Here is a 230,686-nt window from a genome sequence, read left to right as displayed (position 1 = left end):
TTCTTGCTTGGACATCCGCTTCAGCTTGTTAGACATCGGGTGCCATAACACGTAACCACTAAATATACCAAGGAGTGTTGCGATAAATGCTGCCGCAATCGCATGGGAGAGTTTCTCCATGTCACTGAGATCGGCAAGTGCTGCGATGAGACCTACAACGGCCCCGAGAACCCCGAGCGTTGGCGCGTACATCCCCGCCTGAGCGAAGATCAAGGCACCGCCACGGTGGCGCTCCTCTGTAGCATGAATATCTTCCATCAGTACATCACTTACAAATTCCTGATCGTTGCCGTCGATAATCATACGCATACCGCCACGAAGGAACTGATCGTCAATCTCTTCTACTTTTGATTCCAGTGCAAGCAAACCTTCACGACGGGTAGTGGAAGCCCAATCCATAAACGTGCCGATCAGAGACACTCGATCAATAAGTACTTGATTTTTGAAAATAATCCCGAAAAGCTTAGGGATTTTCTTAACTTCAGACATTGGAAATGCGATAAAGATAGTTCCTGCCGTACCAACAAAGATAATAACGTAGGCTGCCGGATTGTTAACCAGGTTGATTAAGGGCGCACCCTTCAGGAACATACCGAGTACAAGGGAGACCAGTCCAAAAACTAGTCCAATAATCGTTGAAATGTTCATCATACACCTCATCCATGAGATAAAATTGAATCCTTTCAAGCGGCTGTATTCGGGCTTCCGGACGAATTTTTGGCCGCAATCCGTTCAATGTTAGGCATTCCTTACGGTTGCTAAAACAGTTAAAACGGTCATATATGTATTTATCGACCAGAAGGCCTTTTTTTTTAAGGGCTATTTTCAGGTATAATAAGATCAAATCCGCTCCTTAGGGGCCGAATAGGAGTGAAAAGCCAATGGGCGTAAAGCATGGACGGGATTATGAAGGAATTTTGACAGATCTGACAACGGCAATCGGACGCATACCGGATCGGTATGTTTTCTTTGAAATGGACGCGGAAGAGTGGGAGAGACTGGCTGCATCTGACCAACTTGAAGTGGATGAGGCGTTGGCGGAGGATTTGTTCTATGCGCTGGGCGAGGAGTCTGTTATTCCAGTTGGAAGTGGTGTGGTCATCCATGATAAGGAACAGCACCGTATTCATATTTTGATCGGGGAAGAAGAGTTGACATTTGTACCTTTAATTTAGTGTGTTTACATGCATTCTCAGGGGTATAAATGGAATTGGAATTGCCCTCAAAGCCTTATGGTTAGTGGTTCTATGCCATGTAGTTGATTGGATTTTGAAGCTTGTCCGTGGTAAGATGTTAGTCGTGAAATGGGCCAACCGCATGGCGGTGAGCCTGGCCTTTGAGGTTGCTGTTGATAGCGCCGAAGGTGTCGGTGGTTATACGGACTCACGTCTGTAATGTACCATCCTATGGGGAGGAAGATAACGCATGGTTTTTTCGCAAGAGGAAGTCGAAGCTCATCTGGGAAGGCTGGAAGGCTGGGAACTGGAAGAGGGACGGTGGATTGTACGTAAATTCGTGTTCTCCAACTACATGAAAGGGATTGCATTTGTGGATGAGGTCGCTGCGATCTCGGAAGCATTCAATCATCATCCTTTTATTACGATTGATTATACAACGGTTACGCTGCGTCTCACGTCATGGGATGCGGGTGGTATCACATCTGTAGATATCAAGGAAGCAGGGCAATATAACGAAGCTTATGACAAAATGAGGTCGGAATAACGGGTCAGTTATTATCGCGCGGCCAGAAGTGAGTGAACCATACATGTCAGACTATAATCAGAAACAACCTCTTATTGCTGTCGTAGGCAGTCTCAATATGGATCTCGTGGTGAAGACAGACACGATTCCGGAAGAGGGAGAGACGGTGAGCGGTGAGGAGCTGCATTATCTCGCTGGTGGCAAAGGGGCGAACCAGGCTGTTGCCGCTGCGCGTCTGGGTGGACAGACTACGATGATTGGTGCGGTGGGATCGGACGGTTTTGGCGAACGTCTGCTGCACAGTCTGACGGAAAGTGGTGCAGATGCCTCGCAGGTTCGCATATTGGAAGACGCGGTTACAGGGACTGCTTCCATCTGGCTCTCTCGGGGAGACAACCGGATTATCGTTATTCCTGGTGCGAATGGACAAGTGGTGCCTGAGATGCTGGAAGAGGCGGATACGGTAAAAAGCCTGACTGCGGCCGCAGCGGTGCTGCTGCAGCTGGAGATCCCGCTGCCAGCGGTTACCCGCGCCGCCCAACTGGCGGCTGAAGGCAGCGCACTGGTGGTGCTCAACCCGGCTCCCGCGGTGCCGGGTCTGCCCCAGGAGCTCCTGCGGTGCGTCGACGTTGTCACGCCGAACCGCAGTGAGCTTGCCGTGCTTACCGGCCGGGATCATCTCCGGCCGGAAGACCTGGATGCGGCGGTCGCAGAGCTCGCCGCATCCCTCGGGGCCGCTGTCGTCACGACGCTCGGCCCCGAGGGGGCTGTGTACGCGGCGGCGCCTGGCGGCCGCGTACAAGCAGGGCGTGCCGGCGCGTGCCGTGCGCCCGGCTACGCCGTAAGCGCCGTCGATACGACCGGCGCTGGCGATTGCTTCAACGGCGCGTTGGCGGTAGCCCTCGCGCGCGGTGAGACTTTGGACGCGGCCGTAGGCTTCGCCATGGGTGCGGCCGCGTTATCCGTGACGAAGCTCGGCGCCCAGTCCGGGATGCCGTCCGCACGTGAAGTTGAGGCCTTTCTGGCTGAGCATGCCACAGAGGCCTAATAAATTGGTATAACGAAGAGGCTCTTATTCTCCCAAAAGGGGATTAAGCGCCTCTTCGTTATGTGCGTGCACAGATTATTTTTTCTCTGACAGCCACATGGCGATATTTGCAATTTCTTCATCCTGCAGCTTGCCCTTGAAGGAAGGCATACCACCTTTACCTTTGACAATCGTAGAATAGATCTTCTCCAGATCATCCTGGCTACCGATGTTAGCCAGAGCAGGTCCTACGCCACCCTGAAGCTGATCCCCGTGACAGGAGATACAATTGGCTTTGACCAGTGCTTCAGCCTGTCCGGCATCCAATGTTACTTCCGGCATGGTTGGTTTGGCTTCTTCAGCCACTTCTTCTTTCCCTGGAAGCGTAAACATTAAAACAATAGCTAAAGCGCATGCTGCAAAAAATACTCCGCTCATGATCCATTTGTGCATCCCTTATGTCCCCTCCAGAATGAAAGATCATCTAACCTGAAACTATCCATATCATTATAACGGAACCTGTACTGACATCATAGCATTTTGTGGGAATTTTTTGAACTAATCACATAACAAGGGGCAAATTTGGTTGTTTTGCAATGGATTCTAACCGCGAGGCCCTTCATAAACCATACAGTGAAAGGGCTTCAAGCCGGTTGGGGTCTGTCGTTCGTATGTATCCTGGGTGACAAATCCACTCTTCAGATAGACTTGAATGGCACGAGCATTCCAAGTGAGTACTTCCAGATCAATCTCATTCGTGGGATTTCGGCGAATGGCTTCCTGTACAATGGCAGTGACAAAAGCTGTCCCTTGACCCTGACCACAGAGCTCTGGATGCATGCCGAGGCCAATTCGGGTTACCCCTTGAAGTGGGAAGTATTGAGCAAATCCACATATACGATCGTTCTGATCCAGGACGATCGCATACTGCTCCTGCCGCAGCTGTGCATCTCCGAATTCCACTTCCAGAGCTTTCATCTGCTCCCAGGGGAGCCAGCTGTAGATATTGTAAGGTGGGTCATACTGCCAACTGCAGATAAGCTCCGCATGTTCTTCTCGCATGGGTACAACATGAAACGTCACAGGGGCTTTCTTCATACACCTGCATGCTCCTTTCCTTGAAACAGAACTCTTTGTCCACTCTACAAAAGAGCTGTTCATTTAGCAAGTCACTCTTCTCAAGAAAAAAAGTGAAACAAAAGTTCCGGTAATTCCGTTTATATTATAACGGGATGGGTAAAAACATCATAAGGGCACGGACGAACGAACGCAAAATGAACCTGTTGATGTCGCAGGAGATGCCCCGAGTATAACTTGCAACATGAATAAGGATTGAAGCACAAAAAAACCGCCGGATACATTCCTGCGGAGAATGTACCGGGCGGTTCTGTTATGCTTCTTGCTTCGTTCCAGTATGGTTAATGGTTACAGCATCATGTTGCTCAGCTTGTCCCTAGTCAAGGGCCAGTGATTCATATGCGTCCGTGCTCATAATCCGTTTCGCGCCAACATAACGATTGGCCCAATAGCTTTCACTCAATGCACTGATCGTAACGCCTTTGGAAGAAGAGGAGTGTGCGAACTTTCCATCCCCTACAAAGATTCCTACATGAGATACGCCTTTACCTGTTGTATTGAAGAATACCAGATCGCCAGCTCTCATTTCCATGCGGGATACGGAATCGCCCATGTCGAATTGGGAACTGGATTGGCGTGCCAAATCAATACCCAATTTGTCGAATACATACCGTGTAAATCCGGAGCAGTCAAAGCCGTTAAGCGTTGTTCCCCCACTTTTGTATGTAGTTCCCATTGCTGAATCAATTACTGTGTCCATCTTTGAATCTGCGAATGCGCTACCTGCACCAAGCGATAATGCAAATGTGATGCTAAGTACAGCTGCGGTTAATTTCTTCTTGAACAAGAGATATTCCCCTTCCAACGCCTGCGAGGTTAGCTTAAGGATTCGGTTGAAGGTCCCCTATGATCCCTCTGTAGCAAGATCAATTCACCCATAACTGGTTCCCCCGCTTCCCAGGTGCCAGGAATTTGGCTATGCTAGTTATGCACCTGCGAAATCAAGAAATGACGATTTAATTTTAAGTAGTTACAAATATGAATGTAAAGATTACAAAGTTGTTACTAAAAACTCACTGCGATTATTGTAACAGAGGAGTACGGCTTTGGCAACGTTTAGCAACAAATTTAGCAAAAAAAACCTCGACCTTTGACGGGGAAAGGTTGAGGTTTGCCTATTTATAAGTACATATTAGGCCATAAGTTTAACATGTGATGGTAACAATTTTTAAACTATCTGCTCTCACCTTTTGACATTTTGGACTGCCATAATCGGAAATGGCTGCATATTTTCCACAGATTCAATAGACATCTCGCAAGTGGATACGTCTGTTGTAGTATAAGTCCGGTAAGTCCCGTTAATAACCATGAGGCTGAAGTGAATGCCCCGAAGATAAGCAGGTGAACTCCGCCCAGCAGGAGTGCAATACCGATTACGGCGATGAGATGACGCAGTGCAATCCAGAGTGCTTTGAGGGTACCGTGAGCCCCGCCTTCTCCTTCTGGTGCCGAAACACCGAACTGCATGTAGAGCACGGCATGGTGGATGATCCAACCATATACAATCCAGGCAGCAACATAAGGTATACCAGGCAAAAGTAATTGAAGGGAATGAAATCCGTCCATGAGAATCGAGTAAAGCTTCGGTAAGAGCCAGTAGGCGGGCAGAAGTATCAATAATGTACGTATGGTGTGGAGCAGCAGCATCGGTTTCCACAGATTTTTGATTCCGCGGACGAAGGGGATGCGCTCTTCTGTAGAGTTAAAGTGCTGAAGTGAGTAGAGTAGTCCTGCCTGAATGAGGGGGCTGATCAACATGCGAACCAGCAGCATGCCCCCTAGAATCCATAGATAACGATGAACCTCCGGATGGGTAGACAAGTTAAGTTGACTTTCCATTTTGAACAAAAGTGTACTCAGTTCCCCGGCATCAGAATCTGGATAGCGCAGGAGCAGTGGGATGACGGCCGATTGTACCATTCGATAGAAGAAATATCCCCAAATGAGTTGATAGAGAAATAAGAGTGCGGCAATGAACATATGCTGACGGACGAGAAACCAGCCTTCACGTATTTTCGCTTTCACCGTTTCCACCTCACCATGACAGACCTCCGAATATGGCTTCTATTAGTTTGGTTACACTCATGCTCCAGCGGGACTTCGCCCGCTCATCCAGTCCGGATTTCAGGAAATTGTTCATATGGCGGTTCTCCAGCACGATCGTGTACAGGGGATCGGTCATGGCCCAGGATACGGGGGATGTGTGAGTTAATTTATAGGTGATGCGATCTTCTTTGCCATTCCATTGTTTGGTGAGGATATGCCCGTCTTCAAAAGCAATGCGAACAGGAACGGCGTTGTAATCACTTCCTTTTTTTGCGATCGTCACGGATGACTCGTACCATGTTTGACCGTCTTTCTGTACGGGCGTAACACGAATCTGCTCTACAGCAAAGTCAGCCATCCCGTTACCATAGACGTATTGGTCAAAATAATCAGACCAGGAAGTACGGGTCACTTGTTCCACAACGTTCTGAAAATCAGCCGAAGTGGGATGTTTGAAGCGGTACTTCTTCACATAGGTAGAGAGAATGCGTTCCATCTTTTTTGCGCCGACTTGATGTTCGATACCAAGCAATACAAGTTTGCCACGTGTATAGACATTGGCTGCATACTCATTCTGTGAATCGAACTTCCAGGATTCTTGTGTTAAAGATGAAGGAGACGTAATCAGGCCCGATTGTACCGGCAGATTCGGAATCAATCCATATTCCTGCTCCATCAGTTTGTCTTCTGCATAAGAGGTGAACCCCTCATCCAGCCAGGCTTCCTCGAATTCGTTGCTGGCAACCATACCGTAGAAGTACTGGTGTCCGATCTCGTGGACTACGGTACGTTCCAGGTCATAACCTGGGGTAGTATCATCGGCTCCAAAGGCCGTAACTAGCGTAGGGTACTCCATACCTCCAGCACCGTTCCCCGCTTTGGGTGGAACTACGATGGATAAGGTAGCGTAAGGATATGGGCCAAACCATTTGCTATAATTGGCTAGTGCGGCCTTCGCGGCGTAGAAATAACGTTCTTTCAGATCCTGATGAGCAGGGTCCAGATATAACTTGATTCGTACACCAGGCACATTGGGTGCAGAGAAGGGTTCCTCGGCGTAGACAAAATCCGGTGAAGCTGCCCAGGCAAAATCATGTACATCATCGGCATAGAATTGATAGACCTTTTCTCCATTCTTCACCACGGCTTGTTGCGTCGGAAATCCGGTAGCAGCAACTTTGTATGTTTCAGGCACCCGAATACGCACACTATATATACCGAAGTCGGCGTAAAACTCTGAATTGCCATGGTATTGGTGCAGATTCCAGCCTTCCGTTGTTCGTCCACGCCTGCCCACAGGTTCATAGGCACTTAATTTGGGAAACCATTGACCTGCCATGACAAAATTATCAGCAGTTCCCATTCGGGCAAAAATCTTCGGCAGATTCACTTCGAATCGGGTGTGGAGTGTGATGCTTTCCCCGCCTTTAACGGGTTTGGGCAAGCGTACTTTAATGAGGGTGGTGTCCTTGATATTTCCGTCATCTGGTTGCACATATTGCATCCGGTGCAGCAGAGAGAGCCCGTCCTCCGTTTTCATTTCGGTAATGTTCATGGAGCCATAACCATTGGTAGGCATGACATCACCACGAAGCTTTCCACCGGATTCCTTCATAAAGGTGGTGTCAGCAGAAGAGAAGGCATTGGGGTACATATGAAAATAAAGCTCGCTGACGGTTTTTTTACCTGGGTGTGTCCAGGTAATCGTCTGAGTCCCTTCCAGTACATTCCCTTCGACCAGTTTTACATCCATGTGATATTCCACAACACGGTTGCTGTACACTTCGGCTGTAGGGGTCTGTACACTTTCTGGAGGTGCTGGGGTTGGAGCTATTGCCTTGGGCTTGCCCGATTCGGGGGCGAGTACTGGCAATTCTGAATGAGTTGAGCGATTATAACCCAGAGTGATCCATATCCCTCCGGCAAGTACACACAGGGCCAGGGATGCAGTGAGCCAGCTCTTGGCGCGTCGTGGAATCATCGTTAAATACCTCCCGTTGACAAGCATCTACAGCATGTATATGTTTGCAATGGGACAATTATTAGTTAAAATATTTGTATCAACCCTTGGAGGCTATAAACATGGACCAAAACGAGCAAAACGGCAAAAAACAGATTGCCTTGAATATCGTTAGTGCAAAAAGCAAGCATAAAGGCTTCGGTGCAGGCTCCATTGATCTGAATAACCTTTCCCCGGTCATTATTGATAATGGCGAAGCCAAAATCGATATCGGTGCGATGCATGCGAAGAGCAAAGTGGAACGCAATATCAAATTCTCTACCAATCGTGAAGATGTGCCCAACGGACGCCAGGTATGGCTGGTGTGGGTAGCTGTGGATCGCACGGAGGAAGGCCAACTGTATGGTGGAGCAACGGCATGTGAGATGTGGATTGATACGGAAGCAAGACGTGGATGGAAACTGCTGGCGGAACATGTGAATCGCATGGATTATGCCTTGAAGCGTCGCTTCATGCTGGATGAGCTTGGACCTGAAGCTCGAGCTGCACTTAAGACACTGCTGATCTCACACAACGAAGACTGGTGGAATGCTTCTCCAGATGTATTGAAGGAAGCACTCGCCTAAGGCAGATCATTTTCAACAAAGTATAAAAGCAAAAAAAAGCAAAAGGCCCCTTGACCGGAAAGTTCGGCTGGGGGTCTTTTGCTTGTGCATTAACAGTATTCATTGATCTGAATAAATATGAGTTTTCATCTGAAGTGAATTTCCAATTCCTCAATATAACCGGGGGTCGTAGGTGACGTAACTAAGTCATTGCGCATTTACGTCATTCTACCCACCAACGTTTGAAATCTCCCCACCAGGAATGTTTCTCTTCCTGTATGCCTTGTTGATTCTGTACCTGACGGGTCTTCTCATCTTCTCCAGAATCCGAATCATCCGTCGTACCATGACATACCTCTGTCGGTTCAGTACCATCAATAAAAACTTCCAATCGTTTCTCTTCACAACCGTTGCCTGCCAGCTTGCCGGATTCCGGGTCAATATAGACACTTACGACATGATCAGGCACGGAGAAGATTTTGGGTGGTACGCTCGCAAGTGCCTGCTCTGTGAACTGGGCAAAGATCGGCGCTGCCCGGCGGCCATCCGAGGTCGATATGGCTTTGCCTTGGTCGTAACCAACCCATACGGCGGTAGAGAGCTCCGGTGTGAATCCAACGAGCCAGGCATCCGTATTGGTCGTTCCCGTCTTTCCGGCAACCGGACGTTTGATCGCGGCAGATACCCGGTTACCCGTTCCCCCATTTTCGAAGACACTTTCCATTAAACGAGTCAGGACATAAGCTGCTGCAGGTTCCACCACGGTCTCAGCTTTCGTCTGTGGCGATTCATAGAGTACACGTCCTGCGGCATCTGTTACTTGCAGAATGGCGACAGGTGGCGTCCGTTGTCCACCAGCAGCAATGACGGAAAAGGCCGACGCCATCTCCAGCGGGCTGACAGGTGACGTTCCCAGTGCAAGAGAAGGTACGGCGCTCAGGTTGCTTGTAATGCCAAGGTTTTTTGCCATACTCACAACCTGCTCAGGACCGATCTGCATAATGGTGTTCACCGCATAGATATTGTCTGAAGCGGCGATCGCCTGTCTTAGATCAATCTCACCCAGATACTTGTCTCCAAAGTTGCCGGGTTTATAGGTTTTGCGGTCATTGTCATAGTGAAAAAGGGTAGGTTCACTGTTAAATATGGATGCACTGGTGAGTTGCTTGGATTCCAGGGCTGCCAGATACATAATGGGTTTAAACGCCGAACCTGGCTGGCGCGTTGTCGCCAGTACATGGTTAATCTGATTGGTGCGATAATTCTTGCCGCCTACCATGGCTTTGATGTAGCCCGTACGAGGGTCGATGGACACGAGGGCCGTCTCCAGCTCACTTTTGGCATCCATACCCTTCGCTATGGCGTCTTCAGCTGCTTTTTGTACACGCAGATCCAGGGTGGTGTAGATATTCAATCCTCCGTGATCCAGCATCGCTTCACTGATTCCCAGCTCTTTGATGGCCAGATTCCGGATATAGTCACGAAAATACGGGGCACTTTCCACCGTTTTACGCTCACTTTCCGGTTTGAACGAAAGCATTTTCTCATAGGCCTTATCCGCTTCGGCTTGGGTGATCTTACCGATATCAGCCATGGCATTCAGCACAATCTTCTGTCGGTCTTTGGCATTCTTCATATGGTTGTAGGGTGAATAGTAGGTAGGTCCTTTCGGGATTCCTGCCAGCATGGCACTCTCTGCAAGATCCAGCTGTTTGGCTGATTTGCCAAAATACATTCGCGAAGCCGCTTCGATTCCGTACGCACCATGCCCATAATAGATTTCGTTCAGATACATCTGCAAAATTTCATCCTTGCTGTATTTCATCTCCAATTGCGCCGTGTACATGGCTTCCTTGGCTTTGCGAGTCCATGTTTTCTCATGAGATAGATATAGGTTACGCGCCAGCTGTTGAGTCAATGTACTCGCACCCTGCGACATCTGCATATGTTCGAGGTTAACGAGCACAGCCCGTCCCATCCCTTGCACGTCGAACCCGTAGTGATTATAGAATTTGCGGTCCTCTACAGCGAGAGTGGCATTGACCAGATCTGGAGCGATATCCTCCAGTTGAACGGGTACAGAGTCTTTGCCACCTGCGGAGAAGGTAGCGATGACTTCACCCTGACTGTCCAGTAATCTGGAATTCCGGTCAGAGTCTGCGAGAGGCAGGCTGGTTGCGTATAGGTATACCAATCCTGCAGCGGTAGCAAGTATAGCGAGCACGGCGAGCAGAGACAGGTTTTTAATGAATTTTCGTAAACGGAACCCGCGTTTGCGGGTCTTTTGATTTGGCTTGGTCATGGAACGGGCTCCTCTCTTTTCTTCCAGTATGGGACTTGATTGGCAGGGATATTCAATCGGGTGCATAAGCAAACAAAATGTAGCATTTCCGCCTTGAAAACCGTTTTGCAGTATAAACGTCAATCGCGTATAATGCAAAAGGGTAATGAAAAGGTAAGATTCGGCACAAGATACTAAAGCGCGTAAGGACGAACAGACGAATGGTCATTGATTCATTGATTAGTCAGACGCTCTGCACGCTCTGGTCAATTTAATCTATATAATGAAGTGAACCGCGGACCTTTCCCGCAGGCCAGCAATGATAACGCGATATGGCGCCGAACGCTGGACGTGCTTGGGCGAACCGATTATAGTGCATAGCACTTGTTCGGGTATGGCTGATCATTAACTTTACGGAAAGAAGGTAGAGATTATGGAATTGTGGTTTACGGAGAAACAGACCCCGGTATTCGGGATCACCGCGAAGATTAAGCAGACCTATGTTACAGAGAAAACGGATTTTCAAGATTTGGCCATGGTAGAGACCGAAGAATTCGGTAACATGTTGCTTCTTGATGGCATGGTGATGACGACTGTAAAAGACGAATTCGTATATCACGAAATGGCGGCACACCCTGCGCTGAACACTCACCCGAATCCGAAAAAAGTTCTGGTTGTCGGTGGCGGCGATGGCGGAGTCATTCGTGAAGTCATTAAGCATGCTGCTGTAGAAAAAGCAGTTCTCGTCGAAATCGACGGTAAAGTTATTGAATACTCTAAAAAATATTTGCCTGAAATCGCCGGCAAGTTGGACGAGCCTAATGTTGAAGTGCTCGTAAACGACGGCTACATGCATATTATTGAACATAAAAATGAATACGATGTGATCATCGTAGACTCCACCGAGCCTGTAGGCCCTGCTGCTCCATTGTTTGAGCGTGGGTTCTACCAAGGCATCTACGAAGCATTGAAAGAAGACGGAATCTTCGTTGCCCAAACGGATAACCCTTGGTTCAAGGCGGATCTGATCCAGAAGGTGAACAAAGACGTCAAAGAAATCTTCCCGATCGTACATGTGTACGGCTGTAATATTCCAACCTATCCAAGTGGTTTGTGGACATTCACCATGGGTAGCAAGAAACATGACCCGCTCGAAGTGGATGAGACTCAAATCCCGGAGATGGATACCAAGTATTACTCTCCGCGTCTGCACAAAGCAGCATTTGTACTTCCTAAATTCGTGGAAGATTTAACGAAATAAAAGGGGAAATCATTAATGAAACTGGATCAAGCTTATTCAGGAAACGTATTTATTTGCAGCTCTGAGGATTATGAGAACTCCAAAGCGGTTATCTATGGCATGCCGATGGATTACACCGTCAGCTTCCGTCCGGGTTCCCGTTTCGGCCCATCTCATATCCGTCAGGCATCGGTTGGACTTGAAGAGTACAGCCCATATCTCGACAAAAGCATTGTAGACATGACATACTTTGACGCTGGAGACTTGCTCTTGCCTTTCGGTAACGCGGGACGCAGCCTTGAGGTAATTCATGAATACATCGGCAGTCTGCTCGCTGACGACAAATTCCCAGTTGGTCTCGGTGGCGAGCATCTGGTTACTTGGCCAGTCATCCAACAGATGTACAAGAAATACCCGGATCTTATCCTGATTCATATTGATGCACACGCTGACCTTCGTGAAAACTATGAAGGCGAGCCATTGTCCCACTCCACACCAGTACGTAAAGCGGCTGAGTTGATGGGTGGCCAAAACATCTATCAGTTCGGTATCCGTTCCGGCTCCCGTGAGGAGTTCCAGTACGGTCGCGAGAACATCAACTTCTATCCATTTGAAGTGGCAGCTCCGATGAAAGAAGCTCTTCCCAAGATGGGCAACCGTCCGGTGTATGTGACCATCGACATCGATGTGCTTGATCCGTCAGCAGCACCAGGAACAGGTACAGCAGAAGCGGGTGGCATTACGTCCAAGGAACTGCTGGAAGCCATCCATATGATCGCAGGATCTGATGTAAATGTAGTTGGTTGTGACTTGGTTGAAGTTGCACCAATCTATGATCCAACACAACAGACACAGATTGTAGCTGCGAAGCTGATCCGTGAAATGCTGCTTGGATTCGTGAAATAATCACAGAATAATCGATAAGTATAACGCTCTCTGTCTGCGCGGGTTCAACTTTGCGCAGGGGAGGGCGTTTTGTATTGTTAACTTTTGGACAGAGCTGTGCTATACTGACTACATAGTATTCAGTAGTATATTAATTGATATATTACAATCGTGAAGTATATGGTGATCGGGTTCGGTCATATACTAAAAAAGAGTCTTCACCGCGTCAACGGTAAAGACTCTTAGGACCCGAAAGGCTGTGGATTGCCACGGCGTGCATGAACTAAATAATGCTATTCAAGCGAAACCCACCGTCAGGCGTCCAACCTTATGAGGTGGGTTTTCGCTTGTTACGAAACTTTTTGCGCAACCAACGGTAAAGCTTTCGCCCACTCAGTACAATACTGAGGATCGCAGCAATCCATCGGATTACATCAAGCAACGCCACAAGTTTGACCATCGACGTCACCCCCTTTCGGGAAGCTACGCCGTGGTCTGGAAAACATCCACCGATATTCAAAAGTCCATAACATGAATTATAGCACGTATGTTCCCTTGTCTCTACCATTTATTTCATGTGTTCGTATGGACTCTCCTCTTACGCAGATATCGTGCCTCGGTATGACTCTATCTTAATATTTGTGTATAATATGGAAATAGAGGAAGGGAAAGGTGGATGTGAATGCGTGTGATTCGGACTCAATTGAGTATGTATCCCAGGTGGCTAACTGCAGTTTTTATAGTGTTTGTCATCAATTTTGTATTAGCAGTGACGATATTTCTCAACTTCACGTTGATGGTGGCTGATCTGGCCATGCTTTTTGCTGCATATAGTATTCGGGAATATAAATACAACAAAATATATTTTAGTTTATGCCTTTTCTTAAGTATCAGTTTTGTTATCCTTGCTGTGGTGACGTATCCCATTTAACTTAGAGTACACAATGTTTGGTGATGAACCACCCTTTCCTACATGATCCAATCATGGGTAAAGGTGGTTTTTTTCTTGCGGAATTGTCATCAGGGTTAATCAGATTGTTACGTTAGAACCATCATATTTGGGTAAAACCATAGAAGGAGGTGTTACGATGACAACCAAGAGTACAATGACATGGAAACGGATTGGTGCACTCGCATTATCGTTAACGCTGGCTTGGGGGATGGGACCGGTACATACGCTATCAGGTGCTAACGCTGCATCCTCGCAGGCATGTGGAAAGGGAGATCATGGACTATCTGCTACATTGAAAAAGGGCAGCGGTGTGGAAGAGCAACATCTGCAATTTACTGACATTGATTTTCTTAATGATACAACTGGACGAGCTGGGGGTGAAGGCTTCCTGATCGGTACTTCGAATGCAGGATGTTCGTGGCAGTCCATTTATACCGGACAATGGCAATTCACACAGCTTGATTTTCCGAATAATGTGAACGGATATGCGCTGGCGCGAGTGAAGGATTCACCTGCAACCTATCTGATCCGTACCAAAGATGGGGGATCTCACTGGACGCGGCTCGATACGCCGGGCATTCAATTCAAGCGAATCGATTTTCGCAATAAAGATGTAGGTTTTGGTTACACCTATAATGGTGCATATCAGACGAAGGATGGCGGGGTAACCTGGAGTAAAATGAATACACCTGCCAACACGCGTGCAGCTGCCTTTGCAACAGAGAAACAAGGGTATGCCGTCGTGGTTGTACCTGGATCGGGATATCATCTGAAGCAAACGAGTGATGGCGGCAAAAACTGGACCACCTCTCTTCGAGTTGTCTCAGACACATGGAGCGGAGCAGATCTGTATGCACATGGCCAGCAAGTATGGGCCCTTCTGTATGGTGATGCAGGCATGTCCCAACAATCCTACTCCCTCTATGCGAGCGGTAATCAAGGCAAGAACTGGACCCAAGTATTTGCGCAATCTACAGCAGGGGGAGGTCCTGCACCAGGTACAAATAGTACAGGCAAAGGAAACGGACCAGCCAACCCGGGTGGCCATCCCGGCAACATGGCGTTGATTGGTAATCAGACGGCTTATCTGTCTGCAGGTTCACCCGCAGCTGGCAAAGTGGGTATTGGACGTTCTTATGATACAGGTTCCACGTGGAAAAATATTGACCTGAAAGATCCGGGATACAGTTCCCGTATCTCGTTCCCATCGGCCAAGACGGGTTGGCTCGTAGTCACAAGTGATAACTCTCCTGCGATCTATCAGACTACAGATGGTGGAACGACGTGGACACAAAAAATGTTGTTGCCTTCAGAGCAGGATTAAATAGCCTGTTATTCTGAAATAACAATGGAGCAAATCCAAATTAGAAATGAATAAAAATCAATTTGGTATACCTCTGCATGAATTTCTATAACAAACAGGCCTTTTCCTAATCATTTACACAGGAAGAGGCTTGTTTGTCTAGAAATAAAAACGGTTGAAACCTACTCTAAAACGAGTTATTGTAAGCGATAACAATACATTATATGGAGGTTGAAATCATGGTTGATGTTATTTTAAAGGCGGATTCAGATCAAGGATTAATAAATCGCAATATATATGGTCACTTTTCCGAACACTTGGGACGTTGTATTTATGAGGGGTTGTGGGTAGGAGAAGATTCACCCATTCCGAATACGGATGGGATTCGAAATGATGTATTGACGGCCTTGCAGAAGCTTAATATTCCAGTACTTCGCTGGCCAGGCGGTTGTTTTGCCGATGAATATCACTGGAAAGATGGCGTGGGTCCAAAGAGTGAGCGTGCCCGTATGATCAATACACACTGGGGTGGTGTGGAAGAGAACAATCACTTTGGTACGCATGAATTCATGAGATTATGTGAGTTGCTCGGCACGGAGCCATATATTAGTGGCAACCTGGGTAGCGGTACAGTGCAGGAGATGCAGGAATGGGTGGAGTACATCACGTTTGACGGCGAATCCCCGATGGCGAACTGGCGTAAGAGTAACGGTAGGGAAGAACCGTGGAAAATGAAGTATTTTGGCGTGGGAAATGAGAACTGGGGATGCGGCGGCAATATGCGTCCTGAATATTATGCGGATGAATACCGTCGGTATGCTACATATGTACGTAACTATTCCGGGAACGAGATTTATAAAATCGCTTGTGGACCCAACGAAGGCAACTATGAATGGATGGAAGTCCTGATGCGGGAGGCTGCTCGCTTTATGGATGGAATCAGTCTTCATTATTACACCATCCCTACAGGAGAGTGGAATGATAAAGGCGCAGCTACAGGATTTGGCGAGTCTGAATGGTTCACCACCTTGAAAAAGACGCTCCATATGGATGAATTACTGGTGAAGCACTCCGAGATTATGGACAAATATGATCCAGAGGGCAGAGTCGGCATTATTGTGGATGAATGGGGTACGTGGTATAACGTTGAGCCGGGAACCAATCCAGGATTCCTTTATCAACAAAATACGATGCGGGACGCTGTGCTTGCAGGTGTTAACCTGAATATTTTCAACCAACATAATAAACGGGTACACATGGCAAATCTTGCGCAGATCGTCAATGTGCTTCAATCGCTTGTGCTCACGGAAGGTGACAAAATGCTCCTGACCCCTACGTACCATGTATTTGATATGTATCAGGTTCATATGGATGCACAGCGACTGGATTTGAATTATGAAAGCCCTGGGTATACCTTCGGAGAAGAAACCATTCCGCAGCTCAGCTTGTCAGCGTCCCGCAACAAGGATGGGGTCATTCATGTGACAGCTTGTAATCTGAGTCATACCGATGAGTTGGAAGTTGTGTGTCAGCTGGACGCAGCTCAAGCGGCTAAAGTAACCGGGCAGATTCTGCACCATACTGATTTTGGTGCATTCAATACCTTTGAACAGCCGAATCATGTTCAGCCTGCGGCGTGGGAGGGACTCACACTGGAGAATAACACTTTGCGTTTTGTTCTTCCTCCAGCATCGGTTGGGGTCATCGCTGTTGAGGGTTAATGATGAAAAGGCAGGAACCTTGCAAGGGCTGTGATGATCAGTACGATGTGAAGATTAGCGATGCCAAAATGGCCAGACTTGTGGAGATTGCCTCACGCTCGCGTGAGACGGTACAGGATGAGGAATATGAACGTCGGCTATCCATCTGCTCTGCTTGTCCGGGATTGCAATATGGCACAACTTGTCGGCATTGTGGTTGTCTCGTACAGGTGCGAGCGAAGCTGAGTGAGTCGACATGTCCTTTTCCTTATGAATCGCAATGGGCCTGATCGGATGAACGAATCTTATTATAATGAAGCAAAAGGGAGTTGCACTTTACAGGTGCGGCTCTTCTTTTTTGGCTTGATGAGGAAAAAACTCTGAATTTGGATTTGAATTGAGCGAGGGAACTGGATATAGTTATACAGTAGAGTGTAGGATAGCGAGCTATCCGGGAATATGAGCGCGTATAGCGACACAACAATACGGGAAGGGCTGTTCTCACCAGCCGTGCCTGATTTTGCGTCGCCTCGAATATAATGGAGGTTAACATTCATGTCGAACATGCGACCGGTACACATCCGGCTGCACAGCCGTTATGAAGGTGAAGATGTGCTGCAGGAAATGCAGGGTGAAGCCGTGTTAAAAGGGTCCGTTCTTTATGTTCGTTATGAAGAACCGCAGGTTGGACCTGAGGGAGGTACAACCCGTACAACATTGAAGCTGGGCGGACAATCCATCAAGATTATACGTCATGGTGAGGTGGAATCGGAGCAGACTTTTGAATTGAATCGGAAGCTTCCTGGTTTCTACCGATCGCCATACATGTCGTTTGCCCTGTCCACGCATACACAGAAGCTGGAACTTTCCATTCAGGGATTGAGCGCACGCGCAGCGTGGAGCTACGACTTTTACCGCTTTGATGAAGAATCCGGACATTTCGCGATTAGTTTGCATATACAGGAGGAACCAATTTCATGACACGTAATCCACTAGATACGATTAACGAACGGGTAAGCACGGCCATCGGCAACGCCATTGTGGCGGCCGGAATTGTTACGCAGGACGAATTGCCAGCCATCACATTGGAAGTGCCGCGTGAGAAGACACACGGGGACTTGGCGACCAATGCTGCCATGCAGCTGACCAAGATTGCCAAGCGCAATCCGCGTCAGATTGCTGAAGAGATCATTGCCAATCTGAATCTGGCTGAAGCCGGAATCGAGAAGGCTGAGATTGCTGGCCCAGGATTCATTAATTTCAAATTGGACAAGAGTTACCTTTATCCAGTACTTGCGCTTGTGCAGGAGCAGGGTAAAGATTACGGAAGAATTAACATCGGAGAAGGACGCAAAGTCGAGATGGAGTTTGTCAGTGCCAACCCGACAGGCAGCCTGCATCTGGGCCATGCCCGTGGAGCAGCTGTAGGGGATGCACTATGTAACATCCTTGACTACGCAGGATATGATGTAACCCGTGAATACTACATTAATGATGCAGGTAATCAGGTGTTTAATCTGGCTCGTTCCATTGAAGCTCGTTATCTGCAAGAGCTGGGTCAGGATGCTGAGATGCCTGAAGATGGTTATCACGGTGAAGATATTAAAGGATTTGCCAAGCAGCTTGTTGCTGAAAAGGGTGACGAATTGCTGTCCATGCATCCGGGTGACCGTGCGGCTTATTTCCGTGATTTCGGCCTGGAGAAGGAACTGGACAAGATCAAACGTGACTTGAATCGCTTCCGTGTTAACTTTGACATCTGGTTCAGCGAAACTTCCCTGTATGACAATGGAGAAGTTCTGCGAGTACTTGATGAATTGCGTGACCGCAATGAAATCTATGAGCAAGATGGAGCAACTTGGTTGAAAACGATGCAGTACGGTGACGACAAAGAACGTGTATTGATCAAGAACGATGGCACGTATACTTACCTGACACCAGATATTGCTTATCACCGCGACAAATATGCTCGTGGATACGACACGATGATCAACATCTGGGGTGCGGATCACCACGGATATATTCCACGGATGAAAGCCGCAATGCAAGCGCTGGGTAATGACCCCGAGAAACTGGTGGTCTTGATTGCACAGATGGTGAGCTTGTTCCAGAACGGTGAAAAAGTGAAGATGTCCAAGCGTACAGGTAAAGCTGTAACGATGGAAGACCTGATGGATGAAGTCGGCATTGATGCCATCCGTTACTTCTTCACAATGCGCAGCATGGACTCCCATCTGGACTTTGACATGGACCTTGCGATTTCGACATCCAATGAGAATCCTGTATTCTACGTACAATACGCTCATGCACGTGTATGCAGCGTATACCGTCAGGCTGAAGAACAAGGTATTGAACTGCTGCCACTGGCACAGATTGACCTGTCCAAGCTGACAACAGAGCACGAGTATGATCTTCTCCGCAAAATGGGAGAGCTGCCTGAGGAAATCTCTGCAGCAGCAACAGGATATGCGCCTCATCGTATCATCCGTTATGTATACGAGCTGGCATCCCTGTTCCACAGCTACTACCGTGCAGAACGTGTTATTACGGAAGACGCGCAGCAAACTCAAGCACGTCTGGCACTGATCGGTGCTGTGCGTACCGTTATCGCAACGGCGCTTCGTCTGGTAGGCGTAACCGCTCCTGACAAAATGTAAATTCCATGCGAGCGGCACATCGCCGCTCTGTCTAAGGCAAAAAGTCTCCCTGTCCACGTTGATTGCCTTCAACGTGGTACATGGAGACTTTTTTTGTTGTGTAGCCTAGCTGAAGAAAAAGAAATGCCTGGTCCAAGGTACACTAGCCTACCTTTACATCACAGCGGGCGTAACCTAGAGCCTCAGCCGCTAGGTATACTCCCTCGTGCGTACTGCCTGGGCCGGGCTACTGGGTTTCGCAACGAGTCTCAATTAAGTTCTGCTGTCCTCTTGCAGAGCTGGCTCACTCCCCGCCCTCCTGCATTAGCTTCAGGGCATCAATCTCACCACCACGCACCTTACTTTTTGCGGTGGTGGTCTTGCGGGCGCGCAGCGGGATCGTAGCACGTTTGACGAGTGTCTTGATTTCACTCGGGGACAACCCCGGATGTTTGGAGAGCAGCAAGGCGATAGCGCCACTCACATGGGACGTCGCCATGGATGTGCCGCTCATCTCGTGGTGCTTGCCTTGTACCCAAGAGGAGACGATCTTATCACCAGGTGCATAGACATCCACATATGCGCCACGATTGCTGAAGGACGCAATACGTCTGTTTTTGTCGGTTGCCCCAACGGATATGGTCTGCGGATACCTTGCCGGATAATCAATACTGCGGCGTTTGCCGTCATTTCCTGACGAAGCAACAATAACGATTCCAGCATGGTATGCACGATTGACAACGTCAAGAAGCGCCTTGCTGCGTGTTTTCATGCCAAAGCTCATATTGATGATATCGACCTTGTTACGTACACACCAGTCGATGCCAAGTACAATGTCGGACACATAAGCCGATCCGTTGTGGTCAAATGCTTTCACCGGATAGATCAGGGAGCGTGGAGCAACACCAATCATGCCTGCGGTGCTGTTGGCTGCGGCGATGGTCCCTGCAATATGGGTACCGTGTCCGTTATCATCATGAGGAAGCAGGCTGCGGTTTAACAGATTGATTCCGCGTGCCAGGGAATAACGAAGATCAGGATGGTGATAATCAGCACCTGTATCAATCACACCGATTTTAATTCGGTGTCCGGTAGACACAGACCATACTTTGGGCGCCCGAATCTGCTTCACTCCCCATGGTATGCCTTGGGCATTACTTGGTTTGTTGTGGAGTGCGGTGGCATGGAGGGAGATGGGGACGTCTGCTTCAATCGTAATCTCATCCGCATAGCGGTATAGGTCCTCCGGGCGTTGGACTGGAGCGATAATGGAACGAGCCAGTCGCGAGGAACGGACAGCCCCAAGGTCGGTGAATTCATTCCGCATTCGGGACAATTCTACGAGACAGGCCTCGTACTGCTGCGGTTTGGCAAATCGGATCAAATATCGCCCTCCCTGTTCTGGTTCAGGGCGTCGCATTCCGTCAATCAATTGATGCAATAAACCAGTATAGTCCATAATGGGCAGCCCCCTTCGGGATGAACATGCTGAGGTATTCTATGAATGCGCTCATCCCGCCGCATGGGGAACTTGCCCTTTTTTTACAAAAACACATTCTCTTCGTGTCAAAACGGGCGCAGGGACATATGATGGATGGAGAGCTAGAGGGCTCTTGCGGGGAACCTGGTGAGGAGTAATCCTCCAAGGGTATACAGTCAGAAGGCGGAGGGGACTCCGTCTTTTTTATTATGGAGTTGTCTCTTTGGCAAAAGAGGATATTCTTGTGGGTTCGATGTCACTTCACGTTGAATATATGGACATATTGTTGCTGCTCTCCGCATTTGCGTCACATCCGTACATAAAAACTTGCTTTTTAACGCTAAATAGGTTTTACTTAGGTTTGTTAATGGATATGTTATACGTAACAGTCCAGTTCGTAGGGGTTAAAAAGTGAATTTTGTGTGAGAGGAAGTGTCTGCAGTGAGTACCTCGCTCAATTTGAAAATTGATAAAGAAAAGGTAAAAGAGATCCCTTTGGTGGACCTTGCCTTTATGGTGCTGAAAGCGGCTAATACGCCGTATTACTATCGTGACTTGATGAATGAGGTAGCGAAGCAGCGCGGAATGACTGATGAAGAAATCAACGAGTTTATCGCCCAGCTATATACCGAGATTAATATCGATGGCCGTTTTGCTTGCGTCGGTACAAGTCTGTGGGGCTTGAAGCGCTGGTATCCGGTAGCTGGAACAGAAGATTCCATGACGGGTGCGAAGCGTCCGCGTATCATCAACGATGAAGACGATGATCTGGAAGATGAAGACTTCGGTGAAGAAGAAGACAGCTATAACAGCGATGAAGACTTCGACAGCCCGGATAAAGACGAAGATGAAGACGAAGAAGATGAAGACGAAGACGACATCTTTGACGAAGAAGACAGCGAAGAAGAAGTGCTGGTTGAAGATGACGATCTGGAAGATGAAGACCTCGAAGAAGACGAAGAAGAGTCCGAAAACGAGGATGAATTTGACGACGATTCTGATAATCGGTAGTCATTTTTGACGTCTATAATTTACCCGTTTCCCCGGAATAGTCAGCCTTGACAGCAGACGGGGTAACGGGTAAACTATTGCATGGGCTTATGAATGAGCGACAATATATTTATGTTTTTTATAGAAGGTGCCCCGTCCTGCGGGAGTACTTTTTTTTGTATTTTTAGAGGCATAATTTTGCAAAATGATTTCTTTTCCGTATGCTCCCGGCCAACATTTCGTGGCCCGTTTTTGTATATCAAAAACACCAAATGGAATGAAGGCTACCGGAATATTTGCACCATTTTTTGCTGTAGAACAACGTGTATTTAAACCGTCTTCGCAGAAAGAGCAGTTCGCAGATGCAGGGAATTTCTGCCATTGCTCTTTTTAACGATGATTACCTGGGAAACAGGTTACGATAACACCATATATCGCCTGAATTTCTGTACTTATATTAGGAGGGTAATAACAGTGACAAAGTATATTTTCGTGACGGGCGGAGTTGTGTCCTCCCTGGGCAAAGGGATTACGGCTGCTTCTCTGGGCAGATTGCTGAAAAACAGAGGGCTTAAGGTAACAATCCAGAAATTTGATCCATATATTAACATCGACCCGGGAACAATGAGTCCTTATCAACATGGCGAGGTTTTTGTAACGGATGATGGCGCGGAAACGGATCTGGACCTTGGCCACTATGAACGTTTTATTGATATCAATCTCTCCAAAAACAGCAACGTCACGACTGGTAAAGTATACTCTTCCGTCATCAGCAAAGAGCGGCGCGGGGAATATCTGGGTGGAACGGTACAAGTTATTCCACACATTACGAACGAGATCAAAGAGCGTGTATTCCGCGCTGGACGTGAAGCAGGTTCGGATGTGGTTATTACGGAAATTGGCGGAACAGTGGGCGACATTGAGAGTTTGCCTTTCCTGGAAGCTATCCGTCAGATCAAGAGTGATGTAGGTCGCGACAATGTGATGTACATTCACGTAACACTTATTCCTTATATCAAAGCAGCTGGTGAAGTGAAAACAAAACCAACGCAACATAGTGTTAAGGAATTACGCAGCATTGGTATTCAACCGAATGTGATTGTATGCCGTACGGAGTATGAACTGTCTAAAGACATGAAAGCCAAGATCGCTCTCTTCTGCGACATTGATGAGAATGCCGTGGTTGAATGTCGTGATGCAGACACGTTGTATCAAGTACCTCTGAACCTGCGTGAAGAAGGCTTGGATGAGATCGTGGTAAATCACCTGAAACTGACTACTCCTGCACCGGATATGAGCGAGTGGGAAGGGCTGGTTGACCGGATCAACAAGTTGGAGCATACGGTTGAGATCGCTATTGTTGGTAAATATGTAGCGTTGCATGATGCATACCTGAGTGTTGTTGAGTCGTTGTCTCATGCAGGGTTTGCATCCAATGCCGATGTCAAAATTCGCTGGGTTCCTTCTGAAGATATTACGGATGAGAATGTTGGCGATCTGTTACATGGTATTAGCGGTATCCTTGTTCCTGGCGGATTCGGAGATCGTGGTATTGAAGGTAAAGTATCGGCAATCCGTTATGCTCGTGAGAAACAAATTCCGTTCTTCGGTATTTGCTTGGGTATGCAGGTTTCCGTTATTGAATATGCACGTTCCATCGTTGGTTTGAATGGTGCGAACAGCTCCGAGATTAATCCGGCTACTGAATTCCCTGTGATCGATCTGTTGCCTGAGCAAAAAGATATCGAAAATCTGGGTGGTACGATGCGTCTTGGTCTGTATCCTTGTAAGCTTCAGGAAGGTTCATTGGCGATGGCTTGTTATGATGACGAGCTGGTGTATGAAAGACACCGTCACCGGTATGAGTTCAACAATGAATACCGTGAAGCGATCGAAAAAGCAGGACTGGTTATCTCGGGTACATCCCCGGATGGACGTCTGGTTGAGATCGTGGAACTTCCAGGACACCCATGGTTCCTGGCGGTGCAATTCCATCCGGAATTCACTTCCCGTCCGAACCGTCCGCAACCATTGTTCCGTGAATTTGTAAAAGCTTCTCTGGAGAATGCACAGAAGTAATACATGGTTTTAGTGTTAACGTAATAGATATTGGGGATGTTCCTGGCAACCATAGCGGCTGCCTGAACATCCCTTTTTTTTGTGTAAAGAGCAGGTGGAAATGCTTTTTGTCATTTTGTGAAGGTAGCAGGATTTTAATGGAAGAGGTAGAATACTTATCATGACGACTATGGGATAGTTATCCAGATTCGAAGATGTACATGCTTTCCTAATTCTAGGAGGTTACAGAGTGGAAGATAAAAAAGTTTTGATTGTTGATGACCAGAATGGTATCCGAATCCTGTTAATGGAAGTGTTCAGCAGTGAGGGGTATAACACGTTTCAAGCACCCAACGGCAAGGTTGCTCTGGAGATTGTGAATAATGACAAGCCTGACCTGGTATTGCTCGATATGAAGATTCCTGGGATGGACGGTCTGGAAATCCTGAAGCATATTAAAGAAATTGATCCGGGTATCAAGGTGATCATGATGACCGCTTATGGTGAACTGGACATGATTAAGGAAGCCACAGATCTCGGGGCGCTCATGCACTTTACGAAACCGTTTGATATCGACGAGATGCGAGTGGCTGTGAATATGCAACTTCGCAATGGTACTGCCAATAAATGCAGCTGAATCCTGTTGATACAGGATTTTTTTGCGTGTGGAGAACATAGAAGGTACTTGGCGAGAAAATGGGGTATTTCACTCCTTCATCCGGGGAATATTGGAAATGGGGAAGTTATAAAGCGGTGTCTATGAAAACTGTGCTGCAAAGCACAGCATTTTTGCAAATGCTTGTTTAGTATTTGACATGGGATGTGGTATAATAAGCCCGTATGTGATTTCGGCTAAAAACCATAGACACAACCCAAACCCCTAGGAGGATTGAAACCATGCCATTAGTATCTATGACAGACATGTTGAACAAAGCACTTGAAGGAAAATATGCAGTTGGTCAATACAACATCAATAACCTTGAGTGGACTCAAGCGATTCTTGGTGCTGCTGAAGAAGAGAAATCCCCAGTAATCCTGGGTGTATCCGAAGGCGCAGCACGTCACATCGGTGGCTTCTACACTGTAGTTAAAATGGTAGAAGGACTTATTCACGACATGAAAATAACTGTTCCAGTTGCAATTCACCTGGACCATGGTTCAAGCTTCGACAAGTGTAAAGAAGCGATCGATGCTGGATTCACATCCGTTATGATCGACGGTTCCCACCACTCTATCGATGAGAACATCGAAATGACTAAAAAAGTTGTTGAATATGCACACGCTAAAGGCGTTTCTGTAGAAGCTGAAGTAGGTACTGTAGGCGGACAAGAAGACGACGTTATCGGCGGTATCATGTACGCTGACCTGAACGAGTGTATCCGTATCGTTAAAGAAACAGGTATCGACACATTGGCACCAGCTCTTGGTTCCGTACACGGTCCTTACCATGGCGAGCCTAACCTGGGCTTCAAAGAAATGGAAGAAGTTCGTGACGCGGTACAAGTTCCACTCGTATTGCACGGTGGTACAGGTATTCCTAAACACGACATCGACAAAGCCATTTCCCTGGGTACGTCCAAAATCAACGTAAACACAGAGAACCAAATTGCTTTTGCAAAAGTGGTTCGTGAAGTGCTTGCAGCTAAACCAGATGCTTACGATCCACGTACATTCATCGTACCAGGCCGTGAAGCAATCAAAGAAACCGTTAAAGGTAAAATCCGCGAGTTTGGTTCTAACAACAAAGCGTAATTTAACTTTACCAGTTCCATACTGTGAAATGGAAAAACACCGCCTAGCCGGTGTCTTTCCATTTTCACACCTTATTTCTACATCGGAAGCCAACAGCACGTATTGCCGTTCATCGGCTGCAAAACACGTAGGGGGACATTAAGCTTTATGGAAAAATTGATGATTAGTGGCGGACGTCCGTTACAGGGAACTGTAACTATAAGCGGCGCCAAGAACAGCGCCATTGCGCTTATTCCTGCAGCATTGCTTGCCGAGTCAGAAGTCGTGTTGGACAACCTGCCGCTTTTGAGTGACGTGGCGGTTTATGCAGAAATTTTGGAGGAACTCGGAGCACGTGTGACTTGGGAAGGCAGTCAGATGAAGATTGACCCTTCTGACATCAAATCCATTCCTATGCCGAATGGTCCCGTGAAGAAGCTTCGCGCTTCGTATTATATGATGGGTGCATTGCTAGGGCGTTTCAAAGAAGCGACCATAGGTTTACCAGGGGGCTGTAATTTTGAGCCTCGTCCAATTGATCAACATATCAAAGGTTTTGAAGCGCTTGGCGCAACCGTAACAAACGAACATGGCTCCATTCATTTGCATGCCAAAGAGCTGCGCGGAGCAAAAATCTATCTTGATGTAAGCAGTGTCGGCGCAACCATTAATATCATGCTGGCGGCTACTCGTGCCAAAGGCTCTACAATTATCGAAAACGCGGCTAAAGAGCCTGAGATTATAGATGTAGCAACACTTCTGAATTCCATGGGTGCCAGCATCAAGGGTGCAGGTACCGAAACGATCCGTATTGAAGGGGTCTCGGAGCTTAAAGGCTGCCGTCATTCCATCATTCCGGACCGTATCCAAGCAGGTACGTATATGATCGCTGCAGCGGCGACGCGCGGAGATGTTCTGATTGACAATGTGATTCCCAAACATCTGGAAGCTTTAACGGCAAAGCTGCTGGAGATGGGTGTTGGCATTGAGGAATTGGATGAAAGTATACGTGTCATTGGTAAACCAAGCTATAACCACGTTGACGTGAAGGCACTTGTATATCCTGGTTTCCCAACGGATCTACAGTCACCCATGACCAGTGTTTTAACACAGGCAACCGGTGTGAGTGTCCTGAGCGACTTTGTATACAGTAATCGGTTCAAGCATGTGCCTGAGTTGGTGCGGATGGGCGCAAAGATTCGAGTAGAAGGACGGTCAGCGATTATTGAAGGCAGTGCATTAAACGCAGCCAAAGTAAAAGCATCCGATCTTCGCGCTGGAGCAGCGCTGGTGATTGCAGGTCTCACCGTCAGTGAAGGTGTGACTGAAGTAACTGGAGTCGAATATATCGACCGTGGTTATGATCACTTGGTGACTAATCTGCGCCTGCTCGGTGCAGATGTATGGCGGGAAACTGATTAATAGGAAGCATTATGCATGATTCAGTCATATACATGTTTATTTTAACTGAACTGCATATCTTTTCGATGATTAGGTAAACCTGTTTTAATAGAGTTCTCAGTCTCTCCGGCATAAGACGAAATGTTACTGTTTCCTTTACCGGAGGGTCTTTTTTTGAATTAAACTTCATATGGCTGTAAGAACATCATTTCTCATCCCCAACCCCCGGTTTTGTTTGAACTGCGCTCCATAGCCGGTCTATCCGGATTGATCGCCTCATTGCATCGTTCACTCAATAGCGGATCTTGCCGAATGTTGGCCATCCCACCCGGAAACTTACACTCAAAGACAAGTATTTGCATTATAACGGTTACATTCCGTACAATGGACAGAAGAGATTGTGGCAGACGCCGCTCTCTATAGCCGGAACATCTAGCGAAACTATCCATTTCACACGGACTTATTAATTGAATAGGTGGTTATTATATGGATCTACAAATTTCCGATTTGGAAGAAATGAAACTAACGGACCTTTACAAACTGGCCAAAAAATATCAGATACCTTACTATGGTACGTTAAAAAAGAAAGAATTAATCTTTGCTATACTACGTGCACAAGCTGAACAAAGCGGCCTGATGTTCATGCAAGGTGTACTCGAGATTTTACCTGAAGGTTACGGATTCTTAAGACCAATTAACTACTTGCCAAGTACGGAAGACATTTACATCTCAGCTTCTCAGATTCGCAAGTTTGACCTAAGAACAGGTGACCTCGTATCAGGTAAGTGTAGAACGCCTAAGGAAAACGAGAGATACTTCGGTTTGTTGCAAGTCAACGCTGTAAATGGTGAGAATCCATCGGCGGCTGCAGAGCGACTTCACTTCCCGGCACTAACCCCACTGTATCCGCAGAAAAAACTGGTTCTCGAAACATCCCCCAACCATTTGTCCACACGAATTATGGATGTGCTCGCCCCGGTAGGATTGGGACAGCGCGGATTGATCGTAGCACCTCCCAAAGCGGGTAAAACGCTTCTCCTCAAAGAAATTGCCAACAGCATCTCAACTAACAATCCTGAAATTGAACTGTTTGTCCTGTTGATTGATGAACGTCCAGAGGAAGTAACGGATATGTCGCGTTCGGTAAAAGGGGAAGTTGTGGCTTCAACATTTGATGAACTGCCTGAGAATCATATCAAGGTGGCAGAATTGGTACTTGAACGTGCGCTTCGTTTGGTTGAGGCTAAAAAGGATGTCGTTATCCTGCTGGATAGCATTACGCGTCTTGCCCGTGCATATAACCTGGTTATTCCACCATCCGGTCGTACACTTAGTGGTGGTATTGATCCAGCTGCGTTCCATCGTCCGAAACGTTTCTTCGGTTCTGCCCGGAATGTGGAAGAAGGCGGAAGCTTGACGATTCTGGCAACTGCATTAATTGATACCGGTTCACGTATGGATGACGTCATTTATGAAGAGTTTAAGGGTACGGGTAATATGGAACTGCATCTGGACCGTCGTCTGGCTGAACGTCGTATATTCCCGGCAATCGACATTCGTCGTTCCGGTACCCGTCGTGAAGAAGTGTTGCTCAGCAAGGAAGAGTTGGATACAATCTGGGCAATTCGTAAAAACATGAATGATTCCCATGACTTTGTCGAAGGATTCCTGAAAAAACTTCGTAACAGCAAGACAAATGCAGAGTTTTTGGCGGCATTTGATTCGGCTGGTAATAGCCCGACAAGCAATTCTGGTACAACAACAACCCGTCGTTCACCTAGACAGACAGCTACGTCAGGTACATCGACGTAAGCGTCAATTAATTAATCACTTTCTTTTTGCAGCATTGCTGTAAATGTTACAATACACTCGTCGTTAGGTTTAACCCATTAGATGTGAGGAGAACATCATGTATTTAGTATACGCAGATGAAAAAGGTAATGTATTTGATCACCCTTCCCTGTACGGGCTTGCCCGCAGTGGAGATATGATCGTTGAGATTATGGAAGATGAACTTATCCCTTTGCCAGAGGGTGCAACGTTGGTAGGACTCCCGAGTACCCGGCCCATTGGTATGGACCCGGATACCGGTGAGATGCTGCCAATGCCAACGGACACACAGGCTGTAGGTGCGTTGCTTCCACAGGGATTCACTCGTTTGTGTCTCCCTGGTTATGTGAAGACGGATAAAGAGTATAAGTTGCCGTTGTTCGGTTATTCCGCAGTAGTCTGGAAAGATGGCGGTTTCTATGTCACCGCTTCGAAGTCGGATAGTCCTGAAAAATGGAATCCGCTCAACTGTGATCGTGACGATGTACGTTCAGGGGTTAAACGATTGACAGAGCAATACCCCGAGAACCGTCTCTACACCCATCTATCCAACTGTGCGCTTGGATATGAATGTCTAACTTCATCGAACACGTTCCTGAATCGTTGGGAAGGTGGAGTGCCGGTATCCTATTCTTGCAATGCAGGCTGTTTCGGGTGTATCTCCGAGCAACCGGATGATAGCGGCTTTGTTTCCCCGCAGACACGTATGAACTTCCGACCACGTGTGGATGAGATTGTGGAAGTTATGCTGGAACACCTGAAGACGCCGGAGTCCATCATTAGCTTTGGACAAGGTTGTGAAGGGGAGCCTTCCACACAGGCCAAGCTGATCATAGAAGCGATTCGCGAAGTTCGTTCCGTAACGGACATGGGGTATATCAACATTAATACCAATGCCGGTCTGAACGATCACATTAGAGGTATTGTAGATGCTGGATTGGATCTGATGCGCGTAAGTACAATTAGTGCACTGGATGACCACTATAACGCCTACTATAAACCGCGTGGTTATACCTTAGCCAATGTTGAGAAATCGATGAAATATGCAGCGCAGCAGGGTGTATACACCTCCATTAACTATCTGATCTTCCCAGGTGTAACAGATCGTGAAGAAGAGATTGAGGCGATGATTGAGTTTGCAAGAAGAACCGATCTACGCTTGATTCAGATGCGTAATCTCAATATTGATCCGGAGAGTTATCTGGAATTAATCCCTCCAGCTCAAGGTGATATCTTGGGCATGAAGCAGATGATTGAGATTTTTGAAGACGAGTTGCCTGATGTTGTGATTGGATCGTATACCCATGTTCCACCCGCTGGAATGGCACGTCCCAAACGGTTGATTACCTCATAACAATAATGGATTGCAACAGGCACAAGGCCGTGTTATAATCTCAGAGTTGTGCCATTTACTCTGGGTCCGCTTGAGGCTCAGGGCGGAAAGAGGTGAAAGGTAATGAAAGAAGCAATTCATCCTAATTACACGATTGGTCAAGTATCTTGCGCTTGCGGGAATACTTTTGAGACAGGTTCGGTTAAAGACGGACTTCGTGTAGAGATTTGCTCCGCGTGCCACCCGTTCTTCACAGGTAAACAGAAGTTTATCGATGCTGGCGGCCGTGTTGATCGTTTCAAAAAGAAATACGGAATCTAATTGGACAATTCTTGGAGTTGTCTGCTAATTGCATCCAACACACCCCTGCTGATCTGGCAGGGGTTTTTATATGTTATATGTAAGCATAGTCGCTTCCGAGTTCCTCTGGTTGCAATTTGGATAACCTTACGTTATACTATTTCTTACCGTGCTAGATGGGGAGGTAGCGGTGCCCTGTAACTCGCAATCCGCTATAGCGAGGTTGAATTCCTGCTAGAGGTTTTGCCGATGTGAGGTTTGGTCCCTAAACGTGGTGTTGACGGTTGGGTCCTCCGCAATGAGTACTCATGAACCTGGTCAGGTCCGGAAGGAAGCAGCCATAAGTGAGATCACTCTTGTGCCGGAGGGTTGCCTAGCCCGAGCTATTGTTCAGGGGTGCCACTTGGATCGCAAATATCGATAGCAGGTGCACGGCTTACCTTTTAAATGTAGAGACCTTTGCAGTTGTATGTATGCAGAGGTCTTTTTGATATGTCTTAATAAAACCACGCATGAATGAGTCAGATAAAGTTTGGATTCACCCTGGAATATAGTATAATAGGGGAACGACAAAGGACTCGAATGCGAAGTGGAAGGAAGGTAACGCATCATGGAGCATATCGCGTTATACCGGGCTTGGCGTCCCCAGTCGTTTCAAGATATGGTGGGGCAACAGCATATTATTCAGACCTTGCAGAACGCGATTCGTGAACAGCGGACTTCCCATGCCTACTTATTTAGCGGGCCCAGAGGAACGGGAAAGACAAGTGCCGCAAAGATTTTGGCCAAAGCTGTGAACTGCGAACGTGGGCCTGCGCCTGAACCTTGTAACGAGTGTGAAGCTTGCCGCAGAATTACGACTGGCGCTGTGATGGATGTGCAGGAGATTGATGCTGCATCCAATCGGGGCGTTGAAGAAATCCGTGATCTTCGGGAAAAGGTTAAATATGCACCAACCGAAGTCCGGCAGAAAGTCTATATTATTGATGAAGTGCACATGCTGACAACGGAGGCATTCAATGCTTTGCTCAAAACATTGGAAGAGCCACCACCACATGTGATGTTTATTTTGGCAACAACGGAACCGCACCGCCTTCCGGCTACCATTATATCGCGCTGTCAGCGATTTGATTTTCGCCGGGTATCCTTGGAAGAGCAGACAGCAAGACTTACACTGATCTGTGAACAGGAAGGTATGGAAGCTGACCAGGATGCGCTCCAATACATTGCCCGTTTATCGGACGGTGGAATGAGGGATGCACTTAGTGTGCTGGATCAGATCTCTTCATTTACGGATGGACGAGTAACGTACCAGCAGGTTATGGACATGACGGGTGGAATTGCTTCAGAGCAATTTGCCAAATTGGCTGCTTCGCTGCTCAAAGGTGATGTTGGTCATATTTTGCAGATGATTGAAGGTTTCATGCATGAAGGAAAGAGTGCAGACAAGTGCATGGAGAATTTGCTGTATTATTTCCGTGATTTGCTTATGATTAAGATGGTGCCTGACGCAGACAAACTGACGGACAGGGTACTTAATCCGGAAGCTTTCCGTGATATGGCAGAGTCATTCACCCGGGAACAACTGTTCCACATGATTGACACCCTTAATCGGTACCAGAGTGAAATGAAATATGCAGTACAACCACAGACATTATTTGAAGTTGCATTGCTTAAACTGTGTAGTATTCCAGCTCAAGGTGAGACTTCTGTTCAGGTGGGAGCTTCAGCTCATGCAGCACCTGTTGATGGGGGAGAGATCAACCGCTTGAAGCAGCAGCTTGCTGAGTTGGAGAAGAAGTTGGATCGTGCACTGAAAAGTGGTTTGTCTGGTGGAGAAGGTGCATCGAGTGCTCCATCTCGTCCGGCAACAAGGGCCCCTGTATCGAGAGGCAACTCGCCTGCGAAGCTTCCTGCACAGTTGGATCAGTATGTTGCGCGTAAGGGAGCCCCTGAGTTCGCAGAGATCAGCAAAAAATGGAGTCAGATCCTGCAACGAGTGAAGGAAGAGCGGGTTACCGTTCACGCCTGGTTTGTGGATGGTGAGCCGGTATCATTGCTTGAAGACAATGTATTGGTTGCTTTTAAAAACAACATTCACCGTGAAACGACGGAGAAGCAGGCTAACCGTGAAGTCATTGAGCGGGTGTTGTCCGAACAGCTAGGGCGTCCTGCGCGATTGGTGACGATGATGCTCAAAGATTGGACCGGAGCAATGGAGGGAGCTTCTGAAGCGCCAAAGGAGGACTTTAAGCTTGAACCTGAGCATGAAGACGGCGGTTCAGGCAACAAACAGCCTTGGATTGATGAAGCCATCCAGCTCTTTGGTGAGGACCTTGTAGTGATCAAAGAATAATGCGCATAGCGCGATAACCATAACAAAGGAGATGAACAATTATGAACAACATGAACCAAATGATGAAACAAGTGAAGAAAATGCAGGAGCAAATGCTGAAAGCACAAGAGGAACTGGCGGATAAAACAGTCCAAGGTACTTCTGGTGGCGGTGTAGTGACGGCTGAAGTTAACGGACACAAGAAATTGCTTGCTATCACGATCAAACCTGAAGCTGTAGATCCGGAAGATGTTGAAATGTTGCAGGATCTCGTTATGACAGCTGTTAATGATGCAATGGCCAAAGCCGACGAGATTGCCAACAAGGATATGGGCAAGTTCACAGGCGGCATGAATATTCCGGGATTATTTTAATTAAAAATTGATCCTGTCAAAGGAGACACAATCGATTGTATTATCCCGAACCAATAGCCAAGCTAATTGATGCCTTCACCCGGTTGCCGGGTGTGGGTCCCAAGACAGCAGCGCGTTTAGCTTTTCATGTGCTTAACATGAAGGAAGATGACGTTATCGATTTTGCCAAGGCACTCGTAAGTGTGAAACGTAATCTTCATTACTGTTCTGTATGTTGTAATATCACTGATACGGACCCGTGTCGCATCTGTCAGGATAAGTCCAGGGATGTATCTGTAATCTGTGTAGTTCAGGATTCGAAAGATCTGGTGGCCATGGAGCGCACCAAGGAATTTGATGGATACTATCATGTGTTACAGGGCGCGATTTCACCTATGGAGGGAATCGGCCCAGACGATATTCGTTTGAAGGAACTCCTGATCCGATTAAGTGATGAACGTATAAAAGAGATCATCCTGGCGACGAACCCCAATATTGAGGGTGAGGCTACAGCGATGTACATCTCCCGCTTGGTGCGTCCGTTTGAGATTAGTGTGACCCGGATTGCGCATGGATTGCCTGTAGGTGGCGATCTTGAGTATGCGGATGAAGTGACCCTTTCCAAAGCATTGGAAGGGCGCAGGGAGATGCGTTAGTGTGTTTAATTTGTATTACGCAGTGCACTTCCTTGGAAACTTCGGATGCTAAATAAGTTTCGATGTGTAAAGAGAGCCTTAGGGCTCTCTTTTTTTTGTGAAGAAAATGAATGCCCAAGTTCTAAGTTTGTCCTTTCCCTGATAAGTATGAGAATAGCTGTGTTGATCAGGAGGGGGAGAGTTTATGTTTTTGTGGCGAAATACACGGAACTCGGTAGAGAAACACAACAGAATGTTGAAGGAACTTGAGGCGGATCAGATCTATGCAGATATTCAGATGGCTAAGCAGGAATGGGAACGGGCTATGAGACAGTTCGAAGATGCACAGGGGCAAGATGAGATTGATTATGCCATTTATGTATTGGAGGCAGCTGAGCGGAAGTACCAGATCCATTTGAGAAGAGCAAAGCGAGCCAGAGCTAATGATGATGTTACATCACAGCGAGGGGTTAGTATGTAGAGTCAGGTTTACATTAAACATGGAGGTGTAACATATGAAGAGTATTATACTGGGGAGTGTATTAGTCGTATCGTTACTGGGACTTATCGTTGTTTTATTCAGAAAGCGGATAGGGTTATCGTTTTTCACGTCATTCGGAATTCATCTGGTGCTGGCTGCAGTAGGGATATACATCGTGAATTATTCCGGCTGGATTACAGGAACCTACATCCCGCTGAACCCTGCAACGATAGGGACTGTAACTGTTTTGGGATTGCCAGGTGTGGGGCTGTTATTAGGGTTGAAAATTTCTTTGTTCGGATAGTTGACTCGCGGGATATTTATATGGTACATTATATCTCGTTGCTTTGCTTGCTTGGTTAGATGCTTTAGATGAAATGAAGGAGTTCATTACGAACTTCGAAAAAGAATTTCAAAAAAACACTTGACCAAAACAAACGAAGTATGATATATTATAAAAGTCGCCGCTGAGAGAAAATGGTGACGAAAAAACAAGTTTGATCTTTGAAAACTGAACAACGAGTGAGTAAACATTCTGCTTGCAGAATGAACGCGAAAGTTCGAGACAAGCCTTGGCTTGGATCGACTGGAGCACAAATGAGATTTTTAATCTCGTCAGATTCAAAATGAGCTTATCGCTCTTTTCAATACTTTATTGGAGAGTTTGATCCTGGCTCAGGACGAACGCTGGCGGCATGCCTAATACATGCAAGTCGAGCGGACTTGATGAGAAGCTTGCTTCTCTGATAGTTAGCGGCGGACGGGTGAGTAACACGTAGGCAACCTGCCCTCAAGTTTGGGACAACTACCGGAAACGGTAGCTAATACCGAATAGTTGTTTTCTTCGCCTGAAGGGAACTGGAAAGACGGAGCAATCTGTCACTTGGGGATGGGCCTGCGGCGCATTAGCTAGTTGGTGGGGTAACGGCTCACCAAGGCGACGATGCGTAGCCGACCTGAGAGGGTGATCGGCCACACTGGGACTGAGACACGGCCCAGACTCCTACGGGAGGCAGCAGTAGGGAATCTTCCGCAATGGGCGAAAGCCTGACGGAGCAATGCCGCGTGAGTGATGAAGGTTTTCGGATCGTAAAGCTCTGTTGCCAGGGAAGAACGCTTGGGAGAGTAACTGCTCTCAAGGTGACGGTACCTGAGAAGAAAGCCCCGGCTAACTACGTGCCAGCAGCCGCGGTAATACGTAGGGGGCAAGCGTTGTCCGGAATTATTGGGCGTAAAGCGCGCGCAGGCGGTCATTTAAGTCTGGTGTTTAATCCCGGGGCTCAACCCCGGATCGCACTGGAAACTGGGTGACTTGAGTGCAGAAGAGGAGAGTGGAATTCCACGTGTAGCGGTGAAATGCGTAGATATGTGGAGGAACACCAGTGGCGAAGGCGACTCTCTGGGCTGTAACTGACGCTGAGGCGCGAAAGCGTGGGGAGCAAACAGGATTAGATACCCTGGTAGTCCACGCCGTAAACGATGAGTGCTAGGTGTTAGGGGTTTCGATACCCTTGGTGCCGAAGTTAACACATTAAGCACTCCGCCTGGGGAGTACGGTCGCAAGACTGAAACTCAAAGGAATTGACGGGGACCCGCACAAGCAGTGGAGTATGTGGTTTAATTCGAAGCAACGCGAAGAACCTTACCAGGTCTTGACATCTGAATGACCGGTGCAGAGATGTACCTTTTCTTCGGAACATTCAAGACAGGTGGTGCATGGTTGTCGTCAGCTCGTGTCGTGAGATGTTGGGTTAAGTCCCGCAACGAGCGCAACCCTTATATTTAGTTGCCAGCACTTCGGGTGGGCACTCTAGATAGACTGCCGGTGACAAACCGGAGGAAGGTGGGGATGACGTCAAATCATCATGCCCCTTATGACCTGGGCTACACACGTACTACAATGGCCGGTACAACGGGCTGCGAAATCGCGAGATGGAGCCAATCCCAACAAAGCCGGTCTCAGTTCGGATTGCAGGCTGCAACTCGCCTGCATGAAGTCGGAATTGCTAGTAATCGCGGATCAGCATGCCGCGGTGAATACGTTCCCGGGTCTTGTACACACCGCCCGTCACACCACGAGAGTTTATAACACCCGAAGTCGGTGGGGTAACCGCAAGGAGCCAGCCGCCGAAGGTGGGATAGATGATTGGGGTGAAGTCGTAACAAGGTAGCCGTATCGGAAGGTGCGGCTGGATCACCTCCTTTCTATGGAGAATCGTTTCCCGAGTGGAAACATTCAAATATAAAATCTAGCCAGGTCGGCTAGTTACTCACTCGTTGCTCAGTTTTGAGAGCTCAAACTCTCAAACGTTTGGTGGCGATAGCGAAGGGGTTCCACACGTTCCCATCCCGAACACGACCGTTAAGCCCTTCAGCGTCGATGGTACTTGGACCGCAGGGTCCTGGGAGAGTAGAACGCCGCCAAGCGTAACCCATTTTGGGTTCAAATAGTATATGTAATGTGGGCCCTTAGCTCAGTTGGTTAGAGCGCACCTCTGATAAGGGTGAGGCCGGTGGTTCGAGTCCACCAGGGCCCACCATCTATACCTTTAAACTTTATATGGGGCCATAGCTCAGCTGGGAGAGCGCCTGCCTTGCAAGCAGGAGGTCAGCGGTTCGATCCCGCTTGGCTCCACCAAAAATGATTTACAAGTTTGTTCTTTGAAAACTAGATATCGAAACGAAACAAACGCGAATTAGAACATTCCTTTTTAGCTGAACTTGTGCAAACAAGTTTCAATAAAAACGGTAGTCAAATTGCTTTTGTGATGGTATTGGATGGGAGCGACTTTTGGCTTTGCGCAAGCAAACCAAGGGAAGCGAGCAGTCAAAACCGGAACAAAATGGTTAAGCTACTAAGAGCACACGGAGGATGCCTAGGCGCTAGGAGCCGATGAAGGACGTGGCGAACAACGAAACTGCCTCGGGGAGCTGTAAGCAAGCTTTGATCCGGGGGTGTCCGAATGGGGAAACCCAGCTGGGGTAATTTCCAGTTACTCACAACTGAATACATAGGTTGTGTAGAGGCATACCAGGGGAACTGAAACATCTAAGTACCCTGAGGAAGAGAAAACAATAGTGATTCCGTCAGTAGCGGCGAGCGAACGCGGAGAAGCCCAAACCAGAGAGCTTGCTCTTTGGGGTTGTGGGACGTCTCACATGGAGTTACAAAGGAACCGGTTAAGCGAAGAGGTCTGGAAAGGCCCGCCAAAGAAGGTAAAAGCCCTGTAGTTGAAAGTCTGTTCCCTCCGAGACGGATCCCGAGTAGTGCGGGGCACGTGAAACCCCGTATGAATCCGGCAGGACCATCTGCCAAGGCTAAATACTTCCTAGCGACCGATAGTGAAGCAGTACCGTGAGGGAAAGGTGAAAAGCACCCCGGAAGGGGAGTGAAATAGAACCTGAAACCGTGTGCTTACAAAAAGTCAGAGCCCGTTTTAGGGGTGATGGCGTGCCTTTTGTAGAATGAACCGGCGAGTTACGTTCCCGTGCAAGGTTAAGGTGAAGAGCCGGAGCCGCAGCGAAAGCGAGTCTGAATAGGGCGACTTAGTACGTGGACGTAGACCCGAAACCGGGTGATCTACCCCTGTCCAGGGTGAAGGTGCGGTAACACGCACTGGAGGCCCGAACCCACGCATGTTGAAAAATGCGGGGATGAGGTGGGGGTAGCGGAGAAATTCCAATCGAACTCGGAGATAGCTGGTTCTCCCCGAAATAGCTTTAGGGCTAGCCTCGGAAAACAGAGTCGTGGAGGTAGAGCACTGATTGGGTGCGGGGCCCGCAAGGGTTACCAAGCTCAGTCAAACTCCGAATGCCATAGACTTACTTCCGGGAGTCAGACAGTGAGTGCTAAGATCCATTGTCAAAAGGGAAACAGCCCAGACCATCAGCTAAGGTCCCCAAGTGTGTGTTAAGTGGGAAAGGATGTGGAGTTGCACAGACAACCAGGATGTTGGCTTAGAAGCAGCCACCATTGAAAGAGTGCGTAATAGCTCACTGGTCGAGTGACTCTGCGCCGAAAATGTAACGGGGCTAAACACACCACCGAAGCTATGGCTTGATGCTTTGCATCAGGGGTAGGGGAGCGTTGTATAAGGGTTGAAGGTGTACCGTAAGGAGCGCTGGACATTATACAAGTGAGAATGCCGGTATGAGTAACGAAAAGATCAGTGAGAATCTGATCCGCCGAAAGCCTAAGGGTTCCTGAGGAAGGCTCGTCCGCTCAGGGTAAGTCGGGACCTAAGGCGAGGCCGAAAGGCGTAGTCGAAGGACAACAGGTCGAAATTCCTGTACCACCGTAAGCCGTTATGAGCAATGGGGGGACGCAGTAGGGTAGTGACGCGGACTGATGGATGTCCGTCTAAGCAGTAAGGCTGATGTGTAGGCAAATCCGCACATTGTAAGGCTGAGCTGTGATGGGGAGCGAAAATTGTAGTAGCGAAGGTCATGATCTCACACTGCCAAGAAAAGCCTCTAGCCAGGTGATGGTGCCCGTACCGCAAACCGACACAGGTAGGCGAGAAGAGTATTCTAAGGCGCGCGGAAGAACTCTCGTTAAGGAACTCGGCAAAATGACCCCGTAACTTCGGGAGAAGGGGTGCCCCGGTAGTGTGAATAGCACGAGGGGGCCGCAGTGAAAAGGCCCAAGCGACTGTTTAGCAAAAACACAGGTCTGTGCGAAGCCGTAAGGCGAAGTATACGGGCTGACGCCTGCCCGGTGCTGGAAGGTTAAGGGGAGTGGTTAGGAGCAATCCGAAGCTGTGAACCGAAGCCCCAGTAAACGGCGGCCGTAACTATAACGGTCCTAAGGTAGCGAAATTCCTTGTCAGGTAAATTCTGACCCGCACGAATGGCGTAACGACTTGGGCGCTGTCTCAACGAGAGATCCGGTGAAATTTTAATACCTGTGAAGATGCAGGTTACCCGCGACAAGACGGAAAGACCCCATGGAGCTTTACTGCAGCTTGATATTGAATTTGGGTACGATCTGTACAGGATAGGTGGGAGCCTTTGAAACGTGAGCGCCAGCTTGCGTGGAGGCAACGTTGGGATACCACCCTGATCGTATCTAGGTTCTAACCTGGTACCGTAATCCGGTGCGGGGACAGTGTCAGGTGGGCAGTTTGACTGGGGCGGTCGCCTCCTAAAGAGTAACGGAGGCGCCCAAAGGTTCCCTCAGAATGGTTGGAAATCATTCGAAGAGTGCAAAGGCATAAGGGAGCTTGACTGCGAGACCTACAAGTCGAGCAGGGACGAAAGTCGGGCTTAGTGATCCGGTGGTACCGCATGGAAGGGCCATCGCTCAACGGATAAAAGCTACCCTGGGGATAACAGGCTTATCTCCCCCAAGAGTCCACATCGACGGGGAGGTTTGGCACCTCGATGTCGGCTCATCGCATCCTGGGGCTGAAGTAGGTCCCAAGGGTTGGGCTGTTCGCCCATTAAAGCGGTACGCGAGCTGGGTTCAGAACGTCGTGAGACAGTTCGGTCCCTATCTGTCGTGGGCGTAGGAAATTTGAGAGGAGCTGTCCTTAGTACGAGAGGACCGGGATGGACGTACCGCTGGTGTACCAGTTGTTCCGCCAGGAGCACCGCTGGGTAGCTATGTACGGACGGGATAAACGCTGAAAGCATCTAAGCGTGAAGCCCCCCTCAAGATGAGATTTCCCAGTATGTAAGACCCCTTGAAGACGACGAGGTAGATAGGCTGGGGGTGGAAGTGCAGCAATGCATGGAGCTGACCAGTACTAATCGGTCGAGGGCTTATCCAATTAGCAAGTGATAATTCGCGTGTTTCGTTTCGAATCTAGTTTTCAGGGAGCAATCCTTGAATGATGTTGATGATTGTTATTTGGAGAGATACCCAAGTGGCTATAAGGGGACCCTCTGCTAAGGGGTTAGACTGCGTAAGCGGTGCGAGGGTTCGAATCCCTCTCTCTCCGCCATCTTTACCTAAAGATGGACAAGCAATCAAGACACAATTAATATGGCGGTGTAGCTCAGCTGGCTAGAGCGTACGGTTCATACCCGTAAGGTCGGGGGTTCGATCCCCTCCGCCGCTACCATATTACCCAGGAGGCTTAGCTCAGCTGGGAGAGCATCTGCCTTACAAGCAGAGGGTCGGGGGTTCGATCCCCTCAGCCTCCACCATATACGCCGGTGTAGCTCAACTGGTAGAGCAACTGACTTGTAATCAGTAGGTTGGGGGTTCAAGTCCTCTCGCCGGCACCATTAATGCCTGGAACCGTGGTGTAGTTGGCCTAACATGCCTGCCTGTCACGCAGGAGATCGCGGGTTCGAATCCCGTCGGTTCCGCCATTAATCCTAAAAATTAAATATGGCTCGGTAGCTCAGTCGGTAGAGCAGAGGACTGAAAATCCTCGTGTCGGCGGTTCGATTCCGTCCCGAGCCACCTTTAATCCCTGGAGGATTAGCGAAGTGGCCAAACGCATCAGACTGTAAATCTGCTCCCGTACGGGTTCGGTGGTTCGAATCCATCATCCTCCACCAGTTTTATGAGTCATTAGCTCAGTTGGTAGAGCACCTGACTTTTAATCAGGGTGTCGAAGGTTCGAGCCCTTCATGACTCATATTTAAGAAAAGAGTGATTAATCATTAATTTGATTAGTCGCTCTTTTTTGTTATGTGATTTTAGCTCAATATGGATATTTATTAATGCTGGGCAAGATATGATAAACTAATAGAAAACATGCAGAGTGGTGACGTTCATTATATGAAGCTCATACCTGATCTAAAACAGCAAATTGAAGTCATTATAGGCACAACTTTGGACGAATATGAAATTACAATAGAAGAATGGATGCAATCCGTTGCTAATTTGGTTGGTCGACATGAAAATTCAGAGACCTTTGGTGATGAAGGTGAGCGTCAGAAGTTATCTAATCAATCTACATCTCCAAGTTCATCCGATGTGATCAGTTTGAATACGGGAAAGCGTGTATTTTTTAAAGTTCGGATGCATGAGCAAGAAGAGACCGTCGTGTGTTGGGGATGCCCTGCAAAATCTATTACCGTGGAAACACGACAATTGATTGAGCTTTTAATCCGTACTAACACGGTTCTACCCGATGAGGCACAACCTGTTGTATATGAGAATGATAGGGAGCAGTATTTGACTGAATTGGGTCTCTGGCTTAAAGAGCAGATCGAAGAACCAACCAAGCAGGAATCTGAAGCGGTTCCTGATCGCTTTGTGGTGCCCGCAGGATTGAATGCTGAGAAGATTCTCTTCTTGCTGCAAGGGGATACACCGGATGCACATCGTTTACGATCCAAGGAACTCAACAAGTTGCTTGAGAGTTACTTTGGCGAGGAGATTGTCTTGATCCCTTTGGGGGAGCAAGAGTGGATTTTCATGGGTGATAAAGAAATTGTTACAGAAGAAGCCGAGGAAGATACAACGGAAGCCAAAAAGGATTCGCTTAACGCTTTTTGTCTGGGGTTAAATGAATTGGTTGCCAGTGAGTGGGCTGGGGTGTTCCATCTGTCTGCATCTCTGCCATGCATTCCTGCACAACAACTTGTATCGGTTACAGGTCTTCTTAAAGAAAGTGTTCACTTGGGGAGAGCATTCCATGTTACGCAGCATATTCATCTCCCATGGGATCTGCATCTGGAGCGGTTGGTAGCGAGCATCCCAGATGAACAACGTACACGTTTTATACAGGAAACAGGCAAAGACACGTTAATCTTCAATGACAGTGAGACCCTCGCTACGCTGGAGACCTTTTTTAGCCTGGACTGTAATGTCAGCGAGACAGCGAAACGACTTTTCATTCATCGTAATACGTTGGTATACCGTCTGGATAAGATCAAACAGGAGATTGGCTATGATGTGAGGCACTTCGAAAGTGCTGTTCTAGTGCAGTTTTTACTACTAATGTACAAAGTGACGAAAAAGCATTGATATTTTTGTGCAGTTTGCGAATAGTCAAACCTCACGTAGATAGGGTATTATAAAAATACAAATTGTATTCGATTACAAAATGATCTCTGAGGAGGCAACAATCATGGCTGGAGTACGTTTAGAGCATATTTTCAAAAAATACCCGGGTTCTGATAAAGCAACTGTAGTTGACATTAACCTGGACATTAAAGATAAAGAATTTCTGGTACTGGTTGGTCCGTCCGGTTGTGGTAAATCAACAACACTTCGTATGATCGCAGGCCTTGAGGAAATTTCTGAAGGTAAACTCTATATCGGTGACCGTGTCGTTAATGATGTTGCACCTAAAGACCGCGATATCGCGATGGTATTCCAATCCTATGCCTTGTATCCGCATATGAGCGTATATCAAAACATGGCGTTTGGTTTGAAATTGCGTAAGGTTAAAAAAGATGAGATCGACAAACGTGTACGTGAAGCAGCTAAAATCCTGGATATCGAACATTTGCTTGAGCGTAAACCTAAGGCATTGTCCGGTGGTCAACGTCAACGTGTCGCTTTGGGACGTGCGATTGTCCGTGATCCACAAGTGTTCTTGATGGATGAGCCTCTCTCCAACTTGGATGCCAAACTGCGTGGTCAAATGCGTGCTGAGATTACTAAACTTGCGAAACGTTTGGAAACAACTGTTATCTACGTAACGCATGACCAGATCGAAGCTATGACGATGGGTGATCGGATCGTTGTTATGAAGGATGGTATCATCCAACAAGCAGCTTCTCCGGAAGAGTTGTATAACCTGCCGGCTAACCTGTTCGTAGCTGGTTTCATCGGTTCCCCGACAATGAACTTTATCTCGGGTAAACTCGCTGAGCAAGGTACTAGCATGCATTTCATAGCTCCTGGTGTGGATGTTGAAATCCCACAAGGTAAAGCACAAGTGTTGAAATCTAGAGGATACATTGGCAAAGAAGTGATTCTGGGTGTTCGTCCAGAAGACATTCACGAAGAGCCAGTATTCCTGGAAGCATCCCCGAACTCTGTATTCTCTACACACGTAGATGTTACAGAGAACCTGGGTCACGAAATGCTCCTCTACTTGAGCGGTGTTGGTAATGATACAACGATCGCACGTGTAGACGGACGTTCTAACACTCGTGATGGTTCCACAGTTAAAATGGCCATCGACATGAACAAAGTTCATATCTTTGACAAAGAGACTGAAGTGAACGTACTTCTTCAAGACAAATAATACTGGGATTCCTCGGTGACGATGGAACCTGACAGTTAACGCAATTATACATTGTAATGAGAGCCCCTTCCGTTATTGCTGGAAGGGGCTTTTTTAAGATTAATGAATTTATAAGTTTCGGCAGAGTTGAAGGATTAATAATCGTAAGAAAAACACCCCTTAAACTACGAATGTAGTATCCTAGAAGGTGCTTCGATCAGAAGACTTTTCTTACTAATGGTTGTCGGAGGCCGCGATTGCATTCAGCCCGGAATTCATTTAAGATTATTTGAAGGTCTGTCTTCATATATTTGAGAGAATCGACTGTTGGAAGGGTATGCAGTCTGTGCCCCATGTTGTGAATGCGCTAATAATGGAAATAACTGATACACGATCTGATGTACATAGAGGGACAGCTAATGCTGAAAGGAAGAGACAAATGGCGAAAAAAGTGAAAGTATCTGAACTGGTGCAGCAATTTCAGTTGGAGGTTGTTTCTGGATCTCACGGATTGAAAAGAGTCATTACGGTAGATGACCTGAACCGTCCTGGTCTGGAAATGGCCGGTTATTTTGAATACCATCCACAAGAACGGGTACAGCTACTTGGAAGAACGGAGTTAGCTTTCTTTGCAATGTTACCTGAGCAAGAGCGGCGCGATCGTATGCAACGTCTTTGTACGGAAGAGACGCCTTGTATCGTTGTCACGCGTGGACTGGAAGTTCCGCAAGAGCTGATTGATATCAGTGAAGAACAGAATTTGGCTGTACTTCGCAGCAACATGGCTACAACTATTTTATCCAGCCGGATCACGGGATTCCTGGAAAAGAAATTGGCACCAACAGCAACCATTCACGGTGTACTTTGTGATGTCTATGGCGTAGGTATGCTGATCACAGGTAGTAGCGGTATTGGTAAGAGTGAAACAGCGCTTGAACTGGTGAAACGTGGACACCGACTGATTGCCGATGATGCGGTAGAGATCCGCCAAACGTCAGATTTTCAGCTGCACGGTACTGCACCTGAATTGATCCGCCACTTGCTCGAGATTCGAGGTGTCGGTATTATCAACGTCATGACATTGTTCGGAGCCGGTGCGGTTCGGAATAACAAACGGATTACCTTGGTTGTACGTCTGGAAGCATGGCAGCAGGATAAACAATATGATCGTCTGGGTCTGGATGAAGAGACTACACGTATCATTGATACGGATGTACCTCTTGTTACGATTCCTGTTCGTCCGGGACGGAACTTGGCGGTTATTATTGAAGTGGCAGGTATGAACTATCGCCTGAAACAGATGGGTCTGAATGCTGCGCTGCAATTCACGAACAAGCTGACAGCAACCATCTCGGAAGATATGGAAGACATGGATTAAGAAACATTTTATACAAGGGAATGAAGATAAATGGTTGACATGCACTGCTTCTCTTAAGGCGCAGTGTATGCCAACCATTCGTCATGCGTGCGATTGATTGAATAAATAGGAGTGTGAATGAATGGATACATTATTACTGTTGAACCCGATTGCGTTCTCTATTGGAGCGTTAAAGGTTCACTGGTACGGGCTTATTCTTGGTGCCGCGGCACTTATAGGACTCCTGCTCGTGATCCGGGAGGGCAAACGATACAATATTCCACAGGAAGTGTTCATGGACATGGTCCTGCTGGGTGTGCCTTCTGCCATCATTGGTGCCCGCATCTACTACGTTGCATTTAAATGGGAAGATTATAAGGATAATTTCTGGGATGTCTTTAAAATATGGAATGGCGGTATCGCCATCTATGGTGCCCTTATTGGTGCAATCATCTGTGCAGTTATTTTCTTCCGTCGTAAAGGGTATAACTTCTGGCGTATGGCCGATATCTGTGCGCCTGGACTGCTCGTTGGACAGTTGATCGGACGCTGGGGGAACTTTGTGAATCAGGAAGCCTACGGCGGTCCTGTGGAAGAATCATTTTTGAGAGACAAGCTTCATCTGCCGGACTTTATTGTAAATCAAATGAACGTAGAGGGCGTATTCCACCATCCTGCTTTTTTGTATGAATCGATGTGGAGTCTCGTTGGCCTGGTCTTGCTGCTGGTTCTGCGTCGTCAGAAGTTTCTGCGTTCAGGTGAATTGTTCATGTCTTATTTCATCTGGTACTCTATCGGTCGCTTCTTCATTGAAGCTCTACGTACGGACAGTCTTGGCTTCCAGGCTCCGCAATGGGTTGCTTCATTAGTGAACGGGCTGTGGTCTCCAATGACTGCAATGGGCTTTGAACAAGGATATCTTGATCCTGCTTACGGTAACGTAAGAATCTCGCAACTGCTCGCTATTGGTATTATTATTGTTGCTGTTGTATTCATTGTGGTGAGAAGAGTGACAGGTAAAGCAGTTGTTCGTTATAGTGATCCGATTGTAACGTCCAAAGTTACCTCAGATGATATGGAGCATACAGGAACAGTTGCTGGTAAAGAGAGTAAAGTAACACCTCCAGCCAAAGATGATCCAAAGCAAGTTGATGATAAAAAGGAGTAATGCAACATGATTGACACGGTATTGTTTGATCTGGATGGAACGATTATTGATACCAATGAGTTGATTATTAGCTCATTCCAGCATGTCATGGGGGGATGGGAGCATTCAGCTCCATGGACACGGGAACAGATTATTCCGCATATGGGTGGCACATTGGAGCAACAAATGCGCACCTTCTCTGGCCAGGAGGAAGTCTCCGAGTACGTGAAGGGTTACCGTGCTTATAATGATATCCATCATGAAGCGATGGTAAGACCTTTTCCACATGTTATTGAGGTAGTAGAGGCGCTTCATCAGGCCGGCATTGTGATGGGTGTAGTCACAACCAAAATTCGTCCATCTACATTAAAGGTACTGGAGCGTTTTGACCTACTGAAATATATGAAGACGATTGTAACAGTGACCGATGTAACAAATCCGAAGCCACATGCTGAACCTGTACTGAAAGCCATGACGGAACTGGGTGCAGATCCTGCCAAAACGTTAATGGTGGGTGATAGTCCGGTGGATATCCAATCGGCACAGAATGCGGGCGCTCTATCGGCGGGGGTTGCATGGTCTCTTAAAGGAGAAACGATCCTAAACGGATATGGACCCGATCATATGTTGCATGACATGAGAGACTTGTTGAAACTTATCCGTATTGAAACGGGACGTTCATGAGAAAAGTAACCCGCTATCCGGTAGAGGACCAGAATGCACTTTGGCATATCTACAAGACAGTGAGTCCGTGGAAGGGCGTTCGTAATTTTATCTGGATCCAGTTGTCACGCTATTGTCCGATCCTATCGGTGAAAAATTGGATTTACCGCCGAATGCTCGGCATGAAGGTAGGAAAACACACGGCCTTTGGCTTGATGGTGATGGTGGATGTGTTTTTTCCGGAGAAAATAACGGTCGGCGAAAACTCGGTCATCGGTTACAACACAACGATTCTTGCTCATGAGTATCTCATTAAGGAGTACAGGCTCGGTGAGGTGATTATCGGGGAAAATGTACTGATTGGTGCCAATACAACGATCCTGCCTGGCGTAACCATAGGAGATGGAGCGGTTGTAGCTGCTGGAGCTGTCGTACATAAGGATGTTGCACCAGGAGCTTTTGTTGGAGGTAATCCACTGCGTGATTTATCCCGCGCGGCAGCTTCTACGGAAGAAACTGTCTTTAACACGGATGATTCTTCTCAGGGTAGTGTGCATTAAGTCAATAAAGTAATGAATGAAGATGCGTTGAAGTAAAAAGCTGCTTATGGCAGCTTTTTTCGTATATAAATACCGATTGGTGAGGGTAAGGGGGTGTATATCAAACGATATGCCTATCCAAGGGAAATCAAGCTTTGGTATTGTTGACGGTAGTGCGGATTTCATGTTATCATATCCCATATCCTTTAGTTTGTTAGCACTTTACCATGTGAAAGTATTCTCGGAGAAATTAATCATGATAAAGGTTGAACTAAACCAATAGTTGAAGGCTTTTTGCAGCAATAAGGTGATTCAGGTTTATAAGATAGAATGGGGATTTAAACTACATAAATCCTGTTGAAATAGAACGAGTGCAACTCTTAAATTACTGACTCGGGGTGAATATTACCAATGTCCAAACCAAAAGGTTTTGAAAAACCGACCGGATTCCGTGACTATACACCACATGTAGTATCCAAGCTGCGGACGATTGAACGCAATGTACTGGAATGTATGGAACGCTGGGGTTACCGTCAGATCATCACACCAACGATTGAATATTACGACACGGTAGGTGTGGCAAGTTCTACATCAGATCGCAAATTATTTAAATTATTGAACAGCCGGGGAACCACTCTGGTGCTCAGATCGGATCTAACGGCTCCAATTGCACGCGTCGTTTCATCGATGCTTAAAGATGAGCAGTTGCCGCTGCGTCTGTCCTATCATGCGAACGTATTCCGTTCTATTGAAGAGGAAGCTGGGCGTGAGGCAGAATTTTTCCAGACGGGCGTGGAGCTGGTTGGAGACGACTCACCTGAGGCGGATGCAGAAGTTGTTGCGCTTGCGATTGCCTCTTTGCAGGCAGCGGGTGTGTCTTCTTTTAAAATAGCGATGGGTCATATGGGATTCCTGAATGGATTACTGGAGGAAGTGATTCCAGGACAGACCGCTGAGCAGGAGCAATTGAAGGAAGGACTGCTCGGACGTGATTATGTCGGCTATCGCCAATCGATTGAAGCATTGAATCTGGAGCCTAAGTTGAAAGAACAACTTGAAGCAATCCTGCGTCTGCGTGGTGGTAAGGAAGTGTGCACACATGCGGTAGAGTTAAGTTCAAGTGCTGAAGCAGCACAGTCGATTGCACATCTGTGTGCCGTATTCGAAGTGCTGGAAGCATACGGTGTATCCGAGCATGTGCTGATTGATCTAACGATGATCGGTGATTTCTCCTATTATACGGGTATGACTTTTGAAGGGTATGCGGCAGAACTGGGCTCCCCGGTATGTAGCGGTGGACGGTATGATAATCTGTTGCAACAATTCGGGCGTTCGTTACCAGCTACAGGATTTGCTTTGAAAACGAACCGTATTATTGATGGCGTTCACGGCATTACCATTGAAGAGAAAAAACCGGTACTTATCCAATATAGTCCGAAACGTCGGGCCGAGGCACTAACAGAAGCGGCAAGATTACGCAGTCTGGGACAAAATGTAGTGACACTCCTTCTTACTGAAGACGGGGCTGGGGCAAGTGCTGTATCTGCTGGAGCAACAACCGTTCAGGCTGAGCAGGTTATTACTTACGGATCTGAAGAAGGAGGACGCTGAGATGTCGGATATTCTGAAGGTGGCCATGCCGAAGGGCCGAATCTATAAAAAGGCCTCCAAATTGTTCCGTGAAGCGGGGCTGGATATTCCAGAAGACGTGGACGATACACGTAGATTGGTCATCGAAGTACCGGAAGCCGGAATGGAATTCATTATGGCGAAGCCCGTGGATGTTCCAACGTATGTGGAGTACGGTGTTGCCGATATCGGAATTGTTGGTAAAGACGTGCTGCTGGAGGAAAATCGGGACGTGTACGAACTGTTGAACCTGGGAATTGCCCAGTGCCGTATGTCTGTGATCGGACTTCCAGACTGGAAGCCAGGCATACAGCAACGTGTTGCGACGAAGTATCCAAGGATTGCTTCACAGTATTTCCGGGAGCAGGGTCAGCAGGTCGAGGTTATCAAGCTGAATGGTTCCATTGAGCTTGCACCCCTGATTGGTCTGGCAGACCGGATCGTCGATCTGGTGGAGACCGGTCAGACACTGCGTGAGAACGGATTGGTGGAGATGACAGGCATTCTGGACATCACCAGCCGTCTTATCGCCAATCGGGTAAGTTATCGGATGAAAAATGCACGAATTCAGGCTTTGTGTGATGCACTTCAGCAGGTCATACCGGCATCGAATGAGATATCGGCGGGAAGCTTTCGGGGATAAACTATTGCGTCAGAAATATAGATGAGAAACATGTAAAGCAGAAGCAGAAGCAGAAGCAGAAGCAAAAGCAAGAGTAAGAGACACACAATGAAACGAATCGGCCATGAGTCATTACAGGGGATAAGGAGGTTGTACGTATGAAAATTGTACCTGCACGGGATTTTGATCTGAAGCGGGAAGTGGAGTATGGCACGCCAGAGCAAAATGAAACGGTACGGCGTATTGTCAGCGACATTCGCCGTGAGGGTGATGCGGCACTGCTGCGTTACACGGAGCAGCTGGACCGCACAAAGCTGACGGCCGCGGAATTGCGCGTGCCGCAGGAAGAGCTGCAGGCGGCTTATGCAGCCGTGGAGCCATCCTTTGTGACGGCGATTCGGCAAGCCGCCGCCAACATTCGTGCGTTTCATGAGAAACAGAAACGCAACTCGTGGATGGATTGGCAGCCTGACGGCAGCCTGCTGGGCCAGGTCATCCGACCGTTGAAGCGGGTCGGCGTCTATGTACCTGGCGGCAAAGCAGCGTATCCATCGTCTGTGCTGATGAATGTGATTCCGGCACAGGTGGCAGGCGTGCCGGAGATTGTTCTCGTGACGCCGCCGTCTACGAACGGTGGCGAAGGCATTAACCCGTACATCCTCGTTGCTGCTGCGGAAGCAGGCGTGAGTGAGATGTACCGGGTTGGCGGCGCTCAAGCTATCGCCGCCCTGGCTTACGGCACGGAGAGTATTGCACCGGTCGACAAGATCTGTGGACCGGGCAATATTTACGTGGCGCTCGCGAAGCGCGAGGTGTACGGTGCGGTCGATATCGATAGTATCGCCGGACCGAGTGAGATTGTGGTGCTCGCCGATGATACGGCGAATCCGGTGTATGTCGCCGCCGACCTGTTGTCGCAGGCGGAACATGACGAGATGGCATCGGCCATTCTCGTCACGAATTCGGCCACGCTGGCGGAAGCCGTGCAGGGCGAAGTGCAGCGGCAGCTTGAAGTGCTGCCGCGGCGGGATATCGCTGCTGCTTCCGTGGAGCAATATGGCGCTATTATTGTGGTTGATTCCATCGATGAGGGAATCGATGTGGTGAACCGGCTTGCACCGGAGCATCTGGAGATCATGGTGCAGGAGCCTATGGCTTACGCTGGCCGGATCGAAAATGCCGGCGCGATTTTCCTCGGCCCGTACAGCTCGGAGCCGGTAGGGGATTATTTTGCCGGACCAAATCACATTATTCCGACCAATGGTACTGCGCGATTCAGTTCGCCAGTGGACGTGGATGATTTTATCAAAAAATCGAGTCTGATCTATTATAGTAAAGAAGCGCTGCTGCAGAACGGAGCGGCTATTATAGAGTTGGCCCGCCATGAGGGTCTTGAAGGGCATGCCCGTGCAATCGCTGTACGGTTAGAACAGGAAGGAAAGGCGGAATCGGACAATGGATAAGCAAAATAATGGTGTGGAACTTGAAAACAAAGGTGCAGTGCGCCAAGCAGAGGTTGACCGCAAAACAAACGAGACCAATATCCAATTGGCCTTTAATGTAGATGGAACAGGACAATCCACGATTGAAACAGATGTACCTTTCCTGAACCATATGCTGGATCTGTTCACGAAGCACGGACAATTCGACCTGAACGTGCAGGCCCGTGGAGATATTGATATCGACGATCATCACACGGTTGAAGACATCGGAATCTGTCTGGGACAGACGTTGCGAGAAGCGTTGGGGGACAAACGTGGTATTAAGCGCTACGCCAGTGTTTTTGTACCGATGGACGAGGCACTCGCTCAGGTTATTATTGATGTGAGCAATCGACCTCACTTTGAATACCGTGCTGAATACCCTTCCCAACAGGTAGGCAGTTTCTCCACGGAGCTGGTACATGAATTCCTGTGGAAATTGGCGCTGGAAGCTCGGATTACGTTACATGTCATTGTGCACTATGGTCAGAACACCCACCACATGATTGAAGCGATCTTTAAGGCATTGGGACGTGCACTGGATGAAGCAACGATGATTGATCCACGTGTAACGGGTGTGCCTTCCACGAAGGGAGTGCTGTAGACGATGGCGATTGCAATTGTCGATTACGGTATGGGTAACCTGCACAGCGTCGGCAAAGCGGTCGAACGTCTTGGCTACGAAGCGTTGGTCACAGGTGACCGGAAAGAGATTCTTGGCGCAGATGGTGTCATTCTGCCAGGCGTAGGTGCTTTTGGTGATGCGATGGTTCATCTGCGGGAGAGTGGACTGGATACGGTGGTGAAAGAAGCCGCTGCCGGGTCCAAGCCACTGCTCGGGATCTGTCTGGGAATGCAGTTGTTGTTCAGCTCAAGTGAAGAGCATGGCGAACATGAGGGACTGGATATTTTGCCAGGTAAAGTGGTGCGTTTCGCCCCAGGAGAACTGAAGGTTCCTCATATGGGATGGAACCGTTTGGAATTCCTGCACGCGGAAAACCCACTATTTACGGGGCTTGAGGCAGGTCACGTCTATTTTGTCCATTCCTATCATGCGCTTACTGAAAAAAGGGACGATCTGCTGGCGGTGACGGATTACGGACATCCGGTGACAGCCATTGTAGGCAGAGGGTCCAACTTCGGCATGCAATTCCACCCGGAGAAAAGTGGAGAGCTTGGCATGAAGCTGCTCGGCAACTTTTTGGCTCTGACAGGAGCGCCTGTACAAAGGTAAAGCATCATCTCTTCTTAACTATAGAAAGCGTACAAATCTAATTCATATTCAGGAGGCCTTGTATGTCATCTTTTATCCTATATCCGGCGATTGATATCCGGGACGGCAAATGTGTAAGACTGGTGCAGGGAGATTATAATCAGGAGACCGTGTATAACGATGACCCGGTTCAAGTGGCTTTATCCTGGGAGAAGCAAGGCGGTACATACGTTCATCTGGTCGATCTGGATGGTGCCAAAGCAGGTCATCCTGTTAACGATGAGCTGATCGGGCGGATTGCCTCGGCTGTGAATGTACCTGTTCAGGTGGGCGGCGGACTTCGTACAGTAGCGGATGTAGAGCGTTTGCTGGGTCTGGGTGTTAGCCGGCTGATCATTGGAACAGCAGCAATTGAGGATCGTGCTTTTACAGAGGAAGTACTGGGACGTTACGGCGACAAAGTGGCAATTGGTATCGACGCTCGTAATGGTTACGTGGCAACTCGCGGTTGGCTTGAAACATCGGAAGTACAGGCAGAGGTACTCGCGAAGGAATTGGCGGCATATGGGGCAGAAACGTTTATCTTTACGGATATTTCCCGTGATGGCATGATGCAGGGTCCGAATGTGGAAGCGATTGTGTCTCTAGCCAAGGCAAGCCGACGGACGGTTATTGCTTCCGGCGGTGTAAGTGTAATGGATGATCTGCTTCGTCTGAGTCGCCACGCGGATGATGGTGTTGGTGGAGCAATTGTGGGTAAAGCACTGTATACGGGAAGCATCGATCTGTCTGAAGCAGTACGTGCGGTCAATAAGTAAGGGATATTCAGATAGAGAGGAAGAGGTAGCATGCTGGCAAAAAGAATCATCCCCTGTCTGGACGTGAAGGACGGCCGGGTCGTCAAAGGCGTCAACTTCGTTAATCTCCGCGATGCGGGTGATCCGGTAGAGCTGGCGGCGCTATATGACCGCGAGGGCGCGGACGAATTGGTATTTCTCGATATATCCGCTTCGGTAGAAGGTCGCGAAACGATGGAAGAAGTTGTGCGGCAGACGGCTGGCGAGATCGCTATCCCCTTTACGGTAGGTGGTGGTATCTCCAAGGTGGAGGACATGAAGCGGATTCTCCGTGCAGGAGCGGATAAAATTGCAGTGAATACAGCCGCGGTACTTAATCCGCAGTTGATCGCAGATGGTGCACGTCGCTTCGGCTCGCAGTGTATCGTGGTAGCGATTGATGCCAAGTATAACGAAGCGTGGGGCGAGTGGGAAGTCTATACCCATGGTGGACGGAAACCCTCCGGGATCAAGGCGCTGGAATGGGTTAAACAGGCTGAGAGCTTGGGCGCGGGAGAGATTCTTCTCACAAGTATGGACGCGGACGGAACAAAAGACGGCTTTGATCTGAAGCTGACGGCAGCGGTATCAGAATCTGTGCGTATTCCAGTCATCGCATCGGGCGGTGCGGGCAAAGAATCTCATTTCTATGATGTATTTACCACAGGCAAAGCGGACGCAGGGCTGGCCGCAACGATTTTCCATTACAAAGAAATCGCCGTACCGGCGTTAAAACAACATTTGAGAGAACAAGGGGTGGAGATCCGTGACTAAAGTGAGCGATGAAATCAAGGAACAGTTGTCCTTGGAACAGGTTGTGGAACACATTCGTTGGAGTGATGGTTTGGTTCCTGCCATTGTGCAGGATGTGGATACTCGGGAAGTCTTAATGATGGCTTATATGAATCGCGAATCTCTGAAGTTGTCGCTTGAATCCGGTGAAACCTGGTTCTGGTCACGTTCGCGTCAAGAGCTGTGGCATAAAGGGGCAACATCTGGCAACGTGCAGACGATTACTTCCCTAAAATATGATTGTGACGGCGATACCTTGTTGGTTGAGGTGAAACCGAACGGTCCAGCTTGCCATACAGGGGCGGTAACTTGTTTCCATAATGAGATTATTGGTTTGCCAGAGAAATCGGCAGATAAGGTTTCGGATGAAGCGGGTGCGGCATCTGCTTCGGCAAATTCCGGTTCCGAAAGTCGCTTCGAGGTATTGGCTGAACTGGAATCCGTTATTGCAGAGCGTGAACGTGAGCGCCCTGAGGGTGCATATACAACGTATCTGTTTGATAAAGGTGTAGACAAAATACTGAAAAAAATCGGTGAGGAAGCGTCCGAAACGATCATCGCCGCCAAAAATAAAGATAATGACGAGCTTCGTCTGGAAGTCAGTGACCTGATGTATCACCTGCTCGTCCTGTTACAAGAGCGCAAGCTGCCGCTGGACGACATTATGTCAGAGCTGAGCCGCCGTCATGAACGGCCTCGCCGCGATTAGGAGGCGAGTTTCGTGCGTATAGACTATCATACACACCATGAGCGGTGTGGACATGCCGTGGGCAAACTGGAAGAGTACGTGCAGCGTGGTGTGGAGATCGGACTATCCCAGATTGGATTGTCCGATCACATGCCCTTGTTGCATGTCGATCCGGCTCAATATTATCCGGAAATGGCGATGCCTATGGATGAACTGCCGCGTTACGTAGAGGAGTGTTTCTCCCTGAAAGAACGTTACCGTGGGCAGATTGACGTACGTGTTGGTCTGGAAGGTGACTATATTGAAGGCTGGGAAACAGAGATCCGTGCGATCATTGAGCGTTATCCATGGGACTATGTGATTGGCTCCGTTCATTTCCTCGGGGAATGGGACATTACGGATTTCCGCCAGACCCATCACTGGGAGGGCAAAGACATCCTTGAAGTATATCGTCAGTACTACGATGCCGTAAGCAAGGCAGCCGCCACGGGCATGTACGATATTATGGGCCATACGGATGTCATTAAACGCTTCGGTTTTGCTCCTTCAGCGGAGCAGACAAATGAACGTATCTCACTGGAGAACGCAGCGTTGCAGGCTATTGCCAAAAGTGGCTGCGCCATGGAACTGAATGCTTCCGGGTTATCGAAGCCTTGTGCCGAGATGTTCCCTAATCGCAGAATGCTGACGGAAGCCATTCGATTGGGCATTCCATTAACCATGGGTTCTGATGCACATGACCCACTGAAGCTGGGGGATTATTTGCCTGAAGCTGAAGCACTTTTGCATGAGTTGGGCTGTACGGAAGTCGCTGTTTTTGAAGGCCGTCATCGCTCGTTCATTCCTTTAAATGTATAAGCCAGTGGAGTATAATGAGGGAAATAACCTTTTAGCTAAGGGATTATATAGGGACTTCAACCCTCGGGAGGGCATTATGCAGCATTCGTTACGTATTTTTTCCGGTTCATCGAACCCTAAGCTGGCAGAACAGGTATGTGACAAGCTGGGTGTACAACTGGGTAAGATCAAGCTGTCCAGGTTCAAGAGCGGAGAAATATACGTTCATTATGAAGAAACGATCCGTAATTGTGATGTGTTTCTGGTACAGTCGTTGTCTCATCCGATCAATGAGCTGTTTGTCGAGCTGTTGGTGATGATTGATGCCGCCAAGAGGGCTTCAGCACGCACTGTGAACATCATTGTTCCGTATTATGGCTATGCTCGACAAGAGCGTAAATCCGCTCCACGGGAGCCGATCTCGGCCAAGATGGTAGCAGATGTATTAACTACGGCTGGTGCCAATCGAGTGGTAACGATCGACCTGCACGCAGCGGCCATTCAGGGATTCTTCAACATTCCGGTTGACCATATGACATCACTGGATCTGATTAGTGATTATCTGTTAAGCAAAGGAATCGAGAACCCTGTTGTCGTCTCCCCGGATGCGGGACGAGCATCGATGGCAGAGAAGCTGGCGAACCGTCTGGATTCTCCATTTGCCATTATGATCAAGAAACGTCCAAGCCATAATGAATCGGTGATTACCCATGTAATTGGTGATGTAGAAGGACGGACACCTATTATTATTGAGGATCTGATCGACACCGGAACAACCATTCTGAATGTTGTGGAAGGGTTGAAGGAACGTGGCTCCAAAAATGTATATGTATGTGCAACACACGGATTGTTCTCGGATGGGGCAGTAAGTAAATTGAATCACCCGTCAATTGAAGAGGTGGTCGTTACGGACTCGATCGCACTGCCAGATGACCACCCTGAATGCTTCAAAGTGTTACCTGTTGCGCCAATGTTGGCCCGCGCCATACGCATTATTGTGGATGGTGGCTCCATGGCCACATTGTTTAAGGATTCTGGCATTTAGAGCATCGAGGATATAACGGTGTGCTGCCAGATGAACTGTTCCGTGTCTGAGTTGTTGTCTGCTCAGCACGGTTTTTTTGTTTTGGCTCTTTGAATTCAATTCTTGCTTTGCTGCTCAGAGGCTTGTGCTATAATAACATAAAATCAGTTATGATAGCGTTATCATATAGTGTTCAGCCCCTAAGGTGAGATGGATGCTGAACAGTAGAACCACGGCTGAGAACATTGGCATCGTGGAGTGAGGAGTGGGGTCTATTGTCTCGTAATTGGTACTACCGGTTATTGTTCTCGTACTTCCCAATTTTTTTTCTTACGGTCACCATACTCATTTTCATCGCGTTTGTTTTCATCAATGACATCTCTAAAGAGGAAACCAAAAAAGCAGACCGGATCTCCTCCAGTTATATGATAGACACGGTGGATCGTACAATCAGGGATCTTGAACTATCCATCCTGGAAACGGTACAGAGTCAGCAGGCATATAAACTCTATTTTAATAACACAAACCTGACCAGTTCGGACACGGTGTATGCGATAGCGCAGAATTTACGTGAGCTATCCAATTCGTCCTCATGGATTCAATCCATCTATCTATATGACAAGCGAAATAAACATGTTCTGACCGTAAGTGGTTCCAGAGAAGCGGACAGTTTCTCAGATAAGGCTTGGATTAATCAGATGGTTTCCGGGTCTATCGGTTCAGGCTGGCAGCCGGTGCGGGAATTCGATGCGGACTCTGCTCAACGTACCCCTATTCGCGTATTAACGGTGAACAAGGACATGCCTTTGCCTTTTGGCTCTCAGGGTACATTGGTCATTAATATCAAGATGAGCAGCATTGAACAGAGTGTAGATAGTATGGTTAATGGTCAGCTCTCATTCCTGACGATTACGGATCGGGACGGTAAGGTTGTGTATAATGCACACTCGGACCAAGAGGGCTCGATAGACGGTCAGGAACTAAATAGGCTATCGCTAGAAAGACTGGGCTGGACAATATCCAGTGGAATTAAGGCCGGCAACTTATTTGGCTGGGTATCTGTCATATCTTATGTATGGGTAATCATTGCTATTGTGACTGTCATCTGTGCGATTGTATATATCGTGTATATTACTCGCCGTAACTATAAGCCCATTCAGATCATCATGAACCGGATTGAGTCTCATCAGATTCGGGTGTTCGAACACTCAGGTGCTCGCACGGATGAGATGAAGATGATTGATGGTGTGCTTGAGAATCTGATTAATCATATGATGGATTATGACAAGAAAAGCAGGGAAAATGTACTCATGCAGCGCAGCAAGTTGTTCAATGCCCTGTTGCATGGTGAACACATGGAAAATGCAGCAGAGCAATTAAAAGAGCTCTCTCCACTGAATGACGTGCAAGACTCGTCGCGTTTTGTCGTTGTTGTTGGAGAGATTAACCGTTATGAGAAGGGATTTCAGGAGAGGTACACGAGAGGTGAACAAAATACGCTGAAGTTTGCCTTGATGAACGTTTTGCAAGAGCTGTCACGTAATACGGGAGTCCAATGCTGGACGGAATGGATTAGTGTAGATCGAATTGCAATCCTTTTTGTGTTCAAAGAACAGAATGATAACAACTTGGATATGTCTGGGCAGATTCGTGTAGTAGCTGAGGAATGTAAATCCTGGGTAGAACAAAATCTACGCATTTCCTTAAGCTTTGGCATTGGTCCTATTGCTCAGGGAATCGGTACAATACGGGATTCCTATGCGGCCGCAGAAGCGGTAATGCAACGCAAACTGTTGATGAATGGAGATGTCGGCCAAGCCGACTGCGGCGAAACACAGCATCCTTTGCTGGATACCTATACCTATCTGCAGATGATTGCGGACTTTGTTAAGCGGTTCCGGATGTCGAGTGGACAGTGGCGGGAACAGTTGGAGGAGATCTTTACAGCATTTGAACAGAACAAACTGCCGGATGATGAGATTCGTTCTCTGATTCAAGCCATGTTACAGATGCTCAGCCGAGAGGTAGCCATGATGTCGGAAGGGCTCCAGGAAGAGCTGTCCGAAGAAAACATCAACAGATGGTTGAGTGCTGTGGAAGAGGCAGAGACGCTTACGGATGTGAAAAGTCTTTTGTTTGATGGACTGACGGACTTGTTCAGAACGTATGTAGCGGTAACGGAAACCAAGAGTTACAAAGCCATGGTTAATGAAATGAAAAATTATATCGAAGAACAGTTTGCGAATCCGGATCTTTCATTGAAACATTTGAGCGATCGATTCCAGATTACGGGCAAACATGCGAGTTATTTGTTCAAGACAGAATTCAATATGAAGTTTGTTGATTTTGTTACAGAGCTTCGCATGAAGGAGACCGAGCAGCTTCTGCTCAATACGGATTACTCTTTGCAGGATATTGCCCTGAAGGTTGGGTATGCAAACGGAATTACGTTGGGACGTGTATTTAAACGGGTAACGGGCATTACACCAGGAGATTATCGTCGTTTGAAACGTGAACATCGAGAACCCGAAGAGTAACGCAAAAGTGAACATATTCTGAGATCTGTACATCAGGATACCACAGGGTGAATTTCATGCAGTCACTTTCCACTTAGGAGAGAGGCTTGCAGAGGTTCGCCCTGTTTTCGTTGAACAGTTCTCTGCTGCCCGAGATCGATGCAACTGTTTTCGCAGGATAGCAAGTTAATATTCCTGTTTTATCCCCGTTTACGAATATAGGCAGTGTGTGAAAATGGTTTATCCGTATTGGGACAGGCAGTTTCGAGTCATGAGGCATTGAGAGCCATCAAAGCCTAGGGCAGCGTAGCTTTGGGAAAATAATCAGTCTGCGAAAATGGGCTTAACACATAAACTAAATTCCGTTTGTAAGCGCTTCCGAAACTGGTTTATTGCTAGAGTTCCGAAAGATGTGGAATACTCGGAGCAAGCCTTAAACATTCACGCAAAGTAAAAGGGGATGACTAAATGACAAGAACAACAACCACAGGGAAAACGAAGAAATGGGTAGGTTTGGCGCTTACGATGATAATGGGAGTTTCGTTGCTGGCAGGATGTTCTTCACCATCCAATCAAGAGTCTGAAGGTGGGGCAACAACTAATGGTGAGCGTGTTACTTTGAAAGTGGAGGTTTTTGATCGTGGTAACAGTCCTTCTCCACATACGATCACGAACAACTACTTAACTAAATTTGTTCAAGAGAAATTCGGCGATCCGAATAACATTGATGTGCAATTCGTACCTGTTCAACGTTCAGAAGAAACAACCAAGCTCAACGTTTTAATGGCCAGCCCTAGCGACGTTCCAGATATTGTGTTTGTATACGACTCCAGTGTGTTCTACCGTTATGCTCAGCAAGGTGGGCTAACTGAGGTAGGTGAACTCCTTAATGAACATGCACCTAACTTAAAAGAATATCTCGGCGAAGACCTGTTGAAATTCGGTCAGCTGGAAGGTCAGCAATTCGCTATTCCGGGTAAACGTGCCATTACGGCTCGTTACAACTCATATATCCGCCAGGATTGGCTCGATAAAGTCGGCATGAATGCTCCAACAACAACGGATGAGCTGTACGAAACATTGAAAGCATTCAAAGAGAAAGATCCGGGCAATCTGGGCAGCAAAAACATCCCAATGGGTATGGCACTTGCCCCAGCGCAGTACGAAACATTGATCTACTCCTTTATTAAACCCGTACAAGATGGGCTTACGTACAGTCAGCGTTACGAGCTACCATTGCATGATGGCTTCAAAGATGCGATGCAGTTCCTTAACAAGCTTTACAATGAAGGTCTGATCAGCAAAGACTTCAGTCTTGACGAAGAAAAAACGCAATTGGTCAAAGACTTCCAGAACGGTAATATTGGGTACATGTCTGAGGATGTAGGTCAGATTCTGTATGCAGATGGTATGCTTGATAATTTGTCCAAAAATGTACCGGATAGCAAAGTTGTAGCAGTTGACGCTTACACCAATGCGAATGTGGACAACAAACACATCAAATCACGTTATGGTAGCAACGGTATGTACATCATGATTCCAAAAAGCAGCAAACGTTCGGTTGAAGCTGTGAAATACCTAGACTGGATGGCTTCTGGAACGAACTTGCTGGAGATGAACACCGGTGTCGAAGGTGAAAATTACGATAAGGTTGATGGTGTTCCAGTTGTTAAAGATGATGCACCACAGGATGTCAAAGATCGTGTCTACAACGGTGGTGACATGGCCATCATTGCCAACGGTAAAGTAGTTGGAGATCAGGCAGCCAATGAAGCCGCATGGATTGCAGGCTTCCCAGAACGTAACCAAGAGCTGATGAGACAGTCCATTGATATCGCTAATACGGATACGATCGGACCGGTTATCTTCAGCAAACCAATCGAAGCAGAATCTAAATATGGTACAGCGCTAAATGATAAGTTGAAAGTGCTTATTGTGAAAACTGCGATGGCCAAACCGGCAGACTTCGAAGCGGTATATGAAAAAGAAATGAATGATTTCATGTCACTGGGTGGCACAGAACTGAAGAAAGAGCTTGAAGCAGCACTTCAGTAAGCGTTATCTAATAAACAGGTTCATCTTGTGATTACTAAATCAATATGTAATTTACCGCATAACTTTGGAAGAAACGTGTGCCGCCGGTATGGGCGGCACAGCCGTTTCTCTGTTGATAGGAGGAAACCGACTTGACCATCACATACTTGAAAAGGTATTGGCAATTATATGCGCTCATCTCACTGCCTCTGATCTACTTCTTGATCTTTCGTTACGGCCCAATGTACGGGGTTCAGATCGCTTTTAAGGATTTCAACTTGTTTCAGGGCATCAACGGGAGTGAGTGGATCGGTTTCGATGCTTTCCGTGAAGTATTTGGAATGCGGGACTTCTACACCACATTACGAAATACCTTCATGCTAAATTTCCTAGACCTGCTTGTTTCGTTCCCTGCTCCAATTATATTGGCCATCATGCTCTATGAAGTTCGATTTAAATGGTTTAAAAAAATATCGCAAACGATTCTGTATATTCCTCACTTTATCTCCTGGGTTATTATCGGGGGAATTGTATACCAATTGTTCGGCAATCAATCCGGTATGGTTAACGGTGTGCTGGAGAGTATGGGCTTAAATTCAATACCATTTTTGACAGAGAAAAACCCATGGCTTGTGACGTACCTGTTCACAGGTGTCTGGCAGAGTGCAGGATGGGGTACCATTCTTTATTTGGCGGCATTAACCGGTGTGAACAAGGAATTGTTTGAGGCTGCCGAGATTGACGGAGCTTCAAGACTGAAGAGAATCTGGCATATTACGTTGCCAAGTATTAAACCAACCATTGTGACCTTGCTCATTCTTAATCTCGGACATATGGTCAGCATCGGTTTTGATCGGCCTTATATTATCGGTAACACAGCCGTGCGTGAATATTCCGATGTACTCAGTACCTTTGTATACAGAGTTGGTCTTGAATCAGGACAATACACGCTTGCAACTGTTGTAGGACTATTCCAGGCTGTTGTAGGGCTAATCTTTGTACTCGGCTCTAACTATATTTCAAAAAAGGCAACCGGCGAAGGCATTTTATAAGTTATCAAAGCATGAAAGATACGCCAATCGGCTTGTATGTATAGACCATCAGTAAAGGAGCTGTGCGCATATGAGTGAACGCACCTCAAATCGGATTTTTGATATCGTTAATATCTCCTTTATCAGTTTATTTGTTATATTCTGTCTGGCTCCATTTTTGCACACCATTGCGATATCTCTAAGTTCTAACCGGGCTATTACTTCGGGAGAAGTGACCATTTTTCCTAAAGAATTTAACTGGGATTCGTATATTCAAGTATTCTCTGATCAATCCATGTTATATTCACTGGGCTTTACGACTGTTCTGACAGTAGCAACCACAGTGCTGTGCATGTTATTCACACTTGCTGCTGCATACCCGTTAACCAAGAAAAAATTGAAAGGGCGCAAGCTCTTCATGTATGTCATCATCATTACGATGTTCTTTAGTGGCGGGATGATTCCCGAGTATTTGCTCATACGTGATCTCAATATGCTTAATTCAGTCTGGGCACTGATCTTACCGGGACTGGTAAGTCCATTTAACCTGATTATCCTGATCTCATTCTTCAGAGGCATTCCTGAAAGTCTGGAAGAATCAGCAGAAATTGACGGCAGCTCACATGTACACACGCTATTCAAAATCATACTGCCATTATCCATGCCTGTACTTGCCACATTAGCGTTATTCTATGCGGTTGGTCGCTGGAATGGATTCCAGGATTCACTGTTGTATATTAATGATCCCAAGTTGTATCCACTTCAACTGAAGCTCTTCCAAATGGTTCAAAACAACATGGTGAGTGAGCTTACATTGATGGAAGGTGCTAACCGCACACAACTGACTCCGGAAAGTCTCAAGGCAGCCACAGTTGTATTCGCAACTGTACCTATTCTGCTTGTCTATCCATGGCTGCAAAAGTATTTTGTCAGCGGTGCCATGCTGGGAGCGGTTAAAGGATAACTTCGTAGTTCCCATACACGCTAAACATCACAATTGGGGAAGGAGAAGGAACGTAATATGCAGGGAAGAGATAAGGGAGAATACTCGTTCTCCACATGCTGGAATATTCGAAAACATGATGTCGGGGAAGATATGATACGCGAGATTGCGGATCTCGGCTTTCGTCGGGTGGAGCTCAATTATAATGTGACGAAGGAGATGCTCACTACGATTGAGCCCATGATTGAGCGTGGAGAGATCGGAATTTCTAGTGTCCACAACACTTTTCCACATGACCCTGATCCAGACTACGGTACGGATTCCATCTTGCTCGGCTTCGAAGATGAAGTGAAACGTAAGCGGGCGATCGAATTGCTGGTAGAGTCGGCTGAATATGCTCAGCGTTATGGGGGGGAAGCTGTTGTTGTGCACCCCGGAGAGGTACCTTTTCCTGAGGATATCAGCAAAGACCTTGGAAAGATCTATAACGAGGAAGGTCCGGATTCACCGAAGTATCGCAGCAAATGGGCTGAATTGATGGAGCGGCGGGAAGCCCTCAGTTCAGGGTATGTGGAGAAAATTATCGCCAGTCTGGATGAAGTATGCAATCGGGCGGCAGCTAAGGGTCTGGATGTTCGTTTTGGCATCGAGACGAGATCCAGACCACAACAGATTCCTACCCTTGCCGAAGCCAAGACCATCATTACGGCTCTCAAAGGGGCTCCGGTTGGTATCTGGTATGATACGGGTCATGCCATCATGATGGACCGATTGGGCCTATATGACAGTGTGGGAGAAATGCAGGGCCTGATGGATGATATTGTAGGGGTTCATATTCATGAGACACTTGGTCTTTCTGATCACTGGTGCCCGTATGTGCACAGTAAGGATATGAACTTCTACGACGCCTATCTGCCGATGATTCGCCGGGCACAGGTGAAAGTGTATGAGTTGAAGTCTGCCTGTAAGGCAGAAGAGATCCACGAGAGTCATGACTTGCTTATGAAGAAGCTTGGAGTGACAGAGTAGGCGCGGTGATGTGGGGAACAGTTGGCGTGTTCACAGCATGTGTTTAACGACTGTTTTCTCAGTGACGGAGACCCATAAATATGTAGTAAAACAAGCACAGATTTTCTAGCGACTTTTGTAGAAATATGATATATACTGACGAGAAAAATGAACTCACCTACGGGCGATATGAGTAAGCTTCCGGTCTGAATTGATGGCACTGAAGTAACTTACTCCGCACATCGGGAGAATGCATTGGTATGGAGGGGACTGCACATGTACAAACAACTGGTGGACAGTAATGACAGAGCGGTAGAAAGAGGCATATCCCGGCAGATGCTTGACCCGGAAAGCCGTTACTATGGAGGGACAATTGATCCCTTCACAGGTGTTGCCTGGGTCAACCATACGACTGGAACGCCCACGGATATGTGTTACTGGGGAGCTGCGCTCTCCAATCCGGACTCCATCTATTACCGGGATGAGGCGTTGTTAAATCGACTGCTGTTAGCTACGGAATTTGTACTTCGCTTCCAGCATGAAGACGGTTCAATATCGCCAGGCTGGACCAATTACCATTCCCCTCCCGATACTGCTTTTGTCGTTGTGGGGTACTCACAGTTGTATCAGCTTCTTCTGCAGCAGCAATGGGAGCCACTGCAACCTGTACTAAACAATATGAGGCTCTTTCTGGAACGCACGATTCCGACCATGCTTACGGGAGGTTGTCATACGCCCAATCATCGTTGGGTGCTATGCGCGGCGCTCGGTTTCCTGCATGAACTATTTGATCTGGAGGAAGCCGTGCAGCGCGCAGAGCAGTGGTTGAATGAAGGCATGGATATTACACCCGATGGGGAGTGGACAGAACGGAGCAATGGGATATACAGCGCAGTTAGCGACATCATGTTAATTCATGCTGCACGCCTGCTCAATCGTCCTGAACTGCTGGAACCGGTGAGGCTTAATCTCCGCATGATGGTGTATCTGGTCCATCCTACGGGTGAAATTGTTACAGATTATTCAGGGCGACAGGATCTGGGCAGTGTTCATGATCTGTCACCTTACTACCTGCCTTATGCCATTTTGGCACGGCTGGATGGTGATCCACTCTTTGCTGGTATGGCAGCTTGGGCGGGAGATACACTGACAGATCCGGGTGTATGCTCGGTGAATACGCTCATTCGATTAATGCTTGAGCCGGAGCTTCAGCAGACAAATGACGCACGTGATTCATTACCGGAACAGTATGAGGTCATGCTGAATGAACATTTTGTACGGGGAGAATATCTGGAGCAGATGGACGCAGTAGGGCATCACGGACGTATCTCTCACAGTCGGATGCATACGGACTTTGGTGCTCCCGTAGCCCGAATTCGGGATGGAGCTACTAGCGTGACAGTGATGACAGAAGTTCCTTCCTTCTTCGCTCTTCGTCATGGCAATGTGCGTCTGCTGGCTGTGCAACTGGCCTCTTACTTTAATCCAGGGTATGTACCTATGCAGCAAATGACGAGGCTGTCCGAAGGGTATCGTCTGACTGGTGAGCAGAAAAAAGGCTACTATGGTCCAGTTCCTGCAAACCTGTTACCGGAATCAGCAGCATCAGCCATCAGTCCATGGTATTTGCTACCTCATCAGAGTCGTCAGCTTACTCATGAGCAGACCTTCCGTGTAGGAGCAGAATTACAGCCAACGGAAAACGGATGGAACATGCATATATCTGGACAGGAACCGGAGGATATCATGATGCAGTTGTCCTTTGTATTCGGAAGCGAAGGTGAACTGACCTGTGAGGACGCAATTGAAACGAGTGAGGGTCACTATTTGTGGAAAGGCGGTACATTACGCTATACCTGCGGAGAAGACTGGCTGGAGATTACCGGGGGCGAGCTGGGGCATCTGGCTGCAACAGTGCGGGAGGCAAAATTACCGGACAAGTGCAAGGTTGTGCTGGTCAATTTCATGACACCGTTTGATAAAACCATTCAAATTTCACTTTCTCCTTCGATGGCGTCGAAGATCTAGATTTATTAGATATTTAAGCCATAACAGTTAGAAGACCGAGCCCAAATGCTCGGTCTTCTTTTTTTAGGAATGACTGCAATTAACGTTCTAAAAAGATATTCCCACTGTTAAGCTCAGTCCGTAATATATGGACTATCATCATTTCAGTTGCTCTAACGCAGTTTCTATTGGTTTAGTGAACAGAGGATTATCTTTGGTTTGGCTCCAGTAAACGATAAGAACATTTCTTTTCTCATATAGAAAAGGGAACGTTGTAAAATGGGCACTTTCCATGTGTTTGTTGAATTCTTTTGTTCCGTTGATGCGATCTTTATCAGAATCGAAAATATAAAAATGTATAAATTCAGGGTTGTACGGATCTTCTTGCCCTGGCGTTTCAACGGAGTACACCTCAGGTACAACATCATTTAATTTCAAAGGATACCCGGTGATACCAAAGGACACTAAATCCAGTTCTTGAGACTCGAGCTCTCTCAGTACATCATCTAATGTGAACTTATTTTCTATGTTTTCTATATCTTTTGAACATCCATTCAAAGCAAACAAGCATATTAAGATGAATACAATTGGTTTTATTTTCGAGATCATCAATATAACATCCTCCTAAATAATAATGATGCCGCCTTTATTTTTATAATTAGATACGCAAATCATAAGGTTGAGGGTCAGAGCCAATACAGGTTGTTTGATTTCATTTAATGGAGATAAACTACTAAAAAGGACAATAAGGATAATAATACCATAAACTACACTCATCTCATCATAACCGATCCGATCCGAATCCAGTTAGACGTCGCGTATCCGACAGGAGTGGACTAATGCAATACTGCAAAGAAATCCTGTGACAAGCGAGTGCAGGAGCCTCTAGGAAAAGACGGGTTTCCTTTGAATAAACAACGCTCTAAGGTGATAGGTTTCCGCAAAATGGAATATCACCTTCTTTTGCATTTTTTTCATAAACGACATGAAACTACATATTGAGAAGTGGGCCTTAAGATGTGGTATACTGAAGAGTATGAATGAAATGCAAAGAGGAGGTGCCTTGGAAGATGAAGGGCAAGCTAGTGCGGGCTGAGGGACACCTTGCCAATATTATACCGATTCACTTGGATGCTTCTTTCTTTTTTGAAAGAGCTGTCCGCTCGCTGGACCGTAATCATGTTGACAAGGCATTAAAATATTTTCGCAAAGCTGTTGAATACGAACCGGAAAATCCGGTAAATCATTGTAATATGGCGGGTATATTATCGGAAAAGGGGGATTACGAAGCCTCCAATGCCATTCTGGCTAACGTGCTGGAAGTGGTAGATCCGTCGATGACGGAATGTTATTTCTATATGGCGAACAATTATGCAAATATGGATCGGTTTGAGGAAGCCGAGCAAGCACTTGTTACCTATCTGGAGGAGGACACCCAAGGTCAGTTCATGACGGAAGCCGAAGAGATGATGGAGCTCCTGTATTATGAGCTGGATCGTCCTACCAAACTGAATCGAATCAAATCACGCAAAGGTGTAGTGGAGCACGATCAGGCACGGGAACTGTTGGAAGAAGGGAAATTTGCACAGGCTGCTGAATTGCTCGAAGGCATGTCTTCTGATTACCCTGATTACTTGGCTGCCCGTAACAATCTGGCACTCGCCTACTATTATATGGGTCTGTTTTCCAAAGCAAAAGAGACTATTGCCGAAGTGCTTGAACAAGAACCAGGTAATCTGCATGCACTCTGTAATCTGGCCATTTTCCATCAAAATGAGAACCGGGCTGATCAAGTGCTGCTTCTGATCAAAAAATTGCGGGTCATCGTGCCATTCCAGCACGAACAAGTCTACAAACTGGCGACAACGATGGGAATTCTGGGCCAACACGATACGGCTTATGTTCACTTCCGGCGTTTGCTCAAGGACGAAGAGACAGCTGCTGATCCGGCACTTGCTCACTATGCAGCAGTGGCGGCTTATAATACAGAACGTTATGATGCTGCTGAGCGTTTATGGCATCATGTGTCCAAGCTTGATCCGGGTTCCGAAGTATCCCGGTATTATCTGTCAGGTCTTGAGGCTGTAAAACAAGGCGAGCAAGAGCCAGAGAAGCTGAGCTATCACTATCATCTGCCATTTGATGAGCAGTTCAGACAGTGGGAGAACTATGGTAGTGGCATACCTGAAGAAATGAAGAATGATCCACTGATTCGTTCATCTTTCTTCTGGGCATTGCGTCATGGTGATCGGGCAACCAAGCTACAGGTTATTCATGCGCTTGGGATGATCGGTGACTATGAGGTGCAGCAGGCTTTGCAATCCTTTATTGAAGAGCCTGGAGAAGAACAGGATCTGCTTGAGGCAGCACAAACTGTACTGAACGAATTGAAATCGGCTGAACATGAGGATCGGAATTCTCAGGTTGTTCGACCCTTTTCTCCTGTAGCCTTGAAGTCTATTGGGAAGGTTCCATCCACATCAGAGCAATCGGACAGTGGCTCAACCTCCCATTGGCAGGCTGTTGTTGATCGTGCGTTACAGATGTCTGAAGCAAAGGCTGAGTTGCAGCAAGAGATGGAACGGCTCTGGACGGATTATGTATCCCGGGTACATCCGGAGGTTCCGGGTACAAAACAGATTGAGGGTTGGGCTGCGGGACTTGAATATTTGGCAGCGAAGAATCACAGTCGGCCCGTTACCTATCAAAGCATTGCTGAGCGGTATGGGATATCGGCATCAACGGTTAGCAAGTATGCTAAACAGATTCATTCGGTTTGTAACAGCAAGCCACCACTAGTATAGAAAGTTCGCTTCAACTCGTTTTCAGAAAGACATCATCAGGTGAAGGATACAACAACCGGGAAAACGGGTAAACTTAACGAATGGGCCTCGTAAACGCCTGTAGGATATCATCTTGGCAAGTTCATCGCTAGTACAACACATTCTCACCTTAATTAAGGAGGCTGTATCTATATGTCTAAATACAGAACGATTGTGATCGGAACGGGACCTGCGGGTCTGACAGCAGCGATATATCTGGCTCGTGCTAATCTGAAACCACTGGTTATCGAAGGTCTTCAGCCGGGTGGTCAATTGACGACGACAACGGAAGTTGAGAATTTCCCCGGTTTCCCGCAAGGTATCATGGGTCCGGAACTTATGGACAACATGCGTAAGCAAGCTGAACGTTTTGGAGCGGAATTTAAAAACGGTTGGGTGGAAGAGGTTGATTTCAGCAAACCGCCCTTCAAGGTCAAAGTTGGAGGAATCGGTGAACTGGAAGCTGAATCGATCATTATCTCCACAGGTGCTTCCGCTCGTTATCTTGGTATTCCGGGCGAGCAGGAAAATGTGGGACGTGGTGTAAGTACATGCGCGACATGTGACGGCTTCTTCTTCCGAGGCAAAAAAATCGTGGTCGTGGGCGGTGGAGACTCCGCGATGGAGGAAGCGAGTTTCCTGACTCGTTTTGCAACAGACGTGACATTGGTTCACCGCCGGGATGAATTACGTGCATCCAAGATTATGCAGGATCGGGCTCGTAGCAATGAAAAGGTGAAGTGGGCGCTGAACCGTACTCCACTCGAGGTCGTACCTGAAGCGCTGGGTGTCAAAGGGCTGAAGGTGCGCAACAACGAGACGGGGCAGGAAGAGTTGCTCGAAGCAGATGGCGTATTCGTTGCCATTGGTCACACACCGAATACCGGATTCCTGGGTAATGCGATCGCACTGGACGAACATGGCTATGTTGTCGTTAAACCGGGAACAACCGAGACCAATATTCCGGGTGTATTCGCCTGTGGTGATGTTCAGGATACGAAGTATCGTCAAGCCATTACAGCTGCAGGATCCGGATGTATGGCCGCCATGGATTGTGAGAAGTTCCTAGAAGGAAGCATTGTCCATGATTGGAGCGAAACGTTGGATAAATAAGCATTACATGCGTGAGGTTAGGCATATGTTAGGAATAAGAGACAACGGGAAGTCTCATGAAATGAGAGAAGCCGGAAGGCTTCTCTTTTTTTGAAACTACAGTGGGCATGAGTTCGTATACATATGGGGCATATTAGCTGTGAGGTGAAGATTTTGGGGGAAATGATAAAAGATTGGTTACAGAATGCGACAGTGAGACGGTTTTTGATCCTGCTCTTGTTCTGTTTAGTTTTGTTCAGTATGGGGAGTATGCTGCACATGATTCTGCTGTTGTTCCTGGTTACGTATGTCATGAACAGGTTACAGCATTTCATTACAGGTGGTTTGAATCGGTTGTTTCCAATCAACTATAAAGTTGTGGTCATCCTGCTCTATATGATTGTGATCGCAGTCATTGTGCTTGGCATTTCCAGATATTCACCACGGATCGTGGATCAGGTCGTCCAGTTGACAAACGAGATTATGAAATTTCTGGATAGTGCAGACGGTGATAATTTTGCATCCAAAATTGCGGGTTATCTTCAATCCTTCGATATTAAAAATTACACCAATGATGCATTGAAATATATTTTCGCTTTGAGCAAATGGCTGGAGTTTATTCTGCTCGTCATCATCTTGAGTCTGTTCTTCTTGTTGCAGAAGCAGGAGATATCCAAGTTCACGTCCAAGTTCAAAACAAGTAAAATTGGATGGTTCTACAATGAAGTAGCTTATCTGGGAGACAAATTCGTGTCTTCTTTTGGTAAAGTCATTGAGGCACAGCTTCTTATTGCGGTGTTTAATACGGTACTGACGATACTGGGCTTATGGATTCTGGGTTTCCCGTATCTGTTCGCTCTGACCATTCTGGTGTTCATGCTCAGTCTGGTTCCTGTTGCGGGGGTTATCATCTCACTTGTACCGCTCTGTCTGATTGGGTATCAGATGGGTGGACTGAAATTAAGCATTATTGTGATCATCATGATTATTGTTATTCATGCCTTGGAGACGTACTTCCTGAATCCAAAACTGATGGCACACAAGACCAAATTGCCAATGTTCTACACCTTTATCGTACTAATTCTGTCGCAACACTTCCTGGGGATCTGGGGACTAATCATTGGTATTCCGATCTTTGTTTTCCTGCTCGATATTCTGGATGTGAACAAGATGGAAAAGACAGAAGAGCCGGTACGTGTGGAATCGAAGTTATAACTTTAAAAAATCAACTGAGTTTAATCGAGCTCAACCAAGTTAAACAACATCAGATTCTTTTGAAAAAGTAAGGGTGCCTTCCAATTATGGAAGGCGCTTTTTTGTTGGCAAAACCGCCATTAGATAGCTCTCTGCGTGAGAATGACAGGTGGTGGGGTGAATAAGACGAGTCACCTATCTGAGGGGACGATGTTGATCTTTTATGAATGGAACGAGTGAAGATGCAATATCATGAGTTGAGGCTTCCTCTGTTATGGAGGAAGGAATGAAGCGTGCGTTTATAAATGAAGGTAATAAGATTGTATACGTATTCAAAAATGCTATGTGATGTGGTTCACAACCCTAACGGAGCATGGTGTATCCGAGTTCTTATCGTCTTGACCCAGGCGTATCCTTCAATTATAGTTGGTACGTAGGACTTAAACTATTTTAGATAGATAAAGGTGGCTTGCAGCATGTCTGAGAAAATCTACGTTGGGGTCGATCTCGGCGGAACAGCAATCAAGGTCGGTATATGCGATGAACAAGGTCAGCTAATGCATACGTATGAAGGACCGACTGAAGTGGATAAGGGCGTAGACACGGTCATCGCCAACATCGAGAAGTATGTCCGACATATCGTAGCCGAATCACCATACAGTTGGGAACAGCTTGAGGGTGTAGGTGCTGGAGTGGCCGGTTTCACGAATGTACGCGAGGGAATTATCGTTCATGCCCCTAACATTGGATTTCGGAATGTGGCCATTCGTTCGATTCTGGAAGAACGTCTGGGCAAGCCAATCAAAATAGATAACGATGCAAACGTGGCTGCACTGGGTGAAGTATGGGCAGGTGCCGGCAAAGGCGTAGACAACTGCGTATGTTATACACTCGGCACAGGCGTTGGCGGAGGCTTGATCTTGAATGGGAACATCTATCAAGGCTTCTCGGGTATGGCTGGTGAGCTGGGTCATATCAGTGTTGTACCTGACTTGGAGGCCATCAAGTGCGGTTGTGGTAAAATGGGATGTGTAGAAACAGTATCGTCTGCAACAGGAATTATCCGTATGGCGAAGGATGCAGTAGAACGTGGTGATCATACGTCACTGGCACTTGTCGACAAGATTGCAGCCAAAGAAGTATTTGATGCTGCCAAGGCAGGCGATGAAGTGGCACAGCGCATTGTAAACCGTGCGGCCTTCTACCTGGGCAAGTCCATGGCTACTGTAGCTGCTGTCATTAACCCGGAGATGTTCATCATTGGTGGTGGCGTATCCAAAGCGGGCAATTTCTTGTTTGATGAAATCCGTACTGTATTTGCTAAATTGACACCTGAACCACTGCAAGAAGGGGTTCAGATTCTGGAAGCTACACTTGGTAATAATGCAGGTATTGTGGGTGCGGCAGGTCTTCTCTTGCGTTCCTAGTAACCTCGTAACAATATATGAATACAGCAATATGATAAGGAGGGGACATTTATGCTTGAAGGTGAAGGCTCACCAGGCACAGGCGCCACGCTCATTATCATTACGGGCATGTCCGGGGCAGGTAAAACCATTGCAGTACAAAGCCTGGAAGATCTGGGTTTCTTCTGTGTGGATAATCTGCCACCGGTATTGATTCCGAAATTTGCGGAACTAATTGAACAGTCAAACGGCAAGATTGGTAAGGTTGCATTGGTTATCGATCTGCGCGGGCGTGAATTCTTTACGGCTCTGTCCGAGTCTTTGAACTATATTAAAGATCATTTTACCATTCATTGCGAAATTTTATTCCTGGATGCTACAGATTCTGTACTTGTTCAGCGTTACAAAGAAAGCAGGCGCAGACATCCACTGGCTCCTGAGGGCATGCCGCTGGACGGCATCCGACTGGAACGCAAGATGTTGGAGGAACTCAAAAACTCTGCGACTCAGGTATTGAATACTAGTACAATGAAGCCTGCTCAACTGAAAGAACGCATCATATCCCGCTTTTCTCATCTGGAAAGCCAAATGTTGTCGGTGAATATTACGTCGTTTGGATTCAAGTATGGCATTCCGATTGATGCTGATCTGGTGTTTGATGTACGTTTTTTACCGAATCCGCATTATATTGAGCATTTGCGACCAAATACGGGACAGAATAGTGATGTGTACGAATATGTTATGAAGTGGCCAGAGACACAGGCGTTTCTGACCAAGCTGCTGGATATGCTGCATTTCCTGATTCCGCAATACCGGAAGGAAGGCAAAAGCCAGGTTATTATTGGAATCGGCTGTACCGGAGGCAAGCATCGTTCGGTAGCAATATCGGAATATTTGGGCAAGATGTTGGGAAGCAGCGAGACAGAAGCTGTTACCGTGAGCCATCGCGACGCTGACCGGGACCGTCATTGAAGAGGGTGAAGGGATGAAAGAGGCCGGACCACGAAGAGAACGTCCGAGAATAGTTGTAATGGGCGGCGGAACCGGATTGTCCGTGATGTTGCGCGGTTTGAAAGAGAAGCCGCTAGATATCACGGCCATCGTCACAGTTGCAGATGACGGTGGAAGTTCAGGCATCCTGCGCAATGAGCTACAGATGCCGCCTCCGGGCGACATTCGCAACGTGCTTACGGCACTGGCTGATGTAGAACCATTGCTTTCAGATATGTTGAAGTACCGTTTCAATACAGGCGCGGGGCTTGCAGGCCACAGCTTGGGAAATTTGATTTTGGCTGCAATGACGGATATTTCGGGCGACTTTGTGACCGCAGTGCGGGAGCTTAGCCGCGTGTTTGCCGTTCGAGGTGAGGTATTGCCAGCCGCAGGCCAGGCCGTTGTGTTGCATGCCGAGATGGAAGATGGGACAATTATTACAGGCGAGTCCAAGATCCCTGAGGCAGGTGGACGCATCAAACGTGTTTTCCTTGAACCGGATCACGTGGAGCCGTTGCCAGAGGCAGTAGAGGCCATTCGTCAAGCTGACGCCATTCTGATCGGGCCAGGCAGCCTCTATACAAGCATCCTTCCCAATCTGCTCGTACCTAAGCTTGCAGAAGCTGTGGTAGAGGCTGATGCGGTGAAGATGTTTATCTGTAATGTTATGACACAGCCGGGAGAAACGGATAACTATACGGTAAGTGACCACCTTAAGGCGGTACACGAGCATATAGGTCATCAGCTCTTCGACTATGTCATCGTAAATAATGGTGATATTCCGCTACAAGTGCAGAATAAGTATGCGGAAAAAGGAGCAAAACCGGTTGTGCTGGATATGAATGTACTCGAAAGTGCCGGCTATCAGGTGGTTGCAGATACTCTTGTTCTGTTCAAAACCTATCTGCGTCATGATGCCGACAAGTTAAGTCATCACATCTACCAACTGGTACAAAATTGGATGTTACGGAAGAGGTGAAGTCCCATGTCGTTTGCAGCACAGACCAAAAAAGAGTTAACCATGATCGAGAGCGAACCGTGCTGCGAAAAGGCGGAACTTTCAGCCCTCATCCGTATGCTTGGTGCAGTGCAGTTATCGAATAAAAAAGTGATCTTGGATATTTCGACGGAGAATGCCGCCATTGCAAGACGGGCATACTCTCTGCTTAAAAAGCATTTTCAAGTGCATACGGAACTACTGGTCCGCAAAAAAATGCGGCTGAAAAAGAACAATGTATATATTGTTCGAATTCCAACTATGGTACAAGAGATTCTCAACAGTCTTCATATTGTATCGGAAGGTTTTCTGTTTACGCCAGGAATTAATACGGAGTTATTTCAGCAGAACTGTTGTAAACGTGCCTATCTTCGCGGTGCATTTCTGGCCGGTGGATCGGTTAATAATCCGGAAGGTTCCTCGTACCATCTGGAGATTGCGTCCATGTATGAAGAGCACTGTCAGGCACTGGTTGACCTGGCCAATGAATTTCATCTGAATGCCCGGTGTATAGAACGGAAAAAAGGATTCATCCTATACATTAAGGAAGGCGAGAAAATCATTGAGCTGCTCAGCATCATTGGTGCTCATCAGGCCTTGTTCAAGTTTGAAGATGTACGAATTATGCGTGATATGCGTAACTCCGTTAACCGGATTGTCAATTGTGAGACCGCCAACCTGAATAAAACGATTGGAGCGGCGGTAAGACAAATCGATAATATCCGGTTGTTACAAAAGGAAGTTGGTCTGGAATCGTTGCCTGAGAAACTTCGCGAGGTGGCGGAGGTTCGACTCGCTCATCCAGATATCAATTTGAAAGAAGTAGGCGAACTCCTTAAAGGTACAGTTAGCAAGTCGGGAGTGAACCATCGGCTTCGTAAAATTGATGAGCTGGCTGAGAAAGTACGCACAGAACGTTATGGTTAAGACGGCGTAGGGTAAAGTAACAAGGTCGGCTGTTTCTGCTGAACAGAAAGGCCGGGAAAGTCAACCGTTAAGGACCTAGGGAACTTACTTAGGTCATTGGATGCGCTGTGCAAAAGATGAAATTAGGGCAAGATAATGTCCTCTAAAGCACTTTGAGTTTTTTCTTCTAGTGTCCTGCACGGGTTAATGGTATAATGTTGTATAAATATAATTGTGTATTTAATGTCCAGATTTCATAATAGGGGGTAAGTTTCCATGACAAAGCACCCGGTAGTTGTCCGTTTGAAAACGGGTCTCCATGCCAGACCTGCGGCACTGTTCGTTCAAGAAGCGAATAAGTACTCGTCTGAAGTGTTCGTCGAGAAGGACGACAAAAAAGTTAATGCAAAAAGTATCATGGGGATCATGAGCCTTGCAATTAGCACAGGTACGGAAATCCAGATTAGTGCAGAAGGCGCGGATGCCGAACAGGCTGTAAACGCTTTAGTTAGTCTGGTAAGCAAGGAAGAGCTCGAAAACCAATAAGATATGATCAATCCAATGAAGAAGTCCCGAAAGGGGCTTTTTTGCGTTATTGACGTATTTGCTATCGTCAAGTGCAACATTATGGAATTTGTCCCGTCTGTTAAGGTATCAAATCGATTAAAGTTTGAGATGTTAACACATAAGGAGGCTATCGTGATGGGTAAACAATGGATGAAACCGTTTGGTGCGGTGCTGGTGGCAAGTACGTTGCTTGTTGGAGGAACAGCATGGGTTGCACCAGGTAACTATGCTTACGCTGCAGAAGTTCAGGGAGTACAACAGAATGTGATTAATGTTGTGGGTAAAGGTGAGATTCAGGTGAAGCCTGATATCGCTTATCTGTCCATTGGTGTGAACAGTACTGCAGAGACAGCTGCATCTGCTCAAAAAGCGAATGCTGCGAAAGTTCAAAAGGTATCCAACTTGCTGAAGAATACGTGGAAGATCAGTGCAGACGACATTCAAACGAGTCAGTTCTCTGTACAACCCAACTATACGTATAGCGAAAAAGACGGACAACAAATTAAAGGATACACAGCGCATCATACGCTGACTGTCACATATCGTGAGATGGATAAGATTGGCGAGTTGCTCGATGCTGCTTCGGGGGCAGGTGCCAACAACATTGAAAACGTGCGCTTTACTGTAGAAAATCCGGAAAGTTATGAGTCCCAAGTGATTGAGAAAGCTGTTGCCAATGCAGATGTGAAAGCAGGCGCCATTGCAAAAGCAGTTAAACGTCAACTGGGTGCTGTTCTTTCCGTGAGCCAAGGTGATGGCAATGTGCCTGTATTCTATGCAAGTGAGGCGCTGATGTCCAAAGCACAAGATACAGCAGGTGGCACTGAGATTGAAACAGGCCAAGTTAAAGTTAGCACAATCCTGAATATCACGTATGAAATGAAATAAACAAGATTGAACTAAGGATTGTAAGCTCAAGTAACCTTTTCAAGGGTCATTTGAAGGGTACAACGAAATGATGACAAAGACTTTGTCCTGTGGACAGAGTCTTTTTTTGTTGGAAAAGCAAACTTTGATGAAGTTAGATAGGAGGGTGCCTTTTTGAAGCAACAAGAAATGCTGGTTATTGGTATCTTTTTTGTATAGTTGTTCGTGACAAAAAGGTCATATCCCGTTATATTTTCCGCTTGATATTCATCAACATTGTAACTCGAGCTGTAAACCTTTCCGAAATCGGGTTAATTATAATAGAGAGGTGAGCGTATGAGATATGCGATCAGATCAGGACTACATACGCAATGATCCCTAATTGTGAATTCAGAGAGGAGTTTTATATATGACATCATGGAAAAAATGGACAAGTGCTTTGCTCGCAGCAGGAATTATTGTAGGTAGCGGTTCGGTATGGCAGGACAGTTCGGTTCAGGCAGCATCGGTATCCTCGAAAGTGACAACCCCGGCTGAGGTAACTCTGAAATCGGGTGGGAAAACACTGACTCAAAAAGGACTTCTTCAAGGTGGCTCAACTTGGGTCTCTCTTACTGCAGTTAAAGATGTGGCAGGTGGAACGCTGAAATATGATGCGAAAACCAAGTCATATACGGTAACAGCAGCCAACAATGCGATGACCGTTAGCCTGATGGATGGACAGCCAAACGTTTATATTAACGGTTATTACCCTCAGGTGGAAGCGAAATTGATTCAGGGTCGATTATATATCCCATTCTCGGCAATGAGAGATTATCTGGGTGTACAGGGGAATTGGGATGGCAAAACCAAAACGTTGACACTCAGCAAGGTGAAACAAAATAACGTTAAAATTAAAGCGGCAACAGTTAATGTTACTGTAAAAAATGCTGAAGTAGATGTTCAATATCCACAGGTGAGTGGACTTGCCAGCAAAGAAGCTGAAGCAGCGATCAACAAAGTGCTGAAAGACGAAGTGGATGCTTATGTAGCTGACTTCAAGAAACAGACATCTGAATTCGGCGGTGCTACAGCCAACCGTCCATATGCATTTGAGAGCTCTTATGTAGTGACGTACAACGAAAAAGGCGTGCTGGGACTCATTACACAACGATACGAAGATTATGCTGGCGCTCATGGTATGACATACCGTACGGGCCACACCTTTGCACTGGACACAGGTAAGGAGCTTACATTAGATGATGTGCTGCAAAATAACAAAACCATGCGTGAGACGTTGGGTAAAAAAGTGGGCGAGCAACTGAAAGCCCGCGGTGGATACCTCGATGGGTATAAAGGGTTAAATAAAGATCAGGATTTCTATGTTACACCAACGGGTGTGGTCGTGTTCTTCCAGCTGTATGAGTATACAGCGTACGCAGAGGGATTCCCTGAAATGCCATTTACGTATAAAGAGATTCTTCCTAAAGGCACAGAACCATTTAGCGATGTAACGGGAACCAAATAAAGAATCATTATTATGCACTCTTAAGTTATTTTTCTTATAAAATGAAAAAAGAAGCCCTCATCATGATCATGATGAGGGCTTCTTCTCGTATAGACAACACAATGAGGTGTTGCTGATTACGTTAGGTATTGATATATTAACGCGAAGACCGTGGTCTAACTAACACTTAGATTCCTTGGGAACCTACGTTTTCAATAACTTTATCAATGATACCGTAATCGGCAGCTTCAGCAGCACTCATGAAGTAGTCACGATCTGTATCTTTCTCAATCCGCTCCAGAGGTTGACCTGAACGCTCAGAGATGATGCGGTTCAACGTATCACGCATTTTCAAAATGCGACGAGCACGGATTTCGATGTCAGAAGCCTGACCTTGTGCACCACCAAGTGGTTGGTGAATCATAATTTCACTGTTTGGTAATGCAAAACGTTTACCTTTTGCACCGGCATTCAACAAGAATGCACCCATGGAAGCCGCCATACCTACACAGATGGTAGATACATCCGGTTTGATGAATTGCATTGTATCGTAAATCGCCATACCGGCTGTAATCGATCCGCCTGGGCTGTTGATGTATAAGTGAATGTCTTTCTCCGGATCTTCCGCAGCCAGGAACAACATCTGTGCCATAATGGCATTAGCCACTACGTCATTAACATCGCTACCAAGGAAAATAATACGATCCTTCAGCAATCTGGAGTAGATGTCGTAGGCGCGCTCACCCCGGTTGCTCTGTTCAACGACCATTGGAATAAAACTCACGTGAAAAACCTCCTTGGAATGTAAATGTTATTGGTGTTTATAATTAAACTGTTACCGTATTACCCACATAATAAACAATTCCAAACAAAAAGTCAAAGAAAGTCAAACTAACTTACAAAAAAAAGAAACCTTTCCGGTTTCATTGGTTAAATGGGTTATGAGCTGTTAAATAAAAATGGCGCGCCCGCCAAGAATCGAACTTGGATCTCAGGCTTCGGAGGCCTACGTCATATCCATTGGACCACGGGCGCACATTATGTGACAGCAATAATGATTATAGCTCATGAAATATTTAATTGCAAGCAGTTCGTTGTGGTATTGGTTTGGATTAACCCAAAAATGATCATGATGAAGAAGAGTGGATAAAGAGTGCATTTAAGTAAATGCTATTAGAGGTTTTGGACATGCCGTATGAAATGTGTTTCTGAGCGATATGTAGATGGAATTCTTTCGTTTCTTCTATATATGGTATGCGTGAGCTAGTCCTTGATCATGGAAGTCTAGGATTGTGAAAATAGGCGCGTACAAACGCTGAATGCGTGTCGAAATAACACGTTGAAACACTTGCATGTCACGTCAGTTTTAGGTAGAATAGACGTGGGACTTAAAAAGTTAACCCGGGACGTTTTAGGGCCACGAAAGAGAGCTTAGAACGAGAACTTGCGGGAGTGGAAAGCATGCGAACGATTTTAGAAGTACAAAAGCAGCTTCTGCCTGATCTCATGGATATCTTGAAAAAGAGGTATACGATTCTGCAACAGATCATGTTATCGGATGTGATCGGACGGAGAACGTTAGCTAATTCCATGCAGATGACCGAGCGGGTTCTGAGGGCTGAGACCGATCTGTTAAAGGCTCAGGGACTTATTGAAATTGACAGTGCAGGAATGAAGATCAGCGAGGCAGGGTATGATTTGCTGCAGCAGTTAGAGCCCGTAGCCAAAGAGTTGTTCGGATTATCCGAGCTGGAAGAGCGCATCAAGCAAGCCTACGGTCTGCAAAAGGTAGTTGTGGTTCCTGGTGATTCGGACGTTTCTCCATTTGCCAAAAGGGAACTGGGCAGAGCCGGAGCGAAGGCTCTCGGCAATATCATGAGTGACAACGACGTTGTCGCCGTTACTGGCGGATCAACAACGGCCGAAGTCGCAGAGCAACTGACTCCGCCAACATCGCTCAAAGGTGTCTGGTTCGTACCGGCACGCGGTGGACTTGGAGAAAGCCTTGAAATTCAGGCAAATACGATTGCATCCACAATGGCAAAACGGGTAGGAGCGCAATACAAACTCCTGCATGTACCGGATTTGCTTAGTGATCATGCCTACGAATCATTAATCCAGGACCCTAGTGTTCAGGAGATTCTGCAGCTGATTCGGAAATCGCGGATTGTAATTCATGGAATTGGTGATGCCGTGGAGATGGCGACAAGACGTAAACTTGCGACGGAGATTATCGATGAACTTCAGGAGCAAGGAGCCGTATCTGAATCTTTCGGTTATTACTTTAATGATCAGGGTAAGGTGGTACATACCATGCTTACACTGGGTATGCGACTTCAGGATATTGAACGAACCGATGTCGTGATTGGAATTGCAGGTGGCAAAAGCAAAGCTGCTGCCATTCACTCCGTGTTGCGATTTGGTCAGGAAGATATTCTGATTATTGATGAGGCTGCTGCCGAAGTCATCGTTGCTGAAATGGAATAAGGGTTTACTTTGCATCACAACTATTGTTGTCTTGACGGACTTCACCGTCTGTCTTGAATATATAAGTTTCATAAAAAATTAATCAAAACTTGGGAGGAACTTACTCATGATTAAAGTAGGTATTAACGGTTTTGGACGTATTGGACGCTTGGCATTCCGCCGTATTCAAAATGTAGCAGGCATCGAGGTAGTAGCAATCAACGACTTGACTGATGCTAAAATGCTCGCTCATTTGCTCAAATATGATACAACTCAAGGTCGCTTCGATGGCGATGTTGAAGTACACGATGGCTTCTTCAAAGTGAACGGCAAAGAAGTTAAAGTATTGGCTAACCGTAACCCGGAAGAACTTCCTTGGGGCGACCTGGGCGTAGATATCGTTCTGGAATGTACTGGTTTCTTCACAACTAAAGAAGCAGCTGAGAAACACTTGAAAGGTGGAGCTAAGAAAGTTGTTATCTCCGCACCAGCTACTGGCGACATGAAAACCATCGTTTACAACGTAAACCATGAAATCCTCGACGGTACTGAAACTGTAATCTCCGGCGCATCTTGCACAACAAACTGCCTGGCACCTATGGCAAAAACACTGCAAGACAAATTCGGAATCGTTCAAGGTTTGATGACTACAATTCACGCTTACACTGGCGACCAAAACACTTTGGATGCTCCACACCCTAAAGGTGACTTCCGTCGTGCTCGCGCAGCAGCTGAAAACATCATCCCTAACACAACTGGTGCTGCTAAAGCAATCGGTCTGGTAATCCCAGAACTGCAAGGCATCCTTGATGGTGCAGCTCAACGTGTACCAGTAGCTACTGGTTCCCTGACTGAGCTCGTAACTGTTCTGAACAAAAAAGTAACTGCTGAAGAAGTTAACGCAGCTATGCAAGAAGCTTCCGATCCAGAAACTTTCGGATACACAGAAGACGAAATCGTATCTTCCGATATCCAAGGAATCACTTTCGGTTCCCTGTTTGATGCAACTCAAACTAAAGTTCTGACTGTTGGCGACCAACAATTGGTTAAAACTGTAGCTTGGTATGACAATGAAATGTCCTACACTGCACAATTGGTTCGCACTTTGGAGCACTTTGCAAAAATGATTAAGTAATATCTGAAATAAAATAGAGCGGAAACAGATGCTATATTGTTTCCGCTCTTTATATATCTACATTTTGCAAATTTCTCAAAAACACCAGGATTGACAAGGGATTTTAGCTCTTGATTGGTCCACCAAATACATGGGTGCGGAGGAAATACAATGAACAAAAAAAGTGTACGCGATATCGAATTGACAGGAAAACGGGCTTTTGTCCGTGTAGATTTCAATGTGCCGCTCGAAGATGGTAAAATTACAGATGACAAACGTATTCGTGCAACGCTTCCTACAATCAACTTCTTGATTGAAAAAGGTGCTAAAGTCATTTTGGCAAGCCACATGGGTCGTCCTAACGGCGAAGTGGTTGAATCCTTGCGTTTGACTCCAGCAGCTGAGCGTTTGTCTGAATTGCTTGGTAAAACAGTTGTTAAAGCTGACGATTCCGTTGGTGACGCTGTTAAAGCTCAAATCGCTGAACTGAACAACGGCGACGTATTGTTGCTTGAAAACGTTCGTTTCCACGCAGGCGAAGAGAAAAACGATCCGGAACTGGCAAAACAATTTGCTGAACTGGCTGACGTTTTCGTTAACGATGCGTTTGGCGCGGCTCACAGAGCACACGCTTCGACTGAAGGAATCGCTCACTTGCTTCCAGCGGTGTCCGGTTTGTTGATGGAGAAAGAACTTGAAGTGTTGGGTAAAGCAATCTCCAACCCTGAGCGTCCTTTCACAGCAATCATCGGCGGATCCAAAGTTAAGGACAAAATCGATGTAATCGACAACCTGCTGAACATTGCAGACAACGTGATCATCGGTGGCGGTCTGACTTACACGTTCTTCAAAGCACAAGGACATGAGATTGGACAATCCTTGCTGGATGAATCCAAACTTGATGTTGCTCTCGGTTTCATCGAAAAAGCGAAAAAACTGGGCAAAAACTTCTACCTGCCGGTAGATATCGTAGTGTCTGACGATTTCAGTGCGAAAGCAAACACACAAATCGTTGACATCGATGGTATCCCAGCAGATTGGGAAGGTATCGACATCGGTCCTAAAACACGTGAGATCTATGCTGACGTAATCAAAAACTCCAAATTGGTTGTATGGAACGGACCAATGGGCGTATTTGAAATCGAGCCATTCTCCCACGGTACTCGTGCAGTAGCAGAAGCTTGCGCTGAGACAGAAGCTTACACTGTAATTGGTGGCGGTGACTCCGCAGCAGCAGCTGAGAAGTTCAAATTGGCTGACAAGATGAACCACATCTCTACAGGTGGCGGTGCATCGCTCGAGTTCATGGAAGGTAAAGTACTTCCAGGCGTAGTGGCATTGAACGACAAGTAAGTTTTAGTAGTCTATAGCATGAAGGAGTTGAAACCCATGAGAACACCGATTATCGCAGGTAACTGGAAAATGTTCAAAACGGTTTCCGAATCCAATGACTTCATTCAGGAAGTTAAAGGAAAAGCGGAAGTTGAAGGCGTGGAAACTGTAATCTGCGCACCGTTTACAAATCTGCCATCCCTGGTAGAAGCCGTTAAAGGCACAAACATCAAAATTGGTGCACAAAATCTTCATTTTGAAGACAACGGTGCATTCACAGGTGAAATCAGCGGCGTGATGCTGAAAGACCTGGGTGTGGATTATGTCATTATTGGTCACTCGGAGCGCCGTCAATATTTTGCGGAAACCGATGAGACTGTTAATAAAAAGTTGCATGCAGCATTCCGTCACGGATTGACTCCAATCTTCTGCCTGGGTGAGACGCTTGAAGAGCGTGAAGCGAACCAAACAAAAGACGTATGCAAAGTGCAAACAGTAGCTGCTTTTGCAGGTCTGTCTGCAGAGCAAGCGGCACAAGTTGTTATCGCTTATGAGCCAATCTGGGCGATTGGCACAGGCAAATCCTCCACTTCCCAAGATGCGAATGAAGTTATTGCTTACATCCGTACGCTGGTGAAGGATCTGTACAACGAGACGGTTGCGAATGCAGTTCGTATTCAATACGGCGGCAGTGTTAAACCGGAGAACGTAACAGAATACCTCGGACAAAGCGACATCGACGGCGCACTTGTTGGCGGTGCCAGCTTGCAGCCGGCTTCGTTCATCGCGCTTGTTGAGGGGGCGAAGTAAGATGACAGCTCCAAAACCTGTAGCACTGATCATCATGGATGGCTTTGGTCTGCGTAACACGGTGGAAGGCAATGCGGTAGCGCAAGCCAAGAAACCGAACTACGACCGTTTCATGAGCCAATTCCCACATACAACGCTCACTGCTTGCGGTGAAGCTGTAGGTTTGCCAGAAGGGCAAATGGGAAATTCCGAGGTAGGTCACCTGAACATTGGTGCCGGCCGGATCGTATACCAGGATTTGACCCGTATCTCTAAATCCATTCGTGACGGCGAGTTCTATGACAATGAAACACTTGTCAAAGCGGTTCGCGAAGCGAAACAAAGCGGCAAAAAGCTTCATCTCTACGGCTTGTTGTCCGATGGCGGCGTACATAGTCACATCGACCACCTGTTTGCTATGCTGGATCTGGCCAAAAAAGAAGGAATGAATGATGTATATATTCATGCTTTCATGGATGGCCGTGATGTTATGCCAGACAGTGGTAAAGACTTCATGCAGAAACTGATCGCTAAGATTGAAGAAGTCGGTGTAGGTAAAATCGCAACGGTTCAAGGTCGCTATTACGCGATGGACCGTGACAAACGTTGGGAACGGGTTGAGAAATCATACCGCGCCATCGTTTATGGAGATGGACCGAAATACACTGACCCACTCAAAGCGGTTGAAGAATCGTATGAGAAATCCGTATTTGATGAATTCGTTGAACCAACGGTTATCGTCAAAGCGGATGGTGAGCCGGTAGGTTTGGTAGAGAGCGGCGATTCCGTTATCTTCCTCAACTTCCGTCCTGACCGTGCGATCCAGTTGTCGCAAGTATTCACGAACCAGGATTTCCGCGGTTTCGATCGTGGTCCGAAGTTCCCTGTAGGCTTGCACTTTGTATGTTTGACTTTGTTCAGTGAGACGGTTGAAGGTTATGTGGCTTATTCGCCGAAGAACCTCGACAACACCCTGGGTGAAGTTCTGGTACAAAACAATAAAAAACAACTGCGTATTGCAGAAACTGAGAAATACCCGCACGTTACCTTCTTCTTCAGCGGCGGTCGTGATGTGGAGCTTCCGGGCGAAACTCGCGTACTGATCAACTCACCAAAAGTTGCAACGTATGATCTGCAACCGGAGATGAGCGCGTATGAAGTGGCTGACGCATGTGTTCGCGAGATCGAAGCAGACAAACATGACGCCATCATTCTGAACTTTGCTAACCCTGACATGGTTGGACACTCCGGTATGCTGGAGCCTACCATCAAAGCGGTTGAGGTAACAGATGAGTGCATGGGCCGTGTTGTGGATGCAGTACTTGCCAAAGGCGGCGTTGTACTGATCACGGCGGATCATGGTAACGCGGATATGGTGTTCGATGAGCAAGGACGTCCGTTCACAGCTCATACAACGAACCCGGTTCCATTCATCGTTACGGATGCCAATCTAACCCTGCGTGAAGGCGGAATCCTGGCGGATATCGCGCCAACGATCCTTGACCTGATGCAATTGCCTAAACCGGAAGAAATGACAGGTACATCCGTCATCGCTACCCGTAAATAAGTTACGCAACAACATATATGAAATTGGGAAGTTTGGAGTTTACCCCGAACGAAGGAAGCAGAAATTGTCCGAAGAAGCAACGCGTTCGCCTTTATCACATGATTCCAACTTATGAAAATAAGTTCAATGGAATCAGGGGATAACAGCGATCAGAGGACGATTCTGCTGACGTAGTGGAAAAGGGAAAACACAAGTGTTCCTAATTTATAATAAATTTAAATTTAAAGGAGATTATCACAAATGACTATTATTTCTGACGTGTACGCTCGCGAAGTCCTCGACTCCCGCGGTAACCCTACAGTAGAAGTTGAAGTATACCTGGAGTCCGGCGCAATCGGACGCGCAATCGTTCCATCCGGTGCATCCACTGGTGCCCATGAAGCAGTTGAGCTTCGCGATGGCGACAAATCCCGTTACCTCGGTAAAGGTGTTCTGCAAGCTGTTAAAAACGTAAACGAAACAATCGCTCCAGAAGTTATCGGTATGGATGCATTGGATCAACTGGGTATCGACAAATTGATGATCACTTTGGATGGTACGCCAAACAAAGGTAAACTGGGTGCTAACGCAATCCTGGCTGTATCCATGGCAGTAGCTCGCGCAGCTGCTGACGCTCTGGACCTGCCACTGTACGTTTACCTGGGCGGATTCAACGCTAAAGCACTGCCAGTTCCAATGATGAACATCATCAACGGTGGTGAGCATGCTGACAACAACATCGACGTTCAAGAGTTCATGGTTCTTCCAGTTGGAGCACCAAGCTTCAAAGAAGCTCTTCGCGTAGGTGCAGAGATCTTCCACAACTTGAAATCCGTATTGAGCTCAAAAGGCTTGAACACAGCTGTAGGTGACGAAGGTGGTTTCGCACCGAACCTTGGTTCGAACGAAGAAGCAATCACTACAATCATCGAAGCTATTGAAAAAGCTGGTTACAAACCAGGCGTTGACGTATTCTTGGGTATGGACGTAGCTTCCACTGAGTTCTACAAAGATGGTAAGTACACACTTGCTGGCGAAGGTAAATCTTACACTTCCGCTGAGTATGTTGACCTTCTGGCTTCATGGGTTGAGAAATACCCAATCATCACAATCGAAGATGGTATGTCCGAAGATGACTGGGATGGTTGGAAATTGCTCACTGAGAAATTGGGAGACAAAGTACAACTCGTTGGTGATGACCTGTTCGTAACAAACACTGAGCGTCTGGGCAGAGGTATCGACGAAGGTATCGGTAACTCCATCCTGATCAAAGTTAACCAAATCGGTACATTGACTGAAACATTTGATGCTATTGAAATGGCTAAACGCGCAGGATACACAGCTGTAATCTCTCACCGTTCCGGTGAGTCCGAAGACAGCACAATCGCTGACATCGCTGTTGCAACTAACGCTGGTCAAATCAAAACGGGTGCTCCTTCCCGTACAGACCGTATCGCGAAGTACAACCAATTGCTCCGCATTGAGGATCAACTGGGTGAACTGGCTCAATACAATGGTCTTAAAGGATTCTACAACCTTAAAAAATAAGCTGGATATCCAGCTTTTACGGGCAAGCCGGGTAACCGGCTTGTCTTTTTTATTGCAACGAAGTAATGGTATAACGTAAGGATCACGCAGATGGTGAAATTTAGGGCATCGTATAAACTGTACTACTTGTAGTACAACCATAGCTATGTTACAATTAAAGTAACTGTTTTTATGGTGAGATGTATGCCCACATGGGTAGGAGGTGGAAAGAATGGATATTGCTTTGAAATTGCTGCTCGTTGTTTTCTCGATCGGTCTAATCACTGTAGTATTGCTGCAGCACGGGAAAAGCGCTGGTTTGGCGGGTGCCATCTCCGGTGGTGCGGAACATCTTTTCGGTAAAACGAAAGCGCGCGGATTGGATCTCTTCCTGCAACGTGCAACGGTGGTACTGGGTGCAGGATTTATGATTTTGTCTATTATTGTTACGGTGGTTTCCAAGTAAGATTCGGAACTGCTGTTCAATGAATAGCTTAAGCTAATGGCTTAATTGATGAACCTTCGTTTCGTGAAGAAACGGGGGTTTTTTAATAAATTCTTACGCGTCCAAACTTTTCCAACAATTTAATCTATAGACTCCATGATTTTCGGTCTTCTTCTCACTTCTGTTTGGTTTCCTTCCTTAAACATGCAACACACTCCTATCATGTATGGTATGTCCCTCGCTTATTCGTTACGCGAACTCACTCCCTATAATGAACGTCATGTGTACAGAAAATTTTCGGATGTAGTCCTTTTTCAGATGCGCACAGCACGTGTATCGCATAAAATGTCTGTAGAGATACGTGAAAGCGTGATTTTAGAGGAGCGCCCGGCAACTGTGGTTTTTTTGCGAGGTACGGATGGGCCGGATTGAATTCGTGTATACTAGGGTATGAGATAGTATGGTTGTACTACTACACTCTTCACAGTAGTGATATTGTATTGCATGAAAATGGTAAGAATTCCGATACATAAAGAGATGAGACTTGCTTACACTTTTATGTTTCCCGAGGTGAATATATTAATGATAACAGAACAACAATTGCTCGACTTCATGCGGGAAACCGCTTATAAACCTATGACTTATCAGGAGTTGGAACAGCACTTCGCTATTGAAGATGCAGCTGATTTCAAAGCCTTTTTGATTATGCTTAATACGCTGGAGGAATCCGGTAAAGTTTTGCTGACCCGTAACAATCGCTATGGCATGCCAGAGCGCATGGATTTGGTACGTGGACGTTTACAGGCTCACGCCAAAGGTTTCGCTTTCCTTATCCCAGAGGATCGGGAGCACCCGGATGTGTACATTCATGCCAATGATATGAAGAGTGCAATGAATGGTGACACGGTATTGGTTAAAGTCACATCTCAAGGACCTTCAGGTGGTCGCCTGGAGGGTGAGATCGTCCGTATTGTTACTCGTGCTGTGACACAAGTGGTTGGTGTATTCCAAAGCCATGAGGTGTACGGATTTGTCATTCCGGATGACAAACGGATTAATCGCGATATTTTCATCCCACGTACCAATTTTGCTGGGGCGGTTGATGGACAAAAGGTTGTAGCAAAGATCGTCAGCTACCCGGAGGGTCGTGCGGCGGCTGAGGGTGAAGTGATCGAGATTCTCGGTCATAAGGATGAGCCGGGTATTGATATTTTGTCCGTTATTCGGAAGCATCAGCTGCCTGAAGCTTTCCCGGATGAAGTGGTAGAAGAAGCGGAGAAAGCACCCGACTCCATCACGGATGAAGAGATTGTACAACAGGGTCGTCGTGATCTGCGCGGGCTTAACATTGTCACAATTGATGGTGAAGATGCCAAGGATCTGGATGATGCTGTAAATGTAGAGAAACTGTTTAATGGTAATTACCGTCTGGGTGTTCATATTGCCGATGTTGGCTATTATGTGCAGGAGAATTCCAAGCTTGATCAGGAAGCCTACAACCGTGGATGCAGTGTGTATCTGGTGGATCGGGTTATTCCTATGCTGCCACAACGTCTGTCCAACGGAATCTGTAGTTTGAACCCGCAGGTAGACCGCTTGACCCTGTCTTGTGAGATGGAATTTAACGACCAGATGAAGGTTGTGAAACATGACATTTTCACGAGTGTGATCAAAACCAAAGAGCGGATGACGTACTCCAACGTCCGTAAAATCCTTGAAGGTGAAGAGCCTGAATTGCTCGAGCGTTATAAGGATCTGGTCGATGATTTCCATCTGATGAAAGAGATTGCTTTGAAGCTGCGTGCTATGCGTATGCGCCGTGGTGCGGTTGACTTTGATTTTGAAGAATCCAAAATCATTGTGGACGCAGAATGCAAACCGGTAGATATCGTGAAACGGGAGCGTTCGATTGCCGAGCAAATCATTGAGGAATTCATGTTGGCAGCGAACGAAACCGTGGCAGAGCATTTCCACTGGTTGAAGGTTCCGTTCATTTATCGTGTGCACGAAGACCCGGATCAGGAAAAACTGCAAAATTTCCTCGCCTTTGCGGCGAATTTTGGACACCAGGTCAAAGGACGTGGCAATGCGATTCATCCCCGGGCGCTTCAATCGTTGCTTGAGGATATCAAAGAAACGAAAGAACAAACCGTGATTAGTACGATGATGCTGCGTTCCATGAAACAGGCGAAGTATGATTCTGAAATGTCAGGTCACTTTGGCCTCGCGGCAGAATTCTATAGTCACTTTACGTCTCCAATTCGTCGTTATCCCGATCTTGTCATTCACCGTGTGATTCGCGAAGTCATTGAAAATAATGGTGCTTTGCCGGAGAATCGTCAGGAGTATTTGGCAGCACGTATGGCCGATATTGCGCAGCAGTCTTCGGAACGTGAACGTGTGGCAGTAGAAGCTGAGCGGGATACGGAAAAAATGAAAAAAGCCGAGTACATGCTCGACAAAGTAGGCGAAGAGTTCGAAGGCATGATCAGCAGTGTGACCAGCTTTGGTATGTTCATTGAACTGGAGAACACGGTTGAAGGCCTGATTCGCCTGAGCGCACTCACGGACGACTATTACCATTTTGACGATCAGCATATGGCTCTGATTGGTGAACGTACCTCGAAAGTCTTCCGCATCGGTGATGAAGTGAAGATCCGTGTAGCACGTGTAAGCATGGAAGAGTATACGATTGATTTTGAAATGGTGGATATGAAACCTCGCGCTGAACGTCCTGGCGGCTTCGGTGGCGGACGTGGCGGTAAAGGTGGGCGTCCTGGTAGCGGCGGCGGACGCGGCGGTGCCAAGGGTGGACCAGGTGGATTCAGCGGTTCACGTGGCGGCAAAGGCAGTTCGACAGGTGCTGGAGCCAGCCGTGGGGGCAGATCAACGGAAGAAAGCAGTAAAGGTGGACGTGGCGGTCGCAGTGGAGCAGCGAGTGCAGGCGCAGGCTCATCCGGTGGCTACGCAGGTAAAGGCGGCGGCAAGCCTAAAGGTGAGCGTCGTGCTGGTGATGCTGGCGGATCAACTGGCCGGGGCAAAGGCGCGGTGAGCTTTGGTTTTGGCTCAGGTAAAGGCGGTTATAGCTCTACATCGGGTGGATCGGATACTAGTTCAACCGGTGGACAAGGAAGTGGCCTGAACAGCGGCAGCGGTCGCGGTGAAGGCAGCTTTAAGTCCGGCAAGGGTGGCGGTAAAGGTGGCAAAGGCGGAAGTGGACGCAAAAACACTTCGCCGAGCGGCGTATTTATTGGAGAGAATGCAACTCCTGGTGGCGCTCAGGAAGGCGGAGCACCACGACGCAAGCGGAAGAAGAGCAAAGGTGCAGCTGGTAACGGCACGGCAGCTTTTGTACGGAAAAAGAAAAAATAAAGCTAACGTAACTTGAAGAGATGGATTACAATTCGTTCCTCCAGGTTAAGCGTTGGAGAAAATAGTCACTTCAGCCGGTGTGTTGTTTCGCACAGTCTGAAAGTGGTGTAATGAGGAGGGGCGGCAGAGGTCGCCTCTTTCTTGATTTTAACAGCCGTACTTGCTACAATTAGGGTCTGGCACGTGGTACCTTGGTACAACATCGGGTGCGCTGCTATAGAGCATGGTACCGGCTTATTTTACGGAGAAGGAGTGAGGACATGGGCAAGAATGATGGACAGAGTAAAGTGCTCGCACAGAATAAAAAGGCTTCCCATGACTACTTCATTGAAGATACGTATGAAGCGGGCATGGTGCTTACCGGAACGGAGATTAAATCTCTTCGTAACGGCCGTGCGAATATTGGTGATGCATTTGCCACGATTCGAAACGGTGAGATTCATATTCACAATATGCATATTAGTCCTTTTGAACAAGGGAACCGAAATAATCCGCTCGATCCAACGCGTACGCGCAAGTTGTTGATGCATAAAGTGCAGATCCATAAGTTGCTTGGGCTGTCGAAACAGGACGGGTATAGTATTGTGCCGCTTAAAATCTATATCCGCAACGGTTACGCAAAGCTCTTGCTTGGACTGGGTAAAGGTAAGAAGCAGTATGATAAACGGGAGACTGCCGCGAAGCGCGATGCTCAACGTGATATCCAACGGGTACTGCGCGAGAAGCAGAAGGTTGCGCGTTAAGTGGAGCGCTGATTGATGTATGAGTTAAGGAGTCTCAAGGTTTGTCCTGCAATGGGCAAGATTGAGGCTTTTTTTATTTGTATTGGGGAAGGTGATTTGATGTGAATAGCTAAAGTGTGCAGTGGGGCTGGTTTTTATTGATGTGTGACTAAGAAAATTTGCCAGGAGCATGGGGCTTAGTGCGTTGATGAATTTAAATTATCAGCTGTTGCGTAAGTTGACTGAATCGTGGGTAAGATACTTAGGTGCAGTTGTTCGAGATCCAATCTGGGTAAACTTTACTTCCGATTGGTGACGCGGTATAATATGTAGACGATTGAGCCTGTTGTATTGGATAACCTTGTACACATGCTCAGCCTGCTGGAATGTCTTCCAGCAATCTGTACTATTTCGGTGATGTGTCCTATGTTATGATTACTCATGTAGCAAACAGGAATGCCGAGTTTGAAAGAAGCATCTTTTTACCTTGGAGGAAAAAGATGTGCAGCACCTTTGCTCCGTATTCACGGATTAATCCTGGAGCCCTTCTTCATTGAGGGGGCGTTTATGGATTCGACGGGGATAGTTCGAGCATGGGTAGCGGGTAGTGGGGACGCGTCCGCTTTATCAACGCTAAAGCCTATTAAACGGCAAACAACAAACAAACTACGCTTTCGCAGCCTAAGAAACTGTGTGCGTGCTTCTACCCTGCATCGCCCATGTGACAGGGATAGGGGCTAACTAGTAGTGGGATACGCTGTCACATCTCCGCCTGGGGTGTGCTGAAGAAGACAATCAGGCTGACCCAACGTATAGCCGGTTACGGGGCGATACTCGGGTGACATCAAAACTGTGACTACACCCGTAGAAGCTTATGTGCCGTTATCTTCGGACAGGGGTTCGACTCCCCTCGCCTCCATTAGTAGTATCAGTGACAGCCACCATTTGGTGGCTGTTTTTGCATGCTTGGATATGTGGTGGTAGGGTAAAGCGCTTTGGCTCTAGGGCTTCGGGGTTCTCTGACGTCAATTACGATATATCTCTGATGATGTACATGCGGTACCCTCTGTAAGTATCAGTTTTGATGTCACCTTAGGTTGCCCCCACAACTGGCTTCTACTTAGTTCAGCTTATTATTTTCTTCTGTTCACCTCAGGCATAGAGGAGATAGCGTATCACCTAGCTAGCAGAAAAAAACGATTTTTGAAGTTTATAGTATCCTGTTAAGTATACCGCTGTGATTGTAGGAGATAAAGTAGGCTAATTAATGTTGAAACGGTCGTGGATTTGGACAAGAATGGTGCGGTTGATGTGATGGCTTATAGTCTGTTTAAATATCCACTAAGAATATATTTTGTTATAATTAAATATGGGACTAACTATTATCTCAAAGAAATGGAGTCTAATTATATGCACTTACTGGATAAAAGCCAACGTGTTCTTTTAGGGGACGAATGCCTTTGTCAGTGATTAGAGGTGAACACTTACTAGTGGAAGGTGGAGTAAGTCCGTCTTACAGTGGTTGATACAAAACTTGAAAATCAATCGTGGTCCGGATCAAAAGATGAAAGATGCTTTTGTGAAGTAGGAACTAGAAGTAATCGTTTTGCACAACAAGACGGTGAATTTGTCACTTCCCTTTAAAAGCCTGAAACTATCTTGTGATAGGAAAACTAAACGGAACCCTTTCTTCAGATGAAATAATTCATCTTGGAGGAAGATACGTTGAGTAGAAAAACTGAAAATACAAGTTTCCGTTGTGAAAACTGTCATGCATATGTTGAACCATTAACAAACGGAAGCTTTAGAAATCATTGTCCAATTTGCTTATTTTCTAAGCACCTAGACAATAGACCAGGCGATCGTTTAAGTAGTTGTAAAGGATTAATGAAGCCCATTCAACTCGAATATTCTAGTAAAAAAGGATATCAAATTGTACATGAATGTACATCTTGCAAAAAAATGCAGCGTAATAAAATCGCTGTTGATACGAAACAAGAAGACGATATTTTAAGCTTCATGGCATAAAATCTTCCATATTAGAGTATTAGATGATGGTTAGTCCCACCCCTTTTAGATTCAGAACTGAAAGGGGTATTTCTATTGGAAATCTTTTGACCTGGATAGTGAGACAGACAAGTGTAAGTATTAACGGTAAATCGCAACGGGGTGATACAACGACAGCTGATCCACGCAGTGAGAATTTTAACTGAGTAAAGGAGTAGTTATTTTGGATCCGTACTTGAAAGAAGTGGGTTCTAACTTTATTGAGGGAAAATATGATGGAAACCTTCATATCTACAAAGAAACCACCAATGGTCAGTGGGAGGAAGTTATACCGCAATAGTTTGCTACAGCTTCTATCCACCACTAACCAGTGTTCTGGTTGGTGGTTTTTCTGTTTATGATATAATAAGCATAAGTTTAGATTGGGGGACTCAAGATGTTTGAAAATCGAGAACAGCTCCAAGAAATTTTAAAAAAAGCAAATCAACATGCACGGAAACAAGCTAAAGAATCAGGTGCCTCTATTTATTATATAAAGAACAACAAACGCGTTCGTGAGGATGCTGCCGGTAATAAATTCGAAATTACATTTGATGCTACTGGAAAACGGCAGGAGTTTAAATATCATGAGTGAAATCAGACCAGTCATGACTGTGTTTGCGGGTACAAATGGAGCAGGGAAAAGTACACTCAGCATGCAAATGAGAGAGTGGCTTGGTGAACTTGTTGATCCAGATCAAATTGCAAGAGAGTTGAAGCCAGAGAATCCACGCAGTGCTGACCTGTCTGCTGGCAGGGAAGCTGTAAAAAGAATCCGATCACTCATTAAAAGTGGTGTAAACTTCGCTATTGAAACGACATTGTCCGGATCATTTGTTTTAAAACATATGGAAATAGCAAAAGAAAACAATTATGAAATTGTCGTTTATTATATCGGTCTTGAGGATGTTCAAATGCATATAGATCGTGTTGCCTCTCGTGTTGAGCAGGGTGGTCATTGGATTGCAGAAGAGGATATTCGTTATCGATATGGTGAATCATTGAAGAACCTTAAACCAGCTCTAGCCATTGCGAATCAAGTTATCATCATTGATAATACATACGAGCCTTTAATTGTTGCGGAAATCATACAGAGTAATTTGATCTACTGCGCTGAATCCATACCTGCATGGTCTAATCCTGTTCTTGTGGGTTACTGATACTCGGCTGTGCTGATGCAAGCCCGATAAACTCCGTAATCTCCCAAAGGAGGCAAAAAAGCATGAGCGAAACGCAGCAACATATCTGCGAGTTTGTTGCAGGGATACAAGCATATGTTTCGCCAGTAAATGTGATTAATCCTTGGAGAGATTATGTGATGGGTTATGATATCGGCCCCCGAAGCGGTGAAGATTCGCTCGGAACATTTGGTCAGGTATTTGGAACCAAGAATGTCCAAGGCTCGGTACATTTTTATTGCTGAAGCCGTGGGATATCAAGGGGCGAGGTTCTCCGGCGTACCCTTGACGTCCGAACGAATGGTTACCGGGAATCACTCGCTGGTGAATCACCATATGGTTTTTTCAGGTGAGCCGGGTGTCCGAACAAGCCTGCCGAATATCGTCAAATCTAACCGAATTCAGGTACTGTATGGTTTCGCAGAACCGACAGCATCCATTATATGGGGTGAAGTGTTATCCAGTTCAAGGTGGAAACCAACGGACTTTATATTTTGGAACATCTATCCCTTTCATCCATATCAATCTTCTGAAAACAGGATGACGAATCGAACGCTGAATTTGGCAGAGTTGGAGGATGGTTTGCCATTTGCCAGACAGCTTATGCAACTAAATCCTGATGCTCACATCGTGGCTATTGGCAGAAAGTCAGCAGACACGTTAAGCTTCCATTTCATTAAATATCATCATGTTCCCCATCCTGCAAATGGAAGAGCAGTACAATTCCAAAAAGCAGTAAGGTCAATGATCTAGCCCATTTTGAACTGGAGGAGTGTAAGGCTGAGATATGAACTCTTATCGTCTAAGTGTCTGCACATAACGTAATGCCCTATCATATAAAGATTGGTTGGTGAAGCTAAATGAGTGAAAAATACTGGCTTGTGGTGCAATATCCACTGAAGAGCGCGCAGGGCAGCAAACGAGATCATTGGTTGAAGGAAAAGGTGATGGAATATCTGGAAACCGTTCTAACCCAGGCCGATTTGGGAGAGGTGGATGGATGTGACCTGGGTAGCCGTGTGGCTGATCCAAAGGAATATGTAATGAACATTTTCTGTGTGGTCACGGACGAGGATCGGAGCATAGCGCTAATTAAAAAAGTGCTGAGAGAGAGCCGTTTGGATTACACCCGCATCCAAATCGCTACGATGCCTTATGGCACAGAAGGAAGATATACGCTGAAATATGCCTCCAAAAAAGGCGTTACCGAATTCTCGCTTTAATCACGATTCGCTGTTTCGTACCATAACGAACTCTGTACTTGTCCTGCCCGAGGGCGGTTTGCCCCCGACATTTTCCCCACTTAAATCCATCATACGAGAAGACCATGATTAGACTTCCCAACCTTAACCACTCGATCAACACTCTGTAAGTAGTAAGATTATGCCCGTAAATATTCTAATCTTGCTCAAAAGTATGCCATATCAAGGTAGACGTTTATCATCGTCTTTTGTGTATTCAGATCCTCCGCCTCTCCCCCGCTTTTCTCTCCATCCGGCACAAACCACAACTTATTATCTGTATCTCCAACATTATATAAAGCAGTACTCCTTGCGGCTCCAATTAGGGGCCCCTACCCGCAGCATTCACAACGATCAGATCCCCAAAACCTCATTCTATTTCACTCAGTCAAGCCATCCGTAAGCGATAAAAAGAATTGAGCCTGCTCCATACACCGTCCTATAATATACAATTGTATAAAATCCGAGAGAGTGGTGGATATCACAACAGGTCATCCGATCACAACCGATAAACCCATCACACCTTGGAACCAAAGGAGGGTCACATTGAATCAAAGAGCAAACGATGCAACAACAGATGCAGGAGCAGTAAAAGAAGGAGATGAAAAATAGAAGTGAAAGCAACAGCCCAATCAGATATTGAGACTGATGCAGAAGCAAACGCAAATGCAAAAGCGAACACCAGCGCAATGAAGACGAATTGGACTCCCCGTTTCAAAGCGTTCATTCAACGCAAGCCCAAGACACTCGCTTTTAAAATCCCGTTTGCCTACTTTGTCATTATTCTGCTAACGGTGGCGTTTAGTGCGTTGGTTTTGAATCGAATCTCGGAAAATGACGCGCAACGAAAGATCAATGAAGCATCACTGCAGACAATTACATCCATTGAGACCAACGTTAATCTGATGATCGAGAACGTGAACAATTATTCGAAAATGATTTTCTCCGATCCCAACTTGCAGAACCTGCTGCGGCAGGGCAATGTGTACTCCAATTTACAGACACAGTCCAAGGTCAGCGCGTATTTGACCAATCTTATGCAAGCGGTTCCAATTATCGATTCAGTATATATTTACGATAATTCGGGGCACCGATTCTCGGTTGGTACACAGGAATGGCCCACGTTTATGGAAGCGAATGTGAAGGAAGCGCCTTGGTACGAACAGGCACTGAAGCATAACGGAAGATATCTGCTCAGGCTGAATGGTGGCAACAACGACAGCGGAGTCTCGGCGACGGGGGAGAATGATGGGCAAGAGGTGGTTTCGTTTATTCGCCTCATTCGGGATTTGGATGATACGTCTCCGCTTGGATTTCTGGTCATGAACATCAAAGGCAAATCAATCGCTCAGGCCTATGCCAACCTGTCTGCACCGGATTCATTTCAGGTGGCTATCCTGGATGAGTATCAGCGGGTGATCGCAACCAACGCTACCGATGGAAAGAAGGCCGTGCCTACTGTATCCGGCGAATCCATATCTGTGGCTTCTGGACAGGAAGGGATGCACGAGATGTTAGAGGCCAATCAGGCCAAGTTAAAACAAACCTTTCAAGAGCAGCCCTCTGGCTTCATCACCTTACATTCACGTGGTCAGGAATATGCGGTGACCTATCGTTCGGCTGGTGATGATCTGTGGAAATTCATCAGCATGAGTCCATACCGGGCTACGGATACCCGTAATAAATCCATGGTGCTGCTTGCGTTGATTCTACTGGCGGTGAACGGGACTGTCTTTTTCGTCAGTTCATTCATCATCTCGCGTAGCGTCATTAAGCCGATTCACAAGCTGCTTCGTTCCATGCAGAAAGCACCAAGTGGAAACTTCCGCAAAGTGACGGTTGAGCTGAACAGCTACGAGTTCGCACAGCTATATGGAGGATACAACCAGATGATTGAGCAGATTGACCAGATGTTGAAACGCATTATTCAGGAGCAACAGACGATTCGTCGAGCAGAGCTGAATACACTTCAGGCGCAGATCAAGCCACATTTTCTATATAACACACTTGATTCCATTACCTCCCTGGCGATGTCGGGCATGAACGATAAGGTATGTGAGCTGTTAGAAGCACTCGGAAGTTACTATCGGCTGAGTGTCAGTAAAGGGCGCGAGCTGATTACACTGCACGAGGAGGTTGAGATTGTACGCAATTATCTGACGATCCAGCAGGTACGATACCCCGGTGTATTTGAGGTGCAGTACGATATCGATTCAGGCTGTGAACGGGTGATGATTCCCAAGCTTGTGCTCCAGCCGTTGGTGGAAAATTCGCTGTATCACGGTATTCGTCCCAAAGGCAGCCCAGGCACGATACGCATTCAAGCTCGTCGATCCAAGGAGGGAGTAGTTCTAACGATCACTGACGACGGAGTCGGCATGTCCGAGGAAGAAGTGAAGCAGATTCAACCCACAGAAGTGAACAGGTCTAATCGTTCTAACTCATCTAACTTTGCTAACTCATCTAATCCTTCTAATCCTACTTTTAACTCTAAACACAATCCAAGCTTTGGCTTGTGGGGAACGATGGAGCGGCTTCGCATTTTTTATGATAAAGAAGATGGACTCAAGCTGCAGAGCGAGGTTGGAAAAGGAACAACCATTATCATAACGATCCCGAAGGGAGCCGATGCATCATGGAATTGACTGTGGAACCACTAAAGGTATTGATTGTGGATGACGAGTACCTCATCCGAAATCTGCTGCGCATGCGTATCGATTGGAAGCAGCAAGGCATGACCATCATTGGCGAGGCCTCCGATGCTGAAGAGGCTTTGAACCAGGTTGAGCTGTTGCGTCCGGACATCGTGTTCACGGACATATACATGCCCAAGATGGACGGCATTGAACTGAGCGGCATTCTCATGGAGCGTTACCCAAACATAAAAATCGTGGTTGTGACGGGACATGATGAATTTGAATATGCTCGTCAGAGTGTGAAACTGGGCATATCGGATTTTATTTTGAAACCTATACGTGCTTCTGAGTTATTACAGGTTACGGCGAAGCTGCGAGCGGCAATCGAGCAGGAGATGGGGCGTGAGTACGAGCTGATGAAACTGCGGGAGGAGATGAAGCAGAGCTTGCCTTATCTCAGGGAGCGATTTGTGAATCAATGGTTAAGTGATGTGATGCCTGAGGATGAACTACAAGAGAAGGCGCGTTTCTTCGGCATACCTATCTCTTCTGGTGAATCAGGATTACGCATCGCAGTAATGGAGGTGGAGCTTGCTGTACCGCAAGCTAAGATAGCTGCATCAGAGGCATGTCCACATCTGTCCGAACCATATCATCAAACACACCAAGTCCAAAGAGAACCTCAACAACAACACGGTCAGCCCCAATTAAGCCAGCCTCAGACAGAAGCCCATCCACAACCCGCTGAGGAAATACATATTCTGCTGCGAATGGTAGGCATGAAGCAGGTGCAGGCTTTTTATCCCCAGGATTCGCATACGATTATCGTCATGGACTCGCATAACCGGATAGTTGTGCTCTCACTTGGTGCGGATACGGAATTTGCCAATCAGGTACAGCAGCTTCAGGAAGAACTTCAACATACGCTTAAGCTCGAAGGGTGTGAAGTTGATGTGACCGTAGGGATTGGGCAATGGAAATCAGGATGGGGAAAGGCCTGTGTGGGATACCGGGAAGCTTGTCGTGCACTTGATTATCAGGCGTTTGTGGGAAAAAATCAGGTCATTTGCTTCGAGGATCTGGTCATCGAAGGCGGGAGAAGGCCCTACCACTCGGATGCTCAGCTGCTCCAACAACTGCAATTTTACGTCAGTGTTGGTGCAGGGGAAGAAGCCGTATTGTTGCTGGAGCGTATGCTGTCTGTGCAGTTTTCGGACGTTTCACAGTTTCGGATGGCAGCCATGGACGTGGTTACGGAGTGCCAGCGTGCTGCCATAGAGCAGCAGATTGAGGGAGAGCACGCATTGAACAAAGAGGCCGTTGCGGCCATTTTTACAGCAGATCATTTGCCCGAACTAAAAAGCATGCTGGAGCAGCATGTCCGCACCGTATCGGATGTCATACAAGCCAAGCGACAGACCAAGGAAGGCAATCTGATCGACCGGGTGATCGCTTATCTTGAAGAGAATATGGGCAATGCGGAAGTGGGGCTTTCCAGCACCGCGGCTGCTTTTTACGTAAGTTCGGGCCATCTGGGGCGGCTGATGAAAAAAGAAACCGGGCAGACATTTGTGGAATATCTGACTCAACTCCGCATAAAGAAGGCTGAAATGCTGCTGAAACAGACGGATATGAAAGGGTATGAGATTGGGGAGCAGGTAGGCATCCCGGACCCACACTATTTCAGCGTCTTGTTCAAAAAACATATCGGCCGATCCATGAATGAGTATCGGAATGTAAAAACCTGAAAAATGAAAATGCAAAAATGGGGAGTGTGGGGGAGTGCAGAGATGGTTTGAGCGTAAACGCACTTCCACTTCCAGTTCCACATATGTTCGAATATTACAAATCGATGCCTGTTTTCTAAATGGAGAACAACGCACAGTTTGCCTAAAATATGGGCTAGAACCAACTAAAACGCATAGGGAGGTCCATAGAGATGAAAGCGCTATTAAAAAAATCAGCAAGTCTAATTCTGACTCTGGGCATTTTAAGCAGTCTGGCGGCATGTTCATCCGGTTCGTCCGGTGGAGCACAGGGGGAAAGTAACGGCAAGATCAAGCTGACGCTGTGGGATCAATCGGTCGGCAATACCGATCCTTCGGCCAAGTTACTGCCCGAGATTGTTGAAAAATGGAACAGCGAGCATCCGGACATTCAGGTTGAACGTACGGGCACGACAGGAGAACAGTACAAAACCAAAGTCAAAACATCGATTGCAGCTGGTGAAGCGCCAGACCTGTTCTATGGCATGGGTGGCGGCAGCTTCATGCAGCCGTACATCAAATCCGGCAATGTGCTGGAAATCTCAAGTTACCTGACGGACGATATCAAAGAACGAATGGGGCCGGGTATGGCGGAGGCCATCAATATGGACGGCAAAATCTACACATTGCCCGTGTATACCCATATCGCCAACCTTTACGTGAATACGGAATTGTTCGAGCAGGCAGGTGCCAAGATTCCGACCACCTATAACGAACTGCTGGATGCAGTCACCAAGCTGAAAGCGGCAGGAATCACCCCGGCAGTGATTGGGGAAAAGGACCGCTGGCCGGGCATGTACTGGTACGACATTATTGCGATGCGTCAGGCAGGCAATGCTGCAGTGATGGAAGCCTTTAAAGATCCGTCGAAGTGGGATTCGCCCGATTTTGTTGCCGCCGCGACCAAAATGCAACAGCTTGCGCAAGCAGGAGCGTTCAACAGCAGCATGTTCAGCATGAGCTATGACGAGATGCTTGGGGCATTTAATGCAGGCAACGGCGCGATGATGTTCCAGGCCAACTGGGTGAATGCAGGCATTGAGGACCCGTCCTCCGCAGTCAAAGGCAAAGTGAAAGTGATTCCGTTCCCGGTGTTTGAGGATGGCAAAGGCACAAACACCGAAATCTTTGGCGGAGCCGTCGATGGTTTCTACATCAACCAGAATACCAAACATCCGAAGGAAGCCGTGGAATTCCTCATGTATCTGAGTGAGCAGCTTGGTACGCAAGGTTTCCTGGCTGGAGCGGGTCTGCCAAGCTGGAAAACCGATGCACTCGACACATCCAGCCTGTCCTCCCTTGATCTGTCTGCGGCAGATATTATGAAAACGGCGACCTCATTCATCGCGTGGTGGGATAACATTCTGCCAGCGGAGTCTGCCGAAGCGCACAAAAACCTGATTGCCCAGCTGCTTGCCGGAGATGTAACACCGGAGGAGTTCTGCAAACAGATGGCACAGCTCAAACCAACAGAGCTAAGTCTATAGAAAACAGATAGGCAAGTATACGTGCGTGCAAGCTTATAAGCTTAAATGCTTACAGGCCTTAGGTCCTTACACTACAAGCTTTGCAAATTACCTGTGAATATCTTGCGCATAGACCTTGTGAGCTTGCAATGCTACCGCTTCTAACCATGAAGATGAACCCAAACAAGGCGTGGTCCGGTAATCCCGGTCACGCCTTTGAGAGGAGAACAACAATGAACTCTGTATTTTCCAATAAAGGCACGATAGCCGTCTTTGTATTACCCACGCTGCTTCTGTTCTGCGGCATTGTGCTTATTCCGATCTTTGTCTCCAGTTATTACAGTCTGCTGGACTGGAACGGCGTGGGCAGGGGTACATTTATCGGCCTGGACAACTATGTAGAGATGTTTAAAGATACCCGTGTGCTGAATTCGATCAAAAACTCCCTGTTATTCGCGGGTGCTTCGGTGTTCATTCAACTGCCAATCTCGCTGGTGCTCGCACTGATTCTGGCGTCCAACGTCAAGGGGGAAGGGTTCTACCGGACCGTGTATTTTATCCCGGTGTTGATCTCAACGGTGGTTATTGCCCAGTTGTGGTCAAAAATCTACAATGCCGATTATGGCCTGCTGAACGTGCTGCTGCAAAGTATCGGCTTATCCAGCCTGGCACAGGACTGGCTGGGGCAGAAGGACACCGCGCTGGCGGCATCGTTTATTCCGACCTTGTGGCAGTACGTGGGGTATCACATGCTGCTGATGTATGCAGGAGCAAAGTCCGTGTCTCAGGATGTGCTCGAAGCTGCTCGAATGGATGGTGCTTCCCGTATTCGCACGGCGTGGTCCATTATGATCCCGCTAATGAAGCCGATTCTGAAGGTAAGCCTCGTTTTTTCCGTCATCGGTGCGTTCAAGGTGTTTGACCTGATCTATGTGCTGACGGGAGGCGGACCATTTTATACAACTGAAGTGCCGAGCACACTGATGTACGCTACCATTTTTGATACGTTCCGGTACGGATATGGCAGTGCGATCTCGGTCTTTATCATTGTGGAGTGTCTAGTGTGTACGATCCTCATTAATTCATTGTTCAAAACGGAGTAGAGGGAGGCAAAAGGCATGAGTACCGTAGAAGTCATGTTGCAAAAAAAGCCCAAGCCGAGGTCCATCTCCGGACCGATCGGGAAAGTGTTTCTGCAAGCGTTTCTGATCCTCGTTGCGATTGTGCAGATCTACCCGCTCATCTGGCTGGCGCTGTTTTCCCTGAAGGATAACAGTGAAATCTTCAGCGGTGATGTGGCCGGGTTACCCAAAGCGTTTTTATGGAGCAACTACACCAAAGCAATGTCCGACGGCCATGTGCTGACCTATTTTATGAATAGTGTGCTGGTTACTGCGGCCTCCATTGTCTTGGTACTGATCTTGTCCTCCATGACGGGATACGCAATCACAAGAATGAACTGGAAGCTCAGCGGGTTCACGATGACACTCATTTTGCTGGGCATGATGGTGCCGATTCATGCGGCGCTGCTGCCATTGTTTATTATTTTGAAGAATCTGAGCCTGCTCAACAGCTACTGGTCACTGATCATTCCCTATGTGGCATTTGGCATTCCGATGGCGGTATTCATTCTGGGCAGCTTTTTCAAAGGTATCCCGAGAGAGATGGAGGAGTCGGCGGTTATCGACGGCTGCGGCATATACCGGACGTTTTTCTCCATTATTCTGCCTCTGGTAACCCCGGCCATATCAACTGTAGCGATCTTCACATTTCTGTCTTGCTGGAACGAGCTGATGTTTGCGGTCACGTTTATCAATAACACGGCTTACCAGACGTTGACGGTGGGCATGATGTCGATGGTGGGAACGTACATTACGCAATGGGGTATCATTGGTGCTGGACTGATGATTACGACGGTGCCAACGGTGGTCATCTATCTGCTGCTGAACAAACAGGTGCAGAAGAGTATGATCGCAGGTGCGATCAAAGGTTAGCTGGAGGCTGGACTGGAGGGCGTGGCGGTAGAAGGGCTTGCTGCTCGCTCGCTGTACTCTCTTTCTGGTGGGTTTCGGCTTGATTCGGAATTTCGCAAGGTGTGATCTCTGGACTAGACCGGAGCCTGTGGTCATGGAATAATAAGGAGGTATGTAGCCAGGCAGTTGCAGAGAGGGGTCATTATAATATGGTCAATATCGCGATGGTAGTGCAGGAGTCTGTTCGGGAAAAGGTTGTGGCGTTCACGTTTGATGATGGGCCACATCCGGTGTATACACCTCAAGTGCTTGAGATATTCCGCCGTGCGGGTGGGCGGGCAACGTTTTTCATGATTGGCCAAGAGATGGAGAACCACCCGGAGATTGCGGCGGAGGTGCACCGGGAAGGGCATGAGATCGCAAACCATACGTACACGCATCCGGACCTGACCAAGCTGACGCTGGAGGAAGCCGGGGAGGAGCTGCAACGCGCAGAACGTCTTGTTCAAGAAGTTACGGGGCAACCTGCCCGCAGCTTCCGACCGCCATACTTTGGCGTAAACGATGATATACTGTCTCTGGCAGCGGAGCGTGGATATCGTACGATTGGTGCGGTGAACGGTGATGCGAGGGATTGGGACAATCCCGGCGTTGAGCACATTCTGGAGCATACCCGGTCTGTAGTGAAACCTGGCAGCGTGCTCATATTCCATGACGGGTACGGGGATCGTTCCCAGACGGTGGAGGCGGTTCGTGTGTTGGTGGATGAACTGGTCGCGGAAGGGTACCGTATGGTCACGGTGAGTGAGTTATTGGACATTTCTCGTGAGCATGATATAAAGACGACATAATGAAGTGGACCCATCATTCTTTGAATGACAGGGTCCTTTTTTAATATATATAATGCATAGGAAGAACGGAGCGGGAGCACAAACTTTGCTTGCCCTCTCAAACTACTTTATAATAATAGGCTAAACTAGATTATGTCAGGAGGAAACAATGGATTTTATCAGAAATCAACTAGAAGAAATCGGCATGAGTGAACCCTCCATTGGATACCTTTCGAATGTGATTATGATTATTTTTATCGCGCTAATCTCGGTACTGGCGAATGTTATTGCCAAGCGAGTGGTACTGAAGACGGTGCATCGTATCGTGAGTAACAATCGTTTCAAGTGGGGCCACATCGTGGTGCAGAAAAATTTATTTCAGAAGCTGTCACATCTCGTACCGGCCATTATTATCTATTATTCTGCTTACATTTTCCCGCCCTATCAGGCTTTGATTGAAAAATCAGCTATGACGTACATGATTGTCATCATGATTACGGTTCTGAATGCTCTGCTGAATGTATTCGATGATATCTATCGTACCTATGAGGTATCGAAGATTCGCCCAATCAAGAGTTATATTCAGGTAGCCAAGATCGTCCTTTTCATTATCGGGGGCATTATCGTCATCTCCAGCCTGATCGGACAGAACCCGCTCATTATCCTCAGTGGACTTGGGGCGTTATCGGCGGTATTAATGCTCGTATTCAAAGACTCGATTCTGGGCCTTGTGGCCGGTGTACAGCTATCGTCGAACGATATGGTTCGTGTCGGTGACTGGATCGAGATGCCAAAGTATAATGCGGACGGTGACGTCATTGACATTACATTGAATACGGTAAAAGTTATGAATTTTGATAAAACGATTACGATGATTCCAAGCTACGCCCTCATTTCGGACTCGTTCCGTAACTGGAGAGGCATGCAGGTATCCGGCGGCAGAAGGATTAAGCGGAGTATCTATATTGATATCAGCAGTATCCGTTTTTGTACAGAAGAGATGGTAGCCGAATTTGAGAAAATCCACTACCTGACTGATTATGTCACGGCAAAATTGAAAGAAATTCAAGCGTACAACATGGAGCACCAGGTGAATACGGAAAGCAATGTGAATGGCAGACAGCTGACAAACGTTGGTGTGTTCCGGGAATATATCCATCAATATTTGAGAAATCATCCGAAAATCAATAAGGATATGACGATGATTGTGAGACAACTAGCACCGGAAGATCGCGGGCTGCCTCTGGAAATCTATGCATTCAGCAATGATATCAACTGGGGGGTATACGAGAACGTTCAGGCGGATATCTTTGACCATATCTTCGCGGTGGCGCCAACATTTGGACTGCGGGCCTTCCAGAATCCAACCGGACATGACATTGTGCAACTGAAAGAGGATAAGCAATATGCGCGAGAATACTAGGGCCTCATCATAGCTTTGCCTTTTCCAATATACTTTTTCAACTCATAAGCCGTTAACCCATCTGGGTTGAGGGCTTTTTGTCTGTGATATAATAGGCATATTTTATGAACGAAGAAGTAGGGGGAACGCATATGGATTGGGAAGCCCATATCGAACGGTGGAGCCGAACTGCCGTTAGATTGCTAGATATTCGGTATTATCGTGCGGAGCATGGAACGGTTCCTGATCACTATGTAGCGCATACCAGCTTTTTCTTAATTACTACTCATGGAGAGGCTAGGGTGAGTATATCTGGCAAGGTCTTCCAGACTAATTCACCTTACATATTGCATGGGGGAGCAGATGCTGAGCTGAGTATTATACCGCTGGATCAGGACTTTGTCTGCTATCTGATTTTATATACAGCGGAGTGTGCATCGCCGGAAGATCAGAAGAGCTTCCAAGTGACGTATGGGTTCGCCCCGTATGCAATACTCCCTGTTCAGGAAAAGTGTGAAGCCATGAACCGTCTGTGGCAAGAGCCAACCTCGATAGACAAGCTACAGGCGCAATCGGTCTTTCTTCCATTGGTGTACGAGATCATGCGGCAACAGATCCAGACATCGGCCAAAAAGGAAGGCAGCAGATCCAACATCGTCACTGAGGCAATCCACTACATTCACGATCACTATAGTGAGCCGATTACAGCCGAGGAACTAGCCAAGAGATACCATTGCAGCGCCAGCTATTTATCCCGTTTGTTCAAAAACCAGATTGGACTAGGCCCGATTGAATATCTCATACATGTACGCGTTCACAGATCAAAGCAATACCTTCTAAGATCCGAGGCCCGTATCCAGGAGATTGCGAGCAACGTAGGTTATGCAGATGTGTATTATTTCAGTCGCTTGTTCAAAAAGCATACCGGCTTATCGCCACTCCAGTTTCGTGCGGAACATCGGCAAAAGATTCAGGTTCAGTATAATCCATTGCGCGGGTTAGAATCGTCTATTGTAACCCCTAACTCCGGTTCTCATAATGAGAATGAGACTTATTATCAACGGATTAGGGAAGGGGACACATCCATGTTTAGATTTTCACGACCGGCCTTTGGGGCGATGATGTTATTATGTACATCCTTGCTTCTAAGTGCATGCCAGACAAGCAGTACTTCAGGAGCAGCGGCTTCCCAGCCAGCTTCATCAGATACGACTACTGCTGTAACTACAGACAGCGCAGCTACGGAAACGCGGATGTATAAACATCTGAAAGGCGAAACCGAGATTCCTGTGAATCCACAGCGAGTCGTCAGCTTCTATCACTTGGGTGAGTTAATGGCGCTTGGGGTGAAGCCGGTTGGCACAACGACATTTATTTTAGATAATCCTCTTATAAATGATACTTCCGGTATTTCAGATGTGGGTGTTCCGCCAGATGCCGAGAAAATTCTGTCACTGGAGCCAGACCTGATTGTTACAACGGCAGCATTTGCGGAGGCTGTGGAAGGCGGGTATGATGCACTAAGTCAGATCGCTCCAACCATTGTTGTCGAGCAGTACAACGACCCGATTAAAGATGTGGAGATGTTTGGTGATATTCTTGGGAAGCAAGAAGAAGCGCGGTTATGGAACGAGCAATTCAAGGCCAAAATCGCGGAGTATAAAGAGAAGATTAGCCCTTATGTAGGTGCCGATGAGACGTTCTCCATATTAAACGTACGTCCAGATGCTCTTTTTGTATACGGGGATACCAATATGGGAGGCAATATCATCTACAAATATCTCGGGTTGAAGCCAACCGCCAAGGTAGAGACAGACGTGATCAAAGGTGAGACGTGGGAAATTTCTTCTGAGGTGATTCCTGACTTTATTGGTGACCGGTTATTCCTTGCTGTCAATGACGGGGCGGAGGATAAACTCAAGGATGTACAGAAACTGATTGAGCAATCGCCAGCAGGGAAAGCGAATAAGGTCTACAATATTGATTTTGACGAGTTTCTGCTCAGTGACCCCATTTCGGTAGAGCAACAGCTGGACATCATTGTTGATATACTGGTCGGAAACAACGAATAGAACGTCCAATACCTTGTAGTCTCTCTTATGCCAAATTGATTCAAGCCCACTGGGAGGGGTAGAATAACGAGAGGACGATCAATTTCTAACAGTCTAATCTCGGAACGATAATCTAACCTTTTGGCAAAGGAGAGTTCTCACATGAATCATATTCCGGAATATACATTGAACGATGGCTTGAAAGTACCTGCAATTGGATTTGGTACCTATAGTTTAAAAGGTGAAGAAGGCGTTAAATCGATCGCGTCTGCAATGGATGCGGGTTATCGATTAATTGATACGGCGTATAACTATGAGAATGAGGCAACGGTGGGCAGAGCGATCAAGCAAAGCTCCATCGCCAGAGAAGAACTGCTCATCTCCTCGAAGCTGCCGGGGCGTTATCACGCTCATGATAAAGCACTCGTGGCGATCCAGGAATCCCTGTACAGAGCGGATCTGGATTATTACGACCTGTATCTGATTCACTGGCCCAATCCGAAGAAGGACATGTATGTCGAGGCATGGCAAGCGCTGATCGAGGCCAAAAAACGCGGATATATCCGATCCATTGGAGTGAGTAATTTCCTGCCTGAGCACAATGAACGCCTGATCAAGGAAACGGGGATAGCGCCGAGTCTGAATCAGATTGAGCTGCATCCGTTCTTTGACCAAGCCGATCAGCGGGAACAGGATACAAAGCATGGCATCGTGAACGAATCCTGGAGTCCGATTGGACGTGGCAATGATGCCCTACAGGATATTCTGAAGGATGAGAACATTCTTCGAATCGCGGAAACACATGGCAAAACGCCAACCCAGATCATTCTGCGCTGGCATGTTCAGCTAGGTTCCATTCCAATTCCAAAAGCCGGCTCCTTGCAGCATCAGCAGGAAAATATCGATATATTTGATTTTGAGTTGAGCACAGAAGAGATGCAGATCATCTCTGCATTTAATCGTCCGGATGGACGGTTATGGGATCAAGATCCAAGCGATTATGAAGAATTCTAAAGAATCACAAATGAAGGGCTGCTCCCATGTCAGATATGACAGGAGGCAGCCCTTCCTTATTGAAGCATATTAAGCAATGTTGCAGTATTCCATGTTGCGTAATTTCTGTTTACTGTCCCGCAGGGATCCGGAAGGTCAGAATCTCGTACGGTTTGATATCAAAAGAAATCCGACCATTCTCCACGGTGTATTCCACTTCGTTGTTCTCAAGCAAATCACACGCGTATGCCGTAGCACCTGCTCCCTCAGGCAATTGCAGGGAAGCACGGCTGCGGCGGCCGTGTGCTTCATAGAGACGGATGATCATATCATCATTGTTCTCGGCTTTTTTGATAACCTCCAGCACGACATTATCCTGATCGACCGATGCGAGTGACCATGTTCCCGGCAACGTACCGGTTTGCGATGCAATCTCACGAGCAACCAGCGGACGGTTGAGATCATAAGCAGCTTGGATGACACGTCCTTCACGGAAGTCGCCCTGATGCGGATAGAGCGCGTAGGTGAATACGTGTTGCTCTTTGTCGGCATTTTCATTCGGGTACGTTGCGCTCTTGATCAGTGACAGTCGCATCACCGAGTTATGAATATCATATCCGTATTTGCAGTCGTTCAGCAGAGCAGCACCGTACCCGTTCTCCGCCAGATCGGCCCACTTCTGTCCGCATACTTCAAACCGGGCTTGATCCCAGCTCGTATTACGGTGGGTAGCGCGCTCAACGTTACCGTACTGGATTTCGTAGACCGCTTTCTCACTCCAGATATCGAGCGGGAAGGCGGCTTTCAGCAGCAAATGTTCCTGTTTCCAATCCACAAACGTACGGAAATCAATCCGGCGCGTGTGCGCATAGAAGATGATCGTCTGCTCAATGACCGAGTCCAGGAACTGTCGCTTCACTTGAAGCACGGAACGTACCGGCCCACTTTCAACCCACTCCATCGACTGCAGGTCATTAATCTCCCACATATGCTGTTCATAATAATCGTCAATGTTCCATGCCTCGTATTCCGCAGGTCGATCCTCGAACACTTGCAGCACGTTACCGCGCTTGCCAGACTGAAGCAGCTCACGGCCCTCCAGCTTGTCCCAAACGGATGTGAATTCGGCACTTTCATTCAGGTGAATATCATACCAAGGTGTATGGATGTGGCGCTGATCTGCTTCCCACTGTACAACCGATACCCCCACGACAAGCTCGTCTGTCAGATCCGGTGTAATTCGGAAGGATTTATACCCGGATGCAGGCACGTTCTCTGCAAGGAACACAAGTCCGCCTTCGGGAGTTCGCTGGCTTGGTACATGGTGATCCCCATTGTAGACGGTTACTTTTCTTGCAAAAGCAGGCAGTTCAACCACATCCGTGCGTACAAATCCGGTGGTGTTAAATACCACAATGGCTTCGCCATCAGATGTAATTCGGCTTGCAATGCCGTTCAGCGCGCTTTCTTTCAGCTCATCCGTGACACGCAGAACTTCTTCATATTGCTCTTTGGAATCCACATATACCTGCTCAATGGAGCTGCCCGGGAGAATATCATGGAACTGGTTCAGCATCGTCAGCTTCCATGCATGCTCCAGTGCATTGGTTGGATAGGTCGCCTGTGCATTCGCCTGACGATGAATCATGGCATACAGCTCGGCATCGGCCAGCGCAAATTCGCTATGACGGTTGTACCGTTTGTTGCGCGCCATGGACGTGTAGGTACCCCGGTGATACTCCAGATACAGCTCTCCCGACCAGCGGGGAACGGAAGGAACATCCGCCAGATTTTGCTCCAGCTTCTCAAAAAACTCGCGTACAAAGGTACGTTTCACCGCGGGTACACCCGGCAATCCAACATCAAGTCGTCTGCCATGCTCCAGCATCTCCTCGGTTGGTCCGCCGCCGCCATCCCCAAATCCGAAACATTGCAGGACATCTGCATTGATGTTTTTGTTCTGGTATCGCTGCCACGTGCCTTTTACTTGCGAAGCATTAAACCGTCCATTATAAGTCGTTTCGAATCGGCGCTGCCTGAAATCGGGATGTTTGTCATAGTCTGTTGCTGTGATGAAATGGGTCAGGACCTCTGATCCGTCGATTCCTCGCCAGTACATCGTGTCGTTTGGAATCTGGTTTGTATCATTCCAGGCAATTTTGGTTGTCATAAAATAATCAATGCCGCTCTTGCGCATAATCTGCGGCATCGCTGCACTATAACCAAATACATCTGGCAGCCAGAGCACACGGTTCTCCACGCCGAATTCTTCCTTGAAGAAACGTTTGCCGTAGATAATCTGACGGATCATGGATTCACCCGAAATCAGGTTACAATCGGCCTCCAGCCACATCGAACCTTCCGCTTCCCAGCGGCCTTCGGCCACCTTTTCCTTGATTTTCTCATATAGGGATGGATAGTCTGCTTTCAGGTATGCATACAGCTGGGGCTGAGAGGACATGAAAGTATACTCCGGGAACTTGTCCATCAGATACAATACACTCGCGAAGCTGCGAATGACCTTCTCACGAGTCTGATCCAACGTCCACAGCCATGCCACATCGATATGCGTGTGTCCGATACAGTGCACGGTAGGGATGTGATCACCAGCAGGGCGGATATCACCATAGACATGATCTTGCAGATATCGGCGCGCTTCCAGTACCGAAGCATGGAATTCTGCACTGTTTTCCTGACGCAAATCCAGCAAATTCACGGCTTTATTCAGATGTTCGACCAACTTCAGCCGCTCCAGATCATCCTCACGCAGCAGATCGGCAGCATCGAGCGCAGCCTTAAGATCGTAATACAAATCGGAGACTTGCTGATGATGCTCGGCAATATATACATTCAGAAAAACATCCGCGGCAGAAGTACTGCAATACGCATATAATGCCAGCTCAAACTCTTCGCCTTTCACCGCGGATGAGGTCAAGTCGATTTCCGTATGGTTCACATCCAGACCGCAGATCAATTCCCCGTTGAGGAAAGCCAGAAATTGCGGATTATCGTAATTCCAGATGTCATCGGCACCAGTTACGATGGCACAAACGACCTTTTTTCCTTCCAGATGTTCCGGAATTTGAATCCGGGTTTTGAAGCAGCTGTGTACGTCTTTGCCACCCCAGCCATCACCCTTACGGAATACGTTCCAGGAGGAAGGGTCCTCATGCACCAGTTCCCAGGAGTGGTAACCACTTTCTTTATGATAAAGCTCAGGGATATATGATTTTGAGGTTAGTCGTGCACGTTCCAAGTGTTTAACAATGGTATGGATTCGAGTATACAAGGAATTCATTTTCATGTTGGTTTCCCACCTTGGTTTGTAGTAAGTACAGGCTGTAGTCGTTGTTGGAGCGAGAGTATTGCAAGCGCTAACATATCAACTTTATCATAACAAAAGAGAAATGGGCGAAACTACGTATTGTATGCTGAAAATAACGTATTTTTATTGCATTTCATGCTAAAATAAACTCATTAGAACCAGGATGGGGGCATGTTCATGACACAATCGGTTTTGGCATACGAGCAGGGATATGCGGTCCATGTGAACCAGCCTGGAGATTCGCTTTTTTATCATCTGGATTATGACGAGCGTTCTCATGATCTAAATATGGAGTTTCAGCATTTCCATGATTTCTATGAAATTTGTATTCTTCTGGATCGCACGGCTGCCCACATCATTGAAGGCAGTTTGTACGAGATTCAACCTTATGATATCGTGCTGTTGCGGCCTTCTTTGCTGCATAAAACGCAATATCCGAAGGGTGCCCCGCCGAAACGATTGATGATCACCTTTGCCATGCCACGTAATACACCTGGTCTTGAGAGCGATTACAATGAGCTATTTTCGATTTTTGATGAACCCATCCCGATATTCCGATTTACAGAAGAAAGACGCAAGGAAGTCCTCGCGCCAATCAATGGTATTTTTGCTATATCGCAGCAGCCTTCTGCCCTTCAATCGGTTATGATTCATAGCAAGTTCATGGAGTTTCTCTGTGCCCTTCATCGGTATTCGGCAGAGAACGGGTATGTGCGTGAAGAGACAGGATCATCGATGTCCCGACGCATGTATGCCATTGCATCCTATATTCATAGTCATTATCAGCAGGATTTATCTCTGGATGAGGTATCCAAGCGCTTTTATGTAAGTGCCCATCACTTGTCTCGCCAATTCAATAAGGTTACCGGCTTCACCTTCACGGAGTATGTGCAGATGACCCGTATTCGGAATGCCCAGCAATTGCTGCTGAATTCGAGTGAGAAAATCACAGATATTGCTGCACAGTGTGGGTTTACAAGCTTTTCCCAGTTCAACCGCATCTTCAACAAACAGAGCGGAATGTCACCGAGTGCATATCGCCGAAGCAGACATTCACAGAGCGAACGTGAAGTGATATCTTTGGGTAGGCCTGAGCGCTGACAGAAGACAGAGATGATCTGGGGATGTCAGTGGAGCGGTGCTGCATGAATGGCAACAGCCACAGATATATGGAGATATACAAAAGGCAAACCCTCCAAGTTACAAAGGGATTGCCTTTTTCTTTCTAATATATAGATTACGTCTACCTAGTGATGGTGGCACAACCAGAATTACTCATGTGCCCCGTATAACGGCTACTCTTAAAGTTGATCCTTCGGCGCCAGCTCAATGGCAGAGCGAATGGCAGCCAGCATACTTTTATCATCGGCGATATTTTTGCCAGCGATATCGAAGGCTGTACCGTGGTCGACAGACGTACGGATGATGCCACCTTTCAGACCAACGGTGATGTTCACGCCTTCCTCGATGCCCATTACCTTGATCGGCGCATGGCCTTGGTCGTGGTAGCAGGCTACAACGATATCGAAGTCCCCGCGACCAGCGCGGAAGAAGAGTGTGTCCGCCGGGAGTGGACCAACGACGTTAATGCCTTCCTGCTGTGCACGTTCGATGCCGGGCTGAAGCTTCTCTTCTTCTTCCCCATTACCGAACAAGCCGTTCTCCCCGGCATGAGGATTGATTCCGCATACGGCAACGCGCGGATTCTCAAAGCCTGCTTTTTTCAACGTATCATGAGCAAGCTTCACAACGGTGTAGGTTCTTTCCGGGTTGATACTTGCAATGGCATCGATCAGACCCATGTGAGTTGTCAGGTGAATAACGCGCAGATTTGGCGTGGTCAGCATCATCGAGAAATCCTGCGTATCCGTCAGATCCGCCAGAATCTCGGTGTGTCCCGGGTATAGGTGCCCCCCTTGGTGCAGAGCTTCTTTGTTCAAAGGCGCGGTGCAGATGGAGTGGATCTGCTGTTTTTTGGCAAGATCAATGGCTTTGGCGAGAAACTGGAATGCTGCATCTCCAGCCACGGCAGATACTTTACCGTATTCCAGAGCCGCTGGAACGAGATTCAGATCGATCACATCTACAGTACCGAATTCGTATTTGGCTTCGGAAGGCTCTTGAATAGCATGGACGTTCAGCGTTGATCCGATAACCGGCAGCACACGCTCCAGAATCTTCGCATCACCAATCACGAGTGGATTGCACTGATCGTACATGTCTTGATGACCCAGTGCTTTCATAATAATCTCCGGTCCAATACCTGCTGCGTCGCCCATTGTAATTCCAATTGTAGGTTTCATACGAGAATACCCCCTTTTAATTTTTGAATCGCATGGATAAAGACATCCGGTTTACCGAATCCGCCTGCTTTGGTAATCACATGCAGATCATCAATCCCTATAAACTTGGAGATCGGCACGCCGATTTCAAGCTCATCCAGCAGCTCGAAGCCGCTAATATTCCATTTCAGACAGATCTGTTTTGCCGTATCGCCACCGGTCATGGATACCCCTTTGAAAAGTCCCTCTTCCAGCAGTCTGGCACAGATCTCACCCATCGCGAGTACAATTTGGTTGCTGACTTCCGTGTGATTGAGACCACGAACTTCGCCCGTTGCCCGTGCCAGTTCGATATCCACCTGTTCAGCGGTGGAGTAGAGGACAACATCTTGTCCTTCCAGCGCTTTGTCTCGGACCTCCTTATAGACACGTTCCATCTCTTCCGTGCGGTCTGCGGTTGCAGATACCGCTTTGAAAGAATGGAAGGAGACTGAAGCCACGCGGGACTTGCGCATCAAGCGATGCAGCTGCTCACGTGAGTTTTTGTTCACGCTGCCTACCACTGTTAGGATTGGACCGGAATTCTCCGGGATATCAAGTGAAGCAGCCCTGGATTCCAACTCGTAATGCGCAGGGAGGTAATTAGCAATGCCCGCCGAGCCTGCCCATGTAAAGGTATAATCCAACTCACGAGTCATCTGCAGGATCAGTTCCAGATGGCGTTCTTCAGTGGAGTCCACCATCACATACGGGATGTTATTTGTTTTCAACTGCTCCAGTTTGGTGCGAATATGATTCTGCCCGGCTTCCAGATCGGCGACGGTGATCTTGCCAACTTCGTACTTGGTCTGTTGTTTCAATAAGTCCGGAAGGTAGGAAATCGTAACAGGTGTCTTTGGATCATGGGCAATTTCAGTATCTGCGAGCGGAACGCCGTTCAGGTAATGAATACCCTCAAGAATGGTACGGTTATTCTTCGGATAACCCGGAGCAATCATCATAAAGTCCGGCTTTACGACATCATACACAGCATCAATCTCGATGCCTATATTGCCGCGCATGGTCGAGTCCATTTTTTTGAAAATCGTCTCAAATCCATTGTTTGTCAGCAATTCAGCAGCACGATATACACGATCATACGCTTCTTGCGAGGATATGGAACGACTATCTGTATCAAAGACGACAGCATCATATCGTGTAAGAGGTCCTTCATCCATATTAAAAAGAACACTGGTCTTCAAGCCATGACGGGCAAGCTGCACCCCGCTGTCATTGGCACCGGTCAAATCATCTGCAATAATAGCTAATTTCATGCAGTCATCCCTCCTTGTAATCAAAATTTCATAATAAGTCCGTCAGATTATCAATTGGCACAGATTAAGCATATCGGATCAGGTGATAACCATTTATGTGGTTGGTCTTTGATTGTATTTCTCGACTCCGCCTGATTTCTCCAGTCGTTTGGAGAGGAACCCGATGAAGATTGGTAACAGGATGGCCGTCGTTACAACACTCGCCGCAATCTGCACCGTAGCAATCTCGGCAATCGGGCCAAATGAAGCATTAGCAGCCACGATGGCAGCAGGTGTACCTACGGCATTCCCGGCTGTTGAACCTTCGGAAGCACCAACGATGGGGTTCCAGCCAATGGCTTTAAAGAGCAGGAAACCGATTCCGCCCGTTAATAGCACGGTCAACACACCCAGTAAAATTCCGCTAAGACCACCTTGAATGATGGAGGAGAAGCTAATGTTCATACCCAGAGCAAATGCGAAGAACGGAACAAGTTTGTCACTGCCTTTATGCAGCCACCCCGCCAGATTGCGGTCCAGATTACCAATAATGACACCAACGATGAGCGGAAGCAATACCGCAACAAAGGCCATAGGGGAGAACATGCCGTTGGCAAAACCCATCGCACCAAAGATGGAGAGCGCTACCATGGTTAGGAAAGGACCATCACTGAGTGCCAGGAAAGGGTAGGCTGCTTTGTCATCTTCTTTGCCGTATTGACCAGCGAGTGCGATGTACAAACCGCCATTGGAGTTAGTCATCGCAGCAATAATGGCAAGCGGGGCCAGGCCGAGAAATAACCCGTTTGAATCCGCGAACAAAATAGCGATAAAACCAAGGGCTGCACCAATCACCCATTTGAACGTAAGCAAGGTCAAACCTTTTCCGACAGAGGAACCTGCTGTTTTAAACGTAATCTGTGTACCCGCAATGAACAGGAACAGGGCAATCAAAGTACTGGCACTGTTGACAAAAAGGGCTTCCGTGAATCCGCCAATGCGCAGAGCATTCGGGAAGAATGTATTGATGGTTGCACCAAGTAACAGGGGAACGACCATCATACCGCCAGGGATGCGATCTAAAGTTGCTTTAATGTTCATAGTAGTAGCTCCTTATGAAGTAATCGTTTTTATGAAGCGCTTGCAGGGATTATGTTATCCCATATCGTTTAATATAGCAACAATAAATTATTGTAAATTTTAAATACTCGGTAAACTGTTTAAAAATGCAACATATAAAGACGATAAAAAAGACGCAAACTTAAAGTTAATCTTTAAGTTTACGCCATAATGTGGCCCGGTTAATCCCCAGACGCTCTGCGGCCTTCGATTGATTGTTATTTTCCTCCTGAAGCACGAACTGAATAACTTCCTTCTCAATCTCCTTCAGCGTACCGTTCAACTTCATTGGGCTTGAAGAAGGTTGCTGATCCAGCAAGCGGGACAAGGTAGCCGTGGTGATTACATACTCCTGTTCATTGAGTGCAGCCTGCTTGATCAGATGTTTCAGCTGGTTGACATTCATATGTGTGATCTGATCTTGGATCAGCTGTAGAGCATCTTCTTTTATTCTCACCGCAGTAGTTCCGTATTTGTGGTAGTAATCCGTCAGGAAATGCTGCATCAGTGGAGCCAGATCCTCTGGTCTATCCGCAAGATTTGGCATCATGATTGTATTAAGCTCCAGATCAAGTGACCACTGCGGGTTCATTATCTGTTCCCCGAGTATAAACACCCCAATCTGATTTTGAAGGCAGTTCTGGATAAAGGAGAGCAACTCCGGATCTTCCATACGTGTTTCCATGTGGTTAATCTCTACATTTCGAACCTTGGCGAGTGGTATCTTGTGCAAATGACCGGGCGGAACTTGCGAGAGATCCATCTGTAATAACAGTCCGCCACCGGAGTACATCTGATGAATATGTTTGACCAGAAAAGATTTGCCGGAATCCGCTTCACCCAGCAGATAGATCGGTTCATGATGCTCGTAAAGTGCCCGAATGTTTTTTAATACCGCCTGCATGGCAGGGGATTCGGCAACAATAGGCTCCATCGATGCGTCCGTGAACGTTGTTATGCCAAATTGTGCAAAGGCATAGGGTTGTCCTTTTTCCAGCATATATACCTTGTAGTTCCTGTTGTCCAGGGTTGTTTCATAGGCATTAACCGTGAGCTGGTAATCGTCCACCATGAACACATTTTGGATCTGGGATTGATGGAATTCCAGACTGGTATTGGTCAGATATATGTGATTATCGGTCAGCGGATTTTTCTCAAAATCGGTCAGGTTCTCGAATACCACTTCATTCCGTTCATTTAAAATAAGTAAATTCGGATGTTCCCGTGTAACCAGGTCATTCAGGATGATCGATATCGCATGATTTTTACTCAAATAACGGTAGACTAGCTGTGCATCCTCCATCGCTCTAAGAATGGATTCCTGGCCAGATTGAATTAACAATCCCTCCAGACCATAGGTCTTCGCGGTGTTGACGGTGATCACATCTCCGACAATCTGTCGGTACCCGGAAGCCTTCAACTCCAAGAGCAATCGTGCCACATCTTCCGAGCTATGTATGGTATAGACCTTGAGGGGCAGATCCATCAGATCAATAATGGATTGTGCACCAGAGGTGATGTTGGAGAAGCCAACAATGGCTGTTTGGCCGTTAAACTGGCTTGCTAGTGTAAGTGAACGAATCATATCATAGCCCGATAACTGCACATCAATGACGGGAATGGTCACTGCTTTTTTAATCAATTGGGCGGTTCCGCCGCGGCTGATGATAATCTCTGCACCATTTTTCTCAGCTTGAGTAGCTAATTCCACACCGTTTGCCAAGTCGCCCACGTCCGTCTGAATGGTTAACTGGGGAAAGCGAGGAATGCACTCTTGTATAATAGGAATCATCGATTCGTAGGGAGCAATAAAGTGAACTCGTGTACGCATAATTTTCCTGCCTTTATAGAAAACTTTGATCCCCTTATTATAGCCAACTTGCGAAGGAATGGCACCTATGGGGGAACCAACACTGTCACATCTGCAATATTGCCTGTGTGATATGCCGCCATAACTCTCCGAGTGGAATGTGATGAAGTACACTGAATCGAAACGTTATGTATTTCAAAATTAATGCATAATTGCACACGATAAGTGTAGAGAAATGAGGAGATTTCATATGGGAGACATTCATAAAGTAGCTGAGCCGGATCACATCATTAAGGATGTTGTTGGAAAGTTCCCGTGCAGGGTGCTGTGGAGTGAGGGCCGTCCATGTCTGGAGTATCAGAGGGAAGAAGGATTAGGTCAGATCGAAGAATACGTCCGCACGACGTATAACGTTGAGCTGTTGGAGGTGTTTTTCACAGCGGTGGAGAGCCTTCAGGTCGAGACGTAGATCAGGTAAGGATTTGTGGAGTGCGGGCAAAGGGTTAGTACTTACGTTTTTGTGTGTTTATGCAAGGTCATGAGGCGACACTATAGGTGCTCGTCTTTTCTTTTATTACTCCATTACTTTCTGACTTTGGATCGTATGGACTCCACGTGCCAACGTGAAATGTGAAACGTATGTGGGTGTATTCATGTATTATAGTATACATATGAACTTTTCGGAGGAGGAACAAGTAATGGGAATCTTATCGAGGTTTAGAGACGTGATGAAGGCCAATGTGAACCACATGTTGTCGCGGGCGGAAGACCCGGGGAAAAGTGTGAATGAGTATATGCGAAGCCTCAGCAGTGATCTGGGGCAGGTGAAGGCTGAAACGGCAGCGGTGCTGTCGGATGAGAGCCGGGCGAAGCGAGCATTGGATGAGTGTAGCGCCGAGGTCAAGAAGTTACAGCGGTATGCGGAGAAATCGGCGGAGTCGGGAGACGAAGATAAAGCCCGCGGTTTTCTGGAGAAGAAAGTGAAGCTGGCTGACAAATTGAATGAATTACAAGCCGCCTATGAACGTGCTTCCGCCAAAGCCAAGATGATGAAGCATATGAACGATAAACTGGTTGCAGATCTGGGGCAACTGGAAGCGCGGCATGCAGAACTGAAAGGTCGCATGGCAGATGCAAAGGCGCAGCAACAGGCCAATGAACGGAATGCATCTGCGGGCAGGGCTGATGCTGCATTGAAGGCCATGGAAGACAAGGCGAACCAGGCGCTAAACGAAGCAGAGGCACTGGCAGAACTTCGCGCTGGAGCACAGGAAGATGATTTGGACGAATTAATTGCCCAGTTGGAGAGGGACATGAACGCCCAAGCGGGTAATAATGAAAATACGTCGCCAAATGCGGAGGAAGAACTCGCAGCGATTCATGAAAAGCTGAAGAAGTGAGTTTAACTTGTACACTACAACGTAGAGGGCAGAAATAAGCTGAAGAAGCGGAGCGTGCGCCTTTATCACCGGATTTTACCCATACAAAGGGTAATCAAAAAATTCGGGGATAAGAGCGATCGGAAGTTTGTTCTGCCAGCGAAGTTTACAGTGTCAATTAGAATCATATTTCGTTAACATTGAGGTGAGCAGATGCCGGTTATTGAATATAAATGTCCAAACTGCGGCAGTGGTATGATCTTTGACAGTGTGTCAGGTGCATTATCCTGTCCCAGCTGCGGCCGCCAGGACAACATAGAGCAGATCCCCGATCCCTTGAAGAGACAAGTATTCACCGAAAATGAGGTCAAGGAATACCACTGTAACAGCTGCGGAGCTGACATTGTCACGGAGCCGGAGACCAGTGCGACGACATGCAGTTTCTGCGGTGCGGCGGTTGTACTCAGTGATCGGCTGACGGGCAATCTGGCCCCCGCGATGGTGATTCCTTTTTCGATCAACAAGGATCAAGCCAAGCAGGCTTTCAAAAAGTGGTGCAAAAACGGCCTTTTAACGCCAAGTGGCTTCATGTCCGCCGATCGGATTCAGAGCATTACCGGCATGTACGTGCCGTTCTGGTTATACGAGTTACATAACAAAATCGAAGTGCATGGTCGTGGCACCAAGGTCAGATCCTACACCCAGGGCGACTACCATTACACGGAAACACAGCATTTCGATATATACCGTCGGATTCGGCTGAATTACGTGAACCTGCCCATCGATGCATCGGAGAAAATGAAGGATGAACTGATGGATAAGCTTGAGCCTTTTCCATATAATCAGCTGAAATTGTTCAAGACCCCGTATCTGGCGGGGTACATTGCGGAAAAATACAGTTATACGGACGAGGAACTTTTTCCACGGGCCAAGGATAAAACGAGATCGTACATTGATTCTTATATTGCTTCAACCGTATCCGGATATAGCAGCGTGAGCTACACGGACAAACAGATTGATACTACGCTCAAAAATGCAGACTATGTGCTGCTCCCGGTGTGGATGGTCAACTATGACTATAATCGTGCGCAGTATACCTTTGCCATGAATGGCCAGACAGGTAAAGTGGTCGGTAAACCGCCGATCAGCAAAGCCAAAGTAGCTGGATGGTTCGCAGGAGTCTCTGCGGTTTCCTTGCTATCACTGAAGCTGGTTTCCTGGATGATGGGAGGTGGATTCTTATGAGAAAAAGAACCCCTCTGGCTGTGATGGCTGCGCTCATTTTACTTATGATCACCCTTGTCGCTCCGTTGATTCCCATGTCATCGGCATCCGCAGCGGAGAGCAAAAATCTCATCTACGATGAGGCCAACCTGCTGAGTGAGCAGGAGATCAGTGAACTGAATCTACTTGCGAATCAGTATAGCGCTGAACGGCAGACGGACTTTGTTATCTTGACAACAAATAATGTTGAGAATCAGGATGTCATGCTCTTAACTGAAGATTTTTATGATAAGCAGGAGCTAGGGTACGACAAAAAACTTGGCAATGCTGTCATATTAACGATGGATATGAATAATCGCGAAGTGTATCTGGCTGGATTTTATAAGGCAAAAGAATATTTGAGTGATCAGCGACTAGATTCTATCCGTAACCGAATTACCTCTGAATTGTCCAGTGGGGATTATAAACTCGCATTTGAGAAATACATTGAGCTCTCTTACAAATATATGGGGTATGAACCCGATGTGAATCCGAACAATATTTTGTTCAACGGTTGGTTTCAGTTGGGAGTATCTGTAGTTCTTGGCGGTATTGTTGTTGGTATTATGACCTATCGTTCCGGGGGACGTGTCACGGTCAATCGTGCGACTTATGAGGATTCAAGCAATTCCAGTGTCATTGATCGTCAGGATCGTTATATCCGTACAACCGTCACCAAGCGCAAAATAGAGAAGAACAATAACAACGGTGGCGGAGGCGGCGGTGGAGGTACCTCCCGAGGTGGTCACTCACACAGTGGAAGTAGAGGTTCGTTCTAGTCACTAAGGAGTATGCGGATTTTTTAATTAGAAGGGATGGAAACGAATATGGGATTTTTCAGAAATCAATTTTCGAATGTGGTGGAATGGGAAGAGTTTAGAGATGACATGATATTTTGGAAGTGGAGCAACCGGGAGATAAAGAAGGGGAGTAAACTTATCATCCGTTCGGGCCAGGACGCCATTTTCCTGAATAACGGTAAAGTGGAGGGGATTTTCGAGGACGAAGGATCGTTTAATATCGATTCCGAGATCATTCCGTTTCTTTCTACCTTAAAAGGGTTCAAATTCGGATTTAACAGCGGGATGCGGGTCGAAGTCTTGTTTGTAAATACCAAAGAGTTCACCGTGCGCTGGGGCACACAAAGTCCGGTGTTGATTCCAACACCACAACTGCCGGGCGGGATGCCGATTCGGGCGAACGGTACATTTAATTTTAAAGTAAGTGACTATGTCACCCTGATTGATAAGATTGCAGGCATCAAGCAGAGTTATCTGGTGGAGGATGTCAAAATCCGAATCACTTCCGTGCTGGATCAGCTTCTGATGAAGTGGATTAGCCGCGAAGGGAAGGATATGTTCAACCTGCAGGCCAACGCATCGGATATTGCCAAAGGTATTCAGGAAGATCTGGATATGCAGATGATGGACATCGGAATTGGGATTACCGGTTTCCAGGTGATGAGCTTCAATTATCCAAAAGAGATTCAGGACATGATTACAAAGACTGCTTCGCATGAGATGATTGGTAATCTGCAAAAGTATCAGCAGGTCAGCATGACAGACGGCATCTCATCCGGTAAAGTACAGGGCGGCGGCGCAGCTTCGGATATGGCGGGCATGATGATGGGTATGAACATGGCCAATGAAATGATGAAAAACATGAACCAGAACCAAGGCCAAAACCAGAACAATAATTCCAATTCATCTCAGAATCAAAATAACGACCAGAAACCAGCGGGAAATAGCAACGGTGATTCGAATACATCTTCATCTACAGAAGGCAACAAGAAGCCAAACTTCTGCCCGAACTGTGGAGCCAAAAATGAAGGTGCCAACTTCTGTCCGAATTGTGGTCAAAAGCTGGGCTAATGAAATAAATACATGTAGGGATAGTTCAGCAATGGTTGAGATATTGCGGAGCTATCCCTTTTTTGTTTGGAGTCATACTTAAAGCAACATGGAGTAGAGCAGAGGAACAGGTTCATTTATTTTAGATAAAAGAGTTGACAACCGATCACAAATCATTTATCTTTAAATTAAGATATTTAATTTAAAGATAAATAGCAGCCAAGAACAAATATCTTTAATCCATTATGAGGAGAGATCAAGATGATGATCCCAACATTGACCAGAATAAATGAACTTTCTAGAAAAGCCAAAGAGGGCGGATTGACGGAGATGGAGAAAGAGGAACAGGCTCGTCTTCGCCAGGAATATCTACAAACTTTTCGTGGTTCGGTCAACGACATTCTGCTAAATGCAACCATCTATGATCCAAACGGCGATGACGTGACTCCTGATAAATTGAAACAAGAACAGGCCAATCAAAATAACAACTAGAATACAATTCGCTAGATCATATATCTTAATTTAAAGATAATACAAATTACTATAAATCAACTATCTCAACTATCTTTAACACCTACTAAATTTAAAACATGCTTACCAAACCAAGGAGGAATTAATCATGACTATTCAAACAGCAGGTATTCACCATATTACAGCTTTCGCAGGAGATCCACAGGCCAACGTTGATTTTTATGCCGGAGTTCTGGGACTTCGTCTCGTGAAAAAAACAATCAACTTCGATGCACCTGATGTGTATCATCTGTACTTTGGTGACGAACACGGAAGCCCGGGTACCATCATTACCTTCTTCCCATCGGCTGGATCACCACGAGGCAAAATTGGCGGAGGTCAGGTCGGCATCACTTCCTATGTCATTCCTCCTGGGTCGATTGGCTTCTGGCAGAACCGGCTGGAACAGTATAACATTGAGGTAACCAAAACAAGTCGTTTCAATGAAGACCTGCTTCAATTCGAAGATAGTGAAGGCCTGCGGCTTGAGCTTGTTGAACGTGAAGAAGGAACAACCAGCACTTGGGCACACGAAGGGATTCCAACAGATAAAGCGATCAAAGGCTTCGGTGGTGCTGTCCTGTTCAGTGTAAATCCGCAAAGAACGATGGATGCTCTTGAGAAAATCATGGGATTTGTCAGAGTGAGTGAAAATGAAGAGTATGCCCGTTTCCGATCCAGCGGGGATATCGGTAATGTCGTAGATGTTCCGGTGACACGTATGGCTCTGGGTATGGGCGGCGCAGGAACCGTGCACCATATTGCATGGCGTGCCAAAGACGATGAGGAGCATGCACAGTGGAGCGAAGCTGTACGTGATTACGGGTACCAACCGACTCCAGTTCGGGATCGTCAGTACTTTAACGCAATCTACTTCAGAGAAGCTGGCGGCATTCTGTTCGAGATTGCTACCGATCCTCCGGGCTTTGCCAAAGATGAACCTGCTGACTCGCTTGGACAAAAATTGATGCTGCCAGAGTGGTTTGAGAAATACCGCCCTCAAATTGAGGACAATCTGCAACCAATTGTGGTAAGAACGCTCGCACCTGCTACAGCTGCGAATTAATAAGAAAACCTGAAAAAGCGAAGCGTTCGCCTAAAAACTTTCTGAAAGAAAGCTACATCGGAAGTATACGCTATCCCCGGATTTTTCCTTAGGAAAAGGGAATCAAAAAAATCTGGGGATAACAGCGATTGGAGGGTTATTCTGTCATCGGAGTGTATGTGTGAATCATCTTTAGTTCAACTTATATAGCTGACGTTAGATTATGAGAATAACCAAAGGAGCAACGAAGGATGATGGAGAAAAAGGTTACCTGGCTGGAGCTGTTTTACGATCTGCTCTTTGTAGCAGCGGTCTCCAAAGCGGGTCATGTCTTGTTACATGCCGAACACGGAGTAATTACGTTTGAATATTTAATGAAGTTTGTGCTTATTTTCATCCCTGTTTGGTGGGCATGGGTCGGTCAGACCTTGTTTATTAACCGCTATGGTCAAGACATCCTGATCCATAGAATATTTCTCATCCTTCAGCTTCTGTCCGTGATGGTCATGACGGCGAGCCTTTCTACCCATTTTGACCAATACTACCTGTCCTTCTTCATTGGATATATCGGCTCAAGGGCATTTACGGCGATTCAGTATCTGACGGCTCACAAGTCAAAAGGCGAGCATCAGCAGCAAGCGGCTCGTTACTTGGGCATCTGTTTCCTTATTGGGATATTAATCTCATCGGGCTCACTATTCTTCGATTCCTGGTTGCGCTACTTGATTTTGTATGTGGGGATTGCCGTTGATATTGTGCTTCCGCTGATCGGACGCAAAAACTTGGTGAAAGTGCCCGTTCAGACCCATCACTTGTTGGAACGTTTTGCGCTCTTTACACTTATCCTGCTGGGTGAATCGGTGGTAAGCATTATCGCTGTGTTGCAAGCCGATCATTGGGATATGAAATCGATTTTGTTTGCCGCCTTTACGTCCATCTTTGTCATTGCGATGTGGTGGCAGTACTTTGACAACGTGGAGAAAAAGGTCAGCAAAGAGATCCAGACTGCCGGGCAAGCGATCATATACGGTCATCTGTTCATCTACATCTCCATGAGTATGATCGCTGCTTCAATTCAGCTGTTATATCAGAATCAGTTAAACTATGTGTTCATGCTAGGGTTTGTATTTGCATCAACGCTGTTGTATTTCTTGTCGACTTCCCTTGTGTTCCATCGCTACAGACACGCACATCTTCGGCTGGGCCCGCGTCATCTGGCAGTCATGGTAGGGTTGCTTGTGGCATTTGTCCTTGTGGATCTGGTCTACCAGGTTCCGGGTTATGTCATCATGGGCGAAGAAATGTTATTCTTCCTGGTGTATGCGAAACTTACAACTTGATATGCGTAATCTCAAATGAAGAACAGCCACGGACAACAGGTGTCCGTGGCTTTTTATTATGCCGCTAATCCTGGACATGTTTTAATTAAATAAATAAAGCACAAATCTAATTTAATTTCTTCTATAGAATCTGTTAATATGAGACTAGGTACAAGTGAATCTACCAGATCATAGAATATCTTTTATATAAAATGAGTGTACGTTTTGTTATATAAATTGAACTAAACATTTACACGAAACGGAGAGGACAGAAAAAACCTGAAGAAGCGAAAGCGTTCGCCTAAAAGCTTTCTGAAAGAAAGCTGCATCGGAAGCATACGCTATCCCCGGATTTTCCCCATATAAGGGGGATTCATAAAATCTGGGGATAACAGCGATCGGAAGGTTATTCTGTCATCGGAGTGTCCAGTGTAAATATTCTTTAGTTCAATTTATATAGTTCATTTTATATATAGCGATTCGTAGGTATGGGGATGACAATCAGGAGGGAAATCATTGAGCACACATCAAATCGGAGTTCCATTGGAAGGGTTTGCAGAGTTTAGTCGTACGGTTGCCGCTGAAGGAGCCGTTTTACTCAGAAATGAAGGCCAAGTGCTTCCACTTCGTGAAAACGAAAACGTTTCAGTTTTTGGTCGGATTCAAGTCAATTATTATCGCAGCGGTACGGGTTCAGGCGGTAGTGTTCATGTGGCCTACACAACAAATCTGTTGGATGGTTTGCGCAGCAAAAAGAATATTACTGTTAATGAAGAACTGGCAGCTGTCTATGAGAAGTGGATTGAGGAAAATCCATTTGATGACGGCGGAAAAGTATGGGCTGCCGAGCCATGGAATCAAAAAGAGATGCCTTTGACGGATGAACTGGTTGCACAAGCCAGAAGCAAGTCTAGCAAAGCCATTATTGTAATTGGACGTACAGCAGGAGAAGACCAGGATAATGCGGATGCGCCAGGAAGTTACCAACTGACAGAAGATGAGAAAGCGATGCTGAAGCAAGTTACTTCGCAGTTTGAACACACAATCGTTGTGCTGAATGTCTCGAATATCATCGATATGAGCTGGTTAAACGAAACGTATCTACATCCGATCCAAGGTGTAATTTACTCCTGGCATGGCGGTATGGAGGGTGGTAACGCGATTGCTGATGTGCTGGCGGGAGACGTTACACCAAGCGGTAAACTGACAGATACGATTGCATATTCCATCGAAGATTATCCTTCGACAAGCAACTATGGCAATGAGTTCAAGAACCTGTATCAGGAAGATATCTATGTAGGTTATCGTTATTTCGAAACGTTTCGACCTGAGCGTGTTCAGTTTGAATTCGGTTACGGCCTGTCTTATACGACGTTTTTGGCCCAGCACGAAGAAGCAAAATCAATGTCCAAAGACGGCGAAACCTACATTGAAGTTCGTGTAAATGTGACCAACTCAGGTACAACATATGCGGGCAAAGAGGTTGTGCAGGTCTATTATGAAGCACCACAAGGTAAACTGGGACAACCGGTGAAGGCTTTGGTGGCTTTTGGCAAAACAGGATTGTTGCAGCCGGGCGAGTCAGAACTTCTGACGATCAGTTTCCCGATCCATGCGATGGCATCTTACGATGATGCGGGTGTTACAGGTCTTGCTTCCGCATACGTTCTGGAAGAAGGCACATACCGACTGCATGTAGGAACCAGTGTGAAACAAGTGCAGCACATCAGCATTGATGGCCAGGATGGCTATAGTATTGAATCTCTTCAATTGGTGGAGCAATTGCAAGAAGCGATGGCCCCAACTGAAGATTTTACACGGATGAAACCAGGTACGCGCAAGGAAGATGGATCTTATGAACTGACGTATGCAGAAGTACCGAAACGTAAGATATCCATGGCGAACCGGATTGAGCAGAATCTCCCGCAAACGCTGGAGCAGACGGGCAACCAAGGCCACAAGCTGAGTGACGTTAAAGCTGGCAAAGTGAGTCTGGAAACCTTCATCGCTCAACTGAGTGATCAGGATCTGGCGGCGATTGTCCGTGGCGAAGGTATGAGCAGTCCGCTCGTTACTTCAGGAACAGCATCTGCATTTGGTGGTGTCAGCGACAGCCTGTTTAACTACGGTATTCCGGTAGCATGTACGGCAGATGGCCCGTCCGGTATTCGTATGGATAGTGGCGAGAAGGCAACACAGGTATCCATTGGTACGTTGCTTGCGGCGACATGGAACAAGGATCTTGTTGAAGAGTTGTATGTGATGGAAGGACAGGAATTGCTGAGAAATCAGGTGGATACCCTGCTCGGACCTGGACTTAATATCCGACGGAGCCCGCTCAATGGCCGGAACTTTGAGTACTTCTCCGAAGATCCGCTGATCTCGGGTGTATTTGCCGCAGCGTGTACGAAAGGTATTATGAAGGGTGGTTCCAATGCCACACTGAAACACTTTGCCTGCAACAACCAGGAGAAACACCGCAGTAAAGTAGATGCTGTTGTCTCCGAACGTGCACTGCGTGAAATTTACCTGAAAGGGTTCGAAATCGCCGTAAAAGAAGGCGGAGCAAACTCCATCATGACTTCCTACAACCCGGTTAACGGACACTGGGCGGCATCCAACTACGACCTGAACACCACGATTTTGCGTGGCGAATGGAATTTTGACGGAATTGTAATGACCGACTGGTGGGCGATTATGAATGATGTGACCGAAGGTGGAGAAGCTGATCGCAAATACACCAACTGGATGATCCGTGCGCAGAATGATCTCTACATGGTTGTACCGAACTACGGCGCAGAGATCAATGGCTGGGATGACAACACGATTGAATCCTTGGAAAATGGAACACTTACGCGCGGAGAACTGCAACGCTCGGCGATCAACATCTGCAAGTTCATCATGAATGCACCAGTGTCCGGTAGAAAACACGAGATCGTGGAGAACGTCGCTTCTTTCCAAGCGAATGCATCTCTATCTGCTGTACAAGCTCAGAATCTAATTGAGAATGCACAAGTGAAACCTGCGGTAGCTGATCCTGTCTACATGAAGGTGGACGAGGCTGGCCATTATCGGATTATCGTACAGATCATGTCCCCTGAGCCGGAACTGGCTCAAAGTGCATGTAACCTGCTCCTGAATGACCAGTTGGTGACCACCATTCAAACGAATGGTACGGAAGGCAAATGGATCAGACAGAAACTTGTCAAAGTAGATCTTGAAGCAGGACTGTATGAATTGAAACTGGACTTCACCAAACCAGGTCTCCAGATTGACTGGATCGAATTCAAGCAGGTATAGAAGATAATCGGAAATATCAGGTGATAACAGCAATCGAAAGCTTGTTCTGTCATCAAAAGCAGAATACGTTGATACATGACAAAGGACACTGTTTACGGGTGTCCTTTGTTGTAACACGGAATAGCTACTGTTATGATAGTGTTATGGGATTTTGGAGTTCTGAACAATGGGGTCAGGGGTGTTGCGAAGAATGAGAAATTATAATTTTTTGAGTCCAATCCTGCTGGTTGTGGTGGCGCTGATTGTAAGAGGCCTGGTGACTAACCTGGGAGTTCTTTTCGGACTATCACAAGAAGTGGCGAGTAATATTGCCATGATAGCCATGATTATTGCTGCACTGATTATGTTTAATCGAATGACGAAGGCTCGGCGTAGAAAATAGAAAAGACTCGGATAACCAGAAGGTCATCCAAGACATGAAGACACCCTCGGGGTGTCTTTTTTTGTATTGACGTTCTGATCCTAACGTTTTAGACTATTGCTAATAAATAATAACGTTATAAATAACAAAAATAACAAAATTCATTAGATAAAGTGATGAAATCCGTTGCGCTCTCTATTTGCTAGCCCCATTCCGGTCCCCAAAGGAGAATTCAATCATGAAGATCATTGCCGACAAACCATATATCTTTCAGGAAGTTCAACCTTTTCTGGATTGTGTTCTGGGAGCTGACCGTTGCCCATAATGATGAAGAAGGACCGCAGGAGCGCTGATGAAGCGTTCAGTCGGTCCTTTATGTCATGGATCAGGCTGTGTGCATTTCGAGTGATGGGTATCGATACGGGTTACCGGTGCTGGGATAATCTACGATGAAGTGAAGGGAGCGTTCCTTATGGAAAGACAGCCTGTATTGGAAGTCATTGCTGTGGATGTGGAAGATGCCAAGGCAGCTGAGGAGGGAGGGGCCGACCGGATTGAGTTGGTGTCTGCGATGTCTGAAGGAGGACTTACCCCCAGTTATGGCGTCATAGAGCATGTGGTGTCCCAGGTATCCATTCCGGTGTATGTCATGATCCGTCCCCATAGCCGCTCGTTCCGCTATAGCACAGATGACATCCACGCCATGACCCGGGATGTCCGCGTGGCGAAGGAACTTGGAGCCGCTGGTATCGTGATCGGTGCTCTTACAGGAGCTAGTGAAGTGGACCTCCTATCCATGCAATTATGTATGGCCGAAGCTCAGGGTTTGGGGGTTACGTTTCATCGTGCAATGGATGTGAGCACAAGCCTGACTGAGGCGCTCCAGGCCATTAACACATTGGGCAACGTGGAGCGTGTGCTTACATCGGGAGGGAAACAGACAGCGCCTGAAGCCATACTGGAACTGAAACAGCTACAGCAATTGGGGGGAACCTTGAACATCGCTGTCATGGCAGGGGCAGGGGTCACCATAGAGGGAATTAACAAGCTAGTGAGTCAGACGGGGATCACGGAGATCCATATGGGATCAGGCGTACGCCGTGAAGGAAGCTTCGACCATCCCGCAGATTCGCAGCTTATCGCTCAAGCCAAGCACCAGTTATTGCTTGCATCACAGCAATTCATGAACAGTAGTGGAATGAGTAGCGGTCGAATCAATCGTGGTCCAATGATTTAGGGATGCGCTAAATAAAAGGAGTGATACGCCATGAATCATGAACTGCAAGCAGCCGAATGGGTTAAGTCCGCAGCACAGGTCAGCCCATCCGAACGCCAGTTGAGGTGGCAGGAGATGGAGTTCTACGCGTTTATTCATTTTACGGTAAATACATTCACGGATCGGGAATGGGGCACTGGGGAGGAAGACCCGTCGATCTTCAATCCCTCTGAACTGAGCGCAGCGCAATGGGTGCAGGCGTGCAAGGCTGCCGGGATGAAGGGGCTGATTTTGACGTGTAAGCATCATGATGGATTTTGTTTGTGGCCAAGCCAGTTTACAGAGCATACGGTTGCAGCCAGTCCGTGGAGGAACGGTGACGGGGATTTGGTTCGTGAAGTCGCCGATGCCTGCCGTGAGGGTGGATTGAAGTTTGGCGTGTACCTGTCTCCTTGGGATCGGCATGAAGCCACTTATGGAGATTCCGAGAGGTATAACGAGTTTTTCCTCCATCAGTTACGCGAGCTGTTCACCAATTATGGTGACATCTTCTGTGTATGGTTCGATGGAGCGTGCGGAGAAGGGCCGAATGGCAAAAGGCAGGTCTACGACTGGGACGCCTATTATGCGCTTATTCGTGAACTTCAGCCCGAAGCTGTCATCTCGGTATGCGGCCCGGATGTGCGCTGGTGTGGCAATGAGGCGGGGCATACGCGGGAATCGGAATGGAGCGTTGTGCCAGCGCATATGCAGGATAATGAGAAGATTCAGGAGCAATCACAGCAGGTGGATGATGGTGAGTTTGCTACAAGGGTTAATACGCAGGACAGTGATTTGGGAAGCCGAGAGGTCATTCGTTCCCAAGGTGACCAACTGATCTGGTACCCTGCCGAGGTGAATACCTCAATTCGCCCGGGATGGTTCTATCATGCCAGTGAAGATGATCAGGTCAAAACATTGGAAGAACTGCTCGCCGTCTATTACGGCGCAGTGGGGGGCAATGCCACCTTTTTGCTCAATCTGCCACCTGATACGCGTGGTCTCATTCACGAAACGGATGTCGATCGACTACAGGAATTGGGAGATTCACTGCGTACCATTTTTCAGGAAAATTTGGCCTTGCAGGCGCTAATAAAAGCATCGGAGACGATGGATGAACAACATGACGTATCGGAGGTGCTGACAGAACGACGGGATACGTATTGGTGTCCGCACGAAGGAATCGAGCAGGCTTGGATCGAGCTGGATTTGCAGGAAGAACGAACGTTTGACCGGGTGGTTCTGATGGAACATATCCAGACAGGCCAACGGATTGAGCGTTTTACACTGGAGTCACAGAGGGCAGATGGTGGTTGGGAAGAGTTCTACACGGGGACGGTGGTGGGCTACAAGCGAATTTGCTGTTTCCCACAGGTCACATCGAGAAGGATGCGAGTAACCATTCATGAATCCAGATGGTATCCTACGTTGTCCGGGTTAGGCATATATCTGAGCGAGCGGGGAGGGCTGTCAAATGGCGTTGCTGACGTATAAAGGTTCACAATTTATGTATGATGGCGAGCCCATTCGGATTTTGTCGGGTGCCATCCATTATTTCAGAGTGGTCCCCGACTATTGGGAGGATCGGTTACTCAAGCTGAAAGCCTGCGGTTTCAATACGGTGGAGACGTATGTGCCATGGAATGTTCATGAGCCGCAGCCGGGGCAGTATTGTTTTGAGGGCATGGCTGATCTCGAACGTTTTATTCGCATTGCGGGAAATGTGGGTCTGCATGTGATTGTTCGCCCAAGTCCTTATATATGTGCCGAGTGGGAGTTTGGCGGATTACCTTCCTGGCTGCTTGCCGATGATGATATCCGTCTTCGTTGTAATGATGCAAAATTTCTGGCAAATGTGGATCGTTATTATGATGTGCTTTTGCCCAAATTGAAACCTCTTCTTAGCACCCAAGGCGGACCGATTATCGCAATGCAGATTGAAAATGAGTACGGCAGTTTTGGCAATGATGCGAGTTACCTGCGATATTTACGGGATGGCATGGTGAAGCGCGGTATGGATGTGTTGTTATTTACTTCAGACGGACCGACAGACCACATGCTGCAAGCGGGATCGGTGCCAGGACATCTGGCTACGGTTAATTTTGGATCAGGAACGGAAGGAGCGTTTGCCAAGCTGCGTGAATATCAGACGGAAGAACCTTTGATGTGCATGGAGTACTGGAACGGTTGGTTCGACCACTGGGGAGAGTCGCATCATACCCGAGAAGCCCCAGATGTGGCGGGTGTGTTTGAGGAGATGCTTCGAGCAGGGGCTTCGGTTAACTTTTATATGTTCCACGGGGGAACAAACTTTGGATTTTATAACGGGGCGAACTGTCAGCAGAAGGATCAATACGAACCCACAATTACAAGTTACGACTACGATTCACTACTCAGTGAATCCGGGGAGCCGACAGCGAAGTTCCGTGCGGTGAGGGACCTTATTGCTCGGTATAGCGATGAAGATCTGGGTGAGCTTGTGTTGCCAAAATCGAAGGGGACTATCGCCTATGGGCGAGTGGAGTTGAATCAGCAGGCGCCATTACTGGCGCAGTTGGACCGGATATCAGCCCCGGTGCAACGTACGAATCCAGAACCGATGGAGAAGCTGGGTCAGGATTATGGCTTTATTTGTTATCAGACCCGGATATCCGGGCCCAGGGAGCGACAGGAACTGGTGGTTCAGGAGGTTCGTGACCGTGCGCTTGTGTTTGTTGATGGGCAATTTCAGGGCGTGCTTGAACGGGGGAATACGGAATTATCGGTATCCTTTGCAGTGCCGCCAGAGGGCGCAGATCTATTGATCCTTGTTGAAAATATGGGGCGAATCAACTATGGTCCGTACCTGAGAGATCCGAAGGGGATTACGGAGGGGGTGCGCCATGGCTTTCAATTTTTATATGATTGGACGATTCATTGTCTGCCTTTAACTGATCTGTCCGGTTTACAATTCAGCGATGCGATTAGCGAAGCACAGGGGCCAGCTTTTTATAGGGGAAATTTTCAGATCACGGATGTAAGAGATACTTTTCTGCGACTGGATAGCTGGACAAAGGGGGTTGCATTTGTAAACGGATTCAATCTGGGGCGCTACTGGAATAAAGGGCCGCAAAAAACGTTATATGTACCAGCCCCGCTCCTTCGTAAAGGTGAGAATGAAATCATCGTATTCGAGCTTCATCAGACGTCTGAACTGGCCGTAACGTTCGTGGATACACCGGATTTGGGCTAGGAAAAGGAAAATAGGTGAGCCAAACGATTATTGAGAATTGTCGTGTCCGCCGGAAAAAGGTATACGTTGGGTATGGACATTGACTACATGAGAGGATGAGGAAAAATGAAAGTTGGACTCAGCACCTACAGTCTGCAACAAGCACTGGATCGCAAAGAATTAACCGTGCCGGATGCCATTCGCTGGATTGCCGATCAGGGCGGAGAACATGTGGAGATTGTTCCGATGGGATTCAGTCTGATCGAGAATCCAGAGTTGATTGATGAGATCAAAGCTGTGGCAAAAGAGGTAGGAATCGATATTTCCAATTATGCTATCGGCGCTAACTTTGCTGTGCAGGAAGACGCCGAAGCGTTGGAGCAAGAGATCCAGAATGTGATGCGGCATGTGGATGTGGCTGCAGCGCTCGGAGTAAAGCTGATGCGTCATGACGTGGCATTCCGCCCTGCACCAGAGGGAACCGTAGCACAGTTCGAGATCGACCTGCCGGTACTGGTGAAGGCTTGTCAGCGGATAGCCGATTATGCAGCGGATTTTGGAATCACAACAAGCGTGGAGAACCATGGGTACTATGTGCAATCGAGTGAGCGAATTCAGCGTTTGCTGCACGAAACGGCGCGGAGTAACTTCAAGACCACCCTGGATGTCGGTAATTTCCTCTGTGTGGATGAAGATCCGGTGAGTGCGGTGAAAAATAACATTCCGTACGCGTCGATCGTACACGCCAAAGACTTCTACTGGAGACCTTCCTACCGGAACCCCGGTGAAGGCTGGTTCCAAACCTCGCATGGCAATTACCTGCGCGGTGCCATTGTGGGCCATGGCGATATCGACATGCCTGAGGTGTTCCGTGTGTTGAAACAATCCGGGTATGACGGATATATCTCGGTTGAATTTGAAGGCATGGAGGATTGCAAAACCGCCTCACGCATTGCCATGGATAACGTCCGCCGCCTATGGGAAGAGGCATAGGGCTGAGTACTTGTTTTAAATGAAATATGAATAGTTACGTATGGCTCAAACGGAAAGTTAATTCAGTCAGGAAAAGTAGTGGAGGGGGCGAAATCGATTCTGAAGAAGCGAAGCGTGCGCCTTTATCACCGGATTTCCCCTTTGGAAGAAGGGGATTAAAGAAATCTGGGGATAAGAGCGATCGGAAGAACGATTCGCAACCGGAACGTTTACCCGCTGGATGTTAATTATTTTATTTATGGAGGAATCAGCACTATGTCCAAATTAAAAGTCGCCGTTATCGGTGCCGGATCAATATCCGATTGCCATTTGCAAGCCTATGCCAGTAATCCGGACGTTGAAATATACGCCATCTGCGACCTGAATGCAGAACGTGCCGCAGAAGTCGCGAAGCAATATAATGCACCTCATGTGTTTACCGATTACAAAGAACTGCTCGCACTGCCTGAGATCCATTCCGTCAGCATCTGTACATGGAACGACTCCCATGCAGAGATTAGCATTGCTGCTCTGGACGCAGGCAAAAACGTGTTGTGTGAGAAACCGCTCTGCCAAACGGTGGAGGATGCCCTCGAAGTAGAGAAGGCCGTTCATCGCAGCGGAAAGCTGCTGCAAGTTGGTTTTGTTCGCCGCTATAGCGACAATGCACAGATTCTGAAGAAGTTTATTGATGAGGGTGAACTGGGCGAGATTTATTATGCCAAAGCCTCCAGCCTGCGTCGTCTGGGCAATCCGGGTGGCTGGTTCTCGGATATCAACCGCTCCGGCGGTGGCCCACTGATCGATATCGGGGTGCATGTGATCGACATTTGCTGGTATCTGATGGGCAAACCGAAGGTGAAATCCGTCTCCGCTAACGTTTCTAACCGATTGGGGAACCGCTCGAACATTAACAATCTTTCATTCTACAAAGCAGCCGACTATGACGCGGAACAGAACACCGTTGAGGACATGGCGAATGCCCTGATTCGTTTCGAGAACGGCGCGAGCCTACTCGTGGATGTCAGTTTCACACTCCATGCCAAAGCGGATGAGACTTCGGTCAAACTATATGGCGACAAGGGCGGTGCCGAGTTGGAGCCGGAAATTTCGATTATTGGCGAGAAATTCAACACCATTTTGAACATGACACCACAGGTAGATTTCAAATCATTCGACTTTATGGGTTCGTTCCGCAATGAAATCAATCATTTTATCGATAGTACACAGGGCCGCAAAGAAACACTTAGCCCCGTTGAAGACGGCGTCGAGGTCATGAAAATGCTCTGTGCCATCTACGAATCAGCCCGCCAAGGTCGCGAAATCACGCTTTAAATGAGGCATTGCAATAAGGGGATGCTCTACGTTGATACATTACTACTCCCGCGACATAGAAAGTTATGAGCACTTTGCTCCTTTTCAATGAAAGCTCCGCTCCGGGCGGGACTCGAAGTTGTCCTTTCCGCTCGCCGTTGGAGCAGAGTAGAGAGCGAGTGCTAACGAATCTGAGGCATCTTATTCAAGGATTCGAAGCGCTAGCCGAAATCTAAGGAACCTGACACACGCTATATAAGAACAAACAGCAGTTTACAGCGTTTTTATCAGCTAATTTTGGGAAATAAGGTGTCTCATGTTCCTTACAATTTAAAAAGAGGACCAAAAGGCTAAATAAGACGCCCTGTGTTCCTTAGAAAATTCTCTACACATTCGCTAGGATCAACCACTTGGATTTCGAGACGTTATAAACGCGCGGACAGCATCATCGTATATCTACTCTGAATTTGAAGGCACACCCTGTATAAACTAATCGTTACGCCAAAACGGAGAACGCAGAACAAATGGAAAACAATGAAGAGCACTCTCTCTGATCTTGTATTCCCTATAGAAATGAGGGAATAAGGGGTTCCAAAGTAACTGGAGAGGGCACCGCACTCGCAACGACGGACAGACTAACCCTTTATAGGTTAAGCGAACCGTTTACACCAATACAGAGAACACAGAACTAATCCAAAACAACGAAGCGCTCGCTCTCTGCCCGTGGATTTCCCTATAGAAACGAGGGAGATGCGGGGTTCATATTAATTGGAGATGGCACCGCACTCAAAATACAAAGTTACTACGCCCCTTAACAGTTAAACGAACCGTTTACGCCAAAACGGAGAGTGCAAAACCAAATCCGAAGCAGCGAAGCTAAAGCTTCGGAAGATCCTACCATGCTAACAATGACAGGATTTACGATGTCCTTCTTAGTTGAACTAAACGTTTACACGATAACGGAGAGGGCAGAGAAATCTGAAGAAGCGAAGCGCTCGCCTTTATCCCCGGATTTCCCCTCTAGGGAAATAATCAAAAAAATCTGGGGATAACAGCGATCGGAAGATTATTCTGACCGCGCAGTGGCCGAGTGTAAATCCATGTGTTCAGCGTTTGACATGAAATCCAAAGGAGATGAAACAGAATGAGCGAAACCAAAGAAACCGTACTGGAGCAGGAAGAGCAGATTGTCGAAGCCGGCGTGCACAACTTTAGCAAAGAGGAAGAGTGGATCAAGCCGGAGGACCCGCTGCTGAATGAGCGGCTGGAGTGGTTCAAGGACCAGAAGCTGGGGCTGATGATGCATTGGGGGCCGTATTCCCAGCTTGGCCTCGTAGAGTCCTGGGCGCTGAGCGACGAGGACGGCGATTGGTCGCGCGACGACATCGACTGGACGGATGACATGGAAGACTTCAAGCGGGAATATTTTGATCTGAACAAAACTTTCAATCCGATTCGCTTCCAGCCTGAGGAGTGGGCTCAGATGGCGGCAGATAATGGGTTCAAATATTTCCTGTTCACCACCAAGCACCATGACGGTTTCTGCATGTGGGATACCAAGACGACAGACTACCGGATTACAGGCAAAGACACGCCTTTCCATACCCATAAGTATGCGGACATCTGTCGAGCGCTATTTGACGCTTTCCGGGCCAAAGGACTGGGCATCTCAGCGTATTTCTCCAAAGCGGACTGGCATACCCCGTATTACTGGGCACCGGGCATGGAGCGTGGACGTCATATGTGGCGCGGGCCTTCGTATGATCCCCATAAGTATCCGTGGCTGTGGGAGAAATTCGTGGAGTTCACGCATGAGCAGATCATGGAACTGCTGACGAATTACGGGCGAATCGAATGTCTGTGGCTGGATGCCGGATGGGTGCGCGAAGGTCGCCATGGTCAGGATATCAGGCTGGGAGAAGTCGTGGAACGGGCGCGTCAGACCACACAACCTTGGCTTCTGTCCGCAGATCGCACCGTGGGTGGGCCGTATGAGAATATCGTTACCCCCGAGCAGACCATACCGGAACATCCGATGAACATTCCATGGGAGAGCTGTATTACGGTGGGGAACTCCTTTGCCTTCGGATTCGATGATCAGTATAAAACGGGAAGACAGCTGGCACATATTCTACTTGAAGTTGTGTCCAAGGGTGGTAACCTGGCGCTGAATGTAGGACCGCAACCCGATGGGCGTCTGCCAAAAGGGGCAATTCGAGGCATCAAGGGCCTCGGTGAATGGTTAGGTACTCATGGAGAAGGCGTCTATGGAACCCGGATCTGCGGGCCATATTTTACGAAAGATTGGGCTTTCACGCAGAAAGAAGAGATCAACACCGTATATGCCTTCCGTATATACCGAAATGAGAATGAGACCGTACAACCACAGTTGGTCATTCCTTATCTGGAAAAGGTAGAGCGGATCGAACTCATCTGTAGCGATGACGTACTTTCGTATCGGCAGACGGAAGACGGACTTCTCGTGGAACTACCACAATCCGCCGCAACGAGTGCGGCACCGATCACACATACGTTCAGATTGATCACAAGTGCATAGAACGCCATGTCAATTCCGGGGGAGATATCACAGCCTCCGGAATTTTTTTAATGATACATAAGGAACATAATTTTCACCAGAAATAGCCTGAAATCTCTTGTCACACAAGGGTTTGTGGAATAAAGAGAAGTCGGAGAAAATTGCAAATTGATAAAAGTTTACCGTGCGATGTACTATCAAATCAAGAAAGCGCTACCTGATATAAATGTTTACATCATATTTGCTGAACATGGAACTAGGAACAGAAAAAAGGATGTTTAAGGGATGTAAATGTAATGTATTATTACACTTGAGGTGTAGAAGGAGTGACGCAAATGAGTCGAGCTACGGAAAGCATACCCGCCAAGATGGAACTCCAGCAGAGGAAACATGTGGAGCCCAAGCGGCAGCATCCATTCATCAAAAGCCTCAAGAAACACTGGGAGCTCTACCTGCTCGTGCTGCCCCCGGTATTGTATCTGTTGATCTTCAAGTACATCCCTATGGTGGGTGTCCAGATTGCCTTCAAGGACTTCAGTGTGGTCAAAGGAATCTGGGGAAGCCCGTGGGTCGGATTCAAACATTTTGAGGCCTTCTTCCAATCTCCAAACTTCTGGCTGTTAATCAAAAACACGATAGGCATTAGCTTTTATTCCTTAATTGCGGGTTTCCCTATTCCGATCCTGCTGGCCCTGGCGCTGAATGAGATTCGAACGGGTTACTTCAAGAAGACCGTACAGATGGTCACCTACGCTCCGCATTTTATCTCAACGGTTGTTATGGTATCCATTATCATTCTGATGCTCTCCCCGCATGTCGGCGTGGTAGACAAGCTGTTCACACTGCTCGGCTTTCCGATGACCAATTTCATGGGCATCCCGGAATACTTCAAATCGATCTATGTCTGGTCAGGTGTGTGGCAGGGCATGGGATATTCATCAATTATATATATCGCAGCTCTTGCTGGTGTTGATCCATCTCTCTATGAAGCAGCGAAGATGGACGGCGCATCAAGGCTTCGGAAAATATGGCACATCGACCTCCCATCGCTCGTTCCAGTCACCGTTATCATGCTGATTCTGAGTCTGGGCAGCATTATGGGCGTGGGCTTTGAGAAAATATACCTGATGCAGAATCCACTCAACACAAGCGCTTCGGAGGTCATCTCCACGTATGTGTACAAGGTGGGTCTGATCGGAGCGAATTTCAGCTTCTCCTCGGCAGTAGGGTTCTTCAACTCCATTATCAACCTGATCCTGCTGGTTATCGTCAACGGCATATCTCGCAAAGTATCCCAGAACAGCTTGTGGTAAAGGAGGAGCTTATCCATGTTCAACCTGATTAATCGTAACCGGATCAAGGACCCGCTCGGTGACCGCATTTTCATGACACTTAACTACATCTTTCTGTTTGCCATACTGCTAACGGTGTTTTACCCGCTCTTGTATATCATCAGTTCTTCGTTCAGCTCTTCACGGGCCGTGACATCCGGCCAGGTGTGGCTGTTCCCGGTCGACTTTAACATTAAGGCGTACATCTCCATTTTCAAAAGCCAACAGCTTATGCTCGGTTTTTATAACACGATCATCTACACCGTGGTGGGTACGTTCATTAACGTGGTGCTGACCGTCATGCTGGCGTATCCTTTGTCACGAAAATCGTTTTATGGACGAGGGGCCATCATTATTTTCATGATGATCACGATGTTCTTTGATGGTGGTCTGATTCCCACCTACCTCCTGATGAAGGACTTACACCTTCTGGATACACGTTGGGCGATGTGGTTGCCCGGGGCGCTCGCGGTGTTCCAGGTCATCGTGGCAAGGACGTTCTTCCAATCTTCCATCCCGGAAGAGCTTGGAGAGGCCGCAGAAATGGATGGTTGCCGGGATATCCGGTATCTGATCAGCGTGGTTCTTCCCTTATCCAAGCCCATTCTGGCGGTCATGACACTCATGTATGCCGTAGGTCACTGGAATGCGTACTTTGATGCACTGATCTACCTGCGTTCCGAGAAGTTGTTCCCTCTGCAATACGTGCTTCGCAATCTGCTCATCCTGAACGCGGCTGATCCGGCGATGCTTGCCAATACCAGCCAACAGATGCGGGACCAAGGGTTCGAGCAGGTGTTGAAATATGCACTGATCGTTGTCGCGAGTATTCCAATTCTGATCATGTATCCATTTGTACAGAAGCATTTTGTTAAAGGGGTCATGGTGGGTTCCCTCAAAGGTTAATCCTTGTGAATTAAGCCCGGTTGCCTCTTGAAAGGAGGTGGAAGGAACACGCCGGCTTCCGGGGTCGATTTTATATACGTGCAGTACAAGTCAATAATTTGCCGTTATGAACAAAAAGGAGGAGTCAGATTGAGAAAATCTTGGATTTCGATGTTGTTTCTGGTCTTTGCTTCGATGGCTTTGTTGTCCGCATGTAGTTCATCCGAGGAATCGGGTGGAAGTAGCGACGGTAGCGGGGAGAGCGGCGGTCCTGTAACCATGACCCTCTTTGCTCCGCAAGGCAAAGCGTCCATGGAAGAGAATGAATTTACCCAATTTATCGAAGACAAGTTCGACGTTACCCTAAAATGGGATCTGGCCCCAACGGACGCTTTGCAGGATCGCAGACAATTGCTGCTGGCTAGTGGTGATTATCCGGAAGTGTTTCTTCACGGCAAGTTCACCACCTCAGACCTTCAAACCTATGGAAAACAGGGCGTGTTCCTTCCGCTACAGGATCTGATTAAGGAATATGGTCCGAACCTGACCAAGATTATGGAAGAGAAGCCATACTTCAAAGAAGCTATTACGGCACCGGATGGCAACATCTATGCGCTGCCGATCTTCAATGAATGTTACCACTGTACGTATGCACAGAAATACTGGATCAACACGGAGTGGCTCGATAATCTGGGTCTGAAAATGCCAACCACAACTGATGAACTGTATACCGTTCTAAAGGCGTTTAAGACGCAAGATCCGAATGGTAACGGGAAAGCGGACGAGATTCCACTCACGGGCGCACCGAACAAGTATGTATGGAATGGCAACATTGATGCCTACCTGATGAATAGCTTTATATACAATGATAACGACAAATACCTGATCGTGAACGATGGCAAAGTGAGTTTTGCCGCCAATCAGGAAGGCTGGAAGAAAGGGCTGGAGTACATGAACAAGCTGTATGCAGATGGCCTGATTGATCCGGCTTCCTTTACACAGAATGATCAGGCGATTGGACAGCTGGGGAACAAGGAAGGCGATGAAGTGGTCGGTTCCATTACGACGGCGCTGGTCAGTTATCTCGTGAATACCTATGACAAAGACATCACCCGTCACCAGCACTGGGAGATCGTTCCTCCATTGAAAGGACCAGATGGAGTGCAGACGACAGGCGCCACGCAGAGCGTAGGTGAGTTTGAGTTTGCCATCACCAACAAAGCGACAGAAGCACAGCAGATTGCCGCTATCAAAATTGTAGACTACATGTTCAGTGAAGAAGGTGCGCTGTACGCGGAGTATGGTCCAACTGAAGGCAAAGGCTGGAAGAAGGCAGATGCCGATGAGAAAAACATCAATGGCGAGCCTGCCAAATACAGCTACTACAACCTGCCTGAGCGTGACCCAAACGTTGTTGTGAACGAGAGCTGGTCACAGATCGGAGCGCATGACTTATCCAACACGTTCCGTAATCTGTTTGCCGAAGGACAGAATCCTTTAGAAGCAGAGGGTTATGGTACACGTCTGGCTCAAGCAACTAATGTGTATGAACCTTATGCACCCAAAGAAGTATACCCTGCGAACGTATTTATTCGTCCAGAGGATACGGAATCAGCTGCACAACTGACTACGGCCATTAAGGATTATGTGCAGACAAATATGGCACAGTTCATTATTGGCAGCAAGAGCATTGATAAGGAATGGGATTCGTATGTTAAAGGCTTCGATGGTCTCGGACTGAGTAATTACCTTGAGATCTACCAGCGTGCCATTGAGAAGAATCAATAATTGAAGGATTCAATATAGAGGCTGTCCCGTCTGTCACCCGTGACCGGGACGGTCTTCTCCTATGACAACCCCACGTCATCCGATATAATGTACTGAATATTTATGGAAAATTAACGATCAGCACAGGTGTTTGTCGTCATTCAGCATGAACAGTAATGGTGGGGGGATCTCGGAGATGAACAACAATTGGTTTAGGCGTTTGCTGTTATCGTATCTGCCTGTTTTCTTTATTGTGACGACCATTCTATTCTTTATTTTCTTTCAAGTATTCAATGAACAGAACCGTAGAGAAGCGCTCAAGGCCAATGAATTTTTGGCCTCACAGGTTACGCAATATCTGGACAACTCCCTGCGTTCCATCGACTTCAAGGTACTGCGTGAGATTTTGACCAACCCTAACTTGAAGAATTATTTCTCGGTATCTGGCAGCGATGATGTGTATGCCGGCATTCAGGCGGTCCAGGTGGTTGATGAATTGAAAATAGAGTATCCGCTGATCGATTCAATTTATCTCGTTCGTTATGGTGATGGCACGGTCTTCAGTAACGGGAAGGCTGTTCCGATTGAAGAGTTCCCGGATGCAGACTTTATTGCAGATAGCCGGTCAAGGGATGAACAGAAGTGGGCAGGGGCACGAGCATTCCGAGCTTTTCCTTCACAAGCGACTGAGCAGGTGATTACGATTGTGCGAAGTGTAGGAAACGGCAAAGGACTTGTGGTGACAAACGTGGACCTAAGTACCCTGAGAAAATCCATTATGCAGATGTATGATCCGGAATTTACGTTTGTGAACATCTTCAACCGTTCAGGCGGCAATCTGTGGGATAGCAGCTTGCCAGAAGGGGTTGCGGCTTCTACTAAAACCACGTCGGGAGAAGTCTTCTCCGAATTCACGTCGAGTTATAGCGGTTGGAAGGTGCAAACAGGTCTCAATAATGGAAAAATCGTCAAATGGACTCTGCAATTTTATAATATCTGGTTTGCCTTTGCTGTAGTGGTTGTGTTGATTGGGGTGGTGTGGGTGATCTACGTGACCCGTAGAAATTACAAGCCGATTCAGCAGATTGTAACGTTAATTCAGACCGTCTCTTCGCAGAAACAATCGGGGCTCAATTATGGCAAGGAGAATGAGTTCCGATTCATCCATACAACGCTGGAACGCATGATTGATCAGACGAGACAATATCAGGAGGAGCATGAAGAAAATCTGATTTTGCAGAAAAAAATGTTCTTCCAGGAGTTACTGGAGGGCACACGAGACTTTACGAGCACGGAGCTGACAGCGGAGATGAAGAAGTTCAAACTGCCTGAGCTGGAGCATCGTTGGGCCGTCATGGTAGTTGAAATGGATCGGTATGATGCATTTGTGACGGAGTATCATGATCAGGACCAATCCCTCCTGAAATTTGTGTTATCCAGTATTCTGCAGGAGAGTGCGCGTCATGAAGGAACGGAAGTATGGGCTGAATGGATCTCCGATCAGCGTCTGTACGCAATCCTCTGGATTCCGGATATGGAACAGGCAGAGGAGACGGAGCATCGATTGCTAGCGGGTTATCTGGACAGAATTGATCAGTATCTGAACTTCACCGTGACCATCGGTGTTGGTCGGGTCGCTGTCGATATTCGAGGGTTGAGAGCTTCATTGAAAGAGGCTGTGCATGCGCTGGAGTACAAGGCTGTACTGGGGATAAATCGCATCATTCCGTGTAGCGATGTGCCGAACTCGACCAACGATGTGTATGAGTTCCTGAAGACCATCTCACTGCTGGTACAGGCGATGCGTTTATCGGACGATGTGTGGGAAAAGCATTTTGAAAGACTGTTTGAACAAATCAGTGAGTCCGTTCTGTCCCGTCAGGAGATTATGAATACGATCCAATTGTTATTTCAACATTACAATCGGGAATTCGCCGAACTTCCACGCGAGTATCAGGAGTCGTGGGCCGCTATATTCACCCCGCTTCTCCCAAGGCTTGAGGGCTGGGAGACGTTAGATGACCTGCGTGAGCTGTGCTGGGAAGGGTTCAGAGAACTGGCGCTGCAGATGCAGACGCTGCATTGTTCCCGAAAACACAGATCACATATTCTGGAGATTCGCAAATACATCGAAGAGCATTACAACAATCCTGATCTGTCGCTGAACTACCTTAGTGATCTGTTCGATATTAATCCGAAGTATCTGAGCAAGCTTTTCAAGGATGAGATTGGGGAGAAGTTTGTGGATCTGCTCATTAGTCATCGCATCGAAAAAGCCAAGCTGCTCATGCAGGAGACCGACAAGGCTATTCAGGAGATCAGTGAGGAAGTGGGTTACACGAACTATAATTCCTTCAACCGGGCTTTCAAGAACGTGGTGGGTGTGGCGCCAAGTGACTACCGTAAGGCCATGTGAGTGCACGCACCTAACTAATTCCGAACGCATAAGGAGAATGTGCATATGGACTATAAAGATGCTTCGCTTCCCATTCAGGAACGGGTTCAGGATCTGATCGGAAGGATGACAACAGCCGAGAAGATCGGACAACTCATCCAGCCGATGGGATGGAAGACGTATGACAAAGCAGCAGATGGTACAGTACGGGTGACGGAAGAGTTCAAAGCGGACATGGAACAGGGCGGTGTCGGTTCTCTGTATGGCGTGCTTCGGGCCGATCCATGGACTGAAGTAACGCTGGAGACAGGTCTGACCCCACGGCAGGGAGCCGTTGCCACGAATGTCATTCAGCAGTATGCCATGGAGAATTCACGACTGGGCATTCCCATTTTATTCGGGGAAGAGTGTTCCCACGGTCACATGGCGATTGGGGCGACCGTATTTCCTGTACCCTTAACCGTGGGCAGCACGTGGAATATGGAGTTGTACCGCAAGATGTGTGAAGCCATCGCTGTAGAGACCCGGAGTCAGGGGGGAGCGGCAACGTATTCCCCGGTGCTTGATGTCGTACGTGACCCGAGATGGGGACGGACGGAGGAATGTTTTGCCGAAGATCCATACCTAATCGGTGAATTTGCAGTAGAAGCCATGAAGGGACTACAGGGTGAGCGTCTCGATTCCAACCGGACGATTGTGGCGACACTTAAGCATTTTGCGGCTTATGGCAGTTCAGAGGGTGGGCGCAATGCAGCACCTGTGCATATGGGATTACGTGAATTGCATGAAGTAGATCTGTTGCCGTTCAAAAAAGCAGTGGAAGCCGGAGCATGCTCTGTCATGACCGCTTATAACGAGATTGATGGCGTACCGTGCACGTCAAGTACGTATCTGCTAAATGACCTTCTGCGCGAGCAGTGGGGTTTTGATGGGTTTGTGATTACTGATTTTGGTGCCATTCAGATGTTGGTCCATGGACATAACACCGCCGAGAACGGGGAGCAGGCCGTAGCGCAGTCCCTTCAGGCAGGGGTAGACATGGAAATGTCGGGGTTTATGTACCGCAAACATCTCGGTCAGGCTTTGGAGCAGGGATTGATCGAAGAGAAGGATCTGGACTTGGCTGTGTGGCGGGTGCTGGAGATGAAATTCAGACTTGGGTTATTTGAACAGCCTTTCGTAGATCCTGACTTTGCAGAACAGGTCATCGGATGTGACAACCATATCCAACTGGCGAGAGAAGTCGCGCAAGAGGGGATTGTTTTACTGAAAAATGAGGGCAATACTCTTCCGCTTGCCAAAACAGGTACTAAGCTAGCTGTCATTGGTCCTAACGCGAACCATATCTATAACCAGCTTGGGGACTATACCTCGCCACAGCCGAGAGAGCAGATCGTCACCGTACTGGATGGCATTACGCGCAAGCTTGGCGCGGATTCGGGTCAGGTGTTGTACGCACCGGGTTGTCGGATTAAAGGCGATTCCAAAGAGGGCTTTGCACAAGCGCTCGCCTGTGCCGAACAGGCCGATGTCATCGTGATGGTGATGGGCGGGTCCAGCGCCCGCGATTTTGGTGAAGGTACCATAGACTTGCGGACAGGAGCGTCTGTGGTAACGGATAATCCATGGAACGACATGGAGTGTGGCGAGGGCATTGACCGGGCTTCCCTGAATCTCATGGGTGTTCAATTGGAGCTGGTGCAGGAGGTACATAAGCTGGGGAAACCCGTTATCGTGGTCTATATCAACGGCCGTCCCATTGCTGAACCTTGGATTGATGAGCATGTCCACGCCATTGTGGAAGCGTGGTACCCCGGGCAGGAAGGTGGTAACGCGATTGCGGATATTCTGTTCGGTGATGTGAATCCATCTGGCCGTCTTACCGTCTCCATTCCCAAGCATGTTGGGCAACTTCCGGTCTATTATCATGCCAAACGCACTCGTGGCAAGCGGTATCTGGAGATGGATCTTGCGCCGCAGTATCCGTTCGGATATGGACTGAGTTATACCGAATTCAAATACGAGAACGTAAGGGTTATACCGGATGTGATTGGGCCAGAAGATGAGGCACAGGTGATGGTTGAAGTCACAAATACCGGAGCGGTTGCGGGAAGTGAGGTTGTGCAGTTGTACATCACGGATGTGTCAGCTTCGGTTACGCGGGCTGAAATGTCACTTAAGGGTTTTCGTAAAATCCATCTGGAGCCAGGACAGACTCATACCGTTACGTTCCCTGTGCAAAAAGAACATCTCGCACTGATCGACTCCCGCCTCCAGTCTGTCGTGGAACCGGGTGAATTCAGGCTCATGGTTGGCCGCAATTCTATGGATTGGACCGCCTGCAGTCTGCACATTCAGAAGGTGGGGGTGGAGGTATGATTCGAATTCAGCGATTCATCGAGGATCTGAAACAGCGGCAATGGCTGGATACGATCGAGCTTCCGGCGTGGGAGATGCAGAAGGCCAGATACATTCGGCCAGGGGAATTTGAGTACGAACAGGCAGACAAGGCCATACAAAGCTTGAATCCGCTGAACAGCGTACATGGAACGACGTATTTTCTGAGCAAATGTGTGGAGATTCCGGACAGTTGGGAGGATCGAGCTGTTGGGCTGGTCTTCGGGGCTGGAGGAGAAGGGCTGCTGAAGGTGAATGGCATACCTTATCACGGGCTGGATCGAAATCACGGATTCGTACCCCTTCCGCGAAGTCGGGTAGGCAATACGCCGCAGTTGGAGATTGAACTCTATGATCCGATTCCGGAGCCGCATGATCCACTTAACCGACAAGCTGTTATTCAGCCGCCTATTCAGGGCATTCGGGCAGCATTGGTTCATATCAATCAGCCATTGCAGAGCCTGATGTACAGCGTGACGGTACTCGCCGAGTCGCTCCGGGCATATAACGAGAAGGAACCCAAGCGGATGGCGCTTATCCAGGCCATTCATCAGGTGATGGATGACATGTACAATGACCCGGAACGCTGGAGTGATGCAGCTTGGATACAGAACTTCGAATATGCATTAGCACAGTCGGTACAGCAGGAAGACCCGGAGGAATATCGAAGTGGTTTCATGCATCTGGTTGGACAATCACACATTGATATAGCCTGGCTGTGGCCTGTACGTGAGACGGTTCGCAAGTCCAGTCGCACATTTTCGACCATGTGCACCTTGATGGACACGTACCCGGATTTCGTGTATTCCCAGAGCCAGCCGCAGTTGTATGCCTTCGTGAAGGATCATTACCCGGAGCTGTACGAGCGAGTTAAAGCCCGCATTGCCGAAGGACGCTGGGAATTGGTTGGAGGCATGTGGGTGGAGCCGGATCTGAATATTCCGAGTGGCGAGTCGTTGGTTCGGCAGATTCTGTATGGACAGAACTTCTACCAGGCCGAGTTTGGCAAACGCTCCAACATCGAGTGGCTGCCGGATACCTTTGGTTACTGTGCTTCCTTGCCGCAGATGCTGAAGCTCGCGGATATTCCTTATTTTATGACCACCAAGTTGAATTGGAATGATACCAATGCGTTTCCGTATGACCTCTTCGACTGGGTAGGCATAGATGGCACTTCCGTGCTGGCATATCTGAATCATGGGGTGAATGAACATACGCGTCCCAAAGATGTGGATGAACATTGGCAATCATTTAAACAAAAGGATGTGCACCCTGAGCAAATGTTGCTTTACGGACATGGCGATGGTGGTGGTGGCGTAACCAATGAGATGGTGGAGTTTGCGGAGCGATCCCATTTGATGGTTGGACAGCCGATCAGCAAATTCAGCACGGCAGGTGCTTTTTTTGAAGACATATCGTTGAATAACCCGACGTTGCCAAAGTGGCACGGAGACTTGTACCTGGAACTGCATCGCGGAACCTATACGACCCATGCGAGGAACAAACGTAGCAACCGAAAGGCAGAGGTATTGTATCGGGAAGCGGAGATCTGGGGGCAATTTGCCAGAGCTTGCGCTGCACACACGAAGAATGATCTGGATGAAGGCTGGAAGCTGATTATGCTCAACCAATTCCATGACATTATTCCGGGAACGTCGATTCCTGAAGTTTATGTAACGTCCACTGAGGAGTACACGAAGGTATTTGCATTAGGTACATCCGCACTGCGGGAAACGCTGGATACCCTTGCGGAGAATATCGCAACAGATGAAGTTGATGGTCTCCCCTACATTATATTCAACAGTCTTGGCTGGGAACGTGGAGAGAATATCACCATTACAGGGGATGCCCACCTCGCCGGGGTGGCTGCATTTGATCGTCAAGGTAACCGTTTGACCTGTGATCTGGAACAAAAGGAAGACAAGTATATGCTACTCGTGCATGTTCCATCGATTCCAGCTTTTGGGTATACAACCATATGGCTGCGCGAGGCATCGGATGTTATCCTTCCAGTAAGGGAAGAAGCATCTTTCCCTTCCAAATGGGAAACCGATTTTTATACTCTTGAGTTCAATGACTTGGGAGAGATCACGAGGTGGTATGACAAAACGGTAGGGCGCGACTGGCTGAAGCCCGGTGATCGGGCGAATGAGTGGCAGTTTTTCCACGACAAACCGACGTACTGGGACGCCTGGGATATCGATCCACGATTTGAATCCCAGCCAGCAGGTGCGGTGCAGTTGATCTCCAGAGAGATTGTACAGCACGGGGCTACGCGAGATGTACTGCGTTTGGTCTGGAAGCTGAATCAATCCGAGATCAGCCAGGATATCATTTTGCATCGTTACCAGCGGCGTGTTGATTTCCATACGAAAGTGAACTGGAATGAGAGCCATAAGCTGCTCAAGGTGGCCTTTCCGGTGGATCTGGTGGCAGCCAAAGCAGCCTATGAAATCCCGTTTGGAGCGTTGGAGCGTCCAACCCATAACAACACCAGTTGGGAGCAGGCGCAGTTTGAGGTCTGTGGACATCGCTGGGCGGATATCTCGGAGGGCAATAGCGGTGTGAGTTTGCTGAATGATTGCAAGTACGGATACGACATCAAGGATCGGACGATCCGCTTGTCCCTGCTTCGTGCCCCAAAATGGCCGGATGAACATGCCGATCAAGGCAATCATGAATTCACGTATTCGATCCTGCCCCACCAGGGCGATTGGCGACAAGCCGCTGTCGTTCGCCGAGCGATGGAGCTGAATCATCCGGTGGAGGTTGTTGCAGCGAGTCAGTCTTCGGGTCACTTGCCAGCTGAACACGTTTGGGTTCAGTTCAACAGTGAGCATGTCATTCTGGATGCAATCAAGCCCGCGGAAGACGGCTCGGGAACGGTGCTGCGTTTCTACGAATCATCAGGAGGTCGGGAAACGGTGCAAGTTCAGTGGGCTGAAAAGGAAATTAATGCGTCCATCATTAATCTGCTGGAGGATGAGATCCAACCGTTGGTTTGTCCAAACGGCACATTCGAACTGACCTTCAAACCGTATGAGATTAAGTCGGTGAAACTTGTTCCAATGAATCCAAATACGTAATCTTCAGGAGGTATGACATGAAATTAACGAATAAGATTGGTGTCATCGTGGATAGTTTTGGCGTAGGTGTACGGGATGGGTTGAACAAAGCCAAAGACGTAGGTGCAGAAGGTGTACAGATCTATGCCGTCAAGGGAGAGATGGACCCCGAAAATTTGTCGCCTGCGGCGCGCAAAGAGCTGAAGAGTTACATCGATTCTCTGGGTCTTGAAATTTCAGCATTGGTTGGCGATCTGGGTGGACACGGGTTTCAGGTCAAGGAAGATAATCCGTGGAAAGTGGAGAAGTCCAAGCGGATCGTGGATCTGGCCCTCGATCTGGGCACCAACATTGTCACCACACATATCGGTATTGTTCCACATGATCCTTCATCGGAAGTTTATGCTACGCTGCATGCTGCTTGTGAGGAACTGGGCCAATACGCCAAGAGTGTTGGTGCGTACTTTGCCATTGAGACAGGACCGGAAACGGCTGCTGACTTGAAAGGATTCCTGGATACGTTGTCGACCAACGGAGTATCGGTGAATTTTGACCCGGCGAATATGGTGATGGTGACGGGAGATGATCCGGCACGGGGCGTTCATTTGCTCAAGGATTACATCGTACATACTCATGTGAAGGATGGTGTGCGGCTGAAGGAAGTCGACCCACGAGACGTATATGGAGCGGTCGGTTATGCCCCTATGGATCACGAAAAGATTGCCGAGATGGTCTCTTCAGGAACATTTTTCCGTGAGGTGCCACTGGGCGAAGGTGGCGTTGATTTTGACGGATACTTTGCAGCGCTTCAGGAGATTGGTTACACCGGTTATCTGACGATTGAACGTGAGGTTGGCCATCAGCCGGAGCAGGACATACGCAAGGCGGTTCAATTTATCCAACAATATCGATAGGGAGCTGAGCAGATGAAAGTGGGCCTGAGCACGTATAGTTTGTTGAACGATCTGAATTCGGGTGAGATGACGGTGCTGGATGTGATCGACTGGATTGCGGCGAACGGCGGCGAGCATATGGAGATGGTTCCTTACGGTTATACCGTGGAGGATAATTACGATCTGGCGGATGCAATTCGGGAACGGGCAGCGTCTGTGGGTATTGAACTGTCCAACTACTCGATGCCAGCGAATTTTGTGCAGGAGACGGAAGAAGCGTTTGCAGAAGAGATGGCTCGGGTCAAAAGACATGTGGATGTCGTACACCGGATGGGTGTAAAACATCTGCGTCATGACGTCACGGCGTTTACCCTGCCGAAGGAGAAGATGACCATTGCCTGGTTCGAGGAGCATCTGCCTCTGATGGTGCGGGGAAGCCAGATCATTGCGGACTATGCTGCGCAGTTTGGAATAACCACAACCATTGAGAATCACGGCTTCAGCGTGCAGGCGAGTGATCGGGTGCAGCGTGTACTGCATGCTGTGGATCGTCCGAACTTCAGAACAACACTCGATATTGGCAACTTCATGTGCGTGGATGAGAACCCGATCATCGGTGTCATGAAAAACCTGCCTTACGCTTCTCTGGTCCACTTCAAAGACTTCTACTTCCGTCCTTATGATGAGCATCCGGGTGAGGGTGAATGGTTCACAACAGCCAACGGCAACTTCCTGCGAGGTGCCATCGTTGGGCAAGGGGATATTCCGATCCGCAAAATTGTAAAGTTGATCAAAAACTCTGGCTATGATGGTAACATTACAGTGGAGTTCGAAGGCATGGAGGAATGCAAATCCGCATCCAAAATCGCCATGGACAACCTGCGCCGCTTCTGGGAAGAGGCGTGACAAATATCATAGAGAGATCATCAAGGGCCACGTTCAGACGTGGCTCTTTTTCTCATGTTACAGCAACTGAAAAAGTCTATCAGAATATGGTTCTGCGCAAGGATTAAGTTACGAGCAGCACAAGTGTGGTATACTGGATATATTCAGCCTGATAATAACTGGCTATGGATAGGAGATGTCACTGATCTATGCAGGTATTCGAGGACTGGAATCAGAAAGTAAAGAAGACGTTTAATGCTACGAACCCAGAGGTAGTGTTGACGGTATCGGAAGCTGGAAGTTTGCTTGGTTTGACCAAAGACCAGATGAAACTGTACGTGGACAAGAACAAACTAACGAAGGTCCCGATCATGAGAAGTGTTCACCGATACCTCTTATTGAAAAGTGAAATAGATAACATCGTTCAAGCTCGATAACTTCATAGGATTGAACACAACCATTTTACCGACAGGATTCGGGAGAGTGGTCTTTTTTTTATCCGAAAGGGGACAGAACGTGCTGAATAAAGTGTCAAATTGGTTCTATCAGCGGGTGAATTGGAAATGGGTTGCAGCTGCGGTTGTTGTTTTTGCCTGTTTCATTGCATTTATTCTGCCTTGGCAGGCGGCAAAGTCGGAGCAGGCCACAGGTGGTGGACAGTCCCCGGATTCCTCTTTTCTGTACACTGCGGATGATCTTTATCAGATGGCTGAGCAGTATGGTGAAGCAGGGCGGAGCGCCTATATTCAGGCACGATTCACATTTGACCTCATATGGCCCTTGGCCTATCTGTTCCTCTTGGTTGTTCTGTTATCCGTACTCTATCGTGTGCTTCCGGTTAAGAGTCGCTGGCGCTGGTTGAATCTGGCTCCGGTCTTAGGTTGGGCTATGGATATGCTCGAAAATATAGGTGCATCCCTGATTATGTATCGCTATCCTGAACGTACGCCTGTGCTTGCTGAACTCACTCCGATATTTACCCTGTTGAAATGGTGTCTAATCTATGCCAGTTTTGCAGCACTGGTTCCGGGTGTTCTGATCACGGTTCTCTACTATATGCGCAAGCGCAAGCAGTAGTGGAGAGACGGATGGTTTAAACATATATTGGTAACCCTAAGGGTGTAACGATCCACAGAGTAAGTGAGGAAATATACGCTTGTCAAAGGTCAACCTGTTCATATATACTCATGTCGCAAGTGGCGTGAATCGTATAATTACAAGAGCCAAGGAGATGAAGAACGCATGTCGATCAGCTTGAATGTGTATCTGGTAACAGACGGTAATGGACGCGAAGCGGTAGATTTTTATCAAAAGGCATTTGGAGCGGAAGTACTTGCACTTCAAACATTTGGTGACGGTCCATCTGACCCTAATCATCCCATCCCGCCTGAAGCGAAAGACCGTATTATGCATGCTTCTTTACAGATTGGCAGCTCGGTATTAATGTTGTCCGATACATTTCCAGGCATGCCTTACACTGTAGGTAATCATGTTACGGTTACGGTGAATACGGATACGGCGGATGAAGCTAAAGTGATTTTCAACCAATTGCAAGATGGTGGCGAAGTGAAAATGCCGATACAAGAAACGTTCTGGAGTCCAGCCTACGGCTCGGTTGTCGACAAGTTTGGCGTACAGTTTCAAATTAGCGCTACGCCAGGACAAGCTTAAGAGCGTACTGTGCGTTAATATAACCTTCAAATGGAACAAACCTCCGCGGTCTGCTTTGAGCAGTTGTGGAGGTTTTTTTGCTTTTCTTGTAATGACTCGTGATTAATTTTCCTTGATTAGCCTTCCTTTTGAATCTTGGAAGGGTTGTTGATTTTATAAGGAACCGGGTTACGTGTCAGCTTCTTCTTGATAATTTTTGCTTCAAACGTAATGACATCTCCCACTTCCAGCTCCTGTTTCTTAACGGTAGCACTGTGGCTCGACCAGGCTTCCCCAACATCGATGACGTCTGGCTCTGTAATGGTAACTGCTTCATAGATGATGACTTCATCGTCATTGTCCGAGAAGTGATTCGGTACGGTGGTGAATTCTTTGACAACGGCACTCATCTTCACTTTACCTTCGGGCAGATCAATCTTAACGGTCTTGGCTTTGCTCGCTGTTTTGGCTTTGGGTTTGGCTTCACTGGCTACCCCAGACTGAGGTCCAACATACTCTTCTACTAACCCATCCGGATCACCCTTCAGCCCCGAGGAGAATTCATCAGTGTCCGTTTCGTCCGAATTATCCAGATCCACCGGCGTTTCATCCGGGTTAACCAGGGCATCTGGAGTTGGCGCAACATCAACAGCGACTGGTGTGACTGTATCCGAAGTTGCCGATTCTGGGCTTCGATCTGACCCGGCATTACTTATGCTTCTGGCGCTGTAACTGGACGCTTGCATTTCCTTCAGATACGACGGGTGAATGCAATGTTTTTGTCCATTATCCAGTTGAATAACGGCTGCCATGTGATCCACATATCCAATGATGGTGCACGGCATGTTTAATCCGTTTCCTTTATAATAGAACGTTTTGAGTTTGGTCGCTTTACCGGAAAGCAGGCCCCACTCCTGACATTTCTCAATCAGCTCATCTTCGTTATCCAGCGCAATAAAATCCTGCGGTTCAATCATAAACGCGTATGTCATATGGAATTTCCGCCCTTCCAATCCATTCTTCATGTTCATCGTTTCCAAATTACAACCAGTGTATCACAAATGAGCATTTTGCATAAATCCAATCACTGAAATCTGCACCCAGAGATGAAGATTATCAAAGCCTGCTCACAGAGGCCTGTGATATAATTTGAACAGAATATAAGGGTAGAAGTTATATAACCTTGATATACATATATCAGGAAGGGAAGATCTGTATGGATAAAAAAGTAAATCATCAAGCCGTATGGCTTGCTATAGGTGTTGCCATGGGAGTCAGCATTGGTACGGCTACACAACAACTTGGACTTGGCATTGCTTTTGGCTTGGCACTCGGCATTGTAATCGGTTCGGTAGTTAGCAAACGTGCGGGGGCAGACTCGGAACATATGCTCAGCGAACATGTCCGTGAATTGCACAAACTTGGTGACTGGGAAGACGCGCTTCATCGCTCGCAGGATCATCCGGTGCTTATTCTGAAACACAGCACGACGTGTCCAATCAGTGCGAGAGCGTACAGAGAGTTTATAGCTTTTGTCGGCACCAATGCATCAGATCCCAAACAACCCATGGATTATCGCATCGTCAAAGTGATTGAAAATCGCTCGTTATCCCGTCACATTGCGGAGGAGACAGAGGTTCACCATGAGTCACCGCAGGTACTTCTGCTCGATCAGGGACAAGTCGTCAAACATACCTCCCATGGCAAAATCACGAAGAAAAGATTATTGCAGTGGGCACAGAATCCATTTGGATAAATAGTAAACCTTATAGACCCGTTCTTTTCAGCCCAGTGCTGAGGAGATCGGGTCTTTTTTACGCTTTTTTTACACCTGTGGCGGTATTTCTTTACCCCTTTTTTACAGCGTTTCGTATTACGATTTTACATGTAGCAGGTGCAGAGAACGGTAGAGAGAGGGAGGAAGGGCGTATGGTGAATGATGCCACGATGATTGGATTGGTTGTGCTGTTGTTTGCGGTGTTTTGGGGATTTGTGAAATTTTGCGAAAAGGCTTGAGGGTAGAGAGGGGGAGCGAAATGATTGTCATCGGCATGATTGTAATCGCACTGGTGATTTATCTCGGTTATGTGCTGGTGAAGCCAGAGAAATTCTGATGCTGACGATGTACGTAATGCGGAACAAGGGAACGTCGAATAGGGAGGAAATGCAGATATGGGTATCGGTGTAGTGCAAGTAGCGGTGACGCTACTGATCATCCTGCTTCTGGTGAAACCGGTGGGAAAATATATAGTGAACGTGTTTGATGGACAGCGAACGGGGCTGGATCGGATTTTTGGCGGGCCGGAGCGACTGCTTTATCGAGTGATGGGGGTACGTGCGAACGAATCCATGGGGTGGAAAAAGTACCTCACGGCCGTTCTCCTCTCCAACTTTGTAATGTTGGTATTGATGTTTCTGGTGCTGCGACTGCAAAAATATTTACCGCTCAATCCGGATGGCATCGGCAATATGCCAGCGGCGCAGGCATTTAATACGGCCGTTTCGTTCATGACCAACACGAACTGGCAGTCGTATACGGGCGAGAATGCCCTGTCGTACCTGTCACAGATGCTGGCAGTGACATTCCCAATGTTTACGTCAGCAGCGACGGGATTTGCAGTGGCTATTGCATTCATTCGCGGATTGGTAGGCCGCCGGGATGAACTGGGGAACTTTTACGTCGACCTTGTACGGTCGATTACACGTATTTTTTTACCCCTGAGTTTCATCGTGGCCCTGTTCCTCGTGTTCCAGGGGGTGCCTCAGACACTCGCAGGAGCGGTGAACGCTACGATGCTGGAAGGCGCGCAGCAGACCATCTCACGTGGACTGGTCGCCTCACTGGAATCGATCAAACACATTGGCACCAACGGTGGTGGCTGGTTTGGAACCAATGCTGCACATCCATTTGAGAATCCAACGGCCCTGAGCAATCTGGTGCACATCGTCTGTATGATGCTGTTACCGACCGCACTGGTATACGCCTTCGGCTTGATGGTCAATAACCGGAAGCAGGGTTGGGCATTGTTCGCAGCGATGAGTTTTCTTTTCCTTGTGATGTTGACCACCGTATTTGTCTCCGAATATCGCGGTGTACCCGCGTTGGATGCAGCAGGTCTGCATGGCAATATGGAGGGGAAAGAGGTCAGGTTCGGCATACCCGAATCGGCTTTATTCACGGCAGTCACGACAGCGGCTACTACAGGTTCGGTCAACAATATGCATGAGTCGCTCACTCCACTTGGAGGCATGGTATCACTGGCTCAGATGATGCTTAATAACGTGTTTGGTGGCAAAGGGGTAGGGCTGATCAACGGACTGTTGTATGTGATTCTGGCTGTGTTTATCTGTGGCTTGATGGTAGGACGAACACCTGAGTTCCTGGGCAAAAAAATCGAGGGCAAAGAGGTGAAGCTCGCATCCATCGCCTTGCTCATTCATCCTTTGATTATTCTGGCGCCAACGGCACTCGCGCTTATGCGGCCCGAAGCCATTGCGTCCATCTCGAACGGGGGCATGCATGGCCTGACCGAAGTTCTCTATGCTTTTGCCTCGGGTGCAGCCAATAATGGATCGGCCTTTGCCGGACTGAATGCCAATACAGACTTTTACAACATCGCGATTGGTATCGTTATGCTGCTGGGAAGGTACGTTTCGATGATCGCCATGTTGGCTATTGCGGGTTCACTCGCTACGAAACGGGTTGTACCGGTAACCACGGGCACCTTGCGGACACACACACCTCTCTTTGCTGGGATTCTGGTCATGATGATCGTTGTTGTCGGCGCACTCACATTCTTCCCGTCGCTTGCCCTTGGACCGATCGCAGAACACTTGGCAATGATTCAATGAGGGAAATGACAGGGGAGCAACAGAGGAATTGGTATAAGGACGTAACGTATGGAGGTGGCAGTGCACGATGAATGCAGTCGAACGAAAGAAGGAGCAGACGATGCAACACATGGATACAGAAATGTTTAGAACGAAAGGCAATGAGCCGAATAACAACCGCGGTAATATTCAACGTGATCCCGGATCAAAACGTTCGTTAAGCAAGGATATGATACTTCAGGCTTCACTGGATGCATTCAAAAAGCTAAATCCGGTGGTCATGATCAAAAATCCGGTCATGTTTATTGTCGAGATTGGTACATTCATTACGCTCTTATTGAGCATCAATCCAGATCTCTTCACCGCATCCGAGGCTGGGCGCGGGTACAACATTGCCGTGTTTTTCATTCTGTTGTTCACGCTGCTGTTTGCTAACTTCGCGGAGGCACTTGCAGAAGGAAGAGGCAAGGCGCAGGCGGATACGTTACGCAAGACGAAGTCGGACACCATGGCCAATCTGGTGCAGAAGGATGGAACCATCCGGCAAGTGTCTTCGACCCAGTTGAAAAAAGGCGATATGGTCCGTGTGGAAGTTGGTGAACTGATCCCGACGGACGGTGAGATTATGGAGGGCTTGGCCTCCATTGATGAATCGGCCATTACGGGAGAATCCGCCCCGGTTATCAAGGAAGCAGGGGGAGATTTCTCCTCCGTTACCGGAGGGACCCGCGTTGTGTCCGATTACATCGTCATGCGTGTTCAGACCGATCCGGGTGAGTCATTCCTTGACCGGATGATCTCTCTGGTTGAGGGTGCACAGCGTCAGAAAACACCTAATGAAATTGCACTGACAACCCTGCTCGCCGTATTAACTCTGATCTTTCTAATTGTCATCCTGATGATGGTTCCAATGGCGAATTACCTTGGTATTCGACTGGATCTGGCCACCCTGATCGCACTGCTCGTCTGCTTGATTCCCACCACAATTGGTGGATTACTGTCTGCCATTGGTATTGCCGGAATGGACCGTGTTACACAGTTCAATGTGCTCGCTATGTCAGGTAAAGCGGTGGAAGCAGCTGGGGATATCGACACGCTGATTCTGGACAAAACAGGAACGATCACATACGGAAACCGCATGGCATCAGAGTTTATTCCCGTTCAGGGCATTACTTCGTCAGAGATGACGCAAGCTGCTTTACAGGCTTCTGTGCGAGATGAGACCCCGGAAGGACGTTCTGTGGTGGAACTGGCAGGCAAACAAGGCCAGAGCTGGTCTGAAACGGAGTATGCAAATGCGGAAAGTGTGGAATTCACGGCAGAGACACGGATGTCCGGTCTCAATCTGAGTAGCGGAATGAAGATTCGTAAAGGTGCGGTGGATGCGATCAAAAGATATATTGCTTCCGCAGGAGGCCGTATACCTGGTGATCTGGATGAGACTGCAAATCGAATTGCAAAGGCTGGGGGTACGCCGCTTGCTGTAGCTATTGATGAACGAATCTACGGTGTAATCTATCTGAAAGACACTGTGAAGCCAGGGCTGAAGGAGAAGTTTGCCGAGATGCGCGCCATGGGCATCAAGACCATTATGTGTACAGGCGACAATCCGCTGACCGCAGCGACCATAGCGCTGGAAGCGGGAGTGGATGATTTTATTGCGGAAGCGAAACCCGAGGACAAGATTGCGGCGATCAAAAAAGAGCAGCAGGAGGGCAAGCTCGTCGCCATGACGGGCGACGGTACCAACGATGCTCCTGCTCTGGCGCAGGCCGATGTGGGCCTGGCGATGAATTCGGGCACCATGGCGGCCAAAGAAGCGGCCAACATGATTGATTTGGACTCTGACCCGACCAAGTTATTGTCGGTGGTCTCCATTGGCAAGCAGCTGCTGATTACTCGCGGCGCACTCACAACCTTTTCGATATCCAATGATATTGCGAAATATTTTGCCATCATTCCAGCGATGTTCATTCTCGCCATGCCGCAGCTTCAGGCACTGAATATTATGAATCTGGCTTCACCACAGTCCGCGATCCTGTCGGCGCTCATCTTCAACGCCATTATTATTCCGTTGCTTATTCCCATCGCGATGAAAGGGGTTAAGTATCGGGCGATGTCAGCCGAACGGTTACTTGGTCGCAATGTGTTCATCTATGGCGTGGGTGGTGTGATTGTACCTTTTATCGGCATTAAGCTGATTGACATGGTTCTGTCGGGAATCCTTTAACGAGATAACAATGTTATCAAAATTGTCCTTTTATCCTAATGAATTCAGGAAGTGATCTGTATGAACATGTTCTTGCCCGCTGTACGGTTATCCGTTGTGCTTATGTTGATATGCGGGCTAATCTATCCGCTTGTAACGACTGGTGTAGCCCAACTTCTCTTTCCTGCGCAGGCGAACGGCAGTCTGATTACGCAAGATGAGAAAATCATCGGCTCGTCCCTGCTGGCGCAGGATTTCCAATCGCCGGGGCTGTTCCAGCCCCGGGCATCAAATGCCGGTTATGACCCAACGGCTTCAGCTGGTTCAAATCGCGCCGTAGCTTCGGAGGAATATATCGGCGAGATGAAGGAAAAGATGGCCCAGCTCCAGCAGGAAAATCCGGGATTGAAGCAGATCCCTGCTGATCTCGTGACGGGTTCAGGCTCTGGACTTGACCCGGATCTCTCTCCCGAAGCCGCTGAGGCACAGATCCCACGCATTAGCAAAGCTACGGGGCTTAGTGAACAGCAGCTTGTGGAACTTGTAAATGAGCATACGGAAGGTCGTCAGATGGGTATATTTGGGGAACCACGTGTGAATGTAACGGCTCTGAATCTGGCGCTGACAGGAGAAATGAACTAACGAACATATTAGCCTGCTCACGATATATCGGGAGGGGCTTTCTCTATTTGTTTCATCCTATTTTTAAAGGAAAGGGGGAGAGGGACGGATGGAAGACAGCTTCAAGCGCAAGTCACCGGAAGAGATGTTGAAGATGATTACGAAGCTGCAGCAGGGTACGCTCAAAATCTACATCGGCCCAGTCAGCGGATCGGGCAAAACGTATCACATGTTGCGGGAAGGGAACACGTTGCGTGAGCAGGGCATTGACGTCGTCATCTGTGCCGTATCCACAATGCGCAGACCAGAAACGGTGGAACAGCTTGGCGCACTTGAACGGATTCCAAGCATTCACTGGTTACGCCAGAGTGATGATGTAGAGATGAAGGATCTGAACCTGGATGCACTATTGGCGCGTAATCCGGAGGTTGTACTGGTGGATGGTTTGGCACATCGCAACAGAGAAGGCGCCCGCTATGCTACCCGGCTGGAAGACATTCAGTTTTTGCTCCGAAACAACATCAGTGTCATGACAACGCTGAATGTGTATGAACTGGAAGGGTATACCGAGCTGGCGCGGCAACTCACGGGTATCGCAACAGAACATACGGTACCTGCGGATACACTGGAACTTGCGGATGAAGTCAAGCTGATTGACGTCACGCCGGAAACCATACTGAGCCGTCTGGCAGAAGGTCATCTGAAGGGGCATGAGGGAGAAGCTGTATTTCGTCAAGGCAATCTGGGTATTCTGCGCGAACTGGCCCTGAGATTGGTGGCAGAAGGGGTGAATGAATCCCTGCGCGAGCATCGGGAGGAGATGGGAATTACCGTCACAACAGGCATCATGGAACGAATTCTGGTGTCCACGCAATATCATTGGAACGGCTCGATCTATATCCGGCGTGGACAACAGATTGCCAAACGGTTGAATGGTGATCTGTGCGCTGTGGTTTTTCGGAATATGAAGCAGCCATTAACCAAGGAGGCAACCGTATTTCGGCGCAATATGATCAAGCTGGTGGAGAAGTTTGACGGCCATATGGAGGAGTTGTCTATATTACACCGTCGTAACATCCCGTCTACGCTGGCGCGTTACGCCATGGAGCACCAGATTACCCGGATTGTGATGGGACACTCCCGGCGTACACGCTGGCAGGAACTGTGGCAAGGGTCCGTTGTTAACTCGCTGTTACGCAGATTACGTGGTGTTGACCTGTTTCTGGTTGCTGATCGAGCGGCCCGGGAGGGGGAACGTGTCGTTCCGGCTAAGGTTAACGATGTGGAGTCGCTGACATACCGCAGACTAAGCGAGCAGGAAATGAAGGAACAGATAGGTCAGATTCAGCGTGGCACATTCAAAATATATATCGGAGCCGCACCCGGTGTAGGCAAAACCTACATGATGCTGCGGGAAGGCAATGATTTGCTCCGTAAGGGCATCGATGTGCAGATCGGCTTGCTGGAGACACATGGGCGGGTGGAAACCGTGGAACAGATGGGTCACTTATCTGTGATCCCTCGTGTGCAGCGAGTGTATCAGGAGGCTCGGCTGGAAGAGATGGACACCGAGGGTATTCTGCGTCTTTGTCCGGAAGTGGTGCTTGTGGATGAACTAGCGCATACGAATGTACCTGGAAGTGTCCGGCAAAAGCGTTATGAAGATGTCCTGCTCCTGCTGAATGCAGGCATCTCGGTGATTACCACAATGAATGTACAGCATCTCGAAAGTCTGAATGATGCCGTTGAACATATTACCGGTGTTCGTGTCCGCGAGACCGTACCTGATCGGATCATTCAGATGGCGGATGAGGTGCAGCTGATTGATGTGGCACCCCAGGCCTTGCGGCAGCGCATGAGGGAGGGTAAAATCTATGCAACTGCCAAGGTCGAGCAAGCTCTTGCGAATTTCTTTAAAATCGGTAATCTGATTGCCTTGCGTGAACTTGCCCTGCGTGAACTGGCGGACGATGTGGATGAAAGGCTTGAAGCACAGCAGGCCAAAATCGCACTTCGAGGACCTTGGCGCAGACAGGAAGCGGTCTTTGTATGTGTAAGCAGTGATCGTCATGCCGAGCGGCTGATCCGGCGCGGATTCCGCATGGCTTTTCGTCTAAAAGCCATCTGGCATGTACATCATATCCACATCGGTGAGTCCATGAGTGACCAAGTGAAGTGCCATCTGGAAGCGTTGGAGCAGCTGACGATTCGGCTTGGTGGTCAATTTCATATTCATCACAGTCCAAGGCTGCGCGATGTACCTGAGATTTTGGCAAGAAAGGCATCGGAGGCAAGAGCAACCCAGTTGGTGGTCGGGCAGGCCAGACGGGTGTGGTGGCTGAATGGCTACCGCGGCTCAGGTTCGGTGGTGAACCGACTTGTACGCTTGTCGCGGCATCTGGATGTATTGATCGTTGCAGATTACGATTATGAACTGAGCGGGATGTGAATGGATATTGTCTGAACGAATAAAAAAAGAAACACTGCCATCCCATGGGAAACGGATTTCGGCATATGTATGGGTGACCCTTGGGGTGACGCTGCTAACTTTGCTGCTTCATGCCATCGGCATGAGCGGTGATCTGGTTAACGTAGCGCTTGTATACCTGTTTCCCGTACTGGTGAGTGCCGTGTATTGGGGAATGGGGCCAGCTGTATATGCCGCCAGTTTTAGCGTCATTATGTTTGACTTCTTTTTTGTACCGCCGTATTTGAGCTTTACGGTTGAAGACTTGAGATATCTCATCTCCTTTGTTGTGTATCTTGCGGTGGCAATCCTGACAGCAAGTCTTGCAGGTCGATTGCGACAACAGCTGGAAATGGTAAAAGCACGCGAAGCCACGACGAACTCCCTGTACGCATTGAGTCGTCAGATGACAGCCATTACGGATCTGAATACCTTACTGGTTAACATTGCAACCCAAGTATCGCTTACCCTGGGTAAGCCGGCGGCTGTGTATCTTCCGGATGGGCAGGGGGATCTGCTGGTTACAAGCTCTTCTGCACCCGCATCAGAAGGGGAAAAGGATGGCTGGGGAGATGGAGAGTCGGAAATTGCCATTGCCAAATGGGTGTATCATCACGGACAGATCGCAGGTAAGGGATCATCCGCTTTACGGGAATCTCCCGGACTTTACGTACCGCTACGCACAGAGGAGCAGATTCATGGCGTACTCGCCGTGAGCATGGACGCTGGCGAGATTCATGAGCAGCAAGAACAGCTTCGGCTGTTGGAGGCATGCGGTGGGCTGGCCGCAGGTGCCATTGCCCGAGTGAAGTTGGCGGAAGAGGCCCGGTTGGCGCAGATCACTGCTGAATCAGAGCGCATACGCACAGCGTTGCTGGACTCTGTCTCTCATGAATTGCGTACGCCCCTAACCGCCATTATCGGCTCGGCTACGGGATTGTTGGAGAATGATACTCTTTTTACACCCGAGGATCGGAGAGAATTAACCGGCAACATTCGGGATGGAGCTTTGCGCATGAATCGTCTCGTCACGAATCTGCTGGGTATGGTTCGGCTGGAGAGCGGCATGTTGCAACTGAACCGGAAATGGTGTGACGTGGGAGACATCATTAGCGTTGTACTGACACAAGTTCGGGGATTCAGTCCGCATCGCAACATTCAAGTTGACCTGCCTGATGACCCTGCCTTTATCTACGGAGATGAAGTATTGCTGGAGCAGGTGCTGGTCAATGTCGTCAGCAACGCCATCAAATATTCGCCTGATGAGAGCCCGATTGTCATCACTGTGGCAAGCGATAAGAGTACAGATCAATTGACGATCTGGGTAGCTGATCAAGGCATCGGTATAACGGAAGCGGAAAGATTGCGTATATTTGATAAGTTCTATCGCTCGGAGTCGACTCAGCATGTCACAGGAACGGGGCTTGGTCTGGCGATATGCAAAGGCATTGTGGAAGTCCACGGAGGTACCATTGTGGCAGAGCCGAATCCGGGCGGGGGGACGAGAATGCGCATAGATATCCCCATGGAGGCTCACGGATCACAGTTTCCCTATTCAGAACAAGGAGAGGTTGAAGAATAACATGAACGCACCACTAGGGGCTCGCATACTGGTGATCGATGATGAGCCGCAGATTCGCAAATTGCTCAAGGTCACCCTTCAGGCACACCAATTCGAACTCCACGAGTGTGGGGATGGCGAAGAGGGGGTTATCCAGGCCAGTATTGTACATCCGGATCTGATCATCCTTGATCTTGGTCTGCCGGGCATGTCTGGCATGGAGGTCCTTCGCCGGATTCGCGAATGGTCACAAGTGCCAATTATTGTGCTGACAGCGAAGGATCAGGAGGGAGACAAAATTGCCGCGTTGGATACTGGTGCAGATGATTATGTGACCAAACCATTCGGAATGGGTGAGTTGGTTGCCCGTATTCGGGTGGCGCTGCGTCATGTAGCCAAAACAACGGATGAGCCAATACTGCGCTTTGGATCACTCACGATTGATCTGGCCCAAAGGCAGGTCGAACTGGAGGGGGCTTTGGTCAAATTAACCCCAACGGAATATGAGATGCTGAAGGTGCTTGCCTCCAATGCAGGGAAAATCATCACCCAGCGTCAGCTTTTGCAGCAAGTATGGGGAGGGCATCATCATGAGTCTGACAGCCATTATCTTCGGGTATATGTGGGACATCTGCGAAAAAAATTAAATGAAGATCCAACGAATCCGCGATATATTCAGACGGAGCCTGGCATTGGTTATCGCTTTTTGCTCCCTGCCGAATAACGTTTAAGAGAGCGAGACATTTCTTAATTGTGATGTGACGCACCATTCAGCGGGTGAGCGCTATCAAACGAACAAAACACCGTCCCCTTTAGCTGCAAAGGAAACGGTGCTTTTATATTATGACGTGTATTTTGGCAACCAGTCACCGTGAGCCTCAATCAACTCATCACACATCGCTACAATGTCATCAATAGACAGTTCGGCAGCCGTGTGTGGATCAAGCATGGCAGCATGATAGATATGTTCTTTTTTGCCAGTGATTGCTGCTTCAATCGTCAGCAGTTGCGTGTTGATGTTTGTCCGGTTCAATGCCGCGAGTTGTGGAGGCAGATTTCCAATATACGTAGGGCTGATTCCTGATCCATCCACCAAACAAGGGACCTCGACACATGCTTCACGCGGCAGGTTCGTAATCAGTCCGTTGTTCATGACGTTGCCGCCAATCTTGTACGGGTTATTTGTCTCCATCGCTTCGATAATATGCGATGCGTATTCACGGCTGCGGGTATGTTCAATATTTTCGCTGGCAAACAGCTTGGTACGCATTTCTTTCCAGCCCTCAATCTGGTTCACACAGCGGCGTGGATACTCATCCAGTGGAATGTTGAAGCGTTCAATCAGCTCCGGGTAATTCCGCTTGATGAAGTAAGGATGGTACTCGGCATTGTGTTCTGAGGATTCCGTCACATAATAGCCAAAACGTTGCATCAACTCAAAACGAACCATGTCGTCATGCTGTTCTTTCTGTTTTTCCTTCGCCAAACGTTTAATCTCGGGGTACAGATCCTGCCCGTCTTTGGTAACTTCGAGCAGCCACGCCATGTGGTTGATCCCTGCAATCTTAGCCACAACACCTGTCTGATCGATCCCCAGTGCATCAAACAGATGTGGTACACATACCTGCACACTATGACACAAACCTACGGTTTTGATCCCACCATGCACATTCATGACGTTAGTAAGCACGGCCATCGGGTTGGTGTAGTTCAGGAACCATGCATCCGGACATACTTCCTGCATATCCCGGGCGAAATCCAACATGACCGGAATCGTCCGCAAATTACGGAAAATTCCGCCGATACCGAGTGTATCTGCAATTGTTTGACGCAATCCGTATTTCTTCGGAATCTCAAAGTCTGTAATGGTGCATGGATCATATCCACCGACCTGGATAGCGTTGATGACATATTTGGCCCCGCGTAGCGCTTCTTTGCGGTCATGATATACGTTCACGACGCAACGACTTCCGAGTGAACGGGCCAGACTGGTCAGCAAACGCTCTGAATCGCTCAAACGTTCAGCATCGATATCAAACAATGCCAATTCAAAATCCTGCAGTGCTTCGGTCATCATGACATCACCCAATACATTTTTAACAAAGACGGTGCTGCCTGCACCGAGAAAAGTAATTTTGTTCATCTTAAGTTCAGCCTCCCTGAAAAATGTTGTACCCCAACTATAGGCCGATTCGGCACATATAACTATGGCTCAACCCCTCTCAAACATGGCATAATCCCATTTTTGTTTCCGTTTTCAACTAATAATTGTGTACTTTAGCTGTTATAATTTAATTAGACATACAGATGGTGAACCGTGGAAAGAAATAAGGAGGGAGGGCGAAAAAGTGAGTCGCATTGAGATGAATGTGGTTCCCGCCGGCTGGACACAGATGGAATTGATTTTGTTGTTTTTCGGGTGGGAGGCATGTGATCCTGCGCATTATTGGGGACCGGGTGTACGTGATTCTTACATTGTGCACTACATCCATGAAGGACGGGGCACCGTGTACATGGGGGATCAGGAATACAAACTTAGCGAGGGACAGGGTTTTGTCATTCTCCCGGACACGCTTATTCATTATGAGGCAGACCCGAAGGAGCCCTGGACATATTCGTGGTTTGGTTTTAAAGGTGTACAAGCCAAAGCATTCATGCAACGTGCCCAATTGAGCCCGGAGCGCCCGATATATGATGCCCAGGATACAAATACGATGGAACAGTTGTATACAGAGATGGTCCAGGCTTCCACGCGACCGGGAGGCGATGTGTTGAACCAGAGTCTCTTGTACCGCTTGATGGCAGAATTAATCTCTTCATCTCCTGTGGAGGAGGAAATAGGGCAGCTCCTTTCAAACAAAGAGACATACATCCGGCAGGCGGTGCAGTTTATGGAGAACAGGTACAGCCAGCGAACCTCCATTCTGGATATTGCCCACGCTGTGGGGCTGGATCGCACGTATCTATCTGGATTGTTCAAAGAGCGATATGGCATGTCGCTACAGTCTTTTTTTCTGGAGTACCGTATGAATCGTGCTGCCGAACTTCTTCAGAATCCAGGTCTGTCGGTTAGTGAAGTGGCCCATTCTGTCGGTTACACGGACCCATTATTGTTTTCCAAGATGTTTAAGCGTGTGACGGGCGTATCTCCGAAGGGGTCGAGAAATCGCGATTAGCTGCACCTATTGCTTCAAATTTAAAAGAAAAGTTTTGATCATTAAACGTTGTCCCGCTATTCTGATACAGAAGTGTAATTGAATATGTGGAACTTGGTGCTTTGCCCGTCAGGGTGAAAGCTTAATAGGGAAGTCCGGTGTAATACCGGCGCGGTCTCGCCACTGTAACAGAGGAGTCAAGTAGCGATAATCCACTGGTGTAAGCCGGGAAGGAGCTGCAAGTGACGATGATTCTGGAGCCAGGAGAGAATGATGCAAGAAGGGTTACCCCAGAAGTCCATAGATGACTTTCAGGGTAACCCTTTTGTTGTATAACAGGTATGTTGTTTGTAGTTGGAACGTGATACAGCAATGGCTTGTGAATGCTTCATCGTATGTCGTTCAGTGCACTTAAGTCATTCAGTACACCATAGTTTTGCGCAGGCTGTATAGTACTTAATCCGGCACTTCATGGCTATTTCATCATATATTTATTGATTGCTTCATTGGGTGATTGTCGCTATATAGATATTCAGTCTTATTTTGGAGAGGTACTCCGCATACAGACTCTTCTGTCCACATGTAGTTGTCTACATCTGCTTAGCCAGTTGTATTGACATGAGGGATTCAGTACTAGTGTGGTACTTGGGATTGGAAGTCATTCCGGCTGGACTGATCAGCATGGTAAAAGACAATATCGCCATCCTTCAGCGGCCAGGTTCTGCCTTGAGTGTCTGTTGGTTTTTTGTTGAAACCTTCCATCTGCCATTGATTCATTAGTGGTGCATGAATGTATTGTAGATGGGGCGCCTCTGTATTTCCATTCCGCAGGCTCTCCATGTTGAAGTTAACTACGATATAACCATTCTTTAGAAAAATCTTCGATTTCTCATCTAGCTGATTTTGTTGGGCAAGGGGTTCGAGATCCGTCCCTTTTGGTACGGCATATACATCGGCCGGCAAGCTATACTCCCCGTACCAGCGTTGGATTGCTGCATTGGCCCGGTCCACGTTGACCCCGGAAGGAATGTCCGTTTTTGGCCCAATGAGTGTACGAATCGGATCAGACAGGATCATCCAGTCATAACGACCTACCCATGTTTTTTGATGGGAAGTCTGATCGACCAGGCGAACCATATGTTCTGCCAACGTACGCTGGTTGCGTTCTTCCGCTGTCAGCTCATAAGTATACTGATAACGCGCTGTATCGCCTAACTCTGTGCCGGGTACATTTCGAAGACGTGAGTTCAGGACAACAAAGCGTTTCTCCAGATCCTGTGCCGATCCGATACGGATCAGTCGTTCCTGGCCTCGATGGTAATACAGATCCACTTCTTGCCGGGAGGACCCGTCTTTACTCACAAAAGCAAAAGTGGGTGTAACTCGAATACCATCCTGTTTGCCAAACATATTGCCCTTGGTCTTCAGATCAAACTTGAAATGGTACCCCGTCTTCACAGTCGCGTTAGCGAATCCCTGCACCGGATGGCTTCCTGGTCGAATAGGCAATACAAATGGAGTCAGATTACCTCTCGGAGCACCATCAATGCTATTCATCCCTGCCCAGTAGCTAAGGCCCGTTGGGTCGGGACTACCCAATCGCTTGCGAAATACATTTTCCCAGTTGTAATCGGAGATATCAGTGACGTGAAAATCATATAACCTTCCGATCACATCTACTGGTACGGTATCTGCTGCAACATGATGTGTCAGATTGGTATTGGCATCCTGTTGCTCGGTAAAGTTTGCAGGTGCATTCTCTGCAATATTACGGAATACAATGTGATATTTACCTTCATCTACCCATACAGGGAGATAAAATGTGGTATCCAGTTGATTGACCGGAATATCGACCCATGTCTTGGCAGGGATAAACTGACTCCGGTCTGCGTTGTAGACATCAAACGGGAATTGTACCTGTTTGATTCGAAAATATTTGGCATAGTCCCGATTCCCATAACCGGGATAACTTGCTGCGTCCAAGTGCTGTCCCGATGTGGGAATTCGTACAATGAACGGACGTTCCAGAATGAGTGCAGCACTGGTTGAGTCCGGTACGGTTTTCTGATTATGCGGCTGATCATCCGACACCCAGGCGTAGTTGACGACAGGGGTGTGTACCGTGACGGTGTTGATGCCGTTAATCGGTAATATTTTATTGGAGCCGCCATTCACGTTACCCGGTAGCAAATCATAATAGATTTCACCAGAGCTTGTAGTGTTTGCTTTATTCAGCAGGGAATTGCTGATCATATTACCCGGTTTGTACAGCACATCACGCCCAATTGTCGTTGGATTAGGGATGTTGGATGGCGCTGGGCCATCTTTGGTTGCTTCCACCTCATTCATAATGGTTGTGTTGTTGAATTTGACTAGATCATTATTTACTTTACTTTGAGGTGTATTGGATTCAGCCATCCCTTTTAACCGTGATGTATCATCAGGCACACTGGGAGGTTGGTTCAAACCACCTGTTAATTTGGGTGGAGTATATGAGATTGAAGTGGTTTGCCCTGGTCGTACATGGCTTTCTACAGATTCATCATTTTTAGACTCTAGTATTGGTGGTGTGTATCCTGTTGGATTCATCGTAACGGTCTCACCGGGCAAAGCGTAATTATTCATCGTTGCTTTAGCGATCTTGTATATTTCCAGATTGTTAATTTTCCAGTAGGAGTAGTCTCTTGTGATCTGGAAGGTGTATGGCTTGGGTACCGTGTCGTTCGCGGGTACAGGTGGCCCTGGTGTACAACCATCATCATCACATATTTCTGGTCCAGGTACTGTCCATTCTCTGTCGTACGAGATGGTGACATTACAGTTGTATGTAACTTTACCGCTCATTTTCGCCCAAGCTTGTTTAAATAGATAATTGTCAGCAAAGGCGTTTGTGTAGAGTGACTCGGAAGTAGGTATTCCTTTTAATACATTGAATGTCTCATTATCTCTGTTATCTGATTTAATAACACCGTTGGCATTAGGATCGAGATCATTCATGCTCATAATGGTTCCAGCAGAAGGTGGTCCAATCGTTGGCGTGCAACCTCCACCACCGCCTCCGTTCCCGTCGCCCTCACCCGTACCTGGGTTCTCTTCAACACCAATGTTTGTAGTGGTAGTTAACGCAAAGTCGTCCTTTTCCCACAATACGGTGATGGTTGTCGTTCCTCTGCTGACGGCTTGAACTAATCCGGAGTTACTAACGGTAGCGACACCAGGATTGGATGATTCCCATGTAGTTGTACCACCGCTGCCGGTGTTAACATTGGTCTCTGCACCAAAGTTTCCATCTCCATTTTTGGTTTTGACAGTTGCATTCAATTGCTTGGACTGGTTCAAGCTAAGTTGCCCGCCAGTGGTAAGGTTGATCTCTTTAGTTATTTCAACAAGACCTTTCCAATAAAGATCTGTATTGAAGATGTAATCTGCTGACCATTTAGGTGGGTTATATTCTCTAGCAGCTGTTGCATTGATAACGCCGCCTATTTTCATGGTGAACATTGTTCTTCTACCATTGAAGGAGTCAACAGAAACAAGTTTAGGCATATTTAAATCTGCATTGTAATGTTGGTTGTCATCCATATAATGAGGCTTTAGGGATACCTCGGTTAATTCTGATCGTGGATAAGGGTCGCTGTTCTTATCCATATATACTGCAGGTTTGTACAATTCTTTATCCAGATCAAGATCAACACAAACTGTCGAGGAAACGGGACGATTTGTTGATGGATCGTTAGCTAGCAAAATATGATCATTAGGCCCACTACATCCGCCATCAACGCTCCATCTTAAATCATCAATTTGATAAATATAAATACCAATATTGGTCATTTTTTGCCCTTCAACAGGTATAACTTTTAGTTGAGATTTAGCTGGTGTTTCAGGTACCATATATTGTGGTTTTATTGCAGGTTTAGTACCAGGTCCGCCACCGGCGTGCACAAATGAATAAGGTGTTAATACAGCGTAGATGGTTAGAAAGGCTATCAGTAATTTACTGATAGCTGGCTTCAACCTCAAATCTTTTATTTTATTTTGTATCGATGACACTAAAGATTGCCCCCTCTTTGGTTTCTAAGGTCACAGCCCTCGTCACAGATTGATTAAAATGTAACATTCCTTGTGCCCAATATATAGGGTTTTTAACTCCAAAGACTCCTCTATTCAAGGTGTAGTCTCCTGTTTTTGGAGCCTCATATGACAAAAATGATTTTGACTGTGGGGAAGCCAAAGGATTAAAGGTAGCTGAATTAAGGAGACTTCCGGCTTGTGGTTGGTTCATGGATGCCGATTTAATATTTAAATCAAACTCGACGAAAGAGAAATATCTATCGTTTTGGAGCTTTACTCCTTCATCTACAAAAACGGGATAATAAATGCTACGGTTGTTGCTAGCGACATTAGTATCTACAATAATCCAATTCAAAACTTTAAGATCAGCATAATTTGTATCGGTAACGATTTCTTTGTTTCTAACTTTCGAAAAGTCATTAGTTACAACTTCATCGTACTTCTGATTGCCTGATAGAATAATTTTTCTTTCAGGTGTTTGTTTGAAAGACTTTGCAATAATATTCAAATTCGTCCCCGTCAAACCCACTGCTCGCAGCTCATTTAAACCTTGAAAATCGGCAGGCTTAGTCTTGGCAACTGCTGCATAACGGGCAATCAACACAGCAACTTCCGCCCGAGTGGTTGTACGATCAACGCCAAATGTTTTATCGTTTGCTACACTCATCAGTCCTGTTCCCAGGGCAACGGCGACCGCATTTTTTTGAGTGCTTGCGAGTTTACCTGTGAAATATTCCTTTGCAGGCACAACGGTGTTGGTCACATCAGAGAGTGCTTGTTTGTACTCAGGATCAACCACGGTTAGCCCTTGCGTCAGCCAAGTAGCCATCTCGCCTCGTTGAAGAGCACCTTGTGCATCCAGTTTTCCCTTGTAATTAGAAGGGGTGATAAAACCTTTTGCAATAGCAGTAGAGACACCGCTTTTTGCCCACTCCGGTATGTCCGTGAAATTGTTTTGTTCTTGTGTCGATGCATTAGGCTGGTCGGATAAACGTCCCAGGATACTTGCCATTTCAGCTTTGGTGACAGGTGAGCTTGGTTTAAATGTCCCGTCGGCATACCCCTTGAAATAACCTTGTTCCACGGCCGAATTAATTGCTGAAGATGCCCAGTGTGTAGAAGGAACGTCCTTGAATTTAGTTGTAACTTGTGCGGCTTCTACAGAACTCCCAACGCCTCCAAAACCTACGATACCCCCTGTTAATAAAGCTAATGCCGTTACGCCGGAAATCATCATTTTTCTCATGAATTTTGCTCCTCTCAATTGTGAATTTCTCTCCTTGATATGTACTTTTCAGGCTACTAGATACTAAATTTGTAATAATAATCAATATTCTACCATGTATAACTAGGCTGTTGGTATGATTTATCAACAAAACTCCTCCTCTCCGCTCAACCCTTACTAATTCTCCAGTCCTATATTTCCTTAAAAACACAAAAAAAAGCCACGAATCCGCAGATTCATAGCCTTATGCTTTAAGGTCTCCAACATATGTAGTTCCATCAATAGTCAATTCAATAATCAATACATCAAGAATACTCGATTTCCGAACATTTGAAAAGCCTATATTATTCTTACTCAAAATAAAGTCAGGCTATCGGTGTTCCATTTGGCAACGGACTATCCGGTGTGAGCAAGACAACATCGCCTTCACCAGGCACGCCGCCCAGCACAAGTACTTCAGAGACAAAACCGGCAATCCGCCGGGGTGGAAAATTAACTACAGCAACGACCTGTTGGCCAATGATCATGTCAGGCGTGTATCGCTGAGTAATCTGAGCACTAGAGCGTTTCAGGCCAAGTGGTCCGAAGTCGATCGTCATTTTAATAGCGGGTATGCGAGCCTTGGGGAAGGGTTCGGCTTCCACCACGGTACCAACCCGGATGTCATGCTGCATGAATTCTTCAAAAGTAGCCATAGGGGGGATCTCCTTTCAACTATTGGGGACTATTATAAATGAAAAATCAACAAAAAATCCAGGTTACGCTGTATCGTAACCTGGATTTCTATTGTGTGGCTTTGAAACAAATTAAGCGCCGTTCCAATTTTCCCCGGTGAGATATTTCTCGGTGAGGATGGATAACATCTGAATACCTACTTCATTATGTCCGCCTTCTGGAATAATGATATCGGCATACTTTTTGGATGGCTCGATGAACGCATCATGCATCGGTTTTACCGTTTCGAGATATTGTTTGTACACGGATTGGATTGTGCGTCCGCGTTCCTCAATGTCCCGCAGTACTCTCCGCAGAATCCGTACATCGGAATCGGTATCGACGAATACTTTGATGTCCATTAGACTGCGAAGGTGTTCGTCAATCAGCACATGCAATCCTTCTACAATGACAATATGGTTCGGTGCCAGTTCAACCGTCTCATTGGCAGCACGGTTATCTATGGTGAAGTCATATACGGGAGCATACGCCGCTTGGCCTTTTTTCAACAAGGTGAGATGCTCAATCAACAGATCATTATCGAATGCAAACGGGTGATCGTAATTGGTGAGTCGGCGTTGCTCAGGTGTGAGCTGCGACTGGTCTTTGTAATAATTGTCTTGGGATATAAAAGTAACCTTACCTGATCCCAGACGGTCTATGACGGAGCGAGCTACCGTCGTTTTACCGGAGCCGGTTCCTCCGGCGATACCAATGATGAGCATGGTTGTTCCATAAGCCTCCCTAGAATGGCAGCATAATCATGAATAAAGAGCACTGATCCACAATCGATTCAGCACCTTTATTCACATGTCTGTCTCTGAATACACAATTCCTTCATTGTACCACAGCGCTTTGCTTTTTTCATCTGCTATGCAGAGGCATGTTTTCCCTAAGATTGGATGATTGACTTTTTCAAAAACAGCACTATAATAAACTTATATTCATAACACGGACTGTTACTGGGGGAAACCAGGCATGACCGAATTCGATTGCTTTACTGTAATCGCTTTCGGTCTTTTTTTATTTTTGTTGGGGGGTGAGAACATTGAAGGTTATCAAGAAAGTAAACAATAACGTAGCCATTGCTATTAATGAACATAACGAAGAGGTTTTTGTCGTAGGCAAGGGTGTAGGATTTCTGAAAACGCCCTATGAGCTGACGGAGACGGACTTGGTGGAGAAAATATTCGTAGCACCAAAGAACATCCGGATGTATGACCTGCTGAACAGTATTCCGATTGAGGATATTTATCTCGCGGAGGAAGTCATTAAGCTGGGCAGTCAGATCCTGAATAAAACATTTAACCCGAATCTGCTTCTCACCCTGTCCGACCATATCAGTTTTGCATTAACCCGAACCAGAGAAGGCATCCGTATCAAAAATCCGCTGGAATGGGAAGTGCGGACACTCTATCCGGACGAGACCCGGGTGGGGGAGGCTGCGCTGAAGCTGATTCAGGAAAAAACGGATATCGCTCTGCCAACAGCCGAAACAACACTGATTGCTCTGCATTTTGTTAATGCACAGGTGGGCTCTGGAGAGATGACGGATACCACCAAGGTAACCACAGTTACGGGCGAGATCCTGTCCGTGATCAAATATGCGCTCAAAATTGACTTTCAGGAGGATTCCATCCATTTCATGCGCTTTGCCACACATATCCGGTATTTCATTCTGAGGCAGATGAGCGGCAAGTCGCTCAAGGATGAGAATGAATCGCTGTTCCTGATGGTGAAGGAGAAGTTTCCGAAAGAACTGGCTTGTGTGGAGAAGATTGCTGACTTCCTGAAAAATAATTACGGCTGGACCTGTTCCGATGATGAAAAATTATATTTGATTCTGCATATCCAACGATTGATTTCGAATGAACCAACGGAATGAACTAGTGAAGGAACTAACCGAATAATCCATATTGGACTGTTACTGATTCGATCAGGCATGACCAAGCGTAGGGAATGACGATTCCCCGGCTTGGTCATTTTTTATATATCCAATTTATTCATGTAGAGGAGATGGGTCATGAACAACAAAGACTTGGCTAAAAACGTACTTGATCTCGTTGGCGGCGAGCAAAATATATCCGGTCTGACACACTGTGCAACCCGTTTGAGATTCGTATTAAAGGATGATAACAAAGCAGACCTCAAGGCGTTGGATCAGCTCGAAGGTGTGCTCAAGGCACAAAATTCCGGTGGACAGGTTCAGGTTGTTATCGGTGCCAAAGTAGACGCGGTATACAGTGAAGTGAAGAATTTAACTTCTGACAAGATTGGCGAGCTTACGGAGTCTACAGACAGTGGACCGAAAAAGAGACGTAATCCCGTCAACGTAGTGCTTGAAACCATCGCAGGTATATTCACCCCTGTTCTGCCAGCACTTGTTGGTTGCGGGATGATCAAGTGTTTGGCTACCGTTATAACTGCCATGGGTTACCTGGAAGGATCCGGTTTCCTGACGATCATTAACATGATCGGGGACTGTATTTTCTACTTTATGCCGTTCTTCCTGGCTGTTAGTGCTGCAAATCGTTTCAAAACCAATCCCTACTTGGCGGTAGCTCTTGCTGCGGGATTAATGCATCCAACCATTTTGAACGCTGCGGCTCAGATTGCTGATACGGGTGTAAACAGTATTGATTTTCTCGGCATGCCGATTCTGTTGATGAAATATTCCTCTTCCGTCATTCCAATCATTTTGGCGGTATGGATTATGAGTTATGTGTATCCGATCGTCAATCGAGTGATTCCTAAGTTTTTACAGGTCCTGCTTACCCCAATGATTGTTTTGTTTATTATGATTCCGGTGGAATTAATCGTGCTTGGTCCAGTAGGATCATATATCGGTGACTGGTTGACCAATGGTATCAACTCATTGTTCTCAACCGCAGGTGTTCTTGCTGGTGCGATTCTTGGATTTTTCAAACCGATCATGGTCATGTTTGGTATGCACTATGCCATCATGCCGATTCAGGTTCAACAAGTGGCTACATTGGGTGCAACCGTGCTGTTACCAACAGCACTGGCAGCAAATTTGGCACAGGCTGGAGCAGCCTTCGGTGTGTTTGTCCTAACGAAGAGTAAAACGATGAAATCAGCGGCTGCTTCGAGTGGATTCACCGCGTTGTTCGGGATTACCGAGCCGGCGATCTATGGTGTTACGCTCAAATATAAACGTCCCTTTTTCGCAGGTTGCCTGGCAGGTGGATTAGTCGGTGGATTCTACAGCTTGGTGCATACAACAGCGAATGCAATTTCACTTCCAGGTGTATTGGCAATTGGTACGTATACATCAGATCGTTACATGTATGTCGTTATTGGTTGTATTGCCGCAGTTGTACTCGGGTTTGTGTTCACGCTATTGGCTGGCATCAAGGAAGATACAGATGGAAATAAATCAAAGCAGCAAGCTACGAATAAAGTAAATAGCAATCAGGCGGCAGTTGCAACGGACACTACTCCGGAGTCAGTGCCATCACAGACATCCACATCTTCTGACATGCTTATCGTTAGTCCAATGACAGGGGAGATCAAACCGATCTCTGAGGTGGAAGATCAGGCGTTTGCCCAAGAGTTGATGGGTAAAGGCATTGCAATCGTTCCGACAGATGGCAAGGTATACGCTCCATTTGACGGAGTAGTCGAAGCACTTTATCGCACTAAGCATGCCATCGGTTTGAAGGCAGCGAATGGTGTCGAGATCCTGATTCATATCGGGGTGGATACCGTCAGTTTGAAAGGCAAATATTTTAACGCCCATATCGAGCAGGGACAGACAATTAAGGCCGGGGATTTATTGGTGGATTTTGATCCGGAGGGCATTACTTCAGCGGGCTACAACACCATTACGTCCATTGTCGTTACCAACATGCAACAGTACGGAGATGTGCTGACTACAGCGACCAGCGGCCCGATCCGGGAGAGTGAACCTTTGCTTAAGCTGATTCCGTAAGAACTGCTCATCTTTTCATTAAGCTACAAGTTACAAGCTAGATGGTCTTAATAAGACTTAATAACACGTAATAACAGGAGGAAACTAAAATGACAAATTCCAATTTTCCAAAAGATTTTTTATGGGGCGGTGCACTGTCTGCCTGTCAGGCCGAGGGAGCTTATAATGTGGATGGCAAGAGCCTGACCATCCCAGAAGTGATGAAATTTAACGAGAAGAACGATCGCAAAGTGACCAAGCAGATCAGAGTGAATTGGGAGATGATTGAAGAGGCCAGGAATGACCCGGATACCGTGAAATATCCGAAGCGCCGGGGGATCGATTTTTATCATAACTTCCGTGAGGATATCGCTTTATTTGCCGAGATGGGATTCAAAGTCTTCCGTTATTCTATTTCATGGGCCAGAGTATTTCCAGGTGGCGACGATGCCGCTCCGAACGAAAAGGCACTAGAGTTCTATGATCAGGTTATTGATGAATGTCTTAAGCAGGGTATGGAGCCCCTGATCACCATCAGTCACTTTGATACGCCAATTGTACTTATGGACAAGTTCGGAGGATGGTATAACCGCAAATTGATCGATCTGTATGTGAACTATTGCGATGTGTTGTTTAATCGCTACAAGGGCAAAGTGAAATATTGGGTGACGTTCAACGAGATCAACATGAGCGTGAAAGCATCGGCCAAAACGCTGGGAATCATTGATTATGATGCTCCGAATTATGAGGAAATGTTGTTCCAGGGATTGCATCATCAATTTGTAGCTGCGTCCAGAGCAACCAAGATGGCTCATGAGATTGATCCGAATAACCAGATCGGAAGTATGGTCGCTTATTTTACAACGTATCCTTACACTTGCAAGCCGGAGGACGCACTTCAGATGCAGCAGGATGATCAGATGAAAAATCAGTTCTATCTCGATGTGCTCAATAAAGGCGAGTATCCTTACTATAGTAAAACGTATTTCAAAAACAAGGAGATCCAGCTGAATATCGAGGATGGCGATCTGGATAGCATTCGCGCACATACGGCTGATTTTGTGGGGATGTCGTATTACAACTCGATGATTTCCAGCAGTGATACGGAGCAGCTCGAACTAACAGCAGGCAATGTACACAGTGTATATAAAAACCCGCATCTGCCCGCTAACGAGTGGGGGTGGCAGATTGATCCGATTGGCCTGCGTTATACGCTTAATCTCGTCTATGATCGGTATCAAAAACCAGTCTTCATTCTGGAGAACAGCTCAGGCTTCTACGATAAGCTGAATGAAGATGGAACGATCAACGATCCATACCGGATTGATTTCCTGAGCAAACATATCGAACAGATGGGACTTGCCATTGCCGATGGGGTCGAAGTGTTGGGATACACGATGTGGGGGCCAATCGACATGATCAGTTCAGGGACTTCCGAGATGAGCAAACGGTACGGATTTATCTACGTGGATCAGGACGATTATGGCAACGGTACGCTAAAAAGATATCGTAAGGATTCGTTCTTCTGGTATCAGAATGTGATCCGTACCAACGGAGCAGAACTGTAACGCACCATGAACATACTGGGTTGTGTCAAAAAAATACCCGGCGGCTTGCTGATTGTTCCTATGCTGGCCGCTGCGGTTTTCAACACGGTGTTTCCATCGTTTTTTCAGATCGGAGATCCAACGACAGCACTGTTCACATCGAAAGGTACCATGGTGCTGATCGGTATGATTTTACTGATATCAGGAACACAGCTTAACTTGTCACAGCTTCTGGTGACCTTGAAGAGAGCAGGGGTGCTCTGTATTTCACGTATCCTCATCAGCTGTCTGTTCGGCTGGGCGTTTGTACACTTTTTTGGCATTAGTGGGGTCGGGGGAGTTTCTGCGGTAGCCTTCATTGCCGTTCTAACCAGTTGTAATCCGGGATTATATCTGGCCTTGATGAACACGTACGGAGATGATGTGGATCGTGCTGCGTTTGGCATTCTGAATCTGATCGCCGTACCGGTTATTCCGGTCATGATATTGAATTCGGCAAGTGGCGTCGGTATCGATTATCTTAGTGTACTTGCTACGCTAGTACCTTTCTTGATCGGGATACTGCTTGGTAACTTGGATAACAACATACAGAAGATGTTCGCTCCGGGAACACTGATTCTGCTGCCTTTCCTGGGTACAAGCTTTGGGTCCAATATTGATCTGCGTATTGCATTTCAGTCCAGTCTGTCCGGCTTGCTGGTCACAGTGTTATTTTTGCTGATCTGCATGCTGCCGCTCATTGGAATCGATCGCGCGATACTAAGGCAGCCCGGTTACGCAGCGGCTGCGACATGTTCGGTAGCTGGATTATCCATGGTGGTGCCTTCGATGGCTGCCGGGTTCAATCCGGCGTATGCGCCATATGTGGACACAGCTATCGCTCAGATTGCGTTTGCCGTGATCCTGACGTCGGTGACCGTGCCTTATATCGTGAAACGTCTGGCTGGAGGAACAGCGACGGAAGCTATTGCATCAACAAATCACTAGAAAAAAACAGCATGTGTTCTGTCAGGTCATGACGGATCACGTGCTGTTTTGCTTTGTACATCTGTATGATCTCTTGGGGGAGGAGGGGGATCGATCGGTTTATTTTACAGACCTAGCAATTGTTTAACACTTTCGGCTACAGCTTTGCTGGATTGCGGATTCTGTCCTGTGACCACGCGGCCATCTGTTGTGACATAAGAGCTGAAGGCAGCCGCTTTATCGTATTGTGCAGCACGTTCTCTCAAAGCATCTTCCAACAGGAATGGAACATACTCGGTTTGTTGAGCCAATGCTTCCTCTTCATTCGTGAAGCCGGAAACGGTTTTGTCGTTGATCAAAAGCAGACCGTTGGACAGCTTCACGTTCAGCAAGGCTGTAACCCCGTGGCACACGCCGGATACAACCCCACCTTTTTCATAGATATCACGAGAAAGCTCTTGAAGTTCAGCATTGTCCGGGAAATCCCACATCGTACCGTGACCGCCAGTGAAGTAGATTGCATCGTAGTCACTCGCGTTTACTTCGCTAGGTTTCAGCGTATTTTTCAATTGGTTCATGAACGTTTCGTTCTCGAAATAGGCTTTGGTGCTCTCATCCAGAGAATCGCCGAGACTTTTCGGGTCAAGAGGTACGTTACCACCTTTAGGACTAACCAGATCGATCTGAACATTGTCGTTGTGATCAAACTCTTCAATAAAGTGCGTTGCTTCGCTCAGCCACAAGCCGGTAGGCTCGTCCTTCGTTGCGTATTGATCTACATTTGTTAGAACAACCAGTATCTTTTTCATATAAAAAACCTCCCGTAAAGTATATAACATCCATCTATATTAAATATCACAAAATTAAATTGTGTAAAATATATTATTAAATATAACATAACTATTTTTTAAAGTAAAATCATGAACGTATCGTCGATCTCTAATGTGACTTTCAAGCGTAGGATTAAAGAACAATCTAGTTGTAGTAAATATGCCCGTAAGAATGCGCTTTTACTTATAATGCCCTGTTTATTTTACTCATATTGTAAGCCGAGGTAGGCGTGTGTAAGGGATATCAAAATTATTTCAAATTTGATGTTAATTTGATTGAACAACTAGTTCTTTTGATTTAGAATGGCGGAAGATGCCAACTTAAAAACTGGTACATATTACATATGGACTCGGAGGAACAGTCATGAAACGTTCAGGTAAATTTTTCGCTTCATCCGTAGTTGCTGCTGTCGCTGCAGTATCTATCGTCTCTTCAGCTTCAGCGAGCACAGTTTCCGTCTCCAACATCTCTAGCGTAACACCTATCAACTTTAGCAGTATGGATATCGAAACAGCTTTGATGATGGTCCAACAAGAACGTACCAAATTACTGGATGCTCAACTGCAAATGCAAATTCAGGAGGTACAGAACCGTAATCAACAGATCGCGGATTTGAACGCTCAATTGCAGATCGCCCAGCAAAATGGGGATGAAGCAGCTGTTCAAAAGCTGAAAGGCCAAATTGATGCTGCAAGCAATTCCCAACAGATGGACATGCTTCGTCTGCAATCCATGTCCAACAAGCGTAATGAAGCGTTTGATGTCATGACAAACTTTATCAAAAAAATGCAGGATTCAAGATCATCCATCATCGGTAACATGCGTTAAGAACGGATGATTAACTGCAACAAGACAAAAAAGAGCGGAGCCGGAATTTTAATTCCGAAACTTCGCTCTTTTTGTGTTTCTTATTTATTTGATTTCTCTGAAATCTGATTTTTGGCCTGTACTGTAAATCTTCTATTAAGTTAGCCCGACCAGTCACGACGCCGAGTGAACAGATCTTTCAGCTCGTCTGTCGACAATTCCGTAATCCAGTTCTCGGAGCTTGTGATGATGTTATCGCTAAGCTGCTGTTTGCTCTCCAACATCTCGTCGATCCGCTCCTCCAGTGTGCCAAGAGAGATGAACTTATGCACCTGAACATCCTTGGTCTGACCCATCCGATAAGCCCGGTCGGTGGCTTGATTCTCAACAGCAGGGTTCCACCAGCGGTCAAAGTGGAAGACATGATTGGCTGCGGTCAGATTCAATCCCACGCCGCCTGCCTTGATGGACAGAATGAAGACGGACGGTTGTTTGTCCTCAGGCAGTGTGCGGGATTGGAATTCCTCAATCATGCGATCCCTTGCCGTCTTGGATGTGCCCCCGTGCAGATACAGCACAGGTTCCTGCAACTCTTGACGCAGTACTTGTTGCAGCATCTGACCCATACCGATGTATTGGGTGAAAATCAGGCATCGCTCGCCCTCGTCCCGCAATTCTCGGACAAGCTCCATCAGTCGTTCCAGCTTTGCGGAGCGGCTGATCAGCATCGCCATATCTTGTGGACTGTACACATCATAAGAAGATGTTAATGCGCCGTCTTCGGGCAGTTCCTCCGGCAAGGCTTCCTTCGTTAGCAGTAGCGGGTGGTCACACAGCTGCTTCAGCTGGGTTAAAGCTGATAGAATTGCACCTTTGCGCTTGATGCCTTCCAGCTCTTTCATTTTATCCATCAAGGCCTGTACGGATTGGTCATACAATGCACTTTGTTCGCCCGTAAGGTGAATGTAAGTTTTCATCTCGTTTTTGTCCGGCAGATCAAGCTGGATATTCGGATCTTTTTTCTTACGGCGCAACATGAACGGTTTCACGAGCTGTTGCAGATCCTGCATCCGTTGCTCATCCTTATCCTTCTCTATGGCACTAATGAAGCGAGTCTGGAATGCTCGGGCACTGCCCAGATATCCTGGATTGGTAAAATCATAGATCGACCACAGCTCAGACAACCGATTCTCGATTGGTGTGCCTGTCATGGCAATGCGGTGTTTCGCTGGGAAACTGCGAACAGCCAAGGACTGTTTGGTCTGAGCATTCTTGATATTCTGTGCTTCATCGAGACAGATGCATGACCACGTATAGGTCTGCAACATTTCCTGATCCAGTGTAGCGGTAGCAAAGGACGTGATGATAATGTCCACTTGTTCTGTCTGCTCCCGGAATTCTTCCCCGCTTAACCGGCGTGCTCCGTAATGCAGGCTGACATTAATGGAGGGTGCGAAGCGGCTAATTTCCTTTTGCCAGTTGCCCAGTACGGAAGTTGGGCAGATCAGAAGTGCCGGAGCCTGGCCCGGCTTACGTGGTTCATGTTCTTTGATGTGTAATAGATACGTAATGAACTGAATGGTTTTCCCGAGACCCATATCATCGGCAAGACATGCCCCAAGGCCGAATCTGCGCAGGAAACCAAGCCATGCAAAACCTTCCTTCTGATACGATCGCAGCTCGGCATGAAGCCCTGTTGGAATGGGCAGAGAAGGTGCGCCACCTTGTCCGCCTCCAAGTTGTGCAATAACCCGGTTCAGGTGTTCATTCAGTTCTACTTCCAGCCGAATGTTCTCATTAGACTGTGGTTGCTCTTCCTCTTCGGCTTGTTGTCCTTCCTTCCATTTCTGGTTGCGGTATTCCCGTTGCTCATTATGCAGCAGATGCAGGTGCAGAATATCCTGAAATGAGAGTCCCTGTTCCCGATCTACACCGCCCATGGCACGACGTATCTGTTCCAGCAGGTCGGGGTCGAGAGGAACCCATTCTCCACGGAAGCGAACCAATCGTTCATTACGGGCAACAAGGTCGGCGAATTCATCTTCACTGAGATCTGTGTCACCAATTGCAATTCGCCAGTCAAAATGAATAATCGAGTCCAGTCCAAAGAACGACTGTCCCCGTTCACTGCCTTCCTCCGGCTGCACCTTAGCACGCAGCTTTGGTTTCTTCTTACGGGCTGCTTCCCACCAACCAGGCAGCAGAACTTGCCAGCCCGCTGCGAGCAACCTGCCGCTATCCTGCGTCAGGAACTGCCAGGCTTCCTGATCTCCCAAAGGATCACTCAGCACATCCCGCCTACCACTAATGGAGCTTCCAAGACGCGGCAGATGTGCACGCAGCTGATCCAACCATCCGGCGGAGCGATCCAGAATGAACGGTGTCCATACCTCTGGCCATTCCCCTTCAAGTATGCCCCGTGAATCCAGCATGACGGGCACCAATACAGCGGCATCCAGCTTGTTCTGCAACACCAATCGCAGCCGCCAAGATGGCTCATCCTCGTCCGGCTCCTGCAATTGCAGCATGGGTCTGAATGGTGCGGCATCTGCTTTCCAGCCAATGGATACGAGCCAGGACTGAGCATCCATCCCGGCTGTCTTGGGTAGAGTGCCGCGCTCTGGGAACAACTGCGGGAATTCACGCCGAAGATCCGTTGCAGCTTCTTCCGAACTGTACCAGCGCTGGAATACAAAGGCGGAATAGGCCGCCCCAAGTCCTTCGGCATAACTCTCGTCCGTTTGCTGAATCGCTTTGGTAAGCGATGCCCGCTCCTGCTTTTTCAAGCTATCCGGGTCCCAGGTCCACTGAAGCTGTCCTGCACGGTATGCCTCGAAGCTAGGTACGTATTTTCGTTTCTCTATGGAGGATGCCAGTGCTGGAGCTAGTCGAATCAGATGTTCCGCTTGCTCGTCCCACTTCCATTCAATATGAAGCAGAGTATGCATCTCGGCAAAAAAGGGAATCACTTCTTCCGCAGGCAGAACAACCAGCTCAATCTCCTCGATCTGCCGAACTTCCAGTTCGGTACCGTAGAAGGAAGGCACATGCCAGGCGAACAATCGCTGCTTAAGTGACTGTCCCGATACAAAGTGGTGTGTGTTGAGTGCTCCGTAAAACAAAGCATCACCATATCCGGTTAAAGCGACGTGAACCTCAATCGTTTCAGTGTAAGGATGAATTAAGCTCATGAGATCAGTTTACCTTTCCGAAGCTCTTCCTGCAGGGCGCGCAGCCGACTGTTACGAACGGCGAGTGTGGTAATAAATTGCTCCCAGTGCTCTTCTTGCTTCAACTTTTTATAGATTTTGGACAGACGTTTCAGCAGCTTCACCGCCGCTTTGTATCCATCCCTGTTCTTGTGTCCGATATAACGCTCCACCGCCTGGTGATAGAAGGGGAGCAGCAGTTCAGGTGCATCTTTTTCAATTGGTTGCAGCATGGCTACGCGGAATTCGAGAGGTTCCGTTCCCGTACTCAGCTGAAAATCAATCCACCTGCGCCATTGTCCACGCGAATGCATGGCATCCTCATAGGCTGGGCGGGAGTGGGGAAGCATGCTGACAAGCGTGTCCCACATGCGGTTCTCTGTATCCGGCAGATGTTGAATGGCCGTGTCCCATAGATGCATGTAATCATTCAAAGGCGTATTACGCCGATTCGCCAGCAGGGGACCAAGTTGTACCAACCAATCTCCGAGACGCTTCCATTCAGCTGCATCTGCGAGCACATGGAGGAAATGCAACAAATGTTCTGGTGGGATGCCATAGGCTGAGCTTCCATGGACGAGTCGTTGCCACGCCTGATCATCCTGCCGCAGATGGAAATGCATCCAGCTTTGCGCGAGTACTAGCGGCAGGGGCAGTGTTACCGCTTTGCTTGGTCTATCAATACTACTTTCATTACTTTGAGCGCTACCCAAGACACTTCCACCTGACTGGGAGGGTATTGAAGCGGCGGTTATATTGCGCTCTATATCATTTAAGATGGCCTGTTCCGACGCTAACATGTCCCGCGACCCTTGAAGCTCAGGTACGATCCAGTTCAACCACAGCTGTCGATAGACCGGAGTGAAGAACATCATGCTGGCTGTCTCAGGCATCATCTGTTTGCGTAAATAAGCTGAGGTTTCGGACAATCTATTCCATAGTTGTTCAAGCTTGTTACCCTTTAGACCGGACAGATCGAGCGGGTGGTTAAAGATCCGTTCAATGTCTTTCAGAAGTGCATCCACCGCGAGCTGAGCAGGGTAGCTCAAGTACACGGGGGTATGCGTGATTGAGTTACGAGCTGGCGGCACGCAGAATCGGATGAGGTGCAGCTGCACATGTAGTTCAAAAAGTTGGTCCATCGCAGCGGTCAGCCTTGGCTTAATCGCATATAACTCGTCCGTTGCTTCCTGCACGTAGGATGTGCTGGCTGTGCCGGTACCCAGCCGTCTCAGACAGGAGTGGAATAGTTCGTGCCATTCCGAGATTTCGAGATCGGCAAGCTCTGTTGCACGCTCCTTGATCTGGCTGTATTGGTTGTCCGGAATATCCATATCCTGCTGTTCATCGGCATCTGCATAGCTGGATAGTCCTGCGGACATGGCACCGACGGGTTTAGTCGTTTGTTTGAGCGCAGTACTGGAGTGCGCATTCACAATCGCATGCACAGGTCGCTCCAGTTGCTCGGCATAACTCATCAATACAGCAGTCATATGTTTGCATACGGAACTCACCGGACAGGTACAATGACTGGTAGACAGAGATTGCATGCTCAGGGTGACCTCATATTCTTCCGATCCTTGTACAACGGCCGAGATCCCTTGTTGTTCGGAATAGGTTAATGGTCCGACACGTTTCTGTTTATAATATTGGAATCCGCGCATGATCGTCAGGTTATTAAAATGCTCTGCAACCTGCCTGATCAACTGTTGCCACTGCGCATCATCCATTCTCATGTTATTGGGTATGTTCATCATTCCATCTCCTGGGGTAAACATAGGTTCAGTAGTCACCACGTCTATGACGTGATGTTGTAAATTTGTTGTATCCATCATATCAGTTATGAGCCAATCCGTGCATGGGTTATGAAGAATTTGAAGTTATTTTAGACCAACTGGAATCAGGATGAACACGTCGGTTCTGCTGGCCGACGGAATGCATGATTGCACCATATTGTGTATGCTTATGGTATGTATTCCTTTCAGGAACGATGCAGGCCAGGGAAACGGCCATATTACAAACAACAGGAGAGAGCATATGAAAATACTGACGTTAAACACACACGCTTGGGCGGAAGAAGATCAACTGAACAAGATCAGTCAGCTGGCTGATTTTATTAATACACATCAATTTGATGTCATCTCCATGCAAGAGGTTAACCAGTCCATGCAGGAAGCGGCGCTTTCTGAAGAAGAACTGAAGATGTATTATGCTACTGAATCGGATGCTGTGATTAAAAAAGACAACTATGCCTACGTTCTGCTTCAGCAGCTGACAGAGCAATATCACTGGACGTGGATTCCCGCGCATGTCGGGTTCCAAAAATACGATGAAGGACTGGCGATCCTTAGCCGGACGCCGATTACACAGGCTTTTGGGGAATACGTGTCCCACATGCGGGATTATAACAATTACCGTACACGCAAGATTGTGGGAATCCAGACGGTCGTCCAAGGTGAAGCAACCTGGTTTGTGAACGGACATTATAACTGGTGGGATGATGCGCAGGAACCTTTCAAGGGACAGTGGGAGTTGACGGAGAGCAAGCTTGCCCCTTACATGGATCAGCCATTATATATAATGGGTGATTTTAATAATGTCGCGGAAGTGCGTGGTGAAGGCTATGATTATATGATGAGCAAAGGCTGGAATGACCTGTACACCACAGCATTGCAAAAGGATGAAGGAGCAACCGTGGTGAAGGCCATTGCCGGCTGGGCAGATAACAAACGCGATCTTCGGATCGACTATATTTTCTCCAATCGTCCGATTCAGGCTAAATCTTCTACCGTGGTCTTGAACGGTAAAAACGGACCGGTCGTGTCTGACCATTTTGGCGTCGCTGTAGAGATATAACAGCCGTGTGAGCATAAACCGTAAAGGTGATATCACCGCAAATACGAAACAAAGCCTCCGCTGACTTCCGGTAAAGGGAAGTGGCCGGAGGCTTTTCATATTCTAAATCATTTGTTATGTACATTTCATATCGTTTGTTCTTTCTGTTGTGGAACTCTATTGTTATTCGAGCGCCAGCATCTGGTGTACAAACTTTTTCAGGTTCGCGCTTGTCTCACTAAGCTGTTCGATACTTTCCATGAACTCGGTAACAAGTTTGGCCTGATCCACTGTTGCGGTTGTAATCTGACCGATCTCCTGCTCCATATGTTTCATGGAATCTTGTACACTACCGAGGGATGTTTCGATATCAGCTGCTGCTTGTTTCGTGTGATCCGACAGCTTGCGTACTTCACTGGCAACTACACCGAAGCCGGCTCCCTGATCGCCCACACGAGCTGCCTCGATCATGGCGTTGAGTCCAAGCAGATTGGTTTGTTCCGATACTTCACGAATGACGTTTGTTACTTTAGAGACACTGACGGAGTTCTCTGAAGCTTTTTTGGAGTTGCGCAGAATCTCTTCCGAGGTTGCAGAGAGTTCTTCGGAATGTGCTGCAATCTGCTGAATGCCGCCGACGAGCGCATTAATGGTCGTTTCATTTTCACGGATCAGCGTTTCCAGTGTCATGTGACTATCCAGTGCGTAGTTCACACCCAATATACCCACGACCTGATCGTTTTCCTTAATGGGAATAAGGATGGCGTCGAAGGGTCTGCCTTGCAGATCACCAGGCATACGTGCCACGGTACGTGTATCCTTGTTGGTGAGCATTTTGAAATTTTTATAATCGTCATGAAGCTCATCCCCAACCTTCACACCAATCTCCAGACTTTTTGCTTCGGAAAAATACAATACTTTCTCATGATCATTAATGGATATGGATATGTCGTCACGGAACATTTGGCTAACAAAAGGCATAGCATTTACCAGAGATTCAAGAGTATTCAATGTGCATCTTTCCTTCCCGTTACAAAAAGTGGAATTTTTCAATCTATATAATTTGAACTAAAGATATATTCACACGTGCACTCCGATGACAGAATAACCTTCCAATCGCTGTTATCTTCAGATTTTTTTGAATCCCTTTTCTCAAGGGAAAAATCCGGTGATAAAGGCGAACGCTTCGCTTTTTCAGGTTTTTTCTGTCCTCTACGTTTCTGTGTAAATGATTAGTTCAACTTATATAGTCTCTATATCGGTAACATTTTCCGTTTTTTTGAATTAATGTCCCAATGAAGGTGTAATTGGCGAAGGAAAAACCGAATTTCCTGATTTTTTGTAAGCGTAATCAAAAATCTGTAGCCACCACAGAACATGTCAGTTATACTGGGATTATTAATTGGTGTCTGAGTAAACTAGAAGGTATTAACGTTCAGGTCAAGGGAGTTTCTTACGGAGGTTAAGCGCTATATCTCCTGAAGCTGTGATAGCAGAATACGGATCTGGCCTGCCCAGGCGAACGTTTTATTTCGGATAAGATTTTATTTCAACGCGAGAGGGATGTGTGCCATCAATGACGACCTATTTCAGTGAACCGCAGAGCATGTATTACCGATTTGGAGAAGATCAGGATCAGGTGCTGAAGGTGCTGGCCGAGAGGTATATTGGAGCCAATGCGCAGGCTGATTTTGTATATCGGGTATTTCAGAAGTCTGGTATTTTGCAAAATGAAAAAGGGCTTTATGATCTGAATTTAGGTAAACGCTTTCCTGATGCACCTAAAGACCATATGTCTTACGCAGCTGCACTGGTTTGGGGTGACGAGGACCGAAACCTGGATGTGCTGGTCCGTTGTTATGGCCCTGTTCGCTTTTATTTCAATGAGCAGTTGGTCTATCGCTCTACCGTAATGGATGAGATTAGTCCTGATGCAACGGTGAAGCTCGGCATTGACATCAAGCCCGGTTGGAACACCATATGGCTGGAAATGAAAAATACCCCTGCCGGATTTGGCTGCCAGTTTGGTTCAGATGAAGGTAAAGTGCGTATTCTGAACGTATTTGCACCGTTTCAGGAGAGACAGGGACAAGCAGGCTGGGTATTCTCCCAACCGAACCGAACCGCGAGTAAGCAACCAGACCTGCTTGGAACAGAAGCAGATTACAGTTTGAAGTGGCTGCCTGAGACAGGCTGGTCTGATGAAGATAAAACCAAGCCAGCTCTCGAACGAATATACGGGCATCTTCCTGGAAAGCATGCCTATGCTTGGACTCATCTGAACAATAACGATTCAACCGGAAGTCAGGTACGATTGTCAGGTCAATCCTCCGGTTCTCTAAGTATATGGATTAGCGGCAAGCCTGTGGCGCAAGTGAAAGAGGCGGGTCCGTTCGAGGTGGATGTACCAGCCTCTTTTGGACGGAGTGACCTGCTTGTCCGAAGTGAGTGCAACGCTACGGCGGGACCGTGGCATTTTAATCTGAACGCAACCGTTTCGGGTAAGCCACTTTCACTGGAACTTCCTCAGCGTGTGCACGGTGCTAATGGAGAGTCTTGGTTATATGTCGGCCCTTTTGAATCGGAGGTTGAACCGGACTTGGCGGATCTGACTCGAACGGACCGAGTGTACCAAACGGGTCTAGAACAGACGTATTGGCGCTTGGATCAACCAGATGCTTGGATCAGACCTTATTATGAGAACGCCATGTTAAGCAATAAATGGACCGTGGGCAGTGTGACCAATTATGGCCGCTGGGATTATCCATTGGGTGTCACTGTATATGGTCTATTACGGACAGGACGTTATTTGCAGAGACCGGACATTACACGTTATGCGGCTGAGCATGTGCAGGCATGTACCCAGATGTATGAGTACTCATTATGGGATCGGGAGCAGTATGGTTTCCCGGCAGTCAATCAACAATTGGTCATGCTGAAAATGTTGGATAACTGCGGTTCTTTTGGTTCAGCCATGCTGGAAGCGTATTCAGAATGTCATGAACCAACGTTTCTTCCGATTGCTGAACGGATTGCAGATTTCATGCTTTCCCGCCTGGAACGGCAGGAGGATGGTGCATTTTATCGCACATGTGTAGGGGAGTATGCCGAGAATACCATGTGGGCAGATGACCTCTATATGAGCACGCCGTTTCTCGTTCGTTATGCACGGGTGACAGGCAACTCAGCCGCATTGGATGAAGCCGCCAGACAATTTTCACTGTATCGGAAGTATCTGTTTATGCCTGAGTTCAAGATCATGTCCCATGTGTATGATTTCAAATACGGACAGGCAACGCAGATTCCATGGGGACGGGGGAATGGCTGGACACTGTTTTCCTTGACGGAGGTACTGGAAGCTTTGCCGGTAGAGCATCCCGAGCGCCCTGCTCTAATTAATTTCTTCAACGAGCTGTGTGAAGGGTACGCGGCACTTCAAGAGGAAAGTGGGTTGTGGCATCAGGTGTTGAATGATCCGCAGACGTATGAAGAAGCCTCCTGCACGGCGATGTTTGCCTATGGTTTTGCGAGAGGTGTACGCTTTGGCTGGTTCAAAGACCATGAAGTTTACGTCACGGCTGCCGAGCGGGCCTGGAAGGGACTCATCTGTAAAGCGATTGATCGTCAAGGGAATGTCCATGGTGTGTGCAGCGGATCACGATATGCGTTTACGGCAGAGTATTATGATCAGGACTTGCGTACCGTCACCAATGACAATCACGGAATAGGCATTATGATGCTGGCAGGAACTGAGGTAGCCAAAATGAAGAAACATCTGGCTGAGCACAGGGTATCTTCACCTGCCGTCTCACATTCCTGACAGGCCATATTTATACGGAATACCTGAATTTTCATACCATTACTCCTATACAACAACTTATCTTCTGCTCCACGTAATACGGTTGTATACCCGTAATCATATCTGAGACGGGAACATCACCGCCGGGAATGGTATTCCCGGTGGTTTTTGATTCCTTCAACTCCTTACTTTTTTGACAGGAAAGCTTACTTTTGTTTATGTCATGTGCAGCAATGGACCGATACAATAGATTTTGTAAGCGATTCCATAGATGTAAGAAGGGGAGGAAATTCATTTATGATGATTACAAAAAAGTGGGTAACCCTGTTCTGCCTGTCCCTGTTATTGTTCGCTACAGCCTGTTCTGGAGGGGCCACCGATACACCATCTTCTTCTGGAGAAGCAAGTGGAAGTGAAGGAGATTCATCAGGCAAGATTGAACTGCGCATGACCTGGTGGGGATCACAGACAAGACATGATTTGACGACCAAAGTCATTCAATTATTTGAAGAGAAACATCCGGGAATCACCATTAAACCTGAATACTCCGGTTGGGATGGTTATTTTGACAAATTGACTACACAGGTAGCCGGTTCGAATGCACCAGATATCATCCAGATGGATTACGCATTTCTGACTGACTTTGCCCGGCGTGGGGCCTTGCTTGACCTGACCCCGTTTGCAGAGAGCAAAGAGCTGCGGACAGAGGACCATGATCAGAGCATGATTACAGCCGGATCAATTGACGATAAATTATATGCAATTACCCTCGGAGTAAACGCACCAGGTGTCATATATGACGCCACCGTATTTCAGGAATTAGGTATTGAAGAACCACAAGAGAGCTGGACATGGAAGGACTTTGGAGATATTGCAACCAAGATTGCCGCAGCCAAAGGTGAGGGGTTCTATGGATCTGCAGACATTTCCGGTACAACAAACATGTTTGAAGTGTTTATCCGACAATCCGGGAAAGGATTGTTCGACGGTGGCACAATGACCGCTACCAGCGAGGAGCTTCAGCAATGGTTCGATATGTGGGGCGCACTACGCGAGAATGGTGGAGTGACCACAGCGGAGATAACGGCATCCACAACCAATGCGCTGGAGACACGCCCGATTTCTCTAGGTACAGCTGCCATGGATTTTGCCTGGTCCAATCAATTGCTGACATTCCAGCAGGTGAACAAAAACCAGGATCATAAGCTTGGCATCCAAGTACTCCCGCATGGTGTTAACGAGAAGCAAATTGGCGAATACCTGAAACCAGGCCAGTTCCTCTCCGGTTATGGCAAAACCAAACATCCGAAGGAAGTTGCCATGTTCATTGATTTTATGGTCAATGATCCGGAAGCAACCGCTATCCTTGGTTCTGAACGTGGTGTGCCGGTTAACTCCAGCATTCGTGAGCAGATGCAGCCAACGCTGCCGGAAGCGGAGCAAACCATTTTCCAATTTATCGATACCGTATCGAAGCACTCCAGTGAGATTGATCCACCATACCCGCAAGGATTTGCTGAAGTGGACACAAGTTTCAAGAGCGCAAGCGAGCAGATCGCTTTCGGTCAAGGCAATACGCCAGATGTCATTGCCCAGTTTATTGAAGGAGCCAAGGCTACACTTGGATCAAGTCAATAACGGTTGGAACGGTCTCAGACTTCTAATTCTGCGGGGAGGTTGCGAAGATGACGACATCACAGGTCAGTCAAGCCCGAATCGAGCGTGTAGCTACCCAGCGGGTCAAACGGAGATATGCGCATAATGGAGCCGCACTTCTATTTCTCGCCCCATGGCTTGTCGGATTGTTATTTCTAACCCTTGGTCCCATGTTGGTATCCTTGTACATTTCGTTCACCGATTACAGTATCCTGGCCGCCCCTTCCTGGGTCGGTCTGGATAACTACACGACGATGTTTACATCCGATAAACTGTTTACCCAGTCGCTCAAAGTCACATTCACGTATGTCGCTGTATCCGTACCGGTCAAATTGATTTTCGCGCTGCTTGTAGCGATGTTGCTCAACAAAGGGATTCGAGGATTAGGTATTTATCGGACAGTGTATTACATCCCGACATTGCTTGGAGGTAGCGTGGCGATTGCGATGTTGTGGCGTAAAATGCTGGGTGGGGACGGGCTACTCAATAGTGTTCTTGCCATGGTAGGCATTAAAGCGCCCGATTGGGTAGCGAATCCGAAATATGCGCTGTACTCCATCGTGCTGTTATCCGTGTGGCAGTTCGGATCGTCGATGATTATTTTCCTGGCAGGCCTGAAGCAGATTCCACCCGAGTATGATGAAGCCTCAGCGGTAGATGGTGCAGGTCCTCTGCGGAGATTCTTCTATATAACGTTGCCGATTCTGTCACCCGTTATCTTCTTCAATCTTGTCATGCAGCTGATTACGTCCTTTCAATCGTTCACACAGGCTTTTGTTATCAGTAATGGTAGCGGAGGACCAGTTAACTCAACCTTAATGTACTCTCTGTATCTGTACAAAAAAGGATTCTCATTCTTTCAGATGGGTTATGCTTCCGCGATGGCCTGGGTGCTGGTTATCCTGATTGGCGTATTTACATTGCTCGTATTCCGCAGCAGCAAGCTGTGGGTGCACTATGAGGATGGTGGGAAATCATGATTGGACAACGGAACTCTACAGCATGGGTCGTCAGCAAACATGTGTTAATCTCAGGCATCGCCTTTGTCATGCTCTACCCGATCCTCTGGATGCTGGGCAGTTCATTCAAACCGGGACATATGATCTTTACGGAGACCTGGTTTTGGCCACAAGAATGGAATTGGCAAAATTATATGAATGGCTGGTCCGGTATTCAGGGCAATCCGTTCTCCCGCTTCCTGACCAACTCTGTCATCCTGTCGCTTGGTGCCGTGCTGGGCAATGTCATCTCCTGCTCAATGGCGGCATATGCCTTCGCCCGACTGAATTTTCGTTTCAAAGCCATCTGCTTTGGCCTGATGCTCATGACGATCATGCTGCCCCATCATGTGACGCTGATTCCGCAGTATATTCTCTTCAACCACCTGGAGTGGGTGAATACGTATCTGCCACTTGTCGTGCCAAAATGGCTGGCGACCGACGCCTTCTTCATTTTCCTCATGGTACAGTTCTTCCGGGGATTGCCCAAAGAGCTGGATGAGGCGGCAACTATTGATGGATGCGGTCCTGTGAAAATATACACCAAAATCATCATTCCACTTGCTTTTCCAGCACTGGTTACCACGATGATCTTTACGTTCTTGTGGACATGGGACGACTTCTTCAGTCAGTTGATCTACTTGAGTGATGTGAGCAAATACACCGTACCGCTGGGTCTGCGTCTGTTCCTTGATTCCAGTTCTCAATCCGATTGGGGTCCGATGTTTGCCATGTCGGTGTTGTCGTTGGTGCCATGTTTCATTGTGTTTATCGTGTGTCAAAAGTACTTCGTGGAAGGAATCGCGACCTCTGGGCTCAAAGGGTAATTCCAAGACGAAACGAGTTGATTTTTCCATGGGGAAAGGAAGATGGTCTTCATTCATTAATCAAAAGCTGCAACAAAGCAAGCTCTCCACGTTGATGGTGACTTGCTTTATTGCGTTTAACCTCCTGCTCGTCTCGGTTGTGGTCTGGCTGGCATATCAGTCTTTCTCTGCGGTCACCTTTGCCGAGATTAGCAAAGCACGTCTGGCTCTTCTGAACGAAAGCACACGTCGGGGATTTGATTTTATCACAGGGGTAACCGGAACTGCCTACGGTTTGGCAAGCAATCGGGAACTGTCCAATCTGCTCGAAACGGCTGATACGGGCAGGCTTTCACAGATTCACCAGCGGAGAGAGGTCTCTCGAATCCTGGATCATACCATGGTCGTGAGTGAAGGCATCACCTCCATTGAACTGTATACGGATGTTTTTAATGAAGTGACAGTCACTATGGCTGATCGCATATTTCCGGTGGACACCATCACACACGACTCTTGGTTTGCTACGCTGGAAAAGGCTGATGCAGCTTGGGTTCCGTTGCGTGAGAACGAATCGGGCCAATCCCTGGTCGGATACGCTCAGCGGATTTTTGATAGTCGGGGCGGAACGGTTGCCTATGTGCTCATTCGACTGAGCAGAGCGGACATCGTACGCAGGTTTGCTGATGTACCCATGGTGCTTGATGGAAAAGTGCTGTTGGTCGATACGGCTGGTAATGTCGTAATGCAGATGGGGAGAGTTGATCCAGCAGGTGAGAATGGACGAGCGGATAGAAGAAATGAAACGAGTGCAGTACAGGAAACGGGTGAAGCTGTAAGTTCATCTTCTTCTATTATAGATAGCGCATGGATTCAGGAACATGTCCAACCTGGTGAAGACGGATACGAAGTGGTTTCCGGCCAACCCGGAGGTGCTCAATTGGTGCTGTACTCCAGGCCAGCCATGCTTCAGTGGCGCCTCGTTCAGACTATTCCGGTATATACACTGTTATCTCCGCTCAGACAAGCGGGCTGGCAGATCCTCGGCATCGCCGTGCTGGGGCTATTATGCTCGGCTGTACTTGCGTACCTGTTTGTAAGGCAGATCATCCGTCCTCTGCGACAATTGATCAAGCGAATGAGACAACTGGAGAAAGGAGACTTTGATACCCGGGTGCAACTTTCGTTTACGGAGGAATATGCCCACTTGGCTTATGGCTTTAATCACATGGCTTCACAGCTCACAACGCTGATGGAACAGGTGAAGGAAGAGAGCCGAGCCAAGCGTGAAGCCCAGACGGGCTTGCTTGAGGCCCAGATCAAACCCCATTTTCTATACAACACCCTCGACATGATCCACTGGCGCGCGCTCGATTACGAAGCCAAGGATATCAGTCGTATGATTGTGCAGCTCAGTAAGCTGTTACGGATCGGACTGAGTGGAGGGAGATTGTTTATACGGGTTCGAGATGAGTTGGAGCATGCCCGTTGCTACGTTAACATCCAGTCAGAGCGGCTGCCGTTCTCCATTCAATATCAGGAGCAGATCGATCCGCATATTCGCGGTTGTTACATTCCCAAGATCATTTTGCAGCCCTTCATCGAAAATGCCGTTATGCACGGGCATCCTGAAGAGGGCACACTTCGAATTCAGGTGCATATGCACGAAGAGGTTGGCCCACATGAGGATATCGTCATTCGTATCACGGATAATGGGCGGGGTTTGCCGGAGGGGTGGAAACTCGAAGGGACGTGTGGCATCGGTGTACGGAATGTACATCAGCGCATTCAGCTTTATTGCGGGAAGAGGTATGGCGTTCAACTGAGCGATAGAGAGACAGGTGGCGTGGAAGTGACCATTACGCTGCCGCGTATTGAGACCGACGAGCAATTAAATCTATGGCTGGACGGTGAAAAATGATGAAGACCATTATGCTTGTTGATGACGATCCTCATATTGTAAAGGCATTAACAGATCATATCGATTGGCCTTCTCTGGGCCTCAGCATTGCAGGCACTGCTTCCAATGGCTTGGATGCACTGGAGCTGTTTCACCGCATGCATCCAGATGTCGTTATGACTGACGTTTATCTACCGGGGATGACCGGGCTTGAGATCACACAGACGTTGCGACGTGACCATCCCCACCTGCCGATCATCATTCTTAGTGGATATGACGAATTCGAGAACGCCCGAGCAGCCATGCGCTGGGGTGTGAATCACTTTTTGCTGAAGCCGGCAGAGGTTGAGGAGATTGAGTCTGTGCTGCGGGAGGTGCTACTGGAACAAGATGTGCGAGAGCGGCATGAGCGGTTGGAGCAGACGTACAAGCAGGAGGTTGGACGGGTACTACCATATTTGCGCAAACAATTTCTTCACGAACTGCTGACTACACGATATCGGGCAGACGAGCTGCCTAAAGAACGCATGGACTATATAGGCATTCATATGTCATCACAGACACGCGCAATTAGTCTGCAACTGAATCGCCCCGTATTTTTGACACGGATGAAAGAACGGGATTGGCAGCTTCTCCGCTATGGGGCGGCCGATATTATTCAGGAGACGGTGAAGGAGCAAGCAGCGCGCATGAATGGTCAGGTAGAGATCGTTGATTATTCGGATCAGGTATTTGTGTTGCTTCTATTAGGAGATAAAGATCATCTGGAGGAATGTCTGCCACTTGTGGAGCGGATGATCGATCAGATCTTTACGTATCTGAAAATTGAAGTGAGTGCTGGAATCGGGAGATCCAAGAGTCACCCCTGTGAGGTGATAGATTCTTATCTCGAGAGCAGGGAAGCGGTGGAAACAGCAGAGTTTCAAGGTGGAAGTCGTATCTACCACTATGAAGCGTCCGAGGATACAGAACCAAGTGTGACCGATTATTCAGTATTGCTTCGTCAATGGAATGAGGCTTGGGCGGATATTCGACCTGATCTGGCTGAAGAGGTATGGCATCATGTTTGCCTTTTGCTGAAAGAGGGCAACTGTGTTGGAATACAGGATGTACAGGTTGTGGCCGTCAGTCTGTTTGACACGTTGATTCATAGCTGGAACCGACTTCATCCGATGTTACCCCCGCCGCTGGCGATGAGTGATTTTTTGCGTGAAATTCAATCGAAATATGCGTTGCATGATCTGGTAAGCTGGATGGATCGTATTATCTGCAACTGGCTGGAACAGATCCGCAAGGAGATGGGCGAGAAGAAAAGCAATAAACTTATCGAGCAGGTGAAACAGTATGTGGAGCTGCATTATGCCGAAGAGATTAGTTTTGAAGCGATAGCCAAGGGATTATTTGTGCATCCGAAGTATCTGAGTCAACTGTTCAAAAGGGTGACCGGTGAGAATTTTGTGAGTTATTTGAACGGGTACCGAATTCAGAGAGCGTTGGAACTGTTGCAGTCGGGACATTACATGGTATATGAGGTGAGCGAGATGACCGGGTTCCGTAATGCGACGTATTTCAGCCAGGTGTTCAAAATGCTGACGGGCAAGAGTCCGTCTGAGGTGGGGTAGAGTGATACAGTTAAAGTATTTTAAATAAAGTGGAAGAGGCGGAATGGTTCTTATGATTATCAATCAGCAGGAATATAACATTAAAGGCTTATCTTACTTCATTAGATTGGCAGAGGAAAAAGATGCTGAGGCCCTGTCTTCACTTCGTGTACAAATGGATGGGGAAACCGAGAACATGGATCGTGAAGAGGGCGAGGCGTATATCGACGCAGCCGGGTTTAGGCGGATCATCCATATGGACATTGAGAAATCACGGAATCTGTTCCTTGTTGCTGTAGTGGCGGGAGAGATTGTGGGGTACTCCCGATGTGAAGGCAGAGAGTTGAAGCGCTTCTGCCATAAGGTTAAGTTCGGCGTGTGTGTAACCAGACAGTTCTGGGGACATGGGGTTGGCAAGAACTTGTTGGAAAAGTCGATAGAATGGGCAGACCAGACTGGTGTAGAGAAGATGACGTTGAACGTGCTGGCATCCAACGATAAGGCAATCGAGCTATATCAAAAGTGCGGCTTTGGGATCGAAGGCATTTTGAAAAAGGATCGGCGACATGCGGATGGACAGTATCACGACACGATAGTGATGGGCAGGTTCAAAGACTAATAGTATAAAAAGTGAAAAGCACAATCTATATAAGCCCACAGCTTATGGAGTTCAGTTATTAGATTCGAAATCCACATAACAGATAGCAGCATTATTGAGTAGAGGTATTATGTTTCTTATTTTATAGAGCGAATGTAATGATGTTGAATGGGTCTGTTCACAACCTATATTGAGACAGATTCGACCGGTGAGTGTATATAGGATATAATAAGAGGATATTGCCATTGGAAAAAGAGATTATGAAGAGATTGAATCAAATATATAGTTAGTTTGCTGATGGGATATTTTACAAGTAGTAATTGTATTGTGTATATGATATATTCTACTTCCGGCCAAAAAAACACGAGAAACAAAGTGCCGCAGGCAAAACAAATAAGCTTCGAAAGAAACTTAAAAAAGAGCTTGCTAAGTTGGATCGGAAGTGTTATGATATAAAAGTTGCTGAGGAGAACAACGCTCGGTAACAAAACAAGTTTGATCTTTGAAAACTGAACAACGAGTGAGTAAACATTCTGCTTGCAGAATGAACGCGAAAGTTGGAAACAAGCCTTGGCTTGAATCGACTGGAGCACAAAATGAGATTTTTAATCTCGTCAGATTCAAAATGAGCTTATCGCTCTTTTCAATACTTTATTGGAGAGTTTGATCCTGGCTCAGGACGAACGCTGGCGGCATGCCTAATACATGCAAGTCGAGCGGACTTGATGAGAAGCTTGCTTCTCTGATGGTTAGCGGCGGACGGGTGAGTAACACGTAGGCAACCTGCCCTCAAGTTTGGGACAACTACCGGAAACGGTAGCTAATACCGAATAGTTGTTTTCTTCGCCTGAAGGGAACTGGAAAGACGGAGCAATCTGTCACTTGGGGATGGGCCTGCGGCGCATTAGCTAGTTGGTGGGGTAACGGCTCACCAAGGCGACGATGCGTAGCCGACCTGAGAGGGTGATCGGCCACACTGGGACTGAGACACGGCCCAGACTCCTACGGGAGGCAGCAGTAGGGAATCTTCCGCAATGGGCGAAAGCCTGACGGAGCAATGCCGCGTGAGTGATGAAGGTTTTCGGATCGTAAAGCTCTGTTGCCAGGGAAGAACGCTTGGGAGAGTAACTGCTCTCAAGGTGACGGTACCTGAGAAGAAAGCCCCGGCTAACTACGTGCCAGCAGCCGCGGTAATACGTAGGGGGCAAGCGTTGTCCGGAATTATTGGGCGTAAAGCGCGCGCAGGCGGTCATTTAAGTCTGGTGTTTAATCCCGGGGCTCAACCCCGGATCGCACTGGAAACTGGGTGACTTGAGTGCAGAAGAGGAGAGTGGAATTCCACGTGTAGCGGTGAAATGCGTAGATATGTGGAGGAACACCAGTGGCGAAGGCGACTCTCTGGGCTGTAACTGACGCTGAGGCGCGAAAGCGTGGGGAGCAAACAGGATTAGATACCCTGGTAGTCCACGCCGTAAACGATGAGTGCTAGGTGTTAGGGGTTTCGATACCCTTGGTGCCGAAGTTAACACATTAAGCACTCCGCCTGGGGAGTACGGTCGCAAGACTGAAACTCAAAGGAATTGACGGGGACCCGCACAAGCAGTGGAGTATGTGGTTTAATTCGAAGCAACGCGAAGAACCTTACCAGGTCTTGACATCTGAATGACCGGTGCAGAGATGTACCTTTTCTTCGGAACATTCAAGACAGGTGGTGCATGGTTGTCGTCAGCTCGTGTCGTGAGATGTTGGGTTAAGTCCCGCAACGAGCGCAACCCTTATATTTAGTTGCCAGCATTTCGGATGGGCACTCTAGATAGACTGCCGGTGACAAACCGGAGGAAGGTGGGGATGACGTCAAATCATCATGCCCCTTATGACCTGGGCTACACACGTACTACAATGGCCGGTACAACGGGCTGCGAAATCGCGAGATGGAGCCAATCCCAACAAAGCCGGTCTCAGTTCGGATTGCAGGCTGCAACTCGCCTGCATGAAGTCGGAATTGCTAGTAATCGCGGATCAGCATGCCGCGGTGAATACGTTCCCGGGTCTTGTACACACCGCCCGTCACACCACGAGAGTTTATAACACCCGAAGTCGGTGGGGTAACCGCAAGGAGCCAGCCGCCGAAGGTGGGATAGATGATTGGGGTGAAGTCGTAACAAGGTAGCCGTATCGGAAGGTGCGGCTGGATCACCTCCTTTCTATGGAGAATCGTTTCCTGCAACGGAAACATTCAAATATGTAGCTAAGCTACAAAACACTCACTCGTTGTTCGGTTTTGAGAGCTTAAACTCTCAAACAGCTTGCTTTTGCATGGAGCTTGTTCTTTGAAAACTAGATATCGAAACGAAACAAACGCGAATTAGAACATTCCTTTAAGCTGATCTTGTGTAAACAAGTGAAGTGTTTATAAGGTAGATTGCATGAGCGAGTGATCGAAATGGAACGACTTTTGGATTTGCGCAAGCAAACCAAGCGGAGTGACAGCTCGAACACGAGCGATATGGTTAAGCTACTAAGAGCACACGGAGGATGCCTAGGCGCTAGGAGCCGATGAAGGACGTGGCGAACAACGAAACTGCCTCGGGGAGCTGTAAGCAAGCTTTGATCCGGGGGTGTCCGAATGGGGAAACCCAGCTGGGGTAATTTCCAGTTACACCTAACTGAATACATAGGTTAGTGTGAGGCATACCAGGGGAACTGAAACATCTAAGTACCCTGAGGAAGAGAAAACAATAGTGATTCCGTCAGTAGCGGCGAGCGAACGCGGAGAAGCCCAAACCAGAGAGCTTGCTCTTTGGGGTTGTGGGACGTCTCACATGGAGTTACAAAGGAACCGGTTAAGCGAAGAGGTCTGGAAAGGCCCGCCAAAGAAGGTAAAAGCCCTGTAATTGAAAGTTGGTTCCCTCCGAGACGGATCCCGAGTAGTGCGGGGCACGTGAAACCCCGTATGAATCCGGCAGGACCATCTGCCAAGGCTAAATACTTCCTAGCGACCGATAGTGAAGCAGTACCGTGAGGGAAAGGTGAAAAGCACCCCGGAAGGGGAGTGAAATAGAACCTGAAACCGTGTGCTTACAAAAAGTCAGAGCCCGTTTTAGGGGTGATGGCGTGCCTTTTGTAGAATGAACCGGCGAGTTACGTTCCCGTGCAAGGTTAAGGTGAAGAGCCGGAGCCGCAGCGAAAGCGAGTCTGAATAGGGCGACTTAGTACGTGGACGTAGACCCGAAACCGGGTGATCTACCCCTGTCCAGGGTGAAGGTGCGGTAACACGCACTGGAGGCCCGAACCCACGCATGTTGAAAAATGCGGGGATGAGGTGGGGGTAGCGGAGAAATTCCAATCGAACTCGGAGATAGCTGGTTCTCCCCGAAATAGCTTTAGGGCTAGCCTCGGAAAACAGAGTCGTGGAGGTAGAGCACTGATTGGGTGCGGGGCCCGCAAGGGTTACCAAGCTCAGTCAAACTCCGAATGCCATAGACTTACTTCCGGGAGTCAGACAGTGAGTGCTAAGATCCATTGTCAAAAGGGAAACAGCCCAGACCATCAGCTAAGGTCCCCAAGTGTGTGTTAAGTGGGAAAGGATGTGGAGTTGCACAGACAACCAGGATGTTGGCTTAGAAGCAGCCACCATTGAAAGAGTGCGTAATAGCTCACTGGTCGAGTGACTCTGCGCCGAAAATGTAACGGGGCTAAACACACCACCGAAGCTATGGCTTGATGCTTTGCATCAGGGGTAGGGGAGCGTTGTATAAGGGTTGAAGGTGTACCGTAAGGAGCGCTGGACATTATACAAGTGAGAATGCCGGTATGAGTAACGAAAAGATCAGTGAGAATCTGATCCGCCGAAAGCCTAAGGGTTCCTGAGGAAGGCTCGTCCGCTCAGGGTAAGTCGGGACCTAAGGCGAGGCCGAAAGGCGTAGTCGAAGGACAACAGGTCGAAATTCCTGTACCACCGTAAGCCGTTATGAGCAATGGGGGGACGCAGTAGGGTAGTGACGCGGACTGATGGATGTCCGTCTAAGCAGTAAGGCTGATGTGTAGGCAAATCCGCACATTGTAAGGCTGAGCTGTGATGGGGAGCGAAAATTATAGTAGCGAAGGTCATGATCTCACACTGCCAAGAAAAGCCTCTAGCCAGGTGATGGTGCCCGTACCGCAAACCGACACAGGTAGGCGAGAAGAGTATTCTAAGGCGCGCGGAAGAACTCTCGTTAAGGAACTCGGCAAAATGACCCCGTAACTTCGGGAGAAGGGGTGCCCCGGTAGTGTGAATAGCACGAGGGGGCCGCAGTGAAAAGGCCCAAGCGACTGTTTAGCAAAAACACAGGTCTGTGCGAAGCCGTAAGGCGAAGTATACGGGCTGACGCCTGCCCGGTGCTGGAAGGTTAAGGGGAGTGGTTAGGAGCAATCCGAAGCTGTGAACCGAAGCCCCAGTAAACGGCGGCCGTAACTATAACGGTCCTAAGGTAGCGAAATTCCTTGTCAGGTAAATTCTGACCCGCACGAATGGCGTAACGACTTGGGCGCTGTCTCAACGAGAGATCCGGTGAAATTTTAATACCTGTGAAGATGCAGGTTACCCGCGACAAGACGGAAAGACCCCATGGAGCTTTACTGCAGCTTGATATTGAATTTGGGTACGATCTGTACAGGATAGGTGGGAGCCTTTGAAACGTGAGCGCCAGCTTGCGTGGAGGCAACGTTGGGATACCACCCTGATCGTATCTAGGTTCTAACCTGGTACCGTAATCCGGTGCGGGGACAGTGTCAGGTGGGCAGTTTGACTGGGGCGGTCGCCTCCTAAAGAGTAACGGAGGCGCCCAAAGGTTCCCTCAGAATGGTTGGAAATCATTCGAAGAGTGCAAAGGCATAAGGGAGCTTGACTGCGAGACCTACAAGTCGAGCAGGGACGAAAGTCGGGCTTAGTGATCCGGTGGTACCGCATGGAAGGGCCATCGCTCAACGGATAAAAGCTACCCTGGGGATAACAGGCTTATCTCCCCCAAGAGTCCACATCGACGGGGAGGTTTGGCACCTCGATGTCGGCTCATCGCATCCTGGGGCTGAAGTAGGTCCCAAGGGTTGGGCTGTTCGCCCATTAAAGCGGTACGCGAGCTGGGTTCAGAACGTCGTGAGACAGTTCGGTCCCTATCTGTCGTGGGCGTAGGAAATTTGAGAGGAGCTGTCCTTAGTACGAGAGGACCGGGATGGACGTACCGCTGGTGTACCAGTTGTTCCGCCAGGAGCACCGCTGGGTAGCTATGTACGGACGGGATAAACGCTGAAAGCATCTAAGCGTGAAGCCCCCCTCAAGATGAGATTTCCCAGTATGTAAGACCCCTTGAAGACGACGAGGTAGATAGGCTGGGGGTGGAAGTGCAGCAATGCATGGAGCTGACCAGTACTAATCGGTCGAGGGCTTATCCAATTAGCAAGTTGTAATTCGCATGTTTCGTTTCGAATCTAGTTTTCAGAGAACAACACTCTGAAATGTAAGCTACGCGTTTGGTGGCGATGGCGGAGGGGTTCCACACGTACCCATCCCGAACACGACCGTTAAGCCCTCTAGCGCCGATGGTACTTGGACCGCAGGGTCCTGGGAGAGTAGGACGCCGCCAAGCGAAACCCCATTGGGGTATTTTTTTTCGAAAATTGATAAGGGCCCTTAGCTCAGTTGGTTAGAGCGCACCTCTGATAAGGGTGAGGCCGGTGGTTCGAGTCCACCAGGGCCCATAGCAAGACCACAACAAGAAATACACCAGAGTATGGGGCCATAGCTCAGCTGGGAGAGCGCCTGCCTTGCAAGCAGGAGGTCAGCGGTTCGATCCCGCTTGGCTCCACCATTCCCTGATAGCTCAGTTGGTAGAGCACTCGACTGTTAATCGAGTTGTCACAGGTTCGAGCCCTGTTCGGGGAGCCAGTAAGGCCCGTTGGTCAAGGGGTTAAGACACCTCCCTTTCACGGAGGTAACAGGGGTTCGAATCCCCTACGGGTCATAGCAATACCTATTGCTTCAAAAAGGGATGAGAATCCCAAAGGTTCGTCGGAGGATGTACTTCGTTAGCAACAGCTTCGCAGTCTCGAACGAAGTGAGAGTACCCCCTACGGGTCATAATATGGAGGCTTAGCTCAGCTGGGAGAGCATCTGCCTTACAAGCAGAGGGTCGGGGGTTCGATCCCCTCAGCCTCCACCATATAACTTTATAACGACGCGGGGTGGAGCAGCCCGGTAGCTCGTCGGGCTCATAACCCGAAGGCCGCAGGTTCAAATCCTGCCCCCGCAATTATACTTTCCTTGAGAAAGTGATCTGGAACCGTGGTGTAGTTGGCCTAACATGCCTGCCTGTCACGCAGGAGATCGCGGGTTCGAATCCCGTCGGTTCCGCCATTTTTTGATTTAGTAAGGCTCGGTAGCTCAGTCGGTAGAGCAGAGGACTGAAAATCCTCGTGTCGGCGGTTCGATTCCGTCCCGAGCCACCATATATAACACCTTTAATACGCCGGTGTAGCTCAACTGGTAGAGCAACTGACTTGTAATCAGTAGGTTGGGGGTTCAAGTCCTCTCGCCGGCACCATGTAATCCTGGAGGATTAGCGAAGTGGCCAAACGCATCAGACTGTAAATCTGCTCCCGTACGGGTTCGGTGGTTCGAATCCATCATCCTCCACCAGTTTTTCTATGAGTCATTAGCTCAGTTGGTAGAGCACCTGACTTTTAATCAGGGTGTCGAAGGTTCGAGCCCTTCATGACTCACCATTATATGCGCGTGTGGCGGAATTGGCAGACGCACTAGACTTAGGATCTAGCGTCTTTGACGTGGGGGTTCAAGTCCCTCCACGCGCATCCCTTATTTGCGGAAGTGGCTCAGCGGTAGAGCATCGCCTTGCCAAGGCGAGGGTCGCGGGTTCGATTCCCGTCTTCCGCTCCAATATTTTGCGCCCTTAGCTCAGCTGGATAGAGCGTTTGACTACGAATCAAAAGGCCGGGAGTTCGAATCTCTCAGGGCGCGCCATTATAACTTCATATTTTGCCGGCGTGGCGGAATGGCAGACGCGCTCGACTCAAAATCGAGTGGGAAACCGTGGAGGTTCGAGTCCTCTCGCCGGTATAGATAACGGGATGTAGCTCAGCTTGGTAGAGCACCTGGTTTGGGACCAGGGGGTCGCATGTTCAAATCGTGTCATCCCGATTGTTGTTATGCGGGTGTAGTTCAATGGTAGAACTTTAGCCTTCCAAGCTAATAGCGTGGGTTCGATTCCCATCACCCGCTTAAATATTTAAAAGAAAGAGATGGTACTAACCGTCTCTTTCTTTTTTTGCGTTCACAGGTTTATTGGCAATTTAGTGCGTGGTGCTCTCAGAGAGTATATGGCTCTTTATCATGTATCAGAATGTATCCCACGTATGCATAAATTTCCCCACCTTTAAATTTGTCCTTGATAATTGTGGACGCTGTTCAAGTGAAACAGGTCTAACGCATCTTATAAGGCCTGGATATAAGCTTCTTCATCACATTTTATAAAAACGCTTACAAAAATAGCTTGCGTAAATCATTAACCTGTAATACCATATCAATTAAGCGCTTAACCTTTAGGGGTAAGGCGCTTAAACTTAACGTAGATTAAGCGCTTAACCCGTAAAGGAAAGGAAGGCGATCAATTCATGAATACAATTCGACTAACGATGGCCCAGGCACTGCTTCGATACCTGGATCAGCAATATATCTCGGTTGACGGGGTGGAAACCAAGTTTGTGAAGGGAATCATCGGTATTTTTGGACATGGCAATGTAACAGGCATTGGAGAAGCGCTGGAGCGCAGTCCGGGAAGCCTGACGTATATGCAAGGGAAGAACGAACAAGGTATGGTGCATACGGCAGCCGCCTATGCCAAGCAGAAGAACCGCAGACAGATTTATGCATGTACAACATCCATTGGTCCGGGTGCATTGAATATGATTACGGCGGCAGCTACCGCAACGGTGAACCGGATTCCGGTTTTATTGCTTCCTGGAGATAACTTTGCTACACGGGAACCGGACCCGGTACTGCAGCAGTTGGAAGTGAGCAGTGATTATACAATCTCAGCCACTGATCCATTCAAAGCCGTCAGCAAGTATTGGGATCGCATTGTTCGTCCCGAACAGCTGATGATTGCTGTTACACAGGCCATGCGTGTGCTAACCGATCCAGCAGAGACGGGAGCAGTAACGCTCGCACTGCCGCAGGATGTGCAGGCAGAGGCGTACGATTATCCAGAATCATTCTTTGCCCGCAAAGTACATTATCTGGACCGTCGCCCCCCGGTACAGGCAGCCATTGAGCGGGCAACGGAGCAGATTGCCCGAGGCAGAAAGCCGATGCTCGTTGCAGGCGGCGGTGTGTTGTACTCTGAGGCGTCCGTTCAACTCGTGGAGTTCGCCGAAGCATTTGGCATTCCCATCGCCGAGACGCAGGCGGGCAAGAGCGCAGTTTCTTGGGACCACCCACTGAATGTGGGGGCCATCGGTGTTACAGGTTCTCTAGCAGCCAACAGGCTGGCGAGAGAAGCGGATGTGGTTATCGGCGTCGGTACTCGTTTCTCCGATTTTACGACGGCGTCCCGCTCTGCTTTTCAACATCCGGAAGCTTCATTCATCAACATTAACCTGAACGGCATGGATGCCGCCAAGTTAGGCGGGGAAGCCATTCTGGCAGATGCTCGCGAAGGATTGCAGGCTTTGCAGAAGGAATTGCAGCAAAGACAATACCGCAGTGCATATGGTGCATCTGAAATCGCTGATCTCCGCGCTGAGTGGAATGCAGAAGTAGATCGGCTGTATGCAGCTCAACATGAAGCAGGGCTGGCACAGACTACAGCAGTCGGCATAGTTAATCGGACGATTGATCCTTCCTCCGTTATTGTGTGTGCGGCAGGCAGTCTGCCAGGAGACCTGCATCGTCTGTGGCGTGCGGCTGAACCAAAGACGTATCACATGGAGTATGGATTCTCCTGTATGGGGTACGAGGTAAGTGGAGCGTTCGGAGCAGCACTTGCTGAGCCGGATCGTGAAGTGTACGCCATGGTGGGGGATGGCAGTTATCTGATGCTGCATTCGGAGTTTGTGACCAGTTTGCAGGAACAGAAGAAGATGACCGTTCTATTATTCAACAACAATGGATTCCAGTGTATTCATAATTTGCAGCGGGAACATGGAAGTGACGGGTTCGGCAATGAGTTCCGTTATCGGGAATCTGAGAGTGGACGACTGACCGGGGATTACATGCCAATGGACTTTGCTGCACACGCCCGAAGCATGGGAGCCAAATCTTATAGAGCGGAGACGGCAGAACAGCTGGAACAGGCACTCCGAGATGCGAAGAATGAAACGGTGAGTACATTGATTGAGATTCCGGTCGTGCCTGGAACTAACGCAGGTGGATACGAGTCGTGGTGGAATGTAGGTGTGCCAGAAGTATCTGCCGAGGAAAAGGTAGTTCATGCCCATCACACCATGCAAGCCAACCGTGCTAAAGCAAGACCTATTTAATCCGATTTAATATAGTGAACCACAATGTTGAACGACAAAGGAGACGTGGAGCAATGAGCAAGCTGCCATTCCAGCTTGGGATTCATCCGATCAATTGGGTCGGTGAAGATGTGAAGGAGCATGGTGATGCGACAACGTGTGCACAGATTCTGGATGATATTCAGCGTCTTGGGCTGACAGGTACAGAGATGGGACGTAAATATCCAACTGATCCTGCTATATTGCGTGAGGAATTGAGTAAAAGGAATATCAATCTGGTCTCCCAGTGGAAATCGGTACTTTTCTCCGATCCTGCGTATCGTCAGTCGGAGCTGGACAGTTATCGCAGACATGCGGAATTTCTGCAATCCATGGGCAGTAAGGTGATCAGTACGGCGGAGGTAGGCGGGTCACTTCATTTTGATCCAAGACGAACTCCGAATGAAAAAGAAGTGCTTAGACTCAGCGAATCTGAATGGCATATCCTCGCTGAAGGATTGAATGAAGCAGGAGCCATTGCCCGTGAACATGGGTTGAAGCTTACGTACCATCATCATGGAGGCACAGTGGTAGAACAACCGGATGAGATTGATCGACTGATGGAGCTGACAGACCCTTCTCTCGTGTATCTGCTCTATGATACTGGTCATGCCTATTATGGCGGAGCCAATCCACTTGAACTGTTGCGCAAACATTATGATCGGATCGCCTATATCCATCTGAAAGACATTCGCCCTCATGTGCTGGATGAAGCACGCGCGGAGCAGTCTGATTTTGTCGGTTGTATTCGTAGAGGCGTGTTCACCGTACCAGGAGATGGATGCATTGATTTTGCACCAATTCTGCAAGAACTGATCACACGAGGGTACGATGGCTGGGCGATGCTTGAAGGAGAGCAGGACCCTGCGATTCATAACCCGTATGAGTATGCGAAGCGATCTTTGAACTATATGGAGTCATTATACCAACACAGCTGATTCGTTCAGCATTGCAGCGGTCAGAGGCCACACCTATGAAGTGAAAAAGGAAGAAGACCAGCAAGAGTATAACGTTACGATTGGAAAATAAAACTGACTTACTCTAGACGTTTACGAGTCCTTACAATGGAATGAGTAACTAGTCTAGATATCCATATACAACATGTAAAATCCCACTACAGAAAGGGGCTCACATGCAATGACTTACGTATCCTTTCCCGTATCCAGGAAGAAGGATTTCACCGCGATTGGCCGCTTGTGCATCGACTTGAACGCCAATGAGATCAATCGCCCGATGGAAGAGACGATGACATTCACGAAGTATGTTGGCGGCTCTCCGGCCAATATTACGATTGGCATGTCCAGACTGGGTATGGAGACAGCTTTCATCGGCAAAATCGCGGGCGACCAGATGGGCAGATTCATCCAGAGTTATTTGGAGAAGAACGGCATCGACACATCAAATGTAGTTACAGATGACACTGGAGCGGTGACAGGGCTTGCTTTTACCGAAATCAAAAGCCCAACGGATTGCAGTATCCTGATGTACCGGGACAATGTAGCTGATCTGTTATTACAGGCGCAAGAGGTGCAAGAGCAGTTGATTGCTGACTCCAAAGTGCTGCTAATCTCAGGCACAGCCCTCGCGCAGAGCCCATCCCGTGAAGCCGTATTACAGGCACTAACGTATGCGAAAAAACATGGCACAGTTATTGTGTTTGATCTGGACTATCGCCCATACACTTGGACATCGGACGAAGAGACAGCAGTCTATTATAACCTCGCAGCCGAGAAATGCGATATCATCCTGGGTACACGTGAAGAGTTCGACATGATGGAGACATTCGACCACAATCCGGATCATAGCGATCAGGTAACTGCACAGAAATGGTTTGATTTCTCAGCGAATATTGTAGTAATCAAACACGGCAAGGAAGGGTCCATTGCTTATACGCGTGAAGGGCTTTCCCATCGTGCGGACAGCTACCCGGCAAAAGTGGTCAAAACCTTCGGTGCAGGCGACTCCTACGCAGCCGGTTTCCTGTATGGATTGATGCAGGGCTGGACGATTGAGCGCAGTATGGCGTATGGCAGTGGCGCAGCAAGTATCGTCATTTCAAGCCACAGCTGTTCGGATGCGATGCCAACGGTGGAACAGGTGAATGATTACATCGAACGTTGCAATCGGGGCGAGATCACCGTGTCTTGAAGCACGTTGCAATACTTTGAATAACGCACTCATACAGATCTATAACAATGAACATGTTGAACATAAGGGATCACACATAAGCGAAGGGAGACAGGGCTATGGGAAAAGGGATTTCTGAAGCGTCTGCAACAGCGACAATGGTACAAAACTGGATCGGAGGTACCTGGGTAACCCCAGTGTCAACTCGTACGGAGCCTGTTGTGAATCCGGCTACAGAAGAGGTTATTGCACATGTGCCACTGTCCGAACAAGCGGACGTGGATCTGGCGGTTCATACAGCACAAGAAGCGTTCAAGTCATGGAGCAGCACACCGGTTCCACGCCGTGCACGTATTCTGTTCCGCTACCAGCAGCTGCTGGTAGAGCATTGGGAAGAGCTCGCTCGCTTGGTGACGCTGGAGAACGGTAAAAGTTATGCCGAAGCGTATGGCGAGGTATTACGTGGCATTGAATGCGTCGAGTTCGCGGCAGGTGCCCCGAATCTGATGATGGGCAAACAACTGCCTGATATCGCGACAGGACTGGAGTCGGGCATGTACCGCTACCCGATCGGTGTTATTGGGGGAATTACCCCATTCAATTTCCCGATGATGGTACCGTGCTGGATGTTCCCACTGGCTATTGCGTGCGGTAACACCTTTGTTCTGAAGCCGTCCGAGCGCACACCGCTACTGGCAGGCCGCCTGGCTGAGCTGTTCAAGGAAGCGGGACTTCCGGACGGCGTGCTCAACATCGTTCACGGTGCGCATGATGTCGTGAACGGTTTGCTGGAACATGAGGATGTTCAAGCGATCTCCTTTGTCGGATCACAACCTGTAGCTGAATACGTCTACACCACTGCATCCAAGCATGGCAAACGGGTACAGGCACTGGCTGGTGCCAAAAACCACTCCATCGTTATGCCGGACGCCGATCTCGATCTAACCGTGAAAGAGATTACCAGTGCAGCTTTTGGTTCAGCAGGGGAGCGTTGCATGGCATGTGCGGTTGTTGTGGCTGTGGGTGATGTGGCTGACGAACTGGTACAAAAGCTGGTGGAAGCGGCAGACCGCATTACCATTGGTAACGGCATGGATGAAGGCGTGTTCCTCGGTCCTGTCATCCGTGGACCACATAAAGAGCGTACACTCAGTTACATTGAAGCCGGAGAGCAGGAAGGCGCGGCATTGATTCGGGATGGACGTAAGGATCAGGCGACAGGTGAATCCGGTTATTTTGTAGGGCCAACGGTATTTGACCAAGTTGATAGCAATATGAAAATCTGGCAGGATGAGATCTTTGCTCCAGTACTCTCGGTGGCAAGAGTGTCTACGCTGGAGGAAGCCGTTGAGCTGGCGAACCGTTCTGATTTTGCCAACGGTGCGTGTCTGTTCACCCGCAGCGGAGCGAGTATGCGTCAATTCCGTGAAACGATTGATGCGGGCATGTTGGGTATTAACCTGGGCGTACCTGCGCCAATGGCATTTTTCCCGTTTTCGGGCTGGAAGAAGTCCTTCTATGGTGATCTTCATGCCAATGGTACGGATGGTGTTGAATTCTACACTCGCAAGAAGATGGTAACGGCGCGCTGGTAACAACCAGAGCATCACTCGGGCTAAGGGAACGCCTAGCCCATATGGACGCACATAGGGAGGATAACGGAATGGGCAAGGACAAAGTGAGAATTGGCATCATTGGTGCTGGACGGATCGGCAAAATTCATGCAGACAATCTCCTGCGCAACCCGCATGCCGAGATTGTGGGAATCAGTGACTTGTTTGCAGGTCCTGAATTGGAGGCTTGGGCCTCCGACCGTGGCATCCCTGTGGTAACAACGGATAGCAGCCAGTTGATCTCGATGCCTAATATAGACGCGGTGCTGATCTGTTCTTCAACAGATACACATGTGCCGCTGATCGAACAGGCCGCTCAGGCGGGCAAACATATCTTCTGCGAGAAGCCGGTCAGCATGGATCTGGCACAGACCGAAGCGGCGGTAGCAGCAGTTCAGAAGGCTGGTGTGAAGCTGCAAATTGGTTTTAACCGCCGATTCGATCACAACTTCAGACGGATACGTGCACATGTGCAGGATGGTACGATTGGTGATCCGCATATTATCAAAATCACGTCTCGTGACCCGAGTCCACCGCCTGCGGAGTATATTCGGGTGTCTGGCGGGATCTTCATGGACATGATGATCCACGATTTTGACATGGCCCGTTATCTGTCCGGGAGTGAAGTGGAAGAAGTATACGCCCAGGGCAACGTGCTGATTAATCCGGTCTTTGCAGAACATGGTGACGTGGATACAGCGATTGTAACGATGACGTTTGCCAACGGTGCGATTGGTGTTATTGATAACAGTCGTCAGGCAGTATACGGGTATGACCAACGTGTTGAAGTATTTGGCTCAATGGGCAGCGCCGCAGCGGCGAATGATCATCCGAATACAGCTGAGATCAGTACAGCGGCCGGGCTGATGCGCGACAAACCGTTACACTTTTTCCTGGAACGTTACAATGAAGCGTATGTACAGGAGACAGCCCTCTTTATCGATGCAATCATCCATGATACACCGGTTATCGTTGATGGCCATGATGCAGTACAGGCAGAACGAATTGCGCTGGCAGCAAAACTGTCCATGGAGCGGGGAAGACCTGTGAAGCTGAGTGAAGTCCCTGGGGTGTCACTGGAATCGCAAACGGCAACGCCATAGGTGGATGATTAAAGTCATTTTTTTCTAATAGAGCGCAAGAATGGTCCAGGTTTTTGTTTTTTTATAAGTATCAGGTTGTTGTGAACGAATACAGAAAGGAGTGGATGGCAAGATGTCAGAACGTATTGTAAAACCCGTGGTCAACCCGGAGGGGGACGGTACACTTATCAACGTAACACCGGAGTCGGCCGGGTGGGAATATGTTGGATTTCAGGTAGCGAAGTTGGCAGAAGGGGAGACGTTAACCCGTGAGAGCGGTGATAAGGAACTCTGTGTGGTGCTTCTCAGTGGTTTCGCCAATGTAAGTACCCGGGAGCACACATGGGATAATATCGGAAAAAGAATGAGTGTTTTCGAGAAAATTCCGCCGTATTCAGTCTACGTCTCAACTTCCGATCAAGTACAGATCACAGCACGTACCGAACTGGAAATCGCTATATGTGTTGCACCCGGTAAAGGCACGTACCCGGCTCGTCTCATTGCACCCGAAGATGTAGGGGTAGAGGCGCGAGGATATGGTAATCTGGAACGCCAGATTCACAACATTTTGCCGGAACAAAAGGAAGCGGACAGTCTGCTCGTTGTTGAGGTATTCACGCCAGATGGGCATTGGTCCAGTTACCCGCCACATAAGCATGATCGGGACGCACTCCCGGATGAATCTTTGCTGGAAGAAACGTATTATTTCCGTGTGCAGCCTGAGCAGGGGTTTGCCATTCAGCGCATATATACGGACGATCGCTCTGTGGATGAGACGCTTGCAGTGAAAAACGGTGAAGTGGTGCTTGTTCCGGACGGATATCATCCGGTAGGTGCTCCTCCGGGGTATGAGGTATACTATCTGAACGTGATGGCCGGCCCTACTCGGACATGGAAATTCCATAACGACCCTGACCATGAGTGGTTGATGAAAAAGTAAAACAGTTCCTGCTACGCACATTGTGCTCGCTTCAAGTTGCGTATGCAGACTTCCCCCTGCATAATGAGAAGAGAACAATTATCTATGTATAACACAATTTATATATAGCACAAATGGGGAAAAAACAATGAAAGCAACCATATACGATATAGCACGCGAGGCGGGGGTATCCATTGCAACCGTCTCGCAGGTCATTAATGGCAAAGGTAAGATCAGTGAGAAGCGGCGCGCCGAGATTATGGAGATCATGGAACGCCTTCACTATCAGCCCAGCGCGATCGCAGCTGCACTTACAGGCAAGCAGACGTATACATTGGGGCTGCTCGTACCGGACATCTCAAACCCGTATTTTGCAGAACTGGCGAGAGCGGTCGAGGATCGAAGCCGTCAATTGGGCTACAGCGTGGTCATCTGCAGTACGGATAATAAGGACGAGCGGGTAGAGCGTTACCTGAATCTGCTTCAGCAAAAAAGGGTCGATGGCATGATGATCGGAACCGGGATCGATAATGCCGAAATTTTGTCACCCCTCTTGCAACAGTCAATACCTGTTGCTCTGATTGCCCGTCATATGCCATCGCTGTCGGTACATACGGTCACCATTGACGACATACTCGGCGGAGCACTCGCAGCGGAGCATCTGCTTGAACTTGGGCATACTCGTGTAGCGGTTCTGTCGGAACCGTCCAAAGTCAGCAGCAGCCAGGAACGTGTACGCGGATTCCGTGAAACCCTGATTAAGGCAGGTCATACGCTGGAACCGAATCAGATCCGAGAATCGGCAGCAGACCTGAGCTCGGCCAAAAAAGAGGCGCTACTGCTGCTCGGTGAGAACGATCACCCGACAGGTTTGTTCTGTTGTAATGACATTCAGGCCATTGGTGCTCTTCAGGCAGCCAAAGAGCTGGGGCTGCGCGTGCCAGAGGATGTGTCGATTATCGGGTTTGATAATACCATTCTGGCTTCGGTAACCAGTCCACCACTTACGACCGTTGCCCAACCAATTGAAGAACTGGGACATCGCGCTGTAGATCTGTTGATTGAAGAGTTAAAGGATGAGCGTAAAGAGCCGCAGAAAATTGTGCTGAAGCCTGAACTGGTTATCCGAGATTCAGCAGGCCACGTATTGGGCTAAAAAATAAGGTTTCGGAAGTAACCTGACCAGTTGTGAGTCCAAGCCCACGTGTGTCATACTCATGGCTCGGAACAAGGGTTATCGTCTTACCTGGTTCTGAATAGGTAATAAAACAATATAACAAAGTTAACAAACAAGCCGCGTTCACCCTATGGGAGAACGCGGCTTGTTCATTTAAATCTTTAATTTTTAGTATAGCCCAAAACGTCATCGTAATTGAGGAACCAGAGATAAGAAATGACATTGGAACAGAAGGAGTGAGATGTTATACTGGGAATATATCAATAATTACCAATTTATATGTTTTATGTAGGTATAGAGAGGGGAATGGGATGAGTAGACGAATCAAGATGATTATGGGTATCGCCATGATTATTGTTTTTTTAGTTATTGCAGTGCGTATGTATACCTCTGGTCAATATACTATGTATATCCCCAGCAAACACACGACGTTTCGAGCAGAGGTCACAGATCATATGACGATGCTGGATACATTGGATCGACTGACGATTAGGAAAATTTCCGACAATGAACCGTATAATGAAGATGATGAAATAACGATTACAGATCCCAAAGAGATTAGAGATATGCTGAAGCTATTAAAGGATGTTGATTTTAAAAGAGTACGGGGATTCGACGTTTCTGAAAGGAGTCCGCATTACTATGAGTGGCGACTTACCATAAATAAAGAAGAGCGCTTTACTGAAGATTTCGGAATCACGTTTTATAATGAACAATCTATCTCCATCTATAGCGGCGCGAAAACAAGAGACAAATTTCAGGACTACGAGGTTACCAATGAGTTTAATCTGATTGAGATGGACAGCCTTTTTGAAAAGTTGAAGGAGGGGCAAACATGACCATCATAACCAACTATTATGTACGCCCTATTGAAGAACAGGATATCCCTTTCCTATGGGAGATGTTATACGCATCCCTGCATAGAAGAGAAGGTGATGCACCTCTTCCAATCGAAAGCATTCATACTCCCGGACTGTCCAAATACGTTGAAGGCTGGGGAAGAGCAGGGGATTTCGGGTATGTTGCAGTTGACCAGCAAGGCAAGAGATTAGGTTCAATAACATTAAGATTCTATACGGATCAGAATGCGGGATACGGTTATGTGAATGCAGCTACGCCAGAGATGGGGATGGCTGTAACGGAAGATGCACGTGGAAAAGGAGTAGGTACCTTACTGCTTCAGACCGCATTAGATGAGGTCGAACGGCGGGAAATTGCAGCAGTCTCGCTCAGTGTTGACCCGGATAACCAAGCGATTCGCTTATATAAGCGGTTAGGTTTCGTGGAGGAGTCTCTAAATGGTACATCGTTAACGATGGTGCGTGTAAGTAAACTTGAATCTTAAATGATGAGCGGTCGTATCACTGGCAAAACGGAGTAAGCCACGTGGAACTGTAAAAGAAAAAGGCGCTTCCTCATGGGGAACGCCTCTTTCTGTGTGCAAGGTACAGCATCAGTAGCTCTCTTATACTGAGTCCGTATCACTTCAATATTATTTCAACAAAAATGCCAAAGCCTCGTCATACGTTTCCCATTGGAATTCAGTCTGGTGCGCCGACTCTTTGGAGATCCGATTCAATTGCATTTTGGCGATCGCACCACCTACGGCTACACTGGCTCGCTTCATACCCCACTGTGTCAGTAGTTTCTGGTGTTCCACAATTTTTTCTTTGGTGTCCTGAGGGAAAGCCTTCATGTTCCGCATATCTACTAGCACATCAAACGAACTTCCCAATTGTTCAGCTATTCTCTGAATTTCTGTATTTGCTTGTTCGACATGTTCAGGAGAAACAATACCTTCCCAGATAATTTCAATAATAGGTTTAGTTGAATCCAAACGTCTAACAGACATGTAGGCAACTCCTCGATAATAAGATAATATGTAATATATGAGACTATAAGCCTATTAATTATACCTTTTTATAGCGAGAATGAAAACTGAATTCATAATTGAGTGGTTCTTATGGACTACTTATTCCTAGGGAAGTTAAATTCAGGGATTGTTATCATATCTTCATTGGAAGGAAGGTTAAATAGCTAAAAGCCGCCCAGAGTATGAACTCCAGACGGCTTCTACAACTGTGACACGATAAAGTTAAGATAACTACGTAAGTTAGAAGCCAATCTTCAAACTGTTACCTTCCGTTGCTACACCTTTGGAAAGGGAAATGCTCAGCTTTTGCTCTGCCGAGAAACCAAGTGTTTCCCCGTCATGCAGTGTGACGTCGTTCTCAACCACATACGTTGTGGTCATGAACATCATCTCAAATACATCGCTTAAGGACTCCGACGATTGCATAATCTCCATCTCTTCTTTACCAAAGTTACGTAGTCCGTAAGTATAAGCTGAAGCGCCTTCGGCATTTTGGTATAATCCGATAAAAATCCAGAGCGAGACGGGCAACTCATCATGTTTGATCCCACGGCTGATTTCGACATACTGACTGGCTTCAACGACAAGCGGGGCCATGTATATTGCCAGCGCGTGATCCAACTGTAATAAGGCACTCGCTGTTTGAGTGAACAGAACATGTCCCTCAATAGCATTTGTTGCGTTCAGAACAGAGACAATAATCTGAGACTGGTGCCGTGAGGTAACTTGCTCCGCTTCTCGCCAAAGGATATTGAGTTTGGCATTCTCCTCAACTTCACGGTCAGGCACAGGCGCAGCAATGTGAGCACATACCACCTGCATCCCATTCACTTCGAAAAAGAGATTGCCCTCCTCCGGGCGTTCTTCAATCTCGATATCCCATTCGTTCTTCATGTTCCTGATGAAGAGGTCAAAATCACAATCGTCACGCTCCAGCAGGACAAAACCCACGATGGTTTCACTGTAATTCGTCGATTCGACAGCACCACCTGCAGGTACCTTCTCCTTTTTGCGCCGCCGAAGTTTGTCAAACAATCCCATGACATGTTCTCCTTCCAATTCCAGAACGATTCTGGTCATTGTACACTGCTATCTATTCACTACCTTACCATAAAGGAGTTAACATGAATCGAAGCAATGCACCATTCGACAGAAATTACAGGAACAGAACTAGCAACAATGCAATAATCGCAGGCAATCCTTGTTTGATAATGATCGACCGTGAGGAAGTTGCTCCCCCATAAAGAGCCGCGATAATCACACACGCCAGGAAGAAAATCTGAATATGCTGTCCAACGGCAGCATCCGGATATACGAGTCCCCAGATCAGACCTGCCGCAAGAAATCCATTGTAAAGGCCTTGATTGGCCGCAAGGGATTTGGTGGATTTGGCGAATTCCGGCGTGAGATTAAAGGTTTTCATTGTACGTGGACGAGTCCACATAAACATCTCCATCACCATGATATAGAAGTGTTCGACAGCTACAAGAGCTACAAAGATGATACTAATCAAAGGAAACACCTTGCTTTCTGATATGTAATTTATTTACTTGTCCATCCTAGTATAAATGTTTGCAACGAGAACGGAAAGAGTGAAATTAATTTTTAACAATTTAATTGTGTGTTATATAAAATATTTATCGTTTTCCAAGTGAGTTATATTGTTGAAATAAAAAAAATCGTACAAAGGTAAGCATACGCCGATTGTCGACAATCCATTCATTGGGTAATAATGAACAATAGAGAAGTGATAGTGCTCAGGAAAGGGAGGAGATTACTATGGGAACAGTTCAAGTCGTCTTGCTGGCTGATGATCCATCCACATTTGTGACCCGAGTTGTACCTTTTGTCGACATTGAGCTCGCAGGAATTCCGGATGACCGTCATTATGGTCTGCTACGTCCAGCGGACTCGCGTCAGAAAATCTACAAGCGCGGTACACCGATTGCGAATCGCCGCCAGATCAGTATTGTATCTGAGGAAGAATGTGCTCTTATTGCTGAGAAAATGAACATTCCTGAAGTGCGTCCAGAGTGGCTTGGTGCCAATATACTGGTCCGTGGCATTGATCGATTGACGGAACTGCCTGCCGGAACACGGCTTCTATTTCCAAACGGGACGGGTTTAATATGTGAAGGAGAGAACCTTCCCTGTGTACATCCGGGGAAAATGATTGAACAATTCTACGAACAGGACGGTTTGCGCAAAAAATTCGTGCCTGCCGCTCGCAAAAAACGTGGGATTGTGTGCTCGGTTGAACGGGAAGGTGTAATCCATACGGGGGATACCATAGAAGTCATTCGCCTGTCCTGATTTTCAGGACAGGTTTCTTAATTGATCAGCCCTCGGCGCTCACCATTCGGATGTCTAGAGTGTAAGTACTCCTCTGGTGTACTGCCAATAATAGACTTGAAATCTCGGATGAAATGGGATTGATCATGATATCCAAGGTCCTGAGATAGCTTAATCAGGTCACATTGAAGACCGCGGTCCATCATTTCTGCAGCATTTTGCAGACGATACAACTTAATTACCGTTTTGGGTCCGATGCCCACATACTGATTGAACAGGCGCTGAAGCTTTCGGGTATGCATATTCCAATAGGAAGATAGATCATCTACTCTCAGCATCTCCCGGTTCTGTTCAATCTGTTGCACAATATCGTTAACCATTCTCGCTTGAGCATCTTCAGCAGGAAGGTGTGCACATAATAGCTGGTCGATGTAACTGGTTTTATCCGCATCATCCCCCGCCCCAAGAAGTTGGTCTTCCAGGGATTCCGCTGTGACGTCAAGAATATTGGATACATTCATCGGCTGTCCGTACAATGAAGAGACAGAAACCCGCAGGAAGGGATAAAAACCTCCTGGTTTGAACTTCACGCCAAATACACGACCTTTCCCGCTCACAAGATAGGAGAATTTACGTCCCGATGGTCCGAAGAAAAACGTATTGTTTCGTTCCACGATCAGATTGACACAGGGGTTAGGCACGACATGTTGGGGATACGGTTCAAGTCCAGTCAGATCCCACGATACGATCCAGTAATGTTTAACAAAAGGCCGAAGTGCTTCGGAAGGAGCATGGCGTGTCAGTTGATATTTATGATCACCTTCATTCAGATTCAGCAGGCCCATACTTGGTCTGTCTCCTTGTTCTACCTGTTTCATCCGAATCATCCCTCCTGCTCATCTCACATTATTTAGGTTCTCTGAACAACAATGCCTGCACAGCAAAACGGGGTAAAATGAGTTGCCTGCGCCATCTCGAAGGTTGACTGAGGAGGCGATAGAGCCATTCCAGGTTAAGCTTCTGCCATATCGCAGGGGCACGTTTGGTTTTGCCTGCCACGATATCGAGACTGCCTCCAACACCTATGGCTACACGAGCGTTCAACTGGTGGCGATACTTATTAATCCAGTGTTCCGCCTGGGGTGCACCAAGAGCAACGATAAGAAAGTCTGGTTGAGCAGTACGAATCTCTTCCACAATCTGTTGTTCCTCATCAGCCTGGAAATAACCATGGTGTCTACCTTTTACTATAACTCCGGGGTAACGCTGCGCAATAACTTTCACGGCCTGTTCACTTACGCTTTCCTCTGCTCCCAGCATGTAGAATGACCATTGTTTTTGATCGCCTTCCTCCAATAAACGAAACAGCAGATCACAACCCGTTACCCGTTCAGTCAATTGTCCGCCCCGAAAACGGGATACCATTACAATGCCGGCACCGTCAGCTGTGACCAACCCGGCTTGATCGACAACCTCGCGAAGAGAGGCATTCTGTTGACAGGACATAACAATCTCGGGATTGCCTGTGATGACATGAAATAGTTCAGTACTTTCCTGATCTACGACTTCACCAAGGATTGCAACCGTTTGATTCATCGTTACATTGGGAAAAGGGATGCCCATAATATTCGTTGATTGGCTCATGTCTCATTTCCTTTCTAATTTAGTCCCATCACCTTGAATAGACCTGTTATTTCATTCCAGTTTAGTATATCTGATCTTCTGGGAAAGCACTATATGACGCAATCCGTTTGGATCAGGGTATAACATTCCCGAAAACATAAAGAGCTTATATTTTACCTGATGTCGCGTTTTTACAATACGGTCTTTGGGGTATAACGATAGGATAGGAGTGCGAGGTTGATAGATCGCTTATCCAATACATAAAGGGAGTGAGTCCATGGAACTGAAATATGAATTTTATATCAATGCAGGACTGGAAGAAGTGTGGAATGCTCTAATATCACCAGACGGCACACGGAACAGCTTTTTCGGTAGTGAACTTCGCACCAATTTCCAACCAGGTCAACCGTTTGCTTATGTAGGGCCAGGTAATGATGGTGCGGAGACTGTCCATGTGTACGGAGATATATTGGAATTTGAACCGTTGTCCAGACTTAGTTATCAGGAGCATCCCGGACCGTCATACCATGCCAATCATGCCGAGCTTCAATCCAGAGTGGTCTTCCAGTTGGAGACTGTGGGGGAGTGTACGAAGCTGACGCTGATCAATGATCAATTTACAGAAAACCATCCTTCCTTTGCGAGTGCACAGAGCAGCTGGTGGATGATCCTGAGCAGCATCAAAACTTGGGTGGAAACGGGGGAAACATTGAATTTTGGCTGGTAGCGGGTAAGAGGCAGTCATTTAAGATTTATGATTATAAAAAATAAAGAGCATTTAAAACAAGAACCAATGCTGATTCAGCACTGGTTCTTGTTTTTTTATACATATTTAAGACCATTGCTCTACATTTAATGTCTGATAATGTCGAAATATATATCATATGACCTAAGAGGAGAAATGAACATGTTTCGTAAACGTACTGAATCGACCAAACAAATTCGTATAGATGCACATCAAAAGTTACTGGAGTATAGTCGTAAACTCGTAGCAAATGCAGAAAAGGGCAACTATGACGCATGGATTGAAGATGCTATTGAATTTCAGAATAATGATGAAATAGCTAGTAATATCAAAAAAGCAGTACATATGATGAAAACACAAAACGAAGGTGTGGAAATGCGTCTTAGAATGCTGAATCAGGCAATGAATGTGGGATTATGGGAATCTGAAATTGTTGCCGGTGATCCACTGGATAACAATAATGTTGTGGCATTTTCGAATGAATTCCGCAAAATGTTAGGATTCCATAGTTCCAAGGATTATCCTGATTCATTTGCAAGCTGGGCCAAATCGATATATCCGGATGACAGACCCCAACTGGTGCAGGAGATTATGAAACATGTGAATGACACAAGAGCAACAACTGCCTATAACGTAATCAGTCGTATGATTACCAAAAGTGGAGAAATTCGCTGGTTCCGATGCCTTGGACAAGTCATCCGAAACCAGGCTGGAGTTCCGGTCAAACTTCTGGGCATCATGTTTGATATTCATGAGGAGAAGCGCAAGTCTGATGAGCTGGAAGCACTCGTCACCCGATATGATCTGGTTAACCGAGCCTTGGTGGAGGCACCGTGGGATATGACCGTTGTGGCTGGAGATGTAGTTAATCCGAACAATGAATTTTGGTGGTCACCCCAGTTCCGTAGAGAATTAGGGTTTAAAGACGAGCAGGATTTCCCGAATGTGTTCAGCAGCTGGAGCAGTCGACTTCATCCGGAAGACCATGATCGGACGATCAACGAATTTGCCAGACATATGAACGATTACAGTGGTCGTACACCGTACGATCTGGATTATCGTCTGCAACGCAAAGACGGGGAGTATCGTTGGTATCACGCGGGTGGGGAGACCATTAGGGATCAGGATGGAGTACCGCTCCGTGTAGCTGGAACCATCCGAGATGTCACCCATGAGAAGAATAAGGAACAGATCGTGGAAGCCATGAATCTGAAAACAAAACAATTGTCGGAGTCCATTGGCGAGATGGTACGTGGAATCAACTCAATCACCGATCAGGCACAGGATCTGGTTACTGCACAGGAGTTATCTGCCGATGCAGCCATTCAAGTGAAAAGCAGTGCAGATGATACGAAGAATATCACCGTGTTTATTCGAGAGATTGCCAGTCAGACCAATCTGCTGGGGTTGAATGCAGCAATTGAAGCTGCACGTGCGGGAGAGCTAGGACTGGGATTTGGCGTCGTTGCAGGTGAAGTGCGGAAACTGGCTGATCACAGTTCAGAGGCCACAGTAAATATCGAAGATAGCATGCAGAAGATGAAAACACTGATTGATCAGATTCTTGAACATATCGGTAATATGTCCACGTTAACGCAAAATCAGGCTGCCCTGACACAGCAGGTGAATGCTTCAATGGATGAGATCAACACGATGTCACAGGATCTGGTTGATTACTCGCGGAATCTATAATTTCGGATTCATTTGTTGTAACATCACGATCATTACACACATATCTAACAAAAAATCCACCGGGATGCATTTCTGCTCTCGGTGGATTTTTGTATTTCTATCTATAGCTAAGATCTATAGCTTCAGTTTCAGCTATTGAATTAGACTTGTTGAACTTTGATCAGGTTTGTATTACCGGATTGACCGATTGGAACACCAGCGGACAATACAATGATGTCACCTTTTTCAATGTAACCTGTTTTGATTGCATTACGCGTAGCCGATTCAAACATTTCATCCGTAGTGGTTACTTTGTCGCCCATAACCGGAATAACACCGGAGAGCAGGCAGATTTTCGCCAATACTTCTTCATGTTGTGTAACTGCGATGATTGGCGCTTTTGGACGATATTTGGAAATCATGCGTGCTGTGAATCCACTCTCAGTCGAAGTGATGATTGCTTTTGCATTCAGTACGAGGGAAGAACTTACAGCGCCCTGACTGATAACTTCAGTAATATCAGCGATCTGTTGAGCCGATTTTTGTGCGAATTGCTCTTTGTAATCGATCATTGTTTCAGCACGGCGAGCAACAGCAGCCATCGTGCGCACGGATTGTACCGGATATTTACCAGCAGCTGATTCACCGGACAACATCACAACGTCAGCGCCTTGAAGTACAGCGTTTGCCACGTCACTTACCTCGGAACGAGTAGGGCGTGGGTTCACTTGCATGGACTCCAGCATATGTGTAGCTACGATAACCGGTTTACCAGCGCGGTTACATTTATCGATCATTTCTTTTTGCATCATTGGTACGTCTTCGATCGGAACTTCAACCCCGAGATCTCCACGAGCTACCATGATACCGTCAGATGCTTCAATAATATCGTCCAGGTTCGTCATACCTTCCTGGTTTTCGATTTTAGAGATGATCTGTACGTGGTCTACACCGCGTTCTTTCAGAATGCTGCGGATTTCACGGATGTCATCGCCTTTACGAACAAAGGATGCTGCGATAATTTCGATATCGTTTTCGATCCCAAATCCGATGTGCATAACGTCACGCTCGGTTACACCTGGCAATGTCGTTTTGATTCCTGGCAAGTTAACCCCTTTGCGTGGTTTCAGAATGCCGCCACTGATGATTTTACAATGGATATCGGATCCTTCCACAGACAGTACAGTCAGATCCACAAGGCCATCATCGATGAGGATACGATCGCCAGGTTTCACAACGAGGTTCAGTTCTGGATAGTTTACCGAGATACGCTCAGCGTCACCAAGAATTTCTTCAGTAGTCAGGATCAGCTCTTTACCCGCTTGCAGATGGCAGGATGCTTCTTTCAGTTTACCAATACGTACTTCCGGCCCTTTGATGTCCATCATGATCGGTATATAGGTGTTCAGTTCGGAAGCTGCTTTGCGGATATTGTTAATCCGTGTAACGTGATCTTCCAGTTCGCCATGAGCCATGTTCAGACGGGCAACGGTCATACCTTCCTGAATCATTACTTTTAACAATTCGATTGAGTCACAAGCAGGTCCCATGGTACAAATAATTTTTGTTTTTAACATGCTAATTTCCTCCTCATATTTAAGCTTATAGGTGTATTGTAGCGTTTTCTGTCGAATCAGGGTATGAACTATAGTACAATGATTAGAGTATAGTCCGATAATGAGGTGTGTTATGGTCACTCCACTTGAAGTACGACATATTAATGGTGTCGGTTGGTACGAAGAAGCTGTGCAATCTCAAGAAACTTGGCGGCTTAGCTTGGTTACTTATGGAAAATGTGTATATTGGGTGAACGGTGATAAACAGATCATGGAAAAGGGTGAATTGCTCCTCATTCCAGGTGGCGTCCCATATTACGGCAAAAGTATTCCTACAGTAACGCACACACAGATTGTAATTCAACTGCAACGCGACCATACGGAAACTTTGCCAGCATTGGAACGGTATGAGGCTTTGCGGCATAAACCTGGATGTTACGAACTGATCCATCAACGCATGAGCGCTATTTATCAACAATGGCAGGAGCGTCCGTCTTATTATGTCATGATGAGCCAAGCCTTATTGATGGAAGTGTTGATTTATATGAACAGGGAGCTTGATCGTGGAGTCATCCCGCCGGAGAGGCATAATCATGTTGAACGGATGAAGCGGTATATTGAGCGGCATTATCGGGAGAAAGTGACGAAGGAAGAACTCGGGGACGAGATCAATAAAACGCCCAATTATGCTGCTGCATTATTCAAAAGCATGACAAATCAGACCATCAGTCAATATGTCCATGATCAACGGATGAAACGAGCCATATATCTGCTCACTGAGTCACAACTCTCCATCCAGGAAATCGCCGAATTTCTCGGCTACCGGGATCTGTCTTATTTTTACCGCATATTCAAACGTATAACCGGAAGTCCACCGTCTGACCTTCTTCATGAACGGCCACCTATAGTATGAAACGCGTAGTCCAACCCAAATAAAGTTCTTCTATAATAAGTAGGTTTAATTAAATGAGTACAAAAAAAGAGGGCCTATGCCCTCTTTTGCTGTATAGCAGGATCATCATCCCACCTGTTACATATATAAATGTCGTTATACATGACTGCTTGGATTAGAAGCTGTGAGTGGCTGCTTGCTTTTTTTTCGTGCCTGCCCAAGACGAAGAGCAAAGACATGTACAGTCCAATACGCCGCCTCAGCAAACAAAATGCCTCCAGCGATGTCCAGCAAGGAATGCTGTTTTACAAACACCGTTGATGCAATAATCAACCATAGCCATACCGACCAAGAAATCCGTGCCAAAGGCCTAAAGTTCAAGTGTCTGTTAATCACAATAAACAGCAAATAGCTGGTCAGAACATGAACACTTGGGAAACAGTTGAAGGGCGCATCATTTGTATAGATAAACTGCACTAACACGCTGCTCAGATCAGTTCCGCCGACCTCCGGACGTGGGACATGGGTAGGGAACACCGCAAAACAGACATTGGCAGCCATGACACCAACATTATAGGTAATCAACGTACGCCAGAATAGCGACTTGTTCGTCAGACCCAAATAGAGAAATCCAAGATACAGAATGGGCATCCAGCTAATGTACGGATAAATAAATTCTTTGAGAAAAGGAATCTGTGTATCAATCCAGGCATAATTGTAGAAGACATCACTTCCGGTGTTACTGCCTAGAAATACGTAAATGGAGCCTTGGAGCGGTATGCACAGAATAGCCAGTAAATGCCCCCAGCGCTGAAAGAATGCTTTCATAGTATCCCCCTGATTTCATTATGCATTGTAAAACTATCGTTAATGGGTACTTCATAGATATATGACGTTGGAGAGTCGCCACACCCCTGCAGCATTGAACTCTTGTAATACTATAATGGACAGATCAAGGTATAAGCCATACCTGATTTTAGGGGAAAAGAAGTCAGGATAAGTCTCTTTTTTGTTACTTTTATAGTTTTATCCATAATAGGGATATTCAATATACGGATGATGTGATACAACTATATTGGCATATAAATTCATATGACAACGAAAAAAAGTAAATGAAACGAGGTAGGGAAATGTATGATTAATCCGCAATCCAAGCCAAAACATTCCTTTTCCGAGCGCAAACCTGTGCTCACCGTTGTGATTATTGAGCTACTTCTCTTGTTAGCCGTATTTGCTGCAGGAGCCATTGCGACGATAAAACAACTGGACTACACTTCCCCTGTACTCATTTCCTTTACACCCATCGCAATTGTTCTGATGATCTATCTGACGTTAAGGCGCAAGTGGGGAGAGACTGGCTTCCGGTCTTTGCGAAGTATCCCGGCTGGCCACGCAAAGTATTATATTCCACTACTCCTTGTACTGGGTACACTTTCCCTGAAAGGATTTGGGGAGCTGAGCTTGTCTAGAGTAGCTTTTTTCATCTTTTTTACCTTGCTCGTAGCTTTTGTAGAGGAAACGATCTATCGGGGACTTATTTTCAAAACATTGCTTCAAAAAAGTGCAGTGGCCGCAGTTGTGACCTCCAGCATATTGTTTTCGATTACACATCTGCTGAACGCATTGTCTGGTCAGGATATGACGGATACGATCATGCAATTGATCTATGCGCTGCTCCTGGGAGCTGTACTGGCGCTATTGATGCTGAAGAACGGCAATATCGTACCGCTTATATTTTTTCATTTCATACATAATCTGATTCAATTTCTAGCGAATGATCTGGAGGACTCAGGTACACTTCCTTACGATCTGTTTATACTGGCAGTACTGATTGCTTACTGTGCATGGTTAGTGTGGAGCATTCGAACAAATTCGTCTATTCCATCCAAAGGGAGTGGGCAAGCGAATACGGTTGTTCATTAAGGGTATTGCGGGTATTGCTTAAAAGTAGTTATCATACAGTTTCCCGTCAGCAGTTGGATCATGGTATACTTCAGTCTGGCGGGAAGACAGATATGTTCATGATACGAGGTCTGCCTATCCGTACATTAGGTTTAGACAGTAGGTGATATAGTGGAGAAGACAGCACAAGGTGTAGCAGAATGGATGGTACAGGAGATTAAATTCACAGGAACACTTCATCAGGAAGCTGCCATAGAATATGTGAAGACCCATTTTGGCGAAGAGTTTGTTTTTGTGAACGAGAACGGCAATACATCATTGTCTAAAGAAGTGAAGAAAGCTTTCCGAAAGCTTCATCGTGGGCAGATCGCCTGGGATCGGGATGCATTTATGTGGGCATGGACATAGTGTGTTATACTGGAGTAAGATGATTCATTGGTTGTGTTGGATATGCATGTCAGAATATTATATAAAAAATGTATAAGATGGATTAGATCTGCATATCCTTTCATAAGACCGTACACAAGCGACCAGGCACATAAGCGTTATGAACCCTGGCCCCACGCGTGTTAATAACATGTATTTCCAAAGCTGTTTGAAAAGAAAATACAAAGATTTGCTTTTTGGCTGAAATGGAGTTATAATAAAAACAAGTTGTAGAGAGTGGAAAACCTAATTCATATATTGTAAAGGGCGATCACTTATAGGTTTATGACTGGTACCTTTTTCAATGTGTGAATTTTTATTTGCTTGCTGCAAAGAACAAAGGAACATGTTAATCTTTATTTGGAGGTGTAATTCACATGCAAAACGGAACAGTAAAATGGTTCAACGCTGATAAAGGCTTCGGTTTCATCGAAGTTGAAGGCGGAGAAGATGTATTCGTACACTTCAGCGCTATTACAGGCGAAGGCTTCAAAACGCTGGACGAAGGTCAACGCGTGCAATTTAAAATTGTACAAGGAAACCGTGGTCCTCAAGCAGAAGAAGTTGTAAAACTGTAATTAAAGCATAGCTGCCTTTAACATGTTATAATGGTAAAGGCAGCTTCTTTTTTTTGATCAGTTATATAAAAGTCGACCCATTAGTTGTCGAGGCAGGGTCTGGTGGGACGTGAAACTTCCGCTAAGTGTAGGCTTCTGTGAAATAACGTCGGTTAGATGTTTTTCCATAACAAAGGGGGTAGAAGTCATGTATAATCGCAAAAAACCGTTGGAAGAGATTCCACAAGCTGATGCGGCAATCTGGGAATGTACGAGTGATACGTGCAAAGGATGGATGCGGGACAATTTTGCGTTTGATAACGTACCTACTTGTCCGATATGTGCTTCTGAGATGGTCAGCACGACTAGGATGCTACCATTGCTTGAGAATTCGAATAGTAATCTGAAAACGATGCCTAAAGGAAATCGGATTTAACATAGCTTACCCGCCTCTAACGAGGTGTTTTTTTTTAAGATCAAATTGACACCCTGTGCGAAGGTAAGGGTATTAAATATGAAGTTCCCGGCATTCGTTTTAGCGAATGCCTTTTTTTGTATTATTTTTTAACAGAAAATATAATGTAAATGACGAGAATCACATGAAAAAAAACAAAGACCCTTTTTGCTTATAGCAAAAAGGGTCTTTGTTTTGACTACAATCTTACCGCTAGCAAATTTGAGTTTTAAATGAACAGGAATGGCAGCAAAAACAGAGTTGCTACCAGAGCCAGTTCGATCCCTGCTCCTGCTCCATAGCCATAACCGCGACCGTATCCGTATGGACCGTAGGCCGAAGATTTAACT

The 230,686-nt window shown here is 47.4% G+C and carries 182 protein-coding genes, 28 tRNA genes, 6 rRNA genes, 2 other RNA genes and 2 riboswitches (2 of these 220 cut by a window edge); of the genes, 183 read left to right on the top strand and 35 right to left on the bottom strand.

Annotated elements, in window-relative coordinates:
• A protein-coding gene (gene motA, locus MKX68_RS10545; RefSeq protein ID WP_017691317.1) for a flagellar motor stator protein MotA crosses the window boundary here: on the bottom strand, positions 1-648 show its 5' portion. The gene continues 153 nt to the left of window position 1, outside the view; only the first 648 of its 801 coding nucleotides appear in the window; the start codon lies at positions 646-648; its stop codon lies beyond the left edge, outside the window.
• A 233-nt stretch (positions 649-881) separates the two neighbouring features.
• On the opposite strand from motA, the gene MKX68_RS10540 reads away from it, so the two are divergent.
• The 4 genes from MKX68_RS10540 (at position 882) to rbsK (ending at position 2,749) form a co-directional block, all read left to right on the top strand.
• Positions 882-1,175, top strand: a complete 294-nt coding sequence (locus MKX68_RS10540; RefSeq protein WP_074092938.1) for a hypothetical protein — start codon at positions 882-884, stop codon at positions 1,173-1,175.
• Positions 1,176-1,239: 64 nt separating this feature from the next.
• Positions 1,240-1,395: a hypothetical protein gene (locus MKX68_RS10535; RefSeq protein WP_167483873.1), complete on the top strand. Its 156-nt coding sequence runs from the start codon at positions 1,240-1,242 to the stop codon at positions 1,393-1,395.
• Between the two features lie 30 nt (positions 1,396-1,425).
• Positions 1,426-1,722 (top strand): 4a-hydroxytetrahydrobiopterin dehydratase, encoded by a 297-nt coding sequence (locus MKX68_RS10530; protein ID WP_062838136.1) that lies wholly within the window; start codon positions 1,426-1,428, stop codon positions 1,720-1,722.
• A 43-nt stretch (positions 1,723-1,765) separates the two neighbouring features.
• The gene (gene rbsK / locus MKX68_RS10525; RefSeq protein WP_340911344.1) at positions 1,766-2,749 is read left to right on the top strand and encodes a ribokinase; all 984 of its coding nucleotides are present in this window, start codon (positions 1,766-1,768) and stop codon (positions 2,747-2,749) included.
• A 75-nt stretch (positions 2,750-2,824) separates the two neighbouring features.
• On the opposite strand, the gene MKX68_RS10520 is transcribed toward rbsK, so the two are convergent.
• From MKX68_RS10520 to MKX68_RS10500, 5 genes are all read right to left on the bottom strand, one after another.
• A complete protein-coding gene (locus MKX68_RS10520; RefSeq protein WP_036607288.1) occupies positions 2,825-3,181 on the bottom strand; it encodes a c-type cytochrome in 357 nt (118 codons plus the stop codon).
• Positions 3,182-3,331: 150 nt separating this feature from the next.
• A complete protein-coding gene (locus MKX68_RS10515) occupies positions 3,332-3,826 on the bottom strand; it encodes a GNAT family N-acetyltransferase (protein ID WP_340911340.1) in 495 nt (164 codons plus the stop codon).
• 355 nt (positions 3,827-4,181) lie between these two features.
• A complete protein-coding gene (locus MKX68_RS10510; protein ID WP_091039214.1) occupies positions 4,182-4,652 on the bottom strand; it encodes a C40 family peptidase in 471 nt (156 codons plus the stop codon).
• 3 nt (positions 4,653-4,655) lie between these two features.
• Positions 4,656-4,793, bottom strand: a riboswitch (cyclic di-AMP (ydaO/yuaA leader).
• 245 nt (positions 4,794-5,038) lie between these two features.
• The gene (locus MKX68_RS10505) at positions 5,039-5,890 is read right to left on the bottom strand and encodes a hypothetical protein (protein ID WP_340911338.1); all 852 of its coding nucleotides are present in this window, start codon (positions 5,888-5,890) and stop codon (positions 5,039-5,041) included.
• Positions 5,891-5,900: 10 nt separating this feature from the next.
• Positions 5,901-7,892 carry a M1 family metallopeptidase gene (locus MKX68_RS10500; RefSeq protein WP_340911337.1) on the bottom strand — a complete coding sequence of 664 codons (1,992 nt, stop codon included), beginning with the start codon at positions 7,890-7,892 and terminating at the stop codon, positions 5,901-5,903.
• Positions 7,893-7,993: 101 nt separating this feature from the next.
• On the opposite strand from MKX68_RS10500, the gene MKX68_RS10495 reads away from it, so the two are divergent.
• A complete protein-coding gene (locus tag MKX68_RS10495) occupies positions 7,994-8,497 on the top strand; it encodes a YwhD family protein (protein WP_091039209.1) in 504 nt (167 codons plus the stop codon).
• A gap of 202 nt (positions 8,498-8,699) precedes the next feature.
• Here the strand turns inward: MKX68_RS10495 and MKX68_RS10490 are convergent, their stop codons facing one another.
• Positions 8,700-10,778 (bottom strand): transglycosylase domain-containing protein, encoded by a 2,079-nt coding sequence (locus MKX68_RS10490; protein WP_340911334.1) that lies wholly within the window; start codon positions 10,776-10,778, stop codon positions 8,700-8,702.
• Between the two features lie 412 nt (positions 10,779-11,190).
• On the opposite strand from MKX68_RS10490, the gene speE reads away from it, so the two are divergent.
• Both speE and speB read left to right on the top strand, forming a co-directional pair.
• Positions 11,191-12,018: a polyamine aminopropyltransferase gene (gene speE, locus MKX68_RS10485; protein ID WP_017691306.1), complete on the top strand. Its 828-nt coding sequence runs from the start codon at positions 11,191-11,193 to the stop codon at positions 12,016-12,018.
• Between the two features lie 15 nt (positions 12,019-12,033).
• Entirely contained in the window at positions 12,034-12,903 is an 870-nt protein-coding gene (speB, locus tag MKX68_RS10480) for an agmatinase (protein WP_017691305.1), read from the top strand.
• A gap of 307 nt (positions 12,904-13,210) precedes the next feature.
• Here speB and MKX68_RS10475 read toward each other — a convergent pair whose 3' ends face one another.
• On the bottom strand, positions 13,211-13,342 hold the full coding sequence (locus MKX68_RS10475) for a hypothetical protein (RefSeq protein WP_260986711.1): 132 nt from the start codon (positions 13,340-13,342) through the stop codon (positions 13,211-13,213).
• Positions 13,343-13,970: 628 nt separating this feature from the next.
• Between MKX68_RS10475 and MKX68_RS10470 the strand changes: the two genes are divergently transcribed.
• From MKX68_RS10470 to argS, 5 genes are all read left to right on the top strand, one after another.
• Complete coding sequence (locus MKX68_RS10470; RefSeq protein ID WP_338589827.1) at positions 13,971-15,158, top strand: WD40/YVTN/BNR-like repeat-containing protein; 1,188 nt, start codon at positions 13,971-13,973, stop codon at positions 15,156-15,158.
• 218 nt (positions 15,159-15,376) lie between these two features.
• A complete protein-coding gene (locus tag MKX68_RS10465) occupies positions 15,377-16,858 on the top strand; it encodes an alpha-N-arabinofuranosidase (protein WP_338589829.1) in 1,482 nt (493 codons plus the stop codon).
• A 2-nt stretch (positions 16,859-16,860) separates the two neighbouring features.
• A complete protein-coding gene (locus MKX68_RS10460) occupies positions 16,861-17,127 on the top strand; it encodes a DUF6171 family protein (protein ID WP_340911327.1) in 267 nt (88 codons plus the stop codon).
• A 265-nt stretch (positions 17,128-17,392) separates the two neighbouring features.
• A complete protein-coding gene (locus MKX68_RS10455; RefSeq protein WP_017691299.1) occupies positions 17,393-17,818 on the top strand; it encodes a DUF1934 domain-containing protein in 426 nt (141 codons plus the stop codon).
• Positions 17,815-19,494, top strand: coding sequence for an arginine--tRNA ligase (gene argS / locus MKX68_RS10450; RefSeq protein ID WP_091020191.1), 1,680 nt, complete (start codon positions 17,815-17,817; stop codon positions 19,492-19,494). Before MKX68_RS10455 ends, argS begins: the two co-directional genes overlap by 4 nt.
• Before the next feature lie 283 nt (positions 19,495-19,777).
• Here argS and MKX68_RS10445 read toward each other — a convergent pair whose 3' ends face one another.
• On the bottom strand, positions 19,778-20,932 hold the full coding sequence (locus tag MKX68_RS10445; protein ID WP_340911322.1) for a S8 family peptidase: 1,155 nt from the start codon (positions 20,930-20,932) through the stop codon (positions 19,778-19,780).
• A gap of 462 nt (positions 20,933-21,394) precedes the next feature.
• On the opposite strand from MKX68_RS10445, the gene rpoE reads away from it, so the two are divergent.
• The 49 genes from rpoE to MKX68_RS10200 all read left to right on the top strand — a co-directional run bounded on the left by rpoE (position 21,395) and on the right by MKX68_RS10200 (position 65,925).
• Positions 21,395-21,964, top strand: coding sequence for a DNA-directed RNA polymerase subunit delta (rpoE, locus tag MKX68_RS10440; protein WP_091039194.1), 570 nt, complete (start codon positions 21,395-21,397; stop codon positions 21,962-21,964).
• A gap of 453 nt (positions 21,965-22,417) precedes the next feature.
• Complete coding sequence (locus tag MKX68_RS10435; RefSeq protein WP_340911317.1) at positions 22,418-24,022, top strand: CTP synthase; 1,605 nt, start codon at positions 22,418-22,420, stop codon at positions 24,020-24,022.
• Between the two features lie 229 nt (positions 24,023-24,251).
• Positions 24,252-24,638, top strand: coding sequence for a response regulator (locus MKX68_RS10430; protein WP_017691292.1), 387 nt, complete (start codon positions 24,252-24,254; stop codon positions 24,636-24,638).
• Positions 24,639-24,898: 260 nt separating this feature from the next.
• Complete coding sequence (gene fba, locus MKX68_RS10425; protein WP_307540789.1) at positions 24,899-25,753, top strand: class II fructose-1,6-bisphosphate aldolase; 855 nt, start codon at positions 24,899-24,901, stop codon at positions 25,751-25,753.
• A 147-nt stretch (positions 25,754-25,900) separates the two neighbouring features.
• Complete coding sequence (locus MKX68_RS10420; protein ID WP_017691290.1) at positions 25,901-27,154, top strand: UDP-N-acetylglucosamine 1-carboxyvinyltransferase; 1,254 nt, start codon at positions 25,901-25,903, stop codon at positions 27,152-27,154.
• 465 nt (positions 27,155-27,619) lie between these two features.
• On the top strand, positions 27,620-28,945 hold the full coding sequence (rho, locus tag MKX68_RS10415; protein ID WP_036607258.1) for a transcription termination factor Rho: 1,326 nt from the start codon (positions 27,620-27,622) through the stop codon (positions 28,943-28,945).
• Positions 28,946-29,042: 97 nt separating this feature from the next.
• The gene (locus MKX68_RS10410; RefSeq protein WP_074092949.1) at positions 29,043-30,317 is read left to right on the top strand and encodes a radical SAM protein; all 1,275 of its coding nucleotides are present in this window, start codon (positions 29,043-29,045) and stop codon (positions 30,315-30,317) included.
• Positions 30,318-30,419: 102 nt separating this feature from the next.
• Positions 30,420-30,617: a 50S ribosomal protein L31 gene (gene rpmE, locus MKX68_RS10405; RefSeq protein ID WP_036607255.1), complete on the top strand. Its 198-nt coding sequence runs from the start codon at positions 30,420-30,422 to the stop codon at positions 30,615-30,617.
• Between the two features lie 146 nt (positions 30,618-30,763).
• Positions 30,764-31,031, top strand: an RNA gene (ffs, locus tag MKX68_RS10400) — signal recognition particle sRNA large type.
• Between the two features lie 175 nt (positions 31,032-31,206).
• Positions 31,207-32,952 carry a DNA polymerase III subunit gamma/tau gene (gene dnaX, locus MKX68_RS10395; RefSeq protein WP_340911306.1) on the top strand — a complete coding sequence of 582 codons (1,746 nt, stop codon included), beginning with the start codon at positions 31,207-31,209 and terminating at the stop codon, positions 32,950-32,952.
• 41 nt (positions 32,953-32,993) lie between these two features.
• Entirely contained in the window at positions 32,994-33,305 is a 312-nt protein-coding gene (locus MKX68_RS10390) for a YbaB/EbfC family nucleoid-associated protein (RefSeq protein WP_036607248.1), read from the top strand.
• A gap of 35 nt (positions 33,306-33,340) precedes the next feature.
• On the top strand, positions 33,341-33,940 hold the full coding sequence (recR, locus tag MKX68_RS10385) for a recombination mediator RecR (RefSeq protein WP_062838113.1): 600 nt from the start codon (positions 33,341-33,343) through the stop codon (positions 33,938-33,940).
• A gap of 232 nt (positions 33,941-34,172) precedes the next feature.
• The gene (locus MKX68_RS10380; protein ID WP_051447031.1) at positions 34,173-34,400 is read left to right on the top strand and encodes a DUF2508 family protein; all 228 of its coding nucleotides are present in this window, start codon (positions 34,173-34,175) and stop codon (positions 34,398-34,400) included.
• Between the two features lie 34 nt (positions 34,401-34,434).
• Positions 34,435-34,704: a pro-sigmaK processing inhibitor BofA family protein gene (locus tag MKX68_RS10375; protein WP_315939840.1), complete on the top strand. Its 270-nt coding sequence runs from the start codon at positions 34,435-34,437 to the stop codon at positions 34,702-34,704.
• A gap of 348 nt (positions 34,705-35,052) precedes the next feature.
• Positions 35,053-36,605 (top strand): 16S ribosomal RNA (locus MKX68_RS10370).
• A 105-nt stretch (positions 36,606-36,710) separates the two neighbouring features.
• A 5S ribosomal RNA gene (rrf, locus tag MKX68_RS10365) occupies positions 36,711-36,827 on the top strand.
• A gap of 36 nt (positions 36,828-36,863) precedes the next feature.
• Positions 36,864-36,940, top strand: a tRNA-Ile gene (locus tag MKX68_RS10360).
• A 22-nt stretch (positions 36,941-36,962) separates the two neighbouring features.
• Positions 36,963-37,038: transfer RNA gene (locus tag MKX68_RS10355), tRNA-Ala, on the top strand.
• Positions 37,039-37,245: 207 nt separating this feature from the next.
• A 23S ribosomal RNA gene (locus MKX68_RS10350) occupies positions 37,246-40,171 on the top strand.
• The 16S, 23S and 5S rRNA genes sit together here with 10 tRNA genes alongside, the layout of an rRNA operon.
• 82 nt (positions 40,172-40,253) lie before the next feature.
• Positions 40,254-40,345 (top strand) — tRNA-Ser (locus MKX68_RS10345).
• 43 nt (positions 40,346-40,388) lie between these two features.
• A tRNA-Met gene (locus MKX68_RS10340) sits at positions 40,389-40,465 on the top strand.
• Positions 40,466-40,474: 9 nt separating this feature from the next.
• Positions 40,475-40,550: transfer RNA gene (locus tag MKX68_RS10335), tRNA-Val, on the top strand.
• A gap of 5 nt (positions 40,551-40,555) precedes the next feature.
• Positions 40,556-40,631 (top strand) — tRNA-Thr (locus MKX68_RS10330).
• Positions 40,632-40,640: 9 nt separating this feature from the next.
• Positions 40,641-40,718, top strand: a tRNA-Asp gene (locus tag MKX68_RS10325).
• 21 nt (positions 40,719-40,739) lie between these two features.
• Positions 40,740-40,812, top strand: a tRNA-Phe gene (locus MKX68_RS10320).
• 12 nt (positions 40,813-40,824) lie between these two features.
• Positions 40,825-40,910 (top strand) — tRNA-Tyr (locus tag MKX68_RS10315).
• 7 nt (positions 40,911-40,917) lie between these two features.
• Positions 40,918-40,990, top strand: a tRNA-Lys gene (locus MKX68_RS10310).
• A 143-nt stretch (positions 40,991-41,133) separates the two neighbouring features.
• Positions 41,134-42,327 carry a PucR family transcriptional regulator gene (locus MKX68_RS10305; protein ID WP_340911300.1) on the top strand — a complete coding sequence of 398 codons (1,194 nt, stop codon included), beginning with the start codon at positions 41,134-41,136 and terminating at the stop codon, positions 42,325-42,327.
• 103 nt (positions 42,328-42,430) lie between these two features.
• Entirely contained in the window at positions 42,431-43,558 is a 1,128-nt protein-coding gene (locus MKX68_RS10300; protein WP_017691279.1) for an ABC transporter ATP-binding protein, read from the top strand.
• 418 nt (positions 43,559-43,976) lie between these two features.
• Positions 43,977-44,915 carry an HPr(Ser) kinase/phosphatase gene (hprK, locus tag MKX68_RS10295; RefSeq protein ID WP_017691278.1) on the top strand — a complete coding sequence of 313 codons (939 nt, stop codon included), beginning with the start codon at positions 43,977-43,979 and terminating at the stop codon, positions 44,913-44,915.
• Between the two features lie 121 nt (positions 44,916-45,036).
• A complete protein-coding gene (gene lgt / locus MKX68_RS10290; RefSeq protein ID WP_340911297.1) occupies positions 45,037-46,062 on the top strand; it encodes a prolipoprotein diacylglyceryl transferase in 1,026 nt (341 codons plus the stop codon).
• Positions 46,063-46,068: 6 nt separating this feature from the next.
• Entirely contained in the window at positions 46,069-46,725 is a 657-nt protein-coding gene (gene ppaX / locus MKX68_RS10285; RefSeq protein WP_017691276.1) for a pyrophosphatase PpaX, read from the top strand.
• On the top strand, positions 46,722-47,264 hold the full coding sequence (locus MKX68_RS10280; protein WP_036616162.1) for an acyltransferase: 543 nt from the start codon (positions 46,722-46,724) through the stop codon (positions 47,262-47,264). The genes ppaX and MKX68_RS10280 overlap by 4 nt, the downstream gene beginning before the upstream one ends.
• A 390-nt stretch (positions 47,265-47,654) precedes the next feature.
• The gene (locus MKX68_RS10275) at positions 47,655-48,854 is read left to right on the top strand and encodes an ATP phosphoribosyltransferase regulatory subunit (RefSeq protein ID WP_340911291.1); all 1,200 of its coding nucleotides are present in this window, start codon (positions 47,655-47,657) and stop codon (positions 48,852-48,854) included.
• 1 nt (position 48,855) lies between these two features.
• Positions 48,856-49,515: an ATP phosphoribosyltransferase gene (gene hisG, locus MKX68_RS10270; RefSeq protein ID WP_076333453.1), complete on the top strand. Its 660-nt coding sequence runs from the start codon at positions 48,856-48,858 to the stop codon at positions 49,513-49,515.
• A 137-nt stretch (positions 49,516-49,652) separates the two neighbouring features.
• Positions 49,653-50,957 carry a histidinol dehydrogenase gene (gene hisD / locus MKX68_RS10265; protein WP_076333454.1) on the top strand — a complete coding sequence of 435 codons (1,305 nt, stop codon included), beginning with the start codon at positions 49,653-49,655 and terminating at the stop codon, positions 50,955-50,957.
• Entirely contained in the window at positions 50,950-51,579 is a 630-nt protein-coding gene (hisB, locus tag MKX68_RS10260; protein WP_036674766.1) for an imidazoleglycerol-phosphate dehydratase HisB, read from the top strand. The genes hisD and hisB overlap by 8 nt, the downstream gene beginning before the upstream one ends.
• 3 nt (positions 51,580-51,582) lie before the next feature.
• A complete protein-coding gene (gene hisH / locus MKX68_RS10255; protein WP_340911287.1) occupies positions 51,583-52,209 on the top strand; it encodes an imidazole glycerol phosphate synthase subunit HisH in 627 nt (208 codons plus the stop codon).
• A 62-nt stretch (positions 52,210-52,271) separates the two neighbouring features.
• Positions 52,272-53,006 (top strand): 1-(5-phosphoribosyl)-5-[(5-phosphoribosylamino)methylideneamino]imidazole-4-carboxamide isomerase, encoded by a 735-nt coding sequence (hisA, locus tag MKX68_RS10250; RefSeq protein ID WP_340911284.1) that lies wholly within the window; start codon positions 52,272-52,274, stop codon positions 53,004-53,006.
• Positions 53,007-53,036: 30 nt separating this feature from the next.
• Positions 53,037-53,798 (top strand): imidazole glycerol phosphate synthase subunit HisF, encoded by a 762-nt coding sequence (gene hisF / locus MKX68_RS10245; RefSeq protein ID WP_017691268.1) that lies wholly within the window; start codon positions 53,037-53,039, stop codon positions 53,796-53,798.
• Positions 53,791-54,525, top strand: coding sequence for a bifunctional phosphoribosyl-AMP cyclohydrolase/phosphoribosyl-ATP diphosphatase HisIE (gene hisIE, locus MKX68_RS10240; protein WP_431523259.1), 735 nt, complete (start codon positions 53,791-53,793; stop codon positions 54,523-54,525). The genes hisF and hisIE overlap by 8 nt, the downstream gene beginning before the upstream one ends.
• 12 nt (positions 54,526-54,537) lie before the next feature.
• Positions 54,538-55,362, top strand: coding sequence for a histidinol-phosphatase HisJ (hisJ, locus tag MKX68_RS10235; protein WP_340911281.1), 825 nt, complete (start codon positions 54,538-54,540; stop codon positions 55,360-55,362).
• 76 nt (positions 55,363-55,438) lie between these two features.
• The gene (locus tag MKX68_RS10230) at positions 55,439-56,386 is read left to right on the top strand and encodes a ribose-phosphate diphosphokinase (protein WP_338589873.1); all 948 of its coding nucleotides are present in this window, start codon (positions 55,439-55,441) and stop codon (positions 56,384-56,386) included.
• 254 nt (positions 56,387-56,640) lie between these two features.
• Positions 56,641-58,902, top strand: a complete 2,262-nt coding sequence (locus MKX68_RS10225) for a helix-turn-helix domain-containing protein (RefSeq protein ID WP_339787391.1) — start codon at positions 56,641-56,643, stop codon at positions 58,900-58,902.
• Between the two features lie 447 nt (positions 58,903-59,349).
• Entirely contained in the window at positions 59,350-60,936 is a 1,587-nt protein-coding gene (locus MKX68_RS10220) for an extracellular solute-binding protein (RefSeq protein ID WP_338589877.1), read from the top strand.
• Between the two features lie 131 nt (positions 60,937-61,067).
• Positions 61,068-61,967, top strand: coding sequence for an ABC transporter permease (locus MKX68_RS10215; protein ID WP_062837760.1), 900 nt, complete (start codon positions 61,068-61,070; stop codon positions 61,965-61,967).
• Between the two features lie 70 nt (positions 61,968-62,037).
• Positions 62,038-62,910: a carbohydrate ABC transporter permease gene (locus MKX68_RS10210; RefSeq protein ID WP_340911277.1), complete on the top strand. Its 873-nt coding sequence runs from the start codon at positions 62,038-62,040 to the stop codon at positions 62,908-62,910.
• Positions 62,911-62,967: 57 nt separating this feature from the next.
• Complete coding sequence (locus tag MKX68_RS10205; protein ID WP_340911274.1) at positions 62,968-63,918, top strand: sugar phosphate isomerase/epimerase family protein; 951 nt, start codon at positions 62,968-62,970, stop codon at positions 63,916-63,918.
• A gap of 255 nt (positions 63,919-64,173) precedes the next feature.
• A complete protein-coding gene (locus MKX68_RS10200; protein ID WP_340911271.1) occupies positions 64,174-65,925 on the top strand; it encodes a hypothetical protein in 1,752 nt (583 codons plus the stop codon).
• Between the two features lie 138 nt (positions 65,926-66,063).
• Here the strand turns inward: MKX68_RS10200 and MKX68_RS10195 are convergent, their stop codons facing one another.
• The gene (locus MKX68_RS10195; RefSeq protein WP_340911269.1) at positions 66,064-66,516 is read right to left on the bottom strand and encodes a hypothetical protein; all 453 of its coding nucleotides are present in this window, start codon (positions 66,514-66,516) and stop codon (positions 66,064-66,066) included.
• Between the two features lie 458 nt (positions 66,517-66,974).
• Here MKX68_RS10195 and MKX68_RS10190 point away from each other — a divergent pair, with 458 nt between their 5' ends.
• The 10 genes from MKX68_RS10190 to MKX68_RS10145 all read left to right on the top strand — a co-directional run bounded on the left by MKX68_RS10190 (position 66,975) and on the right by MKX68_RS10145 (position 78,255).
• A complete protein-coding gene (locus tag MKX68_RS10190) occupies positions 66,975-68,708 on the top strand; it encodes a tetratricopeptide repeat protein (protein ID WP_338589890.1) in 1,734 nt (577 codons plus the stop codon).
• A gap of 171 nt (positions 68,709-68,879) precedes the next feature.
• Positions 68,880-69,839: a thioredoxin-disulfide reductase gene (trxB, locus tag MKX68_RS10185; protein WP_036674745.1), complete on the top strand. Its 960-nt coding sequence runs from the start codon at positions 68,880-68,882 to the stop codon at positions 69,837-69,839.
• Between the two features lie 123 nt (positions 69,840-69,962).
• Positions 69,963-71,033, top strand: coding sequence for an AI-2E family transporter (locus MKX68_RS10180; RefSeq protein WP_340911267.1), 1,071 nt, complete (start codon positions 69,963-69,965; stop codon positions 71,031-71,033).
• Between the two features lie 455 nt (positions 71,034-71,488).
• Positions 71,489-72,439: an ROK family glucokinase gene (locus MKX68_RS10175; RefSeq protein ID WP_062837749.1), complete on the top strand. Its 951-nt coding sequence runs from the start codon at positions 71,489-71,491 to the stop codon at positions 72,437-72,439.
• A 51-nt stretch (positions 72,440-72,490) separates the two neighbouring features.
• Complete coding sequence (gene rapZ, locus MKX68_RS10170; protein WP_047841457.1) at positions 72,491-73,390, top strand: RNase adapter RapZ; 900 nt, start codon at positions 72,491-72,493, stop codon at positions 73,388-73,390.
• A 13-nt stretch (positions 73,391-73,403) separates the two neighbouring features.
• Positions 73,404-74,390, top strand: coding sequence for a gluconeogenesis factor YvcK family protein (locus tag MKX68_RS10165; RefSeq protein WP_017691250.1), 987 nt, complete (start codon positions 73,404-73,406; stop codon positions 74,388-74,390).
• Between the two features lie 6 nt (positions 74,391-74,396).
• On the top strand, positions 74,397-75,335 hold the full coding sequence (gene whiA / locus MKX68_RS10160; protein ID WP_091038642.1) for a DNA-binding protein WhiA: 939 nt from the start codon (positions 74,397-74,399) through the stop codon (positions 75,333-75,335).
• Positions 75,336-75,590: 255 nt separating this feature from the next.
• A complete protein-coding gene (locus MKX68_RS10155; protein ID WP_017691248.1) occupies positions 75,591-75,860 on the top strand; it encodes an HPr family phosphocarrier protein in 270 nt (89 codons plus the stop codon).
• A 156-nt stretch (positions 75,861-76,016) separates the two neighbouring features.
• Positions 76,017-76,769 (top strand): SIMPL domain-containing protein, encoded by a 753-nt coding sequence (locus tag MKX68_RS10150; protein WP_340911264.1) that lies wholly within the window; start codon positions 76,017-76,019, stop codon positions 76,767-76,769.
• A 388-nt stretch (positions 76,770-77,157) separates the two neighbouring features.
• Complete coding sequence (locus tag MKX68_RS10145; RefSeq protein ID WP_338589902.1) at positions 77,158-78,255, top strand: stalk domain-containing protein; 1,098 nt, start codon at positions 77,158-77,160, stop codon at positions 78,253-78,255.
• Positions 78,256-78,421: 166 nt separating this feature from the next.
• On the opposite strand, the gene clpP is transcribed toward MKX68_RS10145, so the two are convergent.
• Positions 78,422-79,018, bottom strand: coding sequence for an ATP-dependent Clp endopeptidase proteolytic subunit ClpP (gene clpP, locus MKX68_RS10140; RefSeq protein ID WP_017691245.1), 597 nt, complete (start codon positions 79,016-79,018; stop codon positions 78,422-78,424).
• Between the two features lie 176 nt (positions 79,019-79,194).
• Positions 79,195-79,269, bottom strand: a tRNA-Arg gene (locus tag MKX68_RS10135).
• 426 nt (positions 79,270-79,695) lie between these two features.
• On the opposite strand from MKX68_RS10135, the gene MKX68_RS10130 reads away from it, so the two are divergent.
• The 25 genes from MKX68_RS10130 to MKX68_RS10010 all read left to right on the top strand — a co-directional run bounded on the left by MKX68_RS10130 (position 79,696) and on the right by MKX68_RS10010 (position 109,150).
• Entirely contained in the window at positions 79,696-80,721 is a 1,026-nt protein-coding gene (locus MKX68_RS10130; protein WP_221822444.1) for a sugar-binding transcriptional regulator, read from the top strand.
• A gap of 106 nt (positions 80,722-80,827) precedes the next feature.
• Positions 80,828-81,835: a type I glyceraldehyde-3-phosphate dehydrogenase gene (gene gap / locus MKX68_RS10125; RefSeq protein ID WP_017691243.1), complete on the top strand. Its 1,008-nt coding sequence runs from the start codon at positions 80,828-80,830 to the stop codon at positions 81,833-81,835.
• 150 nt (positions 81,836-81,985) lie between these two features.
• Positions 81,986-83,167 (top strand): phosphoglycerate kinase, encoded by a 1,182-nt coding sequence (locus tag MKX68_RS10120; protein WP_310342101.1) that lies wholly within the window; start codon positions 81,986-81,988, stop codon positions 83,165-83,167.
• Between the two features lie 36 nt (positions 83,168-83,203).
• The gene (gene tpiA, locus MKX68_RS10115; protein WP_036616221.1) at positions 83,204-83,956 is read left to right on the top strand and encodes a triose-phosphate isomerase; all 753 of its coding nucleotides are present in this window, start codon (positions 83,204-83,206) and stop codon (positions 83,954-83,956) included.
• Position 83,957: 1 nt separating this feature from the next.
• Positions 83,958-85,502 carry a 2,3-bisphosphoglycerate-independent phosphoglycerate mutase gene (gene gpmI, locus MKX68_RS10110; RefSeq protein ID WP_340911257.1) on the top strand — a complete coding sequence of 515 codons (1,545 nt, stop codon included), beginning with the start codon at positions 83,958-83,960 and terminating at the stop codon, positions 85,500-85,502.
• 240 nt (positions 85,503-85,742) lie between these two features.
• Positions 85,743-87,029 (top strand): phosphopyruvate hydratase, encoded by a 1,287-nt coding sequence (eno, locus tag MKX68_RS10105; protein ID WP_062837741.1) that lies wholly within the window; start codon positions 85,743-85,745, stop codon positions 87,027-87,029.
• A gap of 211 nt (positions 87,030-87,240) precedes the next feature.
• Positions 87,241-87,474 carry a preprotein translocase subunit SecG gene (gene secG / locus MKX68_RS10100; protein ID WP_062837740.1) on the top strand — a complete coding sequence of 78 codons (234 nt, stop codon included), beginning with the start codon at positions 87,241-87,243 and terminating at the stop codon, positions 87,472-87,474.
• Positions 87,475-88,035: 561 nt separating this feature from the next.
• Positions 88,036-90,825: a ribonuclease R gene (gene rnr, locus MKX68_RS10095; protein WP_340911254.1), complete on the top strand. Its 2,790-nt coding sequence runs from the start codon at positions 88,036-88,038 to the stop codon at positions 90,823-90,825.
• Between the two features lie 260 nt (positions 90,826-91,085).
• Entirely contained in the window at positions 91,086-91,568 is a 483-nt protein-coding gene (gene smpB, locus MKX68_RS10090; protein ID WP_036674736.1) for an SsrA-binding protein SmpB, read from the top strand.
• Positions 91,569-92,104: 536 nt separating this feature from the next.
• Positions 92,105-92,469, top strand: a transfer-messenger RNA (tmRNA) gene (ssrA, locus tag MKX68_RS10085).
• An 803-nt stretch (positions 92,470-93,272) separates the two neighbouring features.
• The gene (locus MKX68_RS10080) at positions 93,273-93,575 is read left to right on the top strand and encodes an RNHCP domain-containing protein (protein WP_082763030.1); all 303 of its coding nucleotides are present in this window, start codon (positions 93,273-93,275) and stop codon (positions 93,573-93,575) included.
• A 415-nt stretch (positions 93,576-93,990) separates the two neighbouring features.
• Complete coding sequence (locus tag MKX68_RS10075) at positions 93,991-94,188, top strand: hypothetical protein (protein WP_133387290.1); 198 nt, start codon at positions 93,991-93,993, stop codon at positions 94,186-94,188.
• Positions 94,181-94,753, top strand: a complete 573-nt coding sequence (locus MKX68_RS10070; protein ID WP_340911250.1) for a zeta toxin family protein — start codon at positions 94,181-94,183, stop codon at positions 94,751-94,753. The genes MKX68_RS10075 and MKX68_RS10070 overlap by 8 nt, the downstream gene beginning before the upstream one ends.
• Before the next feature lie 62 nt (positions 94,754-94,815).
• Positions 94,816-95,016 carry a hypothetical protein gene (locus tag MKX68_RS10065; protein ID WP_340911248.1) on the top strand — a complete coding sequence of 67 codons (201 nt, stop codon included), beginning with the start codon at positions 94,816-94,818 and terminating at the stop codon, positions 95,014-95,016.
• Positions 95,017-95,071: 55 nt separating this feature from the next.
• On the top strand, positions 95,072-95,524 hold the full coding sequence (locus tag MKX68_RS10060; RefSeq protein WP_340911247.1) for a uracil-DNA glycosylase: 453 nt from the start codon (positions 95,072-95,074) through the stop codon (positions 95,522-95,524).
• A gap of 107 nt (positions 95,525-95,631) precedes the next feature.
• Positions 95,632-95,994: a hypothetical protein gene (locus MKX68_RS10055; protein WP_340911244.1), complete on the top strand. Its 363-nt coding sequence runs from the start codon at positions 95,632-95,634 to the stop codon at positions 95,992-95,994.
• 632 nt (positions 95,995-96,626) lie between these two features.
• Positions 96,627-98,657 carry a cache domain-containing sensor histidine kinase gene (locus MKX68_RS10050; RefSeq protein WP_340911241.1) on the top strand — a complete coding sequence of 677 codons (2,031 nt, stop codon included), beginning with the start codon at positions 96,627-96,629 and terminating at the stop codon, positions 98,655-98,657.
• Entirely contained in the window at positions 98,648-100,396 is a 1,749-nt protein-coding gene (locus MKX68_RS10045; RefSeq protein ID WP_340911239.1) for a response regulator, read from the top strand. The genes MKX68_RS10050 and MKX68_RS10045 overlap by 10 nt, the downstream gene beginning before the upstream one ends.
• Positions 100,397-100,587: 191 nt before the next feature.
• The gene (locus MKX68_RS10040) at positions 100,588-101,901 is read left to right on the top strand and encodes an extracellular solute-binding protein (protein WP_340911237.1); all 1,314 of its coding nucleotides are present in this window, start codon (positions 100,588-100,590) and stop codon (positions 101,899-101,901) included.
• A gap of 212 nt (positions 101,902-102,113) precedes the next feature.
• A complete protein-coding gene (locus MKX68_RS10035; RefSeq protein WP_017691225.1) occupies positions 102,114-102,983 on the top strand; it encodes a carbohydrate ABC transporter permease in 870 nt (289 codons plus the stop codon).
• Between the two features lie 15 nt (positions 102,984-102,998).
• Entirely contained in the window at positions 102,999-103,874 is an 876-nt protein-coding gene (locus MKX68_RS10030; RefSeq protein ID WP_340911235.1) for a carbohydrate ABC transporter permease, read from the top strand.
• A 188-nt stretch (positions 103,875-104,062) separates the two neighbouring features.
• Complete coding sequence (locus tag MKX68_RS10025) at positions 104,063-104,704, top strand: polysaccharide deacetylase family protein (RefSeq protein WP_340911231.1); 642 nt, start codon at positions 104,063-104,065, stop codon at positions 104,702-104,704.
• 148 nt (positions 104,705-104,852) lie between these two features.
• The gene (locus MKX68_RS10020; RefSeq protein WP_340911228.1) at positions 104,853-106,106 is read left to right on the top strand and encodes a mechanosensitive ion channel family protein; all 1,254 of its coding nucleotides are present in this window, start codon (positions 104,853-104,855) and stop codon (positions 106,104-106,106) included.
• Positions 106,107-106,237: 131 nt separating this feature from the next.
• Complete coding sequence (locus MKX68_RS10015; RefSeq protein WP_340911225.1) at positions 106,238-108,157, top strand: AraC family transcriptional regulator; 1,920 nt, start codon at positions 106,238-106,240, stop codon at positions 108,155-108,157.
• 141 nt (positions 108,158-108,298) lie between these two features.
• Positions 108,299-109,150, top strand: coding sequence for an aldo/keto reductase (locus MKX68_RS10010; protein WP_340911222.1), 852 nt, complete (start codon positions 108,299-108,301; stop codon positions 109,148-109,150).
• Between the two features lie 109 nt (positions 109,151-109,259).
• Here the strand turns inward: MKX68_RS10010 and MKX68_RS10005 are convergent, their stop codons facing one another.
• Positions 109,260-112,433, bottom strand: coding sequence for an alpha-mannosidase (locus MKX68_RS10005; protein ID WP_340911220.1), 3,174 nt, complete (start codon positions 112,431-112,433; stop codon positions 109,260-109,262).
• Between the two features lie 198 nt (positions 112,434-112,631).
• Between MKX68_RS10005 and MKX68_RS10000 the strand changes: the two genes are divergently transcribed.
• Positions 112,632-113,555 carry a helix-turn-helix transcriptional regulator gene (locus MKX68_RS10000; RefSeq protein WP_340911217.1) on the top strand — a complete coding sequence of 308 codons (924 nt, stop codon included), beginning with the start codon at positions 112,632-112,634 and terminating at the stop codon, positions 113,553-113,555.
• A gap of 200 nt (positions 113,556-113,755) precedes the next feature.
• Here MKX68_RS10000 and pdxA read toward each other — a convergent pair whose 3' ends face one another.
• From pdxA to MKX68_RS09980, 4 genes are all read right to left on the bottom strand, one after another.
• The gene (gene pdxA / locus MKX68_RS09995; RefSeq protein ID WP_340911214.1) at positions 113,756-114,757 is read right to left on the bottom strand and encodes a 4-hydroxythreonine-4-phosphate dehydrogenase PdxA; all 1,002 of its coding nucleotides are present in this window, start codon (positions 114,755-114,757) and stop codon (positions 113,756-113,758) included.
• Positions 114,754-116,049 carry a four-carbon acid sugar kinase family protein gene (locus MKX68_RS09990; RefSeq protein ID WP_340911212.1) on the bottom strand — a complete coding sequence of 432 codons (1,296 nt, stop codon included), beginning with the start codon at positions 116,047-116,049 and terminating at the stop codon, positions 114,754-114,756. Before MKX68_RS09990 ends, pdxA begins: the two co-directional genes overlap by 4 nt.
• 93 nt (positions 116,050-116,142) lie before the next feature.
• Positions 116,143-117,129, bottom strand: coding sequence for a 2-keto-3-deoxygluconate permease (locus MKX68_RS09985; protein ID WP_338589963.1), 987 nt, complete (start codon positions 117,127-117,129; stop codon positions 116,143-116,145).
• Between the two features lie 166 nt (positions 117,130-117,295).
• On the bottom strand, positions 117,296-118,978 hold the full coding sequence (locus MKX68_RS09980; RefSeq protein WP_340911209.1) for a sigma-54-dependent transcriptional regulator: 1,683 nt from the start codon (positions 118,976-118,978) through the stop codon (positions 117,296-117,298).
• Positions 118,979-119,207: 229 nt separating this feature from the next.
• On the opposite strand from MKX68_RS09980, the gene MKX68_RS09975 reads away from it, so the two are divergent.
• The 27 genes from MKX68_RS09975 to MKX68_RS09845 all read left to right on the top strand — a co-directional run bounded on the left by MKX68_RS09975 (position 119,208) and on the right by MKX68_RS09845 (position 154,561).
• Positions 119,208-119,426, top strand: a complete 219-nt coding sequence (locus tag MKX68_RS09975) for a hypothetical protein (protein ID WP_340911206.1) — start codon at positions 119,208-119,210, stop codon at positions 119,424-119,426.
• Positions 119,427-119,655: 229 nt separating this feature from the next.
• Positions 119,656-120,357 (top strand): PspA/IM30 family protein, encoded by a 702-nt coding sequence (locus MKX68_RS09970; protein ID WP_340911203.1) that lies wholly within the window; start codon positions 119,656-119,658, stop codon positions 120,355-120,357.
• A 192-nt stretch (positions 120,358-120,549) separates the two neighbouring features.
• Positions 120,550-121,581, top strand: coding sequence for a hypothetical protein (locus MKX68_RS09965; RefSeq protein ID WP_047841485.1), 1,032 nt, complete (start codon positions 120,550-120,552; stop codon positions 121,579-121,581).
• Entirely contained in the window at positions 121,578-122,378 is an 801-nt protein-coding gene (locus MKX68_RS09960; RefSeq protein ID WP_340911201.1) for a TPM domain-containing protein, read from the top strand. The genes MKX68_RS09965 and MKX68_RS09960 overlap by 4 nt, the downstream gene beginning before the upstream one ends.
• A gap of 48 nt (positions 122,379-122,426) precedes the next feature.
• Entirely contained in the window at positions 122,427-123,470 is a 1,044-nt protein-coding gene (locus tag MKX68_RS09955; protein WP_076210220.1) for an SPFH domain-containing protein, read from the top strand.
• Positions 123,471-123,713: 243 nt separating this feature from the next.
• Positions 123,714-123,941 carry a DUF896 domain-containing protein gene (locus MKX68_RS09950; RefSeq protein ID WP_340915357.1) on the top strand — a complete coding sequence of 76 codons (228 nt, stop codon included), beginning with the start codon at positions 123,714-123,716 and terminating at the stop codon, positions 123,939-123,941.
• A gap of 127 nt (positions 123,942-124,068) precedes the next feature.
• Positions 124,069-125,025 (top strand): ring-cleaving dioxygenase, encoded by a 957-nt coding sequence (locus MKX68_RS09945; protein WP_340911199.1) that lies wholly within the window; start codon positions 124,069-124,071, stop codon positions 125,023-125,025.
• Positions 125,026-125,255: 230 nt separating this feature from the next.
• Positions 125,256-126,344: a low temperature requirement protein A gene (locus MKX68_RS09940; RefSeq protein WP_340911196.1), complete on the top strand. Its 1,089-nt coding sequence runs from the start codon at positions 125,256-125,258 to the stop codon at positions 126,342-126,344.
• A gap of 495 nt (positions 126,345-126,839) precedes the next feature.
• The gene (locus tag MKX68_RS09935; protein ID WP_340911194.1) at positions 126,840-129,623 is read left to right on the top strand and encodes a glycoside hydrolase family 3 C-terminal domain-containing protein; all 2,784 of its coding nucleotides are present in this window, start codon (positions 126,840-126,842) and stop codon (positions 129,621-129,623) included.
• 208 nt (positions 129,624-129,831) lie between these two features.
• Positions 129,832-130,005 (top strand): hypothetical protein, encoded by a 174-nt coding sequence (locus MKX68_RS09930; RefSeq protein ID WP_244661153.1) that lies wholly within the window; start codon positions 129,832-129,834, stop codon positions 130,003-130,005.
• A 451-nt stretch (positions 130,006-130,456) separates the two neighbouring features.
• On the top strand, positions 130,457-131,221 hold the full coding sequence (locus MKX68_RS09925; protein ID WP_340911191.1) for a copper homeostasis protein CutC: 765 nt from the start codon (positions 130,457-130,459) through the stop codon (positions 131,219-131,221).
• A gap of 30 nt (positions 131,222-131,251) precedes the next feature.
• A complete protein-coding gene (locus MKX68_RS09920) occupies positions 131,252-132,733 on the top strand; it encodes an alpha-L-fucosidase (protein WP_340911188.1) in 1,482 nt (493 codons plus the stop codon).
• Positions 132,714-134,471: a glycoside hydrolase family 35 protein gene (locus MKX68_RS09915; RefSeq protein ID WP_340911185.1), complete on the top strand. Its 1,758-nt coding sequence runs from the start codon at positions 132,714-132,716 to the stop codon at positions 134,469-134,471. Before MKX68_RS09920 ends, MKX68_RS09915 begins: the two co-directional genes overlap by 20 nt.
• 105 nt (positions 134,472-134,576) lie before the next feature.
• A complete protein-coding gene (locus MKX68_RS09910) occupies positions 134,577-135,443 on the top strand; it encodes a sugar phosphate isomerase/epimerase family protein (RefSeq protein WP_340911183.1) in 867 nt (288 codons plus the stop codon).
• Positions 135,444-135,698: 255 nt separating this feature from the next.
• Entirely contained in the window at positions 135,699-136,757 is a 1,059-nt protein-coding gene (locus MKX68_RS09905) for a Gfo/Idh/MocA family protein (protein ID WP_340911181.1), read from the top strand.
• Positions 136,758-137,880: 1,123 nt separating this feature from the next.
• Complete coding sequence (locus MKX68_RS09900) at positions 137,881-139,293, top strand: alpha-L-fucosidase (protein WP_340911179.1); 1,413 nt, start codon at positions 137,881-137,883, stop codon at positions 139,291-139,293.
• A gap of 314 nt (positions 139,294-139,607) precedes the next feature.
• Positions 139,608-140,585, top strand: coding sequence for an ABC transporter permease (locus tag MKX68_RS09895; RefSeq protein WP_074093076.1), 978 nt, complete (start codon positions 139,608-139,610; stop codon positions 140,583-140,585).
• A 15-nt stretch (positions 140,586-140,600) separates the two neighbouring features.
• Positions 140,601-141,509, top strand: coding sequence for a carbohydrate ABC transporter permease (locus MKX68_RS09890; RefSeq protein ID WP_082763028.1), 909 nt, complete (start codon positions 140,601-140,603; stop codon positions 141,507-141,509).
• A gap of 129 nt (positions 141,510-141,638) precedes the next feature.
• The gene (locus MKX68_RS09885; protein WP_083679689.1) at positions 141,639-143,276 is read left to right on the top strand and encodes an extracellular solute-binding protein; all 1,638 of its coding nucleotides are present in this window, start codon (positions 141,639-141,641) and stop codon (positions 143,274-143,276) included.
• A gap of 175 nt (positions 143,277-143,451) precedes the next feature.
• Entirely contained in the window at positions 143,452-145,671 is a 2,220-nt protein-coding gene (locus MKX68_RS09880) for a helix-turn-helix domain-containing protein (RefSeq protein WP_340911176.1), read from the top strand.
• A gap of 45 nt (positions 145,672-145,716) precedes the next feature.
• A complete protein-coding gene (locus tag MKX68_RS09875) occupies positions 145,717-148,029 on the top strand; it encodes a glycoside hydrolase family 3 N-terminal domain-containing protein (protein ID WP_340911173.1) in 2,313 nt (770 codons plus the stop codon).
• Positions 148,026-151,133: an alpha-mannosidase gene (locus tag MKX68_RS09870; protein WP_340911170.1), complete on the top strand. Its 3,108-nt coding sequence runs from the start codon at positions 148,026-148,028 to the stop codon at positions 151,131-151,133. Before MKX68_RS09875 ends, MKX68_RS09870 begins: the two co-directional genes overlap by 4 nt.
• A 17-nt stretch (positions 151,134-151,150) precedes the next feature.
• Complete coding sequence (locus MKX68_RS09865) at positions 151,151-152,026, top strand: sugar phosphate isomerase/epimerase family protein (protein WP_338590008.1); 876 nt, start codon at positions 151,151-151,153, stop codon at positions 152,024-152,026.
• Between the two features lie 12 nt (positions 152,027-152,038).
• Complete coding sequence (locus MKX68_RS09860; protein WP_338590010.1) at positions 152,039-152,911, top strand: sugar phosphate isomerase/epimerase family protein; 873 nt, start codon at positions 152,039-152,041, stop codon at positions 152,909-152,911.
• A 188-nt stretch (positions 152,912-153,099) separates the two neighbouring features.
• Complete coding sequence (locus MKX68_RS09855; RefSeq protein WP_062837704.1) at positions 153,100-153,327, top strand: hypothetical protein; 228 nt, start codon at positions 153,100-153,102, stop codon at positions 153,325-153,327.
• A gap of 79 nt (positions 153,328-153,406) precedes the next feature.
• Positions 153,407-153,967, top strand: coding sequence for a hypothetical protein (locus MKX68_RS09850; protein ID WP_340911164.1), 561 nt, complete (start codon positions 153,407-153,409; stop codon positions 153,965-153,967).
• Between the two features lie 165 nt (positions 153,968-154,132).
• On the top strand, positions 154,133-154,561 hold the full coding sequence (locus tag MKX68_RS09845; protein WP_340911162.1) for a VOC family protein: 429 nt from the start codon (positions 154,133-154,135) through the stop codon (positions 154,559-154,561).
• A 116-nt stretch (positions 154,562-154,677) separates the two neighbouring features.
• Here the strand turns inward: MKX68_RS09845 and MKX68_RS09840 are convergent, their stop codons facing one another.
• Positions 154,678-155,532 carry a hypothetical protein gene (locus MKX68_RS09840; protein ID WP_340911160.1) on the bottom strand — a complete coding sequence of 285 codons (855 nt, stop codon included), beginning with the start codon at positions 155,530-155,532 and terminating at the stop codon, positions 154,678-154,680.
• Between the two features lie 224 nt (positions 155,533-155,756).
• On the opposite strand from MKX68_RS09840, the gene ytxJ reads away from it, so the two are divergent.
• The 8 genes from ytxJ to MKX68_RS09800 all read left to right on the top strand — a co-directional run bounded on the left by ytxJ (position 155,757) and on the right by MKX68_RS09800 (position 165,953).
• Positions 155,757-156,296, top strand: coding sequence for a bacillithiol system redox-active protein YtxJ (ytxJ, locus tag MKX68_RS09835; RefSeq protein ID WP_338590018.1), 540 nt, complete (start codon positions 155,757-155,759; stop codon positions 156,294-156,296).
• A gap of 244 nt (positions 156,297-156,540) precedes the next feature.
• Entirely contained in the window at positions 156,541-156,654 is a 114-nt protein-coding gene (locus MKX68_RS09830; protein ID WP_340911159.1) for a potassium-transporting ATPase subunit F, read from the top strand.
• A gap of 58 nt (positions 156,655-156,712) precedes the next feature.
• The gene (gene kdpA / locus MKX68_RS09825) at positions 156,713-158,392 is read left to right on the top strand and encodes a potassium-transporting ATPase subunit KdpA (protein ID WP_445671066.1); all 1,680 of its coding nucleotides are present in this window, start codon (positions 156,713-156,715) and stop codon (positions 158,390-158,392) included.
• Positions 158,393-158,600: 208 nt separating this feature from the next.
• Positions 158,601-160,601: a potassium-transporting ATPase subunit KdpB gene (kdpB, locus tag MKX68_RS09820; protein WP_340915353.1), complete on the top strand. Its 2,001-nt coding sequence runs from the start codon at positions 158,601-158,603 to the stop codon at positions 160,599-160,601.
• 60 nt (positions 160,602-160,661) lie between these two features.
• Positions 160,662-161,222, top strand: coding sequence for a potassium-transporting ATPase subunit KdpC (gene kdpC, locus MKX68_RS09815; RefSeq protein ID WP_340911156.1), 561 nt, complete (start codon positions 160,662-160,664; stop codon positions 161,220-161,222).
• A gap of 88 nt (positions 161,223-161,310) precedes the next feature.
• The gene (locus MKX68_RS09810; RefSeq protein WP_340911154.1) at positions 161,311-163,650 is read left to right on the top strand and encodes a histidine kinase; all 2,340 of its coding nucleotides are present in this window, start codon (positions 161,311-161,313) and stop codon (positions 163,648-163,650) included.
• A gap of 7 nt (positions 163,651-163,657) precedes the next feature.
• On the top strand, positions 163,658-165,250 hold the full coding sequence (locus tag MKX68_RS09805; protein ID WP_340911152.1) for an ATP-binding protein: 1,593 nt from the start codon (positions 163,658-163,660) through the stop codon (positions 165,248-165,250).
• A 1-nt stretch (position 165,251) separates the two neighbouring features.
• Positions 165,252-165,953, top strand: a complete 702-nt coding sequence (locus MKX68_RS09800) for a response regulator (RefSeq protein WP_340911148.1) — start codon at positions 165,252-165,254, stop codon at positions 165,951-165,953.
• A gap of 117 nt (positions 165,954-166,070) precedes the next feature.
• Here the strand turns inward: MKX68_RS09800 and MKX68_RS09795 are convergent, their stop codons facing one another.
• A complete protein-coding gene (locus MKX68_RS09795; protein WP_340911145.1) occupies positions 166,071-167,372 on the bottom strand; it encodes an alpha-glucosidase/alpha-galactosidase in 1,302 nt (433 codons plus the stop codon).
• Positions 167,373-167,577: 205 nt separating this feature from the next.
• Between MKX68_RS09795 and MKX68_RS09790 the strand changes: the two genes are divergently transcribed.
• Positions 167,578-168,405 carry an AraC family ligand binding domain-containing protein gene (locus MKX68_RS09790; protein ID WP_340911143.1) on the top strand — a complete coding sequence of 276 codons (828 nt, stop codon included), beginning with the start codon at positions 167,578-167,580 and terminating at the stop codon, positions 168,403-168,405.
• A 77-nt stretch (positions 168,406-168,482) separates the two neighbouring features.
• Positions 168,483-168,671, top strand: a riboswitch (cobalamin riboswitch).
• Between the two features lie 346 nt (positions 168,672-169,017).
• On the opposite strand, the gene MKX68_RS09785 is transcribed toward MKX68_RS09790, so the two are convergent.
• The 4 genes from MKX68_RS09785 to udk all read right to left on the bottom strand — a co-directional run bounded on the left by MKX68_RS09785 (position 169,018) and on the right by udk (position 175,119).
• Positions 169,018-171,885: a DUF5704 domain-containing protein gene (locus tag MKX68_RS09785; protein ID WP_340911140.1), complete on the bottom strand. Its 2,868-nt coding sequence runs from the start codon at positions 171,883-171,885 to the stop codon at positions 169,018-169,020.
• 529 nt (positions 171,886-172,414) lie between these two features.
• A complete protein-coding gene (locus MKX68_RS09780; protein ID WP_340911137.1) occupies positions 172,415-173,701 on the bottom strand; it encodes an S-layer homology domain-containing protein in 1,287 nt (428 codons plus the stop codon).
• A gap of 344 nt (positions 173,702-174,045) precedes the next feature.
• The gene (gene csaA / locus MKX68_RS09775) at positions 174,046-174,375 is read right to left on the bottom strand and encodes a chaperone CsaA (RefSeq protein WP_340911134.1); all 330 of its coding nucleotides are present in this window, start codon (positions 174,373-174,375) and stop codon (positions 174,046-174,048) included.
• A gap of 111 nt (positions 174,376-174,486) precedes the next feature.
• On the bottom strand, positions 174,487-175,119 hold the full coding sequence (udk, locus tag MKX68_RS09770) for a uridine kinase (protein WP_017691162.1): 633 nt from the start codon (positions 175,117-175,119) through the stop codon (positions 174,487-174,489).
• A 323-nt stretch (positions 175,120-175,442) separates the two neighbouring features.
• Here udk and MKX68_RS09765 point away from each other — a divergent pair, with 323 nt between their 5' ends.
• From MKX68_RS09765 to MKX68_RS09750, 4 genes are all read left to right on the top strand, one after another.
• Complete coding sequence (locus MKX68_RS09765; protein ID WP_036616378.1) at positions 175,443-176,279, top strand: PRD domain-containing protein; 837 nt, start codon at positions 175,443-175,445, stop codon at positions 176,277-176,279.
• Positions 176,280-176,417: 138 nt separating this feature from the next.
• Complete coding sequence (locus tag MKX68_RS09760) at positions 176,418-178,346, top strand: beta-glucoside-specific PTS transporter subunit IIABC (RefSeq protein WP_340911128.1); 1,929 nt, start codon at positions 176,418-176,420, stop codon at positions 178,344-178,346.
• Between the two features lie 89 nt (positions 178,347-178,435).
• On the top strand, positions 178,436-179,893 hold the full coding sequence (locus MKX68_RS09755; protein ID WP_036674654.1) for a glycoside hydrolase family 1 protein: 1,458 nt from the start codon (positions 178,436-178,438) through the stop codon (positions 179,891-179,893).
• Positions 179,894-179,899: 6 nt separating this feature from the next.
• Positions 179,900-180,859, top strand: coding sequence for a 2-keto-3-deoxygluconate permease (locus MKX68_RS09750; protein ID WP_340911125.1), 960 nt, complete (start codon positions 179,900-179,902; stop codon positions 180,857-180,859).
• Positions 180,860-180,963: 104 nt separating this feature from the next.
• Here MKX68_RS09750 and MKX68_RS09745 read toward each other — a convergent pair whose 3' ends face one another.
• Complete coding sequence (locus MKX68_RS09745; protein ID WP_340911122.1) at positions 180,964-181,647, bottom strand: type 1 glutamine amidotransferase domain-containing protein; 684 nt, start codon at positions 181,645-181,647, stop codon at positions 180,964-180,966.
• Positions 181,648-182,032: 385 nt separating this feature from the next.
• On the opposite strand from MKX68_RS09745, the gene MKX68_RS09740 reads away from it, so the two are divergent.
• On the top strand, positions 182,033-182,497 hold the full coding sequence (locus MKX68_RS09740) for a hypothetical protein (RefSeq protein WP_340911120.1): 465 nt from the start codon (positions 182,033-182,035) through the stop codon (positions 182,495-182,497).
• Between the two features lie 140 nt (positions 182,498-182,637).
• Here the strand turns inward: MKX68_RS09740 and MKX68_RS09735 are convergent, their stop codons facing one another.
• Positions 182,638-185,658: a DEAD/DEAH box helicase gene (locus tag MKX68_RS09735; RefSeq protein ID WP_340915351.1), complete on the bottom strand. Its 3,021-nt coding sequence runs from the start codon at positions 185,656-185,658 to the stop codon at positions 182,638-182,640.
• Positions 185,659-185,663: 5 nt separating this feature from the next.
• Positions 185,664-187,439, bottom strand: coding sequence for an SWIM zinc finger family protein (locus MKX68_RS09730; RefSeq protein ID WP_340911117.1), 1,776 nt, complete (start codon positions 187,437-187,439; stop codon positions 185,664-185,666).
• Between the two features lie 283 nt (positions 187,440-187,722).
• On the opposite strand from MKX68_RS09730, the gene MKX68_RS09725 reads away from it, so the two are divergent.
• The gene (locus MKX68_RS09725) at positions 187,723-188,541 is read left to right on the top strand and encodes an endonuclease/exonuclease/phosphatase family protein (protein WP_340911115.1); all 819 of its coding nucleotides are present in this window, start codon (positions 187,723-187,725) and stop codon (positions 188,539-188,541) included.
• A gap of 162 nt (positions 188,542-188,703) precedes the next feature.
• On the opposite strand, the gene MKX68_RS09720 is transcribed toward MKX68_RS09725, so the two are convergent.
• Entirely contained in the window at positions 188,704-189,531 is an 828-nt protein-coding gene (locus tag MKX68_RS09720; RefSeq protein WP_249913659.1) for a methyl-accepting chemotaxis protein, read from the bottom strand.
• A 565-nt stretch (positions 189,532-190,096) separates the two neighbouring features.
• Here MKX68_RS09720 and MKX68_RS09715 point away from each other — a divergent pair.
• The 36 genes from MKX68_RS09715 to MKX68_RS09540 all read left to right on the top strand — a co-directional run bounded on the left by MKX68_RS09715 (position 190,097) and on the right by MKX68_RS09540 (position 217,690).
• Positions 190,097-192,340: a glycoside hydrolase family 88/105 protein gene (locus tag MKX68_RS09715; protein WP_340911111.1), complete on the top strand. Its 2,244-nt coding sequence runs from the start codon at positions 190,097-190,099 to the stop codon at positions 192,338-192,340.
• Between the two features lie 276 nt (positions 192,341-192,616).
• Entirely contained in the window at positions 192,617-193,957 is a 1,341-nt protein-coding gene (locus MKX68_RS09710; protein WP_340911108.1) for an ABC transporter substrate-binding protein, read from the top strand.
• Between the two features lie 47 nt (positions 193,958-194,004).
• The gene (locus tag MKX68_RS09705; RefSeq protein WP_340911105.1) at positions 194,005-194,955 is read left to right on the top strand and encodes a carbohydrate ABC transporter permease; all 951 of its coding nucleotides are present in this window, start codon (positions 194,005-194,007) and stop codon (positions 194,953-194,955) included.
• Complete coding sequence (locus tag MKX68_RS09700; protein WP_036616400.1) at positions 194,952-195,800, top strand: carbohydrate ABC transporter permease; 849 nt, start codon at positions 194,952-194,954, stop codon at positions 195,798-195,800. The genes MKX68_RS09705 and MKX68_RS09700 overlap by 4 nt, the downstream gene beginning before the upstream one ends.
• Before the next feature lie 28 nt (positions 195,801-195,828).
• Entirely contained in the window at positions 195,829-197,697 is a 1,869-nt protein-coding gene (locus MKX68_RS09695; RefSeq protein ID WP_340911101.1) for a sensor histidine kinase, read from the top strand.
• Positions 197,697-199,298 carry a response regulator gene (locus MKX68_RS09690; protein ID WP_340911098.1) on the top strand — a complete coding sequence of 534 codons (1,602 nt, stop codon included), beginning with the start codon at positions 197,697-197,699 and terminating at the stop codon, positions 199,296-199,298. The genes MKX68_RS09695 and MKX68_RS09690 overlap by 1 nt, the downstream gene beginning before the upstream one ends.
• A 52-nt stretch (positions 199,299-199,350) precedes the next feature.
• Positions 199,351-199,896, top strand: a complete 546-nt coding sequence (locus MKX68_RS09685; RefSeq protein ID WP_340911095.1) for a GNAT family N-acetyltransferase — start codon at positions 199,351-199,353, stop codon at positions 199,894-199,896.
• Positions 199,897-200,526: 630 nt separating this feature from the next.
• A 16S ribosomal RNA gene (locus MKX68_RS09680) occupies positions 200,527-202,079 on the top strand.
• A gap of 304 nt (positions 202,080-202,383) precedes the next feature.
• Positions 202,384-205,309, top strand: a 23S ribosomal RNA gene (locus tag MKX68_RS09675).
• 76 nt (positions 205,310-205,385) lie between these two features.
• Positions 205,386-205,502 (top strand): 5S ribosomal RNA (rrf, locus tag MKX68_RS09670).
• A 38-nt stretch (positions 205,503-205,540) separates the two neighbouring features.
• A tRNA-Ile gene (locus MKX68_RS09665) sits at positions 205,541-205,614 on the top strand.
• Between the two features lie 34 nt (positions 205,615-205,648).
• Positions 205,649-205,724, top strand: a tRNA-Ala gene (locus tag MKX68_RS09660).
• Position 205,725: 1 nt separating this feature from the next.
• A tRNA-Asn gene (locus tag MKX68_RS09655) sits at positions 205,726-205,801 on the top strand.
• 4 nt (positions 205,802-205,805) lie between these two features.
• Positions 205,806-205,877, top strand: a tRNA-Glu gene (locus MKX68_RS09650).
• A 122-nt stretch (positions 205,878-205,999) separates the two neighbouring features.
• Positions 206,000-206,075: transfer RNA gene (locus tag MKX68_RS09645), tRNA-Val, on the top strand.
• A gap of 16 nt (positions 206,076-206,091) precedes the next feature.
• Positions 206,092-206,165 (top strand) — tRNA-Met (locus MKX68_RS09640).
• A gap of 26 nt (positions 206,166-206,191) precedes the next feature.
• Positions 206,192-206,269 (top strand) — tRNA-Asp (locus MKX68_RS09635).
• 16 nt (positions 206,270-206,285) lie between these two features.
• Positions 206,286-206,361, top strand: a tRNA-Phe gene (locus MKX68_RS09630).
• Positions 206,362-206,380: 19 nt separating this feature from the next.
• Positions 206,381-206,456, top strand: a tRNA-Thr gene (locus MKX68_RS09625).
• 9 nt (positions 206,457-206,465) lie between these two features.
• Positions 206,466-206,551, top strand: a tRNA-Tyr gene (locus MKX68_RS09620).
• Between the two features lie 10 nt (positions 206,552-206,561).
• Positions 206,562-206,637, top strand: a tRNA-Lys gene (locus MKX68_RS09615).
• A 6-nt stretch (positions 206,638-206,643) separates the two neighbouring features.
• Positions 206,644-206,724 (top strand) — tRNA-Leu (locus MKX68_RS09610).
• 10 nt (positions 206,725-206,734) lie between these two features.
• Positions 206,735-206,809: transfer RNA gene (locus tag MKX68_RS09605), tRNA-Gly, on the top strand.
• Positions 206,810-206,816: 7 nt separating this feature from the next.
• Positions 206,817-206,893 (top strand) — tRNA-Arg (locus MKX68_RS09600).
• A 17-nt stretch (positions 206,894-206,910) separates the two neighbouring features.
• A tRNA-Leu gene (locus MKX68_RS09595) sits at positions 206,911-206,989 on the top strand.
• A gap of 7 nt (positions 206,990-206,996) precedes the next feature.
• Positions 206,997-207,070 (top strand) — tRNA-Pro (locus tag MKX68_RS09590).
• Between the two features lie 10 nt (positions 207,071-207,080).
• Positions 207,081-207,151, top strand: a tRNA-Gly gene (locus MKX68_RS09585).
• Between the two features lie 392 nt (positions 207,152-207,543).
• On the top strand, positions 207,544-209,409 hold the full coding sequence (iolD, locus tag MKX68_RS09580) for a 3D-(3,5/4)-trihydroxycyclohexane-1,2-dione acylhydrolase (decyclizing) (RefSeq protein WP_340911093.1): 1,866 nt from the start codon (positions 207,544-207,546) through the stop codon (positions 209,407-209,409).
• A gap of 53 nt (positions 209,410-209,462) precedes the next feature.
• Positions 209,463-210,365, top strand: a complete 903-nt coding sequence (iolE, locus tag MKX68_RS09575; RefSeq protein ID WP_074093113.1) for a myo-inosose-2 dehydratase — start codon at positions 209,463-209,465, stop codon at positions 210,363-210,365.
• A gap of 199 nt (positions 210,366-210,564) precedes the next feature.
• Positions 210,565-211,575, top strand: a complete 1,011-nt coding sequence (iolC, locus tag MKX68_RS09570; RefSeq protein WP_047841171.1) for a 5-dehydro-2-deoxygluconokinase — start codon at positions 210,565-210,567, stop codon at positions 211,573-211,575.
• 98 nt (positions 211,576-211,673) lie between these two features.
• Entirely contained in the window at positions 211,674-213,149 is a 1,476-nt protein-coding gene (locus MKX68_RS09565) for a CoA-acylating methylmalonate-semialdehyde dehydrogenase (protein ID WP_340911089.1), read from the top strand.
• 68 nt (positions 213,150-213,217) lie between these two features.
• A complete protein-coding gene (iolG, locus tag MKX68_RS09560; protein WP_340911087.1) occupies positions 213,218-214,270 on the top strand; it encodes an inositol 2-dehydrogenase in 1,053 nt (350 codons plus the stop codon).
• A 112-nt stretch (positions 214,271-214,382) separates the two neighbouring features.
• Positions 214,383-215,189, top strand: a complete 807-nt coding sequence (iolB, locus tag MKX68_RS09555; RefSeq protein WP_340911084.1) for a 5-deoxy-glucuronate isomerase — start codon at positions 214,383-214,385, stop codon at positions 215,187-215,189.
• A 127-nt stretch (positions 215,190-215,316) separates the two neighbouring features.
• On the top strand, positions 215,317-216,324 hold the full coding sequence (locus tag MKX68_RS09550; protein ID WP_340911082.1) for a LacI family DNA-binding transcriptional regulator: 1,008 nt from the start codon (positions 215,317-215,319) through the stop codon (positions 216,322-216,324).
• A gap of 332 nt (positions 216,325-216,656) precedes the next feature.
• Entirely contained in the window at positions 216,657-217,184 is a 528-nt protein-coding gene (locus MKX68_RS09545; protein ID WP_340911080.1) for a hypothetical protein, read from the top strand.
• Positions 217,181-217,690, top strand: a complete 510-nt coding sequence (locus tag MKX68_RS09540) for a GNAT family N-acetyltransferase (protein ID WP_340911077.1) — start codon at positions 217,181-217,183, stop codon at positions 217,688-217,690. The genes MKX68_RS09545 and MKX68_RS09540 overlap by 4 nt, the downstream gene beginning before the upstream one ends.
• 147 nt (positions 217,691-217,837) lie before the next feature.
• Here the strand turns inward: MKX68_RS09540 and MKX68_RS09535 are convergent, their stop codons facing one another.
• From MKX68_RS09535 to MKX68_RS09525, 3 genes are all read right to left on the bottom strand, one after another.
• Positions 217,838-218,197, bottom strand: a complete 360-nt coding sequence (locus MKX68_RS09535; protein WP_338590089.1) for a hypothetical protein — start codon at positions 218,195-218,197, stop codon at positions 217,838-217,840.
• Between the two features lie 261 nt (positions 218,198-218,458).
• Positions 218,459-219,298, bottom strand: coding sequence for a DUF4261 domain-containing protein (locus tag MKX68_RS09530; protein ID WP_339787162.1), 840 nt, complete (start codon positions 219,296-219,298; stop codon positions 218,459-218,461).
• Positions 219,299-219,374: 76 nt separating this feature from the next.
• Positions 219,375-219,740 (bottom strand): DUF1304 domain-containing protein, encoded by a 366-nt coding sequence (locus MKX68_RS09525; protein WP_081745883.1) that lies wholly within the window; start codon positions 219,738-219,740, stop codon positions 219,375-219,377.
• A gap of 257 nt (positions 219,741-219,997) precedes the next feature.
• On the opposite strand from MKX68_RS09525, the gene MKX68_RS09520 reads away from it, so the two are divergent.
• Complete coding sequence (locus MKX68_RS09520; protein WP_339787161.1) at positions 219,998-220,531, top strand: MOSC domain-containing protein; 534 nt, start codon at positions 219,998-220,000, stop codon at positions 220,529-220,531.
• Between the two features lie 17 nt (positions 220,532-220,548).
• Here the strand turns inward: MKX68_RS09520 and MKX68_RS09515 are convergent, their stop codons facing one another.
• Positions 220,549-221,388, bottom strand: coding sequence for a helix-turn-helix domain-containing protein (locus tag MKX68_RS09515; RefSeq protein ID WP_340911073.1), 840 nt, complete (start codon positions 221,386-221,388; stop codon positions 220,549-220,551).
• Between the two features lie 28 nt (positions 221,389-221,416).
• Entirely contained in the window at positions 221,417-222,154 is a 738-nt protein-coding gene (locus tag MKX68_RS09510) for a WecB/TagA/CpsF family glycosyltransferase (RefSeq protein ID WP_091039276.1), read from the bottom strand.
• A 256-nt stretch (positions 222,155-222,410) separates the two neighbouring features.
• Between MKX68_RS09510 and MKX68_RS09505 the strand changes: the two genes are divergently transcribed.
• Both MKX68_RS09505 and MKX68_RS09500 read left to right on the top strand, forming a co-directional pair.
• Positions 222,411-222,860 carry an SRPBCC family protein gene (locus MKX68_RS09505; RefSeq protein ID WP_340911070.1) on the top strand — a complete coding sequence of 150 codons (450 nt, stop codon included), beginning with the start codon at positions 222,411-222,413 and terminating at the stop codon, positions 222,858-222,860.
• 180 nt (positions 222,861-223,040) lie between these two features.
• On the top strand, positions 223,041-224,570 hold the full coding sequence (locus tag MKX68_RS09500) for a methyl-accepting chemotaxis protein (protein ID WP_340911068.1): 1,530 nt from the start codon (positions 223,041-223,043) through the stop codon (positions 224,568-224,570).
• 140 nt (positions 224,571-224,710) lie between these two features.
• Here the strand turns inward: MKX68_RS09500 and pyk are convergent, their stop codons facing one another.
• The gene (gene pyk, locus MKX68_RS09495; protein WP_036607968.1) at positions 224,711-226,126 is read right to left on the bottom strand and encodes a pyruvate kinase; all 1,416 of its coding nucleotides are present in this window, start codon (positions 226,124-226,126) and stop codon (positions 224,711-224,713) included.
• Between the two features lie 112 nt (positions 226,127-226,238).
• On the opposite strand from pyk, the gene MKX68_RS09490 reads away from it, so the two are divergent.
• Positions 226,239-227,018, top strand: coding sequence for a helix-turn-helix transcriptional regulator (locus MKX68_RS09490; protein ID WP_338590109.1), 780 nt, complete (start codon positions 226,239-226,241; stop codon positions 227,016-227,018).
• A 135-nt stretch (positions 227,019-227,153) separates the two neighbouring features.
• On the opposite strand, the gene MKX68_RS09485 is transcribed toward MKX68_RS09490, so the two are convergent.
• Complete coding sequence (locus MKX68_RS09485) at positions 227,154-227,825, bottom strand: phosphatase PAP2 family protein (protein WP_338590111.1); 672 nt, start codon at positions 227,823-227,825, stop codon at positions 227,154-227,156.
• A gap of 306 nt (positions 227,826-228,131) precedes the next feature.
• Between MKX68_RS09485 and MKX68_RS09480 the strand changes: the two genes are divergently transcribed.
• The 4 genes from MKX68_RS09480 to MKX68_RS09465 all read left to right on the top strand — a co-directional run bounded on the left by MKX68_RS09480 (position 228,132) and on the right by MKX68_RS09465 (position 230,318).
• Positions 228,132-228,920, top strand: coding sequence for a CPBP family intramembrane glutamic endopeptidase (locus MKX68_RS09480; protein WP_340911064.1), 789 nt, complete (start codon positions 228,132-228,134; stop codon positions 228,918-228,920).
• A 150-nt stretch (positions 228,921-229,070) separates the two neighbouring features.
• Entirely contained in the window at positions 229,071-229,307 is a 237-nt protein-coding gene (locus MKX68_RS09475; RefSeq protein ID WP_036607962.1) for a DUF6953 family protein, read from the top strand.
• A gap of 395 nt (positions 229,308-229,702) precedes the next feature.
• Entirely contained in the window at positions 229,703-229,903 is a 201-nt protein-coding gene (locus tag MKX68_RS09470) for a cold-shock protein (RefSeq protein ID WP_024633772.1), read from the top strand.
• A gap of 187 nt (positions 229,904-230,090) precedes the next feature.
• Positions 230,091-230,318, top strand: coding sequence for a cold-shock protein (locus MKX68_RS09465; protein WP_017691121.1), 228 nt, complete (start codon positions 230,091-230,093; stop codon positions 230,316-230,318).
• A 247-nt stretch (positions 230,319-230,565) separates the two neighbouring features.
• On the opposite strand, the gene MKX68_RS09460 is transcribed toward MKX68_RS09465, so the two are convergent.
• Positions 230,566-230,686, bottom strand: partial view of a hypothetical protein gene (locus MKX68_RS09460; protein ID WP_340911061.1) — the end only. It continues 224 nt past the right edge of the window; the window shows 121 of its 345 coding nt (coding positions 225-345); its start codon lies beyond the right edge, outside the window; it ends in the stop codon at positions 230,566-230,568.

Origin of the sequence: Paenibacillus sp. FSL M8-0212 (genome assembly GCF_038004645.1) — a bacterium.
Classification (GTDB): domain Bacteria; phylum Bacillota; class Bacilli; order Paenibacillales; family Paenibacillaceae; genus Paenibacillus.
This window is presented reverse-complemented; position numbering and strand designations above follow the sequence as displayed.

Coding starts and splice junctions, on each gene's coding strand:
- MKX68_RS09685 (WP_340911095.1), top strand. CDS start 199,351: ATGATTATCAATCAGCAGGAATATAACATTAAAGGCTTATCTTACTTC.
- MKX68_RS09755 (WP_036674654.1), top strand. CDS start 178,436: ATGACAAATTCCAATTTTCCAAAAGATTTTTTATGGGGCGGTGCACTG.
- iolD (WP_340911093.1), top strand. CDS start 207,544: ATGAATACAATTCGACTAACGATGGCCCAGGCACTGCTTCGATACCTG.
- MKX68_RS09940 (WP_340911196.1), top strand. CDS start 125,256: ATGATGGAGAAAAAGGTTACCTGGCTGGAGCTGTTTTACGATCTGCTC.
- MKX68_RS10175 (WP_062837749.1), top strand. CDS start 71,489: ATGTCTGAGAAAATCTACGTTGGGGTCGATCTCGGCGGAACAGCAATC.
- MKX68_RS10520 (WP_036607288.1), bottom strand. CDS start 3,181: ATGCACAAATGGATCATGAGCGGAGTATTTTTTGCAGCATGCGCTTTA.
- lgt (WP_340911297.1), top strand. CDS start 45,037: ATGGATACATTATTACTGTTGAACCCGATTGCGTTCTCTATTGGAGCG.
- MKX68_RS10200 (WP_340911271.1), top strand. CDS start 64,174: ATGTACAAACAACTGGTGGACAGTAATGACAGAGCGGTAGAAAGAGGC.
- hisH (WP_340911287.1), top strand. CDS start 51,583: ATGGCGATTGCAATTGTCGATTACGGTATGGGTAACCTGCACAGCGTC.
- MKX68_RS10230 (WP_338589873.1), top strand. CDS start 55,439: ATGCAGCATTCGTTACGTATTTTTTCCGGTTCATCGAACCCTAAGCTG.
- MKX68_RS09910 (WP_340911183.1), top strand. CDS start 134,577: ATGAAAGTTGGACTCAGCACCTACAGTCTGCAACAAGCACTGGATCGC.
- MKX68_RS10490 (WP_340911334.1), bottom strand. CDS start 10,778: ATGACCAAGCCAAATCAAAAGACCCGCAAACGCGGGTTCCGTTTACGA.
- MKX68_RS10280 (WP_036616162.1), top strand. CDS start 46,722: ATGAGAAAAGTAACCCGCTATCCGGTAGAGGACCAGAATGCACTTTGG.
- MKX68_RS10275 (WP_340911291.1), top strand. CDS start 47,655: ATGTCCAAACCAAAAGGTTTTGAAAAACCGACCGGATTCCGTGACTAT.
- MKX68_RS10020 (WP_340911228.1), top strand. CDS start 104,853: ATGGATTTTATCAGAAATCAACTAGAAGAAATCGGCATGAGTGAACCC.
- MKX68_RS10035 (WP_017691225.1), top strand. CDS start 102,114: ATGAACTCTGTATTTTCCAATAAAGGCACGATAGCCGTCTTTGTATTA.
- MKX68_RS10210 (WP_340911277.1), top strand. CDS start 62,038: ATGAGTGAACGCACCTCAAATCGGATTTTTGATATCGTTAATATCTCC.
- iolB (WP_340911084.1), top strand. CDS start 214,383: ATGTCAGAACGTATTGTAAAACCCGTGGTCAACCCGGAGGGGGACGGT.
- MKX68_RS09535 (WP_338590089.1), bottom strand. CDS start 218,197: ATGTCTGTTAGACGTTTGGATTCAACTAAACCTATTATTGAAATTATC.
- MKX68_RS10070 (WP_340911250.1), top strand. CDS start 94,181: ATGAGTGAAATCAGACCAGTCATGACTGTGTTTGCGGGTACAAATGGA.
- MKX68_RS09900 (WP_340911179.1), top strand. CDS start 137,881: ATGAGCGAAACCAAAGAAACCGTACTGGAGCAGGAAGAGCAGATTGTC.
- hisB (WP_036674766.1), top strand. CDS start 50,950: ATGGATAAGCAAAATAATGGTGTGGAACTTGAAAACAAAGGTGCAGTG.
- MKX68_RS09750 (WP_340911125.1), top strand. CDS start 179,900: ATGAACATACTGGGTTGTGTCAAAAAAATACCCGGCGGCTTGCTGATT.
- rnr (WP_340911254.1), top strand. CDS start 88,036: ATGATAACAGAACAACAATTGCTCGACTTCATGCGGGAAACCGCTTAT.
- kdpB (WP_340915353.1), top strand. CDS start 158,601: ATGATACTTCAGGCTTCACTGGATGCATTCAAAAAGCTAAATCCGGTG.
- rapZ (WP_047841457.1), top strand. CDS start 72,491: ATGCTTGAAGGTGAAGGCTCACCAGGCACAGGCGCCACGCTCATTATC.
- MKX68_RS10500 (WP_340911337.1), bottom strand. CDS start 7,892: ATGATTCCACGACGCGCCAAGAGCTGGCTCACTGCATCCCTGGCCCTG.
- MKX68_RS09810 (WP_340911154.1), top strand. CDS start 161,311: ATGGAAGACAGCTTCAAGCGCAAGTCACCGGAAGAGATGTTGAAGATG.
- MKX68_RS09515 (WP_340911073.1), bottom strand. CDS start 221,388: ATGAAACAGGTAGAACAAGGAGACAGACCAAGTATGGGCCTGCTGAAT.
- MKX68_RS09915 (WP_340911185.1), top strand. CDS start 132,714: ATGGCGTTGCTGACGTATAAAGGTTCACAATTTATGTATGATGGCGAG.
- hisF (WP_017691268.1), top strand. CDS start 53,037: ATGCTGGCAAAAAGAATCATCCCCTGTCTGGACGTGAAGGACGGCCGG.
- hisG (WP_076333453.1), top strand. CDS start 48,856: ATGTCGGATATTCTGAAGGTGGCCATGCCGAAGGGCCGAATCTATAAA.
- MKX68_RS10010 (WP_340911222.1), top strand. CDS start 108,299: ATGAATCATATTCCGGAATATACATTGAACGATGGCTTGAAAGTACCT.
- MKX68_RS09870 (WP_340911170.1), top strand. CDS start 148,026: ATGATTCGAATTCAGCGATTCATCGAGGATCTGAAACAGCGGCAATGG.
- MKX68_RS09725 (WP_340911115.1), top strand. CDS start 187,723: ATGAAAATACTGACGTTAAACACACACGCTTGGGCGGAAGAAGATCAA.
- MKX68_RS09880 (WP_340911176.1), top strand. CDS start 143,452: ATGAACAACAATTGGTTTAGGCGTTTGCTGTTATCGTATCTGCCTGTT.
- whiA (WP_091038642.1), top strand. CDS start 74,397: ATGTCGTTTGCAGCACAGACCAAAAAAGAGTTAACCATGATCGAGAGC.
- MKX68_RS09955 (WP_076210220.1), top strand. CDS start 122,427: ATGGGATTTTTCAGAAATCAATTTTCGAATGTGGTGGAATGGGAAGAG.
- MKX68_RS10205 (WP_340911274.1), top strand. CDS start 62,968: ATGCAGGGAAGAGATAAGGGAGAATACTCGTTCTCCACATGCTGGAAT.
- fba (WP_307540789.1), top strand. CDS start 24,899: ATGCCATTAGTATCTATGACAGACATGTTGAACAAAGCACTTGAAGGA.
- MKX68_RS10540 (WP_074092938.1), top strand. CDS start 882: ATGGGCGTAAAGCATGGACGGGATTATGAAGGAATTTTGACAGATCTG.
- secG (WP_062837740.1), top strand. CDS start 87,241: ATGGATATTGCTTTGAAATTGCTGCTCGTTGTTTTCTCGATCGGTCTA.
- MKX68_RS09565 (WP_340911089.1), top strand. CDS start 211,674: ATGGGAAAAGGGATTTCTGAAGCGTCTGCAACAGCGACAATGGTACAA.
- gap (WP_017691243.1), top strand. CDS start 80,828: ATGATTAAAGTAGGTATTAACGGTTTTGGACGTATTGGACGCTTGGCA.
- pdxA (WP_340911214.1), bottom strand. CDS start 114,757: ATGAAACCTACAATTGGAATTACAATGGGCGACGCAGCAGGTATTGGA.
- MKX68_RS10220 (WP_338589877.1), top strand. CDS start 59,350: ATGACAAGAACAACAACCACAGGGAAAACGAAGAAATGGGTAGGTTTG.
- MKX68_RS09925 (WP_340911191.1), top strand. CDS start 130,457: ATGGAAAGACAGCCTGTATTGGAAGTCATTGCTGTGGATGTGGAAGAT.
- hisD (WP_076333454.1), top strand. CDS start 49,653: ATGAAAATTGTACCTGCACGGGATTTTGATCTGAAGCGGGAAGTGGAG.
- MKX68_RS10120 (WP_310342101.1), top strand. CDS start 81,986: ATGAACAAAAAAAGTGTACGCGATATCGAATTGACAGGAAAACGGGCT.
- MKX68_RS10380 (WP_051447031.1), top strand. CDS start 34,173: ATGTTGAAGGAACTTGAGGCGGATCAGATCTATGCAGATATTCAGATG.
- MKX68_RS09865 (WP_338590008.1), top strand. CDS start 151,151: ATGAAATTAACGAATAAGATTGGTGTCATCGTGGATAGTTTTGGCGTA.
- MKX68_RS09705 (WP_340911105.1), top strand. CDS start 194,005: ATGACGACATCACAGGTCAGTCAAGCCCGAATCGAGCGTGTAGCTACC.
- MKX68_RS10150 (WP_340911264.1), top strand. CDS start 76,017: ATGGGTAAACAATGGATGAAACCGTTTGGTGCGGTGCTGGTGGCAAGT.
- MKX68_RS09505 (WP_340911070.1), top strand. CDS start 222,411: ATGGAACTGAAATATGAATTTTATATCAATGCAGGACTGGAAGAAGTG.
- MKX68_RS09965 (WP_047841485.1), top strand. CDS start 120,550: ATGCCGGTTATTGAATATAAATGTCCAAACTGCGGCAGTGGTATGATC.
- MKX68_RS09540 (WP_340911077.1), top strand. CDS start 217,181: ATGACCATCATAACCAACTATTATGTACGCCCTATTGAAGAACAGGAT.
- MKX68_RS09485 (WP_338590111.1), bottom strand. CDS start 227,825: ATGAAAGCATTCTTTCAGCGCTGGGGGCATTTACTGGCTATTCTGTGC.
- iolC (WP_047841171.1), top strand. CDS start 210,565: ATGACTTACGTATCCTTTCCCGTATCCAGGAAGAAGGATTTCACCGCG.
- MKX68_RS09990 (WP_340911212.1), bottom strand. CDS start 116,049: ATGAAATTAGCTATTATTGCAGATGATTTGACCGGTGCCAATGACAGC.
- MKX68_RS10300 (WP_017691279.1), top strand. CDS start 42,431: ATGGCTGGAGTACGTTTAGAGCATATTTTCAAAAAATACCCGGGTTCT.
- MKX68_RS09500 (WP_340911068.1), top strand. CDS start 223,041: ATGTTTCGTAAACGTACTGAATCGACCAAACAAATTCGTATAGATGCA.
- MKX68_RS09465 (WP_017691121.1), top strand. CDS start 230,091: ATGTATAATCGCAAAAAACCGTTGGAAGAGATTCCACAAGCTGATGCG.
- MKX68_RS10445 (WP_340911322.1), bottom strand. CDS start 20,932: ATGGACTATACTGGTTTATTGCATCAATTGATTGACGGAATGCGACGC.
- MKX68_RS10055 (WP_340911244.1), top strand. CDS start 95,632: ATGAGTGAAAAATACTGGCTTGTGGTGCAATATCCACTGAAGAGCGCG.
- MKX68_RS10530 (WP_062838136.1), top strand. CDS start 1,426: ATGGTTTTTTCGCAAGAGGAAGTCGAAGCTCATCTGGGAAGGCTGGAA.
- MKX68_RS09960 (WP_340911201.1), top strand. CDS start 121,578: ATGAGAAAAAGAACCCCTCTGGCTGTGATGGCTGCGCTCATTTTACTT.
- MKX68_RS09950 (WP_340915357.1), top strand. CDS start 123,714: ATGATCCCAACATTGACCAGAATAAATGAACTTTCTAGAAAAGCCAAA.
- MKX68_RS09905 (WP_340911181.1), top strand. CDS start 135,699: ATGTCCAAATTAAAAGTCGCCGTTATCGGTGCCGGATCAATATCCGAT.
- MKX68_RS09700 (WP_036616400.1), top strand. CDS start 194,952: ATGATTGGACAACGGAACTCTACAGCATGGGTCGTCAGCAAACATGTG.
- MKX68_RS10465 (WP_338589829.1), top strand. CDS start 15,377: ATGGTTGATGTTATTTTAAAGGCGGATTCAGATCAAGGATTAATAAAT.
- MKX68_RS09855 (WP_062837704.1), top strand. CDS start 153,100: ATGCAGGTATTCGAGGACTGGAATCAGAAAGTAAAGAAGACGTTTAAT.
- gpmI (WP_340911257.1), top strand. CDS start 83,958: ATGACAGCTCCAAAACCTGTAGCACTGATCATCATGGATGGCTTTGGT.
- MKX68_RS10515 (WP_340911340.1), bottom strand. CDS start 3,826: ATGAAGAAAGCCCCTGTGACGTTTCATGTTGTACCCATGCGAGAAGAA.
- MKX68_RS09840 (WP_340911160.1), bottom strand. CDS start 155,532: ATGACATACGCGTTTATGATTGAACCGCAGGATTTTATTGCGCTGGAT.
- MKX68_RS09985 (WP_338589963.1), bottom strand. CDS start 117,129: ATGAACATTAAAGCAACTTTAGATCGCATCCCTGGCGGTATGATGGTC.
- MKX68_RS09490 (WP_338590109.1), top strand. CDS start 226,239: ATGGTCACTCCACTTGAAGTACGACATATTAATGGTGTCGGTTGGTAC.
- MKX68_RS09780 (WP_340911137.1), bottom strand. CDS start 173,701: ATGAGAAAAATGATGATTTCCGGCGTAACGGCATTAGCTTTATTAACA.
- MKX68_RS09760 (WP_340911128.1), top strand. CDS start 176,418: ATGAACAACAAAGACTTGGCTAAAAACGTACTTGATCTCGTTGGCGGC.
- MKX68_RS09920 (WP_340911188.1), top strand. CDS start 131,252: ATGAATCATGAACTGCAAGCAGCCGAATGGGTTAAGTCCGCAGCACAG.
- iolG (WP_340911087.1), top strand. CDS start 213,218: ATGGGCAAGGACAAAGTGAGAATTGGCATCATTGGTGCTGGACGGATC.
- rho (WP_036607258.1), top strand. CDS start 27,620: ATGGATCTACAAATTTCCGATTTGGAAGAAATGAAACTAACGGACCTT.
- eno (WP_062837741.1), top strand. CDS start 85,743: ATGACTATTATTTCTGACGTGTACGCTCGCGAAGTCCTCGACTCCCGC.
- MKX68_RS10180 (WP_340911267.1), top strand. CDS start 69,963: ATGGGGCATATTAGCTGTGAGGTGAAGATTTTGGGGGAAATGATAAAA.
- MKX68_RS10000 (WP_340911217.1), top strand. CDS start 112,632: ATGACACAATCGGTTTTGGCATACGAGCAGGGATATGCGGTCCATGTG.
- MKX68_RS09845 (WP_340911162.1), top strand. CDS start 154,133: ATGTCGATCAGCTTGAATGTGTATCTGGTAACAGACGGTAATGGACGC.
- MKX68_RS09785 (WP_340911140.1), bottom strand. CDS start 171,885: ATGTTCACCATGAAAATAGGCGGCGTTATCAATGCAACAGCTGCTAGA.
- MKX68_RS10060 (WP_340911247.1), top strand. CDS start 95,072: ATGGTTACCGGGAATCACTCGCTGGTGAATCACCATATGGTTTTTTCA.
- MKX68_RS09980 (WP_340911209.1), bottom strand. CDS start 118,978: ATGCGTACACGAGTTCACTTTATTGCTCCCTACGAATCGATGATTCCT.
- MKX68_RS10155 (WP_017691248.1), top strand. CDS start 75,591: ATGACAAAGCACCCGGTAGTTGTCCGTTTGAAAACGGGTCTCCATGCC.
- MKX68_RS10015 (WP_340911225.1), top strand. CDS start 106,238: ATGGATTGGGAAGCCCATATCGAACGGTGGAGCCGAACTGCCGTTAGA.
- MKX68_RS10130 (WP_221822444.1), top strand. CDS start 79,696: ATGCGAACGATTTTAGAAGTACAAAAGCAGCTTCTGCCTGATCTCATG.
- pyk (WP_036607968.1), bottom strand. CDS start 226,126: ATGTTAAAAACAAAAATTATTTGTACCATGGGACCTGCTTGTGACTCA.
- MKX68_RS10495 (WP_091039209.1), top strand. CDS start 7,994: ATGGACCAAAACGAGCAAAACGGCAAAAAACAGATTGCCTTGAATATC.
- speB (WP_017691305.1), top strand. CDS start 12,034: ATGAAACTGGATCAAGCTTATTCAGGAAACGTATTTATTTGCAGCTCT.
- MKX68_RS09730 (WP_340911117.1), bottom strand. CDS start 187,439: ATGAACATACCCAATAACATGAGAATGGATGATGCGCAGTGGCAACAG.
- MKX68_RS10040 (WP_340911237.1), top strand. CDS start 100,588: ATGAAAGCGCTATTAAAAAAATCAGCAAGTCTAATTCTGACTCTGGGC.
- hprK (WP_017691278.1), top strand. CDS start 43,977: ATGGCGAAAAAAGTGAAAGTATCTGAACTGGTGCAGCAATTTCAGTTG.
- smpB (WP_036674736.1), top strand. CDS start 91,086: ATGGGCAAGAATGATGGACAGAGTAAAGTGCTCGCACAGAATAAAAAG.
- MKX68_RS09970 (WP_340911203.1), top strand. CDS start 119,656: ATGGGAATCTTATCGAGGTTTAGAGACGTGATGAAGGCCAATGTGAAC.
- MKX68_RS09945 (WP_340911199.1), top strand. CDS start 124,069: ATGACTATTCAAACAGCAGGTATTCACCATATTACAGCTTTCGCAGGA.
- trxB (WP_036674745.1), top strand. CDS start 68,880: ATGTCTAAATACAGAACGATTGTGATCGGAACGGGACCTGCGGGTCTG.
- MKX68_RS09480 (WP_340911064.1), top strand. CDS start 228,132: ATGATTAATCCGCAATCCAAGCCAAAACATTCCTTTTCCGAGCGCAAA.
- MKX68_RS09550 (WP_340911082.1), top strand. CDS start 215,317: ATGAAAGCAACCATATACGATATAGCACGCGAGGCGGGGGTATCCATT.
- MKX68_RS09715 (WP_340911111.1), top strand. CDS start 190,097: ATGACGACCTATTTCAGTGAACCGCAGAGCATGTATTACCGATTTGGA.
- MKX68_RS10075 (WP_133387290.1), top strand. CDS start 93,991: ATGTTTGAAAATCGAGAACAGCTCCAAGAAATTTTAAAAAAAGCAAAT.
- MKX68_RS10165 (WP_017691250.1), top strand. CDS start 73,404: ATGAAAGAGGCCGGACCACGAAGAGAACGTCCGAGAATAGTTGTAATG.
- MKX68_RS09795 (WP_340911145.1), bottom strand. CDS start 167,372: ATGAACAAAATTACTTTTCTCGGTGCAGGCAGCACCGTCTTTGTTAAA.
- udk (WP_017691162.1), bottom strand. CDS start 175,119: ATGCTCATCATTGGTATCGCCGGAGGAACCGGCTCCGGTAAAACGACG.
- iolE (WP_074093113.1), top strand. CDS start 209,463: ATGAGCAAGCTGCCATTCCAGCTTGGGATTCATCCGATCAATTGGGTC.
- kdpA (WP_445671066.1), top strand. CDS start 156,713: ATGGGTATCGGTGTAGTGCAAGTAGCGGTGACGCTACTGATCATCCTG.
- MKX68_RS09740 (WP_340911120.1), top strand. CDS start 182,033: ATGAAACGTTCAGGTAAATTTTTCGCTTCATCCGTAGTTGCTGCTGTC.
- kdpC (WP_340911156.1), top strand. CDS start 160,662: ATGAACATGTTCTTGCCCGCTGTACGGTTATCCGTTGTGCTTATGTTG.
- MKX68_RS10005 (WP_340911220.1), bottom strand. CDS start 112,433: ATGAAAATGAATTCCTTGTATACTCGAATCCATACCATTGTTAAACAC.
- dnaX (WP_340911306.1), top strand. CDS start 31,207: ATGGAGCATATCGCGTTATACCGGGCTTGGCGTCCCCAGTCGTTTCAA.
- MKX68_RS09545 (WP_340911080.1), top strand. CDS start 216,657: ATGAGTAGACGAATCAAGATGATTATGGGTATCGCCATGATTATTGTT.
- MKX68_RS09860 (WP_338590010.1), top strand. CDS start 152,039: ATGAAAGTGGGCCTGAGCACGTATAGTTTGTTGAACGATCTGAATTCG.
- MKX68_RS09710 (WP_340911108.1), top strand. CDS start 192,617: ATGATGATTACAAAAAAGTGGGTAACCCTGTTCTGCCTGTCCCTGTTA.
- MKX68_RS10475 (WP_260986711.1), bottom strand. CDS start 13,342: ATGGTCAAACTTGTGGCGTTGCTTGATGTAATCCGATGGATTGCTGCG.
- MKX68_RS09890 (WP_082763028.1), top strand. CDS start 140,601: ATGTTCAACCTGATTAATCGTAACCGGATCAAGGACCCGCTCGGTGAC.
- rbsK (WP_340911344.1), top strand. CDS start 1,766: ATGTCAGACTATAATCAGAAACAACCTCTTATTGCTGTCGTAGGCAGT.
- ytxJ (WP_338590018.1), top strand. CDS start 155,757: ATGGATAAAAAAGTAAATCATCAAGCCGTATGGCTTGCTATAGGTGTT.
- MKX68_RS09975 (WP_340911206.1), top strand. CDS start 119,208: ATGGGAGACATTCATAAAGTAGCTGAGCCGGATCACATCATTAAGGAT.
- MKX68_RS10190 (WP_338589890.1), top strand. CDS start 66,975: ATGAAGGGCAAGCTAGTGCGGGCTGAGGGACACCTTGCCAATATTATA.
- MKX68_RS10145 (WP_338589902.1), top strand. CDS start 77,158: ATGACATCATGGAAAAAATGGACAAGTGCTTTGCTCGCAGCAGGAATT.
- MKX68_RS09695 (WP_340911101.1), top strand. CDS start 195,829: ATGGGGAAAGGAAGATGGTCTTCATTCATTAATCAAAAGCTGCAACAA.
- MKX68_RS09510 (WP_091039276.1), bottom strand. CDS start 222,154: ATGAGCCAATCAACGAATATTATGGGCATCCCTTTTCCCAATGTAACG.
- tpiA (WP_036616221.1), top strand. CDS start 83,204: ATGAGAACACCGATTATCGCAGGTAACTGGAAAATGTTCAAAACGGTT.
- MKX68_RS09875 (WP_340911173.1), top strand. CDS start 145,717: ATGGACTATAAAGATGCTTCGCTTCCCATTCAGGAACGGGTTCAGGAT.
- MKX68_RS09895 (WP_074093076.1), top strand. CDS start 139,608: ATGAGTCGAGCTACGGAAAGCATACCCGCCAAGATGGAACTCCAGCAG.
- MKX68_RS10045 (WP_340911239.1), top strand. CDS start 98,648: ATGGAATTGACTGTGGAACCACTAAAGGTATTGATTGTGGATGACGAG.
- MKX68_RS09745 (WP_340911122.1), bottom strand. CDS start 181,647: ATGAAAAAGATACTGGTTGTTCTAACAAATGTAGATCAATACGCAACG.
- MKX68_RS10305 (WP_340911300.1), top strand. CDS start 41,134: ATGAAGCTCATACCTGATCTAAAACAGCAAATTGAAGTCATTATAGGC.
- MKX68_RS10460 (WP_340911327.1), top strand. CDS start 16,861: ATGAAAAGGCAGGAACCTTGCAAGGGCTGTGATGATCAGTACGATGTG.
- MKX68_RS10030 (WP_340911235.1), top strand. CDS start 102,999: ATGAGTACCGTAGAAGTCATGTTGCAAAAAAAGCCCAAGCCGAGGTCC.
- MKX68_RS10025 (WP_340911231.1), top strand. CDS start 104,063: ATGGTCAATATCGCGATGGTAGTGCAGGAGTCTGTTCGGGAAAAGGTT.
- MKX68_RS10390 (WP_036607248.1), top strand. CDS start 32,994: ATGAACAACATGAACCAAATGATGAAACAAGTGAAGAAAATGCAGGAG.
- MKX68_RS10065 (WP_340911248.1), top strand. CDS start 94,816: ATGAGCGAAACGCAGCAACATATCTGCGAGTTTGTTGCAGGGATACAA.
- MKX68_RS10410 (WP_074092949.1), top strand. CDS start 29,043: ATGTATTTAGTATACGCAGATGAAAAAGGTAATGTATTTGATCACCCT.
- csaA (WP_340911134.1), bottom strand. CDS start 174,375: ATGGCTACTTTTGAAGAATTCATGCAGCATGACATCCGGGTTGGTACC.
- MKX68_RS09520 (WP_339787161.1), top strand. CDS start 219,998: ATGGGAACAGTTCAAGTCGTCTTGCTGGCTGATGATCCATCCACATTT.
- rpmE (WP_036607255.1), top strand. CDS start 30,420: ATGAAAGAAGCAATTCATCCTAATTACACGATTGGTCAAGTATCTTGC.
- speE (WP_017691306.1), top strand. CDS start 11,191: ATGGAATTGTGGTTTACGGAGAAACAGACCCCGGTATTCGGGATCACC.
- MKX68_RS09470 (WP_024633772.1), top strand. CDS start 229,703: ATGCAAAACGGAACAGTAAAATGGTTCAACGCTGATAAAGGCTTCGGT.
- MKX68_RS09800 (WP_340911148.1), top strand. CDS start 165,252: ATGAACGCACCACTAGGGGCTCGCATACTGGTGATCGATGATGAGCCG.
- MKX68_RS10375 (WP_315939840.1), top strand. CDS start 34,435: ATGAAGAGTATTATACTGGGGAGTGTATTAGTCGTATCGTTACTGGGA.
- MKX68_RS10455 (WP_017691299.1), top strand. CDS start 17,393: ATGTCGAACATGCGACCGGTACACATCCGGCTGCACAGCCGTTATGAA.
- MKX68_RS10420 (WP_017691290.1), top strand. CDS start 25,901: ATGGAAAAATTGATGATTAGTGGCGGACGTCCGTTACAGGGAACTGTA.
- ppaX (WP_017691276.1), top strand. CDS start 46,069: ATGATTGACACGGTATTGTTTGATCTGGATGGAACGATTATTGATACC.
- MKX68_RS09530 (WP_339787162.1), bottom strand. CDS start 219,298: ATGACCAGAATCGTTCTGGAATTGGAAGGAGAACATGTCATGGGATTG.
- hisA (WP_340911284.1), top strand. CDS start 52,272: ATGTCATCTTTTATCCTATATCCGGCGATTGATATCCGGGACGGCAAA.
- MKX68_RS10470 (WP_338589827.1), top strand. CDS start 13,971: ATGACAACCAAGAGTACAATGACATGGAAACGGATTGGTGCACTCGCA.
- argS (WP_091020191.1), top strand. CDS start 17,815: ATGACACGTAATCCACTAGATACGATTAACGAACGGGTAAGCACGGCC.
- MKX68_RS09690 (WP_340911098.1), top strand. CDS start 197,697: ATGAAGACCATTATGCTTGTTGATGACGATCCTCATATTGTAAAGGCA.